211 protein-coding genes, 2 tRNA genes, 3 rRNA genes, 4 pseudogenes and 1 other annotated feature are annotated in these 230,686 nt (G+C 35.3%); of the genes and pseudogenes, 56 read left to right on the top strand and 164 right to left on the bottom strand.

The window, feature by feature from the left end; genetic code table 11:
- Positions 1 to 176 precede the first annotated feature (176 nt).
- The 8 genes and pseudogenes from ACVPPR_RS01100 to ACVPPR_RS01065 all read right to left on the bottom strand — a co-directional run.
- Positions 177 to 356: pseudogene (locus ACVPPR_RS01100) on the bottom strand (transposase); the annotation flags it as partial.
- Positions 343 to 654 (bottom strand): hypothetical protein, encoded by a 312-nt coding sequence (locus tag ACVPPR_RS01095; RefSeq protein WP_462304397.1) that lies wholly within the window; start codon positions 652 to 654, stop codon positions 343 to 345. The gene ACVPPR_RS01095 and the pseudogene ACVPPR_RS01100, both read right to left, overlap by 14 nt.
- Before the next feature lie 170 nt (positions 655 to 824).
- On the bottom strand, positions 825 to 1,184 hold the full coding sequence (locus ACVPPR_RS01090) for a transposase family protein (protein ID WP_462304780.1): 360 nt from the start codon (positions 1,182 to 1,184) through the stop codon (positions 825 to 827).
- A gap of 496 nt (positions 1,185 to 1,680) precedes the next feature.
- The gene (locus ACVPPR_RS01085; RefSeq protein ID WP_462298106.1) at positions 1,681 to 2,124 is read right to left on the bottom strand and encodes a universal stress protein; all 444 of its coding nucleotides are present in this window, start codon (positions 2,122 to 2,124) and stop codon (positions 1,681 to 1,683) included.
- Between the two features lie 29 nt (positions 2,125 to 2,153).
- Positions 2,154 to 3,521, bottom strand: coding sequence for an Nramp family divalent metal transporter (locus tag ACVPPR_RS01080; RefSeq protein WP_462304396.1), 1,368 nt, complete (start codon positions 3,519 to 3,521; stop codon positions 2,154 to 2,156).
- A gap of 333 nt (positions 3,522 to 3,854) precedes the next feature.
- Positions 3,855 to 4,052 carry an integrase core domain-containing protein gene (locus tag ACVPPR_RS01075; RefSeq protein WP_462304395.1) on the bottom strand — a complete coding sequence of 66 codons (198 nt, stop codon included), beginning with the start codon at positions 4,050 to 4,052 and terminating at the stop codon, positions 3,855 to 3,857.
- A gap of 40 nt (positions 4,053 to 4,092) precedes the next feature.
- The gene (locus ACVPPR_RS01070; protein WP_462304394.1) at positions 4,093 to 4,380 is read right to left on the bottom strand and encodes a hypothetical protein; all 288 of its coding nucleotides are present in this window, start codon (positions 4,378 to 4,380) and stop codon (positions 4,093 to 4,095) included.
- Positions 4,381 to 4,389: 9 nt separating this feature from the next.
- A complete protein-coding gene (locus tag ACVPPR_RS01065) occupies positions 4,390 to 4,539 on the bottom strand; it encodes a hypothetical protein (RefSeq protein ID WP_462298101.1) in 150 nt (49 codons plus the stop codon).
- A 327-nt stretch (positions 4,540 to 4,866) separates the two neighbouring features.
- Between ACVPPR_RS01065 and ACVPPR_RS01060 the strand changes: the two are divergent.
- Positions 4,867 to 5,139 (top strand): annotated as a pseudogene (locus tag ACVPPR_RS01060) (transposase); the annotation flags it as partial.
- A 218-nt stretch (positions 5,140 to 5,357) separates the two neighbouring features.
- Here ACVPPR_RS01060 and ACVPPR_RS01055 read toward each other — a convergent pair.
- A complete protein-coding gene (locus tag ACVPPR_RS01055; protein WP_462304393.1) occupies positions 5,358 to 5,807 on the bottom strand; it encodes a Fur family transcriptional regulator in 450 nt (149 codons plus the stop codon).
- Positions 5,808 to 5,954: 147 nt separating this feature from the next.
- Between ACVPPR_RS01055 and ACVPPR_RS01050 the strand changes: the two are divergent.
- The 3 genes and pseudogenes from ACVPPR_RS01050 to ACVPPR_RS01040 all read left to right on the top strand — a co-directional run bounded on the left by ACVPPR_RS01050 (position 5,955) and on the right by ACVPPR_RS01040 (position 8,361).
- Positions 5,955 to 6,872 (top strand): annotated as a pseudogene (locus tag ACVPPR_RS01050) (IS30 family transposase).
- 102 nt (positions 6,873 to 6,974) lie between these two features.
- The gene (locus ACVPPR_RS01045) at positions 6,975 to 7,652 is read left to right on the top strand and encodes a VIT1/CCC1 transporter family protein (protein ID WP_462304392.1); all 678 of its coding nucleotides are present in this window, start codon (positions 6,975 to 6,977) and stop codon (positions 7,650 to 7,652) included.
- A gap of 52 nt (positions 7,653 to 7,704) precedes the next feature.
- On the top strand, positions 7,705 to 8,361 hold the full coding sequence (locus ACVPPR_RS01040) for a VIT1/CCC1 transporter family protein (RefSeq protein WP_462298371.1): 657 nt from the start codon (positions 7,705 to 7,707) through the stop codon (positions 8,359 to 8,361).
- A 387-nt stretch (positions 8,362 to 8,748) separates the two neighbouring features.
- Here the strand turns inward: ACVPPR_RS01040 and ACVPPR_RS01035 are convergent, their stop codons facing one another.
- Positions 8,749 to 8,877, bottom strand: coding sequence for a hypothetical protein (locus ACVPPR_RS01035; protein ID WP_462304391.1), 129 nt, complete (start codon positions 8,875 to 8,877; stop codon positions 8,749 to 8,751).
- A gap of 548 nt (positions 8,878 to 9,425) precedes the next feature.
- Here ACVPPR_RS01035 and ACVPPR_RS01030 point away from each other — a divergent pair.
- Positions 9,426 to 10,025, top strand: a complete 600-nt coding sequence (locus ACVPPR_RS01030; RefSeq protein WP_462298097.1) for a cadmium resistance transporter — start codon at positions 9,426 to 9,428, stop codon at positions 10,023 to 10,025.
- A gap of 9 nt (positions 10,026 to 10,034) precedes the next feature.
- Complete coding sequence (locus tag ACVPPR_RS01025) at positions 10,035 to 10,364, top strand: ArsR/SmtB family transcription factor (RefSeq protein ID WP_462298096.1); 330 nt, start codon at positions 10,035 to 10,037, stop codon at positions 10,362 to 10,364.
- Positions 10,365 to 11,972: 1,608 nt separating this feature from the next.
- Here the strand turns inward: ACVPPR_RS01025 and ACVPPR_RS01020 are convergent.
- The 3 genes from ACVPPR_RS01020 to ACVPPR_RS01010 are packed head-to-tail and all read right to left on the bottom strand — an operon-like array spanning position 11,973 to position 13,070.
- Entirely contained in the window at positions 11,973 to 12,401 is a 429-nt protein-coding gene (locus ACVPPR_RS01020; protein ID WP_462298093.1) for a MerR family transcriptional regulator, read from the bottom strand.
- Between the two features lie 18 nt (positions 12,402 to 12,419).
- Positions 12,420 to 12,629, bottom strand: a complete 210-nt coding sequence (locus ACVPPR_RS01015) for a hypothetical protein (protein ID WP_462298092.1) — start codon at positions 12,627 to 12,629, stop codon at positions 12,420 to 12,422.
- Entirely contained in the window at positions 12,630 to 13,070 is a 441-nt protein-coding gene (locus ACVPPR_RS01010) for a GNAT family N-acetyltransferase (protein ID WP_462304390.1), read from the bottom strand.
- Between the two features lie 124 nt (positions 13,071 to 13,194).
- On the opposite strand from ACVPPR_RS01010, the gene ACVPPR_RS01005 reads away from it, so the two are divergent.
- A complete protein-coding gene (locus tag ACVPPR_RS01005) occupies positions 13,195 to 14,049 on the top strand; it encodes an alpha/beta hydrolase (RefSeq protein ID WP_462304389.1) in 855 nt (284 codons plus the stop codon).
- Between the two features lie 272 nt (positions 14,050 to 14,321).
- Here ACVPPR_RS01005 and ACVPPR_RS01000 read toward each other — a convergent pair whose 3' ends face one another.
- The 8 genes from ACVPPR_RS01000 to ACVPPR_RS00965 form a co-directional block, all read right to left on the bottom strand.
- Positions 14,322 to 14,948, bottom strand: a complete 627-nt coding sequence (locus tag ACVPPR_RS01000) for a DJ-1/PfpI family protein (protein ID WP_462304388.1) — start codon at positions 14,946 to 14,948, stop codon at positions 14,322 to 14,324.
- Positions 14,949 to 15,009: 61 nt separating this feature from the next.
- Positions 15,010 to 15,933 carry a helix-turn-helix transcriptional regulator gene (locus ACVPPR_RS00995; protein WP_462304387.1) on the bottom strand — a complete coding sequence of 308 codons (924 nt, stop codon included), beginning with the start codon at positions 15,931 to 15,933 and terminating at the stop codon, positions 15,010 to 15,012.
- 130 nt (positions 15,934 to 16,063) lie between these two features.
- Entirely contained in the window at positions 16,064 to 17,608 is a 1,545-nt protein-coding gene (locus ACVPPR_RS00990; RefSeq protein WP_462304386.1) for an ABC-F family ATP-binding cassette domain-containing protein, read from the bottom strand.
- Between the two features lie 21 nt (positions 17,609 to 17,629).
- Positions 17,630 to 19,423, bottom strand: coding sequence for a translation elongation factor 4 (gene lepA / locus ACVPPR_RS00985; protein WP_462304385.1), 1,794 nt, complete (start codon positions 19,421 to 19,423; stop codon positions 17,630 to 17,632).
- Between the two features lie 191 nt (positions 19,424 to 19,614).
- Complete coding sequence (locus ACVPPR_RS00980; protein ID WP_462304384.1) at positions 19,615 to 21,516, bottom strand: ABC transporter ATP-binding protein; 1,902 nt, start codon at positions 21,514 to 21,516, stop codon at positions 19,615 to 19,617.
- Positions 21,516 to 23,255: an ABC transporter ATP-binding protein gene (locus ACVPPR_RS00975; RefSeq protein ID WP_462304383.1), complete on the bottom strand. Its 1,740-nt coding sequence runs from the start codon at positions 23,253 to 23,255 to the stop codon at positions 21,516 to 21,518. Before ACVPPR_RS00975 ends, ACVPPR_RS00980 begins: the two co-directional genes overlap by 1 nt.
- The gene (locus ACVPPR_RS00970) at positions 23,256 to 23,906 is read right to left on the bottom strand and encodes a TetR/AcrR family transcriptional regulator (RefSeq protein WP_462297882.1); all 651 of its coding nucleotides are present in this window, start codon (positions 23,904 to 23,906) and stop codon (positions 23,256 to 23,258) included.
- 89 nt (positions 23,907 to 23,995) lie between these two features.
- Positions 23,996 to 26,017, bottom strand: a complete 2,022-nt coding sequence (locus ACVPPR_RS00965) for an ABC transporter ATP-binding protein/permease (protein ID WP_462304382.1) — start codon at positions 26,015 to 26,017, stop codon at positions 23,996 to 23,998.
- A gap of 226 nt (positions 26,018 to 26,243) precedes the next feature.
- Between ACVPPR_RS00965 and ACVPPR_RS00960 the strand changes: the two genes are divergently transcribed.
- Positions 26,244 to 27,137: a phosphate ABC transporter substrate-binding protein gene (locus ACVPPR_RS00960; RefSeq protein WP_462304381.1), complete on the top strand. Its 894-nt coding sequence runs from the start codon at positions 26,244 to 26,246 to the stop codon at positions 27,135 to 27,137.
- Between the two features lie 58 nt (positions 27,138 to 27,195).
- Here the strand turns inward: ACVPPR_RS00960 and ACVPPR_RS00955 are convergent, their stop codons facing one another.
- On the bottom strand, positions 27,196 to 28,614 hold the full coding sequence (locus ACVPPR_RS00955) for a C69 family dipeptidase (RefSeq protein ID WP_462304380.1): 1,419 nt from the start codon (positions 28,612 to 28,614) through the stop codon (positions 27,196 to 27,198).
- Between the two features lie 162 nt (positions 28,615 to 28,776).
- Between ACVPPR_RS00955 and ACVPPR_RS00950 the strand changes: the two genes are divergently transcribed.
- Positions 28,777 to 29,304 carry a DUF1836 domain-containing protein gene (locus tag ACVPPR_RS00950; protein WP_462297876.1) on the top strand — a complete coding sequence of 176 codons (528 nt, stop codon included), beginning with the start codon at positions 28,777 to 28,779 and terminating at the stop codon, positions 29,302 to 29,304.
- A complete protein-coding gene (locus tag ACVPPR_RS00945) occupies positions 29,301 to 30,155 on the top strand; it encodes a DegV family protein (RefSeq protein WP_462304379.1) in 855 nt (284 codons plus the stop codon). The genes ACVPPR_RS00950 and ACVPPR_RS00945 overlap by 4 nt, the downstream gene beginning before the upstream one ends.
- 51 nt (positions 30,156 to 30,206) lie before the next feature.
- Here the strand turns inward: ACVPPR_RS00945 and ACVPPR_RS00940 are convergent, their stop codons facing one another.
- The 6 genes from ACVPPR_RS00940 to ACVPPR_RS00915 all read right to left on the bottom strand — a co-directional run bounded on the left by ACVPPR_RS00940 (position 30,207) and on the right by ACVPPR_RS00915 (position 36,933).
- Complete coding sequence (locus ACVPPR_RS00940) at positions 30,207 to 30,629, bottom strand: DUF3284 domain-containing protein (RefSeq protein WP_462304378.1); 423 nt, start codon at positions 30,627 to 30,629, stop codon at positions 30,207 to 30,209.
- Between the two features lie 21 nt (positions 30,630 to 30,650).
- Positions 30,651 to 32,057 carry a glycoside hydrolase family 1 protein gene (locus ACVPPR_RS00935; RefSeq protein WP_462304377.1) on the bottom strand — a complete coding sequence of 469 codons (1,407 nt, stop codon included), beginning with the start codon at positions 32,055 to 32,057 and terminating at the stop codon, positions 30,651 to 30,653.
- A gap of 66 nt (positions 32,058 to 32,123) precedes the next feature.
- Complete coding sequence (locus ACVPPR_RS00930) at positions 32,124 to 33,407, bottom strand: PTS sugar transporter subunit IIC (RefSeq protein WP_462297870.1); 1,284 nt, start codon at positions 33,405 to 33,407, stop codon at positions 32,124 to 32,126.
- Between the two features lie 27 nt (positions 33,408 to 33,434).
- Positions 33,435 to 33,752, bottom strand: coding sequence for a PTS lactose/cellobiose transporter subunit IIA (locus ACVPPR_RS00925; RefSeq protein WP_462297869.1), 318 nt, complete (start codon positions 33,750 to 33,752; stop codon positions 33,435 to 33,437).
- Positions 33,753 to 33,768: 16 nt separating this feature from the next.
- Positions 33,769 to 34,080, bottom strand: a complete 312-nt coding sequence (locus tag ACVPPR_RS00920; protein WP_462297867.1) for a PTS sugar transporter subunit IIB — start codon at positions 34,078 to 34,080, stop codon at positions 33,769 to 33,771.
- 132 nt (positions 34,081 to 34,212) lie between these two features.
- Positions 34,213 to 36,933 carry a sigma 54-interacting transcriptional regulator gene (locus tag ACVPPR_RS00915; protein WP_462304376.1) on the bottom strand — a complete coding sequence of 907 codons (2,721 nt, stop codon included), beginning with the start codon at positions 36,931 to 36,933 and terminating at the stop codon, positions 34,213 to 34,215.
- 177 nt (positions 36,934 to 37,110) lie between these two features.
- On the opposite strand from ACVPPR_RS00915, the gene ACVPPR_RS00910 reads away from it, so the two are divergent.
- Positions 37,111 to 37,764, top strand: a complete 654-nt coding sequence (locus ACVPPR_RS00910) for a TMEM175 family protein (RefSeq protein WP_462297863.1) — start codon at positions 37,111 to 37,113, stop codon at positions 37,762 to 37,764.
- 6 nt (positions 37,765 to 37,770) lie between these two features.
- On the opposite strand, the gene ACVPPR_RS00905 is transcribed toward ACVPPR_RS00910, so the two are convergent.
- From ACVPPR_RS00905 to ACVPPR_RS00865, 9 genes are all read right to left on the bottom strand, one after another.
- Positions 37,771 to 39,690, bottom strand: a complete 1,920-nt coding sequence (locus ACVPPR_RS00905; RefSeq protein WP_462297861.1) for a fructose-1,6-bisphosphatase — start codon at positions 39,688 to 39,690, stop codon at positions 37,771 to 37,773.
- Between the two features lie 174 nt (positions 39,691 to 39,864).
- A complete protein-coding gene (nagE, locus tag ACVPPR_RS00900; RefSeq protein ID WP_462304375.1) occupies positions 39,865 to 41,847 on the bottom strand; it encodes an N-acetylglucosamine-specific PTS transporter subunit IIBC in 1,983 nt (660 codons plus the stop codon).
- A gap of 344 nt (positions 41,848 to 42,191) precedes the next feature.
- Entirely contained in the window at positions 42,192 to 43,565 is a 1,374-nt protein-coding gene (locus ACVPPR_RS00895; RefSeq protein ID WP_462297856.1) for an FAD-dependent oxidoreductase, read from the bottom strand.
- A complete protein-coding gene (locus ACVPPR_RS00890) occupies positions 43,565 to 45,073 on the bottom strand; it encodes a helix-turn-helix domain-containing protein (RefSeq protein ID WP_462304374.1) in 1,509 nt (502 codons plus the stop codon). The genes ACVPPR_RS00895 and ACVPPR_RS00890 overlap by 1 nt, the downstream gene beginning before the upstream one ends.
- A gap of 493 nt (positions 45,074 to 45,566) precedes the next feature.
- Positions 45,567 to 46,436: a methylenetetrahydrofolate reductase gene (locus tag ACVPPR_RS00885; protein ID WP_462304373.1), complete on the bottom strand. Its 870-nt coding sequence runs from the start codon at positions 46,434 to 46,436 to the stop codon at positions 45,567 to 45,569.
- Between the two features lie 383 nt (positions 46,437 to 46,819).
- On the bottom strand, positions 46,820 to 47,305 hold the full coding sequence (locus ACVPPR_RS00880) for a methylated-DNA--[protein]-cysteine S-methyltransferase (protein WP_462304372.1): 486 nt from the start codon (positions 47,303 to 47,305) through the stop codon (positions 46,820 to 46,822).
- A gap of 10 nt (positions 47,306 to 47,315) precedes the next feature.
- Positions 47,316 to 48,164, bottom strand: a complete 849-nt coding sequence (locus ACVPPR_RS00875; protein ID WP_462304371.1) for a YitT family protein — start codon at positions 48,162 to 48,164, stop codon at positions 47,316 to 47,318.
- A 128-nt stretch (positions 48,165 to 48,292) separates the two neighbouring features.
- Positions 48,293 to 49,480 (bottom strand): iron-containing alcohol dehydrogenase, encoded by a 1,188-nt coding sequence (locus ACVPPR_RS00870; protein ID WP_462304370.1) that lies wholly within the window; start codon positions 49,478 to 49,480, stop codon positions 48,293 to 48,295.
- A gap of 152 nt (positions 49,481 to 49,632) precedes the next feature.
- Positions 49,633 to 50,112 carry a DUF2798 domain-containing protein gene (locus ACVPPR_RS00865; RefSeq protein ID WP_462297844.1) on the bottom strand — a complete coding sequence of 160 codons (480 nt, stop codon included), beginning with the start codon at positions 50,110 to 50,112 and terminating at the stop codon, positions 49,633 to 49,635.
- A 172-nt stretch (positions 50,113 to 50,284) separates the two neighbouring features.
- Here ACVPPR_RS00865 and ACVPPR_RS00860 point away from each other — a divergent pair, with 172 nt between their 5' ends.
- Positions 50,285 to 50,653 carry a DUF1304 domain-containing protein gene (locus ACVPPR_RS00860; protein WP_462304369.1) on the top strand — a complete coding sequence of 123 codons (369 nt, stop codon included), beginning with the start codon at positions 50,285 to 50,287 and terminating at the stop codon, positions 50,651 to 50,653.
- A gap of 167 nt (positions 50,654 to 50,820) precedes the next feature.
- Here the strand turns inward: ACVPPR_RS00860 and ACVPPR_RS00855 are convergent, their stop codons facing one another.
- Complete coding sequence (locus tag ACVPPR_RS00855) at positions 50,821 to 52,755, bottom strand: glycoside-pentoside-hexuronide (GPH):cation symporter (RefSeq protein ID WP_462304368.1); 1,935 nt, start codon at positions 52,753 to 52,755, stop codon at positions 50,821 to 50,823.
- 12 nt (positions 52,756 to 52,767) lie between these two features.
- On the bottom strand, positions 52,768 to 54,828 hold the full coding sequence (locus ACVPPR_RS00850; protein ID WP_462304367.1) for a beta-galactosidase: 2,061 nt from the start codon (positions 54,826 to 54,828) through the stop codon (positions 52,768 to 52,770).
- Positions 54,829 to 55,113: 285 nt separating this feature from the next.
- Between ACVPPR_RS00850 and ACVPPR_RS00845 the strand changes: the two genes are divergently transcribed.
- A complete protein-coding gene (locus ACVPPR_RS00845; RefSeq protein WP_462304366.1) occupies positions 55,114 to 56,118 on the top strand; it encodes a LacI family DNA-binding transcriptional regulator in 1,005 nt (334 codons plus the stop codon).
- Positions 56,119 to 56,363: 245 nt separating this feature from the next.
- A complete protein-coding gene (locus ACVPPR_RS00840) occupies positions 56,364 to 57,605 on the top strand; it encodes an ISL3 family transposase (RefSeq protein WP_462304365.1) in 1,242 nt (413 codons plus the stop codon).
- Positions 57,606 to 57,729: 124 nt separating this feature from the next.
- On the opposite strand, the gene fba is transcribed toward ACVPPR_RS00840, so the two are convergent.
- From fba to ACVPPR_RS00810, 6 genes are all read right to left on the bottom strand, one after another.
- Positions 57,730 to 58,593 carry a class II fructose-1,6-bisphosphate aldolase gene (fba, locus tag ACVPPR_RS00835; protein ID WP_462297833.1) on the bottom strand — a complete coding sequence of 288 codons (864 nt, stop codon included), beginning with the start codon at positions 58,591 to 58,593 and terminating at the stop codon, positions 57,730 to 57,732.
- A gap of 153 nt (positions 58,594 to 58,746) precedes the next feature.
- The gene (ade, locus tag ACVPPR_RS00830; protein WP_462304779.1) at positions 58,747 to 60,480 is read right to left on the bottom strand and encodes an adenine deaminase; all 1,734 of its coding nucleotides are present in this window, start codon (positions 60,478 to 60,480) and stop codon (positions 58,747 to 58,749) included.
- Between the two features lie 9 nt (positions 60,481 to 60,489).
- Complete coding sequence (locus tag ACVPPR_RS00825) at positions 60,490 to 62,277, bottom strand: adenine deaminase C-terminal domain-containing protein (RefSeq protein WP_462297829.1); 1,788 nt, start codon at positions 62,275 to 62,277, stop codon at positions 60,490 to 60,492.
- A 29-nt stretch (positions 62,278 to 62,306) separates the two neighbouring features.
- The gene (locus ACVPPR_RS00820) at positions 62,307 to 63,641 is read right to left on the bottom strand and encodes an NCS2 family permease (protein ID WP_462297828.1); all 1,335 of its coding nucleotides are present in this window, start codon (positions 63,639 to 63,641) and stop codon (positions 62,307 to 62,309) included.
- 181 nt (positions 63,642 to 63,822) lie between these two features.
- A complete protein-coding gene (locus ACVPPR_RS00815; RefSeq protein ID WP_462297826.1) occupies positions 63,823 to 64,422 on the bottom strand; it encodes a TMEM175 family protein in 600 nt (199 codons plus the stop codon).
- Positions 64,423 to 64,466: 44 nt separating this feature from the next.
- Positions 64,467 to 65,567, bottom strand: coding sequence for an alpha-hydroxy-acid oxidizing protein (locus ACVPPR_RS00810; RefSeq protein WP_462304364.1), 1,101 nt, complete (start codon positions 65,565 to 65,567; stop codon positions 64,467 to 64,469).
- Positions 65,568 to 65,763: 196 nt separating this feature from the next.
- Here ACVPPR_RS00810 and phnX point away from each other — a divergent pair, with 196 nt between their 5' ends.
- From phnX to ACVPPR_RS00770, 8 genes are all read left to right on the top strand, one after another.
- On the top strand, positions 65,764 to 66,540 hold the full coding sequence (gene phnX, locus ACVPPR_RS00805; protein ID WP_462304363.1) for a phosphonoacetaldehyde hydrolase: 777 nt from the start codon (positions 65,764 to 65,766) through the stop codon (positions 66,538 to 66,540).
- An 18-nt stretch (positions 66,541 to 66,558) separates the two neighbouring features.
- Positions 66,559 to 67,662 (top strand): 2-aminoethylphosphonate--pyruvate transaminase, encoded by a 1,104-nt coding sequence (gene phnW, locus ACVPPR_RS00800; protein ID WP_462304362.1) that lies wholly within the window; start codon positions 66,559 to 66,561, stop codon positions 67,660 to 67,662.
- A gap of 30 nt (positions 67,663 to 67,692) precedes the next feature.
- On the top strand, positions 67,693 to 68,715 hold the full coding sequence (locus tag ACVPPR_RS00795) for a phosphate/phosphite/phosphonate ABC transporter substrate-binding protein (RefSeq protein ID WP_462297822.1): 1,023 nt from the start codon (positions 67,693 to 67,695) through the stop codon (positions 68,713 to 68,715).
- Positions 68,716 to 68,734: 19 nt separating this feature from the next.
- On the top strand, positions 68,735 to 69,493 hold the full coding sequence (phnC, locus tag ACVPPR_RS00790; RefSeq protein WP_462304361.1) for a phosphonate ABC transporter ATP-binding protein: 759 nt from the start codon (positions 68,735 to 68,737) through the stop codon (positions 69,491 to 69,493).
- A complete protein-coding gene (locus ACVPPR_RS00785) occupies positions 69,486 to 70,274 on the top strand; it encodes an ABC transporter permease subunit (protein WP_462304360.1) in 789 nt (262 codons plus the stop codon). Before phnC ends, ACVPPR_RS00785 begins: the two co-directional genes overlap by 8 nt.
- Complete coding sequence (locus ACVPPR_RS00780) at positions 70,271 to 71,125, top strand: PhnE/PtxC family ABC transporter permease (RefSeq protein WP_462304359.1); 855 nt, start codon at positions 70,271 to 70,273, stop codon at positions 71,123 to 71,125. The genes ACVPPR_RS00785 and ACVPPR_RS00780 overlap by 4 nt, the downstream gene beginning before the upstream one ends.
- A gap of 242 nt (positions 71,126 to 71,367) precedes the next feature.
- A complete protein-coding gene (ribB, locus tag ACVPPR_RS00775) occupies positions 71,368 to 72,003 on the top strand; it encodes a 3,4-dihydroxy-2-butanone-4-phosphate synthase (RefSeq protein ID WP_462297817.1) in 636 nt (211 codons plus the stop codon).
- A gap of 85 nt (positions 72,004 to 72,088) precedes the next feature.
- Positions 72,089 to 72,850, top strand: coding sequence for a formate/nitrite transporter family protein (locus ACVPPR_RS00770; RefSeq protein ID WP_462304358.1), 762 nt, complete (start codon positions 72,089 to 72,091; stop codon positions 72,848 to 72,850).
- Between the two features lie 505 nt (positions 72,851 to 73,355).
- On the opposite strand, the gene ACVPPR_RS00765 is transcribed toward ACVPPR_RS00770, so the two are convergent.
- From ACVPPR_RS00765 to glpK, 12 genes are all read right to left on the bottom strand, one after another.
- Complete coding sequence (locus ACVPPR_RS00765; protein WP_462304778.1) at positions 73,356 to 74,792, bottom strand: sugar porter family MFS transporter; 1,437 nt, start codon at positions 74,790 to 74,792, stop codon at positions 73,356 to 73,358.
- A 185-nt stretch (positions 74,793 to 74,977) separates the two neighbouring features.
- Entirely contained in the window at positions 74,978 to 76,483 is a 1,506-nt protein-coding gene (gene xylB, locus ACVPPR_RS00760) for a xylulokinase (RefSeq protein WP_462304357.1), read from the bottom strand.
- A gap of 100 nt (positions 76,484 to 76,583) precedes the next feature.
- A complete protein-coding gene (xylA, locus tag ACVPPR_RS00755) occupies positions 76,584 to 77,924 on the bottom strand; it encodes a xylose isomerase (protein WP_462304356.1) in 1,341 nt (446 codons plus the stop codon).
- A gap of 451 nt (positions 77,925 to 78,375) precedes the next feature.
- Positions 78,376 to 79,515: an ROK family transcriptional regulator gene (locus tag ACVPPR_RS00750; RefSeq protein WP_462304355.1), complete on the bottom strand. Its 1,140-nt coding sequence runs from the start codon at positions 79,513 to 79,515 to the stop codon at positions 78,376 to 78,378.
- A gap of 258 nt (positions 79,516 to 79,773) precedes the next feature.
- Positions 79,774 to 81,396: a glycoside hydrolase family 43 protein gene (locus tag ACVPPR_RS00745; protein WP_462304354.1), complete on the bottom strand. Its 1,623-nt coding sequence runs from the start codon at positions 81,394 to 81,396 to the stop codon at positions 79,774 to 79,776.
- Between the two features lie 17 nt (positions 81,397 to 81,413).
- A complete protein-coding gene (locus ACVPPR_RS00740) occupies positions 81,414 to 82,865 on the bottom strand; it encodes an MFS transporter (protein WP_462304353.1) in 1,452 nt (483 codons plus the stop codon).
- Positions 82,866 to 83,052: 187 nt separating this feature from the next.
- Positions 83,053 to 83,991, bottom strand: a complete 939-nt coding sequence (locus tag ACVPPR_RS00735) for a dihydroorotate oxidase (RefSeq protein ID WP_462304352.1) — start codon at positions 83,989 to 83,991, stop codon at positions 83,053 to 83,055.
- A gap of 108 nt (positions 83,992 to 84,099) precedes the next feature.
- A complete protein-coding gene (locus ACVPPR_RS00730; protein WP_462304351.1) occupies positions 84,100 to 84,627 on the bottom strand; it encodes a GNAT family N-acetyltransferase in 528 nt (175 codons plus the stop codon).
- Between the two features lie 146 nt (positions 84,628 to 84,773).
- Complete coding sequence (locus tag ACVPPR_RS00725) at positions 84,774 to 85,301, bottom strand: GNAT family N-acetyltransferase (protein WP_462297804.1); 528 nt, start codon at positions 85,299 to 85,301, stop codon at positions 84,774 to 84,776.
- 230 nt (positions 85,302 to 85,531) lie between these two features.
- Positions 85,532 to 86,251 (bottom strand): MIP/aquaporin family protein, encoded by a 720-nt coding sequence (locus ACVPPR_RS00720; RefSeq protein WP_462297800.1) that lies wholly within the window; start codon positions 86,249 to 86,251, stop codon positions 85,532 to 85,534.
- Between the two features lie 24 nt (positions 86,252 to 86,275).
- Positions 86,276 to 88,096, bottom strand: coding sequence for a type 1 glycerol-3-phosphate oxidase (gene glpO, locus ACVPPR_RS00715; RefSeq protein WP_462297798.1), 1,821 nt, complete (start codon positions 88,094 to 88,096; stop codon positions 86,276 to 86,278).
- Between the two features lie 13 nt (positions 88,097 to 88,109).
- Positions 88,110 to 89,627: a glycerol kinase GlpK gene (gene glpK / locus ACVPPR_RS00710; RefSeq protein WP_462297796.1), complete on the bottom strand. Its 1,518-nt coding sequence runs from the start codon at positions 89,625 to 89,627 to the stop codon at positions 88,110 to 88,112.
- A 213-nt stretch (positions 89,628 to 89,840) separates the two neighbouring features.
- Between glpK and ACVPPR_RS00705 the strand changes: the two genes are divergently transcribed.
- Both ACVPPR_RS00705 and ACVPPR_RS00700 read left to right on the top strand, forming a co-directional pair.
- Complete coding sequence (locus tag ACVPPR_RS00705) at positions 89,841 to 90,794, top strand: NADP-dependent oxidoreductase (protein ID WP_462297794.1); 954 nt, start codon at positions 89,841 to 89,843, stop codon at positions 90,792 to 90,794.
- A gap of 20 nt (positions 90,795 to 90,814) precedes the next feature.
- A complete protein-coding gene (locus ACVPPR_RS00700; protein WP_462304350.1) occupies positions 90,815 to 91,759 on the top strand; it encodes a Dyp-type peroxidase in 945 nt (314 codons plus the stop codon).
- Between the two features lie 58 nt (positions 91,760 to 91,817).
- Here ACVPPR_RS00700 and ACVPPR_RS00695 read toward each other — a convergent pair whose 3' ends face one another.
- From ACVPPR_RS00695 to ACVPPR_RS00630, 14 genes are all read right to left on the bottom strand, one after another.
- The gene (locus tag ACVPPR_RS00695) at positions 91,818 to 92,417 is read right to left on the bottom strand and encodes a TMEM175 family protein (protein ID WP_462297786.1); all 600 of its coding nucleotides are present in this window, start codon (positions 92,415 to 92,417) and stop codon (positions 91,818 to 91,820) included.
- Between the two features lie 51 nt (positions 92,418 to 92,468).
- Entirely contained in the window at positions 92,469 to 93,008 is a 540-nt protein-coding gene (locus tag ACVPPR_RS00690; RefSeq protein ID WP_462304349.1) for a GNAT family N-acetyltransferase, read from the bottom strand.
- 56 nt (positions 93,009 to 93,064) lie between these two features.
- On the bottom strand, positions 93,065 to 94,288 hold the full coding sequence (locus ACVPPR_RS00685) for a chloride channel protein (RefSeq protein WP_462304348.1): 1,224 nt from the start codon (positions 94,286 to 94,288) through the stop codon (positions 93,065 to 93,067).
- Between the two features lie 150 nt (positions 94,289 to 94,438).
- Positions 94,439 to 94,987, bottom strand: a complete 549-nt coding sequence (locus ACVPPR_RS00680; protein ID WP_462304347.1) for a cysteine hydrolase family protein — start codon at positions 94,985 to 94,987, stop codon at positions 94,439 to 94,441.
- Between the two features lie 70 nt (positions 94,988 to 95,057).
- Positions 95,058 to 95,912, bottom strand: coding sequence for a 4-(cytidine 5'-diphospho)-2-C-methyl-D-erythritol kinase (gene ispE / locus ACVPPR_RS00675; protein ID WP_462304346.1), 855 nt, complete (start codon positions 95,910 to 95,912; stop codon positions 95,058 to 95,060).
- A gap of 118 nt (positions 95,913 to 96,030) precedes the next feature.
- Positions 96,031 to 96,267 carry a Veg family protein gene (locus ACVPPR_RS00670; protein ID WP_462297779.1) on the bottom strand — a complete coding sequence of 79 codons (237 nt, stop codon included), beginning with the start codon at positions 96,265 to 96,267 and terminating at the stop codon, positions 96,031 to 96,033.
- Between the two features lie 92 nt (positions 96,268 to 96,359).
- The gene (gene rsmA, locus ACVPPR_RS00665; RefSeq protein ID WP_462304345.1) at positions 96,360 to 97,259 is read right to left on the bottom strand and encodes a 16S rRNA (adenine(1518)-N(6)/adenine(1519)-N(6))-dimethyltransferase RsmA; all 900 of its coding nucleotides are present in this window, start codon (positions 97,257 to 97,259) and stop codon (positions 96,360 to 96,362) included.
- A complete protein-coding gene (rnmV, locus tag ACVPPR_RS00660) occupies positions 97,252 to 97,821 on the bottom strand; it encodes a ribonuclease M5 (protein WP_462304344.1) in 570 nt (189 codons plus the stop codon). Before rnmV ends, rsmA begins: the two co-directional genes overlap by 8 nt.
- A gap of 1 nt (position 97,822) precedes the next feature.
- Entirely contained in the window at positions 97,823 to 98,593 is a 771-nt protein-coding gene (locus ACVPPR_RS00655) for a TatD family hydrolase (RefSeq protein WP_462297775.1), read from the bottom strand.
- A gap of 77 nt (positions 98,594 to 98,670) precedes the next feature.
- Complete coding sequence (metG, locus tag ACVPPR_RS00650; RefSeq protein WP_462304343.1) at positions 98,671 to 100,713, bottom strand: methionine--tRNA ligase; 2,043 nt, start codon at positions 100,711 to 100,713, stop codon at positions 98,671 to 98,673.
- A gap of 145 nt (positions 100,714 to 100,858) precedes the next feature.
- Positions 100,859 to 101,203, bottom strand: a complete 345-nt coding sequence (locus tag ACVPPR_RS00645; protein ID WP_462304342.1) for a hypothetical protein — start codon at positions 101,201 to 101,203, stop codon at positions 100,859 to 100,861.
- Between the two features lie 10 nt (positions 101,204 to 101,213).
- Positions 101,214 to 101,690, bottom strand: coding sequence for an NUDIX domain-containing protein (locus tag ACVPPR_RS00640; RefSeq protein WP_462304341.1), 477 nt, complete (start codon positions 101,688 to 101,690; stop codon positions 101,214 to 101,216).
- The gene (locus tag ACVPPR_RS00635) at positions 101,690 to 102,664 is read right to left on the bottom strand and encodes an IpaB/EvcA family protein (RefSeq protein ID WP_462304340.1); all 975 of its coding nucleotides are present in this window, start codon (positions 102,662 to 102,664) and stop codon (positions 101,690 to 101,692) included. Before ACVPPR_RS00635 ends, ACVPPR_RS00640 begins: the two co-directional genes overlap by 1 nt.
- Before the next feature lie 2 nt (positions 102,665 to 102,666).
- Positions 102,667 to 103,926, bottom strand: coding sequence for a hydroxymethylglutaryl-CoA reductase, degradative (locus ACVPPR_RS00630; protein ID WP_462304339.1), 1,260 nt, complete (start codon positions 103,924 to 103,926; stop codon positions 102,667 to 102,669).
- Positions 103,927 to 104,045: 119 nt separating this feature from the next.
- Here ACVPPR_RS00630 and ACVPPR_RS00625 point away from each other — a divergent pair, with 119 nt between their 5' ends.
- The 4 genes from ACVPPR_RS00625 to ACVPPR_RS00610 all read left to right on the top strand — a co-directional run bounded on the left by ACVPPR_RS00625 (position 104,046) and on the right by ACVPPR_RS00610 (position 107,699).
- On the top strand, positions 104,046 to 104,831 hold the full coding sequence (locus ACVPPR_RS00625; protein ID WP_462297768.1) for a transporter substrate-binding domain-containing protein: 786 nt from the start codon (positions 104,046 to 104,048) through the stop codon (positions 104,829 to 104,831).
- A gap of 78 nt (positions 104,832 to 104,909) precedes the next feature.
- Positions 104,910 to 105,611, top strand: a complete 702-nt coding sequence (locus ACVPPR_RS00620; protein WP_462297767.1) for an amino acid ABC transporter permease — start codon at positions 104,910 to 104,912, stop codon at positions 105,609 to 105,611.
- Positions 105,612 to 105,623: 12 nt separating this feature from the next.
- Positions 105,624 to 106,376: an amino acid ABC transporter ATP-binding protein gene (locus tag ACVPPR_RS00615; protein ID WP_462297765.1), complete on the top strand. Its 753-nt coding sequence runs from the start codon at positions 105,624 to 105,626 to the stop codon at positions 106,374 to 106,376.
- Between the two features lie 255 nt (positions 106,377 to 106,631).
- A complete protein-coding gene (locus tag ACVPPR_RS00610; protein WP_462304777.1) occupies positions 106,632 to 107,699 on the top strand; it encodes an MFS transporter in 1,068 nt (355 codons plus the stop codon).
- Positions 107,700 to 107,769: 70 nt separating this feature from the next.
- On the opposite strand, the gene ACVPPR_RS00605 is transcribed toward ACVPPR_RS00610, so the two are convergent.
- On the bottom strand, positions 107,770 to 108,687 hold the full coding sequence (locus tag ACVPPR_RS00605; protein ID WP_462304338.1) for a Ppx/GppA phosphatase family protein: 918 nt from the start codon (positions 108,685 to 108,687) through the stop codon (positions 107,770 to 107,772).
- A 46-nt stretch (positions 108,688 to 108,733) separates the two neighbouring features.
- Positions 108,734 to 109,750: a tryptophan--tRNA ligase gene (gene trpS, locus ACVPPR_RS00600; protein ID WP_462304337.1), complete on the bottom strand. Its 1,017-nt coding sequence runs from the start codon at positions 109,748 to 109,750 to the stop codon at positions 108,734 to 108,736.
- 341 nt (positions 109,751 to 110,091) lie between these two features.
- Between trpS and helD the strand changes: the two genes are divergently transcribed.
- On the top strand, positions 110,092 to 112,335 hold the full coding sequence (gene helD / locus ACVPPR_RS00595) for an RNA polymerase recycling motor HelD (protein ID WP_462304336.1): 2,244 nt from the start codon (positions 110,092 to 110,094) through the stop codon (positions 112,333 to 112,335).
- 43 nt (positions 112,336 to 112,378) lie between these two features.
- Positions 112,379 to 112,451: transfer RNA gene (locus tag ACVPPR_RS00590), tRNA-Thr, on the top strand.
- Positions 112,452 to 112,515: 64 nt separating this feature from the next.
- On the opposite strand, the gene rrf is transcribed toward ACVPPR_RS00590, so the two are convergent.
- From rrf to tyrS, 4 genes are all read right to left on the bottom strand, one after another.
- Positions 112,516 to 112,631: ribosomal RNA gene (rrf, locus tag ACVPPR_RS00585) — 5S ribosomal RNA — on the bottom strand.
- Between the two features lie 86 nt (positions 112,632 to 112,717).
- Positions 112,718 to 115,637, bottom strand: a 23S ribosomal RNA gene (locus ACVPPR_RS00580).
- A gap of 192 nt (positions 115,638 to 115,829) precedes the next feature.
- A 16S ribosomal RNA gene (locus tag ACVPPR_RS00575) occupies positions 115,830 to 117,390 on the bottom strand.
- The 16S, 23S and 5S rRNA genes sit together here, the layout of an rRNA operon.
- Before the next feature lie 453 nt (positions 117,391 to 117,843).
- Positions 117,844 to 119,100, bottom strand: coding sequence for a tyrosine--tRNA ligase (tyrS, locus tag ACVPPR_RS00570; RefSeq protein WP_462304335.1), 1,257 nt, complete (start codon positions 119,098 to 119,100; stop codon positions 117,844 to 117,846).
- A 57-nt stretch (positions 119,101 to 119,157) separates the two neighbouring features.
- Positions 119,158 to 119,355 (bottom strand) — a binding site (T-box leader).
- Between the two features lie 136 nt (positions 119,356 to 119,491).
- Between tyrS and ACVPPR_RS00565 the strand changes: the two genes are divergently transcribed.
- Together ACVPPR_RS00565 and spxB are read left to right on the top strand one after the other, a co-directional pair.
- Positions 119,492 to 120,466, top strand: coding sequence for an NADP-dependent oxidoreductase (locus ACVPPR_RS00565; protein WP_462304334.1), 975 nt, complete (start codon positions 119,492 to 119,494; stop codon positions 120,464 to 120,466).
- 145 nt (positions 120,467 to 120,611) lie between these two features.
- On the top strand, positions 120,612 to 122,351 hold the full coding sequence (spxB, locus tag ACVPPR_RS00560) for a pyruvate oxidase (protein ID WP_462304333.1): 1,740 nt from the start codon (positions 120,612 to 120,614) through the stop codon (positions 122,349 to 122,351).
- 170 nt (positions 122,352 to 122,521) lie between these two features.
- Here the strand turns inward: spxB and ACVPPR_RS00555 are convergent, their stop codons facing one another.
- From ACVPPR_RS00555 to ACVPPR_RS00505, 11 genes are all read right to left on the bottom strand, one after another.
- Positions 122,522 to 123,496 carry an aldo/keto reductase gene (locus ACVPPR_RS00555; protein WP_462298399.1) on the bottom strand — a complete coding sequence of 325 codons (975 nt, stop codon included), beginning with the start codon at positions 123,494 to 123,496 and terminating at the stop codon, positions 122,522 to 122,524.
- A gap of 180 nt (positions 123,497 to 123,676) precedes the next feature.
- Positions 123,677 to 124,048, bottom strand: coding sequence for an LPXTG cell wall anchor domain-containing protein (locus ACVPPR_RS00550; protein WP_462304332.1), 372 nt, complete (start codon positions 124,046 to 124,048; stop codon positions 123,677 to 123,679).
- A gap of 32 nt (positions 124,049 to 124,080) precedes the next feature.
- Positions 124,081 to 125,160 carry a DUF916 and DUF3324 domain-containing protein gene (locus ACVPPR_RS00545; RefSeq protein WP_462304331.1) on the bottom strand — a complete coding sequence of 360 codons (1,080 nt, stop codon included), beginning with the start codon at positions 125,158 to 125,160 and terminating at the stop codon, positions 124,081 to 124,083.
- Positions 125,161 to 125,204: 44 nt separating this feature from the next.
- Complete coding sequence (locus ACVPPR_RS00540) at positions 125,205 to 125,978, bottom strand: WxL domain-containing protein (RefSeq protein ID WP_462304330.1); 774 nt, start codon at positions 125,976 to 125,978, stop codon at positions 125,205 to 125,207.
- Between the two features lie 35 nt (positions 125,979 to 126,013).
- Positions 126,014 to 126,613, bottom strand: coding sequence for a WxL domain-containing protein (locus tag ACVPPR_RS00535; RefSeq protein WP_462304329.1), 600 nt, complete (start codon positions 126,611 to 126,613; stop codon positions 126,014 to 126,016).
- A gap of 41 nt (positions 126,614 to 126,654) precedes the next feature.
- The gene (locus ACVPPR_RS00530; RefSeq protein WP_462304328.1) at positions 126,655 to 127,431 is read right to left on the bottom strand and encodes a WxL domain-containing protein; all 777 of its coding nucleotides are present in this window, start codon (positions 127,429 to 127,431) and stop codon (positions 126,655 to 126,657) included.
- A gap of 67 nt (positions 127,432 to 127,498) precedes the next feature.
- Complete coding sequence (locus ACVPPR_RS00525) at positions 127,499 to 128,272, bottom strand: WxL domain-containing protein (RefSeq protein ID WP_462304327.1); 774 nt, start codon at positions 128,270 to 128,272, stop codon at positions 127,499 to 127,501.
- A gap of 28 nt (positions 128,273 to 128,300) precedes the next feature.
- Positions 128,301 to 129,020, bottom strand: a complete 720-nt coding sequence (locus tag ACVPPR_RS00520; protein ID WP_462298411.1) for a WxL domain-containing protein — start codon at positions 129,018 to 129,020, stop codon at positions 128,301 to 128,303.
- A gap of 69 nt (positions 129,021 to 129,089) precedes the next feature.
- Positions 129,090 to 131,729, bottom strand: coding sequence for a hypothetical protein (locus tag ACVPPR_RS00515; protein ID WP_462304326.1), 2,640 nt, complete (start codon positions 131,727 to 131,729; stop codon positions 129,090 to 129,092).
- A gap of 280 nt (positions 131,730 to 132,009) precedes the next feature.
- Entirely contained in the window at positions 132,010 to 133,101 is a 1,092-nt protein-coding gene (locus ACVPPR_RS00510; protein ID WP_462304325.1) for a DUF916 and DUF3324 domain-containing protein, read from the bottom strand.
- A gap of 20 nt (positions 133,102 to 133,121) precedes the next feature.
- Positions 133,122 to 133,751, bottom strand: coding sequence for a WxL domain-containing protein (locus ACVPPR_RS00505; protein WP_462298414.1), 630 nt, complete (start codon positions 133,749 to 133,751; stop codon positions 133,122 to 133,124).
- 172 nt (positions 133,752 to 133,923) lie between these two features.
- Between ACVPPR_RS00505 and ACVPPR_RS00500 the strand changes: the two genes are divergently transcribed.
- From ACVPPR_RS00500 to ACVPPR_RS00490, 3 genes are all read left to right on the top strand, one after another.
- Entirely contained in the window at positions 133,924 to 135,417 is a 1,494-nt protein-coding gene (locus tag ACVPPR_RS00500; protein WP_462304324.1) for a helix-turn-helix domain-containing protein, read from the top strand.
- Entirely contained in the window at positions 135,398 to 135,817 is a 420-nt protein-coding gene (locus ACVPPR_RS00495) for a hypothetical protein (protein WP_462304323.1), read from the top strand. The genes ACVPPR_RS00500 and ACVPPR_RS00495 overlap by 20 nt, the downstream gene beginning before the upstream one ends.
- A 77-nt stretch (positions 135,818 to 135,894) precedes the next feature.
- Positions 135,895 to 136,092: a hypothetical protein gene (locus ACVPPR_RS00490; protein ID WP_462298417.1), complete on the top strand. Its 198-nt coding sequence runs from the start codon at positions 135,895 to 135,897 to the stop codon at positions 136,090 to 136,092.
- A 49-nt stretch (positions 136,093 to 136,141) separates the two neighbouring features.
- Here the strand turns inward: ACVPPR_RS00490 and ACVPPR_RS00485 are convergent, their stop codons facing one another.
- From ACVPPR_RS00485 to efp, 15 genes are all read right to left on the bottom strand, one after another.
- Positions 136,142 to 137,305, bottom strand: coding sequence for a MalY/PatB family protein (locus ACVPPR_RS00485; RefSeq protein ID WP_462304322.1), 1,164 nt, complete (start codon positions 137,303 to 137,305; stop codon positions 136,142 to 136,144).
- On the bottom strand, positions 137,305 to 138,156 hold the full coding sequence (locus tag ACVPPR_RS00480) for a DUF3737 family protein (RefSeq protein ID WP_462304321.1): 852 nt from the start codon (positions 138,154 to 138,156) through the stop codon (positions 137,305 to 137,307). The genes ACVPPR_RS00485 and ACVPPR_RS00480 overlap by 1 nt, the downstream gene beginning before the upstream one ends.
- 396 nt (positions 138,157 to 138,552) lie before the next feature.
- On the bottom strand, positions 138,553 to 139,845 hold the full coding sequence (locus ACVPPR_RS00475; RefSeq protein WP_462304320.1) for a collagen binding domain-containing protein: 1,293 nt from the start codon (positions 139,843 to 139,845) through the stop codon (positions 138,553 to 138,555).
- A gap of 15 nt (positions 139,846 to 139,860) precedes the next feature.
- A complete protein-coding gene (locus tag ACVPPR_RS00470) occupies positions 139,861 to 140,625 on the bottom strand; it encodes a LytR/AlgR family response regulator transcription factor (protein ID WP_462298422.1) in 765 nt (254 codons plus the stop codon).
- A gap of 4 nt (positions 140,626 to 140,629) precedes the next feature.
- On the bottom strand, positions 140,630 to 141,967 hold the full coding sequence (locus ACVPPR_RS00465) for a sensor histidine kinase (protein ID WP_462304319.1): 1,338 nt from the start codon (positions 141,965 to 141,967) through the stop codon (positions 140,630 to 140,632).
- Between the two features lie 9 nt (positions 141,968 to 141,976).
- Positions 141,977 to 142,162 carry a hypothetical protein gene (locus tag ACVPPR_RS00460; protein ID WP_462298424.1) on the bottom strand — a complete coding sequence of 62 codons (186 nt, stop codon included), beginning with the start codon at positions 142,160 to 142,162 and terminating at the stop codon, positions 141,977 to 141,979.
- A gap of 129 nt (positions 142,163 to 142,291) precedes the next feature.
- Complete coding sequence (locus tag ACVPPR_RS00455) at positions 142,292 to 143,182, bottom strand: polysaccharide deacetylase family protein (protein ID WP_462304318.1); 891 nt, start codon at positions 143,180 to 143,182, stop codon at positions 142,292 to 142,294.
- The gene (locus ACVPPR_RS00450) at positions 143,166 to 143,456 is read right to left on the bottom strand and encodes a hypothetical protein (protein ID WP_462298426.1); all 291 of its coding nucleotides are present in this window, start codon (positions 143,454 to 143,456) and stop codon (positions 143,166 to 143,168) included. The genes ACVPPR_RS00455 and ACVPPR_RS00450 overlap by 17 nt, the downstream gene beginning before the upstream one ends.
- The gene (locus ACVPPR_RS00445; RefSeq protein WP_462304317.1) at positions 143,453 to 144,658 is read right to left on the bottom strand and encodes a glycosyltransferase; all 1,206 of its coding nucleotides are present in this window, start codon (positions 144,656 to 144,658) and stop codon (positions 143,453 to 143,455) included. Before ACVPPR_RS00445 ends, ACVPPR_RS00450 begins: the two co-directional genes overlap by 4 nt.
- A gap of 174 nt (positions 144,659 to 144,832) precedes the next feature.
- The gene (locus ACVPPR_RS00440; protein ID WP_462304316.1) at positions 144,833 to 145,153 is read right to left on the bottom strand and encodes a carboxymuconolactone decarboxylase family protein; all 321 of its coding nucleotides are present in this window, start codon (positions 145,151 to 145,153) and stop codon (positions 144,833 to 144,835) included.
- Between the two features lie 16 nt (positions 145,154 to 145,169).
- Positions 145,170 to 145,577 carry a cupin domain-containing protein gene (locus ACVPPR_RS00435; RefSeq protein WP_462304315.1) on the bottom strand — a complete coding sequence of 136 codons (408 nt, stop codon included), beginning with the start codon at positions 145,575 to 145,577 and terminating at the stop codon, positions 145,170 to 145,172.
- Positions 145,578 to 145,637: 60 nt separating this feature from the next.
- Positions 145,638 to 146,081 carry a MerR family transcriptional regulator gene (locus ACVPPR_RS00430; RefSeq protein ID WP_462304314.1) on the bottom strand — a complete coding sequence of 148 codons (444 nt, stop codon included), beginning with the start codon at positions 146,079 to 146,081 and terminating at the stop codon, positions 145,638 to 145,640.
- A 125-nt stretch (positions 146,082 to 146,206) separates the two neighbouring features.
- Positions 146,207 to 146,947, bottom strand: a complete 741-nt coding sequence (locus ACVPPR_RS00425; RefSeq protein WP_462304313.1) for a hypothetical protein — start codon at positions 146,945 to 146,947, stop codon at positions 146,207 to 146,209.
- Between the two features lie 33 nt (positions 146,948 to 146,980).
- Positions 146,981 to 147,496, bottom strand: a complete 516-nt coding sequence (locus ACVPPR_RS00420; protein WP_462298432.1) for a hypothetical protein — start codon at positions 147,494 to 147,496, stop codon at positions 146,981 to 146,983.
- 83 nt (positions 147,497 to 147,579) lie between these two features.
- Positions 147,580 to 148,143: an elongation factor P gene (gene efp / locus ACVPPR_RS00415; protein WP_462298433.1), complete on the bottom strand. Its 564-nt coding sequence runs from the start codon at positions 148,141 to 148,143 to the stop codon at positions 147,580 to 147,582.
- A 189-nt stretch (positions 148,144 to 148,332) separates the two neighbouring features.
- On the opposite strand from efp, the gene ACVPPR_RS00410 reads away from it, so the two are divergent.
- Positions 148,333 to 150,954, top strand: coding sequence for a hypothetical protein (locus ACVPPR_RS00410; protein WP_462304312.1), 2,622 nt, complete (start codon positions 148,333 to 148,335; stop codon positions 150,952 to 150,954).
- A 67-nt stretch (positions 150,955 to 151,021) separates the two neighbouring features.
- Here the strand turns inward: ACVPPR_RS00410 and ACVPPR_RS00405 are convergent, their stop codons facing one another.
- The 3 genes from ACVPPR_RS00405 to ACVPPR_RS00395 form a co-directional block, all read right to left on the bottom strand.
- On the bottom strand, positions 151,022 to 152,062 hold the full coding sequence (locus ACVPPR_RS00405; protein ID WP_462304311.1) for a DUF916 and DUF3324 domain-containing protein: 1,041 nt from the start codon (positions 152,060 to 152,062) through the stop codon (positions 151,022 to 151,024).
- Between the two features lie 65 nt (positions 152,063 to 152,127).
- Positions 152,128 to 152,370, bottom strand: a complete 243-nt coding sequence (locus tag ACVPPR_RS00400) for a hypothetical protein (RefSeq protein ID WP_462304310.1) — start codon at positions 152,368 to 152,370, stop codon at positions 152,128 to 152,130.
- 54 nt (positions 152,371 to 152,424) lie between these two features.
- Complete coding sequence (locus ACVPPR_RS00395) at positions 152,425 to 152,700, bottom strand: hypothetical protein (RefSeq protein ID WP_462304309.1); 276 nt, start codon at positions 152,698 to 152,700, stop codon at positions 152,425 to 152,427.
- Positions 152,701 to 152,827: 127 nt separating this feature from the next.
- Here ACVPPR_RS00395 and ACVPPR_RS00390 point away from each other — a divergent pair, with 127 nt between their 5' ends.
- Positions 152,828 to 155,419 carry a hypothetical protein gene (locus ACVPPR_RS00390; RefSeq protein WP_462304308.1) on the top strand — a complete coding sequence of 864 codons (2,592 nt, stop codon included), beginning with the start codon at positions 152,828 to 152,830 and terminating at the stop codon, positions 155,417 to 155,419.
- Positions 155,420 to 155,495: 76 nt separating this feature from the next.
- Here the strand turns inward: ACVPPR_RS00390 and ACVPPR_RS00385 are convergent, their stop codons facing one another.
- The 6 genes from ACVPPR_RS00385 to ACVPPR_RS00360 form a co-directional block, all read right to left on the bottom strand.
- Positions 155,496 to 156,134, bottom strand: coding sequence for an SDR family oxidoreductase (locus tag ACVPPR_RS00385; protein WP_462304307.1), 639 nt, complete (start codon positions 156,132 to 156,134; stop codon positions 155,496 to 155,498).
- Between the two features lie 131 nt (positions 156,135 to 156,265).
- Positions 156,266 to 157,294 carry a galactose-1-epimerase gene (locus ACVPPR_RS00380; protein ID WP_462304306.1) on the bottom strand — a complete coding sequence of 343 codons (1,029 nt, stop codon included), beginning with the start codon at positions 157,292 to 157,294 and terminating at the stop codon, positions 156,266 to 156,268.
- Between the two features lie 135 nt (positions 157,295 to 157,429).
- Positions 157,430 to 158,389 carry an ABC transporter permease gene (locus ACVPPR_RS00375; RefSeq protein ID WP_462304305.1) on the bottom strand — a complete coding sequence of 320 codons (960 nt, stop codon included), beginning with the start codon at positions 158,387 to 158,389 and terminating at the stop codon, positions 157,430 to 157,432.
- Positions 158,389 to 159,468: an ABC transporter permease gene (locus ACVPPR_RS00370; RefSeq protein ID WP_462304304.1), complete on the bottom strand. Its 1,080-nt coding sequence runs from the start codon at positions 159,466 to 159,468 to the stop codon at positions 158,389 to 158,391. Before ACVPPR_RS00370 ends, ACVPPR_RS00375 begins: the two co-directional genes overlap by 1 nt.
- 18 nt (positions 159,469 to 159,486) lie before the next feature.
- Positions 159,487 to 161,007 carry an ABC transporter ATP-binding protein gene (locus ACVPPR_RS00365; RefSeq protein ID WP_462304303.1) on the bottom strand — a complete coding sequence of 507 codons (1,521 nt, stop codon included), beginning with the start codon at positions 161,005 to 161,007 and terminating at the stop codon, positions 159,487 to 159,489.
- Between the two features lie 103 nt (positions 161,008 to 161,110).
- Complete coding sequence (locus ACVPPR_RS00360) at positions 161,111 to 162,154, bottom strand: BMP family lipoprotein (protein WP_462298443.1); 1,044 nt, start codon at positions 162,152 to 162,154, stop codon at positions 161,111 to 161,113.
- A gap of 301 nt (positions 162,155 to 162,455) precedes the next feature.
- Here ACVPPR_RS00360 and srtB point away from each other — a divergent pair, with 301 nt between their 5' ends.
- Positions 162,456 to 163,289: a class B sortase gene (srtB, locus tag ACVPPR_RS00355; protein ID WP_462304302.1), complete on the top strand. Its 834-nt coding sequence runs from the start codon at positions 162,456 to 162,458 to the stop codon at positions 163,287 to 163,289.
- Positions 163,290 to 163,390: 101 nt separating this feature from the next.
- On the opposite strand, the gene ACVPPR_RS00350 is transcribed toward srtB, so the two are convergent.
- A complete protein-coding gene (locus ACVPPR_RS00350) occupies positions 163,391 to 164,386 on the bottom strand; it encodes a hypothetical protein (RefSeq protein ID WP_462304301.1) in 996 nt (331 codons plus the stop codon).
- A 351-nt stretch (positions 164,387 to 164,737) separates the two neighbouring features.
- On the opposite strand from ACVPPR_RS00350, the gene ACVPPR_RS00345 reads away from it, so the two are divergent.
- Complete coding sequence (locus ACVPPR_RS00345; RefSeq protein ID WP_462304300.1) at positions 164,738 to 165,214, top strand: nucleoside 2-deoxyribosyltransferase; 477 nt, start codon at positions 164,738 to 164,740, stop codon at positions 165,212 to 165,214.
- Between the two features lie 46 nt (positions 165,215 to 165,260).
- On the opposite strand, the gene ACVPPR_RS00340 is transcribed toward ACVPPR_RS00345, so the two are convergent.
- From ACVPPR_RS00340 to ACVPPR_RS00330, 3 genes are all read right to left on the bottom strand, one after another.
- Entirely contained in the window at positions 165,261 to 166,199 is a 939-nt protein-coding gene (locus ACVPPR_RS00340) for an AAA family ATPase (protein ID WP_462304299.1), read from the bottom strand.
- A 307-nt stretch (positions 166,200 to 166,506) separates the two neighbouring features.
- Positions 166,507 to 167,364: an SDR family oxidoreductase gene (locus ACVPPR_RS00335; protein ID WP_462304298.1), complete on the bottom strand. Its 858-nt coding sequence runs from the start codon at positions 167,362 to 167,364 to the stop codon at positions 166,507 to 166,509.
- 4 nt (positions 167,365 to 167,368) lie between these two features.
- Positions 167,369 to 167,812, bottom strand: coding sequence for an Rrf2 family transcriptional regulator (locus ACVPPR_RS00330; protein ID WP_462304297.1), 444 nt, complete (start codon positions 167,810 to 167,812; stop codon positions 167,369 to 167,371).
- A gap of 149 nt (positions 167,813 to 167,961) precedes the next feature.
- On the opposite strand from ACVPPR_RS00330, the gene ACVPPR_RS00325 reads away from it, so the two are divergent.
- Both ACVPPR_RS00325 and ACVPPR_RS00320 read left to right on the top strand, forming a co-directional pair.
- Positions 167,962 to 168,891, top strand: coding sequence for an ATP-binding cassette domain-containing protein (locus ACVPPR_RS00325; RefSeq protein WP_462304296.1), 930 nt, complete (start codon positions 167,962 to 167,964; stop codon positions 168,889 to 168,891).
- Complete coding sequence (locus ACVPPR_RS00320) at positions 168,891 to 170,414, top strand: ABC transporter permease/substrate-binding protein (protein WP_462298451.1); 1,524 nt, start codon at positions 168,891 to 168,893, stop codon at positions 170,412 to 170,414. Before ACVPPR_RS00325 ends, ACVPPR_RS00320 begins: the two co-directional genes overlap by 1 nt.
- Before the next feature lie 582 nt (positions 170,415 to 170,996).
- Here the strand turns inward: ACVPPR_RS00320 and ACVPPR_RS00315 are convergent.
- The gene (locus ACVPPR_RS00315; protein WP_462304295.1) at positions 170,997 to 171,245 is read right to left on the bottom strand and encodes a helix-turn-helix domain-containing protein; all 249 of its coding nucleotides are present in this window, start codon (positions 171,243 to 171,245) and stop codon (positions 170,997 to 170,999) included.
- A 254-nt stretch (positions 171,246 to 171,499) separates the two neighbouring features.
- Here ACVPPR_RS00315 and ACVPPR_RS00310 point away from each other — a divergent pair, with 254 nt between their 5' ends.
- Both ACVPPR_RS00310 and ACVPPR_RS00305 read left to right on the top strand, forming a co-directional pair.
- Positions 171,500 to 171,859, top strand: coding sequence for a hypothetical protein (locus tag ACVPPR_RS00310; RefSeq protein ID WP_462304294.1), 360 nt, complete (start codon positions 171,500 to 171,502; stop codon positions 171,857 to 171,859).
- 12 nt (positions 171,860 to 171,871) lie between these two features.
- Entirely contained in the window at positions 171,872 to 172,048 is a 177-nt protein-coding gene (locus tag ACVPPR_RS00305; RefSeq protein WP_462298454.1) for a hypothetical protein, read from the top strand.
- A gap of 182 nt (positions 172,049 to 172,230) precedes the next feature.
- Here ACVPPR_RS00305 and ACVPPR_RS00300 read toward each other — a convergent pair whose 3' ends face one another.
- The 4 genes from ACVPPR_RS00300 to ACVPPR_RS00285 all read right to left on the bottom strand — a co-directional run bounded on the left by ACVPPR_RS00300 (position 172,231) and on the right by ACVPPR_RS00285 (position 175,428).
- Positions 172,231 to 172,848 carry a flavin reductase family protein gene (locus ACVPPR_RS00300; protein WP_462304293.1) on the bottom strand — a complete coding sequence of 206 codons (618 nt, stop codon included), beginning with the start codon at positions 172,846 to 172,848 and terminating at the stop codon, positions 172,231 to 172,233.
- Positions 172,849 to 172,855: 7 nt separating this feature from the next.
- Positions 172,856 to 173,488, bottom strand: a complete 633-nt coding sequence (locus tag ACVPPR_RS00295) for an alpha/beta hydrolase (RefSeq protein WP_462304292.1) — start codon at positions 173,486 to 173,488, stop codon at positions 172,856 to 172,858.
- 2 nt (positions 173,489 to 173,490) lie between these two features.
- Positions 173,491 to 174,453 carry a ring-cleaving dioxygenase gene (locus ACVPPR_RS00290; RefSeq protein WP_462298457.1) on the bottom strand — a complete coding sequence of 321 codons (963 nt, stop codon included), beginning with the start codon at positions 174,451 to 174,453 and terminating at the stop codon, positions 173,491 to 173,493.
- A 138-nt stretch (positions 174,454 to 174,591) separates the two neighbouring features.
- The gene (locus ACVPPR_RS00285; RefSeq protein WP_462304291.1) at positions 174,592 to 175,428 is read right to left on the bottom strand and encodes a LysR substrate-binding domain-containing protein; all 837 of its coding nucleotides are present in this window, start codon (positions 175,426 to 175,428) and stop codon (positions 174,592 to 174,594) included.
- Positions 175,429 to 175,512: 84 nt separating this feature from the next.
- Between ACVPPR_RS00285 and ACVPPR_RS00280 the strand changes: the two genes are divergently transcribed.
- Entirely contained in the window at positions 175,513 to 176,523 is a 1,011-nt protein-coding gene (locus tag ACVPPR_RS00280; protein WP_462304290.1) for a YeiH family protein, read from the top strand.
- A gap of 56 nt (positions 176,524 to 176,579) precedes the next feature.
- Here ACVPPR_RS00280 and ACVPPR_RS00275 read toward each other — a convergent pair whose 3' ends face one another.
- The 3 genes and pseudogenes from ACVPPR_RS00275 to ACVPPR_RS00265 all read right to left on the bottom strand — a co-directional run bounded on the left by ACVPPR_RS00275 (position 176,580) and on the right by ACVPPR_RS00265 (position 178,228).
- Positions 176,580 to 177,311: a Crp/Fnr family transcriptional regulator gene (locus ACVPPR_RS00275; protein WP_462298460.1), complete on the bottom strand. Its 732-nt coding sequence runs from the start codon at positions 177,309 to 177,311 to the stop codon at positions 176,580 to 176,582.
- Positions 177,312 to 177,533: 222 nt separating this feature from the next.
- Positions 177,534 to 177,758 (bottom strand): annotated as a pseudogene (locus ACVPPR_RS00270) (carbamate kinase); the annotation flags it as partial.
- Between the two features lie 44 nt (positions 177,759 to 177,802).
- Positions 177,803 to 178,228 (bottom strand): CopY/TcrY family copper transport repressor, encoded by a 426-nt coding sequence (locus ACVPPR_RS00265; protein WP_462298466.1) that lies wholly within the window; start codon positions 178,226 to 178,228, stop codon positions 177,803 to 177,805.
- Positions 178,229 to 178,440: 212 nt separating this feature from the next.
- Here ACVPPR_RS00265 and ACVPPR_RS00260 point away from each other — a divergent pair, with 212 nt between their 5' ends.
- From ACVPPR_RS00260 to ACVPPR_RS00245, 4 genes are all read left to right on the top strand, one after another.
- Entirely contained in the window at positions 178,441 to 179,694 is a 1,254-nt protein-coding gene (locus tag ACVPPR_RS00260) for a dicarboxylate/amino acid:cation symporter (RefSeq protein WP_462304289.1), read from the top strand.
- Positions 179,695 to 179,778: 84 nt separating this feature from the next.
- A complete protein-coding gene (locus ACVPPR_RS00255; protein WP_462304288.1) occupies positions 179,779 to 180,306 on the top strand; it encodes a transposase in 528 nt (175 codons plus the stop codon).
- A 141-nt stretch (positions 180,307 to 180,447) separates the two neighbouring features.
- Complete coding sequence (locus tag ACVPPR_RS00250; protein ID WP_462304287.1) at positions 180,448 to 180,783, top strand: IS3 family transposase; 336 nt, start codon at positions 180,448 to 180,450, stop codon at positions 180,781 to 180,783.
- Positions 180,735 to 181,172 carry a transposase gene (locus tag ACVPPR_RS00245; protein ID WP_462304286.1) on the top strand — a complete coding sequence of 146 codons (438 nt, stop codon included), beginning with the start codon at positions 180,735 to 180,737 and terminating at the stop codon, positions 181,170 to 181,172. The genes ACVPPR_RS00250 and ACVPPR_RS00245 overlap by 49 nt, the downstream gene beginning before the upstream one ends.
- A 134-nt stretch (positions 181,173 to 181,306) precedes the next feature.
- Here ACVPPR_RS00245 and ACVPPR_RS00240 read toward each other — a convergent pair whose 3' ends face one another.
- The 8 genes from ACVPPR_RS00240 to ACVPPR_RS00205 form a co-directional block, all read right to left on the bottom strand.
- Positions 181,307 to 182,161 carry an aldo/keto reductase gene (locus tag ACVPPR_RS00240; protein WP_462304285.1) on the bottom strand — a complete coding sequence of 285 codons (855 nt, stop codon included), beginning with the start codon at positions 182,159 to 182,161 and terminating at the stop codon, positions 181,307 to 181,309.
- 10 nt (positions 182,162 to 182,171) lie between these two features.
- Complete coding sequence (locus ACVPPR_RS00235) at positions 182,172 to 182,774, bottom strand: NAD(P)H-binding protein (protein ID WP_462304284.1); 603 nt, start codon at positions 182,772 to 182,774, stop codon at positions 182,172 to 182,174.
- Position 182,775: 1 nt separating this feature from the next.
- Positions 182,776 to 183,219 carry a nuclear transport factor 2 family protein gene (locus tag ACVPPR_RS00230; RefSeq protein ID WP_462304283.1) on the bottom strand — a complete coding sequence of 148 codons (444 nt, stop codon included), beginning with the start codon at positions 183,217 to 183,219 and terminating at the stop codon, positions 182,776 to 182,778.
- A gap of 125 nt (positions 183,220 to 183,344) precedes the next feature.
- Entirely contained in the window at positions 183,345 to 184,799 is a 1,455-nt protein-coding gene (locus ACVPPR_RS00225; RefSeq protein ID WP_462304282.1) for an MFS transporter, read from the bottom strand.
- Positions 184,800 to 184,810: 11 nt separating this feature from the next.
- Entirely contained in the window at positions 184,811 to 185,188 is a 378-nt protein-coding gene (locus ACVPPR_RS00220) for a nuclear transport factor 2 family protein (protein WP_462304281.1), read from the bottom strand.
- 187 nt (positions 185,189 to 185,375) lie between these two features.
- Positions 185,376 to 185,957 carry a TetR/AcrR family transcriptional regulator gene (locus tag ACVPPR_RS00215; RefSeq protein ID WP_462304280.1) on the bottom strand — a complete coding sequence of 194 codons (582 nt, stop codon included), beginning with the start codon at positions 185,955 to 185,957 and terminating at the stop codon, positions 185,376 to 185,378.
- A gap of 108 nt (positions 185,958 to 186,065) precedes the next feature.
- Positions 186,066 to 187,406: an MFS transporter gene (locus tag ACVPPR_RS00210; protein ID WP_462304279.1), complete on the bottom strand. Its 1,341-nt coding sequence runs from the start codon at positions 187,404 to 187,406 to the stop codon at positions 186,066 to 186,068.
- Positions 187,407 to 187,437: 31 nt separating this feature from the next.
- Positions 187,438 to 188,280, bottom strand: coding sequence for an aldo/keto reductase (locus ACVPPR_RS00205; protein WP_462304278.1), 843 nt, complete (start codon positions 188,278 to 188,280; stop codon positions 187,438 to 187,440).
- 120 nt (positions 188,281 to 188,400) lie between these two features.
- Here ACVPPR_RS00205 and ACVPPR_RS00200 point away from each other — a divergent pair, with 120 nt between their 5' ends.
- The 3 genes from ACVPPR_RS00200 to ACVPPR_RS00190 all read left to right on the top strand — a co-directional run bounded on the left by ACVPPR_RS00200 (position 188,401) and on the right by ACVPPR_RS00190 (position 190,925).
- Entirely contained in the window at positions 188,401 to 189,273 is an 873-nt protein-coding gene (locus tag ACVPPR_RS00200; protein WP_462304277.1) for a LysR family transcriptional regulator, read from the top strand.
- Positions 189,274 to 189,534: 261 nt separating this feature from the next.
- Positions 189,535 to 190,062, top strand: a complete 528-nt coding sequence (locus ACVPPR_RS00195) for a transposase (protein ID WP_462304276.1) — start codon at positions 189,535 to 189,537, stop codon at positions 190,060 to 190,062.
- Between the two features lie 35 nt (positions 190,063 to 190,097).
- The gene (locus ACVPPR_RS00190) at positions 190,098 to 190,925 is read left to right on the top strand and encodes an IS3 family transposase (protein ID WP_462304275.1); all 828 of its coding nucleotides are present in this window, start codon (positions 190,098 to 190,100) and stop codon (positions 190,923 to 190,925) included.
- Positions 190,926 to 190,995: 70 nt separating this feature from the next.
- Here the strand turns inward: ACVPPR_RS00190 and ACVPPR_RS00185 are convergent, their stop codons facing one another.
- The 3 genes from ACVPPR_RS00185 to apf all read right to left on the bottom strand — a co-directional run bounded on the left by ACVPPR_RS00185 (position 190,996) and on the right by apf (position 193,246).
- The gene (locus ACVPPR_RS00185; protein WP_462304274.1) at positions 190,996 to 191,556 is read right to left on the bottom strand and encodes a sugar O-acetyltransferase; all 561 of its coding nucleotides are present in this window, start codon (positions 191,554 to 191,556) and stop codon (positions 190,996 to 190,998) included.
- 55 nt (positions 191,557 to 191,611) lie between these two features.
- Positions 191,612 to 192,460 (bottom strand): TMEM175 family protein, encoded by an 849-nt coding sequence (locus tag ACVPPR_RS00180; RefSeq protein WP_462304273.1) that lies wholly within the window; start codon positions 192,458 to 192,460, stop codon positions 191,612 to 191,614.
- A gap of 150 nt (positions 192,461 to 192,610) precedes the next feature.
- Positions 192,611 to 193,246 carry an aggregation-promoting factor gene (gene apf, locus ACVPPR_RS00175; protein ID WP_462304272.1) on the bottom strand — a complete coding sequence of 212 codons (636 nt, stop codon included), beginning with the start codon at positions 193,244 to 193,246 and terminating at the stop codon, positions 192,611 to 192,613.
- Between the two features lie 605 nt (positions 193,247 to 193,851).
- Here apf and ACVPPR_RS00170 point away from each other — a divergent pair.
- The 3 genes from ACVPPR_RS00170 to ACVPPR_RS00160 are packed head-to-tail and all read left to right on the top strand — an operon-like array spanning position 193,852 to position 196,306.
- A complete protein-coding gene (locus ACVPPR_RS00170) occupies positions 193,852 to 194,577 on the top strand; it encodes an ABC transporter ATP-binding protein (RefSeq protein ID WP_462304271.1) in 726 nt (241 codons plus the stop codon).
- A complete protein-coding gene (locus ACVPPR_RS00165; RefSeq protein WP_462304270.1) occupies positions 194,574 to 195,668 on the top strand; it encodes an ABC transporter permease in 1,095 nt (364 codons plus the stop codon). The genes ACVPPR_RS00170 and ACVPPR_RS00165 overlap by 4 nt, the downstream gene beginning before the upstream one ends.
- 8 nt (positions 195,669 to 195,676) lie before the next feature.
- Positions 195,677 to 196,306, top strand: coding sequence for a TetR/AcrR family transcriptional regulator (locus ACVPPR_RS00160; RefSeq protein ID WP_462298473.1), 630 nt, complete (start codon positions 195,677 to 195,679; stop codon positions 196,304 to 196,306).
- Positions 196,307 to 196,385: 79 nt separating this feature from the next.
- On the opposite strand, the gene ACVPPR_RS00155 is transcribed toward ACVPPR_RS00160, so the two are convergent.
- Positions 196,386 to 196,667 (bottom strand): hypothetical protein, encoded by a 282-nt coding sequence (locus ACVPPR_RS00155; protein WP_462304269.1) that lies wholly within the window; start codon positions 196,665 to 196,667, stop codon positions 196,386 to 196,388.
- Between the two features lie 197 nt (positions 196,668 to 196,864).
- Here ACVPPR_RS00155 and ACVPPR_RS00150 point away from each other — a divergent pair, with 197 nt between their 5' ends.
- Positions 196,865 to 198,190, top strand: a complete 1,326-nt coding sequence (locus ACVPPR_RS00150; protein ID WP_462298475.1) for a dihydrolipoyl dehydrogenase family protein — start codon at positions 196,865 to 196,867, stop codon at positions 198,188 to 198,190.
- A 33-nt stretch (positions 198,191 to 198,223) separates the two neighbouring features.
- Here ACVPPR_RS00150 and ACVPPR_RS00145 read toward each other — a convergent pair whose 3' ends face one another.
- From ACVPPR_RS00145 to yycF, 14 genes are all read right to left on the bottom strand, one after another.
- Positions 198,224 to 198,628 (bottom strand): DUF3021 family protein, encoded by a 405-nt coding sequence (locus ACVPPR_RS00145; RefSeq protein WP_462298476.1) that lies wholly within the window; start codon positions 198,626 to 198,628, stop codon positions 198,224 to 198,226.
- Positions 198,629 to 198,638: 10 nt separating this feature from the next.
- Complete coding sequence (locus tag ACVPPR_RS00140) at positions 198,639 to 199,091, bottom strand: LytTR family DNA-binding domain-containing protein (RefSeq protein ID WP_462298477.1); 453 nt, start codon at positions 199,089 to 199,091, stop codon at positions 198,639 to 198,641.
- Between the two features lie 34 nt (positions 199,092 to 199,125).
- Positions 199,126 to 199,995: an ABC transporter permease gene (locus ACVPPR_RS00135; protein ID WP_462298478.1), complete on the bottom strand. Its 870-nt coding sequence runs from the start codon at positions 199,993 to 199,995 to the stop codon at positions 199,126 to 199,128.
- 1 nt (position 199,996) lies between these two features.
- A complete protein-coding gene (locus tag ACVPPR_RS00130; protein WP_462304268.1) occupies positions 199,997 to 200,887 on the bottom strand; it encodes an ABC transporter ATP-binding protein in 891 nt (296 codons plus the stop codon).
- A 134-nt stretch (positions 200,888 to 201,021) separates the two neighbouring features.
- Positions 201,022 to 202,491 carry an MFS transporter gene (locus ACVPPR_RS00125; RefSeq protein ID WP_462298480.1) on the bottom strand — a complete coding sequence of 490 codons (1,470 nt, stop codon included), beginning with the start codon at positions 202,489 to 202,491 and terminating at the stop codon, positions 201,022 to 201,024.
- A 261-nt stretch (positions 202,492 to 202,752) separates the two neighbouring features.
- Positions 202,753 to 203,988: a M20/M25/M40 family metallo-hydrolase gene (locus tag ACVPPR_RS00120; protein WP_462304267.1), complete on the bottom strand. Its 1,236-nt coding sequence runs from the start codon at positions 203,986 to 203,988 to the stop codon at positions 202,753 to 202,755.
- A 124-nt stretch (positions 203,989 to 204,112) separates the two neighbouring features.
- Positions 204,113 to 205,381 carry a hypothetical protein gene (locus ACVPPR_RS00115; protein ID WP_462304266.1) on the bottom strand — a complete coding sequence of 423 codons (1,269 nt, stop codon included), beginning with the start codon at positions 205,379 to 205,381 and terminating at the stop codon, positions 204,113 to 204,115.
- Between the two features lie 59 nt (positions 205,382 to 205,440).
- Positions 205,441 to 205,920 (bottom strand): 23S rRNA (pseudouridine(1915)-N(3))-methyltransferase RlmH, encoded by a 480-nt coding sequence (gene rlmH, locus ACVPPR_RS00110; RefSeq protein ID WP_462298483.1) that lies wholly within the window; start codon positions 205,918 to 205,920, stop codon positions 205,441 to 205,443.
- Positions 205,921 to 206,331: 411 nt separating this feature from the next.
- On the bottom strand, positions 206,332 to 207,633 hold the full coding sequence (locus tag ACVPPR_RS00105; protein ID WP_462304265.1) for a S1C family serine protease: 1,302 nt from the start codon (positions 207,631 to 207,633) through the stop codon (positions 206,332 to 206,334).
- Between the two features lie 114 nt (positions 207,634 to 207,747).
- Positions 207,748 to 208,557, bottom strand: a complete 810-nt coding sequence (locus ACVPPR_RS00100; protein WP_462304264.1) for an MBL fold metallo-hydrolase — start codon at positions 208,555 to 208,557, stop codon at positions 207,748 to 207,750.
- Positions 208,558 to 208,589: 32 nt separating this feature from the next.
- The gene (locus tag ACVPPR_RS00095) at positions 208,590 to 209,411 is read right to left on the bottom strand and encodes a two-component system regulatory protein YycI (RefSeq protein ID WP_462304263.1); all 822 of its coding nucleotides are present in this window, start codon (positions 209,409 to 209,411) and stop codon (positions 208,590 to 208,592) included.
- A 13-nt stretch (positions 209,412 to 209,424) separates the two neighbouring features.
- The gene (locus tag ACVPPR_RS00090) at positions 209,425 to 210,747 is read right to left on the bottom strand and encodes a YycH family regulatory protein (protein ID WP_462298487.1); all 1,323 of its coding nucleotides are present in this window, start codon (positions 210,745 to 210,747) and stop codon (positions 209,425 to 209,427) included.
- Positions 210,734 to 212,587, bottom strand: coding sequence for a cell wall metabolism sensor histidine kinase WalK (walK, locus tag ACVPPR_RS00085; RefSeq protein ID WP_462304824.1), 1,854 nt, complete (start codon positions 212,585 to 212,587; stop codon positions 210,734 to 210,736). Before walK ends, ACVPPR_RS00090 begins: the two co-directional genes overlap by 14 nt.
- A 21-nt stretch (positions 212,588 to 212,608) precedes the next feature.
- Positions 212,609 to 213,319 (bottom strand): response regulator YycF, encoded by a 711-nt coding sequence (yycF, locus tag ACVPPR_RS00080; RefSeq protein WP_462298488.1) that lies wholly within the window; start codon positions 213,317 to 213,319, stop codon positions 212,609 to 212,611.
- Positions 213,320 to 213,511: 192 nt separating this feature from the next.
- Here yycF and ACVPPR_RS00075 point away from each other — a divergent pair.
- Positions 213,512 to 213,584 (top strand) — tRNA-Lys (locus ACVPPR_RS00075).
- Between the two features lie 174 nt (positions 213,585 to 213,758).
- Here ACVPPR_RS00075 and ACVPPR_RS00070 read toward each other — a convergent pair.
- The 14 genes from ACVPPR_RS00070 to dnaA form a co-directional block, all read right to left on the bottom strand.
- Positions 213,759 to 214,364 (bottom strand): sugar O-acetyltransferase, encoded by a 606-nt coding sequence (locus tag ACVPPR_RS00070; RefSeq protein WP_462304262.1) that lies wholly within the window; start codon positions 214,362 to 214,364, stop codon positions 213,759 to 213,761.
- 595 nt (positions 214,365 to 214,959) lie between these two features.
- Positions 214,960 to 216,246: an adenylosuccinate synthase gene (locus ACVPPR_RS00065; RefSeq protein ID WP_462298491.1), complete on the bottom strand. Its 1,287-nt coding sequence runs from the start codon at positions 216,244 to 216,246 to the stop codon at positions 214,960 to 214,962.
- Positions 216,247 to 216,430: 184 nt separating this feature from the next.
- A complete protein-coding gene (gene dnaB, locus ACVPPR_RS00060; RefSeq protein ID WP_462298492.1) occupies positions 216,431 to 217,822 on the bottom strand; it encodes a replicative DNA helicase in 1,392 nt (463 codons plus the stop codon).
- A gap of 85 nt (positions 217,823 to 217,907) precedes the next feature.
- On the bottom strand, positions 217,908 to 218,363 hold the full coding sequence (gene rplI / locus ACVPPR_RS00055) for a 50S ribosomal protein L9 (RefSeq protein ID WP_462298493.1): 456 nt from the start codon (positions 218,361 to 218,363) through the stop codon (positions 217,908 to 217,910).
- A 6-nt stretch (positions 218,364 to 218,369) separates the two neighbouring features.
- A complete protein-coding gene (locus ACVPPR_RS00050) occupies positions 218,370 to 220,382 on the bottom strand; it encodes a DHH family phosphoesterase (RefSeq protein WP_462298494.1) in 2,013 nt (670 codons plus the stop codon).
- 121 nt (positions 220,383 to 220,503) lie between these two features.
- Complete coding sequence (rpsR, locus tag ACVPPR_RS00045; protein WP_462298495.1) at positions 220,504 to 220,758, bottom strand: 30S ribosomal protein S18; 255 nt, start codon at positions 220,756 to 220,758, stop codon at positions 220,504 to 220,506.
- An 18-nt stretch (positions 220,759 to 220,776) separates the two neighbouring features.
- The gene (gene ssb / locus ACVPPR_RS00040) at positions 220,777 to 221,307 is read right to left on the bottom strand and encodes a single-stranded DNA-binding protein (protein WP_462298496.1); all 531 of its coding nucleotides are present in this window, start codon (positions 221,305 to 221,307) and stop codon (positions 220,777 to 220,779) included.
- A 37-nt stretch (positions 221,308 to 221,344) separates the two neighbouring features.
- Positions 221,345 to 221,638 carry a 30S ribosomal protein S6 gene (gene rpsF / locus ACVPPR_RS00035; RefSeq protein ID WP_409021850.1) on the bottom strand — a complete coding sequence of 98 codons (294 nt, stop codon included), beginning with the start codon at positions 221,636 to 221,638 and terminating at the stop codon, positions 221,345 to 221,347.
- A gap of 197 nt (positions 221,639 to 221,835) precedes the next feature.
- Positions 221,836 to 224,343 carry a DNA gyrase subunit A gene (gene gyrA / locus ACVPPR_RS00030; protein ID WP_462304261.1) on the bottom strand — a complete coding sequence of 836 codons (2,508 nt, stop codon included), beginning with the start codon at positions 224,341 to 224,343 and terminating at the stop codon, positions 221,836 to 221,838.
- Positions 224,344 to 224,372: 29 nt separating this feature from the next.
- On the bottom strand, positions 224,373 to 226,310 hold the full coding sequence (gene gyrB / locus ACVPPR_RS00025; RefSeq protein WP_462298553.1) for a DNA topoisomerase (ATP-hydrolyzing) subunit B: 1,938 nt from the start codon (positions 226,308 to 226,310) through the stop codon (positions 224,373 to 224,375).
- A 19-nt stretch (positions 226,311 to 226,329) separates the two neighbouring features.
- A complete protein-coding gene (gene recF, locus ACVPPR_RS00020) occupies positions 226,330 to 227,463 on the bottom strand; it encodes a DNA replication/repair protein RecF (RefSeq protein WP_462304260.1) in 1,134 nt (377 codons plus the stop codon).
- An 8-nt stretch (positions 227,464 to 227,471) separates the two neighbouring features.
- Positions 227,472 to 227,699, bottom strand: coding sequence for a S4 domain-containing protein YaaA (gene yaaA / locus ACVPPR_RS00015; protein WP_057974154.1), 228 nt, complete (start codon positions 227,697 to 227,699; stop codon positions 227,472 to 227,474).
- A gap of 325 nt (positions 227,700 to 228,024) precedes the next feature.
- Positions 228,025 to 229,164, bottom strand: a complete 1,140-nt coding sequence (gene dnaN / locus ACVPPR_RS00010; protein ID WP_462304259.1) for a DNA polymerase III subunit beta — start codon at positions 229,162 to 229,164, stop codon at positions 228,025 to 228,027.
- 169 nt (positions 229,165 to 229,333) lie between these two features.
- Entirely contained in the window at positions 229,334 to 230,686 is a 1,353-nt protein-coding gene (gene dnaA, locus ACVPPR_RS00005) for a chromosomal replication initiator protein DnaA (protein ID WP_462298501.1), read from the bottom strand.

Raw genomic sequence — 230,686 nt, 5'->3', positions numbered from 1 at the left:
ATAAGGTATTTTCCAACCCAAAACTTTTCGAGGTCTGTTATTTAAGCTAAATATAAATTCTTGAATATCACTTTGACTGTAGTTATCAGGCTCTATGTCAAATAGTGTTGACGAAGCAAAAAATGATAAAACTAAAGCTGAAGAATCTTACGATTCTTTGGTTTTTTTTATGCCGTTATGAAGATTCTGTTTCTGAATGAATTGAAGGCTCTGTAACCGAAGGATACACGTTTAATAACCTTGATTTTATTATTTATGCCCTCAAGTGTTGCGTTGGAATATGAATGAGAAATGGCATTTAGTATATGTTCCTTGTGTTTGATTATTGATTGAACTGAAGTTTTAAAAAAAATCATTCGGAGTACCTTTTTCTTTTAGTTTCTCAAGAAAGGACAGAAATTCTTCTGTCTTTTTGTATTTAATGATACGAATAATAGCTTGATAAATATCATAGGCATCAGAAAGCTCAGGTGAATAGGCTAACAATCGGTCCATTAAGTTTTGTTCAGTAAAAATTCCTTTAAATAAAGAAAAATGTTGGTAATTTTTATAATCGGGTTTATCGGAATACTTGTTAAATTTTTTCCAATAACGCTTTAATACTAGCGCATCTTTTTTACGAGGTAACTGTTTAGAGGCGTTCATATCAATCACAATATACTGCTCTGACTTCTTTAGGATAATGGAGAAAATGTGATTTTAAGGTCATTTGCCTACGATCTGGTAAGATATCAAGGGTTTTCCCACTTTTTTCATCTAAATATATGAAACTTAAACCACCTAAAACGTTACTTGTGAGACGGACTTCATCAAAACAGAGTACTTCAGGCAAGTACATTCAGTCTTGTCTGATGTTGATTTTCAAGCGTATTTAAAACACGAAGTGTTGTTGAAATAGAAATACCGATACGTTTTGAAATGGTCTTTATGGAAGAAATATCTGATAGGTAAAGAAGCGTTAAACACTTAATAACGATAGAAAGATGACACCTAGGTTTAATGATAGATGTCGTTGTCGTAAACGTTTCTTGACAAGCTTTACAGTAGAAACGTTGTTTCTTTAATTTAAGATAGGTGTCAAAATGGCTTGTTCGTAGTAAAAGGATCATGGAAGTTTTCGTTCCGTTTTTGACAACTGTGAAATTAGTATTGATAACGCCACATCTCTCACAGCATTTCAGCATATAAGTGAGAGTAGCATCAACCTTTTTGATTTTTCTTTGATGATAAGTCACTGTCGTGACGACATAAATAATACAATCAAGGTTATTAAACGCGTATCCTTCGGTTATAGAATCTTCATAACGGCATAAAAAAACCAAAGAATCGTAAGATTCTTCAGCTTTAGTTTTATCATTTTTTTGTTTCATTAACACTATTTGACATAGAGTCTTTTAATTTAGTGACTTATGTCACAGCCTCTTTCATAATATTATCTAACCACAGTTGACGAAGATCCTGCGATAGTTCTTTCCTAAAAAGACTAATTTAAATCAAATTACAAATAATGATTTATTAGAGGCTCTAGATTTAATTAATCATCAACCACTAAAAGTTCAATATTTTCAAACTGCCATTGATTGTTTTAGAGTTTGTTCGAATTAAACTTGTAATTTGCTATATATTATCTTACAAAGTATGCTCCTATGATATATTATACCAGTCCTATTTCTCATTCAATTAACGTACTACGTAAACAGAAATAGGAGCATGTTTTGCCATATAGGCTGCTTGGCTTCCAAAATACTTACTTACACCTTTTTTTGCTAATGAGCCGATAATTAATAAATCAGCACGTACTGCAGGGATAATTTCATGAACAATTGTCTCGCCAGGTTCTCCTTCACCAATAACAACCATCACATCTTTAACACCTTCATTTTCAGCAATTTCTTTATATTCAAGTAAATGTGTTTCTAATTCTTTACGTTCTCCATGAACGTAATCCTTAGTAAGTGCTTGAAACACATTAACCTCATCACTTTCTAGTATCGATACAATAGTAAGCTTTGCATCTTCCTCTTTAGCACGATGAATAGCCGTCTTAAATGCCAATTGAGCATCATCCGAATCATCAACACCCACTAAAATATTTGCTAATTTTATATCGTCTGATTCTGTCATTTTTAAATAACCTCCCTAACCTTTATATTTTAAAACATTGTCATAAAGTCTTGAACTGTAGTAATAATTAATTGAATATTTAATAAAGTTAAAACAATCGCACAGATCCAACCAAGTATAGTTACCCATAATGCATTTACAAATCTTTCACCCATCATTTTTTTACTGCCCGTAAACATAATTAATGGAATCATTGTAAATGGTAAAGCGACACTCAGAAATACTTGTGAATAAACAAGTAAGTTATCAAGTGCACCTTCAGTTCCACCCCAAACAAATGCGGCAATCATAACTGGAATAATAGCGATTAAGCGTGTAACTAATCGTCTAGCCCATAAAGGCATACTTAAATGGATAAAACCTTCCATAATAATCTGACCGGTTAATGTTCCAGTAATTGTTGCATTTTGTCCGGAAGCAAGTAATGCTACGGCAAATAACGTACTCAATATCGGACTAGCAATTGCACCTGCAATACTATTATCTTTTAGTGCATTATAAAGATCACTAAATGCTGCTAATTGTTCACCATGACCAAAGAATAACGCTGCTCCTAAAATTAAAAGTAAAGAATTAATAATCCAAGCGAATCCTAATTGGATATTTGAATCCCATGTTGAAAAACGAACTGCTTCAGCAACTGCTTCTTCATCATTATGATCAACCTTACGTGTTTGTGAAATTGATGAATGTAAGTATAAATTATGGGGCATAACAGTTGCTCCTACAATTCCTAATGCTAAAACTAGTTGATCCTTATGCATGATTTCTGAATGAGGAATCAACCCGTTTAACATTGGTCCAATTTGAGGTTTTGAAAGGACAACTAAGTAAATAAAAATTGCAAAAATAGAAAAAATAAGAACAACAACAATAGCCTCAATTTTACGGAAACCTAATTTTGTTAATAATAATAATACTAATACATCTAATACGGTAAGCATAACACCTACTGTTAATGGTATCCCGAATAATAATTCTAAAGCAATAGCGCCACCAATAACTTCAGCAATATCGGTTGCCATAATAGCTAATTCTGTCATAATCCAAAGTATAATACCTAGGGGTTTATTTGTTTTAGCCCTAATTGCTTGTGCTAAATCTAACTGTGCTACAATTCCCAGTTTACTAGACATATACTGCATCAACATAGCTATTAAACTCGAAATTAAAACAACAGATAATAGTAAGTAACGATATTGTGCCCCACCAACAATTGATGTGATCCAATTACCTGGATCCATATATCCTACAGCTACTAATGCACCTGGACCACTAAAGGCCCATAGTTTTTTCCAAAAGCTTCCTGTTTTTGGAACTTCCACTGTACCATTAATTTCTTCTAAGGAAGCACCATTTGCTTGATATATTAAGCCCTTTTTTTCTGGTTTATTCATATTACCACCTTCTCTTTCTTAGTACATTGTCTAGTATACACAATGCACTAAGAAAAAAAAAGATATTTTTTAGCTTTGGCGAAACTTTTTTTATGATGAGTCAAATTACAAGTTTAATTTGAACGAACTCTAAAACAATCAATAGCAGTTTGAAAATATTGAACTTTTAATAGTCTGTGATTAATTAATTTTAGAACTTGCCATTTAAAGGACTTTTTACTGAACAAGACTTAATGAATCGATTATTAGCTTATCCATCTGATGCCTTGCTCCTATGTCAAATATCCGGACAAAAATATTGTTGAAATTTAACTAACTTTTGAAAATATTTGTTTATAACTTAATTGGTTCAATTGATTTGAATTTTTGTTGGTAAATCCATTTTCTTTTAAAAAGTGAATGGAATCCTTCAATATATGAATTATCATATGGATGTCCTTTTAATGAATATGAAGGTTCAATCCCGTTTGATTTCAGACATGATTCAAACAACTGACTTTTATATTGGCTTCCCATATCACTACGAATCATTCCAACGTTTGTTAAAGCCCTTAGGGCTTTAACAACAGGTTTAGTCGGTCATATACTTATCAATATTGTAGGCAATTACTTTCCTTGTTTTAACATCGAAGACACTCGCTAAATAAACCCAATTTTTGTTAATTATTTGAATATAATTTATATCAGTATATAGAATACTACCATCATTGTTTAACTGTGATAAATTAACTCTTTGACTGTATTCTGTTTGAGTTATTGGCTTATGGTATCGATTAACCGTACAAAGTTTAATCCCACTTTCATGCATTAATTTCCAAACTAACCGACTCGATGTTGTTAGTCCAGTTCCTTGAATCACGGCCGTGATTCAAGGATAGACATAAGTTCTAAAGGTATCGTTCCAAGTTTTAACGACTAATTTTCGTAAATATTCATGTTGTTCTTCTTGTTTACTTGGCAGCCACTTTAACCAATCATAATAAGTTGAACGAGGGACCTTAATTACCCGTAAAATCATGGAAATACGATAATCTCTGTGTAGATTGAAATTGATAACTTTGCGCATTCCACTACGTTTTCGAGTTTTTAATATTTGGCAAAAATTATCGTGACTGATTTTAAAATATCATTTTCCTGTTCACCTTCTGGTGAATGACTTTTTTTAGATTTTTTAACCCAATCAAGGATAGTTTGATAATGAGGTCCATATTCTTCAGCTAAATCCTTAGGATTGCCGCATCATTTAACATTTTAACAATAGAATTTTTAAAGTCTTGATCATAATATTTTGTCATAAAAGTACCTCCATAGATTATTATGCAGAACGAAAGAAAAATGTCCGTAAATACATCATAGGATCATATTCGTATCATTTAAATACAAAAAGATAGAAGATTTCCTTCACTTTCTTGAGGAACTAGAAGAAAAAGGAACGCCTAATGATCTTTTTAAGATTTCAGTTCAATTAATAATAAAACACAAAGAACATATACTAAATGCCATTTCTCATTCATATTCCAACGCAACACTTGAGGGCATAAATAATAAAATCAAGGTTATTAAACGTGTATCCTTCGGTTACAGAGCCTTCAATTCATTCAGAAACAGAATCTTCATAACGGCATAAAAAAACCAAAGAATCGTAAGATTCTTCAGCTTTAGTTTTATCATTTTTTTTGCTTCATCAACACTATTTGACATAGAGCCAAAAAATCCATTGTCAGTAATAGACTAAATTCTATTACCCAACAACAGATATTGTAGACCCAGAGAATCATCGTAATCAAGTTTTTCTTTTAAAATTGATTGTAGATTCATAGGGTCCTTTCTTTGTACTTATTTTACTAGTCCTAATTCAACTTGGCATTCTGAACAATAACCATAGGTTTCTACATGCGTACTTTCAATTATATAACCACTTTTTTGTGCAGCTTCTAATTCAACTTTTGGAAAAGTCATTTCTGTAAAGATATCCGTTATTTTTCCACAATTCAAACAAATAGCATGATAGTGTGGTTCACCGAAGTAATCGTAATGCATTTTACCATCATCACTGTTGGATAATTCAATCACTAATTTATGTGCCACTAATACCTGCAACGTATTATAAACAGTTGCGATTCCAATTCCGACGCTATCATCTTTAATCCCATTAAAAATTTGTTCAACAGATGGATGATTATGTTGCGTAACTAAGTATTCAAGGATAATTTTTCTTTGTGGCGTAATTCGAACACCACGTTCCACTAATATTCCTAACGCTTTTTCTACATTTTTTTCCGTCAATTCGGTAACCTTCTCTTTCTAGTTAATTATTCTTTTTTATTATCTCATAAGGTAAGTTCTAAAATTAATTCGAACAGAAACAAAAAAACTCTAAGTAATCTCGTAAAATGATAGTAACTTAATCCAACCAAAAAAGGAAAGATTACTTTGAGCACTTCTACTTTAACACAATTTCAACGTGGACAACTAGGCCAGCTTGTTTCTGAAGGCAAAACCTATCAAGTCATAGCGAACGCCTTAGGCGTTCGCTAAATCTACGATTCATTATAAATTACAGCGTATTACACCCTATGACCCTATGCTGGCACAATCTGATGCAGATACCAAAAAGCGATTACAAAGATGCCATACAATTTTGACAACTAAACTACGAACTTTAATTGAAAATCATTTACGCTTAATTTTGTCTCCTGAAATAATTGCTAATACATTTAACTTAGTTACCACTTCAATCTATCATTGTCCTTATAATGGTTAACTTAATTTTAATTTAATCGATTTACCCAACCGCAATATTTATCAGAAACGTTCTAACAAATCCCGTAGCACCTTTGTTCCAGGTAAATAAGTTAAGGAACGTCCAATTGGCATTAATAACCGTTCGGAATTTGGCCATTAGAGAATAGGTATCGTTCTTTCAAGTTGTGGTTAATCTTAAAGCCCACTTGGTGACCTTTGTTGAACGTCAATCACGGTTATTGTGGTCACCTAAAGTCCCAAATCAACTGCTTTAGCTTTAAATAATGCCTTTAAGAGTTTTATGAAAACCTTCGGTTCACAAGTAAAGTCAATTACAATCGATCATGGTAAAGAATTATCAAAATATCGAGCTCTTGAAAAAACATAAAATTGACGTTTATTTTTGTCATCCTTATTCACCATGGGAACGTGGCAGTAACGAATATTTTAACCGCAGGTTACGATGGTTCTTTCTTAAAAAGACTAATTTCAGTCAAATTACAAACGATGATTTAGTTAGAAGCTCTAGATTTAATTAATCATCGACCACTAAAAGTTCGATATTTTCAAACTGCCATTGATTATTTTAGAGTTTGTTCGAATTAAACTTGTAATTTGCCATAAATTAAAAAAATAGTGGACTTTTGGGTTTGATTAACATTATAATGATTATATATTTAGAATCATTATAACAAAGGAGAGGCTAAAATGTCTAAGAAAATATCCTTAGCACAACAAATAAATATTTTACGAGCTGCCGTAATGGGAGCTAATGATGGAATTCTTTCCGTCGCCGGAATTGTTATCGGTGTCGCTGGAGCTACAAGCGATAATTTTTCAATTTTCATTTCAGGTATCGCTGGAATGTTGGCCGGAACAATTTCCATGGCTATGGGCGAATACGTCTCCGTTAGTACTCAAAAAGATGCTCAAGAGGTCGCTACAGCAAATTCTCAATTCAATATCAAACATAATTATGATGCTGAATATCAATTTGTTTATAAAAAATATCTTACAACCGGTATCTCTTCAAAGTTAGCAACTAAGGCTACTGATGAAATGTTAGCATCTAATCCATTAAAAACAGTTGTCCGAGAAAAATATGGATTTAATCCGGATACTTATACAAGTCCTTACGCTGCTGCATTTGCTTCATTAATTTCTTTCCCAATTGGATCATTACTACCCTTACTTGCAATTACCTTATTTTCACCTAAATACAAAATTATCGCTACCTTTATTGCTGTTATTATTGCGTTAGCTATTACAGGTTATAGTGCTGCAACTTTAGGTAGTGCTAATCGAAGTAAAGCTATGGTTCGAAATATTATTTCTGGAGTTTTAACAATGTTAGTAACTTATTATATCGGAACGTTATTCGCTTAATTACGAAAGGAGATTCAGTACTTTGACATCTAAAATAAAGAAATATAAAACAATGGAAGAAAAATTAAACTCACTTCGTGCCGGTATTCTAGGTTCAAATGATGGTATTTTAACTGTCGTTGGTGTTCTATTCAGTGTTGCCGCTGCAACAACCAATAATTTTATTATTTTTATTGCCGGTTTAAGTGATTTAGTCGCCTGTGCATTTTCCATGGCTGCAGGTGAATATTCTTCTGTTAGCTCACAAAGTGATACTGAAAAAGCAGCAGTATCACTAGAACAACGTCGTTTAGATACAGATCGTCCATCACAAATTAAAGAGGTTCAAGCTTTCTATACAGAAAGAGGTGTTTCTGAAGCAACATCTTTAGAAATCGCGACCGAACTAATGGAAAAGAAACCTCTAGAAACGATTATCAACGTTAAGTATGGTTTGAAATTAAATCATTATATGAATCCTTGGGATGCAGCTTTTACTTCACTTTTTTCTGCATCTCTTGGTGGTATTTTCCCATTACTAGCTATGGTTATGTTACCTGAAAATTTTAAAATGATCGGAACCATCATTGCTGTCTCAGTTTCCGTTGCATTAACTGCGTATATTAGTTCCAAATTAGGTGACGGAAAGATTAAAATTGCTATTATTCGAAATATTATTATTGGGCTTCTAACTATGATGATTCATTATGGTATTGGTCAATTCTTTTAAAAAGGGCAAATTGTCAAGTCAAGTGCAATACTTTATTGTAAAATAATTCAGGAGACGTCTTCCAACTCAAAACTTTTCGAAGTCTGTTATTTAAGATAGCTGTGAATTTTAGGATATCACCTTGAGTATAGTTATCAATATCTATTCTTTTAGGTAAATATTCTCATATTAACCATTAGTATTTCCGTTTATGTCTCATTGCCAATGAGCATGTGCGTTAGGAAAATAAATGGGATCGTTTAGTGTATCAGTTAACATCGCATGTTTTGTGATCTTTTTTACTCTGTCCGGTGTAACTGTTAAAAATGCGATTACTAGGTATTTTTGATAACAATTGAATCATCATTGAGATCACTTTCATTGATGTCTTTTTGGGTACTTTAGCCGTTAATAAGTATCAACTAAAGTAACAATAACTGAGTGGCCTGTTTTCCCAATGAATACATCAGCTTCCCAATCACCAATTCGACAACGATTATTAGCAACTCCAGGTCTATCATGAATTGAATTAGACATCTTTATTTTTCTACGTGTTTCAATACGAACTGCTGAATGTCTTGTTTTTCCACGATGTCTTAACTTACGAGTAATTCTTCATTTTTTAAAATTAATATTCTTTTAGATTTTTTCGACGTAATTCTTAGGCTACTTAAGCATCTACGGCTGAATAAACTAGCTGATTACGGTGTAATTCGTGACTAATAGATGACGGTGAGCGATACAATACTTTAACAATCGACCAAATCGATAGATTCTAATGAACACCTAGTAGTAGTTTTTTTCGTTCATTTTCGGTAAAACTATGATAGTAATTCATAAGTTTTTTCCTTTCGTATTTGGCTGTCTCAGTAGCTTCATTTTACGATAGAAAATGACTTGTGAGTTTTTTTTTATTTTAACTAGGTGTTGCACTTCAATTGTAAATTTATCTAATGAAAAACTTTGTTGTAAGACACATTGCTAAAGTATTAATGCGATATCTTTGTGTGTAGGTATTGTAATTAGATTTATAAGTGTTAATATATTCACATGAATATAATTTCATATGAAAAGGAGAATATGTAATGTCAAAATTAATTAGTTCAACTATATTAGCATTTATTTCAACAAACACGGATTACCTCTTAATTCTAGTTATCATATTTGCAAAATATAAAAATAAGCATGATGAAAAACTAATATTCATTGGAGAACTGTTAGGATCTGGAACTTTAATTGCTGTTAGTCTAATAGCTGCATTTTGGTTAAAAATGATTCCAGATGAATGGATATTAGGTTTCTTGGGTATTATTCCAATCGTTATGGGAATAAAAATGTATTTCAATGATGAAGAAGAGGGCGATGCGGTTCGAAAAAAATTAGAAATATCAAAATATGGCATAATTTTAAATGTCTTCCTTATTACAATCGCAACCTGTGGACCAGATAATTTAGCCATCTATGTACCTTATTTTACAACCTTGACAGCTGATACAATTCCACTTGTATTACTTTTATTTATTATGTTTCTATGTATAATTACAGTGTTAAGCAAAAAAATAACTGATTTACCTAAAGTTGGAGATTTTTTTAAAAAATATGGTGATTTGATTACACTAGTTGTATATGTTATCTTGGGAGTATATATTTTACTAGAGAATGGTACTATCCAACATTTTCTTTAAGGGGAAGTAATGAGACCATACGAACAGATTCCAGAAAATGAACTTAAAGAAGCAATAACATTGACTAAATTATTAAATCATCGTATACGATTACAGTTAATATATTTGCTAGAACAGCATGAATATAATGTTTCAGAATTAGTGGAAATACTTGGAATTGAGCAAACTAATTTATCTCATCAATTGAGTTTATTAAAAGAGCATCAAATAATAAGTCAACGAAGAGATGGGAAACAAATATTTTATCAAATTGACGACCCACATATTATTGAAACAATGACATCTCTTTTACAACATGCAAAGCATGTTATGAATGGTAAAAAACATAATGACAGTTAATAATTGGCAAATTACAAGTTTAATTCGAACAAACTCTAAAACAATCAATGGCAGTTTAAAAATATTGAACTTTTAGTAGTCGATAATTAATTAAATCTAGAGCTTCTAATAAATCATTAATTTTAGAAAAGAACCATCGTAGGCTCTTCGTCAACTGTTGTTAGATAATATTATGAAAGTTCTGATTACTTAGTGATTAGGACTTTTTTGGCTCTTCGTCAACTGTTGTTGGTAGGTTTTCTATCACTAACAACAGCTTTTTAGATATACAAAAACAGAATTTTATTTCCTTTTAATAACCAGCCCAAAAGAAAGAGGGTTCATCTAAATTAACAATAATAGCCATTCAATCCTATAACTAACAACAAACTAATCATTAAAAAATATCTATGTCTTCTAAAATTTACGCAAAAAAATAAACCTGTTATCAAATAACAGATTTTCTCTTCTTTTACTACACTATCTAATAAAAATCCTTACCATTTACATAAATATCATTACCATCATATTCAACGCCGTTCACACTAAACTCATTATCGTCAGATATGTCAATTTTGCTTCCAATCCAGTTATACCTTGGCGTTACTTGGGTAAACCCAAAAACATTTTAGATCCATTTTTTAATGAATTCATTTCCTCCATCAACACTATTTGACATAAAGCCAAAATAGAACCAATTAAAATAGGATTCGAGCATTCTTTTTAAGAAATGTCTCGAATCCTATCTTTTTGTAGAAGGAAAGCCGAAACCCGTGTTACCGAGAGTCGATTTTACTTGATTGTTAATATGTTTCGCCTCTATATTCTTTATACTTATCTAGTTCTGTGAAGTCGCTTTTACATGCATTGACTCATACAACATCGAATGACGCCCTCTGAGCGATTTATTTATCCATTCGATTTCAAACGTTTCTTCAAGACCAAATACCTGTGAACTTGATTGATTATTCGTTCTACTAAAACTTGAATCATCAAAATTCGATATCTTGATTTGCTTTTTAATGCTCAAGACCGGCACCGTTTTAATTTGCCTTGCTCGACAACGTCATTAACTTGCCATACATTGGAAATTTGATTCATCATCTTATCGATGTGTCCTGATTTGCTTTTTAATGCTCAAGACCGGCACCGTTTTAATTCGCCTTGCTCGACGTCTCTCAACGTCATTAACTTGCCGTACATTGGAAATTTAATTCATCATCTTAATTGATGTGTCTTGATTTGCTTTTTAATGCTCAAGACCGGCACCGTTTTAATTCGCCTTGCTCGACGTCTCTCAACGTCATTAACTTGCCGTACATTGGAAATTTAATTCATCATCTTATCGATGTGTCCTGATTTGCTTTTTAATGCTCAAGACCGGCACCGTTTTAATTCGTCTTGCCGACATCTCTCAATGTCAATAACTTGTGTTACATTTTTCAACTATCTTCAGTACTAAACACCGTCCAACTAACTTCGTTTTTTAAAACCATTAAATGAATTTAAAAAAGTGACTTCAGTTTTATTTTGTTCAGGGATTTCGATAGCTTTCCTTGCTACAAGTTCAGTATAGCACACTTGTAAACGGTTGCAAGCTTTTTGTTATTTATTTTAAAATTCTTTTTATTACACATCTCTCAGCTCAAAATGTGTGCCATCTTCATCAATAACCGCGAATAAACGCTGCTTTTCAGTCTGATCAAAATACCCCATATCAAAAACAGTTTTATTCCCCTGCTTACCAACATCTGAAATACGATCAATGACAAAATGTTTAAATTGTCTAAAAATAGCCATTTTGCCGTTAACATGTTCAATAGCGGCAACTAACGTATATCCCTCGTCCAATTCTGATTTTATTAGGCTCACTTTTATCACCATATCTAAGCGATATTCTCGAGATTTTGTACGCCCATCTGAAATGCTTTCAATATAGCCTTTTTGCTCCCAATACCGTAATTGCCGTGTTGAAACCCCAGTCATTTTACTGATTTCACTGATTCCGACAATTAACCGATCCTGTTTCATGAGATTCGTTAATGGATTATTATTCACTATAAAAACCTTCCATCTCTAGTTTTCTAAATATATTTGAAACTTTTTATCGATTTCTGGCAAACTTTTCTGCAATGATTTTGATTTATTTTGTGTTCCCTCGGCCATCAATTTTAAATACATAAATAAAATTTGACTGGCATCTTTATGATATTTATTGCCAAGTTCACTCGCAAATGTGTACCGGTCATCTGTTAATAACTTTGAAAATGCCGTTTCTTTTGCCATTTAAACCCCTTCGATTGTTTTAATCATTGTGTGATGAGCAATTCCAGCATCCATAAATCCTTCGCCTTCAACCACATACCCTAATTTTTCATAAAAGCCTTGTGCTTGATCTTGTGCGCCTAATGTTAAATATTTAATGTCATAGACGGTTGCGAATCCTTCGATAAACTTGAGCGTATCCGTTGCTAAATGTTGACCCCGAGCTGATTTAATTGTCGCAACTCGTTGAACATGCCATGTTTCAGTATCCTCGCTAATGACACGAGCTGTCACAACAGGCTTGTCATCTTTATACCCAACAAAATGAATCGCTTCTGCTTCATTTTCTATCTCTAATGCCATTGGTACCTTCTGTTCTTCAACAAAAACCGTTTTTCTAATTGATAACGCATCTTTATAAATTTGACTATCTATATCTCTAGTTGATTTTACCGCAAACATATTGTTCAGCCTCCGCTTTCTTATCATCTTCGCATATAGCTTACCATAACTTTATGTAAATTTGAACGACAAGAATCGTTGCCTTATAATTAGATTAATAACTTACTATTAAGGAAAATAATTAATGAAAAAATACAGCATATTAATCACTATTTTACTAATACTTGGCTTGGGTACTGGATTTTTATGTTCAAATAAATCCACGTCAAGAAACACACCCGTACCAGTAACTAAAAAGAAAGCTGTGACGCAGATTCCTACTTTATATATTCATGGTTATGGCGGTACGGCCAACTCAAGTAATTATATGATAGCTGCGGCGAATAGATCAGGTAAAGCCCAAAAAGTACTGACGGCTACCGTCTCTTCAACGGGCGCTATAACTTACACAGGAAAATGGCGACAATCTGAAAAGAATCCTATTATTCAAGTCATTTTCACTCGAAATGATGCGGAAATTCCTGAAGAAGGCAGATGGATTGGCAAAATTGCTGATCATTTGAAAAAAACGTATCACATTAAAGCTATCAACCTCGTCACGCATTCAATGGGTGGATCATCCGCCATGTATTGGGCTGAATCAGTCAGAACGAAAACTTCTCCTAAGTTAAATAAATTTATCCCAATTGCAGATCCAATTAACGGTGTTATTGGTATTGAAGAGAAAGCGAATCAGAATTATTTTTTGAAAAATAATGAACCTGCCCTAAAAACAAGCGCCTACAAAAGTTACTATCATAAACGAAAAAACTTTCCCTCAAATACGAAAGTCTTTGTCATTTATGGTAATCTCGATGATGGTTCCAATTCTGATTCAGCTGTTAGCACGGTTTCGGCCCGTTCAATGAATTATTTATTAAGAGGCCAAATAAAATCATATCAAGAACTAAAGATTACTGGTAAAAATGCCCAACATAGTAAACTTCATAGGAACGCAACAGTGGATAAAGCAGTCATTCAGTATCTTTGGGGCAAATAACCCCTATACGAAGCGCCAACTTTGTGCTATGATTAATTTATGCGATGAGTCGAGTAAAATCAGACAACTTCGGTTGTTCCGCTGCGGCGGCTAGTGATTAGTTCGAAGATGGGGCATTTTTTACCTACCGCATTGTAGGTATGTCTGATTGTCACTGTTTTGTGGAATTCATACAATCTATTTACTTCGGTAAGTACCATATCAGGAAGCATCAACTTAGGTTGGTGCTTTTTTTGTTGCACACAATACGTAAATGATATTGAATAAAATAATTATTTTGATGATAATGTTAATAATTTCATGTAATATTGTGAATCTCCTGTAGAAAAATATAAATACCATAAATTAAGCATTTCTTTTGAATAAACATTTAAATAAACTAATATTTCTTTGGTCCATAACAAGCCGCTAGCTGAATTGGCAGTGATTAGATTTTTATCACGAAAAGTGGGTACATTTTGGTAAAGATTTTCTCCTATGTAATTATTTGAAAACATCTTTAAGAAAATTAAAGAATTACTTGTGTGTTTGTATTCATTGAAGATACCTAAATCTGCTAAAGCTAACGTTGCGCCGCAGATTGCTCCGACAAGTATCTCTTTTTCTAAATAGTACGGTATTTTAGTTAAAATTTTTTCATTTCCTTTAATATTCCAAGTGTCCGCTCCCGGTAAAAGAATTGCAGCCATATTTTCTTCATCTATTTCACCTAAAGTACAGTCAGGTATAATTGTTAGCCCACCAATTGTACGAACTGGTTCTTTATTCATTCCTACCGTTTTCACTTCAAATTTAACATTTCCTTTTTTGAGCAAACTTTCCATACTAAAAGCTTGCAGAATATTTCCTACTTCCCATTCAGCCATTGTATCTAATACATAAATATATATTTTTTTCATTACTATTACTCCTATCAATTTGATAATCTCAATTTAACACAAAAAGAGTGACAACTATGTGTCACTCTTTTTGTGTTAATTTTAAAGAAGATAAAAAATGTTTTTTTATCTTCTTTTTTAATGTTGCTGGTGCTAAAACTTCAATTTTATCACTTAGTCCTAACAGAATTGAAAACGTCATAAAATCATTTATTTTAACCTGGGTTTCTCTGATAAAATATTCTTCTGTTTCATTGGTTATATTACCTTTGAAATATTCTTCTACAGTATTATTTAAACTCTTTGGATACTTTAATATAACTGTTGAATTTTGTTTTATTTGTTCAAATTCTTTCTCCTCAATGATCTGTTTAACGTCATATTCATTAACAAATATTTCATCTAATGTAGAAAAATTAGCCATTCTTTCAACTTTAAAAATTAAAAAATCGTTTTTTGCTGTATCGTAACCTAATCCATACCAAGAATACCATTTAAAGTAAACATAAATCATGTTAGCAGTAACTATTCGATTTTTATTTTTGGAATCACTATATTGAAAAGAAACAACTTTATTATTTTCAATTGCTCGTTTCAATTTGGCAACCTTATCTACATTACGTTCATTTTCGCTAACAACTGAAAAATCAATATTCATTGAAGAATTCGACACTTTTTCTGTAGAGTATATATAATTTATTTTTTCATATGTACTAGATACCGCTTTTTCTCCCAAAATATCTTTCAACCCATTCAATGCAAGTAAAATATAATCAGTATCGACATGATTCATTATTCGATTATTGATTTTATAATTTTTATTGATTGAATAACCTCCTTTAGAGCCTATCACAGAATAAATTGGAATACCTGATAAGGATAATGTATCAATATCTCGAACGATTGTTCTTCGTGAAACATTAAAATGACTTGCCAACTCACTAGCAGTCGTTTTTTCTCTATTTAGTAAATATAATACGATTCCTATTAACCTTTCAATTTTCATCTTATGTAGATTCCTTTCAATTTTCTGATAGATGAAATAATAAATCTCAAAAAAAAGAAATCTGTTATCAAATAACAGATTTCACCAAGAATAGTTACAACACAGCTTAAATTATAAAAACCATTCATCATTATTTTTGAATTCTAATTGCTTCAACATCGAATACTTTATCGATCCAAGATTCATAGAACGGTGCCTCATGACTAACCAATAAAACATTCCCAGGGAATCGGCGAACTGCCTTTTGTAGCGCATCTTTCGTGTCATCATCCAAATGGTTAGTTGGTTCATCCAAAATCAAGAAGTTACTTGGTTTCAATTCAACCAAGCTCAATTTCACTTTCATTTGTTCTCCACCACTCAAAATACCAATGGGTTTCATTGTATTCGCAGCGTTGATACCTGATTTAGCTAAACGACGACGAATCGTTTTCGGCTCTAAATCAGGATATTCATCTTGAATAATTTGTAATGGTGTCATTTCTTTATTATCCCAAATTAAATCTTGATCAAAATAATTCACAACAACAGAATCAGAAAATTCTGCTGTACCACCAAATGTTGGGATTAATTTCAAAATTGACTTAATCATGGTTGATTTACCAATACCATTAAATCCTTTTAAAACCACTTTTTCTTGATGTGATAACGAGAAAGTCACTGGTGATAGTAACGGCGTCTTATAACCAACTGATAAATTTTTAACAGCCAACGTCGATGCAGAACCAGTATCCAGATAAGGAAAATCAAATTTACCTTTCACGGTATCACTTGGTGGTGTCACCCGTTCAATTTTATCTAATCGTTTCTGTCTAGATTTAGCCATCGTGGCACGCGTTCCCGCTTTATTTTTGCGAATATAAGCTTCATCTTTTTCAATTTGAAGACGTTGTTTCTGGAATGCCTTCAATTGGGCTTCTTTTTTAGCTTCTTTTTGTTTAATGGCCGATTTAAAATTACCACGGTATTTTGTAATTTTACCAAATGCGACATCAATAATGGTATTAGTAACATTTTGTAAAAATTCAAAATCATGAGAAATAACCATAAAACAGCCCTCGAATTGATTCAAATACTCCGTCAACCAATCGATATGTTCTGTATCCAAATAATTAGTGGGTTCATCCAATAAAATAACTTCAGGATTTTCCAGTAATAACTTAGCCAAAATAATTTTTGAGCGCTGTCCACCACTTAATTCACTAACTTGATGGTCTTTTTCGATTGCATCTAACCCTAAACCAGTTCGCACACGATCAATTTCCGTATCAATCTCATAAAAGTTCTTAGCTTCAAGCTCTTCTTGATAGCGACCTGCTTTTTCCAGTAACTTCTCATCCAAATTTTCAGCATAATCAGTATAAGCCTGTGTTTGCTTCTCACTAATATCATATAAACGTTGAAATGCTGTCTTCAAAAATTCAATGACCGTAATCCCTTCAGCGACTTCAGCATACTGATCTAAATAGCCAATTGTGGCACTTTTCTTCCATTTAATTTCACCCTCATCAGGTAATTCTTGCCCTGTGATAATTTTGATTAGCGTACTTTTACCGGCCCCATTTTGGCCAATAATACCCATGTGATCTTCCACATTTAATTCAAAATGAGCATCTTCATATAATTGTTTATCTGCAAATTGATGGGAAAGCTGGCGAACTTCTAAAACTCCCATTATGATCCTTCTTTCTAAAGACTAATTATCATTATTAACTTCTAATATTGCATTGAATACTTCTTGTGGCAAGTCCATTTCAGCCTTAGATCCTAAACGTTTGTTAGCACTTTGACGGCGTAACATATCTTGTTTAGCCGCATTCTTTTTATCACTACTTGTTGTGGCGCTCTTACGAAGAGGTGGCACATTTGCCCGTGAAATGGCTTTATTTTCGATAACTGCTTGAACTGGCATTGGGAATAATTTACGTGGAATTGAATATTTTAATTGTTCCACTAATTTTTGACCAATCTCAACGGCGTCTTGTCTATGAACAACAAATCCTAGTGCATCAACTGTTGCATAGTTAACTAAGACATCCATTTTAACAACATCTGCCGTTTGGTACCCTTTAAATTGCGTCTCCATCGTTGCATAACCATGTGATAATGATTTTAATTGATTGAAGAAATCGTAGGCAATTTCAGACGTTGGTAGCGCATAATTCAATTCAGTTTGACCAGAATTATAAGCCATATCTTGGAAAATACCTTTACGTTTTTCAGCCAATTTCATGATATCACCAACTTGTTCATCTGGAACCGTCATGTGAACATCTAAAAAAGGTTCTTCAACATGATCAATCTCAGAAAAATCAGGAAATTGAACAGGATTATCAACAATAACTTCTTGCCCATTTTTCAAAATAACATGGTAAGTAACATTCGGTGTTGTTGTTAAAACACCTAACTGATATTCCTTTTCAAGTCGTTCACGGATAATACTCAAATGTAACATCCCTAAAAATCCACATCTAAATCCCAAACCCAAAGCATCCGATTTTTCTTCCTTATAATGGAAAGACGAATCGTTTAATGCTAATTTTTGAATGGCTGATTTTAATTCTTTATAGTTATTATCTTTCGGATAAAATCCGGCAAAAACCATTGATTCTGATTCTTTATAACCAGGGAGTGACTCGGGTGTCGGATTATTTTGAGACGTCAACGTATCCCCAATTTTAACCAATTGAGGGTCTTTTAACCCCGTAATTACATACCCAACGTCGCCAGCATGTAAACTATCGACGGCAACCATATCTGGTTTAAAAATACCTGCTTCAACGACTTGAAAGTCAGTTGTTTGCTGCATAAAACGGAGTAAGTCATTGGCTTTAAATTCACCATCAAAGACACGAATATAAGCCACAATTCCTTTAAATGCATCAAAATGTGAATCAAAAACTAGTGCTTTAAGTGGTGCTTCAATCTCACCAACTGGTTCAGGAATCCGGTCTTTAATGGCTTCTAAAACCAAATCAACACCCATCCCTGTTTTAGCTGAGATTAATAACATGTCATCTTCATCTACGTCAGCTAATTCCATCAATTGAATTTTAGTTTCTTCAACATCTGCATTTGGATGATCAATTTTATTAATAACAGGGATAATTTTTAAATTATTTTCTTTAGCTAAACGGTAATTCGCAACCGTTTGTGCTTGTACACCTTGAGTCGCATCCACTAACAAAATAGCCCCATCACTAGCAGCTAAACTTTTTGAAACCTCATATGAAAAATCCACATGTCCTGGTGTATCAATAAAGTTATATTCGTACGTTTCACCATCGTTTGCAGTGTAATAACTGCGAACTGTTCTTGATTTAACGGTAATTCCATGTTCTTGTTCAACAGCCATTGAATCCAATAACTGGCTCGACATTTCACGTTCACTAACTGTTTGCGTTTCTTCCATAATTCGATCAGCTAAAGTCGATTTACCATGATCAATATGGGCAATAATTGAAAAATTTCTAATTTTTGATTGTTCCATTATGATTAAACCTCATTTTCTAAATAATCATCTACTGTTTTAGAGTCTTTTTTATTATACGCTAAATTATCAATGGCGTAATACTTAGATTAAAAAGCCAATATAAATGAATTATTTTTGAACCTATGATTTGAAAATAAAAAACGAACATGAATTTAACTAACGTCAAATTCATATCCGTTTTTTTTAATCTAAATAGCCCCATTTGTAAATTGACTATTATACAAATCAGCGTAGAAACCATTTTTAGCAATCAAAGCATCGTGATTTCCAGTTTCAATAATAGAGCCATTATCCATCACAATAATATTATCCGCGTCACGAATCGTTGATAGACGATGGGCAACGATGAAGCTTGTTCGATTATTTAATAAGGTATCCATTGCTTTTTGAATCAAGACTTCCGTACGTGTATCAACAGAACTCGTTGCTTCATCTAAGATTAAAATCTCAGGATCAGCTAAGAAAGCGCGAGCGATTGTCAATAATTGACGTTGTCCTTGCGAAATATTCGAAGCATCTTCATTCAAGACCGTTTGATAACCATCCGGTAATTGGCGTACAAATGTATCCACATGGGCAGCTTTGGCTGCAGCAAAAACGTCTTCATCTGTTGCATTTTCACGACCATACTGGATATTTTCCATAATGGTTCCGGTAAATAACCAAGTATCTTGAAGTACCATTGAGATTGATTGACGTAAATCTGATCGTTTCAAATTCTTAGTATCGACACCATTAAGACGAATTGATCCTGACGAAACATCATAGAACCGTTCAATTAAGTTAATAATCGTCGTCTTACCAGCACCAGTTGGTCCAACAATTGCAACCTTCTGTCCTTCTTTAACATCCAAATTGTAATCAGTCATCAACAATTTTTTATCTGAATAACCAAATTGAACATGGTCAAAGGAAATTTTATTACCATTATCAGGAATTGGTAACTCATGATTACTTTCATCTTTCAATTCTTCTTCGTCCAAGACTTCAAAGATACGTTCTGCTGAAGCAACGGTTGCTTGAATTGTATTAGATAAATTAGCTATTTGCGTAATTGGTTGTGAGAATTGGTTAACATATTGCAAGAAAGCTTGAACGTTACCTAAAGTAATCGTTCCTTGTGAAACTTTAATCCCACCAATGACTGCAACAAAAACGTAACCAATATTTTTAATAAAGTTCATTGCTGGCATAATTAATCCGGAAATAAATTGTGCTTTCCACGAATCTTTATAATAGTCACTATTTTGTTTTTCAAAAATATCAATATTTTTTTCTTCTTTATTGAAAGCTTTAACAACTGTATGGCCTGCATAAGTTTCTTCAACTTGATTATTCAAAAGGCCTAAGCTTTTTTGTTGTCCCGCAAAGAACTTTTGTGAACGAGGGGCAATTAATGAAACAACACCCAAACTCAAAGGCACAATAATCAAGGCAATTAACGTTAATTGCCAACTAATTGAGAACATCATATAAAGGACACTGACAAAAGTCACAACACTTGTCACCAACTGTGTAAAACTTTGTTGCAGCGTTCCCGAAATGTTATCCACATCATTCACAGCACGTGACATGATATCACCATTAGGATGCGTATCGTAGTAAGAAATTGGCACACGTTCCATCTTAGCCTTAATATCTTTACGGAGCGCGTACACTGTTTTTTGAGAGATATTAGTCATAATCAGTTGTTGAATAAAACTGAATAAAGCCGAAGCAATATACATAATACCAACTGTGAATAAGATGTTCTTAATCGCATTAAAATCGATTGGCAATGAAGTTACTTTATGCCCCTGCTTAATTTGTGCATAACCTTTAGTCACACCAGAGAAAATTTCTGTTGTTGCTCGTCCTAAAATTTTAGGCGAAACAGCTTGGAAGATAACAGAAATAATCGCTAGAACTAACACTACCCCAATTAAAAATAACCAAGGTGACATATATTTTGCTAAACGGCCAATTGTTTTCCAGAAGTTTTTAGGCTTTTCAACTGGACGGCCGATATTACCACCAGGCCCACCATGATGACCGCCGCCTCGTGATGGTTGTGTTGCCGGACGACTAGATTGTTTGTTATTATCTGCCATTATTCTGCATCCCCCTCTCTAATTTGTGATTGCATAATTTCTTGATACGTTTTATTTGTTGCTTTCAATTCTTCATGCGTTCCTTTACCGACAATTTTGCCACCATCGATGACTAAGATTAAATCAGCACCCGTCACACTAGAAATCCGTTGTGCAACGATTAAAACAACACTATCTTTAACATTTTCGTCCGTTTTAAGTGAGCCTCGTAACTTAGCATCCGTTTTAAAATCAAGTGCTGAGAATGAATCATCAAACAAGTAAACGGACGCTTTTTTAACCAACGCTCTAGCAATGGCAAGGCGCTGTTTTTGTCCACCGGAGAAGTTATCCCCACCTTGTTCAACCATGCCATCTAAACCATCTGCTGATTCTTCAACAAATGATTTTGCTTGTGCAATTTCAAGTGCATGCCACATTTGCTCATCTGTTGCCGTCTCATTACCAAATTGTAAATTACTTCTAATTGTGCCCTTAAAAAGAACGGTTTTTTGTTGCACAAGTGAAATTTGATCATGCAAACTTGCCTGTGTTAACTCATAAATCGATTGCCCATCAATTTTAATATCACCTGATTCAACATCGAATAAACGTGGAATCAAATTAATTAATGTCGATTTACCAGAACCAGTCCCACCTATAATAGCGATTGTTTGGCCGGCTTTGGCTTCAAAGTTGATATCAGTTAAAGCTGCTTTTTCAGCCCCTGCATAACGAAAATTAACTTTATCAAATGACAATTGACTTGCGCCTAATTGACGACGATCAACTGTGATTGCATTAGGACGATCTTCAATCGAATCATTTTTATCTAAAACTTCGTTAATACGAGCTGCGGCGGCTTGTGCACGAGGCAACATAACGAAGACCATTGATAACATCATGAAACTTGATAGAATTTGCATGGCATACGTCATGAATGCCACTAAATTACCAACTTGCATCGACATGTCGCCGATTAAGTGCCCACCATACCAAATAATTGCGATATTGGTTGCACTAAGAACTAGAGTCATCATTGGTGACATAACAGCTGTAATTGAGAAAACTTTACGTGCGTTATCTGTATAGGCTTTATTTACACCGTCAAATCGTTTTTGTTCATAGGCATCTTGATTGAATGCTCGAATCACACGGACACCGGTTAATCCTTCACGAAAAACAAGGTTAATGTGATCAATTCTTTTTTGTAACGTCTTGAATAACGGCACTGCAAAAGTCATCACTGCAGCAATCAAAATGAATAAAATGGGCACAGCGACTAGAAATATAACGGTTAATTCTTTTTGTTTATTGTAAGCCAAGACACTAGCGCCAATCAACATAATAGGTGCTTGAATCATCATTCTTAACATCATTACTGTCACATTTTGGATTTGTAAAACATCCGTTGATGTTCTTGTAATTAAACTCGAGTTCCCAATTTGATCAAATTCATAACTTGAAAAATTAAGGACCTTTTTATAAATGTTACTTCTTAAACTACGACCTAATTTTTGAGCCAATCGGGATGCGATGAAGACATTTCCAACTGCAGCAACAATACCGATAGCTGCCACACCTAACATGACATAACCAACTTGCCAAATGTAAGAAACGTTCCCCTGTGAGACACCTTTATTAATCATATCAGACGTCAATGTTGGTAAATATAAATCACAGATAACTTGGACAATCATGAAGACAAATGCACCACCGATTGCCCAAAGATTGACGCGATTTTTCATTACTTTTATCATTTACTCTTGTTCCTCTCTTTTCGAAACGCCGATGGCTACCCAGTTAGCCATTGTTTCATATTCTTTTTGTAATTCCTCAACTGGAATTTCGATGCCTTGTTTTTGCTTTGAAAAGTAATCATTAATTGTTCTCATAAACGGACTCATCATAGAAAACATTAATAACTTCAATTCTTCATCTGTAGAGATATTTAGCAATGAGAGGTCAACTTTATCCCCTAAATGAAACTCAGGGTGTTGAAATCTTCCTGCATGTGGTCGGGCGCCATGCGGTTGCATATGGTGGGCCATTTTAAAATCCATCCGAACAAAAACATTTTTAAAAAACGCCGCATTTTCACCAGATACAGTATCCGCAATGATTTCGGAAAAGAATTCTTTCATCGTCTTTACGATATCGCCATGATTTGCCTCTAAAGTATCCATAAACTTCTTCGTTTGGTTCTGTCTAATACTATCAAAATAATAAAAATATAAATCTTCCTTATTTTCAAAGTATTGATAAAAACTACCACGCGGAATATCGGCCGTTTTTATAATATTATTAATTGATGCTTCAGCTAAAGGCACTCTTGAAAATTCTTCTTTCGCTGCATTCAATATTCGTTTTTGTTTATCTTCATCCAAATTAAAATACGTTTTCTTAGGCATATTTCCTCCTCATATACAAAAAAATGACAAGCTGTCATGTGACAACTTGTCATGTTACTCGTTTTTATTTAAAAATGCAATGCTTTTACTTATTCTTTTCTTAAAGACTCAACTGGATCAAGTTTTGATGCTCTATTTGCTGGTAAGAAACTTGCAAACATACTAATCAAGACACTAATTAAAATACCAGAAAGTGCATAACTAGCGGTAACTTTGACAATTGTGACATCGAATGTTGCAATCGAGAAGGCATTTAACCCGAAAGCTAAAATATACGTTACCCCGACACCAATTAGGCCAGATGCTAATCCAATTAAGAAGGCTTCTGAAACGAAAATACGTCGAATATCTTTGCGACGTGCCCCTAGAGCCTTCATTACACCAATTTCTTTTGTTCTTTCAACAACTGAGATATTAAGCACAACTAATATCATAATTGCAGAAACAAGTAATGAAATTGCAGCTACGGCTGTTAAAACATCTGTTAAAATATCTAACATTTGGGTAAACATTTCAGACATTTTTTCTTGAATTGAACCCGTGTAGCCTAATGACTTCACTTTAGCTTTAATGCCAGCTGTATTAGCTTTATCTTTTGTATGCAAGTAAACAACATTAGGCTTGATTGATTCATGATTATCTTTAACCAATTGTTGTAAGTCAGTATAATTCAAGTAAACTAAACTACTTGAGCTGCTACTACCAGATGCTTCATAAATTCCGGCAACTTTGAACGTTTTTTTGATTGTTTTTTCATTGTAAACAATCGCAATTTTGACTTTTTTACCAACAATATTTTTGCCTAATGTATCAGCAGTTGTTTTATCTAATAAAATACCATCTTTACCAGGTTTTGACCCCTTAGTAATATTTGATGCTGTGATACCTGAGTTCATTGTCCCCAATTGCATCAAACTGGCTTTTTTACCTTTATATGAAACTGTATTTGTTCCAAGCGAAATCGCTGTATAACCCTTTTGAAGAGAATCAACATGGTTCACATTCGTTAATTTTTTAATATCTTTCTTAGCAAATGAACCTGTTTGACCGGTAATTGCAGCCATTTGTGTTTGTTGTTCCTTAGCTTGTGCTGCTTGCGCTTGAGAACCCGTGGCTGCTGTTGGCGTTGGTGTAGAACTGCCACTACTGCTTGAAGCACTCGAACTCGTTTTGGCTTTCATATGGACTTCCGTTACATTAGGATTCACATAACTAGACATTGTACTCTTAATATAACTTGTCACACCTCTACCAAGCGACAACATCAAAACAACTGACATAATCCCGATACTTGACCCAATGGCAACAAGTAAATTACGAGAGAATTTAGCTTTCATATTCAATGCAGCTAATCGAATTGCTGACCATAGACTTAAATTTTTAGGTGTTTCACCTTTAAATTCATCTTCATTCGTATGCAATTCAAGTTGTTCTTGTTCAGCATCAGAAATAATCGCACCGTTATCAATTCGAACAACACGACTTGAATAAGCCGCAACACGATCTGAATGGGTAACCATTAAAACTAACTTACCACGTTTAGCGATATCTTTGATAATTTCTAAGACAGCATCCGTTGTCTCTGAATCTAAAGCACCCGTTGGTTCATCAGCAATAATGACATCTGGATCATTCATTAAAGCACGCGCAATTGCAACACGTTGTTTTTGTCCACCAGAAATTTGATCTGGCTTCTTTGTCATATGATCTTGTAAACCAACATCCGTTAATAATTTTTTGGCACGTTCAACACGCACTGATTTATCAACGTTCGATAGAGTCATTGCCATAGCAACATTATCAATCAAACTTAAATGAGGAATCAAATTAAAATTTTGGAAAATGAATCCAATACTCTTTTTATGAAAGTTAACCAATTCTTTTTCAGAAAAATCACCGATATTTTCACCATTATAAGTAATTTCACCATCAAAACTTGAATCCAGTCCACCAATTAAGTTCATTAATGTTGATTTACCACTTCCGGATTCACCAACAATAGAAACTAATTCGCCCTTGTCAAAAGAGGCATTAATATCTTTCAAGGCTTTAAATGTCGTACCACCAGCCATATTATACGTTTTAGAAACGTGCTTGATTTCTAGAATCATTTGACTCCCCCTGTTTCTGTTTTTCTTTATGACAATCTGTCATAATAGGATGATTTTCATTATAGGCAACCCTATTCACAAAAGCAAAACATTTTAATCGACCTTTACCTATTCTTTACAATTTCTAGTATAAATCATTACACGATTCATACAAAACGATAACAATTACCTGATACTATGAAGTTGTTCTTAAATACGAGTACAAAAATAAAAGGAGAAGTAAATTATGAGAAAGAAAACAGCAATTATTTCAGTAGTAGCAATGGGGCTTTTATTATTAGCAGGATGTGGTAAAACTTCATCATCATCTTCTTCAAGTGACGCAACAAAAATAACAGGAAAAATTAATATTGTTGGATCAACTGCTTTACAACCTTTAGTTGAAAAAGCAGCCGAAACTTATCAAGATGCCCATTCAGGTTTAACCATCGGTGTTCAAGGTGGCGGATCAGGTACTGGTTTAAGCCAAGTTTCTACAGGCGCTGTTACAGTGGGTAACTCAGATATCTTCGCAGAACAAAAAGATGGCGTTAACGCTAAAAAAATTGTTGATCATAAAGTCGCAGTTGTTGGTATTGCCCCAGTTGTTAACAAGGGGACAAAAGTTACTAACATCTCAAAATCACAACTTGCTGATATTTTCTTAGGTAAAATTACAAACTGGAAAGATCTTGGCGGTGCTGATCAAAAAATTGTTGTGATTAACCGTGCTTCTGGTTCAGGTACACGTACTGTATTTGATAGCATTATCCTTCCAAAGAAAACAGCTAAACAAACACAAGAACAAGATTCAAATGGTACCGTTCAAAAAATGGTTGCCTCAACACCAGGTGCTATCAGTTACTTAGCCTTCTCATACTTAAATGACAAAGTCCAAGCATTATCAATTGATAAAGTTAAACCAACATCAAAAAATGTTGAAAATAACAACTGGAAAATCTGGTCATATGAACATATGTACACTAAAGGTTCACCTAAATATGCAACAGCTAAATTCATTAGCTACATCCAATCAAACAAAGTTCAAAATAGCTTAATCAAAAAATTAGGTTACATCTCAATCTCAGATATGCAAGTTGAAAAAGATGCTAAAGGGACTGTTGACGAAATTAACAAATAATCTAAATTCATAAAAAAAGTGTTGCAATTTTGATTGCAACACTTTTTTTAACCTATTTTTATAAATTAGCATCCATATTGAATGTTAATTTTGACAACGTTAAGCCTTCAGTAATAAATTGACCAATCATTGCCATTGTTCTTTCACGCATATCAGCAACAATAGCGTAATTTTGTTTTGTGAGGTAATTCGTTAATTCATCCCCACTCATAGTTGCAGATGCTACATCACTATCAGCAACCATCGTCTTCAATTGTTGACGACAAGCCTTCAAGTAATCAACATTTTCTTGCACAAAATGAGAATAATGTGATTCCGTCAACATTGATACCGTTCGGTACATCCAATAAGCACTGTTCATGTCCAACGTTAACGGCGTTTCACTGTAACTAGGATCTGTATCTGTAGCATTTGTGTAGAATGGGACAAAGGGTGCAAATGCTGGAACCCCTAAACAAATCCACATTAATGCAGAATGCGCATCATCAACTTCATTTCTCAATTGTAGAACATGCGCATTTTGTGTTCTGTTCATTGAAATAGGTCGGAATCTCAACCGGTCTTCATCAGCGCCATGACCAAATGGATCATATGGCGTTTCATTATAATGTGAGCCTAAAATAGCAGTCACATCTTCAACGCTAATTTTTTTATTTGCATAACAAATGAATGGTAAATCACTTGAAGTAGGTTCTTGTTCAATTTCAGGATTCAAACAACGTTGACCGTACCAGACACGAGGTGTGTTATAGTGACGGTCTTTTTCTGTATCTGTTCCAAAAATATGACGGAAATTCCAGCCCGTTTTATCAGGATTCAAATGATGTTCTTCAACATATTCACGAATGCCGTCTGACCACATAAAGTTATCAGCATCATTAAAATCAATTTCTTGAATCGCAACTTGATTAGCTGCAACCGCATAAGCGTCATCTGGAATACGTTGCGCAATCCAATGATGTCCGGTCACAATTTCCATGTACCAAACGTCATTTTTATCACTAAATAAGACGCCGTTTCCTTCAGGTGACCCATATTTTGTAATCAAGGCCCCTAAATATGCAACCCCATGTTTTGCTGACTCAATGTAAGGTGCAACCATTGTTTGTAATGAATCTTCAGCCAAACCATTTTTAATTAAAGGATCATAGGCCAAAACACGTTCATTAGCATAGACACTTTCTGTTGCGCTCATTGCGACATTTTTTTCATTAATACTACTTTCATCAAAAACACCTTTACTTGATACTTCAACATTAGGTGTTGCTGTCCAGCGGTAGCCATTTTCTGGTAATGATGCGGTAAAGCCATTTTTATTCGAAGTTAACGTTTCATGACGCCCTGTTACTGCAGGGTACATTAAGAATCGTTGTGGTGTAATAGGCAAAAATGTATCATCGTTTCTAGCAATCATTGTTGAGCCATCAATTGTGGCTTTCTTACCAACTAAAATGGTTGTACATGCTTGTTCCATCATAAATAAGTCACTCCTTCTCGTTATTAAATACCATTATAGTGTACAACTTTTATCCCTATATAGACATAAAATTATACACATGCTTTAAGAAACAACTCAATCTAGTTTACAACACTAGATGAAAATGATAACATGAAGTTATTACGTTAAGGGGGTTATCATTTGAGTCAAAAGGTTCCGCTATCTTTTTTAAATTGGTTAGATAACTTAAAAGAAATCACGCTACCTAATTGGACTGATTTTCCAGAATTAGATCTTTATATGGATCAATCCATTAAACTTGTGAACCAATATCTAGAACCACTAAAATTAACACCTGTAACGCCTACAATGGTTAATAATTACGTAAAAAAAGAAATTATGTTCAAACCAATCAAAAAAAGATACCATAAAGAACATTTAGCAGCGATTATTGTTATTACACTTTTAAAATCTGCTTTTCCATTAGATGTTATCAAAGATGGCATTGATCAACTTTTAGTCGACAATTCATCCGAGGAAGCTTACACAAATTTTGCCCTAATTTTTAACGAACAAGTTAAATCATTAACCTTTAATATTAATTTAAAGCCAGTCACAACTGAAACAACAATCATTGAATTAGAACAACGATCGGCCGCAAGTGCCGTCATTAATCATATTATCAGTGAAAAACTCGTCATACTAATGAAGGAGGCTCCTCAATCATGAGAGAAGAAAAAATTGCAATATTAGTCGATTCTGGTTCAGATATCCCTAAGGATTTTATGGCTCAAGAACATATTTACATGGTCCCTATTTTAATTACATTCAGTGACACAACTTACCTAGATCGCATTTCTATTTCACCTGCAGAAGTCTATGAACGTATGGAAACTGAAATTCCAACAACCGCAACACCAGCAGGTGGCGCAATTAACGATATTTTTGAACAAATTAAAGCTGATGGTTATACACATGTTATTGCAACAACCATTTCAAGTGGGTTATCTGGTACCTACAACGCCATTAAAACATTCGCAAAATTATCACCATTAACTGTTGAAATTATCGATACGAAGAATATTGGAATTGGTAGTGGATTAGCTGGTATTTTCGCAGCAAACCTAATCAAAGAAGGCGATGACTTTGGCGAAATTGTCACAAAAGTTCAATTAGCCGTTGATGAAAGTAGCGTCTTTTTCTATGTGCCAACCTTACACTATCTTCAAGTTGGTGGCCGTATTGGTCGTGTTGCTGGTCTCATGGGTAACCTTTTAAATATCAAACCTATTATTTCATGTGATGATAATGGCATTTACTATCCCATCGCAAAAGCTCGTGGTGAAAAAGCGGCCTTGAAGAAATTCTTGTCACTCGTCGATGATAAAATTGGCGATGCTGAACATTTTGATATTGCCGTTGCTTACGGTAATAATGAAACTTTAGCCGCAAGTATCTTAGAAAAATTAAAAACTAATTATCCAAATGCCGCGCATTTCTACTTTGGTGACGTTTCTCCAGCTCTTGGTGTTCATGCTGGGCCTGGTGTCATTGGTATCGGTGTTGAAATTTTGGATTAACACAAAAAAGGAGTCAATCGATAAATGTCGATTGACTCCTTTTCCTATTCTCTAATTAGTGGCATACTTACTTTCAATTTGTTTAATCATTTTTTTGAAATTTCTCTTCTTGAAGAAACTCATAATCATACTCATAAAAGCGTCATTCATTTGTTGCATTTTACCTTTAGACGTCATTGATTCTTTATAGCTTAATAAGCAATGACCGTCATCAATTGCTTTAATATCGTATCCTACTTCAAACTTATTACGGTTACTATCTGTTTGAAAATGATAACTTTCATTTTCAATCATTTTGGTAACTTTTAGTTCAGCCGATTGGGTTTTGGTAAATTGTTTGGTGAATTCAAACCCATCTAATTGATTTCTCGTTAATTTACGACCTGTTTGAGCATGAATATCATATAATACAGATTCCATAATCTGATCAAATAAATATTTTGCGGGAATCTTTAATTTCATTTCAACTTCCATGAGTCATTCACCTCCATTTTTCTAATCATTAAAGCCGTTCTGATCCGTCATTTCTTTAAACCAGTAACCACTCTTTTTAATGGTTCGTTTCGCTTCGTTATCCAAATCAATACTAATAAATCCATAACGATTCTTATAGGCGTTCAACCATGACCAATTATCCATACATGTCCACATGTGATAACCATGGACATGACTGCCTTCTTCAAGTGCCTTGTGAACCCACTTCAAATGATTTTTAATGAATTCAATTCGATAATCATCATTAATTTGGCCATCAGAATTAATAAATCTGGCTTCATCTTCAACACCCATCCCATTTTCTGAGATAAAACAATCAATATTACCGTAATTATCTTTAATGTTAATTAAAGCATCGTAAATACCCTTTTCATAAATTTCCCAGCCACGATATGGATTTACTTTTTTCCCAGGCATATCATATACGGTATAGAAATCTTCTGGCATCCAACCATTTTCACCTTCTGGTTCATCTTTGATGACCTTAGCTGCTGCTCGTCTTGGCTGATAATAATTCACACCTAATAAATCAATCGTATTGTCTTTAATAACGGCTAAATCATCTTGATGGTAGATTGGCATCAAGTCATACGCTTCTAACCAATTAACAATATCTTGTGGAAAAGTTCCTTTAATTGCAGGGTCTAAAAATGACCGATTAAAGAAACCATCAACAAATTGAGCTGCTTTAACATCTTCTGGATTATTTTCATCTTTTGGATACGTTGGCATTAAGTTTAAAATAATCCCAATTGTCCCACCTAAATTAAGTTCATGATACTTTTCAACTGCTTTAGCACTCGCTAATGCTTCATGATAAGCAACTTGGACCCCATGCTTCAAATTACGTTCATCAGGTAAATGCCAACCATATAAGTAGCCACCTTCAACGGGAACAATCGGTTCATTTTGAGTAAACCATTTTTTAACACGATCCCCAAATAATTTAAAACACGTTTCTGCGTAGTCAGTGTATAAATCGACAACTTCACGATTTAGCCAACCTCCCATTTCTTGTAGGACCATTGGCATATCAAAGTGATAGAGATTAATAAAAGGTTCAATACCAGCAGCAATTAAATCATCAATAAGATGATTATAAAAGGTAACAGCTTCCGGATTAACTTCTCCAGTAAATGGATTTGGAATTAATCGTGACCACTGGATTGAGGTACGATATGAATTATGACCTGTTTTTTTCATCAAAGAAATATCTTCTGCATATTTTTGATAGACCCTTGATGCCTTTTCAGGACCAACTTGATTGAAAAACTTTTCGGGACTTGATTGATACCAAGCATCCCAAATATTATCAGCTTTTCCATCTCCTAAAACACGGCCTTCAGATTGTGGCCCGCTTGCAGCAGACCCCCACCAAAAATCTTTTGGAAATTCATATTTAACCATAGTAAACTCCTTTATTTAGCACAAAATCTCTCTACATAAAATTACGTAAAGAGATTTGCTTTTATTTTATTTGTTTTCTGAAGCTGCTGCTTCATCTTTTTCAATTTGTCTTGTTGCTAAGATAACAAATGGTGAGTAGATTAATACTGAGATAGCCACATTGACTGCGGCTAAAACACCACCTGCCAAACTCTTAGTTGCTAAGATTCCGCCAATTACTGGTGGTGTAACCCAAGGAGGCATTACCGTAGCTGCTGGCACAATGCCGGTAGCAGTCGCAATATAAGCAACAGTTACAAGTACCATTGGTGTTAAGATAAATGGCACGAACATAATTGGGTTCAACACAATTGGTAATCCAAACATCATTGGTTCATTAATATTGAAAATACCAGGAGCTGCTGATAAAGAACCAATCATTTTGTAAGGTTTGTTTTTACGGCCAACGATGAAGATGGCAATAATCAAACCAATTGTTGCACCAGTTCCACCCAAGTTAACGAATGAATCAAAGAAAGGTTTGTTAACAATGTAAGGAATTGCTTTACCTTCACTAAGTGCTTTAACGTTAGCTGCAATAGCAGGTGCGTTAATTGTTTGCATTAGTGGATCAATCATATTAGCACCATGTAAACCGAAGAACCATAAGAATGGTGAAATGAATGCTAATAATAATGCTGATGGGTATGAATTTGCCAAGCCCATGAATGGTTCTTGAACAAGTTTGTAGAATGCTGCAATAATATCAGTTACGCCGAATCCTTGGAATAATGTATTGATAAAGGCAAAGATTGTTACAACAATCATTGCTGGGAATAATGAAGCAAATGCTTTTGCTACAGCAGGTGGAACACCATCAGGCATGTTAACGATTAAATGTTTGTTACCACTCAAACGTTGGAATAATTCTGATGAAATTAAAGCAACAATAAGTGCAACGAATAATCCTGTTGATGTCATACCAGCTAATTGTAAGCCACCAAGAGCAAAGAATGAAGCAACTGATACTGTACCAGCAGCGATACCATCTTTACCGTATGATTTTGCAACGTTATGAGCAACTAAGAATGCAATGAATAATGACATAATACCGAAACTTGCATTCCAAACGCCGCCACCTAAACTTTGCCAAATTGGAGCATCATTAACTATTTTTGGAAATAAGCCATTCATTAAATTTGAAAAGCCTGGAATTGGAAGATTATTAACTAATGTTCCTAAAGCACCCAAAATCATAAGTGGCATAATAACAACAAAGGCATCTCGAATTGCTATCAAATGTCTTTGTGCCCCGATTTTTGAAGCTACTGGGATAAAGTGAATATCCATCCATTTTAAAAATTTGTCCATGAGTAGTTCCTCCTTAGATTATAATTCTTATCCTATCTTTTTGTAAACGTCTACTACTTCGCCGGCTAAGTCTCTAAATGTAATCGCATTCATTAAGTGGTCTTGACCATGAACCATTAATAAACTAACTGGCACCGGATCACCTGAGGCTTCTTGTGTTAACATAGCTGTTTGAGAATGATGTGCTTCAATTAATGATTTATCTGCATCAGCCAATTTAGCAGCTGCTGTTTCAAAGTCACCTTTTTTAGCAGCTCGAATTGCTTCCATAGAATCACTCTTAGCGTTTCCACCATTCACGATTAACCCCATGATTGTTTGCATTTGTGCGTCGTTTTCATCCATACCGGACACCTCCTTTTTATTTAAGCAATGTTTTGGCTGTTGCAAGAACTTTTTCGCCATTCATCATGCCATAATCTTGCATGTTAATAACTTCTACTGGAATATTCTTGTCAGCAACCTTTTTTTCAAATTCGTCTTTCATAAAACGAACTTGTGGGCCTAACATCAAAACATCAACTGGTTTTGATTCAAGCATTGAATCTGCTTCTGAAGCTCCAACTGCAAAGATATCTGACTCGTAGCTTTCTGCTTCTGCAGCTTTTTGCATTTTTGATACTAATAAACTTGTACTCATACCTGCTGAACAAACTAACATAATTGTTTTCATAATTGACACTCCTTTTTCTATTTATACTCTTATATACGCAAGTTCCGTGCCAAAAAATAAAAGTCTTAGAAAAGGCTTTCTGAAAGCGTTTTCTAAGACTTTTATTTTTACACACACACTACTCTTTCACTATTACACACTGGTTTTATTCAACATATTGCCCATAAATATTTCGACAATATAAGCAACTTCGTCATCTGAAATTTTAATATTATACATTTTTTCAATAATAATTAACGCCGTTTTAACAATTTCCATTTGTAAATGATTTTCCGCAGAAAATTCTTGAACATTCTTAAATGGTTTTATTGGTTGATCCTTCAATCTTGAATCTACTAAAAAGGCCAGGTGCATCATTATTCCCACGGTAATCTCAGGATCAAGAACAATCTGTAAGTCTGATTGAATTTTAATAATCATTGTTTGGACGGTATGAATTAAATCTGGCACAGAGTTAACCGAATTAATGCTGCCTTCTAATGCTGTAATCGTTTCTTGTGTTAAATCATTATCAGATAACATGCGCTTCAAAATTTGTAACGTATCATCATTAAATATATCTAAGGCCGAGAAAAAAGGCACTCTTTGATAAGAAACTTCAACAGTTCCGACAATCGCTTTCACATCATAATCCCGCATTAATGTGTTGATATGCTTTTTAAAAGCATCTTTTTCTAAATATTGCATCCGAATAACTTTTACTTCATCTTCATTTACAATAGGTACAATACGGTCATATAATCTTGCAGCAACGCCTTCGCCAGTAAAACAAGCAACAATAACCGCTTTTTTTCTAGGACGCATATGGAAAAATTGTTCTTTAACAGACGATTCAAAAATATGTTGTGCATTAGCATAGATATCTTCCAACTCACGACCAGCAATCGCAATTCTTAACGATTCAAGTACAACCAATGTACTCGTCATCGAAACGGCTCGTGTATTAATTCCCGTTTCTTCGCCTAACATTGATGCGAAGCTCGTTAAAGAACCCATATCAGTTAAAAGTAACAACCCTTTTTTTAATTGGTCCTGATTCCCTAGCACATAATCTCGCACTTGATTGTAAATTTCTGAAACGTTCACATCCAGTGGCATATTAATTGCCTTACCTTTGGTTGTGCCCAGTAACTCTTGCGCCGTTTGCAACATAGAAGAAGCCGTTGATGCGCCGTGCATTAATACGATAATACCAACTTTAATTTCATTTTGTTGTTTCTTTTCACTTAAATCAGAGCTCAAAAACATAGTGATAAACCCGATTTCGTCTAACGGAATCTCAATATCAAATTCGTGCTCAATTCGGTCTGCCATTTCTAACGCAACACGAAAAGCCTTAGGATTTTTTTGACGTAAATTATTCAAATCAGGATGGACGATAACAACATTTTTTCGAATTCGTTCAATTGCGCTAACCAAATGTAATCCAAAAGCAAATCGCGCATTCTCATTATATTTTTGACCTAACTTACTTTGTGCTAAGTCATATACTTCATTGGTAACCTTCCAAACGTCATCTGGTAATAATTCTTTTCGTACACCTTCACCTGATAACTGCTCAACATAATCTTTAAAATAACCTTTGTTATCTGAATCAATTAACGTCTTAAGACTTAATGATTTTAAATTCTGTTGATCCGTTTCACTAACTTTTTTATCAATTGTTTCGTAAACGGTTGGTTTTTGATCATCTTTTTCTACTATCTCACTATTTTTAAAAGTCACAACTTTTGTATTCTTTTCATTTGTTCTTTTTGCTAAACGATCCATTAAGGCATCAATTTTCTTATACTTCGCTTTACCTTCTAAACGTCCTTTTTGAACATTTAGTGGTAAATCTTTTAATCTAATATACAATGACGCTGTTTCATGCGTTCTAAAATACAAAAAGGCCTTTGCACAAACGACTTTAATATCTCGTTGAATTTGGCCAATATTAGCTTCTGGCTCGTATAACATTAACGCAAGCATGGCATCGCGTTCAACAACAATATCTTGGTTCAAACGACCTACTTCTTGTTCAAAGAAATTCATGACCATCCCATAACGCTCATCAATCGTCCGCTTTGAAATAGGTGGCAACGTGATTGCCATTGGAATACGACGATTAAACGTACTTAAAAAGTTTTCAGATGTTTCAGTCGTTGCCCCAATAATCTGCACACTTGCTTCTTTAGTAATTGAAGATTCTCCTAAAGGTCGATAAAACCCTTTGTCAATGAAGGTAAACAACATTTCTTGTCCTTCAGGAGGTAGCCGATGGATTTCATCTAGGAACAAGATTCCGCCATCAGCCTTATCCATCAACCCTTTTTTATCTTGATCAGCACCCGTATAGGCCCCTTTTTTCACACCAAATATATGCGCAAAAAGTAACTGTGGATTATTCGCGTAATCCGCACAATTAAAGCGAATAAAAGGCGCTTCTGCTTTTACCATCTTTGATTCTAATGCAAATTGATACATACACTCAGCAAATAGCGATTTACCAGTCCCTGTTTCACCAAAAATAATAGTGTGTAATCCTCTTGGTGGGTATAAAATAGCTGCTTCTGCTTGCTGAATCATCACTTTTAACGAATCATTTGAGCCAATTAATTTTTTAAAGGTCATTTCTTTGCCACTTTTATTGTCAGCTTTTACCTGTTGTTTTTCTTTTTCTTCAACTGACGACCATTGGTACAGAACCGGCCGTCCATCACTCTTTGTGACCTCACCAGATTTATATAAGTCATTCAAATAACGACTGACATTAGCACGATTGCACTCAAGTTCATCTGCAATCTGCGTGGCATTCATTGCTGTTCCTTTATTTTTCAAAAGGTTATAAATATCTTTTTTTCGATCTCCCAAGTTACTCACTACTCCCTTACACATTAACAAAAATACGAAACCGCTTACTATCATTAGTATACCGCATCTTTTCTCACATTTACACACTAATCAAAATTTACAGCTATTTAGTTGCAAAAAAGGCTTTGTAACGCTATTATGAGACTAATTATAAACAAAGTATTTGGGGGATTTAATATGAAACTTGATCGTGTCCAAGCCTTTAGTGATGGTGTTTTCTCAATTTTAATTACAATTATGGTCCTTGAATTTCATTTAGATCGTTTTACAAAAGGCGATTTATTAACTGAAGTCTTGAATCAATGGCCCATATTTGCCACTTATCTTATTTCCTACTTATATGTAGGCACGCTTTGGCTATTTCATCATGACTATATTGCTGGTTTAAAAATCACTGACCGGGGACTGAACATTTTGAATTTACTAATGCTCTTCTCGATTACCTTAATTAACTACCCAATGACCTTAATATCATCCGTCTTAGCATCAGGTAATACCGCTGATATTCGAACAGCCTTTATCTTCTATGATTTAGTTGCGCTGTTCATTTCAGGAACTTTTTTGATTATTTATTTTTACGTTAACCAACATTCTTATCTAAAATCAAAAGCCAAACCAGAATCTTATTACCAATCAATTCGCTTTGATCCTCTTGGCTCAATGGCAATTTATGGGGCATCCATTCTCTTATCTTTCATCAATATTTGGTTATCTGGATTTCTCCTGGTAGCTGGTATTATTTATCATTTCGTTGCCTACCTTCGAATGAGTGAAAATGAAGATCGCCTTGAAAAATTGATTATCAACAAAAAAAATCTTACTAAAAAGTAAGATTTTTTATTTGCTTTGTAAATATTTTTTTAATTCTACAACACGACTAGCTAACGCTTTACCCATATCCGTTTCAGCAATGGTTTGCCTTTTAACCTCACTGTCAACAATCCGTTTTACCGAAATAATGTCAGTTCCATTTTCGATTGAATCCCATTTAGATGTGAATGGCTGATGTGCAACCAATTGCAACCCATATGAATTAGAAAGTAGTGTGTATCCGCCAATACCAGTAGTTGACTGATAAGCTTTAGAAAAGCCACCATCAATCACAATCATCTTTTTATTTGCCATGACTGGTTCGTGTCCCCGTTTAACTGGGGTATGTCCGTTAATTATTTTACCGTTATCCGGATTAAGTCCGAATTCTTCTAATAAATGACGACAAAAATCTTCGTCATGTCGCAATTCATAATACGCATTTGGTATTTCAACTTGAACCGCTTTATCGGCAATAAAATAACGTTCAAAAGTTTTCATAGCGTGTTTCCCAAATAATGGTGATTTTGGTCCTTGCCAGAGATACCATAATAAATCCGTCTCAAGATCCGTTGATTTTTTTGGCTCTGCATAACTTTTTCGTAAATTATCTTCAAAAAAAGCTAATAATTCTGGCCCTGCATATGAATGTCCCTTCAGGTCAAAGCTCTCTAATTTACCCTCTTGTGTAACTGGAACACACCCATGCACTAACAAATTACCATTATATCGCTTAAACATACTGCCACGTGCCATCATAAAATCGAGATGTTCTCGTAACTTAGTCGCATGAATGAACGATTGTACCAATTTATCCATTATTTCTGATTCATCACTCGTTAACTCGTACGGATTTGCCCAATCAATCGTCTGAAAACAAGTATCCTGTAATGAATATTGCTTACCATGACTGTTGATTTTCGTCCCATTAGCCACAATCTTTTCTAATATGGCACGGTTCGCCATATCAAAATCAGGACGACGTTGAATAATCTGGCCTTCTAATTTAAATTGGATAATCGCGATTGCCTGATGAATTTTTGTTATCAAAAGGCGTTCGTCTTCTGTAATTTTTTCTTGTGCTGAATTTGTTTTAGGCGAAAACGCTGGGTTATCTTGATACATTTTATCAGCGAATGTTGCCAAATGCCGTAAATTAATACCATACGCATCTTCAACAATTGCTAAATTATTATATCTTGCACAAATTCGCAGTAAATTAGCGATACATAAAGGCGACCCAGCCACTCCGCCTAACCATAAAATATCATGATTCCCCCATTGAATATCAACTGAATGATAATCCATCAAAGTCTTCATAATTTTATCTGGATTGGGACCACGGTCAAAAATATCCCCAATTACGTGTAAATGATCAACAACTAATCGTTGAATCGTATACGCAGTCACTGTTAAAAAAGCTTCCGCTTGGTTCAATTTGATTAAATTTTCGATTATCCGATTGTAATAATCTCTTTGATCCAATTCGTGGGCATTACTATATAATAATTCTTCCGTTATATACATAAAATCAGGTGATAGCGCCTTTCTCACCTTTGATCGTGAATATTTCGTTGCCGTTTTTTGTAACAACTCAATCATTCTACCAATCGTATCCAAATACCACTGTTCTAATTCAGATTGTGATGCTATTTGTTGCTTTTTAGCAATCAATTTCTCTTCAGGATAATAAATCAATATCGCAAAATCTTGTATATTTTCTTCAGTTAAACGGCCATTAAACGTTTCCTGAATCTTCTGTTTCACATTGCCCGAACCATTTCTTAAAACATGCTGAAAAGCATTATATTCACCATGAATGTCGCTAACAAAATGCTCTGTTCCTTTAGGCAGGTTAAGAATGGCTTCTAAATTTATAATTTCGGTAACAATACTTTGTTTGGTTGGAAATCTTTTTCCTAATAACATTAAATAATAGGGATTCATTTCAATAACCTCCTTCAATTTTATAATGCGCTTACAAATACTATACCACGGTCTAATTATCAATACCAATACTTAACTACCTGTCTTACAATAGTGTCACATCAGTCCTTTAACCAAAATCCCTATCTATACCAAAAAAGCAGACCAAAACTATCGGTCTGCTTTTACTTATTCTTATTTAGTTTGGACAGTTGCTGAAATTTCATTTGCTTTAACAGTTTCATTCAAATGCTCAAATGCAATATCAGAAACTTTATCCATATTTGTTAAAACAACCATCATTGTCGTTTCTTTACCAGCGGCTTTAATTGCGTCTAAATCAACTTGTGAAACTAAGTCCCCTTTTTTAAGCGTATCACCTTCAGAAACAACCACTTCAAAAGGTTTCCCTTCCAACTGAACCGTATCAATACCCATGTGTAATAGAACTTCTAATCCCGTTTCAGTCATGATACTAATTGCATGTTTCGTTGGGAAAATGCTTGCCACTTTACCAGCAACTGGCGCATAAATCTCACCATTCGTTGGTTCCACCGCATAACCGTCACCCAACATTTTTTCAGCAAAGGTCTCGTCTTTTACGTCTGAAATAGGCATTAATTCGCCATCTGCGACTGTATAAAAGGATTCATGACCAACAACCACTGTATCATTATCGTTAGCTGTATCGTTCAATTTATCAACATTTGCCTGTAGTTCATCATTACTGAGTGAGATTGAATCCACTTTTGCCTCGTATAATTTACCAAGTTCATCAGCAACAAATTGAACCTCAGTCCCAATAACAACTTGAATATTCGTTTTATCAATCACCTTAAACCCAGCAGCTCCTGATGCTTTAAGCGCAGCTTCATTAACAAGGCTTGTGTCTTTAACTTGTAAACGGAGACGTGTTGTACAATTATCAACCACTGTTAAATTGTCTTTACCACCAAGGGCAGCGTAAACAATTTGAGCTTGGCGTGCATATTTATCGTCACCTAATTCTGATGATATTTGAATATCATCAGCAATTGGTTCACGACCAGGTGTCATTAAATTGAATTTTTTGATTGCAAAATTAAATAGTGTGTAGTAAATAATTGCCATAACAACCCCTTGTACGAGTAACATCAATGGCATATTAGCCATCGGCACACGTAAACTCAAGACGTAATCAACCAATCCCGCACTAAATGTAAACCCAGCTGTCCAATGCATAAATGCAGCAAACGCCAAAGACAATCCAGTTAATGCCGCGTGAATGACGTATAAAGGCCAAGCAACGAACATAAAAGAGAATTCTAAAGGTTCACTCACACCTGTGAAAAACGACGCAAAAGCACCAGCTAACATCAATGAGCCAACTTCTTTTTTCCGTTCTGGTAAAGCATTACGATAAATAGCATAAGCACCAGCTGGTAACCCAAACATCATAATTGGGAAAAAGCCTGCCATATACATACCGGTTGTCCCTTTAATTCCTGTGTTACTCCAAAAGTTCCCAATATCATTAATTTTAGCAACATCGAACCAAAAAACTGAATTCAATGCTTGATGTAGTCCGGTTGGAATCAATAAACGGTTGAAGAACCCGTATAATCCAGCCCCAACCCAACCGAGTCCAACCATGAATTTACCAAATGCAACTAACCATGCATAAACGACTGGCCATGCGAATAGTAAGGCCAGCGTAACAAAAATCATCACAAGCGCTGACATAATTGGCACTAACCGTTTCCCACTAAAAAATGAAACAGCCATCGGTAATTTTACATTATGGAAACGATTATACATTGCGGCTGCGATCAATCCCGCAATAATACCAATAAAAACATTTCCACTTATGGAACTAAACGCTGGATTAACATCTGCAACTTTTATACCTAATAACGTTGCAATTGAAGTTGGTTCCAACATTTTGACGGGAATTTCAAATGCCACAACACCAGCTAGTGCCGCAGCCCCATCCTTGTCAGTCGACATTCCTAAAGCCAATCCTGCTGCGAACAAGAGTGCTAAATTATTTAAAATCGCACTCCCACCAGCCTGCATAAAGGTTGCCGCGAACCAATCTTGCGGTAACCAATTCCCAATACCAACTAATAATGCTGCTGCCGGTAAAACTGCGATTGGCAACATCAACGAGCGTCCCATTCTTTGTAAATAACTTTTCATTTTATATCCCCTTTTTCTCTTATGAAATTATATTACATGATAGACCAAAAAAAATCAAATAATATATAATCCAGTCAAAAAGGGCATTTAGACAACGTTTTAAATTCCATTAAACATCTATACCAATTTTATTTTTGGTAAAAAAAAGAGTTACCTAATTTACATTAAGTAACCTCTTTCAGAAAAATAAGCGTCCCCACACTACATCTTCTCTTCGATATTCTATATACTAATCAATAAAACCCCTGTGAATCATTTATTTACAATGCCTAGTATGCCACATAAAAAGGAATTAAAAATATCAATAATTGAGGGTTAACCCTCAATTATTGATATTTTTAATTCTATTCGCCTATATGACGCCCTTTAACAGTTCTCGCAAGTGCCACTTCATTTAAAGAATTTAACGCTTTATTGTATTCTGGATTAAAATAAAAATCCATTGTCGCTAATTTAGCCATCGTCATTTGCATATTAATCGCTACTGACATGATATTAACAACATCTAATATGTCATGTTCTGAATAAAGTTGTGCACCAACAATTATTTCAGTATCCTTCATGTAAATAACTTTAACAATAATAGCAGACCCATCTTTAACATAATTGTACTGAATTTTTTCTTCAATTGTACTAGATAAAACGTCCAACCCCATATAAGGGGCATTTTCTTCAGTAATTCCCGTAGTCGCTATGTAATAGCCAAATAATTTTGTTCCCGTTGTCCCCTGAGTTGTTTCAACTTTAACAGGTTCAAATAATCCCATGCAATTATAGGCAGCAACAATTGCCCCTTTAACAGAATTATTAACAAGTGGTTGATACTGTCGACGTTGACTCACCGTTTGCTTAAATTCAACATTATCACCAGCAGCATAGATATTTTCATCGCTTGTCTGCATGTAATCATTAATTTTGATAGTGTTATTTTGATTGAGTTCAATTGTCCCTCTCAAAAAATCATTGTTTGGTTTTAAACCAACAGAAAAGACAACTAAATCACAGTCAATCTCCTGATCAGTTGTTGAAACGCTGACTATTTTATCATTTTTATCAACGTTAACAGAATGAACATCATTTTTTAAAACAAATTTCATACCTTTTTCTTTTAAGTCACTAATTAAACGAGCGCCAATTTCTTTATCCACGTAACGTGTTAAAATACCTTCCATTACTTCGACAAATGTAATATCGACATTTTCACCCTTATGTCTCTCATAAATTGAACTAGCTAATGCCAATCCCACTAATCCCGCCCCAACAATCACAATACGTTTACCTGCTGAATTCAACTGTTCTAGCGCATGTTGTGATTCTTCTAGATTTTTATAAAGAACGACATTTTTATTGTTAATCCCCTTTATTCTTGGCTTAACCACCTTGGACCCATTGGCTAAAATCAATTTATCATAATTAATATAACTGTAACGTCCAGCCGAATCAATCACATAGATTCGTTGATCTTTTGGACTGACATGCAAGACTTCGGTACTGCATACTAATTCAATTCCTTCAGATTCCAATAATTCAGGTGTTGCATAGCTTGCATCTGGTAAGTCATCAATAACCCCATCCAAATACAAATTAATTCCAGATGAAATATAGCTAACGCTTTCCTTCATTTCAAGAATGACAACCTCAGCAGTCGAGTCTGATTTTAAAATTGTTCTAGCGGCAGCTATCCCAGCATGTGTGCCACCAACAATGACATATTTCATTATTCTTCCTCCAAACTTTGGACATTTATTTTTTTAATTTTATCAATTTCTATAACTTCACTTACCACATTAGCGATGGCTTCATCAGAACTGACCCCAATCTCTGACATGACGTATAACGGTGACTTAAATTGTTCCTGGCTCATACCCATCCTATTTGTCAGAATTAAATCATAATCTTTATCTTCTTGAAAAATCTCTACCTGAACGTTCAAAACACTGTGCAAAACGCGCTCCATGATAATCATAGTCAATTTCTCCATAATTGGATCACGATTGATTAATAACCCAATTTTTAAGACATCATCAAATTCAAAATTTAAAATATTCAATATATATAAATATTGATTTTGTAAATAATATAAATCATCTTGAGAATTCAATCCATCAAATTGTGTCACAGATTGATAGGCAGTCAATAATTTTTGAACAATTTGGGTAAAATCTTCTCGCTCTAATGATTTACGATTAAATTCTGTAATCGTTCGATTATAAATAAAACTTTCACCCTTAAATATGGCTAATTTACTGTATAAATTAAATAAATTATAGTTAATTTTTGAGTCATTTTTGAAATAAGTATTTTCCTCAATATCACTCCAAAAAAGATTAATTGCCGCATTAATTGGCGTTTCCTTATCAATATCGTCATCCTTAATTTGTACATATAACTCGGAATCATTTTTAATTAAATCAAAACCAATTAAAAAGTAATACAGACCAACTGCATCTTCTTCAACAAAAGACAATGCGTATTTTTTTAAGAATCTGAAAAAACTGATTTTAACCTTAGCGTACGCTGGATTATTTTTAATTAATTCACGCGAAGCTGACGTTAATTTTTCTTCTTGTTGTTCCTTATATGAATTCAAACGAATCAGAATTTTAAGCCATAAATACACACTAAATTTTTCATCATCAGACCATTCTAAGTCATATTGTTTATTCAATACCTCAACATACTCATTAACTGTTGCACTTTTTGATAAAAGTTCTTCTCTATTCGTAAAAGGCGCAACTCTAATGAAAAATAGATAATAAAAATAATTTAATTGGAGTTTAGTACCGACAAGTCGTCGATTTCTAATTTTTAAATCGAATTCTGCCAACGTCTCATTCAATTCTTTAATTCGTCTTGTTATTGATGAACCACTAATATGCAATTCGTTCTCGAGCTCAATTAAATTCAATGTTTCATTCATGTATAAATACATAATTATTTTATATTTGTATGAATGTCTTAACAGATCGTTACCAATATTGGACAAGTTCGTTGTCCCATCAACGCCAAATTTAACATGATTAGCTCCAACCTCAAAAAAAACATGACCAGACTCGATGAATTTTTCAAGTCTTACTTCAATGTTTTTTAAATAGATTCGTAATGAGTTACCAGATATTTGTAATGATTCCGTTAATTTTTTCTTACTTAAATAGCCACCATGTGTTTGAAGTAATTCTAATATTTGATTAGAAATTTTTTCTTGTCCATCTAAAAAGTCTTCCATATATATAAATAAAATCCCCAGCTTCATTTGACCATTTACCCGAAATGTCTAAAAAGGTCAATTCTAATTTTTATTCTAGTCATATATTACCGCGAAACAGGCTAAATTGGTACGAATAACTTTTTTTATTAATTTTATTTAATTTAACTCTTGCATTTTAAACAAACAATTGGTATATTGGATAAGTAACCTAATCAATAAAACTTATTCAGTACCTCCCCCAAGGTCTGAATATCAAAATCAATCCCCCAATTGATTTTGACTGTTTTACCCTTTTCGACACTGTAACTTACGTTACGGTGTCGTTTTTTTTTGCCTAAAAATTGACTAACCTAATAAAATTAATTTTGACTAACTTCAGTCACACTTTCTTCACAATTACTTGTTATTATGTATTCATACCTTAATTAAACAATTAACACCTAATTAATTTCTCCCCCGATTTTAATTATTCCTACTCCTTTAAGCCATTATCCTCCCAGATAATGGCTTTTTATGTGCCTTGAATAATTTCAACAATGGCCTGATAATCTGATCCCGGCGTCACTAAATGAATCCCCTTAAAGACTTTTGATACCTCCTTAAGCAATTTTTGAGAAGCTATAATACCCACTTCACGTTCCTTATTTTCTAGCTCAGCTTGCTTCATTTCGGCCATGAATTCATCATTTAAATCAATTCCTTGAACGTTATCTTGAATAAATTTTGCGCGCTCAAATGAAAGTACAGGCATCACACTAATAAAAATTGGTATAGCTATTTCATTAGTCTTTAGCCACTCTTTTAAACGATTAACATTAGTCATATTAAACACAGATTGCGTGATTATATAATCCACACCAGCATCTATTTTCCGTTTAATATCTTCAAATTCCAAATCTAGTTCTTGCGCATTAATATTAAATGCACCGCCAATTTTAAAATGCGTTTGGCCATTCAGTTCACGTCCAGAAGGTGATATGCCTTGATTCATTTGTTTAATTGCCATCATTAATTGTTTAGACGTCACATCATAGACATTTGTTGCCCCCTGCGTTTTCGCAGGATCGCCTTTAATAATCATTACATCATTCAAACCAACAGAACTCAATCCCATTAACTGTGACTCTAAACCAACTAAATTATGGTCACGTGTTGTTAAATGAATAATGACAGGCAGGCCTTTCTCACTCAATTTGTAACCCATTAATGCATTTGAAATACGTGCTTTTCCTAAAGGATTATCCGCAATTGATAAGGCATCAATGTCTAATTTTCTCAACACATCAGCACCTTCAAAGAAATCATTTGAATTAAGCGTACTAGGCGTATTCCACTCAACTAAAATCGTTTTACTCATTTTTACTTTTTCTAGGAAATTCAAAATTGCTTCCTCCAAATCATTTTTCTCATATATCTTACAAATTTAATTATAAACTAACAAAGTTGTCACATGAGTATATTTTCAAAAATAAACCCGTATACTATGAATATAGACACGAAAATATTTTGTATCTATTTTAAATTTATTATAAAAATACTGCAACATTTCATTTAGATCTAACTTACTCCCCCCAGAGTCTCGAATAGATTAGTATTTTTACACTACTACTCCTGAAGTAGCTAGTGTTTTTTAAATTAAAATAGACCTATCTATTTTCTACATAAGTACTTGTTACACTCTAATTAAATAAGCTAGCTAATTTCCCCCGAAACTAACTAGCTTACTCTTATTTCATCATTGTCTCCCCCGACAATGATGATTTTTTATTTACACTCTAATTCTAATAATTGTTTCTTCATCTTGCTGCCACCACGATAGCCACCTAGACTACCGTCTTTTCTTACTATACGGTGACAAGGAACAACCATTAAAATAGGATTCCGGCCAACCGCACTTGCCACCGCTCGAACGGCTTCCGGATGACCAACTTTTAACGCCAACTCAGAATACGATCTCGTTTCACCATAAGGAATTAGTCGTAACTGTTGCCAAACCTCATTTTGCAGTTTAGTCCCGCTTACATCAAAATCAATAGCTACTGTAAATTCTTGTCTGACACCTATAAAATAAGCTTGTAATTCTTCAGTTATTGTTTGAAATAGAGCATCATTCTCTTGAAAGTTAGCTTTCGGATAAAATTCTTCAATTTCGCTCTTTAACCCATTTGGCGATCCAACAAAACTGAGTCCTTTATCAGTCATCCCCAACCAATAGCGATTCGTGCCATTACTCCAGTTCATCACATACATATTAAAACTCCTATTGAATTCCAGACAAGTTCGCACCATGAACTTCTGCGATATTATACACAATAATAAAGGCATTTGGCTCAATCTCATGAACTTTGTTCAACATTTGTTGATAATTTTGATTTTCAACAACAATCATCAACATTTCTTTACTTTCTCCTGAATAGCCACCTTTGACCTCAAAAATGGTAACCCCTCTGTCCAAAGTAGCATTAATATCTGTTTTTAATTTTTCTAATCCTGCTCCTGTGCCCATCACGTATAGCACTTTCTTGCGATCTAATCCCGTTTCGATATAATTCATAATAAAATACGTAATGATTAATGAAAAAATAGCTAAAATAAACGCTTCAGAACCCGAGACAAATATATTGAAAACACACACAATACCATCAATCACTAATAGACTTGATGCAGGTTTAATATTGAAATACTTTTTAACAATCAACGGTGGAACAGTTGTCCCACCACTTGAGGCACCAATTCGATAAAGAATCGAAATACCCACCGCAAAAACCGCGCCACCGACAATAACAGCTAATAATCTGTCTTCAACAACATTTATTTGGGGCGTAATCGCTAAAAACAAGGGTAAAACAAAGCTGCCTACCATAATTTTTTTAGTTGTTGAACGATCCAACATAAAATAAGCTAAAATCAATAACGCAATATTAATACTCAATAACACAACGGAAACGTTCCATTTGAATGCTGTTTCCAAAAGTATTGCAATCCCGGTTGCACCACCAACTGCAACTTCTTGCGGTGCATAAAAGAAATTAATACTTATCGCAATAATTTCTAAACCAATCAACATGAGTAATCCCTGAATCACTTGTGGTTTTATCCTATTTATCATAAAGGCCCTCTTTCCGTTCTAGATTTGTAATCTCTTATTATTTAGCATACTGAACTTTATTACAGAAAACAAATTTAAGCTTCATTGCACAAAAAAAGCATCCAAAATTTTGGATGCCTTTAACATTTTTATTCAAATCCGTCAGTTGTCATTGCAGCTTTGTATAAATCAATAACATCATTAACTGACATATCAACATAAACAGCGCTATCTAATTTTCCAACTTTGACAGCTGATTCAGCCATCACTTTAAAGTTTGTTTCATCATTAATGTCAACACCTGGCAAGGTAGTTGGAACACCTAATGATTTAACCCAATCGTAAACTGCTTGAATTGCCTTATCAGCAACTACTTGGTCATCATCATCTTGGATATGCCAAACATTGCGACCAAATTTTGCAAACTTAGCAACCGTATCTGCAGATAAAACAAATTTCATCCAACGAGGTGTCACAATACCTAAACCAACACCATGAGTAATATCATAGTAAGCTGATAATTCATGTTCAATTGGATGTGACGTCCAACCATCTTCGTAGCCTAATCGCATAATTCCATTCAATGCCATAGTTGATGACCACATTAGGTTAGCACGAGCGTCATAATTATCAGGTTCTGCAACAGCAATTGGTGCCCATTTAATAACTGTCCGCATGATACCTTCAATCATCCCATCAGACACATCATTATTCTTTTCTTTATCAAAATATTGCTCTGTCAAATGAGAGAAAATATCAATTGAACCAGCAGCTGTTTGCCATTTTGAAACACTCATTGTTAATGCTGGATCTAGAAATGAAACAGCTGGTGTTTTAGGTCCAAAACTACCTAATTTTTCATTTGTTTCAAGATTTGAAATCACTGATCCAGCATTCATTTCAGTCCCAGTAGCTGATAATGTTAAGATATCAACAAATGGTAATTGATCAATTTTAAAACGTTTTGCTGGTTCGATAACTAAATCCCAAGGATCTCCTTCATAAAATGCTGCTGAAGCAATCATTTTTGAAGCGTCGACAACTGAACCACCACCGACAGCCAAAATAACATCAATTTTATTTTCTTTAGCTAACTTTTGACCTTCACGAACTGAATTAATCTTAGGATTAGGTTCAATTCCTGCTAATTCGACAACATTTAAATCACTCAAAATCTTCTTTACAGTATCATATAATCCTGAGCGTTTAATTGATCCACCACCGTATGTTAATAGTACGTTAGGCCCAAATTGTGCGACCGCATCATGTAATTCTGTTTCAATCCGATTTGAACCAAAACGAATATCTGTTGTATTTTTAAATTGAAAATCTTTCATAATTATAATCTCCTTTGTATTTTGAAGTTATATTAAAAATCATTTTTACTGAACATCTACAGTATAACGCTTTCTAGTAAGGTCCTTCTAGTGTAAGCACTTACTAAAAAAGAATTCACCTTTAAAAAGGTAAACTCTTTTCTAATTATCAATTAAATGACATCGCTTTGTACGGTCTTTTTAGCTTCATCATTTGCATGAATCATGCTCAAAATTTTTCTTGAAATTGGTCCAACGATAATCAATTGTAATGGTACAGCGACAATAATATTACGTCCGATAGTTGTAAGGTATGACGACCAGAAATGAACTGGCATCCCGCCTTCAATAAGCAGACCATAAAGTGACATAAAGGCTACCATTCCACAAATCATCATTCCTGAGATTGCAAGAATCATTTGCCACATTTTGTCATGATTAAGTGGTAATTTATCAGCAATTGCCATCGCAATTTTACCGACAACTAAAACATCTAAAATGAAAGCAACAATAAAACCTGGAATGAATCCAAGTAATAATGTAGCCATTCCTAATTTTCCGACTAATAATAAATTGTACGCACTCATAACGAAAACCATCATCGAGCACATTAATGTTGTAAAAATAATTCCTTCTTTTGCATTTGTTGGCATTATAATTCTCCTTAATATTGTTAATAAAGACTTATCTTACACAAAATCGTTTGCTTGCATAAGTCTTTTTTTGAATATTAAACTTTTCTCATTGTAAGCGATTAAATCGATTGTTTGTGGCATCATTCGGATTACGTTATACTTAACTTACAACTATTAAGGAGGTATTTTTATGTTAATTGCACTTATATTATCTTGGATTGTCGCACTTGAACATCTATTTATTATGATATTAGAAATGTTTTTCTCAACGAGTTCAACAGCCCAAAACGCTTTTGAATTAAAACCAGAATTTCTAAATCAAAAAGAAGCTAAATCATTAATGGCAAATCAAGGGCTATACAATGGTTTTATCAGTATTGGCCTTATGATTGTTCTCTTAATACTATCTGGTGCAGCACTTAAATCAATGCTGTTACTTTTCACCGGATTTATTTTCATCGCTGCTATTTTTGGTAGTTTAACAGCAGCTAAAAAGATCATTTTAGTTCAAGGATTACCCGCATTATTAGCGTTTATCGCCATTACTTTTACTTTATAGGTCAACAACTTAACCAGTTGGCATTAAATAACTTTCTAGGCAATCAATTAATATTTAAAATTGATTGCCTAATTTTTGTTTATATATACACCAGTACTATAATAATTAAAAAGATGGTAGTAAATTCGATTATCTTACGAATTTACTACCATCTAACATAATATAATTTATTTTGTCTCTATATTCAAAGATATATTTTGAACTTCATTTCCATGGTGCACTGACTTCGTTAATATTTCATCCATCTTACCAACACGATTTGGTTGCGTAAAGAAGACAATTACAATATCATCATAACCAGCTTTATGAATTAACTCTTGATCAAAACTCAAAAGTAACTCTCCAGCTTTAACCTTTTGACCATCATTATAATGTGTTATGAATCCTTCACCACGCATATTAACTGTTTCAAGTCCCACATGAATGATTGTCTCCAAACCAGACTCTGAAATAATACCAAGTGTATGTCTAGTTGAAAATGTAAATTTAATTTGACCATCAAATGGTGCATAAATTTTCCCATCTGTCGGTTGAATAGCAAATCCTTTTCCTCTAAATCCTGTTGGAACTGAATTCAATGGCATTAAAGTTCCATCAACTGGTGCCAAAACTGTAGTATCAACAAGTTCTGTAGTAATTGCTACATCGTCATCCATCGATATTTCACCACGCGCCAATTTACTTTCCAATTCTCCAACAATTTCAGCATGTTTTTTCTCAGTAATTTTAACTTTAAACATAAAAATAATCAATGCTAAAATAGAGAATACTAGTGGGCTATAAAAAGCAAAAATTTTAAACATATGAACATTTTTCGCAGTAATATCAGCCGCTGTTGCGCTACCTGTCATTCCTGCCATAATAGCGATTGATCCTACAATACCATTCGAAAATGCACCAGTAATTTTATCTAGCATTGGTCGAACTGCAAGAACAACAGCTTCATTACGATTTCCATTTTTTAACTGACCGTATTCAATAGAATCTGTTAAAGATAGTACAATAACTAATTGGGCAAATGTAAAATTAAATAATATTAATCCAAGGATGACTAAAATCATATTACTGCTACCAAAAATAAATATGATATATGACAAAATCATTGAGATTTGACCAATCAAAAATAAAATTTTACGTGTAATAAATTTATTTAAAATAGGATATAAAGGTGCTGTTGAAAAGCCAACAACTGTGGCTACTGCACCAGCAATCCAAAATTCATTTGGTTTACCGATTACAAATTTAAAGAGATAGAACAATACTCCATTTGTAACTACATAAGCTAGTGAATACATTAAATATGCAAAACTAATCCATAAAATTTGATCATTTTTTATAATTCCAACAAAAACATCTTTAATTGACGTTTTTTTACTTGCAGCTTCTCGAATAACATCATGCTTTTCTGTTGTTCCAAAAGCAACTGCTAATGCGGAGAGAATTGCAACGATACCAACAATAATTGCAAAGGCTAACCAACCTTGGGTTCCTTGTTCATGCTTACCCGTTGCTAAAAATGTAAAGTATGTTGTGATTGGAACTACAATCATTGTCAAACCATTCCAACCGATTGACCCAGTAAAACTTCCTAAGGCTGTAAAAATACCACGCTCTTTACTATCACCACTGATAGCAGGAACCATACCCCAATATGCTACATCTGCAAATGAATAAAAAATATCTAAAGTAACAAATATTATGACAAAACAAATTGCAAATAAAAGCCAATTAACTTTAGCTAATCCAAAAATACCACTAAATACAATTACCAATAATATAGAGCTCACCACACTACCAATAACTTGCCATGGCTTAAATTTACCCCATCTAGTTTTTGTGTTATCTACAATGTTGCCTAAAATGGGATCGACAACAACCTCTGCTAAGCGAATAATAACGACCAACGTTGTTATTAATGCTATCAAGCGATTAGCTACTTTGGGACTAACATCACTAAACATTCCACTTGTAACATAAACGATAAAGTATGTACTCAAGGCACCATAAAACGCAGAATGACCTAAATTACCTAGCGCAAACGCAATTCGTTCTCTTAACTGTATCCACGTTAAATGTTTTTTCCCTACCTTTTGATTATCCATTATTATTACTCCCTAACTTTTTAATTTTTCTACTAATACTTTAACGCCATATGCAGGTAAAGTTAGTTGGGTGCTAGGCTGTATCTCTTCCATAAGCACATCATATAAAGACGTTACTGTTTCGACCTTTGTAGCCTTATGACTAAAATTAATAATAAAATAATATCTTTTAGTATCATTTTCTCTAATTTGAATTGAAACATTATTAGTCATTTTTTTAACAGGTAATGTTGACTTAAGATTTAACTCCTCAGTTATTTCTTTATAAAAATTAGTAAGAAATTCATTATCTAGTCTACAACCCTGATAGTACGCAATTCCTTTACCAAAATTATGTTTTGTTACCGCCGGTGTTTCTTTATAAAAATCATTTTGGTAAGTCCCTAACGTTTCGGCACCTTTTACCTTAATTACCTCGCAGTAATCTTTAGCTTCATATACCTGATTATTCATCGAAATAGTATTTTTTTGCTTAGGATATAGGGTATCTGTTTCTTGAATTTCTATACCGTAACTATCTTGTAGCCCTTGAGGCCAGCTGCCTTGGTACGTTAAAAATTCTGAGTCAACGATGCCTGTAATATACGTCCCAACCAATCTACCACCTTGTTTAACAAAAGCCGCTAATTTTTCTGCAAAGACACTACTCATCAAAAAATGCATTGGATCAATGACTAATTTATAATCAGTTATTTCTTGTTCTGTTGAAATAATATCAACTGGAATATCATGTTCCCAAAAATATTGATATTGTTCACTAATAGTTCTCCAATATTTTTTAGTTTTTGATGCATAATTACGACTATCGTCTAATGCCCACATATTTGCATAATCAAAAATAATTGCTACTTTCGCTTTTTGATGTTTTGTTAATAATCCAGACTTTAATTTTTCTAAATCATTACCAACTTTAATAACATCTTGATAAACTCGTGTTTTTGTTTGTAATTGATTATTAATCACAGCACCATGAAACATTTCAGATGACCCTAATGACTGATGTAACTGAAAATACATAATTGAATTAGCACCATGTGATATTTCTTGTAGGCTTGCCATTTCATGCATTCCTGGTCGTTTAGCCCGATTGTATGGATGCCAATTAACCTGTGATGGTGTATTTTCCATAATTAAATAATTATCCATTTTAAGACCACGCATCGTATCATTCATCAAAGCTGTTTTCATTGCTAAATGTTTTGTACTTTCGTAATCATTAGCCCAATTAGGATATGAATCCCAGCTTACAACGTCAACATGTTTAGCAAATTTTTGATAGTCTAAATCATAAAAAACATGAGATTCAGGTGGATTACCACCCATAAAATTCGTTGTAACTGGAATATCTGGCGTAAGTTCACGCAATGGTTTAATTTCTTCATCGAAAAAATCAATAGTTCGATCACTTACAAAGTGATGCCAATCAAGATTCAACCCTAACACACCTGTATCACCACTTGGCATTGGTGCTTTAATTTGATTCCAATTTGTATAAGTATGGCTCCAAAAAGTTGTCCAATAAGCGTGATTTAAATGATCTATAGTTTGATATTTTTTTTGTAACCATTTGCGAAATTCTGCTTGGCACAAATCACAGTAACATTCACCGCCGTATTCATTAGAAATATGCCACAAAATAACCATTCCATTATGACCATAATGTTCTGCTAATTTACGATTTATAATCTGAACCTTGTCACGATAAACTGGCGATGTATAACAATGATTATGTCGCTCACCATAAAGTTGTCGTTCCCCTCTTGCATTAACTCTCAATACTTCTGGATATTTTTCAGCTAACCATCTTGGACGTGCCCCACTTGGTGTTGCTAAAATAACTTTTCCATTTTGTGCAGATATTTTATCGAATATTTCATCTAACCAAGAAAAATCAAACTTACCTTCTTCTGGTTCTAATTTTGCCCATGAAAATATTCCTAGACTAAATGTATTTATTTTGGCATCCTTAAAAGCATTAAAATCAGATTTAATCACTTCTGGTTGATCTAACCATTGTTCAGGATTGTAATCTCCTCCATGCAAAAAATTGGTTATATTTAATTTTGTAACCATTTTTATAATACCCACTTTCAATAATTTATTAGTTTGTTATCAATAACATAGTTCTAGCATAGTCGGTTAAAACACCCTACGCAAGCGCTTTCCTAGGTTAATTACTAAAACATGGTAAACAAAAAATTATCTTTGTTTACCATGTTTACTATGCTATATATCGACTATTTCACCCTGTTTTCAATTCAGAATTGTGCTATAGTTTAGTTAATGTTACCGTTTCCAACTAAATGATTTACTAAAACTATTAACGATTAAATACTATTATTTTAGGAGATGATTATCATGACTACTATTCGAGAAATTGCTGCAAAAGCTGGCTATTCTCCCGCAGCTGTTTCTAGATTGTTAAATAACGACCCCACTTTTTCAATTTCTGATTCTGCCCGTAATAAAATTTTAGAAACAGCACAAACTCTAAATTATCAAAAAGTTAATGCAACAACACATGGTAAATATAAAATTGCTGTTATTTTTGCCATCTTACCACGGAAAGAATTAGAAGATATTTACTATAATAACCTTAGACAAAGTATTGTTAATTCTGCCAAAAAAACTAACATGTCATTAACTTTCTACTCACAAATTACAGATGTCCCCTCTGACACTGATGGAATATTGGCAATTGGTCAATTTCAATCTAATGACCTTGAGTTACTATACAAATATTCATCTATTTGCCTTTTTATTGATTCAAATCCTGATTCCCATAAATTTAATTCTGTTCAACCTAATTTAGAATCAATTATTGAACAAGCTGTTAATCTTTTTGTTCAAGATAATTTCCAATCAATTGGTTTTATTGGTGGCTCTTTATGGCATGCAAATACAGTATCCACTAGGTTAAAAGATCCTCGTCAAAAATATATTGAAAGTCATTTAAGAGAATTAGGATTATTAAATCAAAAATTAATCTATATCGGTGATGACTTTTCTATCAAAACTGGTTATTCTCTCGGAAATCAAATTATTAATAATTTAAACAAATGTCCACTACCAAATGGATTTATAATTGCATCAGATCTTTTAGCCGTTGGTGTCTTACAAGCTTTTAATGAACACAATATTCGTGTACCAAATGACACTTCAATCATCAGTATTAACGATATTGATATTATTAAATATACTTCACCACCACTAACAACATTTAAAATTGATACTGATCAATTGGCTAAAACTGCAATTACCACACTAAAAGATAATATTATTTTCCCAGTTAATACTCATAAAAATATTTTACTCGATGCTGATATTGTTTATCGTCAAAGCTTTTTACAACCACATAAATAAATCAAAAATTCAGGTAATAAAATGGCTCTTTATCAATAATCGTTGATAAAGAGCCATTTTATTTAAATATTACATTTAAATTATAGATTAACCGTACAAAAAAAGAGCCCCAAAATCGGCTCTACAATATTTGTTGTTGGTGATAGAAAATCTATCACTGGCGGCAATTTTTTTATATAATAATACAAAAAAGGGAACTTCGTTTCCTTTAATGGCCAGCCAGCCCAAAAGAAAGAGGTCCCCTCATGATTAATCATACTAAAGTTTTACTTGGAATAGAAGACCCAAATATTATAATTGATAATAATTTAGCTATTCAGTCTAATTCTGATAGTACTATTTTTATTTATGGTACTTTAAATTATCGTCCTAAAGCTTGCCAAAAATGTGGCGTTATCAATACCAATCAGATTATTAATTATGGTTGGCGAACTGTTTCGGTTCGCTTACCTCGTTCATTTGAACGGACTATTATTCTTAAATTACGCAAACAAAATTTTCACTGTAAAACATGCCACGGTTACTTTTTGGCACAAACAACGCTCACAACAAAACATTGTTCCATTTCACTTAACTGCCGTAAAGCATGTATTGAAAAATTAAAAGAAACGAGTTCTATGACCCATATCGCAAAAGAACTCGCTACTTCGACTAACTACGTTAGTCGTGTGCTTGCTTTAACCAAACATGATTTCAAAGTGAATTTAAATTATTTACCAGAAGTTCTTCTTTTCGATGAGATTAAAACAACAAAAGATGCCTTAAGCTTTGAATATATGGATGCCAAAACTCACGAATTAATTGATTTAATCGAGGCACGAACCATCTATCAGATTACCAAACACTTTAATCGTTATGTTAAAACTGCACGTGATAACGTCAAAATAATTGTGACAGATATGAATTATACCTATCCTAAACTAGCTGAAACGTTGTTTCCTAATGCCATTGTTGTATATGATCGATTTCATATTGTTCAATCTATGACTAGAGCTTTCAATCAAACTAGAATTCAAGTTATGAAAAAACTTACAGTAAGTTCCCAATCCTACAAACAATTAAAACGATATTGGAAATTGTTATTAAAACCAATGGGCCAATTAAATTATAAAAATTTTCGTCATTGGTCTTACTTCAAAGAATGGCAAACTGAAACAGATCTAATTCAAAATCTACTAGCTATTGATCCAATCTTAGCTAATACCTATGATTGTCTTCAAAATAGCTTAACTGCCATCCGTAATAAGGATTGGTCAAAACTTAATTATCAGTTAACTAACGCCAAAGGCGTTTCAGAACAATTTCAAAAGGTAACTGTATCACTCATGAAACAACCAGATTATTTAAAAAATGCGCTACGATATCCCTATTCTAACGGTCCTTTAGAAGGACTTAACAATAAACTAAAAGTAATTAAGCGCAATGCTTATGGGTTTAAAAATTTTAGCCAGTATCGTTTACGTATTTTGAGTACAATTAAATTTTAAGCAAAAAAAGAAACCTGTTATTAAATAACAGATTTCTCAATGACAATTTCACCAACAACAGTTGACGAAGAGCCCCAAAATCATAATGATTTTGAAAACTCTTTTAGCAGAACTAAATAATAAATTATTTAGCAGCTGCTGTACCGAACCATTCAATACGATCTTCAACAAGATCAGTGATTGCTTTTGTACCTGGTGCGAATAATTTACGAGGGTCAAAACCTTTACCTTCTTGGTCTTTTCCTTCTTCAATATATTTGCGAGTTGCAGCAGCAAATACTAATTGACATTCAGTATTAACATTAACTTTTGAAACACCCATTTTAATAGCTTTTTGGATTTGGTCTTTAGGAATACCTGAACCACCATGTAATACAAGTGGTGTTTTGATTTCAGCAGCTAATTCTGCTAAACGATCAAAGTTCAAGCCAGTCCAGTTAGCTGGGTATTGGCCATGAATATTACCAATTCCACAAGCTAAGTAGTCAATACCAGTTGCAGCAAGTGTTTTAGCTTCTTCAACATCAGCTAATTCACCAGCTCCGACGATACCATCTTCTTCTCCACCAATTGAGCCAACTTCAGCTTCAACTGTGATGTCTTTAGCATGTGCCAAAGCAACGATTTCTTTTGTTTTTTCTAAGTTTTCTGCAAATGGTAAGTCATGGCCATCAAACATAACTGAGTTGTATCCAACTTCGATACATTCTTTAGCTGCTTCATAGTTACCATGATCTAAATGCATTACAACGGGAACAGTAATACCCATTGATTTAATAGTATCTTGAACAAGGTGTAAACATAATTCGTATCCACCCATGTATTTTGCAGCACCCATTGATGTTTGGATTAAAACAGGAACACCTTTTTCTTGGGCAGCAGCAAGAATACCACGAGTCCATTCCAAGTTGTTTGTGTTAAAGGCACCAACAGCGTAGTGACCTGCACGTGCAGCATCGAACATACTTTTACCATTTACTAATGTCATTTGAAATCCTCCTAGATAAATTACAATACGTCTGTATTGCATTTTTTAATACAGGTACATTTTAGCACATTTAGTCATCAGATAAAACTTTCATTTTTTAAATAATTATAATTATCAATTGTTTTTGACCGATTATGACTGTTTTAGACATACTTACACGCTTACATCTTCAAATTCAAATCGGCTAACATTAACTAATCCCATATCAGTAATTTTTAATTCTGGAATAACAGCTAACGACATAAAACTTAACGTCATAACAGGATCAACATTATCATTAATACCTAATTCTTTATAAGCAACCTCATTAAATTTTTTAAGCTTTTCTGATATCCATTCTCCTGATTGATCACTCATCAAGCCACCAATTGGTAACGGAATCGACATTAGAACTTTATTATTTTTCGTTAAAACCATGCCACCCTGAATATCTTTCAATGTAGTAATCGCCAATGCCATATCTCGATCATTAGTTCCAGTTGTAATCAAATTATGTGAGTCATGTGCAATAGATACAGCAATTGCCCCCTCTTTAATTCCATAATCTTTCAATACACCAGTAAAAATATTACCCGTTTCATGGTGACGTTCAATCACTGAAATTTTAGCGACTGGGATGCTTGGGTTATAGATAAAATCACCAGCGTCATCACGACTGACATCAATTTCTCTATCTATCGTAATTGCCTCATTCGGTATCACTTCAATAGCATGTACACGATTACTCGTTAATGCTAATCTTAACTTATTTTGACTAAAGTTAGTTAAATGAACAGATGATTGAACACTATCAATTAGATATTTTTTAGTTTCTAATAAATAATTACCATTTTCAGCAATTTTTTCACCAAAAATGTAAACACTCGAAACAGTCATATTATTCAAATCACTAATAACTACTAGATCAGCTCTAAGTCCAGGTGCAACAGCTCCGCGATCTTTCAATTCGCAACATTCGGCAGCATTGAGCGTGGCCATTTGAATCGCAACTAAAGGATCCAGGCCCTCTTCAACACAAATTTTCAAACTATTATCTAAATGACCTTTTTCAATAATTGTTTTCGCCTGAACATCATCCCCGCATAAAACAGTTCTTCTAGAATTATTAGGTGTCACACCTTTTAACAATGTTCTTAAATTATGTGTGACCGATCCTTCACGTAAAAACACATACATTCCACGACTTAACCTATCTTGCATTTCTTCAAGTGTTGAACATTCATGGTCATTTTGAATTCCAGCTGCAACATACGCATTCAATTCTTTGTCATAGACTTGAGGACTATGTCCATCAATCCGTTTATTTAAATTTTTAGCAACTAATAATTTATCAAGAACATCACTTTCAGCATTAATCACACCAGGAAAATCCATAAATTCAGCTAAACCTTTTGTTTCATCATGCATAAGTGGATCAACCATATCTGCCGCTGAAATAACAGCTCCAGAATTTTCCATTTTTGTTGCTGGAACACATGAAGGAAGCATGTATTGAATATCCAAAGCAGTTTCTTTAGCCGCATTAATCATGTAATCTAATCCTGCTAATCCTGCAACATTCACAATTTCATGTGGATCTGCCATCACAGTCGTAGTCCCATGAGGCGTCATTAACCGGCCAAATTCTTCAGGACTAACGTAAGCTGATTCTACATGAATATGAGGATCAATAAAGCCTGGCGAAATAAATTGTCCGTGAACATCAACAACAGATTTCCCAGTGTATTGCCCACCAATTCCTGCAATAATACCATCAACAATTGCAACATCCCCACTAATTAAACGTGCATTGTACACGTCAACAATTTTACCATTAGTTAAAACTAAATCAGCAGGAAGCCGTCCAGCGGCAACATCAATTAACTTCTTTAAACTTTCTTTTTCCATCATGACTCCTTATTTTTTGAGAGGTGTAATTTTGATAATTGGATTAATAATTTTTAATGCAACACAATCCACCATTCCTAAATCAGTAATAGCCAAATCTGGAATCGCTGTAATAGGTAAGAACGACATATAGAACATTGGATCAGGCAACTCACTACCCATTAAATCTGATCCTTTTCTTAAAGCAATTTCGCCTGCTTCAATTTCACTTGGTAACATGTCGCTCATAATCCCACCAACTGGCAAGGCTAAAAATGACACTACTTCACCATTAATCACGACAATTTGTCCGCCACCTGCTTCAATTAACTTATTTGTAGCCATCGACATATCGTTAGAATTAACACCCATGACGACAATATTATTGTCATCAGGTGCAGAAGATGAAGCCATTGCACCTTTTTTAAGCCCCCAACCAGATGTAAATCCAAGTGACTGATTACCATTTTTCCCAAATCTTTCCAACACAGACACTAAAGCCACATCTTTTTCTAGACTAGGTTGTACAATACCATTTTTGATAATTAAATCGACATCTTTTCTTTTTCGAACAAAAGCACCTTGACTATTGATTGTTTGAACAGTTGCCAAACCTTCTTTTTCATCGACTTTATATTCAAAATTTTTTGACGAAGTTAACTCGTGTTTCAGCTGTCCTTTAAATAAATCGCTTCTTGTAGGTGCAACTAATGTTTTAAGTATTTTTTTATTTTCAGCAACAACTTGACCTCGACTAATCACCATTTCAACATTAAATGAACCTGGTTGATCAACAATTAAAATATCAGCTAATCTACCTGGTGAGACAGAACCAACTTGATCATCAATTCGATAAGCTTCGGCACTATTTATTGTAGCCATTTGAATTGCTGTAATTGGTTCTACTCCAGCTTCGATAGCCAACTTAACAAGATTATCAAGATGACCTTTTTGTAAAATATCAGTTGCCGTAACATCATCTGTACAAAAACTAACATGACGAGCAATTGCTGGATTTACTTCCGTAATTGCTCGAATATTCTCTGCTAAAAAATGTGTTACAGATGACTCTCTGATTAAAACATTCATCCCTTTTCGAGCTTTTTCAACAAGTTCTTCATGTCCATAACTTTCATGGTCTAACCGAACGCCACTTGCTAAATATTCATTCAATTTAATTCCCATTGTCATTGGTGCACAACCAAAAATTGGTAAGTGATTATTTTGTGCATGAACCAATGTTTTTAGCGTATCTTCATCTTGCGTTTCAACAGCTTCTCTAACTGTTTCCCAAACACCGTAACATTCTGTCCATTTTTGAATTGTTTCTTGAACATCTGCATTAATGTTAAAAGCTATCGTTGATGTTGGAATCGTATATGGTGTTTTATATGGTGCCCCCCAAAATAAATTAAGCGGTAACGCTTCTACCTCTTTAAATACTTCTTGAACACCTTCTAACCCAGCAACAGATATTGTTTCATCTAAGCCAGAAATGACACTCGTTGTTCCAAATGGGACGACCGCGTTAGCAAAACTTGTCATACTCATTTTGCTACATTCAACATGAATGTGCCCATCAATTAACCCTGGTGTTATATATTTTCCTGTTGCATCTATGTGTTCCGTTTCATCACCGATATAAGCTTCAATATCACCAACAGCAACAATTTTTTCTTTATAAATTGCAACATCTGCCTGATAATATTCGCTTGTCATAACATTAACTAATGTCCCGTTTTCAATTACTAAATCTGCAGAAATCTTTGCAGCTCCAGCTTCTATATAATCTTTTAATTGTGCCAATGTTTGTGTCATTTAGTTATCCACCCATCAATTTTTTTGTATTATTGAAGAATATTTAAGACGTACAGTAAGAATAAGAAAACAAAAAGTAACACATACATGACAGGACCAACTTCTTTTCTACGACCCGCTGCCATCATTGTGATTGGATATAAAATAAATCCAAAGGCAATACCATATGAAATATTATAAGTTAAAGGCATACCAACAACCATTAAGAATGCAGGTACTGCTATTTCAAAACGGCCCCAATCAATACCTTTTAATGATTGAGCCATTAAAATCCCAACAACAATTAAAACTGGTGCCGTAACTTGCGATGTAACAACAGTTAGAAGTGGTGAGAAGAACAAACTTAAAACGAACATCCCCCCTACAACTAGCGACGTTAATCCAGTACGTCCACCAACGGCAATACCGGCTGAAGATTCAACATAGGCAGCTGTTGGCGTTGTTCCTAATACAGATCCAGCTAACATTGAAGCTGAGTCAGACATTAATGCGCGACCCACTCGTGGCATCTTATTATCTTTCATAAATCCAGCCTGAGTAGCCAACCCGATTAATGTGCCGGCTGTATCAAAGAATGCAACCATCAAGAAAATCAAGACAACAGACCATAATTGTAACGAATTAATTTTATGTAGATTTTCAATACCTACCCCAAATGTTGGTGCCATACTTGGGACAGAAGAAATAATATGCGTTGGTAATTTAATAAGTCCCATTACTAATCCCAAAATAGTTGTCGCAATCATTCCAATGAAGATTGAACCAGGAATTTTTTTTGCCATTAAAACAATAATCACGACTAATCCAAAAATAGTAAGCCACGTTGTTGGAACAGTTAATGAACCAATCGCTACTAAAGTTGATTTATCTCCAACAATAAGTCCACCTTCTTGTAACCCAACAAAGGCAATAAACAAACCAATACCTGCTGCCATTGCTAACTTTAAATCATGTGGAATGGCATCAATAACAATTTCACGTATTTTAAATAATGTAATAAGCATAAAAATAATTGACGCAACCACAACACCGGCCATTGCCGTTTGCCATGGAATACCCATCCCAATAACAACTGAGTAAGTAAAGAAGGCATTATCGCCCAAACCTGGTGCAATTGCAATCGGATAATTCGCTAAAAATGCCATCAAGAAACAACCAAATGCGGCAGAAATTGCAGTTGCTGTAAAGACAGCCCCTTTATCCATACCTGCGGCACCTAAAACTTGAGGATTGACGAATAAGATATAAGCCATAGATACAAAGGTCGTTAAACCGGCCATTGATTCGCGTTTAACCGTTGAACCTGACTCATTAATATGAAATAAGCGATCAAAAATCCCTACTTTTTTCTCTGTGTTATCCATGCGATATATTCTCCCTATGTTGTGCTTTTTTATGTTATATGCATTATATTACGCGTATTAAATTGAAAATCAATAGCAAAAACGTACTTTATTAAAATTTGCAAATAAAACGTTCGTGTTTTTAAACGTGCGAACAAAATAAAAACTGTTAAAAAGGGTTTACCACCCCCATTTAACAGTTCTATTTTTCATCAAAAATCCTATCGCCATCTTTTCTCGTATTAATAGCCATAATACTCAACATAACCAATTGCGCAATCACTGCTGTTGGTGGAAAGAAATAAATCCCGACCAGTACAGCCACAATTAATACCGGATAATACCAACTGGTTAAAATGCCATAAACAATCATTCGATCAATTTTCCGACTAACCTCCGGGTGTTTCTCTTCATTAACAACTTTTATTTCACGCGTTAATAAAATAAAAGTTAAACTCCAAAAACAACAAACGGCAAAATAAGTATATTCCGGTACCCTATCAGCCATAAATCGACCCGTCCAAGCTGTCGCAACTGGAATAAATGACATTGAAAAAATCCAAAAATTATTCAACCAATAAATCTTTTTCGTCACACGTTTCGTTAAACTAAACATAAAATGATGACTAAACCAGCCAACGCCCATAAACAAAAAACTAGTCGCATATGAGAAAAAATATGGAATAATCTTAATCAACTCGTTTAATTTAGCAGTCTCGGGCACCGTAAATTCTAATACCATAATCGTTAATAAAATAGCAATCACGGCATCAGTAAATGCCTCAACCCTTGCTTTATTCAAAATACTAGCCTCAATTCATTTCACATTTTTAGCATCCATTAACGTTAATTACCGTAAGGATTATCAACTAATTTTGTCCGTTTAACTTCATCAATATTATGCGTTCCCGTTAATTGCATTGTCAACTCTAATTCATGTTGGAAATAATTAAAGACATTTTGAACACCTTGATGACCACCAAGCGCCAATCCATAAACAACCGGACGACCAATTGCCACTAAATCTGCCCCACTTGCCAAAGCTTTATAGACGTGAGCACCACGTCTAACGCCGCTATCAAAAACAATCGGCACACGCTTATTAACTGTTTCTGTGACACCTTGAAGTGCGTCAAAAGCAGCAATTCCACCATCAATTTGACGACCGCCATGATTGGATACCCAAATGCCACCCGCACCTGAATCAATGGCAACACTTGCATCTTCACCATCTTGAATGCCTTTAACAAAGACAGGTAAGCCTGAATACTCGGCTAAAAATGCAACATCTTTTGGACTTAAGCGTTGCTTAGCTGACCCATAAACAGCGCCCATTGTTTGGCCAACACCACTTTGGTAGGCCTGAACAATAGGCATTGCTAATGGAAAAGTAAACCCATTTCGTTTATCTGTTTCACGATTACCACCGACTGTTGCATCAGCAGTCAAAACAATTGCCTTAACGCCATTTGCTTTGGCTTCATCCATAATATTGCGATTAATACCGTCATCCTTACTCATATAGAATTGGAACCACTGCGGCTGACCATTAGCTTGATCCGACATTTCTTTAAATGATTTTGTTGCAAATGAACTTGCTGTATAAATTGACCCGTAATCCGAAACACCTTTTGCACTATCGATTTCACCTTTAACATGCGCCAATCCATGGGCAGCGACTGGTGCCATAATAATCGGTGAGGTAATTTCATCCCCAAATATACTTGTCCTTGTATCTGGATGATCAATTTCTTGTAACACCCGTGGTTTAATCAATTTATGATTGAAAGCTTTTATATTCTCCTCCAAAGTATATAAATCTCCGGCACCACTAGAAATATAACCAAATCCACCTTTTGGAATGATTTTTTCTGCCTCTTTTTCCAAATCAAAAGCATTAATAATAGTGATATCTTTTTCTAAATTACTTGCAATATATTCTGTCATATTAACTGCCCCTTTATATTGTACACGACTTATCATAGCTGAATCGTAGCATTACGTTCAATCTTATGCAAGCGTTTACAGTTATAATCATTACAAATTTACACAACCTTTACAGCAATTTGCCTTTTAATTTTACAATGACCCGTTATACTCGGTTTGTACTTGAGTGACACCAAATTTTAGAGGAGGTAATTTTTTGCCACAAATTAAAGCAGTTATTTTTGATTGGGCCGGAACAACCGTTGATTTTGGAAGTATGGATCCTGTTTTTGCCTTTCAAAAGGCCTTTCATGAACGCGGAATGCCAATTACCGTCGCTGATATTCGCAAAGATATGGGCATTGAAAAACATGAGCATATCGCAAAATTAGTCCAATTACCTGAAATTAAAGAAGAATGGTTGGCCCTCCACCTCGACCCAATTTCTGTGGAAGATCAGCAAGCCATCTTCAATGAATTTGAAGTTCTTTTGCTAAAAAGACTTCGTGACCAAACGATGCTAGTCCCAAACCTTTTAGAAACGCAAACTTTCCTCAAAAAACATGACATTAAAATTGGGACAACAACTGGCTACACCCAAAACATGTTATCAGTTGTTGCCGAAAAAGCCTCAGCACTTGGTTACCACCCCGATACGATTGTTTCTAAAGAAGATGTCGGCGAAGGTCGTCCCTCACCACTGATGATTCAATCAATTCTCAGTAAATTTAAAATAAGGAATCCAAAACAAGTCATTAAAGTTGGCGATACAATCATCGATATCGCAGAAGGTAAAAATGCTAACGTTATCAGCGTGGGAGTTGTCGAAAGTAGTAGTCTAATTGGTTTAACACTTACAGAATTCAACGATTTACCCAGTGCAGAACGTACTTCAAAAATTGCCTCAGCAACGCAACAGTTCAAGGTTGCCGGTGCTGATTACATCATTTTAAGCCTAACAGAATTACCCGCATTAATTGAAAAATTAAATTAAGAAAGGAATCACCTAACTATGAAACAGCCCTACCTGTTACTTACACCAGGCCCATTAAGCACAACTCCCTCAGTAAAAAATGCCATGCAAATTGATCTCAGTACATGGGATTCGGATTACACTGCCATTACTGTTGAAATTCAAAATCAATTACTTGAAATTGCTCATGTTAAATCAACTGAATATGCTGCGGTACTTATGCAGGGCAGTGGTAGTTTTGGCGTTGAATCTGTCTTAGAAACAACTATTCCAAAAAAATCACAAAACTCAGATGCATGCCTCATGGTTGTGATTAACGGTACATATGGTGCTCGAATTGCCGAAATGGCTGAAAGAATGGGCGTCAATCATGTTGATCTCGTTATTGACGAAACAACACCAGTCACACTTGATCTCGTTCAGAATTTTCTCAAAGACCACCCAGAAGTGACCCATTTTGCAACAGTTCATTGTGAAACAACGACTGGTATTTTAAATGATATCAACACCATTATCCCTTGGGTCTCAGCCCAAGGAATTGTCACAATTGTTGACGCAATGAGTAGTTTTGGTGGTATTCCCATTAATATTTCTAACTTAAAAATTGATTACTTAATTAGCAGCGCCAACAAATGTATTCAAGGTGTCCCAGGATTTTCATTCATTATCGCGCGTATCGCTCTTTTGGAACAATGCAAGGGTAACTCTCTCTCTGTTTCACTTGATCTTTATGCTCAATATATCAGTTTTAAAGAACATCCTGGAAAATGGCGTTTCACATCGCCAACACATGTTGTTCTTGCCTTCGCACAAGCTTTGAAAGAACTAACCATTGAAGGCGGCGTCAAAAAACGTTTCATTCGCTACACAAAAAATCAACATGAACTCGTCAAAGGGATGGAAAAATTAGGCTATGAAACATTGTTGCCACTAGCCACACAATCACCAATTATCACGACATTCAAGCTACCAAATGCATCATTTGATTTCCCCACTTTCTACCAGGCCCTAAAAATGAAACATTTCGTCATTTATCCCGGAAAAACAACCAAAGAACCCTCATTTAGAATTGGAACAATTGGGGACGTTTCATCAATAGAAATTGCATCCCTATTAACAGCCATTCAAGAAGTTTCAGCATAATTTTTCTCATAAAAAAAGGGGTACTAGAAATTGAAAAAACTAAAAACATTTATTATTGCTTTATTCGTCTTAACAATTGGTATTAGTCTAACGGCTTGTTCATCATCCGGCAGTTCTTCAAAAAAAGATACACTCACGATTGTTTTTTATCCTAATGAATCTGCTAAAGATTTCAATGCTTCTCGTGACGAAATTAAAAATCAAATCGCTAAAGCAACCGGTAAAAAAGTTAAAATTCAAACAACGACTGATTATAATGTCGCTATTGAAGCCATTTCATCTGGTAAAGCACAATTAGCCTTCATGGGCCCTGATGGCTATGTACAAGCCAATAACCAAAATAAAGATGTCCAACCTTTATTCACGCTTTCTGGTGCATCAGGCACGCTAAAAGATGCTAGTTACCATTCTTACTTCATGGTTCCAAAAGACAAAGCATCAGAATACCAAGTTAACGGTAAATACAGTATCAAAAATATCAAGGGTAAAAAGATCTCATTTGTTTCAGTTAGCTCAACTTCCGGTTATGCTATTCCAACCGCAAAAATCCAATCATTCTTTCACTTAAAAGATACAGATCAACTTTCACAAAATGGTAAATTCTTCAAAAATGTCTTAATGGGTAATTCTCATCAAGGCTCAGCTGTTAACTTATTCAAAGGTGACGTAGATGTAGCTGCTTTCGATGATATTGATACAAGTGCCTACATTACAGTTAAAAAAGGCTCATGGACAAAAGTCGGCTCAACTTTCGCTGTAAAATCTAATGCCACAGCACCTTTCACTGACGTACGTGGTAAAGAAAGTGTCGCAATCGCAATCAGTCCCGTTCAAAATGGTCCACTCGTTGCTAATACAAAAGCTTTAAGCAAGTCAGACCAAAAGAAAATCACATCATTATTCACTTCAGAAAAAATGACCAAAAATGCTAAAATTTTGTCACCAGTCAATGCTAAAGTACCTGCAATCTGGAAGAAAGAATCATCAAAATCTAAATTACTTAAAATTTCAGACTCATGGTATAAACCAACCCATGAACTTGTTAAAAATTAACCTATAAGGAGAAAAAGCGATGTTATCTGTCAAAAACTTAAACAAGATTTACGCAACGGGTCAACATGCTTTAACAGACGTTTCATTCAATGTCCCAGATGGTCAATTTCTAGTCATCATTGGCCCATCTGGTGCTGGTAAATCAACGATTTTAAGAAGTTTAAATCAGCTTATAACGGACGATTCTGGCGAAATCAAATTAGATGATCAAGATATCCGTGCCGCATCTAAAAAAGGGTTACGCCGAATCAGACGTCAAATTGGAATGATTTTTCAAAATGCTAATTTAGTCAGTCGATTAACTGTGATTGAAAATGTTTTGCATGGCCGTCTAGGCTATAAATCAACTTTGGCTGGTATGTTCGGCCTTTACACAGAAGAAGAAAAAGAAAATGCCGTCTCACTTCTCAAACAAGTTGGTTTAGAAGACATGATGTACCATCGTTGCGATGAATTAAGTGGCGGACAGATGCAACGTGTGGGTATTGCACGTGCTTTAATGCAAAACCCAAAAGTTTTACTTTGCGATGAACCCATTGCCGCATTAGATCCAGAATCAACAAAAACGGTTATGGATTATCTACGCTATTTAGCTACTGAACGAAATATTACCTGTATTGTTAACTTACACCAAGTTGATATTGCTAAAGAATATGCAGATAAAATCATCGGTATTAACCAAGGAAAAGTTGTCTTTGAAGGAACAGCCAACGAACTAACGCCCTATGAATTGGATGCTCTTTACAAAACAACTAAACCGGTGGTTGCTAATGGATAATCATCACTTTTTCAATCTAAAAAAACGTAAATTTGCCCTTTTGTTAATCGGGTTCTTGGTTCTTTACTATGTGTCGGCAACTTTCGTCGATTATAACAACTTAGAAGCGTTCACTGCCGTTCCTGCAGGTATTAAATGGTTACTGGTGAATTTCATCCCAACCACTCGTTCCGTTAATTATTTACCTTTGATTTTAACTAAACTACTAGAAACAGTTGGCCTATCAATCTCTTCAACCATCATAGCTACTGCCTTTTCACTATTAGTCGCTATTCTTGGTTCAAAAGTAACGGGTATCAACCGTTTTACCATGTTGTTCGCAAGAGTTATCGCTTCATTTTTCCGTAACATCCCTTTGGTTGCTTGGGCAATGATTTTACTATTCTCATTTAAGCAAAGCGATTTTACTGGATTTTTAGCCTTATTCTTCGGCAGTTTTGGCTACTTAACTCGTTTCTTCATGGAAACAATTGAAGATGATGCTGGATCAACAATTGAAGCTCTCGAAACAACTGGGGCAAGCTACTTCCAAATTATCTTTCAAGGGGTCATCCCAATGATTTCTTCAACGATGTTAAGTGGTATTTTATACATGATTGAAAACAACATTCGCGACGCCACTCTTGTAGGTATTTTAACTGGTACGGGGGTTGGTTTCTTATTTAATCTTTACTATAAAAGCTTTCGTTTTGATTTAGTAGGTATGACAACGTTGATGATTATCATCATTGTCATTAGCCTTGAGTTACTTTCAACACAGATTAGGAGATTAATATCATGACAGAACTGACAACGACACAACATTTATCTCAACCGCAACGTCATAAACCCATTCAAGTTCATCCTTGGAACCGGCGGCGTAGTGTCACAGTCGTGGTTGCCTCACTACTCATTGTTGCAACTGTCATCTCATTACTCACGATGTCGACTGGAAATATTAAATTTAGTGCAGCGACTGTCTCCTTCTTTAAAAATCTAGGATTAATTTTTCTACAGCCCGGGCTAAATGGAACAGATTCGTTTGGATCCCTACTTTCAGCATTAGCAACAAGTGTTGCGTTAGCCATTTTGACTACCCTAATTGGAGCCATTATCTCATTCGTTATCGCACTATTTGCCGCAAGAAATTTATCCAACCCAATTATTTCAACAATCATCAGAGTTGTCATGGCAACAATCAGAGCAGTGCCAACCATTTTATGGGCATTAATCTTCTCAATCGTCATTGGCTTAGGCGCAACTGCCGCCGTTATTGGTTTAAGTTTTCATAGTATTGCTTATCTCACAAAAGCTTACTCTGAAAGTATCGAGGAACTAGACGATGACGCTTTAGATGCACTAAAAGTCAGTGGTGCAAGTTGGTGGCAGATTGTCTTTCAAGCTGTTATTCCTGCCACAATCCCAATGCTGTTATCATGGACGTTCATTCGTTTTGAAATGAATTTCACAAACGCTGTAGCGGTTGGGGCTGCTGCAGGCGCAGGTGGTATTGGCTATCAACTATTCATGTCGAGTGGGTTCTACTTCGATTTCCACGAAATCGGTGTTATTATCTATCTTTGCTTAATTGTAGCTGGTATTTTTGAATACATTTCTCTTAAATTACGCAGTAATTATCTGGTTAGAAAATAAGTTAATTAACCAAAAGGAGCTATTCAAATTGAATAGCTCCTTTTGGTTTTAAAACACGTACATTGAATTGTAATAAAGAATATATAGTTCTCTTTTTGATTAAAATTATCGTTAAAATAACTATTCTTAAAAATAAAAACACTTTTTAACTGATTCTTCCATTGACATATCACCTTTTAGCTATTATGCTTAATCACATCAAATCAATTGATTTGAAATAACTGAACGAGGTGCTTAATTTTATGACAGAATCAAAGTTTAGTTCTATCGAAGTTGCAGTTAATCAACTTAAAGATGGTGGATTAATTATTGTTTCGGACGACGAAGGTCGGGAAAATGAAGGTGATTTGATTGGTTTAGCTGCAAATATCACACCTGAAAATTTGAACTTCATCATAAAACAAGCACGTGGATTAGTCTGCATGCCCCTTGAATCAGATCTTGCCAAAAAACTTGGTTTACATAAAATGGTCCAAAATAATACTGAAATTAACGAAACAGCTTTCACGATTTCAATGGATGGCGCGTACGATAAAACAGGGGTTACTACAGGCATTTCTGCATACGATAGAGCTACAACAATACGTCAAGCAATGAAACCTGACGTTCAAGCTAGTGATTTCGTTCATCCCGGTCATACATTTCCATTAATTGCTAAAGCTGGTGGCGTTCTTGAACGAACTGGCCACACTGAAGCGGCAGTCGATTTAGCAAAATTAGCAGGTTTTACACCTGGTGGCGTCATTTGTGAAATTGTTAGTGAAGACGGCCATATGGCTCGCCAACCAGAATTAATAAAACTATCCGAAAAATTTAATTTACCTTATATTACTATTAAACAATTAGTAACTTATCTAAAAAAGCGACAAGCAGCTTAACCCCATTAAGTTTAAATCATCAAACAAATTAATAGTCATAAATTTAATATCTGTCTATTTCTCAACAAAAACAAGGAGATAATTTATGTATTCACCAAGTGAAATTGTAGATTTTAGTATCGAAGCTGGAACCAACAAGATTCAAAAGTCACTAATAGAAAAGCTCATTTTAGGCTTTATCGGCGGTGCCATGATTTCACTAGGCTATCTTGCCTATATCCGCGTATCTGCCTCAATTCCAGCTAATCTAGCCAGTTTAACTAATCTCGTTGGTGCGTCTGTATTCCCAATCGGCTTGATTGTCATTTTACTATGTGGTGGCGAACTCGTTACCGGGAATATGATGGCCGTTTCAATTGCTTTTATGGATAAAAAAGTGGATTTCTTACAATTAGTTCTGAACTGGATTGTGATTACTATTGCGAATGTGATTGGTGCCATTTTCGTTGCTTACTTTTTCGGTCATGTCGTTGGTTTAACCCATAGCGATGCTTATTTAACCCAGGTCATCAGTTTAGCTGATCACAAAGTATCTGCAACTTGGTTACAAGCCCTCATTTCTGGAATTGGTTGTAATTGGTTTGTTGGCTTAGCATTGTGGCTATCTTATGGTGCAAAAGACGCTGCTGGCAAAATTCTAGGCATTTGGTTTCCTATCATGATTTTTGTTGCCATCGGGTTCCAACATAGTATTGCGAATTCCTTTGTCATTCCAGCTGCTATTTTTGAAGGTCATTCTAATTGGCTTGCATTCATTCAAAATTTCTTCTTTGTTTATATTGGTAATATTATCGGTGGTGCAATCTTTGTTTCAGGTTTTTATTATTTAAGCTATAAAAAACATTAAAAATATTGATTTTGTCATAGCTGTTGTTGGTGATAACAAACCTATCATTATCGGCTCTTCATCAATTGTTGTTGGTAATAGATTAAAATCTATTACTGATGACAGTTTTTTTGTATGATGAATTTACAATTGAAGTACAATACCTAGTTAAAATAAAAAATAACTCATACATCATTTGCTATCGTAAAATGATAGTTATCAAGACAACCAAATATGAAAGGAAAAAACTTATGAATTACTATCATCGTTTTACCGAAAATGAACAAGAAAAAATAGGCTCTGCATTATCTGTTGAACCATAACCCCCCCTTTTATCACTGTGAAGAGATCAAAATATTATATTTTTTGTTCTAAAATACTTAAAGAGGTATACTCTTCAAAATATAATTTCAAACTAATTGAATATTCAAACATAAAAGCACCTCATAATTATTAGACATAAACCTAATAATTATAAGGTGCTTCAACCTTAAATGCTCTAATTATAATAAATACTTCATATTACTTATTCTTCTGTGTATCCTTTAGCATGGGCTCTTGATCTTAGTCCAGCTTCAATAGATTCCAAAGATTTATTACGTGTTTCCATAGTGAATTTTGCAATAAACCAAATAGCTACGAAACATAAGACACCATAAATAATAAATAACTTAGCAATTCCTTGACCTTCTGCATTTACGGAATGCATAGGTGTGAATGCAATCAATAACATAGGAAATGATTGAGATACAGCGAAGTTAGCTGTCCAGTTTATAACTGCACCAAATGAATTTCCAAGTCCTCGTATATTAAGTGGGAAAGCTTCTCCAATCATAACCCACATTACAGGGCCCCAAGTAGCTGAAAAGAAAGCGATATAAAGAGTTAAAGCGATAACACAAATCCATGAACCAAGATTTCCATTTCCTGCCTTAAGAACTAACATTGCCGTTGACATCGTTAATAAAGATGCCCCCATTCCAATAGCCCCGTACGTCAACATCTTTTTTCTATCTATTTTATCCATTATTTTAACGGCAACCGCTGTAACAATAACATTGAATAATCCAATGGCAATATGTGATTGCAGTGCAAATTGTTCACTAAATCCAGCTGAAATAAATATTTTAGGCGCATAGTATAATACCGTATTACAGCCCATAACTTGTTGAAATACAGCTAAACCTAAAGCCATTATTAATACAGGCCGAGACATAACCCCGAATAATTCTTTAAAACCACCTGATGGAATATCTGCTTGTAATTTAATATCATGCATTTCTTCTTCTACTAGTTTTTCATTTTTATTCATCGTTAACAGAACATTTCTAGCCTCATCAATTTTCCCTTTTTTCACAAGAAAACGTGGAGACTCTGGAAGTGATAACCCACCAATAAATAAAAGAGCTGCAGGTACTGCTGCTAAACCAAGCATCCAATGCCAACCAACATTCTGATCAAGCCCTAACCAGCCATTAGGTGACAACCATTCATTTGAAACATAAGCTAAAAATATACCAGTCATAATCATCAATTGAAATAATGTTCCTATACCACCACGCTTATCTGCTGGAGATAGTTCTGCCAAATATGTTGGAATTAATGCTGAAGCAGCACCAACTGCTATTCCTAATAATATCCGTGAACAAACAAGCATCATATAACTAAGACCTATACCAGATCCAAGAGCACCAATAAAAAATATAATCGCTGATAATAGCAAAAGTCTTTTTCTTCCGAATTTATCAGACATTGGTCCTATAATTGCTGCACCAACAATCGCACCCAGTAATACTGATGCCGTAATAAAGCCATCTTCAAACGATCCCGTCTTAATTCCTAACTCTTTACCAATAAATAGCATGGCACCTGATATTACACCAGTATCATACCCAAACAGTAGTCCCCCAAGAGCTCCAAAAAAATAAATAAAATTATTTGATATATGCTTACTTTTTAACATGTTTTGTTCTCCTTGTCTATTTGTCATTTTTATAAACTGCTTACTAAAAACATTGTTTTATCATTCTGATATTACAAACTAGTATTTACTAGACAAATCATGTATACGCTTTCATTCTAGCTTTAATTGACAGTGTATTTAATTATTTTTTTAACTAAATACACTATCTACTCTAATTTTTCGTTCTAAATATCATTACGTCTGTAATCCATTAGTCCATGACTAATTTCAGCCGTTTGACCGTATACTTTAGTGTAAAGTTGATATAACTTTTGATATTTTTTAACATTATCAGGATTTGGTAAATATTCTTTCCCATAGCTAACAAATTCCTTAGCTGTATCTTGTAAAGTGCCAAACCAGCCACTACCGGTTGCAGCAATCATTGCAGCTCCCATACCGGGACCTTGTTCATTAACCAACGAAACCACTTTTTTATTGAAAATATCAGCTTGAATTTGTAACCAAACTGGACTTTTAGCACCACCACCAATGGAAACAACGGTATCAAAGTCACTCCCTTGAGAATCAAAGATTGTCATAATATCTTCAAACGAAAAGACAATCCCTTCTAAAACGGCTCTCGTAAAATCATTTTTTGTGTGCGTGCCATCAATTCCAATAAAGCTCCCACGAATATCACCATCTGGATAAGGTGTCCGTTCTCCCACAATATAAGGCGTGAAAAGTAACCCATTAGCACCAACGGTAGATTTGTCTGCATCCGCAACAAATGTTGCAAAATCAGCATCGTCAGCAAAGGTCTTTTTAAACCAAGATAAACTATATCCAGCGGCTAATGTAACACCCATTGTGTAATATTTATTAGGAATAGCATGATTGAAAAAGTGCAACTTACCGTTATAATTCACATCAGCTGAATCTTCATATTTCAATACAACACCAGAAGTTCCAATTGATGACATGACCATATTAGGATATAAAATTCCCGCACCAATCGCACCAGCAGCATTATCAGCGGCGCCACCAAATACTTTAGTCTCCGTTGTTAACCCAGAAAATGCGGAATAAGAATCACTAATATTTCCTGCTAATCCAATCGATTCAATTAATTCTGGGTAAATCGACATTGATAAATCAAACTTCTCAGCAATTTTTTTACTCCAGGTTTTGTTAGCTTCATCCAACATGACGGTACCAGCCGCATCAGAGTATTCCATTGCTAGATTACCCGTCATTCGGTATCGTAAATAATCTTTTGGTAACAAGAAAGTCTTCACTTTTGAATAAATTTTAGGTTCATTTTCCTTAACCCACAATAACTTAGGCAACGTAAAGCCTTCCAAAGGGACATTACGTGTGATATCAATAAAGTCTTGACCCATGACATCTAAGATTTCTTTGCATTGCGCAGTTGTTCGCGTATCATTCCATAAAATAGCTGGACGCAAAACTTGATTATTTTCATCTAATAAAACGAGCCCATGCATCTGACCAGAATAACTAATACCTTCAATATCTTCAGGTTTAACGTGATCATTCAAAATCAAGCGTGCAATGGCAACGGTTGTTGCTGTGACCCAATCTTCAGGATTTTGTTCACTATACCCTGGCTTAATTTGTGATAAAGGATAATCATAACCTTCTTGCGCAACAATGACTCCTTTTCGATCCACAACTGATACTTTAACTGCACTAGTTCCTAAATCGACCCCTAGTACGACTCCCATTTCATTCGCTTCTTTCTACATTTAATTTTTACTACTTTAGAAAATAAAAGAGCTCAGGATTCAGGCACTGCCTCACTCCGTTGCTCTTTTATCGCTGTTGTTATTTACCTAAAACTGAGTAAATGTAATTGTTTAATGTTGATTTCAATTGTTCCAAATGACCTGATTTTGTTGAAGCAATGATTTCTGATTGTGGTTTATCGATAATGTAATCTTCGAATTCTTTGAAGCTTACTTTACCAGCTTCGAAGTCTGCGCCGATTCCTGATTTAAATGAACTGTAACGAGCATCTAAGACTTTATCGAAGACACGATCTTCAATCAATTTAGCTGCAACTCGTAAACCAGCTGCGTAAGTATCCATACCAACCATATGTGATAAGAATAAATCTTGCATTTCAAATGATTGACGACGAGGTTTAGCATCAAAGTTCAAACCACCTGTTGGTAAACCACCGTTTTTCAACATTTCGTACATTACTAATGTTGCTTCATAGATATCATTTGGAAATTCATCAATATCCCAACCAACTAATTTATCACCCATGTTAGCATCTAATGAGCCTAACAAGTTAGCATCGCGAGCAACACGAACTTCATGTTCATAAGTATGGCCAGCTAAGTAAGCATGGTTACCTTCAAGGTTAAGTTTGAAGTCATTTTCCAAACCGTAAGTTTTCAAGAAAGCAATTGTTGTTGCTGCATCTGTATCATATTGATGCGTTGTTGGTTCCATTGGTTTTGGTTCAAGTAAGAATTGACCCGTGTAACCAATTTCATTGGCGTAATCTTTTGCTAATCTAAAGAATTTAGCAATGTGATCTTGTTCCAATTTCATATCTGTATTTAATAATGAGTCATAACCTTCACGGCCACCCCAGAATACATATGATTGAGAGTTAACACGTTTAGCAATCTCTAATGAATGTTTAATTTGAGCTGCTGAGTAAGCAAAGACATCGGCAAAAGGTGCTGTGGCACCACCAGCTACGAAACGTGGATTTGTAAATAAGCTTGATGTATTCCAAAGAACTTTTTTGCCAGTTTCTTCCATGTTTTCAACGATATGGTCAACGATTTTATCAAGGTTCGCATTTGTTTCACGTAATGTGTCCCCTTCTGGTGCTAAATCACGATCATGGAATGCAAAATATTCAACATCCATTTTATCAAGGAATTCGAATAAGTAATCAACTTTTGCAATTGCTTGTTTCATTGGGTCTTCGATTGTATCCCAAGGACGTTGAGCAGTACCATCACCAAATGGATCAGTTAAACGTTGGTCCATTGTGTGCCAGAAAGCAACTGAGAATTTAAGCCATTCGCTCATTTTTTTACCGTTAATAACTTCATCAGCATTGTAATAATGGAATCCATTACCTGCTTGTAACTCTTTTGTATTTCCTACGTAAGTTAATTTTTCTTGTTTAAATAATGACATGATTAGATCTCCTTTTCTTGTTTTAATTATTATTTTAATACCCACTTCGTTACATCCTCAATATTTCAATTCGTAACTTTCCGAAGGCACATAACACCTATCTGTCTTAAGCTATAAAACTAAAATATTGCTTGTGTAACTTTAAACCAAAAATCACGCTTAAATCACACTCCTTTAGTTAGTTGGTTTCCTTTACAAACTTATTATATTACGCTTCCACATTTTTAGCAAGCGTTTTCATTAAAAAGTTTCATTTTAATTTGAAAACCACTAAACTGTTACCAATTCTCTTTTTATCATTAATATTTAAATTTACCTTTTTACCGTTCTGATTAAGAATATTGAAATACCACCAATCAAACGTTTTAAAATCCTAGGTTAATTGATTTTTCATCACAATTTAACTCATTAAAAAAATGGAAGCCTATTTGGCTTCCATTTACATACATATCTAAAATTTAATTTTTATTTTACCCATGTCTAAAACTCGATGCGTGATAACCGACATAGCTCCCAGTAAAGTTGAAAATTCAACATTAGTTGATAATCTAACAGTCGCTTCTTTACTTGAAACCTTTTTCAATTCATCATTAATTTGATCTATAATTACTGGTATTTTTTCAATTAATGGTGAATTCAAATAAATAATTTCTGGATTAAATTCAACATTAACATTATGCACAACTTCTGTTATCAAATGAACAAAATAATCAATTTCTTTCTTCACGATGACATTATTTTGATAATATAATTGTTGTACATCATCCAAATCAACTTCTTTTTTTAATTCAATTTTCAATTTATTAATAATCGCATCTTGTGAGCACACATCTTCAATTCGACGTGTATTACCTGCTGTCTCATTTTCAGAATGCATTAACATTCGGCCAATTTCGCCTGCCTCACCACTCCAACCTCGGTAAAGCTCATTATCGATAATTAATCCAGCACCAATTCCTTTATGAATACTAATTGTAATCAAATTACTAATTATTTTATCACTAAAATCACGTTCAAAAACGGCTGCCAAATTGGCCTCATTTTCTATACTAATCGGAACATCTACCAACTTTTCAAGCTCTTCGATAACCGACATACCTTGTAAATCTAAAAACGGTAAATAAGTAATTTCATGGTTACTGTCAACGACCCCATGGACTGAAATACCAATACCCAAAAGACCATTTAACGTCTGTTTTTTATCTGAAAAATCAATTTTTTCGTTAATGATACCCAAAACATTAGTCAAATCGTTCATTTTTAACTGGTAACGATCATAAGACATCATTTTTCCATTAAAATAATTCAGCATAACATCTAAATAATCATACCCCATATCAAGGGCAATTGTGTATCCGTATTCTTGATTGATATTTAACATAATGGGCTTCCGACCACCAATTTTAGTACTATCGCCTTCGCCTTGCTTTTCAACAAGTTTCTGTTCTTCTAGCTCATTAAAAATACTCGATACTGTTGCTTTATTTAATTTTAAATTTTTAGATATTTGTGCTCTAGAAATATTTGCATTATTAAATATTTGTTGTAAAACCAGCTTTGAATTATCGCCCCGTAATATTCCTATTCCCACTTTAATTACTTCCTTATGCATTTATTGATATTTTCATTAATCATACCATATTTGTATATTTCATTCGTACCACAAAGATTAAAATAGAAAAATACTTCTAAAATCATAACCCACATAACAGGCAATATTACCGATAAGAAACAAAAGCTGACATCCAATAGCATCACAAAAATTATAGTTTATTTAGATATAAATATTTTCTACTTTATTCATCTATATAAAAAAAACACCGCCTATGCAGTGTTTTTCACTTAAAATTTATTTTTCAAATTCATTGTAATCAAAATGATCAAATGTTGCCGTTTCCTCATATCCTGAGTAATCAACTGCCGCAATACCCACAAATGCCCCGGTAAAGAAGCCACCTGATGTTTGCAAAACATAATCATCAGAAAGAACTGCTGCATCAAGTTCTACGTCAATTGCAGTCCAATTGATCCCATCAAATGAATATTCATAAGAATACGTTTCTTTTCTGACTTTAGTTTTAAACCAAACATTTTCGACATTTTCTGGTATTTTTATAGCATCATTCTTTAAATATGATGTGTAATTACCTCTATTATTTTCAGCGATTTCAATCACACGACCATTTTTTTCATTCCATGTCACAAAAATCCATGACCAATGTTTATCATTGTAAAAATTAGTCAATCCTGCCATTTGCTGATAATTATAAGGATCAAATTTTACCTGTGTCTCCGCATCGAAATTGAATGCTTGCCAACGTCGTGCAATCATTGACACTTCAAATGGATTAGCTAGAGAACCTCGACCAATTAATTTTAATTTTCCTTTTCCATACGAACCCATTTGCGATGTAAATGGCACTCGTAATGTATTCCAATTAAGATCTAATTTGTCTGAATTAAATTCATCATGTTGTGAATGATTTTGAGGTGACTTAGTCTCTATTGCATCAATAGGTGCTTCTACCTCAACTTGACCACCATGTCCGCCAACAACTCTTGGCCACCCATTCTCATCCCACTCAACCTTTTGAATTGAGGTTTCTCGGCCCAATGTACTCCAGCCCCGAGGATCATGAGCAGATTCATTTTTACGATTCCATGGTCTTGAAACAAGTGATGCATAATACCATTCATCACTTGGCGTTTGAACTAGCGCACCATGTCCTTGTTTCTGTAAATAAAAATCAGGTGTATCAAAATTAGTAATGAATGGTCCTTCAGGCTCTGTTTCAAAAGAATTTTCATCGAGACTATTGGATTTCGCAACAACTTCTTCATGCGTAAAGACAGTACCACCTTGTGCGGCAAACAAGTAGTATGCCCCTTTAATTTTGTACAAATGTGGTCCTTCAACCAACCCTACACTGGTCCCTCGATAAATAGTTCTGGCCGTTTTAGGATCTAATTTCATTGTCTCTGTATTAAACTCTGTCAAAGTTATCCCATCAAATGGATGATTATATTCTCTATGATCCCACGTTTGTTGCGCCAAATATTTTCTACCATCGTCATCGTGAAATAACGACGAATCAAAACCAACCCCATTAATTTTGATAGGATCAGACCATGGCCCCAAGATATCAGTAGAAGTTGTTAAATAGTTAGTCATATCTTTAAACGCACCATCTGTAATTTTGACATCTGTATAAACAAGCCAAAATTTACCATCAGCGTACGATAAATCAGGTGCCCAAATACCACCTGATGCTGGATTTCCTTTCATATCTAGAAGCGTTGTTGTTGAAAGAGGAGATGGTAATAAATTCCAATGTACTAAATCCTTTGATGCATGAATTCTTACACCTGGGAACCATTCAAACGTTGAATTAGCAATATAATAAGTATCGCCTACGCGAATCATACTTGGGTCCGCATTAAAACCGGGTAAAACTGGATTTTGAATTTTCATTATTTTTTCCTCCTAAATTATCTATTTCTTGCGTCTATTTCTTTGTTGATTTTAACAACATCTTTTTCACTTAATGGATAGCGGCTCATAACCCAAATAGCAACAACAGCTAAAATAATTGGTAACCAAATCATTGATGCCTGTATCCCTGCTAAAGCTGATGAACTTTGATGTACTTTATTCCCATCAAATTTATAAAAAGCATTAATATATCCAGGAATGATACCTCCTAATGCTAAACCAATCTTAAAGAATAATCCCATAATTGCGTTAATAATCCCAGCAACTCGTTTTTTAGACGTGTACTCACCATAAGAAACAACTTCTGGTACCAAGGCCCACATGTACCCTGTTGCAGATGTTATCCCCCATTGCATTAAGAAACGACCAATATATCCAAGTGCTAAATGATTTTTAAAGGCTGGCATTGACCAAACCCAAAGAATTAATGTTCCGATAATAAATAAAATCAAAAATGCATAAAAGAACTGTTTCTTCCCAATTTTTTTACGGATAATAGGCCATAAAAAGACCAAGAAAATACCAGGAATTGATCCAATTAAGTTAATTGAAGCCATCCATTCTGAATGTCCAATGTTATATTGCATGTAAAAAGGCCATACAGTATTTCCAAAAAACATAAACGTGAAACCAATTAAAAAGAAAAATCCTAAAACTTGTAATGGTTTATTGCGTTTTAATTCAGCAAATAAATCTGAGTATTTAACTTCACTAGTTTCTTTTTCTGTTGGTAAAACCCGTTCTTTAACACCAAAAAAGGTTGTCAACAAGAGAACAAAGCCAATTAACATATAAATAGCCATAACCACAAAGTATGCTTTTCCAGCCTGTGGTGATGTATAATCACCCAAATTCAAATGAATACCAAAAAATCCAATATCTTTTGATTGTGGATTAGGAGATGCCAGTTGAATAAATAATGGTAAGAATGTATAAACTAATAAATTACCAATATTTGCTTCTGTCATTCTAACGGTCGTTAAGGTCGATATTTCTTCACTATCTCTCGTTAATGACGCATTTAATGCCCCATAAGGAATATTCACTAATGAATAAATCATTGCAACTAATAAATATGAAATAAAAGCATAAGGTACATTCCCTCTAAGAGCAGGAATTGGAAGAAATAACATGACACAGAATATTGTAAGTGGTATCCCGAAGTACACTAAATAAGGTCTATATTTTCCCATTTTAAAATTGTGCTTATCGATAAATGTTCCTACCCATGGATCCCAAAATACATTTACCCATCGTACGACTAAGAATATCGTTGCACCAACTGCTGCAGACATTCCATAAACGGTTGTTAAATAGAATAATAGCATAGAACCAACTGTCCCAAATATTAGATTTTGAGCAAGATCACCTGCCCCATAACTAATACGTTCGCGCCAAGATAATTTAGCAAATTCATCATTTCTTGGTTTTTTAACTTTTTCTTCCATGAAAAACTCCTCCTTTTTATCACGCTTTCAGAAAGCGCTTTCTGTACGAAATAAGAATATCACTATTGGTTTGTATTGTAAACCAACTAATAATAGCAATATTATTTCCATGTCAATTTATAGTTTAAAATATAACGCAAAAACACCTAATCGAAGGCATTCCCGATTAGGTGTTTTCTATTTACTCTTATAAATAATTTAATTTTCCTCTAAAATCCTCAATACTACTGTAACCTTTTTCCGTCATAATTTCTTCAAGTTCTGCAGTCAAACGTTCAAAAACAGCTGGTCCTTCGACCATCAATGCTGTACCAACCTGAACCATACTTGCCCCACAAAGAATATGTTCAAAAACATCTTTACCAGTTTGAATCCCACCGGTTCCAATCACTTGAATATCCTTGTTCAAGCGTTGATAGAAGGCATGTACATTAGCCAAGGCAGTCGGTTTAACATATTCGCCACCAATACCACCAAAGCCTTGCTTAGGCTTAATAACAACCGTTTCTGTGTCATCATTAATGTATAATCCGTTACCAATACTGTTAATACTATTTACATATGATAATGGATATTGATTTAAAATAGCTGCCATTTGATCAAAGTGAATAATATCAAAATAAGGTGGTAATTTAACACCTAAAGGTTTGTGATAAACATCAAAAACAGCTTTTAATATAGCATCTACTGTGTCAAAATCATAACCCGTTTGTGGTTTTCCTGGAACATTAGGACAAGATAAATTTAATTCAACAATCCCTGCAAAATCTGAATCCGTTACTTTTTGGAGTAACTCTAGATCTTCTGCCAGATTAAAACCAGTAATTGATAAAAAGTATGTTTTACCAGGATGGTTTATCTGATCTTGAGAAACAAAATCTAAATAATAATCAACACCGTTATTTGGTAATCCCATTGAGTTGATACTACCGAATTCAGTCTCAAAATAACGCGGTTCTGGATTACCTTTACGTGGTTGAAGCGTGCCACTCTTCGTTACAAAAGTGGCTGCCTTAGAATTTTCGACGGCCAGTAATTCATCACTATCCATACAATAAACACCAGATGCATTCATCATACAATTATCAAAATTAGCACCTGCTAAAGTCGTTGCTGTTGAAATCAAAAAAATCCCTCCTCCATATTGATTGATACTAGTATACCGTATCAAAATAGAAATTGTTGCCTTTTTCACAAAAAAAGACAACAATCTCACTCTGCTGTCTTGAACACTTTATTTTAAAATAAGTTGGTAAACATATCGTTCTGCTTCATCACTATCAGGCGTTCGAATAACACCTTTATACTCAAAATCATTCGCTACAATAACATGTTGCATCCCTTTATTTTCGGAGTTGGTATCAACCCGAATATCTTTATAATCGGCTAGTCTAGCAACCGTCAGAAGGTAAGAGATTACGCTTCCTGCTAAGTGTTGCCCTCTAAATTTTGTAGAAATAGCCACACGATGAATGGCAGAATAACGTGCTTCTGGACCATTAATCCACTCGCCATCTTTAATCTGTAAATACATTGGCTCAATTCCCGGACAAAGTGCAGCAGTTCCTGCAATTTCATCTCCAACCATTAAGATATAAGTTAATTCATCTTTAATATCTTGTTCTAATTGGTTAATTTCTGGATAGGAACCTTGCCATTGATTAATTTTTTGCGCTTTAAGATAACCCTTTGCTTCGTCGATAATGCTTATAATGGCCGATAAATCTTCGGATGTTGCCAATCTCAAGTAAGATACAGTCACTGTTACACTTCCCTTTTATATTTCAGTATTTAGTTGACATAAGATTGCTGATTATTGTAACGTATCATTCCTCAAGATACAATCAATTTCAAATAAAATAAAAACAGTACTGGATTTTATTCCAATACTGTTAGCTTCAAAACACTTTATTTTAAAATAATTTGGTAAGCATAGCGTTCTGCATTCGCGCCATCATCCATATGAATTATCCCTTTGTAATCAAATCCATTTGACGTAATGACGTGTTGCATCCCTTTATTTTCAGGATGCGTATCCACACGAACATCTTTATAACCCAATGATCTGGCAATTGTTAACAACCCTGAGATCATTTTTTCTGATAAACGTTGGCCTCTAAATTTTGAAGAAACAGCCACACGATGAATGGCAGAATAACGTGCTTCTGGGCCATTAATCCATTCGCCACCTTCAATATGAAGATACATTGGGTCAATTCCTAACCAAAGTGCAGCAGTTCCTGCAATTTCATCTCCAACCATTAAGACATAAGTCAATTGGTCTTTAATATCTTGTTCTAAATGGTTCGCCGCCGGGTAGGCCCCTTGCCATTGATCAATCCCTTGTTCTTTAAGGTAAGCTTTTGCTTCCTCAATAATTCCTGTAATTGCTGGTAAGTCTTCTGGCGTTGCCAGTCTTAAGTAAGATACAGTCACTGTTACACATCCTTTATTATGCTTAATCTACTCGTATAAATACGATTGAAAAATTATTATAACGCATAATTTATCAATATACAATTGGTTTTCACTTTATTTTTAAAAGGGTGCCATTTTCCTTTAACCACGTATAAAAATAACCTTTAAAAGTTATTTGAAAGCTTAACTTTTAAAGATTATTTATTTGTTTATAATTATTTTTTAATCCATTTATTAACTAGTAACTTCTAAGCCACAGCCATAAACAACCAAGCGGCAATCACTGCACCAGCAAATGGTCCAAAAATTGGCACCCAACTATAAGCCCAGTCAGAACCACCTTTGTTCGCAATTGGTAAAATCGCATGGGCGATTCTAGGTCCTAAATCACGAGCCGGATTAATAGCGTAACCTGTTGAACCTCCAAGAGAAAGACCAATACCAACAATTAAAACACCAACAACAATTGGATTCAATCCATCTGTAAAGTTTCCCTTTGTGAATGCCAGTAAACTATAAACTAAGACAAATGTCCCAATTAATTCACTTAAGAAGTTATTAAAGTAACTTCTAATTGCTGGACCTGTTGCAAAAGTCCCAAGAATTGCGGCAGAATCTTGTGTTTCTTTCCAATGTGGCATGTATTGAACCCACACCAGAAAAGCACCCACAATACCACCGGCAACTTGTGCAACCATATAAGGTAGCACAGCAGACCAGGCAGTTTTACCAACGATTGCCATTGCCAAAGTTACGGCAGGATTCAAATGTCCTGGACCCATGAAGGCTGTTGCATAAACACCTAACGTTACAGCAATACCCCAACCTAATGCAATCGCAATCCAGCCAGCACCTTCAGCTTTTGACTTGTGTAATGAAACGCCAGCAACGACCCCATCACCTAATAAGACTAAAATCATTGTGCCTAAAAATTCACCTAGAAGTTGCGTTGTAAGACTTGTTGTCATCATACTCACCTCCGCTTTTAACGGTTATTTTAAGTAGCTCATATCTGATTCTGCAATTGTGGCATCCAAATCAGCTGTTTGTTTTGCTTTTTCTTCTTTAGTCCAGCTGTAATAGTTCGCCATTTCATTAATCACGCCAACCTTAACGGCATCTAACGTATCACGGTGGAAAAGAATATGGTTAGTCCGACGCATTAAGTAATCAGTTGGTGTTAACGTCATTTCTTCCTCCATTGAATAATGAAGACTAGCTGTTTCACCTAAAGATAAGCCTTCTGCTGCTTCAACATGGGTCATTTGACTGAACACACGAGCTGCATTTGAACCAAATAAATTAGCAAATAACGTTGCTTCTTCTTCAGTTAAGCCATTGTCCATCCCTTGTTTTGCGAAGAACCCAATCGTTGCTTCAACATTATTAGGATCAATGTCCCCACCTGAAACAGGCAAGTTTTTCGAATCAATTGGATTGAATTCTTGACTATAATTATCTTTCAATAACTTCGTAATCGCAGCCATAGCACCAGCAGCCATCTTACGGTAATCCGTAATTTTACCACCAGCTAATGTTAATAGTCCATCTTTTGAAACCGTTAATGAACTCCCACGAGAAACTTGTGATGCACTCACTTTATCTTCAGAAAGCGTGCTTTCCAAATCATTCAAGACATCTTCAACGTCAGCTTTAGTTACTTCATCTTTTTCATAACGTTTAATGACACTAACCACATCGTTGAAACTCTTTTCGTTAATCTTACCTGAATTTCCACCATTGTAATCTGAACTACCATTTGATGAAATTAATGGACGTAATCCAGCCCAACTTGATTCAATATCACTAATTTTGATATTAGCTGTTGGATAGCGTTCATTAATAATATCAAGCAAGTAATCCGCATCTTCTTGTTCAACACGGGGATGTTCAAAATCACCATGGAAATCAGTATCTGTTGTTCCAAAATAAGTTTTATCTTCTCTTGGCACAACGAAGATCATACGACCATCTTGTTCACCCGAATCAAAATAAGTGGGTTGTGGTACATTTAATTTTTTAGCATCAACAACTAAATGAACCCCTTTTGTTGGGCGCATTTGTGGGACAAAATCATCATCCGTATCCATTTTACGAATGAAATCGGACCATGGTCCAGTTGTATTAATCACATATTTAGCATGAACATCGAATTCTTCACCTGTGATTAAATCTAACACATGGACACCAGTGATTTTGCCATTCTCATGCAATAAATCTAGTGCTTTAATCCGACTGACCATGAGGCCACCATCTTCGTGTGCTTTTTTAATATTTTCAATTACCAATCGTGAATCATTGTTCTTGAAATCAAGGTAGACGCCACCACCCATTAATTTATCTGACTTCAATTGAGGCTCACGTTGCAAGACTTCTGCTTTAGAAATCGTATAATTAACCCATTGAGGATCTACAACACCAGCTAATTGGTCATATAAATTCATCGCAACCTTCACTGAGAACATATCAAATGTTGCGCCTGGTTCATCATAAATAGGTAGTAACATTGATTGTGGCCGTGGAATATGTGGTGCAATATGTTGCACAACTGCACGTTCTTGTACTGTATCTGAAACCACACCAACATCAAATGTTTTCAAATAACGAATACCACCATGAACTAATTTTGTTGACCGTGATGATGTGCCTTCAGCGAAATCTTGCATTTCAATTAATCCATTCTTCAATCCCATAGCACTAGCCTGAATTGCAACTCCAGCTCCAGTGATACCACCACCAATTGTTAACAAATCTAATTCTTCATTCTTTAATCGTTCAATATCTTGTTTTCTTGACGTTGCTGAAAATGACATAGTTGTATCCCCCTTATTTATTGTTTTTCTTTATCGGTTTATGTTTAAATACTCTAGTTGCTTCAACAGCTTGTTGCCAACCCGCATATAGATCTTCACTTTCTTCTTCAGGCATCGTTGGTTTGAAAATATCGCCCTTGGTATACTCAGCCTTGAGTTCTTCTAAGTCTTTCCAATAGCCAACAGCTAATCCAGCCAAGAATGCGGCACCTAAAGCGGTCGTTTCAAGATCATGCGCACGTTCGATTGGTGTATTAATGATATCCGCTTGGAAATTCATTAGATAATCATTTTTAGCTGCACCACCATCAACTTTTAACAATGGAATTTTAATGCCGGTATCTAATTCCATCGTCTTCACAACATCCCTAGTCTGGTAGGCCAATGATTGTAGCGTTGCCTTAATGAAATCTTCACGCGTTGTCCCACGAGTGATTCCAAAAACAGAACCCCGCGCATCAGGATCCCAGTATGGCGCACCTAATCCGGTAAATGCTGGTACAACATAAACTTCATTTTCATTCGTTGATTCTTTGGCTGCTTGTTCTGTATCCGGCGCATGTTCCACCAAACGCATCCCATCTCTTAACCATTGAATAGCGGATCCAGCAACAAAAATACTTCCTTCCAGCGCATAATAAACCTTGCCATTTATACCATAACCAATTGTTGTTAACAGATTATTCTTTGATAATTTTGGTTCCGTTCCTGTGTTCATCACAATAAATGAACCAGTCCCGTATGTATTTTTAACCATACCGGGCTCAAATGCCATTTGACCAAACAATGCAGCCTGTTGATCTCCTGCCATTCCTGAAATTGGTACTTCGCTACCATAAAAATGGTAATCTTTTGTGTGTCCGTAAACTTCAGAATTTGATTTAACTTCGGGCAACATGATTGCCGGAATATTCATGATTTTTAAAATTTCGTCATCCCATTTTAAATCATGAATGTTAAATAACATCGTTCGACTAGCGTTAGAATAATCAGTTACATGCGTTTCATCGCCTGATAACTTCCAAGTCAACCAAGTATCAATCGTGCCAAAAAGTAGCTCACCGTTTTCAGCTCTTTCTTGAGCCCCATCAACATGATCCAAAATCCAGCGAATCTTAGTTGCTGAGAAATAAGCATCTATCAATAATCCTGTCTTTTCATGGATTAAATCACCATAACCTGCTTCTTTCAATTGTTCCGCAATCTCTGCTGTTTGTCGTGATTGCCAAACAATCGCATTATAAATGGGTAATCCCGTTTTCTTATCCCAAATAACGGTCGTTTCACGCTGATTTGTAATCCCAACGCCTGCTATTTGCTTAGGTTTAATCCCAGAATCAATAAATGTATTGGCGATTGTCGATAAAACTGCATTCCATATTTCATTTGCATTATGCTCAACCCATCCAGGTTGAGGAAAATATTGTGGAAATTCGCGTTGTGCGTCTGATACTTTTTGACCTTTATGATCAAATATAATAGCTCTAGTACTGGTCGTTCCTTCATCAATAGATAAAATATATTTTTCCAAATAACTCACTTTCTTTCTTTTTGATTATTTATGAAAACGCTAACATTTATCAATATGAATATTTTACATCCTAAAAAATAACTTGTCAATTAGATTGTGTAAAACATATTTTTAAAATGTGTTATTTCAGCCCGTTTTGTAACCCTTTTCCAATAAATTATGGTACATTAACTTTAAAGATAATTATTATTTTAATTTAGGAGGACTATGATTATGAAAGCATTTGGTTTTAATCAATATGGTGATGCAAATGTGTTCGAAGAATTACAAGTTGAACCAGTAGCAGAACTTAAATCAAAACAAGTTAGAGTTTCAGTCGAAGCTATTGGTATCAATCCATTTGAGGCCATTGTACGTGCTGGTTATATGAAAGATGTCATGCCTTTACCTTTTCCAATCGTACCCGGTGGTGATGTTACTGGAATTATTACCGAAATTGGTAATGAAGTCACTAATTACAGTGTCGGTGATGCCGTTATTGTCCATAAAGGCGTTGGTGGCTATGCGGAAGAACTTGTCGTATTCACATCTCACATTGCTAAAAGGCCTGCTAATATCACGCTTGCTGAAGCTGCCGGCTTACCTACACCTGGGATTGCTGCCTACAATATTTTAACGTTCTTCGCAAAAGCAAGAGCTGGCGAAACGATCTTCATTGAAGGTGCTTCTGGAAGTGTCGGTATGATTTTAGTTCAACTAGCTAAGTTAATGGAATTAACGGTTCTTGCTAGCGGTTCAAGTGTTAACGAAGCTTATGTCCGTAAATTAGGTGCAGATCAATATAGTGCCTACGATAAAGAAAATCCTGCTGACACTTTTAAAGATATGGCTGATATTGTCGTTGATGCGACTCTTGGTGGCCGTGGCAGTGACGTTGGTGTCAGAACTTTAAAACCAAATGGTCGCATGGTTTCATTAATTAGCGTCCCATCTGAAGAAATGCAAAAAGAAAAACCACTTGCAGATTACTATCAAGTTGAAGGTTTAAAAGAATTAAAAGATAGTGATGCTTTAACTTTCTTAACTGATTTAATGATGCAAGATGAACTAGAAATCAAAATTGCTAAAGAATATAAATTCAAATTAACTGATATCATTGAAGCACATAAACAATTAGATTTACCTCGTACTGCAGGTAAAATGGTCGTCATCGTTAAAGATATTTAAATTTTTAGGAGGCATAGATAATGACAGTCAATCAAAAATATACACAAGATGTTTATAAAGATGTAGGAGAGAACGTTAATTTTACCGTTTTAAACTTAAATCACAAAGATCAAAAAGCTGAATTAGCGGCCGTTCAAGAATTAGCTGACAGAATACCAGCTATCATTCGCAGTATGAATGTCCGTTATCCAAAAGCTAACTTAAAAGTAGCCTTTGGCTTTGGTTCTGATGCTTGGGACTACCTTTTCCCAGATGCCATCAAACCGATAGAACTTATTCGTTTTAAAGAAATTGTTGGGCCAAAATACACAGCCATTTCAACTCCTGGAGATTTATTTTTCCACGTTCGAGCTGGCGAAAGTGCCGTTGTCTATGAAGTCATGGCACAATTTATGCTCTTCATTAAAGAGGCCACAACCGTTGAAGATGAAACGCATGGTTTCCGTTACTTTGAAGGACGTGCTGTGATTGGTTTCATTGATGGTACTGAAAATCCAGACGTAAATGAGGCGCTTGATTATGCCGTTATCGGCGATGAAGATCCTGAATTTACGAACGGTTCTTACGCTTTTGCGCAAAAATATCGCCATGATATGACTGCTTGGAATGCCTTAAAAACTGAAGAACAAGAAAAAGCCATTGGTCGGAAGAAAGATTCTGATTTGGAATTAGCTGATGAAGCAAAATTGCCAAACTCACATAACGTCGCATCACAAGATATGCAAGATGGCATTGAACACAAAATTGTCCGTATGAACGTGCCTTTCTCAGAACCTGGTAAAGATATTACAGGAACATACTTCATTGGTTATGCGCGTCATTTTGCGGTAACTAATCGCATGTTAATTAATATGTTTAAAAGTAAAAGTGACCGGTTGTTAGATTTCAGTACAGCCGAAACTGGCACCTTATTCTTCATCCCTTCAACAACTATTCTTGAAAAAATTGCTGAAAATAATTTATAAAAAAACATCTCGCAAAAATTAAATTTTTTGCGAGACTTTTTTTGTTTATTTCAATTAACTACAAGATTAATCCATGCCATTTTAATTTATTCAAAATAAATACGGAAATATGATAACCAATCAGGATTAACATGACTGAAATAGTTGCTATTTGGGGAATAAAGAAAGTGCCAATCGTTGATACAATGCCAAACATAACCATCCAAAATCTTATTTTTGCGACACTTTCCATGATCATGATATTACTCTTATCTACGTGTTTCATTGCAACTTTCGCTAAAACATATAATCCCAAAACGCAAAGTGTGTATATCGCTATATAACAAACACTAGGTGCAACGGAATTCACAAAATCACTGTGCCAGGTTGTCACTGTTGGTAAGACACTCATTGGCAACAACAGAAATAAATTAACCCACAACAATTTTTTACTAACCGTTTTTACTGGTGCCAGAATCATATGATGACTTACCCAAAAGCTCGCTACAAATAAAAAGCTAAGAATATATGAGCCAAATGTAATTAAAAAATTAGGCGCCAATACCGCATTCCAACTCCCACGCATCGGCACATTTATTTGTAAAACCATAATGGTTATGATTATCGCAATCACACCATCACTAAATGCTTCCAATCTATTTTTGCTGATAATTTCCACCCCATATACATTTATACCAATAATGATACCATCAAATTTATTTTTTACGGATTAGACATTTCGATTATTAGCCCTATTTTGCCAGTCCTCTTTTTTTAAACTGTACGCCATAACATCGATTACGTCACCAGTATCTAACTGATGCGTTCCTATCTTACCCAGCGAGTCCATACCTATTTTTTCCATTACTCGTTTTGATTGTAGGTTTGCGCCAGCATAATCAGCCTGAATTTCGTTAAATTCCAACGTTAAGAATCCATATGCCATCATTGCCTGACCCACTTCTGCCATATACCCATTTCCCCAAGCATTAGGACTAATCGCATATGTCAGTAGTCCGACATCCCCTTCGTCATGAAATTCATAGAATCCAATAAAGGTGTGCTCCTTTTTGCTTTCAATCCCAAAGGTAACCTCACTATCAGCCAAAAAATGATCACTAAATATTTCATCAAATTCTGTTGGCGTTTTAATCACTTGATACCGTAAATATTTAACTACTTTAGCATCTAAAATTATTTTTTCAAGCTCATCATGGTCCTGTTGCACAATTGATCTGATGATTAAGCGTTCCGTTTGTATTGGTTCCAAGTTACTATCCTCCCAAAAGATTTAAATTTTGTGCTTTATGTTATTTATTTTTGGTATTATCCAATTATTTTTATTTTCTCTAACTTATTTCTAACTTTCCCAGACAAATAACAAGCCACCGCAATCATTGGGAAAAATTGTATCGGAAAAAGAAATAATAATAGTGCCCCTGTAACAATTGGCTGGTTCAAAATAGTTGTCACACTAGCCGCAACGACTATCCCAATAACCAAGCCTGGTGTGTAATTAAAAATAGTGATGATTGAAAATCCAATTGCAACACTGGCGAATACAGCTGGAAAGATTTTTCCACCTCGCCAGCCGAAAGCGAAACAGATATTCGTTAATAGCGCTTTGCCTAATGCTAAAAGAATTAAAAATAAGACAGACTCTTTAGCCGCACTACCTGAAAAGCTCAGTAATTGATGTTCCCCCGAAAAAAGTAAATAAGGCGATATCATACCTGATATTCCAATAAGTGCGCCTGCTAAAATAGCTGCTAGCACTTTATTCGTTATCTTTTTAGCAATTCGTTCACTAATATCTTCTATTTTTAAGAATATAATCCCAAAAATCACACCAATAACTAGCGCCGGTAAAATTAACCATAACGCTTCTAGTTGCCAATTCACTTTAGCAAAATGTAACCCAAACAAGGCTTCTTTTGGAAATAGTCGATTAACACTTGTAAATCCTAATATACCTAGTAAAGTCGTCCAGCCATATAAAATAATTTTAGCCCAATTTTCCCCCGTTGCCTTTTTAGCACTGGCATCTTCTTCAATCGCTTCACCAATACCAAGCAATGGCGCATGAAAAATTGTGGCCATCATCGTTCCTATTCCCAAATTCAAAAATTCTTCTCTTCTTTTAAGTGTCAGCTTCATCTTGTCACCGACCCAACTAATCAACCCACCAAGAATACTTGAAAGTGCAGCTTCTGGTCCAAGACTAGCCCCAAATGCCAACACAATCCATGCTGATAAAATATTTTTTCCAACTCTTTTTTTATATTGGACTGAACCTGTTTCTTTAAATTCACGCAAAGTCTGGTGCATCGTTTTTGGGTAATCGCCTAGATGCTTTTGGAACAATCCCACTAATAGACCACCTATCAACCCTACCGCTAATGGATAGTATGACCACTCTAAATTTCCCGGAATTGTCACCCAAATAAAATGAACAAACATATTTAGGATTACTAAAAATAACGATGCCACTATCCCAACAAATAGGCCTAGTAAGCTACTCATAAAAATAAACATTGAATCGAATTTCATTCTTTATTCCCCTTAATTTTATTACGCTACATATTCATGGTACCCCATTATTCCTATAAAATATAGCGATAAAAGTTGTTCAGCACTTTCGCTTTATCCAACTCAAAAAGGATAACCAAATTAACATCAGTTATCCTTCATTTATCTATATTAGTCTTGAATTTCAGCACCCAACGATCCTTTAAAATGTGCCAATGCCCACTCGTGACCAACTTGGTTAAAGCTAGCCGTGGCTTTTTCATGAATCACGATCTTGTAGCCTAAATTATACGCATCAACTGCTGTATGCAACACACAAATATCGGTGCAAACACCCATAAGATGAACGGTATCAATTGAACGTGCCCGTAACCTCATGTCTAAATCCGTACCCGCAAAAGCACTGTATCTCGTTTTATCCATCAGATAAACGTTCGCTTTATTTTTATGCGCCTGATACCAAGGTTCCAGTTGTCCATAAAATTCACGACCTTTTGTGCCCGCAATATTATGTGCTGGGAACAACTGCGTTTCTGGATGAAACGGATCATTCTCATAATGAATATCTGTTGCTAAAACAACATAATCACCTTTTCGTTCAAAGGTGTCCATCAATTCCATCACACGAGGCTCAATAGCTTGCGCCGGTTTCCCCGCAGTTAAAGTCCCATCTGTTGCGACAAAATCATTTGTGTAGTCAATTTCAATTAAGGCTTCCATAATTACCCCTCATTTTCAATGATATTTAATGCCTTCAACATAACAAACCATGCTAATTAACACAATTAAATTAACTTAATGGTCTTAAAAGGTAAACTTCTTCACAGAACCCCTTCAGGCTATTGTAAACGTGCTGTGCCCGACTTTTTTTACGACAAATAGCAAAAACAGTGGGGCCGGATCCACTCATTTCCGCCGCATCCGCACCGAATTGTACCATTTTCTCTTTTAAACGCGTGATTTCAGGATGACGTTCCGACGTAATTGGTTCAAGTGCATTCCCCAAATTATCGAGTAACGCATCCACGTCATCAGCCTCAATCGCATCTACTATCGCATTCACATTTGGATGCGTCAATCGTGCATAATCAATTTGTTTAATAATAGTTGGTGTCGAAACACTAATTTTTGGTTTTGCGACCACCAGCCAAACTGGTGGTAAGCCCTTTAAAATAGCGATTTTTTCACCACGTCCAGTCACATGTGCCGTTTTACTATAAACACAGTAAGGAACGTCAGAATCAATTTTTAAGCCAATCTTGGCCAACTCAGCTAACGATAATTTAAGGTTCCACAATTGATTCAAGGCACGTAACACGGCAGCTGCATCTGACGACCCACCGCCTAATCCAGCAGCGACTGGAATTTGTTTCTTAATATGTATTTGAGCCCCTTTGTTAACATGAAATTTATCTTGTAAAATTTTTGCTGCTTGGTACGCTAAGTTTCGGTGATCACACGGTAAAAAACCACTATCAGTTTCCACTGTAATGTCCGTTCGATCCTCTAGCGATTTGATATGTAAGTAGTCTGCTAAATCAACTGAAGTCATGACCATCCGCCACTCTTGTTCACCATTTCGATGATCAAACGGCGTATCTAAACTTAGGTTGATTTTAGCTGGGGCTTTTTCACGAATCTCCATGTTTTCACCTAATCCTATATGTCCTTAATTACCTTTAATTATACTAATTATTTCTAAAAATAAAAGCCTCAGTTCAGATGTTCTAAAAACATCCCCACTTAGGCTTTTATACTAATTTTTAATCTTCAAAATCGATTTCAATATTTTTGGTTAGAACGTCAGTGTAGCTGTATGAAACACGTTCAAATGAATTCTCATCTTGGTTTAAATCGACTACAAAAATTGCTGGGAACGTTTCACGTAAAATTCCTTTACGTTCCGTAGTTTTCTTTCTACCGGCTTGAGCGACTACCGTTAGATTCTTTCCGACTTGGGCATCTAGTGTTTCCTTGATGCTGGCTAAAGTTTCTGGCATGATGGGCTTCACCTTCTTATGTGAAACATCATAACATAGTTTCACAAGATTTGCAATTATACCACACCGAATACCGTTAATTCAATAAGAAGTTAATTAAATTTCTCTTCTACTTTGATAAGATTGTTAGATAAAACGATAAATTCATGAATACTGAGTTTTTCAGCACGAATTTGAGCAGAAATTTCTGACGCATCCAAAGCTTCTTGCAATGCTTCGCGAATTTCTGGTGTTTTACCGTAAATTGATTGTATATTATTCCATAGACTTTTACGACGATGTGCAAAACTCCCCTTAACTAATTTGAAAAAGACCATTTCATTAATTGGGCGTTCAACGTCACCTTCTTTTTGATTCAATACAATAATGGCTGAATCAACATTAGGTTGTGGAATAAAGACCGTTCTTGGCACAACAAAGGCTACTTCTGCATCCATTTCGTATTGAACAGCTACGGTTAATGACCCATATGTGCGGCTACCTGGGTCAGCTGCAATCCGTTCTGCCACTTCTTTTTGCATCATCACAACAATCGTATCTAATTTCACAGCTGTTTCTAGTAAATGCATAATGATTGGCGTTGTAATGTAGTAAGGTAAATTAGCCACTAATTTTAAAGGATGTTGGCCATCAAAATGTTCTTCTACCAAAGCAGGTAAATTAGCTTTCAAAATATCTTGTTCCACAATATCAATATTATCATAAGGGCTCAGCGTTTCACCAAGGACAGGAATCAAATTTTGATCGATTTCAATGGCTAAAACCTTGTGAGCACGTCTAGCCAATTGTTCCGTTAATGACCCAATTCCGGGGCCAATTTCGATGACGTCATCTTCAGCCGTAATATTGCCCGCATCGACGATGTTCATTAATATATTTTTATCCGTTAAGAAATTTTGACCCAAACTCTTTTTAAAAGTTAAGCCGTAAGTTTCCATAATTGCTTTGGTTCTAATAGGTGAAGCAATGTCTGGCACGTCATTGTTAGCCATGTGTTCCCTCCGTTGTCTCGTTAATTTCTTTCAATGCATCTGCGAACGCTTCTGGTGAAATTTGAAATAATTTCAACCGGTTATATAATTGTTTGCCATTTGTGTACCCAATTTTTAAATACTCACCTAATTTTTCACGTTTAACTTTGGCACCTGGTCCGGCAATTAAGCCAGCCGTTTGTAAATCTTCCAAGCTAATCAACGTTTCACCGTCAGGCATTTCTGTATACAAATGCGCTAGAGCTTCACGAATTGCTTCAACTGAAGCGTGTTCAACGCCTAAACTTCCTTTATGGTCAGGAACAGCTTCACTTTTCTTTAAAAAAGCATGCTGGACGTTTGGCACGCGTGCTGAAATTGTCTTGCGAATTTTTTCACCAGAAAAATCAGGGTCAGTAAAGACAATCACGCCCCGCGTATCCTGTAATAATTCAATTTGATCTAACGTTTCATCACTAATAGCTGATCCACGCGTTTCAATCGTATCCGCATTAACAGCTAGATGGATACGTTTTGTATCATCGCGTCCTTCGACCACAATCACTTCTCTAATTTTTTGCATATTATCCTATCCTAAATAGTTTTTCGGCATTTTTAAATGTTGCCGATGCCATATCAACGCTTGAACTTTCTCGAATTTTTGCGACAGCTTCCAAGACATATCTTGTGTACCCTGGTTCATTACGCTGACCTCGATAAGGCTCAGGTGTCAGATATGGCGCATCTGTTTCAATCAAAATCCGATTGATGGGTGTCACTTTAACAGCCTCGTGGACCTCTTTTGCACTATTATAAGTCACAATGCCACTATAAGATAAATGCATCCCTAAGTCTAAGAATTTGTCTGCCCATTCTGCATTACCATTAAAACTATGCATAATCCCACCAATATCTCGAATATCAGCTTCTTTTAAAATAGTATAAACATCCTCAAAAGCATCACGATTATGAATAGAAATAGGTAAATTTAAACTTTTCGCAATTTCAACTTGCCGTTTAAAAACTTTTTTCTGCGTTTCAACCGGAGAGGTATCCCAATGGTAATCAAGACCCATCTCACCCATTGCGACAACCTTTGGTGTTTGTAACTGTTCTATCAAGACTTTTTCAGTTTCCGGTGTATACGTTTTTGCCTCTTCCGGATGCCAACCGATTATCGAATATAAGTTAGGATACTTTTTTGACAAGTCTAACGATTTTAAAATACTAGGTTGGTCGAATCCAACAATCGCCATTTTAGTGACATCGAAGGCTTGCGCACGTTCCATTACTTCGGGAATTTCCGTTTTAAATTCATCAGCATTAATATGCGTATGTGTATCAAAAATTTCCATAGGATACCTCCTTTCGGTCAGCAAAATGAAGAAGGACTAGAGCAAAACCAAGTTTTGTTTCCAGTCCCATCTTTTATTTAGCCAACAATTGCGCCATTTTTAATCTCTGCATCAACTGTAATTAATTTCAATTTACCATCATATTCCGCAGAAAGAATCATCCCTTGGCTAATTTCGCCTTTCATCTTACGAGGTTTCAAGTTTGCGACAATCACAACTTTCTTACCTAATAAGTCTTCTGGTTCAGGATAAAATTCTGCCACACCGGATAAAATTTGACGATGATCAGGATCGCCAGCATCTAATCTAAATTTTAATAATTTATCGGCATTTTTTACTTTTTCAACTTGGATAATTTCAGCAACTTTTAGTTCATTTGGTTCAAATTGATCAAATGTTGTTTGAGGTAACGTTAAGTTTAAAGTTACGTTTTCAGGATTCCAGTCTGCTGCATCCTCATCGGCATCAACGTTGTTAACTGCCATTGCCTTACGTCCCTTTTTCTTATCTGAAACAGTCATTTGATCTTTAATGTAGGCAATTTCTTCTTCAACGTCTAAACGTGGGAAAATAGGGGTTCCTTTTTCAACGACTACTCTATTTTCTGGGAAGTCAGAATAGTTTAACCCTTCAATCGCCATTTCTGCTGTATCTAAGCCAAGTTGCTCGAAAATTTCTTTCGGTGCATGCGTCATAACTGGTTGAATTAGGATCGCAATCACACGTAAACTAGCAGCCAAATGAACCATAACGCTATCAAGTTCAGCTTTACGTGTTTCATCTTTAGCTAAGACCCATGGTTGCGTTTCATCAATATATTTATTGGTTCTAGCAACTAATTTCCAAATAACATTTAAGCCATCTGAGAATTCCATTTTATCCATTAATTCAGTATATTCAGTAATGACATCTTCAGCCGTTTGACCTAAATCACCATCAAATTCAGTAACATTGCCTGTTAATGCTGGAATTTTACCGGCATCATATTTGTTAATCATCGCAACGGTTCTGTTTAGTAAATTACCTAAATCATTAGCCAAATCAAAGTTCACACGTGAAACGAAATCTTCTGGTGTGAAGACTCCGTCGTTACCAAAAGGTACAGCACGCATTAAGTAGTAACGGAGTGCATCTAAGCCATAACGTTCAACTAACATCTCAGGATAGATAACGTTCCCTTTTGATTTAGACATTTTGCCATCTTTCATCAATAACCAGCCATGCCCAAAAATTTGTTTTGGTAAAGGTAAGTCAAGCGCCATCAAAATAATTGGCCAATAAATCGTATGGAAACGCACGATTTCTTTACCAACCATATGCACATCTGCAGGCCAGAATTTATCGAATAATTCAGTATCATCTGAGCCATAACCTAAGGCTGTAATATAGTTTGCTAAAGCATCAATCCAAACGTAAACAACATGTTTAGGATTACTCTTAACTTTAACGCCCCAATTGAATGTCGTTCTAGACACAGCTAAATCTTCCAAGCCAGGTTTAATAAAATTATTTACCATTTCATTTTTACGTGATTCTGGTTGGATAAAATCAGGATGCTCTTCATAATATTTAAGCAGGCGATCGGCATATTTACCCATTTTAAAGAAATATGATTCTTCCTTAACTAAGGAAACTTCGTGACCACTTGGTGCTTTACCACCAATCATCTTACCAGCATCATCCCGGAAAACTTCAGCCAATTGTGATTCTGTGAAGAATTCTTCATCAGAAACAGAATACCAGCCCTCATACTCACCTAAATAAATATCGCCTTGTTTAAGCAATTTATCGAAGATATATTGCACCGCTTTTTCATGTTGATCATCCGTTGTACGAATGAATTTATCATTTGTAATCTCAAGTGTTTTCCATAATGCTTTAATATCGCTAGCCATACCATCAACATAAGCTTGAGGTGTTGTCCCTAATTCTTCAGCTTTTTGTTCAATCTTCAAACCATGTTCATCTGTCCCTGTTAAGAAGAAAACATCATAACCTTTTTGACGTTTATAACGAGCAAGCACATCACAAGCAATTGTTGTGTATGAATTCCCAATGTGTAATTTACCAGATGGATAATAAATTGGTGTTGTTATATAAAATGTGGGTTTTTCTGTCATTTTTAAGACCCTTTCCGTATCATGTTTCGTTTGTATTTTAACATTCGTTCTGTATAAACTCTTTCATAGTATATCATAGTTTTTAACCGGTTTTAAACAATAAAAAGAGCCAATCCGTGAGTTTCACAGACTGTCTCCCTTGAAATTATCGTGCATATTTTTGGAATTGACGAATAATCATAATTTCTTTTTCGGACAATTGCCCATCTAAAATGGTAATTAAAATTCGCCCCACTCGTCTTGGATCTTGTTTTAAAGCTGTGATGCTGAACGTAATTGCTGACACCATCAAAGTTAATAATAACCCTTCACTTTTTGTAAAAACTGTTCCGAATAACGTAATTGGATCGCCACCGAAAAAACTGACACCACCAAAATAAAACAGAATAAAATCAAAGAACCGTTGGAAATAAGTTAACCATTGCAACCTGTTTTTTAGACGATTTAATCGGGTAAAAATTTCGCTATGTTCCATTATTTTCGCAGCCATCCCTTCATTATCATTTAATATCAAAGCTAACCAGTTGATTCTCAACAAAGTCCGTCATATATTGATGAACATCATCTTTTAAAATATAAGGTAAAACAGGAATCAAATCTGGGGTTAATCCGAAATTTTTGTCATCCAAAGCCCACTCAATTGGAAAATCACTTAAGATTCCTTCACGCATTTTTTGAGGATATTGCGCACCAAATGGTTGCGTTAATGTTATGTGAAATAAAGCAATCGAAGCTTGATAGGCGTGATTCACTGACCATTCAAGATGACCTGTTGGCACACATTGCGCTTCGGTAACTTGCATCCCTGTTTCTTCGAACATTTCACGGAGCATACCTGCCAATTCAGATTCATCTTCTTCACGCTTACCACCAATACCATTCCACAGACCAGCGTATGGCTTTTTTAACCGATTTAACAATAAAATGTCGTCTCCAGCTGTGATGACTGCCAGATTATACTTAGCTAGCGCCACCATTATTCCACAGGCCTAATCAAAAAGCGCATGTTAATTGTTTGCATCAATTCTAATACCGTCATATCGTAGGTATGCAAAATAGTCTCTTTGGCATCGGCCTTTTTAGGTACCGTAATGACAAACGCATTTTGCTGGTCATTTTTCTGAATACCAATATATGCAGATGCAAAATTAACGTTACTTTTAAATTCAGAATGCATAATATCAAACAATTGGCGAACTTCTAATTTTAATTGACGTTCACTAAAAACGGGGGTTAACGTTGCAAATGTTGTTAAATACATTTTAGGCAGTTTCCAAGCTTCAAGTTGTGCATCAAATGCTTTAAACAACGCAACAGTAGCACGACGCGCTTCAAACGGTGCCCGTAAGTTATGTGCCGTTAAAATTTCTAATAATTTAAGTGTTGCATTAGTTGAAACGGGATAAAATTCTAAAAACTTTTCAGTGATTTGCTCTGAATCTTCATTTTGAAAGAAAACTAAAGCATCCAAAAGTGTGATTAAACGGTACATTCCCCATTCATCTGGTCCCTTACCTTCTTTAGGCTCAGCAGTTACTGTGGCTAAAATTCCTTGGTAGAATAATTCTCTAATATGATCATCAATAAAGCCATTTTCTTCTTGTAATCTGAAAATTGTTGCATGTAAAATAGTGTCGTAAAGTTGCGTAGCTGTGGCGTTGATTTTGTCATCAATATCAAAATCATCCGTCGTCATTTTCAACATGAGTTCAGGTGCTTGATTCAATTGTAGGAAAAAATGAAATAATTCATGTGAAATTAAATAATCTGGCGCCGTAATATCAGTCACATTAATTATAAAATTACCGTCTTCCAATCGAGATTCAACTTGTTCATGTTTAATAAAACCTACTTTTTCACCACCACATTGAATTTTAATTTCCCCTTTAAACTGTTTCTTAATTTCTGTTATTAAATTCTGTGTATTTTGTTGTAACGTAATCTCAGCCATCTTTAATTATCCCCTTTTTGTCTTAATTCTTTTAATTTTTGTATTGCAATCGCAGTATCCGGTCGTCTTTCATTTTTTAATAGCGTCGTTAATTGTCCCACTTCTTCATTATTAGCGCCAACTTTAACCGCTAACGATTTCAGTTGCAGAGCCATATGCCCTTTTTGAATCCCGTTAGAAACAAGGGCTTTAAGTGCTGCTAAATTTTGCGCTAACCCCACACTCGCAATGACGCTAGCTAACTCTTTTGCTGAAGTCACACCCATTATTTTTTTGTTAAGCTGAACCATTGGAACGATATCAATTGAGCCACCAACAAATCCAATCGGCATTGGTAATTTAATTTTCCCAACTAGCTTATCGCCAACAATTGCCCATGTCGTCAAGCCTCGATAATGACCATCTTTGCTCGCATAGGCATGTGCACCTGCTTCAACAGCCCGCCAATCATTGCCAGAACCAATTAATGCCGCATCAATCCCATTCATAATACCTTTATTATGTGTGACAGCACGATATGGGTCAAGTTGCGCCACTCGACTCGCAGTCACCATTTTTTCAGCTAACTGCTCACCACTAATTTCTGCAGAAGCCAACAACGCAAAAGGAATTGAACACCTTGATTCAACTAATGATTCTGTCGCATAATTGGATAAAATACTCATCAAAACAACCTGTTTAAGGTTCATTTTAAGCTCTTCACCAACTGCTTCCATCATCGTATTAACACTATTTGCGCCCATTGCTTCCTGGACATCCACCGCCAAATCAACCGATATTAAATCATCAGCCAATTGACGTGTCCGTACCCAGCGTGCACCACCACCACGTTTAACAAGGGATGGACGCGCCATGTTCGCAATTTCAATTAAATGTGATTTTTGGCTATCCACCCAATCCATAGTAGCCGTTGCATCATCGACATTTTCCAAAATCACTTGGCCAATCATTAATCGTGAGTCAATTTTTGTCGTAAAACCACCTGCAGACGCAATAATACGCGCACCATTATTACTTGCGGCAATGACGGAAGGTTCTTCCGTCACCATTGGCACAGTCACTTCTTTTTGATCGACCAGATAGTGAAAGGCAATCCCCTCTGGCAAAGTAAAATCGGCGATGTAATTTTCAGTCATTTGATTTCCTAATTCATGATTAAGAGAATGTGCTTCGATTTTATTTTTTTCATCATTTGTAATAACACTACTATTTAATAACGTTTTTAATCTATCTTGCCACTTTTTATTATAAAATTTTATCATTATTTTAGTCCTTTTTGTTATTTTCTACTTTTAGTAAGGAAAATAAATGGTTTCTCAGACTATTTTACGCTATTATAAAGAGATAATATATTACTTTTAAAAAAAAGGGGCGTACTAAAATGAAAAAATTATTAAGTCTTGCCAGCGTGTTATTGATTGCTCTTGCTTTAACAGCTTGCGGCAAATCTAAAGACACATCTTCTGATCTAACACAGACTAAAGGCACTTTAACGATTGGACTCGAAGGCACTTACCGTCCTTACAGTTACCATGATAGTAACAATAAGCTAACTGGTTTTGAAGTTGAGCTTGGTAAAGAATTAGCTAACAAGATGGATTTAAAACCTAAATTTGTCGAATCAAAATGGGATTCATTAATCGCCGGACTGGACGCTAACAAATATGATGTGGTTTTAAACAACGTTGGGATCACAAAAGAACGTCAGGCTAAATACAATTTCACATCACCTTACATTTATTCAAAATCGATTTTAATGGTTAAACAAAATAACACAACTATTAAATCAATTAAAGATATTAAAGGTAAAAAAATGGCCCAAACAGTCACAAGTGAAAATGGTGCAGACGCCAAACGTCTTGGTGCTACAGTTGTGTCAACAGATGATTTTTCAAATACAATTAGTTTAATTTTAGATGGTCGCGCCGATGGTTCCATTAATAGTAACGACGCCGTTTACTCATACTTAAAAGAAAAACCTGGTACAAAAATCAAAACAATCTCAACAGGTTCAGAGATTCCAACCTTAAAAGTTGCTGGCTTAATTCAACAAGACAATCCTAAATTACAAAAGAAATTAAACAAAGCACTTAAAGAATTACGTGCCGACGGTTCATTAACTAAATTATCTAAAAAATATTTTGGTAACGACATCACTAAAAAATAATTCAAAAAAGACTGGTGCAAAATCCATTTTGTCATCAGTCTTTTTTTATTAAACGAGATTAAGAGAGGGTCATCATTCATGAAACTTATTATGGATTCACTCCCAACCATTTTAGAAGCTGGGATTCGTTATACCATCCCTTTGACGATTATTTCATTTGTCATTGGTATCATCATCGCGATTATAACTGCATTAATCCGAATATCAGATATTAAAAAAGGCAGTCTTTTTACAAGAATTTTAAAAGGCATCGGTAAAGCTATCTTTTCATTTTACGTCTGGATTTTCAGAGGAACGCCTTTGATTGTACAATTGTTCATTTTATTTTATGGGTTACCACGGTTACCAGCGCCTTATACCGTTGAATTTGGTGCATTTACTGCTGCCGTTATCGTTTTTTCATTGAACGTTGGCGCATATGCCTCTGAAACAATCCGTGCAGCTATTTTATCAATTTCAAAAGGCCAATGGGAAGCTGGCTATGCCATTGGAATGACGCATACAACCGTGTTACTCCGGGTCATTTTACCACAGGCAGCTCGCGTATCATTACCACCTTTATCAAATAGTTTCATTGGTTTACTAAAAGATACCTCATTGGCTTTCTCGATTACGATTGTCGAAATGTTCTCTGTCGGGCAGCAAATTGCAGCGAGAACCTATGAACCCATGACTTTATACTGTGAAGTTGCGGTCGTCTATTTGATTTTCTGCTCAATTTTGAATATTGGTCAATATTACCTAGAAAAAAGAACATCCCGTTATATTAAAAACGCTTAGGAGGTCTTAACTTTGATTAAATTTGAAAAGGTAAATAAATATTTCGATCAACATAAAGCATTAAAATCGTTATCATTCGAATTACCAGAACACGAAACAACCGTCATTGTTGGGCCTTCCGGTTCCGGAAAATCAACATTGTTACGCTCATTCAACCTGTTAGAACAACCTGAAGAAGGGCTCTATTCATTGGATGAAAAGGTCATTGACTTTGCTCAACCAATCAGTGAAAAAACAATTTTGGCAGTCCGTCGTCAAACTGGGATGGTTTTTCAAGACTATAATCTATTTCCCCATTTAACCGTTTTGAAAAACGTCATGGAAGGACCCCTGCACGTTTTAAAGGAACAAAAATTGATTGTTGCGCAACGCGCCGAAGAACTTTTAGAATTAGTTGGTCTCTCAGACCGTGCTAATTACTATCCAAGTCAATTATCTGGTGGGCAGCAACAACGCGTAGCCATCGCCCGAGCAATGGCCATGAATCCAAAGTATTTATTATTTGATGAACCAACTTCTGCGTTAGATCCAGAATTAGAAGCTGAAGTTTTGAAAGTTTTACTCAAATTAGATGCAGAAAAAAAATCAATGATCATCGTGACACATAATATGGCTTTTGCTAAAGCTGTTGCAAATAATATTATCTTTTTAGAAGACGGAAACATTTTGTTTAACGGTTCACCTGATGAATTTTTCAATCATCCCTCAGAACGTATCCAAAAGTTTTTGTCAGCAATGACATTTGAAGATATTTTACCTAAATAAGCATGACTATGGGCCAAAAATAAAGCCAAAAATAAATCTGTTCAACTAACAGGTTTCTTTTTTTTATTTAAAATTTAATCTTCTTAAAAAAATATGTTCATCTCATCAAATTTTAATGCTATACTAATTTTTCAAAGACTTTAAATACGGGCAGAAAGGATTATCATTTTGACTCATATAAATAGTAAAACATATTTTTTAAGTTTCTTTTTATAAAATCTTGCTCGCGTTTTACCTCACGCAGTCTTAACTGTAATTTTATTAGATAAAGGCATGACAATTGGTAAGATTGCCATTATACAAAGCTTTTTTATGATTGCTGGATTACTTTTTGAATTTCCTTCTGGAATTATAACCGATATTTGGTCTGAAAAAATAATGTATCAATTATCATTAGGTCTACTCGCCGTATCATATTTTATTATCATGATTTCATATGATTTTTATTTTCTCTGCTTTTCATGGTTTATCTATGGCATCAGTAACGCTGCAATCAGCGGTTCTTTAGAATCCTATTTTGTCAGGCGTTTCAAAAATGATGAACGTAAAATTAAGTCATTCAATATAAAGTATAATAATATTAATCTTTATAGCGGTCTCATTGGTGGTGGCATGGGATCCTTTATTTATAGTTATTTTTCGGACAATTTATATATAGTGTCATTGGTTATCATTATGATTTCTTTTTTGATTATTTCATTTGGATTTAAAGATAATAAGGCTGAATTTGTCGAACGACCCACTTTAAAAGACACCCTAAACGATATAAAAAATTTAAAACATAATAACAAGTTACTATTATATATTCTCAGTTTGGGACTATATCAAATCATTCTCCAACTATTTTTCCAATTCTGGCAAGTTATGTTCTTAGAGAAGTTTTTCAGTAAAAAATATTTTGGTATTATCTATATCGTATTTCAATTAATTGCAATTTTAAGTAATTATATTTTTGAAAGAGTTAATTTAAAAAATAAATACCTATTATTAATAGCATCATTATCCGTTTTATTGCTATTATCCGTATGTATAACTAATAAATTATTATTTGTGATAACAATCATATTATTTTTAATCCCATTCAATCTTTATAATAATCAACTTGTTATTGATATTCAAAAACAAGCTTCCATAAAAAATGTCTCATCGATTATGTCTCTTGCTGGTACCGTTGGCAGTATTGTCTCTATGCTATTTTTATGGAGCATGGGCATTTTAGATACCTTTTATTCATTTAACACGATCGCATTAATTATGATTCTTTTTTTCATGATGACATCTATCTTGCTAATAGTTACCTCAAAAAGATTAACCCATAGCTAACTCGTTTTAGTTATAAAAATGCCCCTAAAGTTTTTCAGCTTTAGGGGCACCAGTAACGATTAATATCTTTTTATTTACCTAATTTAGTTGTTAAATAACCTTCACGCACGCCACTTTCAGAGAAAATGACCCCGACAGAATTCAGATATTGTCCTAAAACAACCACTGGTGCAATTCCACCCACGATAATATCAGCACGGTTAGAAGCTATCCCACTAACCTGTGCACGCTTTTTAGTTGTTAGTCCGACTAAGTCCTCAAAAGTAAGTGAAACAGCCTTACGTGATAATTGATAGCCATTTATCGCTTCTGTGTTAACTAACTTCTGTTTTTTACGATTTAAACGACCGATAATCCGATTTGAACCACCAAGTAATACAAGTGGTAATTCGCTGGCATCTTTTAACCAATCTAATTTTTGAAAAGCGACCATTAAATGCTCCGTCAATCGAAATAATTCTTTACCTGTAATTTGATCATTTTTTAAATATTTTTCAGATAAAGTCACAGCGCCAAACGGCAAACTCACAAGATGGGCTACTTTTCGATCAACGACATGAATAAGTTCACTGCTTGCGCCACCTGTATCCAAAATCAAGCAATCACGAATCGGTAAAGCCTCCATGACACCCATATAGTCATAATAAGCTTCATCATCGCCACTTAGAACTTCAATATCAGCACCAACAGCTTCTTTGATACGACGCAAAAATTCTTTTTGATTTCGAGCCATTCGAACAGCAGCAGTTGCAATTCCATGCACCGCAACTGGTCCATAAACATCATATTGTTTTTTAAAACTAATCAAAGCATCAATCGTCCTGGACATTGCATGCTCTTGCAATACGCGAGATTTCCCCATCCCTTCGGACAATCGCGTTTCCGACTTTAATCGTTTGATTTCTTTAAATTGTCCATTATCAAGTTGTTCATTAATTGATAATCGAACTGAATTTGAACCCAAATCCAATAAAACAAACTTTTCCATTTATAACTCACCTCATACTAAATCGAAGAAACGGTCCACAACAGAACTAGTTAAAATAATTAATCCCAATTGCATTTCTAACTTCGTTCAAGGTTTGATTTGCAACAACATTAGCTCTATCGCTACCAGCTTTTAACATTGCATAAACAGCTTCAGGATCTTTAGCAAATTCAGCACGTCGTTCACGAATAGGTGCCAATTCAGCTTCAAGTACGTCATTTAAATAACGTTTAATTTTAACGTCACCCAAACCACCAGCTTGATATTGTGCCTTAAGATCCGCAATTTTTTTAGTATCTTTACCAAAGATATCGAGGTAAGTAAAAACCATGTTACCTTCAATTTTACCAGGATCTTCAATATGAATATGATCTGGATCGGTATACATTGACATCACTTTTTTCTTTAATGTTTCAGCATCATCAGCAAGGAAGATTCCATTTCCCAATGATTTACTCATTTTGGCATTACCATCTAAACCCGGTAAACGTCCCTGCCCTTTTGGAGGGAAGACGCCTTCTGGTTCAACCAGAATATCCTGTTGATAAATGGTATTAAAACTTCTCACAATTTCACGTGTTTGTTCAAGCATAGGTTCTTGATCATCACCAACAGGAACAACTGTCGCTTTGAATGCAGTAATATCAGCCGCCTGGCTAACTGGATAAACAAAGAAACCTGCAGGAATACTGCGTTCAAAATTCTTTTGTTGAATCTCAGCTTTAACCGTAGGATTACGTTCCAAACGAGAAACGGTCACCAAGTTTAAATAGTAGCTTGTTAATTCCGTTAAGGCAGGAATTTGAGATTGTACAAAAATAGTTGATTTGCTGGGATCAATGCCAACAGCTAAATAATCTAAAGCAACTTGAATCAAACTGTTCTTAATTTTCTCCGGATCACGCGCATTATCTGTTAATGCTTGTTGATCAGCAATCATAATAAATGTCTCGTAATCGCCAGAATTTTGCATGTCAACACGATTCTTCAATGAACCAATGTAATGCCCAATATGTAACTTACCAGTGGGACGATCTCCCGTTAAAATCACTTTTTTTGTCATATTTATTCTCCCTTTCTATCTATAAAAAAAGTCCTATTGCTAATAAATAACAATAGGACGACTGTCTCGTGGTACCACCTAAATTGCAGAATAAAATTCTGCCACTTACCGATAAGGAGGTTACCCAAAATTCTCATATATCCAATTCAGGTCGCCACCATACCTTTCAGCAAAATCAGTATGTCCCTGTTGTAGTCGGCGTCCCTACTTCGCAATAATCAATGAATTATCTATTGGTATAAGTGTAGCGTGTTCCACCACAAAAATCAAATAATATTAAATACTAGACGAACATTTTAAAAACCTTTAAACTAGGTCAATAGTACAAGGAGGCCATTAAGATGTCAGAAGAAGAAATCGAACAACAAAGAGTTGATTCAGTTGTCGAAGAAATTGAACAACAATCGATTAAAACAGCTGCACTATATGAAAAAGCGCATAAAGAAACATCATCGGTCGAAAAAAATTATGTTGATAATGCAAAAATTAATACATTCGAAATTGATGATCGAATTGAAACAAATGCTGAAGTCCAACAACAAAAACAATTAGTAGCAACAACCATTCAAACTGAAGAAATACTAGAACGACAAGTACACACTTTAGACCAATTAGGCGATTCACCCTATTTTGGCCGTATCGACATTCAAGATGATGGCGATCCAGAACAGGAACAACTCTACATTGGCTTAGCCTCATTAGTAGATGACCACCAAAACTTCTTAATACATGATTGGCGAGCACCCATTTCAAGTATTTACTACAATGGTGCATTGGGTCACGTTTCATATGAAACACCACAAGGTAAACAAATGACAGAACTCTCAAAAAAACGCCAATTTCAAATTAAAGAAGGTCAAATTTTATCAATGTTTGATACCAACGAAACAATTGGTGATGAATTATTGCAACAAGTATTAGGCGAACAAAGCGATGCACAGATGAAAAATATTGTTTCAACCATTCAACAAGAACAAAATACGATTATCCGAGATACCACAAGTGACCTATTAGTCGTACAAGGAGTAGCCGGAAGTGGCAAAACATCCGCCATTTTGCAGCGTATCGCGTTCCTACTTTATCATTCACGAACATCATTGAATGCTGATCAAATTATATTATTTTCTCCAAACCTACTATTTAGTCACTACATTTCAGATGTTCTACCCAGTTTAGGTGAAAAAAATATGCGCCAAGTCACCTTAGCCGAATTTTTCTCAAATCGATTCCAAGGATTAAAAGTTGAAACTTTATTTGAAAACTATGAATCAAATCCAGATCATCAATTAGCTGCTATTAAAGGCAACGAACGATTCAAAGAAACCATTGAAACTTACCTAAACTCAGTTTCTTCTTCTGATTTAGCTTTCACCGATATTGTTTACGAAGGAACACCATTCTTTGAAAAAAAAGAAATTTCAGACATATTCACACATCTACCACAGAATATGTTATCAGCAGATAAATTTACTGCAACCAAAAATACATTAACCAAACGGTTAAAAGCCAGAATCACTGAAATGTCTGAATCTGACTGGATGCGTGAAGAAATTGATTCATTATCTGATTCCCAATATGAAATGTATTTACTAGATTACGAACGCGATGAATTCGACAATGTAGATAATGAAATTTCATATATTGGTACTATTATACTAAAAGATCGATTTAACATTGTCTATGATGCCATTTACAATAACTACTTTATAGATATCTACGAACAATATGCAAAATTTCTTGAAACGACTATTTCATCGGAAGCAAAAAATACTTTCCAATTAAACCTAGAACTTCATAAGATTACATTGTCAGATGCAGCACCATTATTACTACTACGAGATTTGTTAACAGGAAGTGGTCAGAACAGAAATATTGAGCACCTGTTCATTGATGAAATACAAGATTATTCACCTCTACAACTTTTATATCTAAAAAACTGCTTCCCTAATGCCAAATTAACACTTTTAGGTGACAGTGAACAAGCGTTATTTTATGATTTAGTTTTACCAACCAAGTTTTTAAAAAATTTAAATCGGATTTTACAAATTAAAAAAACAAACTTAATTATTTTAAATAAAAGTTATCGGTCAACATTTGAAATTACCAATTTTGCAAAATCCTTGCTCCCCGATGGAAACAATATTGAATCTTTTACACGTCACGGTGAATTACCAAAAATTTACTTTAGCAAGAATCGACCTACTGCATTAGCATCTTTAATCACATTAATTGAAACTAGTGAAAAAAAGGATCAACCAGTAGCAATTATCACTAAAAATTTAACAGACTGTAAGCTCCTTTACAATGAACTTAGATCATCAGTAAAACTAACGATGCTTGTAGATGGCGATAGAAATATCCCAGCAACAACAATAATTTTACCTATTTATTTAGCTAAAGGTTTAGAATTTGATTCAGTCGTTGCCTTTGATATTTCAAAAAAAACTTATGTATCACAAAATGATCTTGGAAACCTGTATACTCTTTGTTCACGAGCAATGCATTCATTGTCTATTTTTTCAATTGAAGCGATGTCTCCATTACTAGAAAATTCCATAAATAATTCTAATGTTCTTATTGTTTAAAGATTGATTTTTTTGAAGTATTACTATAAACTTTTATAGTAATGCCGCTTTAGCTCAGCAGGTAGAGCATCACCATGGTAAGGTGGGGGTCGCCGGTTCAAATCCGGCAAGCGGCTTTTTAATATAATTATTTGTACAAAAAAAACACATTAACAATTAAGTTAATGTGTTTTTTATTTAGCATGGCAACGTCCTACCCTCGCAGGGGGCGACCCCCAACTACTCTTGGCGCTAAGAAGCTTAACTTCTGTGTTCGACATGGGAACAGGTGTATCCTTCTTGCTATCGCCACCACACTCTTTTTTTTGAGAAAACTTATTCTCTCAAAACTAGCTAATATTTATCATTGATTTTTAAGCCGTACACCGATACACACCACTTTGTGGTTAAGTCCTCGACCGATTAGTATTGGTCCGCTCCATACATCACTGTACTTCCACTTCCAACCTATCTACCTGATAATCTTTCAGGGGTCTTACTTCCATAAAGGAATGGGAAATCTAATCTCGAGGTGAGCTTCACACTTAGATGCTTTCAGCGTTTATCTCATCCATACATAGCTACCCAGCGATGCCCTTGGCAGAACAACTGGTACACCAGAGGTATGTCCATCCCGGTCCTCTCGTACTAAGGACAGCTCCTCTCAAATTTCCTACGCCCGCGACGGATAGGGACCGAACTGTCTCACGACGTTCTGAACCCAGCTCGCGTACCGCTTTAATGGGCGAACAGCCCAACCCTTGGGACCGACTACAGCCCCAGGATGCGATGAGCCGACATCGAGGTGCCAAACCTCCCCGTCGATGTGGACTCTTGGGGGAGATAAGCCTGTTATCCCCAGGGTAGCTTTTATCCGTTGAGCGATGGCCCTTCCATACGGAACCACCGGATCACTAAGCCCGACTTTCGTCCCTGCTCGACCTGTAAGTCTCGCAGTCAAGCTCCCTTGTGCCTTTACACTCTGCGAATGATTTCCAACCATTCTGAGGGAACCTTTGGGCGCCTCCGTTACCTTTTAGGAGGCGACCGCCCCAGTCAAACTGCCCACCTGACACTGTCTCCCACCACGATTAGTGGCGAGGGTTAGAGTGTTCATACAACGAGGGTAGTATCCCACCAATGCCTCCTCCGAAACTAGCGTTCCGGTCTCTACGGCTCCTACCTATCCTGTACAAGTTATACAAACACTCAATATCAAGCTACAGTAAAGCTCCATGGGGTCTTTCCGTCCTGTCGCGGGTAACCCGCATCTTCACGGGTATTATAATTTCACCGAGTCTCTCGTTGAGACAGTGCCCAAATCGTTACGCCTTTCGTGCGGGTCGGAACTTACCCGACAAGGAATTTCGCTACCTTAGGACCGTTATAGTTACGGCCGCCGTTTACTGGGGCTTCAATTCTGGGCTTCGCCGAAGCTAACTCATCCTCTTAACCTTCCAGCACCGGGCAGGCGTCAGCCCCTATACGTCATCTTACGATTTTGCAGAAACCTGTGTTTTTGATAAACAGTCGTTTGGGCCTATTCACTGCGGCTGACCTTTCGGTCAGCACCCCTTCTCCCGAAGTTACGGGGTCATTTTGCCGAGTTCCTTAACGAGAGTTCTCTCGCACACCTTAGGATACTCTCCTCGACTACCTGTGTCGGTTTGCGGTACGGGTAGTTATATTCTAACTAGAAGCTTTTCTTGGCAGTGTGACATCAGTTACTTCGCTACTTAATTTCGCTCCCCATCACAACTTGTCCTTAAAGTTAAGCATTTAACTCAACTTCAAACTTGTTGCTTGGACGCACATATCCATCAGTGCGCTTTCTTAGCCTGCTGCGTCCCTCCATCGTTCAAACAAATATAACTAGTACAGGAATCTCAACCTGTTATCCATCGTCTACGCCTCTCGGCCTCGACTTAGGTCCCGACTAACCCTGGGAGGACGAGCCTTCCCCAGGAAACCTTAGTCATTCGGTGGACAGGATTCTCACCTGTCTTTCGCTACTCATACCGGCATTCTCACTTCTAAGCGCTCCACTAGTCCTTACGGTCTAGCTTCGTTGCCCTTAGAACGCTCTCCTACCACGGAACCCTAATGGGTTCCATCCACAATTTCGGTAACATGTTTAGCCCCGGTACATTTTCGGCGCAGAATCACTCGACTAGTGAGCTATTACGCACTCTTTAAATGGTGGCTGCTTCTGAGCCAACATCCTAGTTGTCTATGCAATTCCACATCCTTTTCCACTTAACATGTATTTTGGGACCTTAATTGGTGGTCTGGGCTGTTTCCCTTTCGACTACGGATCTTATCACTCGCAGTCTGACTCCCGGATATAAATCAATGGCATTCGGAGTTTATCTGAATTCAGTAACCCTAGATGGGCCCCTAGTCCAAACAGTGGCTCTACCTCCATGATTCTTAATTCCGAGGCTAGCCCTAAAGCTATTTCGGAGAGAACCAGCTATCTCCAAGTTCGTTTGGAATTTCTCCGCTACCCACACCTCATCTCAGCATTTTTCAACATACATGAGTTCGGTCCTCCAGTGCGTTTTACCGCACCTTCAACCTGGACATGGGTAGGTCACTTGGTTTCGGGTCTACGTCTACTTACTATGGCGCCCTATTCAGACTCGCTTTCGCTACGGCTCCGTCTTATCAACTTAACCTCGCAAGCAAACGTAACTCGCCGGTTCATTCTACAAAAGGCACGCTATCACCCATTAACGGGCTCTAACTATTTGTAGGCACATGGTTTCAGGAACTATTTCACTCCCCTTCCGGGGTGCTTTTCACCTTTCCCTCACGGTACTGGTTCACTATCGGTCACTAGGGAGTATTTAGCCTTGGGAGATGGTCCTCCCGGATTCCGACGGAATTTCTCGTGTTCCGCCGTACTCAGGATACTGCTCTGAGAGATTTTCATTTAGCGTACGGGGCTATCACCCTCTACGGCGAGTCTTCCCAGACTCTTCTGCTATAAAAATCTTTGGTAACTCAAATGAGCAGTCCTACAACCCCAAGAAGCAAGCTTCTTGGTTTGGGCTCTTCCCTGTTCGCTCGCCGCTACTTAGGGAATCGATTTTTCTTTCTATTCCTGCAGGTAATTAGATGTTTCAGTTCCCTGCGTTTACCTCTATATAACCTATGTATTCAGTTAATAGTAACAGTCGATTAAAACTGCTGGGTTCCCCCATTCGGAAATCTCCGGATCAAAGCTTACTTACAGCTCCCCGAAGCATATCGGTGTTAGTCCCGTCCTTCATCGGCTCCTAGTGCCAAGGCATTCACCATGCGCCCTTGATAACTTAACCTAACTTTACATAAAGCAAAGTGGTTTTGTTAAGAACTACGTTCTTAACTAATAAAACGCGGTGTTTCTCGGCTTATTGCTTAAAAATTTAATAAATATTATCTAGTTTTCAAAGAACAAATTTTTTGAGAGTAAACCCCTCAAAACTAAACAAATTTTCGACAAGTGTGTAGGTTTCCGTAATATTCCTTAGAAAGGAGGTGATCCAGCCGCAGGTTCTCCTACGGCTACCTTGTTACGACTTCACCCTAATCATCTGTCCCACCTTAGACGGCTGGCTCCTAAAAGGTTACCTCACCGGCTTTGGGTGTTACAAACTCTCATGGTGTGACGGGCGGTGTGTACAAGGCCCGGGAACGTATTCACCGCGGCATTCTGATCCGCGATTACTAGCGATTCCAACTTCATGTAGGCGAGTTGCAGCCTACAATCCGAACTGAGAACGGCTTTAAGAGATTAGCTTAACCTCGCGGTCTCGCAACTCGTTGTACCGTCCATTGTAGCACGTGTGTAGCCCAGGTCATAAGGGGCATGATGATTTGACGTCATCCCCACCTTCCTCCGGTTTGTCACCGGCAGTCTCATTAGAGTGCCCAACTTAATGCTGGCAACTAATAATAAGGGTTGCGCTCGTTGCGGGACTTAACCCAACATCTCACGACACGAGCTGACGACAACCATGCACCACCTGTCATTCTGTCCCCGAAGGGAACGGCCTATCTCTAGGTTTGTCAGAAGATGTCAAGACCTGGTAAGGTTCTTCGCGTTGCTTCGAATTAAACCACATGCTCCACCGCTTGTGCGGGCCCCCGTCAATTCCTTTGAGTTTCAACCTTGCGGTCGTACTCCCCAGGCGGAGTGCTTAATGCGTTAGCTGCAGCACTGAAGGGCGGAAACCCTCCAACACTTAGCACTCATCGTTTACGGCATGGACTACCAGGGTATCTAATCCTGTTTGCTACCCATGCTTTCGAACCTCAGCGTCAGTTACAGACCAGAGAGCCGCTTTCGCCACTGGTGTTCTACCATATATCTACGCATTTCACCGCTACACATGGTGTTCCACTCTCCTCTTCTGCACTCAAGTTATCCAGTTTCCAATGCATTTCTTCGGTTGAGCCGAAGGCTTTCACATCAGACTTAAAAAACCGCCTGCGTTCGCTTTACGCCCAATAAATCCGGATAACGCTTGCCACCTACGTATTACCGCGGCTGCTGGCACGTAGTTAGCCGTGGCTTTCTGGTTAGATACCGTCACTAGGTAAACAGTTACTCTTACCTACATTCTTCTCTAACAACAGAGCTTTACGATCCGAAAACCTTCTTCACTCACGCGGCGTTGCTCCATCAGACTTTCGTCCATTGTGGAAGATTCCCTACTGCTGCCTCCCGTAGGAGTTTGGGCCGTGTCTCAGTCCCAATGTGGCCGATCACCCTCTCAGGTCGGCTACGTATCATTGCCTTGGTGGGCCTTTACCTCACCAACTAGCTAATACGCCGCGGGTCCATCCAAAAGTGACAGCTTACGCCGTCTTTCATTATCAAACCATGCGGTTTAACAAATTATGCGGTATTAGCACCTGTTTCCAAGTGTTATCCCCCTCTTTTGGGCAGGTTACCCACGTGTTACTCACCCGTTCGCCACTCAATACCTTCGGTGAGTGCAAGCACTCGGTGAAGATATTGCGTTCGACTTGCATGTATTAGGCACGCCGCCAGCGTTCATCCTGAGCCAGGATCAAACTCTCATATAAAAATTTGATTGCTCTTATTGTTTTGTTGCTTTTTAAAACTAGCGAATTGACTTCGCAAATGTTTGCTCTTAACTCTTAGTTAAGAGACCCTACACATTTGATTTGTCGAAAATTTGTTCAGTTTTCAAAGATCTACTTGGTTGCTTTTGACAACTTTTATATCATATCAATTGTCACATTGTTTGTCAAGAAGTTTTTTATTCTTAATTAAATGTTCATTTTGAATTAGTTGTTTACTGCTGAAGCAACGTTTATTACTTTACCAAGAATAACGCACTTCGTCAAGCTTTTATTTACAATAAATCGAAATTTACGAATGTAACCGAAAACATTCATGGAAATCAGCCATTTTTATTAATTAAATAAAAAAATAATCTCAAAAAAAGACTAATTAAGCCTAATTTTGAAATTATTTTCAACAAATAATTATTAAAGTTTATCTAACTTATTTCATTATGCATTAACGCGACCTAACCAATATTTCTTTTTACCACGACGAATAATAACAAATTTACCATCAAATTCTGTATCTGGATCAATCATAGCTTCTAAATCTTGAATTTTTTCACCATTAATTCGGATTGCACCATTTGTAATATCTTCACGTGCTTGACGTTTTGATGATTCAATTGTTGTATTAACTAATAATTCAACAATATTTTCTGGTTCTGCTTCTAACTCAACTGAAGGCATATTTTTAAATCCTTGTTCAATTTCACTTGTTGTTAATGCTTTCACTTCTCCTGAAAATAGTGCTGCAGAAATATGTTCTGCTTCAATGACAGCTTCTGGACTGTGAACGAATTCAGTTACTTCTCGTGCTAAACGACGTTGTGCCTCACGTTTTTCTGGAGCTGTTTCTACTGATTTTTGGTATTCAGCAATTTCATCTGACGTTAAGAATGTGAAAAATTTCAAATACTTCACAACATCCCGATCATCTTGATTCAACCAAAATTGGTAAAATTCATATGGCGTTGTCTTTTCTGGATTTAACCAAACTGCACCACCGGCTGTTTTACCAAACTTAGTTCCATCAGCTTTCAGCATTAACGGAATTGTTAGTCCATATGCTTTGGTATCTGAACCGAGTTCTTTATGAATAAGATCAATTCCAGCCGTGATATTTCCCCATTGATCAGCACCACCAATTTGTAATTGAACATCGTGATGCTTATGTAAATGGAGGAAATCGACTGATTGTAAAATTTGGTAAGTGAATTCTGTGAATGAAATTCCTACTTCTAGGCGACTTGCAACGACATCTTTTGCGAGCATGCTGTTCACATTAAATAACTTACCGTAATCACGTAAGAAATCAAGCAAACTTATTTTTGATAACCAATCATAGTTATTTACGATTGAAATATTTGAATCTTGTCCAAATAATTTTGTCATTTGGGCCGTAAGGGCTTGTTCATTATGATGAACTTGTTCCATTGATTGGAGAACACGCTCTGAATTCTTACCACTTGGATCACCAATTGAACCTGTCCCACCACCGATAATAATATAAGGATGATGTCCTGCTAGTTGAAACCTTTTTAACATCATAAATGGAATTAAGTGTCCAATGTGCATACTATCGCCTGTTGGATCAACCCCACAATATAAGCCGATTGATTTTTCAGCCGTTAACTCACGTAACCCAGCTTCATCTGTTGTTTGGTTAATAGCATCGCGCCATTCTAGTTCGTCAATAATATTCATTTCTGTTTCCTCCTATATAATAGATGTATAAAAAAATCCCCAATATCTAAAAAAGATATCAGGGACGAATTAATTTCCGCGTTACCACCCAAGTTATTATCTATTATAGTAGATAATCGCTCAATCATCGTTAACGAGATGACCCGTTGTTAGCTCCATAGCGTACTTCACTTATCGACATTCTCTGATTCACAGCGCCCATCAGATTCCTTTGCGATTGGTCGATAAATTACTGAACTACTTCATCACTTATAGCTATAATATACGTATCTTAAGCCTAAATGTCAATTTTTACCATGAACATTTTAACCATCTAATGGGCAGTTTTATTGCTTTCTACTTTGTTGTTCGATACAATTTACTTACAAATTAAAAGTACCCTAGGAAGAAGATGAATCCAATGACACAAAAAGAAACCATGTCAGCCGTTGTGATTGATGAATTCGGTGGACAAGATCAACTTAAACAACGCGAAGTACCTATGCCTGAAATGACTGCAGATCAAGTTATTATAAAAGAAAAAGCAGCTGGGATTAACCCTATTGATTGGAAGACACGTGAAGGTTATTTACAACCTATGCTCAAATGGTCTTTCCCTATCATCTTGGGTTGGGACGTCGCCGGTGTCATTACTGAAGTCGGCGCCAACGTAACCGACTGGAAAGTTGGCGATGACGTTTTCGCCCGTCCTGCTACAACTCGTTTTGGTACATACGCTGAATATACAGCTGTTGATGCTAATTTACTTGCACGAAAGCCTGAAAATATTAGCTTTGAAGAAGCTGCGGCCGTTCCTTTAGCTGGATTGACTGCATGGCAAGCACTTTTTGATCATGGTCACTTACAAAAAGGTGAAAAAGTCTTCATTCATGCCGGTTCAGGTGGCGTTGGTTCTTTTGCTATCCAACTTGCTAAATCCGTTGGCGCTTACGTCATTACGACAACCAGTTCAAAAAACCTTGATTTTGTTAAGGGACTAGGTGCTGACCAAGTGATTGATTACAACCAAACAGATTTTACGGAAGTTTTAAAAGATATTGACCTAGTTATTGATACAATTGGTGGTAAAGCTCAAGAAAAATCAGTTGGTATCTTAAAACACGGTACAGGTCGTCTCGTTGCCATTACTGGTATTGATTCTGAAAAAACATCAGGACTTGCTGAAGCTAGAAAAGTGACTTTCAACTCCATTTGGTTAGAACCTAATGGTGAAGAATTAACTAAAATGGCTGATATGCTTGAAAATGGCACTTTAAAGGTGATTTTAGACTCAGTTCATGAGTTCTCTGCTGAAGGTGTGGCAGAAGCCCATGACCGCAGTGAATCACATCATGCGCTCGGCAAGATTGTCGTTCGCTTCAAATAATGCCCCCCACTTATAGCAATTCAGACTTTTCTTGTCTGAATTGTTTTTTTGTTACTAAAAGTAACCACTTTTTCTGGTATTAAGTAAGCGATAGCATTATAATACTTATGAAGAATAAAATTTTGCAAAAAGGGGTTTTGCTATTATGACAGAAAAAATTAATGCTTCAGATGCAATGCTTAAAGTTTTAGAAGATTGGGGCGTTAAAACCGTCTATGGGTTACCTGGTGGCTCATTTGATTCAACAATGAACGCGTTACATAACCGTAAAGATACGATTAATTATGTACAAGTTCGCCACGAAGAAGTTGGGGCACTTGCTGCAGTCGGCGAAGCTAAAGTAACTGGTAAATTAGGCGTCGCTTTTGGTTCTGCTGGTCCTGGTGCTGTTCATTTATTGAATGGTCTCTATGATGCTAAACATGATGGCGCTCCTGTTCTTGCTTTAGTTGGACAAGTTGGCACACAAGTCATGAATACAAATTACTTCCAAGAAATGAATGAAAATCCAATGTTTGAAGATGTTGCTGTTTATAACCGTACCGCTACAACACCTGAGAATTTACCTGTTGTTGTTGATGAAGCTATTCGTCAAGCATACAAACACAATGGCGTGGCCGTTGTTACTATTCCAACTGATCTTGGATGGCAAGAAATTGATGATACTTTTGTTTCAACAGCTGCAACTCATCAAACACCACTTTACCCAATGCCTCGCGATAAACAAATTCAAGATGCATTAGATATTTTGACAACAGCTAAAACACCTATTATTTATGCTGGTAAAGGAATTCGTGGTGCTGGTAAAGAATTAATTGCACTATCTGAAAAATTATCATTACCAATCGCAACATCTGCACTTACTAAAACGATTATTCCTGATGATTACAAAGCTTACATGGGTTCTGCCGGCCGTGTTGCCAGCAAACCTGGTGTTGAACTTCTCCGTGGGGCTGATGCCGTTCTCTTCATCGGAACTGATTTCCCATTTGGTGAATATTTCTTCTCTCCAGATGCTAAATTCATTCAAGTCGACATCGATTCTGAAAAATTAGGTAAACGCCATGCTGTTGATGTTCCTATTTTGGCTGATGCTAAGGAAACTTTAATTGCCTTAAATAATGCTGTTAAAACACCTATTGCACCAACTAAATGGTACAAAGCAGCCATTGCTAACAAAGAAAACTGGTTTAAATGGATTGATAGCTTCAATGAAGATGATAGCAAAGAACTTCGTTTCGAACCTGTCTTCAATGAAATCAACAAAATTAAAGAAGACGACGCTATTTTCCAAATCGATGTTGGTAATGTAACTATCGAATCAATGCGTTTCTTACGTCTTGGTGAGAAAAATAAATTCACGACATCTGCATGGTATGCAACCATGGGCTATGCTTTACCAGCCGCAATTGGTGCTCACTCTGCATTCCCAGACCGTCAAGTTTTCTCAATTTCTGGTGATGGTGGTTGGGCAATGGTTATGCAAGATGTCTTAACACAAGTTAAGTACAATATGCCTATTATTAACGTTGTCTTGAGCAACAAAGAACTTGGCTTTATCCGTGCTGAACAAGATGATAAACAACAACCACATTCAGGTGTTGATTTAATTGATGCTGATTGGGGTGCCGTTGCAACTGATATGGGTGCCAAAGGTTACACGGTTCGTACATTAGCAGAATTAAAAGCTGCTTTTTCTGCAGCTAAAGGATCAAAAGTGCCCGTTGTCATCGATGTTAAAGTGACATCTGATCGTCCACTTCCTGTTGAACAATTAGTTATTGATCCTAAAACACAAGATCCAGAAGCTGTTAAAGCTTTCACTAAAAAATACCAAACTGAAGGTTTAATTCCATTCCGTGAATTCCTTGAAAATCAAGATTAATTAACAAATCTGAGGCTTCAAAAGTTGGCTAACGCTGATTTTTGAAGCCTTTTTTATCGTCATTAATACGTTACGCAATTAGTCGCTTTATTTTTTTATTTTCAATAATTAACGACATTTTTTGCCCAATTAAAAAAGCCCCAACCATCATAGCCGGGAACTTAACTTATCTATTTCAAAATAGTATCAATTTTTGCTAACTCTGCTTCACTGAAATCTAAATGATCGAGCGCTTTTAGATTATCCATTAATTGGCTCACACGACTTGCGCCAATAATAACTGATGAAACGGAATCATCTTTCAAATCCCATGATAAAGCCATTTCAGCCAATGATTGGCCACGACTAGCGGCCACTTCGTTCAAGGCTTTGACTTGAACAAGCGTTTTTTCAACACGTTCTGCGGGTAATGAGTCGAAACGTTTTACACGAGAATCATCAGGAATGCCATTAAGGTAGCGATCCGTCAATAAGCCTTGGGCCAACGGACTGAACGCTACTGTCCCAATTTTTTCCTGTTTTAAGACATCTTTCAACCCATCTTCAATCCAACGGTCCAACAAGTTATAACGAGGTTGATGAACGACAATTGGCGTATGTTTAGCTTTCAACAACTGAATCATCTTCTCAGCTTCTGGTGCACGGTAATTAGAAATACCGATATATAGCGCCTTACCTTGACGTACCAACAAATCTAAAGCTTCTGCTGTTTCTTCCAAAGGTGTATTTGGATCTGGACGATGATGATAAAAAATATCGACATAATCCAACTGCATGCGTGACAAAGATTGATCCATGCTAGCAAACAGATTTTTCTTTGATCCCCACTCACCATAAGGACCTGGCCACATATAATAACCAGCCTTCGTTGAAATAACCATCTCATCACGATGTGTCCCTAAATCTTCACGTAAAATGCGGCCAAAGTTCTTCTCGGCAGCCCCATCACCGTAATTATTAGCTAAATCGAAATAAGTAATTCCATGATCAAATGCTGTTTCAATAATTTCTTTTTGCGTTACTAATGGTGTCTCATCACCAAAGTTTTTCCATAAGCCTAAAGCGATTGCAGAAACTTTTAGACCACTATTGCCTAAACGATTATAAATCATTTTATCATAACGTTTTTCATTTGCTTGATACATTAACTATCCCTCCAAATCTAACTACAGCTTAATTATAGCGCTTTCACAGTTGCTATACAATTGCCTTTTTTCCACAAAAAAAGGACAGTCAATTGACTGTCCTCTTCTTGTGTTCAGAAATAAAAGGTTTCACATTCATTATTTACTACTATTAGTCCTGGGGGAACTTATATTAATTTATTAACGAACTGCTTTACCCTGTCTATATTTCATGAACCCTGCCACAGAAAGCAACATGATGAAGCCAATTACTGACATACCCATCTGTTGTGTATCCCCTGTCTGTGGCAATGACCCGTTTTTAGAAGTTGTCATCGCAACCATATGTGGCTCGTTGGTTGTTGAATGATTCAATTCTGTCGGCGTCTTTGCTGGTACTTCTTTTGACGTATCAGGTTTTTTTACATCTGGTTCTGGTTGCTTACCCGTCAGTTCAATGCCAACCTCAGTTGAATAACTTGCAGCTGAAACTGAGCCGAATCCGGTTATCACCATTAGCCCAAATGCTAAAGTACTAAACAATAATACCCTTTTAAACATCGTGTTAATCATTCTACACCTACTTCCCCGTCAGTGTTTTGAGCTTACTTTTTGTCTAATTCTTCAAGTAATTGACGTTTTGCTTCTTCAACTGCTTCTTCTTTATCTTTCTTATTCTTACGACGTAAGATCAGGAAGAGAATCAAAAAGAGTAATAGTAAGATTAAGAAACCGGCAAGAATATACCACATTGTGTAATCCTTTTCCAAATCTACAGCTTTCTTATTAAGTTTCTTAGCATCAGCACCATTGATTGTGAAGTTTTGTTTCCATTCCCAATGGTTTTTACCAGAGTCAGCAGTCATTTCAAGACGGTATTTACCCGCTTTGAATTCCTGATTATCCCAGCTAATTCCGTAATTAAAGTTAGTATTTGGTGCCATCGTCATGTTTGATGTTTTAGATTCAAACAAAACTTTTTTACCATTTCTTGCATACACTTTACCGTGTACTTTAAGATTTTTAATTGCAGTCATTTTATTATCTTGTAACTTAACTTTCAACGTATTACGGTAATTTGCTTGTCCAGGTTTAATTGATAACAATTCCATATTTGGTTTAACTGAAGTTGTGTTTTCACGAAGCGAAACGCCCACAACATAAGCATAACGGTTCTTTATTTGAACCCCTGACTTATCTGCTTTTTCTTTCGCTTTATCAATTTTTTCTGTGAAGTAAATACCACCAGCGATTAAACCAGTATATGGTTTAGCAGGCATTGTCACATCGATTTTTTGTTTAATAGCTGATTTAGCAGGAATCGTTACTGTTGTATCTGTTGTTGCTAATTTTGAAAATGGCTGTGTCATAGATTTATCTAGTGTCGGATTAACAGCTTTATATTCAACAACCCCATTATCATTTGTCATCGCAGCATTCGGATGGACCTCAACCGTCACAGCTTTGTTCGTTGCATTTTTCATATCAACAACTAAAGTTTGTTTCTGGTTAGGCTTCATCTTCAAGTCAAAATAAGTTTGATTCTTATCAATCTGATTTGATGGTATTTGTGCTTCAACTGAGAAGCTCATTGCCGCAGCTTGCACCTTGGCTACCTGACTACCTGCAAAAAATAAAACGGTTGCGAATGCGGCAAAAATGCCCGCTGTTACTCTCTTCTTCATCACTAAATATCTCCTTTTTCTTCTTCATACAAAATTAATTAAATTTACACGCCAGCATCAGTTAAAGTCCATGTTAGATCTGAAGAGTATTGTTCTCCAATTACTTTAGCTGTGCTACCCGGTACCACCAATTGAACACCGCTATTTTTTCCATCAGAATCAGCGTTAGCAGCATCTCCAAACATGTCCGTTGTCACACCAACATTAGTTGATGAAAGAACCGGCTGACTTTTGCCATCACCTGAAAGTGTCACGTCTTGTGTCGTTGCATCATTAGCATCAGCCGTTGTCTTAGCGGTTGGTGTGCTAAGGTTTAACGTTGCACCCGTTAACTGTGTCGTTTTTGATACAAATGGCGTATTAGAAACACTCAGTGACCAGTGGCCTGCAAGTTTATTAGTCACTTGAACATACTGACCAACGTCCTTAGTATTACCTTCATCAAGAACTAACTTATCATCGGCATCACGATCATCTTGGTACTGAGTCACATTATCGAACGTTGCACCATACTTCTTATCAGAACCCGAAACCTGAATTTTCCCAAAATGAATGGGTGAAATATAATCAATTCTCAGGTCTCCGGTTCCAGGAACGAATGGATTAGTTGGGTCAGTTGGCTTAACTGGTTTTGTTGGGTCGGTTGGATCAACCGGACTTGTTTGTTCAAGTAATTTCAAACTAGTATCTGTTGTGCCTGTTTGTCCGTCGCTAGCAATATCGCCACCAGCAGCAAGAACATTAGCACTACTAATTCCTAACGGTATGAGGAAGGTCGTTAATGCTATTGAACTAATTAATTTAGTTGTCATTTTCATAAATAGGCCCCCACCTTTCTGCTACCCGTTAGAAATTATCCTTTAAAAGCGTCATCCGTTAATGTCCAAGTTAATGTTGATGTGTATAATGTATCTTTAACTTTTTTAGTTGTACCAGGAACTGTTAAAGCACCCTCATCAAAATTAGTATCTGTAACACCCATACCAGTATCAGCTTTTGCTCCAGAATAATCAACTGCATTTCCAGAACCATCTAATTTAACTGATGTTGCAGGTGTTGCTATATATTTATCGCCGTTATCATTCGTTGATGAACCCTTTGTTAATTCAAATGTTGCAGCAGTCAATACGTCTTTAGCGTCAGTTGCAAATTCTGTGTTCGCAACCTTAACAGTCCAACCAGCATTGCTTCCACGGTTATCTGTAACTTGTGCGTTAGCTTTTACAGCATCAACAGGATAAGTAATATCACTACCACTAATTTTTTTTGAACCAAAGCTGATATCACTAACGTTTGTTAATGTTAAATCACCCTCAGGATCCGTTGTATTTTCTGTAAATGTTGCATCTGCTTTACTGTCTTTACTATTAACATCAGCAGCAAATGCTGGAGTTGCTAGTGCTGAAAGACTCATAAGAGCCATTGAGCTCACTAAAATTCTTGATAATTTCATTATGTTTCCCCTTTGTGTTATCCCTTTTTTTTAACCAGTAATTAACCGGCGAAAGCGTCATCTGTTAATGTCCATACTAAGTCAGTTGTATATGTGTCGCCAGCATTCTTTTTAGATGTACCAGGAACTGTTAATGTTACGGCATCTACAGCGTCTGCTGCGTCTTTACCAAAAGCATCAGTCCATGTACCCATTCCTTGGTCAGCTTTAGCTCCCATTACTGTTGAAGCATCTGTTCCAATAACTTGAGCAGTTTGTGTTGCAGTTGGGTCTACAGTAGGATCTACAGCATTTTTACCAGCAACTGTTTGTTTGCCAGCAGCAATTGCTAATTCAGCACCTTTTAAAGCATCACCGCTAGAAGCAAATTGTGCGCCTTCATTAACTGTTAAAGTCCATCCAGCATTTGTCCCACGTTTATCTGTAACTTGAACGTAATTAGGAACTTCTCTTGCATTATCAGGATCAGCTGCATCTGTAACACTTTGTAATTTAGCTTTGTAAACTTGGTTATCACCAGAGATGATTTGTTCGCCAAATGCAAGACTTGATGCGAAATCAAGTGATAAAGGACCAGCTGTTCCGGGTTCAACGGGGTTTTTTGGGTCTGTTGGGTCAACGGGTGTAACTGGGTTCGTTGGATCTGTTGGATCAACTGGATCTGTTGTGCTATCGTCATCCTTAAAGCTTACACTACCAGTTGAATGATATACGCCACCCTTTGATCCATCTGCTTTTGTTGCTGCTGATACTGAACTTGATGCTGCTACCATACCTAATACTGCTGCTGAGCTAAGTAAAATTTTTGACATTTTCATAATTTATTTCCCCTTTTGTAATCTAAGTTTTTTTATTTTTTTTAAACAAGTTAAATCAAGTGACTATTTAGATTCCCGCATCCGTTAAAGTCCAAGTAATATCTGATGAGTATTTTTGGTCAACAAGTTTTTGGCCACCTGGAACTTCTAATTTAACTGAATCATGTACATCTTGGTCTGATTGTTTTTGAACATTACCAAAAGCATCAGTCCATGTTCCGGCACCTTCACCGTCAGCTGCTGTCATAACAGCTTCATCTTTAGTCCCATCACCAATCACAACTGTTTTGTTTAAATCAGTTGGACCTTTTTTTGAAGCATCATCATCAGCATTACGTGTGTTTTGGTTTGTTAATGTCATTTGAGCACCCTTGATAGCTGATGAACCATCTTCACTTGTAAATGCTTTTGTTTGAGCAACCGTTAACTTCCAACCTGAAACAGATCCACGGTTATCAGAAACTTGTAGGTAGTTAGGCACTTTGTAGACCTCGCCAGCTTTATGAGCATCTGAATCAGCAGCTGCTGTTACTTCAACAAGATGTGCATCATAAGTTGCTTTGTTACCAGAAATCTTTCGGCTACCAAAGTTAAAGTTTGAAACGTAATCAATTGATAATGGGCCACCTGTTCCAGGGTCGACTGAAGGATCTGTTGGATCAACTGTTCCGGGTTGTCCAGGATCAACAATACCAGGGTCAGTTGAACCACTATTTTTTGTATAAGAAATGATACCGTGTGATTTGTATGTTTGTGTTTCATCAGCTGATACAGCTGATGTTGATGCAGTTACTCCCATAAGACCTAATGTACCTAAAAGTACGACGTTTGATAATTTCATAATCAATTTCCCCTTGTTTTATCTTTTTTTATAAAGCACTATCTGTTAATGTCCACGTTAAATCTGTTTTGTAGAACCCTGCAACCTTTTTAGTGGCAGCTGGTACAGCAATTGAGATACTTGTTTTTGCATCTTCATTACTTGTACCGAACGAATCTTCCCAGGTACCCATACCATGGTTTTCTGTCGCCGTTAAGACGGTTGATTCATCCCCACCAGCTGCGATTGCCACTGTTTTAGCCGCAGTTGGTTTCATTGATACATTGTTCTCACCCGTAGCAGTTCCATGCGTTAAAGTAATAACAGTTCCCTTTAATTCATTCTTACCACTCATCATGGGTGTTGCTTCTGAAGCGGTTAGTTTCCATCCACTATCTGTTCCTCGATCATCTGTCACTTGAATGTAGTCTGGTGTTTCAATTTCTTTCCCATTCTTGTCCGTCATATGATTAAGTTCTGCATAGTAAACTTCATCTTTCCCTGAAATTTTTTGCTTATCAAAATTGATATTTGACGCGTAATCAATTGATAATGGGCCAGCAGTTCCTGGTTCCGTTGGATCTATTGGATCTAGCGGATCTGTTGGATGCGTTGGATCTACTGGCGGTATTACATCTGTATTTTTGTAATATTCAATGTAACCGTGAGAAGTATAATTCACTGTTGTGGCATCTGCATGAACGACCTGCGCAACCCCCAGCAATGAACTAGCTCCTAATAAAACACTTAGAATCAATTTTTTTGCCATTGATTTCCCCCCTTCCCCCGATGGAAATATCGTACATAATAAAAGTTTTTAAAGTTTATTACCTATTTTTTATGGTGCAGTAACCATTGACCAGTTAATCTGACCTGTATATGAGCCTTCAGCATTCATTAAGTTTTTGTCCTTACCAGCTAACTCAACTCTAACGGTGTTCTTTGTCCCACTTAAATCAATTGGATCTGGTTTAGCCAAATCATCTTCATCAGTAAGTACAGCTACACTTTGATTACCATCAATGTTTTCAGATGTACCCATTGCATTAACAAAATAAACAACTCCTGATAAGGTCTTACTTTTATCAACAGTACTTGTTAGGTCACTCGATGAAACGTAAAGTGCATAATCTTCTTTACCTGGATTATCTAATGTCACTTTATAATCGTCAGGAGTATCATCCTTGCCTTTAAGCTTTAACATCTCAGCCGCATAAGGTAAAACCACACCATCCTTGTTACCAAAATGAATTGATGTTGGCACATGTGTTAAGGCCGCTGGGCCCCCAGTGACAGTTATTTTGACATGTTTGTTTAGCGTAACTGTTTTACCAGCATCCTCATAACTAGCCGTCACAATTGCTTTCACGCCTGTACTGAATCTCGTTGAATCTTTTGTTAAGTTTGTATATGAAACTTTAACATTCAGTGACTTACCATCCGCCAAGTACCAAGCCTTAGCAGCTGATTTTTTAAGAATCAACGCATTAATAGCATCTGTTGATAAAGTCGCTAATTTGTCAGTCTTAATAACCGTAAAATCATTAGCTTCAATGGCTGCGAGCTTATCATGGTTTGAGGCATCATCCAAGACATTAACTGGTACGGGAACTTTAGCCGTTTCTTTAGGTGTCACATCCGTATCTGTTAAGAGCATATCTTGAATATAGAAACCGACCGTTTTATTATCAATCGGTTTTTTCGATGGATTCGTCGTATCAATTGTTAACGTATGTTTATTATCAACTGTCTTCTTGGGATCTTTTGGATCTGGTAAATTCATAATTGTTAAGTCTTTAATTAACGTATCTTCATCAGTTGAAACAGTTCCACCTAATTTAATAATCTGGGGCAATCCTGTTGCACCCAATTTAAATAGGTTAACGGTAACTTTAACAGGGAATTTTTGTACATGATTCTCAGTATCGATAGCCGTAATTGTTACTTCATTGGCACCTGATTTTAACTTAGTAGCGTCAAGCTTTACTGTATAATCTACAGAAGTAGCTATTTTCCCAGTATCATAAGCCGTTGTTGCTGAAGTTGTGCCATCTGGATACGTCACTTGGATGTGTCCTTTAGTGCTATCAGGATCTGAAACCTTCCCTGTAATCTTAAGCGCATCTGTTTGGTCCGCATACGCATTGATTGTTGCCGGTGTAGCTGTCGCAACAGGTGGTTCTTTTGATGTTGATATAGCACCATAAGTCAGATAAGACCCATTTTCAAGTGTGTCTCCATGTGCTAATGATCTTGGATTGGCCTTCAATATAATTGCAGCCTGAGCATCGCCAAGCTTCTTTGATGGATCAGCCATATCTATAATAGCAATATTCTCACCAGTAGGAGAATCTTCCATTCCGGCTCCATTTATACCATCTTGGAAATAATAATGCATGGCACCGACACTTAACATACCGACACTATGCGGTGAATTTACAGGGTAAAAATTACCAGCCGAATAATTCGTCCAACCGCCCATGTTATTACCTGTCACAGGATCATTCATTGCTAGCTGTAAAAGATCTCTCCGACCTTCCATCGTCAACCCAGCCTTAGGCGCCAGACTTAACACAGGAGTATCTGCTTTATCAACAAAAGGTTGTACTCCTTCGACAGCGCCAATCTCTCTAGTCTCAGCTGCACTATTAGTAATCATATAATACCGATAAATCCCGCCTGCATTATCATATAATTCTTCGACAGTATAACTTAAATCGTATTCCTTATCATACATCGTTGCCTTAAAACCAGTGTTAGTCGTATTTTTATAGAGATGATAATCATTAATGTTCACTCCTGATTGTAAAGCAGTGAAAATCGAACTATCATCCACACCGTTCTTGGCAGTAGGAGAGTATCCACGATCTTCTGGGACAATTCCATTAACAATGATTCCATAAGCACTTCCTGAAGTGCTATTTACCTTAAAACTATCACTTGGATCCTTCTGAGATGGGAACATCCAACTACTTGTGTTAGTCAAATTGTTATATTTATTCCTATTGCTCACTTCATTAGGTTGAAATTTCCTATAGTAATTACCAAAATACATAGCAGGTTCATCTTTATTATCCGTGGCACCTGATGGTGTAACGAATGTTTTTGCTGACGTTGATGCATAATCCGTGCTATCACTCTTATCATCCCATGTCGTTCTTGTTCCCAGCGGATCCTCTTTAGGTGCTACATATCCAGAAGTATCAGCCTTAGTTGTTTTAGTTTTGTCTGTTGTTTTTTTAGGTGCTACTTTTTCTGTTGTCTTTTTAGTTTTATCCGTAGTTTTGTCTGTTAGTATTTTAGACGATTCTGTCTTTTTAGTTGCTGCAGTTGCTTTTTCAACTGTTGTTTGGGCATATACCTGTCCGTCTGTATTTTTATGATTTATGGCTCCACCAGCCAATAATCCAGCTAAAATTGCACCTGTCATTAACGTTAATGACAGCCAGCCTTTTTTACTACTATTATGTCGTTCCATATTCGGTTCCCCCTAAATTTAATCAATACTCTGTTTTCTTGCCCGAATAAAATATTAGCCCCACCAATATTTTATTTGCTACCCTACTCATAGAATGAAAATCGTACTTAACTTCTATTTTTACGCTACAGTCATTCTACTACATAATTTATTTCAATGTTAAATCTTTTATTTTATTTTTTTTAAAATAATTGAAATGGACGCTTTTTACAAAAAATTGATGGCTACAGAAATAGATATTCCGTAACCATCCGCTTGTTCATTCAATTAACTTAACCACTTATTTTTTATTCTTCTCACGCGCCATTTTTAGCATTTGTTGATATTTTGTTACTTCAGCCTGTTTCTTACGGTTATCTCTAACCAACTTCGTAATCAAGACAATCAGTAATAAAACAATTAACAAGACAGCAATTAATAGATATAGCCAAGTATAATCATGTTTAATAGTGACATCTTTTTTATTTAACTTTTTGGCTTTTTGGCCATCTATTCTGAAATCTTCGACAAGATGCCATTTTTGATTTTTAGATTTAACAGTCGCGTGTAGCGTATACGTTCCAGGTTCCAAGGCTTTTCCGTCTAACGGAATCGGATAAGCAAACAATGAACTAGGCGCAATCTGCATCCCCGCTGTTTTTGACTGATACAACACCTTCTTGCTGCCGTGACTTGTGATAGTTGCCTCAATCTCCGCTTGATTAAGAAACTCAGGAATTTGATTATCTAGTTTTAATGAAATCACATTGCGGGCATTAATCTGCTCTGCTTCAACCCCAGCCATTTTCAAAGTTCTTTTTGACGTATTCGGTTGACCATGCAAGACAATGGCTTCATTGAAGACAAAACGATTATTAACAAGCGTATCACCCTCTTGCCCATTCATAGCCTTCTTGGTTTCTTTTTCACTAACTTGCACACTCCCTGCAACGACACCTTCAAATGTTGTTGCAGGCATGGTAAGATTAAAAGGTATCTTTTCAGTCGTTTTCGCGGGAATTTGGTAACGCGCTACTCGTGACTTGACTAAGTTGGTTAACGGTATCGCTGATTGTGTTAAATTTGTTTTAGTTGCTGCCTGATACTCGACCACGCCATTATAATTAGTCGTCGCTACTCTCACTGTTGGTTCCACCGTAATTGGTTTATTTGAGACGTTCGTGACATCAACGTATAGTGTGGTTTTTTGATTCTCATTTAACTTCAAATCAAAATAGGTGACGTCTTTATCTAATTGATATGCATTCGTCTCAGTCGTAACTTTAAAATTAATCTGATCCGCCTGCACCGTTTGGTTACTACTTATTAGAAAAAATAATGCGCCTATTATATAGTAGAAACTGAAAATGATATTTCTCTTTTGTCTATTCATTATACCCACCTATTCAGCTTTTACTTATTCGTCGGTGCATTGTTCAATGACCAAGTCACTTCTGTTTGATAAACTTCAGCCATCTTAGTTGTTGCTTTAGGAATTGCGAGGCTCACACTTTTATCTTTCGTTTCCATATTGCCAAAACGATAGATCCAAGTCCCGTATCCTTGATCACCAGTTGCACTGACAACCGTCTTATCAGCACCCACGGATAAATCAAAATCTTTTTGGTAGTAGCTAGGCTTTTTATCACTAGACACTGATGCCAATTCCGCATGACCATAATGCAAGACCGCACCAGTCAATTCTTTGTTCGTCTTATTCGACTTAAACTGTTGGCTTTGTTTAACATTTAAAGTCCAACCACCGAGTTTCCCAGTTAGATTGGACACTTGAATATAGTTAGGACGTGAAGCCCTATTTTTCATTTCTTGTGCCTTAGCATAGTAGACATTATCTTTTGTGTTAATCTGATTAGTTCCGAAATCCAAAGAAGACGCATAATCAATCGTTGTGTCCCCACTCTGATAAACCATTGACGCTTTTGAATGTTGAGATATTTCTTTTGCAGATGCAGGCTTACTTGTCCCCATGATCAGTAGCCCTAATAGTGCTGTAATGGAAATCAATAGTTTTATCAATCGCATGTTTGTCCCCTTCCAATTGTTCATGGCATATATATTTTACTATAGCACATTGCGACCCTTTTTTTCACAAGCAAATTATCTATTATTTTAATTTTTTTTAATTAATAGAAATGACTGTTAAACGTTTCCCTATCATAATTAAAACGGTATGTATTACCTTGGAGGTTATTTTATGAATTTTATCTTTAACAAAGACGATATTCGAAAATTACAATTATTTTCGTTTCTCGAAAGTAGCTACGCGCAGACAGCCACGATTAAAGAAATCAAAACGGCACTTGAATGGTCAACATTCATTACAACAACTGCAGCTACAGAATTAGAAAAAGACATCACTGAATACGAACTAGAATCATATTATACAATCATATTTGAAAATAAAGCAATTAGTTTACAAAAATCAGGTCGAGATTCTATTAATCATCTTATCTATGTCTACGCAACTAATTCGGCTAACTTTAAACTATTAAACAATATTTTAATGACTGATGCTAATCATTTTGACATAGATGCGTTCGCAGAGTCTATCTTTTTGAGTACCTCAAAAACGTATCGGATTAAGTATGCGTTGGATGATGCATTAACTGATTTAGGGTTAAGTATTGATTCTGACTTTAAAATGGCTGGACCAGAAGAAAAAATCAGAATGTTTTACTACCAAATATACTTGGAAGTCTATAAAAATTATGAATTTCCATTCAGTGACGCCATTGATGCTGAATCAAATAAATTATTCAACCAGATTATGCCCTTAATCAAAACGATTCCAACACATACCCAAATTCTCAAGTTAAAATTTATGTTTGCTATCTTGTTGCAACGTCTATCTTTTAATCATTCGATTAATACTTCAGATGTCTTCTTACAACCACTAGCTAATCCAGATTTAGCAAAAGAAATTGGCGCTGTTTTAAAAGACCACGATCTCACCGCACATTTATCGGCGTGTGACCAACATGCTGAAGCAGCATTCATTATCAACTTCCTTTATTCGGAAGAGCTTATTTCTGCTGAGATTTGTGAGCCAGCTCTTAAACAGAAAATTACAACATTAAATAATTCATTTTTAACCGAGCTTAACAGCTTTTTTAATACTGAGTTGTCTGAAAAAATTAAAAGTCAGATTTTTTCAGGATTATCTGCCATTAATTTCCAACATTTTTACAAAGTACCACTGTATTTCAGCTGGAATACAGTGGTAAATGATACCATCCTAAACGAAAATTATAACTGGTTCTATCTATTTGTCGATGATTTCATCAAAAAAGATACAGATACTATCGCACATTTAATTGATTTAACAAAATCAAATGAATCAACGAATCTCAAGTCTAACTATATCTTCCTTTTGATTAGATTCCTTGAGACAGCCTCAGTCGTCAAACCAGTCACTGTTACCATTGATTTTTCTGCGGGTCGTAACTACAACGAATTAATCTATAAGAGTTTAAAAGCTTTACCCTTCTTCAATATCAATGTGAATTTTCGTTTATCTAAAGATACGGATATTTATCTGTCTGACTTCTTATTAGCAGATGTCGATTCACATTATTTAATCTGGGGTGCACCACCTTTAGCAACTGACTGGGAGACCTTCGCCAATGTTCTAGTTGCTGTTCGTAGTAATTCAGGAAGCGGGGATCCAAATGACGAAAAAGAAAACTAATGATCATTATCATAAAACATCTTTATATTATGGCGGAATAACCCTGATTTCTTCATTACTCATAGGTGGTCCCGTATTGGCCGACTCAACTCTTGTCCACCCAGTTGATCCCATTAACCCAAGTCAAGATGCAACACCTATTAACCCAAAAGGACACAAAGAAAACCAGGATAAAACAGCTCCTAAACCAGTTACCAAATCAAAAACAATCACAGAAAAAAAGAAATTAAAGGCTGATAAAGAAAAAGCCCTTGCCGCTTCTCCTATCGCCTTTCTATCTGACAAAGAACAACACCCTGTGACACCGCCAGATCAATCATTTTCACATACCGCATCAGGAAACATGGCCTACCATATTTCAGGGAGACTGATTCACGGTGTAAAAGGTGCTAACACATAATCTAACTGATTTTTAAAAGCTCGCTAATTCGTCTTATTTGTGCCACTATTAGTCTCATAGATAAGGGAGTTGATACCATGTTTAAAAAGATAAATGATTATATAAACAACCATTATATTAAAACGTTCGTGTTGGCGTTAGCCGTTGCAACCTTACTTCGCGTTGCAATTGAATTTTTTGTGAATGGTCATTTTTTAATGATTGACTGCCTTGCAGCCGCTGTGGTCACTGTTGTCGTTGCGGTTTTAATTGGGTTCGATTTTAAAAAAAAATAAAAAATCTGCCCTAACCTACTTTTTAATGAAGTAAGTTAGGGCAGACTTTTTATTTTTGTAAGTAACTGGTAATGCCACGTTCAAACCGAGCTAAGCCGTCTTCAAGTCTTGCTTTAGGGCAAGCATAGTTCAGACGAATAAATTGACGCCCATTTTTACCGAATATGTCACCCGCCGACAAGTACAAGCCGGTTTCTTTTCGGATAAAATCACATAATTCAGTCGTATCTTCGGTAACTTCAGTACAATCAAGCCAAGCCAGATAGGTTGCTTCAGCATGAATGACTTTTACTTGAGGCACATTTTTGCGCATAAATGATTCAAGATAAGCCTTGTTAAGCATTAAATAATCAAGTAGCTCACGTAACCACGCATCCCCTTTGGTAAAGGCCGCAATCGCAACTTCAATCGCGAACACATTGGGTTCAGCGACTTCATCGGTGTTGATACCACGATTCACTAACGCTCTAATTTTAGGATTTGGCACAATAATACTTGCCGTCTGCATCCCCGCAATATTGAAAGTCTTCGTTGGCGCTGCGCACATAATCACATTTTGCGCAATTTCAGCAGAAACTGACGCAAATGGCGTATAGGCATATCCCGGATGAGTTAAATCACAATGAATTTCATCTGAAAGCAACAAGACATCATACTTCAAACAAAGGTTACCCACTTTTAACAACGTATCACGATCCCAGACTTTTCCAATCGGATTATGGGGATTACAAAAAATGAAAAGCGTTGTCTCTGGACGAGCTAATTTTTCTTCCAAATCTTGATAGTCAATGCGGTAATTTTCATTTTCAAAAATGAATTCACTCGCCAACACATGACGCTGGTTATTGATAATTGAATTATAAAAAATATTATAAACCGGTGATAGTACCACCACATTGTCATTAACCTGTGTCATTTTGCGGACAATTGACGAAATTGCTGGCACAACTCCGGTTGAAAATAGGATCCAATCCGTTTCCATTTTAAATTGATGCTTCGTTTCCCACCAGTTAGCAACAGCTTCATAATAGCGTTCTGGCACATCTGTATAACCTAAGGCTGGTTTAGCCAGTCGATCCGTGATGGCTTGTCGAATTTCAGGTGCCACTTCAAAATCCATATCCGCTACCCACATCGGTAACTCACCTTCTTGGACATCCCACTTCATTGAATCCGTATCAAAACGGTTCGTCATTTTATCAAATTGACTCATTAGACTTGCTCCGATTTAACTTGATAGGTTGTTTTAGCTTCATCAATACTGTCATCATCAATAATCAGTTCGTCAATGCCAGCAGAAATAATTTTACCTGAAATTGGATTTTTAACGCTCTCTAAGTGAGATGTTACGTCAATATCAACTGTTGAGTATTCAAAAGCAAGATCCGTATGAATAATCTTGCTATCGCCTTTAACCGTCACATCTTCCATGTAACAGAAACCTTGTTCACTGGCGATTGTACAGTTAATAAACGTGACATTTTTTGAATTCCAGCCTAAATATTCACCTGTAATTTCTGAATCGTAAACTGTGACATTCTCACAATTCCAGAAAGCATCTTTTGTGACAATTTTAGCATTGTGAATTTCAATATTTTTTGCCCCATCAAATGCGTAATTACCTGTTAAGGTGAAATTTTTGATGGTTATATCTGAACTATTCATCGCAAAATAATTGCCGTTAGCCACTACATCATTGAGTTCGATTTGACTACAATTCCAAAAAGTTTCTTCTGCGTTAGGCAATTGAACATGATTTAATTCAATATCTTGGCCACGTCTAAATGTTTTAGGTGCTTGAATAACCGTGTTGTTAATTTTAATATGATTTGTGTACCAAATACCTGAACGAGCTGATTCTGTTAAAATAGAATCGTCAATTTGCACGTTTTTGCTGTACCAAACTGGGTATTTCCATTTAAAAATATCATTTTTTAATGTTATATCTCGGCTTTCTTTTAATGGTGATTCCCCATTTTCAAAAACTGAATCTGTAATCGTCATTTCCTTGGCATTAAAAAGCGCACGTTCTCCGGTTAATACTTGTTGATCGATAAATTTCATTATTAAGTCCTTCTTTCTATTCCATAGTCTAATCATACAACTTAAAGTTAACTCTAAGTCAAGCAGTTATCACAATCTATTGTGTCCTTGTTAAGGCTAAAAAGTCTCGCAATTGTTATTATATTTCTGCCTATGTTATACTAAGTATATAAAAAGAAGCCCTGCTTGAACAGGACTTCTTTTGTAGAACCGTTTAAGACGGTGACTAGACTTAAGTTAAGAAATAACCGTTATCTTGCCAAAGATAATGAAGTGCCCCAATAAAGTTGGACTTAAAAATCTAACTTTATTGGGGCACTTCATTAAGAGATGGTTATTTTTTTGTCCTAATTTTACAATGACGAGAACTAATCCTATAAATGACATCCATCTCTTTATATAGACTCCGTTTTTATTTTACTGACATTGCTTACGCACGAATGCTAATACACCGCTCAATAGAATTAATCCTAATCCTGCCCACATTGATTGGAAATTAATTTTCTCACCTGTTTTTGGTAATGTTCGTCGCTTAACTTCTTTTTTACTTACTGGTTGTTTCACTTTATTGCCTTTTTTCATAATAACTTTAGTTTGTTGTTTTTTCTTGGTTACATATTTTTGTGGTATTTTTTCAGATGTATGCCCGAGTATTGGTTTATCTGCCCCTGATGTATCTGGTTTATTTACTACCGATTTATCCGTACCTGGTACATCTGGTTTGGGAACTACTGGTTTACTTGGTGTCACATCTTCTGTTCCGTTACCCGTTCCATTCCCACCATTTTTAGGTGTATAAACTGCAACCGTAGAAGTCGTAAAGTCTTCCCCAGTTAATTCTCCTGAGTTAGCATATGTGGTTGAAACACCCTCATCAGTTGCTCGTGTATCGTAATTCATCACAACTGTATCAGCTAAATCTCCAAGAGTCAGTATGAACCCGGTTTGCCCATTTTCAACAATTTGGTCCTTAGTTATTGCTGACGTTTTATTAAAAGTATTATTCGTATAATATCCATGCGCAGCATCAATTGAACCTGAAATCAAAATTTGATTTGCGCCAATTGTATCCTTATAAATTGCCTTTTTAATCTCTTTTTGTGCATAATTTAATCGAACCGTCCAATGAATCAAGGTTGGATCTTTAGCATCAACCGACCCCCATTTATATAAAGTTTCAACTTGATCAGGCAACCCCTCACCCTCATCAACGTTAATCGTTGTTTCTCCTGTTACGCCCCAATCAACTGATACACTAGAGCCACTGGAAACCAATTCATGATTCCAGCTAACCCGAACAGATAGTTCGCCTGTGATTGCTGCTTGATTGTGGGTTTCAACATACTTTGTAACTGTCACAATCAGTTTCCCTGTTGTTTTATCAGCTGTTGCATTCCCAATGACTTCCCCATCAGGATTCTCAATTTTGAATGAGACCGTTTGATTTAGAATAAGTTGTTTCGGTAAATTAATCGTCATCTGATCGCCAGACTTCAAACCACTATTAGCTGGAATCGTGAAGTTATAATGAGCTTGCATATTATCATATTGCTTAAAATCAGTTTTTACCTGACCGTTTTCATCCTGTAATTCTGCTTTTGTAACGTAGCTATCTCCTTTATCAGCCGCTTGAGCTTGCTTCCCAGCTACAACTGTCACTATAAAAATGGCCATTAAAATAACTCCGATACGCTTCATTCTTTTTCCCATTTGGCTAATCTCCTTTTATTTATGTTTAATAATCCCTTTTTTATCTCTCAACAGCCGTTTTAATTCTGATAATTTGCGATAAGAAACATACGCAACTGCATCATTTTTAAAAATAATCGTTTTTTTCTTAAGATCAATTTCTTTTATCCAGTCAAAGTTAACTAAATAACTTTTATGGCTTCTAAATAATATGGGGTAGTCCTCTTCCATATCATTCATTTTGACATTCAACTCAATACTTTCATTCTGTTTATGTAAAATGATTTTATGTGAATTCGTTGCTGTTTCTAAAAAAATCACTTCACTAATGGCCGTTTGGTAAACATGCGCCCCCACTTTGTAAGAAAATAAACGTCCTTTTTCCTCTTTACTAGCTAGGTAACGTTCATTCGCAATACGAAAATCATCAATTAATTTTTCTTTAACTTTTTCAATACCCAGCCCTTTATCAATATAATCCAAAGGTTCAACTTTACGTTCAAACGTCATCATTGCCATCTCAGCATGTGATGTCACAAAGACAATTTTTGCAAATGTATCACGTTTACGAATTTCAGTTGCGAGTTCAATCCCGCTCATGTCATTATCAACCTCAACATCCAAAATATAAAGTCCCGTAATATCAGGGATTTGCTCCAATTTAGCCAGAATATCAGCGGAACTTTTAGACACGACACCCCAAACAACATCAAAATCATTCATAATCATTTGATTGTTTAAAACTTCTTTTTCAGCTAATAATTGTCGTTCATCATCTTCATAAATAAAAATGGATAACATTAATCTACGCCTCTCTTTTCAAAATCACATTTGCTTCAAATTGATTGCCATTGATTCGAACCACAAATTGACTACCTTCATATTTAGCCATCGTCTCCCGAATAATTTTCAATCCCTGACCACGGCCTTCACCTTTACTACTTGAATCAAAGAAATTTATTCTCTCTGTGAGTATTTGATCGAATTCATTTTGCATAATCACCTCATCAAAATCTTGGTAGCGAACTAACGCGATATTCAAAAAGCGGTGTTCTTCTGGTAAATCAATCAAAGCTTCAATGGCATTATCAAACAGAATACCTAGTACTCGAATGGCATCTACACCAGCCATTGTAAATTCAAATTCGGTGTCAACTTCCAAATGGACTTTAATAGCTTGGTTCTGCGCAGCAATAATTTTGTTATACATCATTAACTTAATTTGTTCATTCTGAACCCGCGCAATTGTTTCAAATCCGGTACTATCCATTTTGATTTGATTTCCCGATTCTTTTACAACTTCATGAAAGTATCGACGTAGCTCTTCTCGGTCGTCATTTTGAATATAATGCTCTAATGTAAGTAAAATATTTTGATAATCATGTTTGAAACGTCGAAGTTCTTTATTACGCTGTTCAATTTGATCAATATATGTTTGATGAATCTGTTGTACTTGTAACTTATTTTCAAGTGTCATCCGTTTTGTATAACTGTCGAATACAAAATAGGTCATGAGCAAAATTGCACCAATCACAATCACTAGTACCAAAATAATAACGCCAATAAATTCAAATTGAATTTTTAAGTATCTGGCACTAAAAATAATCAATGAAATTAATGAAATAATACCAATGAAATCATAAAATGATAATTTTTCTAGATAAATACTATCTAAATTTCTTTTCTTTGATAGTCTTTGCTTAATTAAGCGCAATCCCCCCCAAGCAGCTACCCCTAATCCTATGACTAAGAAAAAATGTATTCCTGGATCCGTATCTGTTAATTCTTTAATGTTTGTCTTAAATCTAAATTCGTACAAAATTTTAAAAAGGAATGTTTCGAAGTTAGCAATAATCATGTAAACTACAAACGCTATTAATGATGTGTTAAGCGCATGATACATCGGCAATGGTTTTGAATTCATACAACTATAAAAAGTAAGTGTTCCCATGATATAAATAAAATAACCGATATTTCCAATAACTCCGCAAATTATTGGAAATATCAGTATATCGATTATCATTTTAACTTTTACTTTTGGTGTTTTCTGTACATCTTGGCTCAATAAATACTGAAAAAGACTTAATAAGATAATAGCTTCAAAATCAAAAAGTAACATTTGTAGTGGCGTTACATTTAACATCCGCGGTTTCTACCAACCAAATGCATGTTTAATAGAAGACCATAAACTTCCACTAGTTGCATACCCCATCGCACGGCTACTTATATTATTAGGTCGTTGGAACCCTTTATAATGTGTTGATGCGCTCACGGCACTGCCTGCTTGCATCATCAATATGAAGAGTGCTGATACAGCTAAAATTTTCTTTAATTTCATTAGTTGTTCCCCCCTAAACTTTATCATTTATATCATCCTGTATGTTCGTTACTAAGCTTACTATTCATAAGATAGTTTATCTACCAAAAACACCAAACGTTACATTATTGACCCCAAGCGTTAATAATTTTAATTATTTGACAACCATTCTGTAACACTTTGCCAATTGTCATCTGATACAATAACTCGCGGTATATCTTTTAAATCAGTATGTTGTGTCACAACTCCTGGCTTTAAAGAAAATATTGCTGAAATACCTTGTGTCATTAAATAATTAGCCATTTTTCTAGTCAGTACACCATATGGCGATGCAAAATATCGTGTACTTGAACTTGGTATTTCTTCCTTCAAATGACTTTTATTTTGTTTGAAATCTATTTTAAATGCTTCATAATTTTTATTACTTGCTAAAATTGGGATACCATTTATTTGACGATGCATATTATCCGTATGGTAGCCAATAGTTGCTCTTGACATCTTCGCAACCTGTTTCAATTCAGAAACATTTGCCATCTGTGAGCCATCCATGTAATCACCTATTTTCCCAGAAATCACAAATGATGTGAACGGCAATTGGGTTTTTTTTAATACCGGTAAAGCATTTTCAATCACTGTTCTATCAACATCATCAAACGTAATGACAATATATTTTTTAATCACCTGTTTATGTTGAATCCGCCACACCATCTCTTCAGTAGAAATAACCGGAATATGATGTTGCTTAAGATATGACATTTGTTGTTTAAACTTTGAAATATTGACGTTAAACTGATGTAGTTGTGAATTGGTACTCATTTTTTGTCCCAAACTCACCAATTTATCATCTTTCAAAATTCGATGGTAGCAAAGAACAACGATACCTTTTTTTGATTGATTTAACGTAATTTTTTTATCCGTTTCTAACTGTTCATGTGCTTCTTCTTTTGACATCGTCATCCCAGCATGATCAACTCGCATAAAAATAACACCAATCATTACAATAAGAATAATGCCGATCATAATTTTATGGTTGTGTCCCATTATGCCCTCCTCGTGGCATCCTCTGACTACCGACGATTAATAGAATGATAAATGTCCCTAAAATAATGACATTATAAATCACAAATTGTCTCAATGTGAAGTTCATTAATAAATAAAGTGTTACCAACCCATCCGAATATATTCCTGTTATAAAAAATATAAATAAACCCAGTGAAAAACCCACACTACTCCATGCAACTATTAATAATAATGGTTCAACAATTCTCATGACCCCAACCCGTTTTTTACGAATAATTAATTGGTTCACTGTCATTTAATCCCCCTATCAGGGCTTTCCCAACGCCCATCAGTCTGTTTTGAAAACAAGTACGTTAGCTCTGCTGCAATTGCTGTATATAAATTCAATAACCAATAAAAAATAAGATATATTGGAATCAATAAATTATCACTCATTATAAGGCCTGCTGATTTTCGATTACTAATAATACCTATCAGAAATTGAATTAAGCCAATAACCATATAGATACACAAAATCAACCCATTCATTTTAATTGCACCCGTTCTGAACGTCATAAAAAAATATTCAGCACTAGCAATCAGAAAACACCATGACCACAGGTGGCTAATAATCATCTCCGTTAATAGTAATCGTTCACCAACATCCCCGTTCCACAATATTTTGCGATTTTTCACTAAAACTTCAAGTCCACCTACAGACCACCTTGTTCGTTGCTTGATTAATCCTCTAATGGTTTTAGGAACCAAGATCCAACAAATAGCTTTAGGTTCATATTTAATTTTCCATCCCTGTTGGTATAACTTCCAAGTTGCATCAATGTCCTCAGTCATGGCTGCTTCGTCCCAACCACCAGATGATTCTACAGCTTCAGTTCGGTAAAATGAGATGACTCCAGAAAGGGTCATAATTTGATTCATAAAAAATGATTGTGCCTCTTTAATGTTCGCAATTATACTGGTATATTCTAACGTTTGAACACGACCCAATAAAGTCGTTCGATTACGAACGATTGGTCGACCAGTTACTGCTCCTATTTTTTTATCAGATAAAATGGTCTTTACTAAATATTCAAGTGCATCTGACTGAATATATGAATCTGAGTCAATAACCAATATGTAGTTACTATTTGTTTTTTTTAATGCAGTATTCAGCGCCCTAGCTTTGCCACCATTAACTTTTAAATTTAAAATCCTAATTTTTTCTTGCGTATACTGACGCTTTAATTGGTACATTTTAGATACCGTATCATCCTGACTCTTATCATTAATTAAAATAATTTCATAATTTTCATAGGTTAGTTCCACCAACCCAGCGACTGTTTCAGCAATTGTATCTGATTCATTATATGCTGGTACAAAAATTGAAATCATCGGTTTTTCTGTTACTTTTTCAATCGTCTGTTTTGCGAGATACCGGTTCAATAAGCTGCCTGTAATCCAAACGACTGACATTATCAACGGATAGTAGGTCACAAATGAATTAAAATATATCAGCATCTTTCCACCTTAAACTTCCTTCATTACTAGAACTTTTACAACCTAATTGTACGTTAAATCACTTACAAACTAGCCATAGTCCATCAAACGTTCCCTTTATTTTCTTGAACGCAAAAAAAGTGATGTCCGACAATTTTGTCAAACATCACTTTAGAGATTAATTTTCTTTTCTAATTAATTGTCAAAAACGTCTTTAGCAATGTTAAATGCTGACCAAGCTTTAGGCCAACCCACGTAAAAGGCTAAATGTGTAATGACTTCAGCAATTTCTTCTTTTGTAATCCCATTTGCTTTACCGATTGCCATATGTGCTGGTAATTGTTCAAGATTCCCACCTGAAATCAAAGCTGAAATGGTAATTAGGCTGCGTTGGTGTGCTGGTAATGCACTTTCGCGTGACCAAACTTCACCGAATAAAACATCATCATTCAATTCTGCAAACTTAGGTGCAAATTCACCCAAGTTATCGCGTCCTGCTGTTTGTTTCTTTGCCATAATTATCGACCTCCTATTAGTCTTCTAATTTACCGTATGCTTCGTCATCAACTGCTTCTAACCATTCTGGTGTTCCAGCTGTGATTGCAACATGTGAGAACCAGCTATCTTTTGTTGCACCATGCCAATGTTTAACGCCATCTTTTGTCACAACCACGTCACCCGCTTTTAAACGACGAGCTGTTTGGCCTTCTTCTTGGTACCAACCTTCGCCAGCAGTCACCAATAATAATTGGAAACCGTCGTGATGGATGTGCCAGTTGTTACGTGTACCAGGTTCGAAAGTAACGTTACCAACACCCACGTTAATATCTGGATCTGCCACTAACATGTCTAAATAACTTTGACCGACAAAGACATCCTTGTAGGCTTCATTTTTTTCACCAATTGGGAAAAGACCGTTCTTAACTTGTTCTTCATTCATTATGATTACCTCACTTTATTTTTTGTTATTCTCATTAAAACACTTAGAGTAAGCTCTAAGTCAATCGTATATTGCAAATTGTTGTAAATATTTTTCAAAACTAATATCTTCGGTTTCTTCATCTTCATTTGTTTCACGTGAAACTTTTCCGTCATACCAATCAATCTTGTGAGACACAATTTCTACATTGTGTTGCAATTCTGCTACCTCAGCCAGTGCATTTTCTTTTACTTTTTCAAGCATTTCACGACGTTCTACAATTGTTGAGTCCCCTTTTGCTCGTAACTGAACATACTTTATAAGTTCCGTAATTCGCATCCCGGTTCCTTTAAGATGAAGTAAAAACCCAACCCATTTAATATCAGCTTCCGTATAATAACGTAGTCCTGATACGTTTCGATGAGGTTTAATTAATCCTTCTTTTTCATAATACCTGAGCGTAAAACTTGATAGTCCGACCAATTTGGCGAATTCTCCAATTTTATATTCTTTTTGACTTTCCACCTAATCGCCTCCTTCAATACTATCTATTAAAACACTTAAAGTTGACTCTAAGTCAAGGGTTTTCAAAAAAAAAATTAACTAATTCACTAACTATCTCGTAGCTGATTTACTTTTTTACAGTTTTCTTATTTAATATTGGTTTGTCTATCTTTTGCAAATGGACTTGTGTCAGCTGTTTCGTTATATTTTTTACGATCTTTAGCAGTCATTGATGTGACATATCTTTTTTGTTGGATATCTAATTTATAAATGGCCAACATATTAGCATCTATATCAGCATAATTTGCGTAATAGGTCCCTGTAATAGCTGCTTCAATCAGAATATCATTATGTGAAACAGCAGATTTTTCGTTTTTAGAATTAAGTAGTTGTTTATTACCCTCTGCAACCGTCATTTTTTTATATTTAGAAATTTGTTTGGAGTCTGTTTTTGCTTTCTTAGCTGCCTTCACCTTTTTAGCCGTTTGATACGTTAACTGTCCGGATTTTACTGACCCTTTACCGCCTGCTTTATCCGTAACTTTAGCAAAGACCGTTTTAAGTTGCGGTCTTAGTTTATTCCATGTAGCCGCATCCGCCGTAATTTGTTGAATTGTTTTAGCTTCTTGACCCGATTTTTCATTATAAGTCGTTTTAGCTTTCTTATTTAAACTGATAGCTTTACCATAGTTTATTTTTTCTTTATCATAACTCTTTTTATTTCTTGTCTGTTTTTTATCTAACTGAGTTACTTTTGAATTAATCTTCGTAACTTCATTTTTATCAGCTATATAGGTACTTAATTTTAAGTACGCAATCGCACCAAAGACAACCGCTAATAAAATAAATAAACCAGACAAGCCATTAATTATGTTCCTTTTTTTCATCTTAAATTCCCCTAATTTTACTTTTAGAACGGTTTAATAAGTCTTTAATTGTTCCTTAACGTCTGACTTAGTTGCCCCTTTTTTGATATTCAATTTTTCATTTTCTCTATTCAAATTATAAACCGTTATCAAATCCTTAATTTCAGATTCTGATAACTTTTTGTCAGTTTTGTAATTAGCGAGTACTGTTTTCGATGTTGTTACCTTATTTGCATATAATTTTGCAAAAGTCTTAATCGCACTTGTCATTTGGCTATGATCAGCCGACGTTAACGCCTTCGTTTTATTAGCTATAATTTTAGTGTCTGCTTCGACAGACTTGGTTGATCCTTTAACTGTTGCAGCACCGGTTAATTTTTCTGATTTTTTTACTAGTTCCTTATTAACCATTTTTTTCTGTTTCAAAACAGTTTTGGCGGCATCAACATTGATTGTTTTCAACGTTCTTGAATAGCCCCATATTCCAACAGCAACTAGTAAACAAACTAACGAAAGCCCAAATAACCACTTTTGTTTTTTTGAAATGACTTGTTTTTCATTGTTATTCATCCTATTTCTCCCTATTATCCCTAACTAGCGTATAGCCTAAATGATTAAAAAAAGGCAGCCCCCAAAGGACTGTCTTTTAATTCTTATTTAGGTGCACGTTTAAGGTATGTACCTTCTTGTGTATTAATTTCTAAAACATCATCTGCAGCAATAAAATCAGGAACACTGACAACAAGTCCTGTTTCCATTGTTGCTGGTTTACCTGAACCAGTTGCTGTAGCACCTTTAATTGAGGGTTGCGTTTCCGCAACACGCAATGTCACAACTGTTGGTAATGTTAATCCAATCACTTCTGTCCCATAAAATTGGATTTTAACTTCCATATTTTCCAACAAGAATTTAGCTTCATGTTCGATAATTTCTCTTGGAATTTCATATTGTTCGTATGTTTCTAGATCCATGAAGACAGCCAAAGTATCTTGGTTATATAAGAATTGAACAGGTTTTGTTTCAATGTTAGCTTGTTCAACCTTAACTTCTGGACGCATTGTTGTTTCAACAGTTGAACCAGAACGAATATCACGTAATTTCATACGCATAACCGTGTTACCCTTACCAGGTTTGTGATGACTTGCTTCTAAAACTCTAATTAATTTACCATTTTGTTCAAAAGTCATTCCGGCTTTTAAATTGATTGCTTCAATCATAATTTATTATCTCCCTTTTTATAAAACGTTTCTTCCTGAGTATACCAAATTGAAAAGGCTTAATCTAGGTTTCTATCAATAAACATTCTCTCGCATCTAACAATTGACCTACACATTTTTTACCCACAAGACTATAATGTATATATAATATACTGATTAATTTTTAATTACTTCAAAGGAGGTTGTCTTTTGTTAAAAAATACTTATCCAAAATTATCTACTATCTACAAATCGATTACAATCCTTTGTTTTAGCTTACTCTTTTTTACGCTGTCCGTACATAACGCTCAAGCTGATCAATCTTATACACCTCCTAAAGGTTACCCAATGGGCGCCGCTACAAACGTCACTGGTTTTGCTGGTGGCAAAATTACATTTAACTCAGATGAAATTAATGATTTGCAAGGCCAATTCTTTGCCAAAACATTTGCTTCGTCAGGTGCCTCTGGAGGTGACCCTACTAATATCAGATATTTACAAAATTACGTTCATGATGATTCAGCTGGCTTAACCGATGCTGATTATGATCAAGTCAATCCTTCAATGGTTTCAGAAAATCTTGAAGGTTCCGATATGATTAAATGGTATGGTAATAAAAATAGTTTTATTTTTTCAAAAACAAAAAATTTAACATACTACCTAGAAAAATCACCTTCTGATGATGCTATTGTCAAAAACCTTACGGGGTGGGACGTCCCGTCATCAAATCCTGATTATGCGGCTGCTATTAAACAATTTAATTCAAAAAAAGATACAGTTGATACCCTTGCTGATTTCCCTGATATGGCAAACAATAATATTAAATCATTCGATGATGCTGCTCAAAACATCACAGATGTCAGTGATTATTACGCGGGATTCACCTCAACTAATTATGCAGATTCAAAGGCAAATGGCAGCACTACGAAACACAACGATGCCATTAAAAGTGTCGATTTAAATACAGATAAAGCTATTAATGCTAGCAAAACTGATACTGCTACTGCTCCTGTCATCCAACTAACAATTAATATGGATACTACAGCAACGGATCAAGGTGTTGTTTTAGCCGATATTGATGGTACTATTCCCTATTTTAAAGATGCTGCTGCCATCTCCGTTAATTTAGTTAATTTCGATGTTAAGACAATGAAAATGCCTTTCCTTATTTTAAATTACAAACATTTTTCTAATAACTCTGCTGGCATTAGTTTTAATTTCAGCGGGGGGAGTTGGATGACTTTTAACGCATATCCACCCGCATCTGACGGCACTTCTCTAAATTATAAGTTAGACGGTAATAACAAGGGCACCTTTTTCACTGGGCAAAACAGTAACGGTTCAGACACAAAAGCGACAAGCCTTTTAACAAATGATCCAACTGCGATTGATACGACTGGTAAAAATCCTAAAAAGGTCAAAGCTGTTTACAATACCTCTTCACATATTGTCAATAACTTCAATACTGAAAATGGTCAAATTTTCGTAGGAAGTAATGAAAGTCCTTTGTATGGTTCAGTATTAGCCCCTAGTGCCGATATTAACATTAATGCAGATGCTAACGCTAAAAAACAAAGTGTCCTATATGGAAGTATTATTACTGGGCAAAATATCATTGGTAATTTAACGGTTCCTAGTGACCTTGCTTACCAAAGTATTTTTAATGCGTCTGATGATTTCGGGGATGATTCTGTCCAAGATTTTTTAAAGAATCCGGACTCAAGTAACTCGACACATCCCACCATTAAATCAATTTCACTACCTGGATATACGTCTACGGATACTAGTTCTGGTACGACCCATTATATTCCACAGGTAACGCCTTATGATTTTTATTACTCGTTAAATAATATTACAGCCGAAATACCAAAAGATACTGTTCAAACAACTAAGGATTCATTCAATACCACAATTAACGTGGATACAAAATCGACTGCAGATAAAACGAATAACTATTTTTTATGGTATAGCTTCAATGATGGTCCTTGGGAAAAATATTCAAAAGGTGATACCACTGAACTCACAAGTTCTAAATTAGAGATTACTGCAAAAGAAACCAATGCACTTGAAAAATACTATAATGACAAGCACGCTAAGTATAAATATGATGAAACTCCTTATACTGATGGAACAACCTATTCGAAAGCAATTGGTGATAATGAATTAATCGGTTACCACCTTTTCCATAAAAATAAGATTTCTTATTTGGTGACATCAACAACAGATTCAGACACTTATTCTGACTATGGTGGTAAAACAGTTAATGAACTATTAAGTAGTACAACTGGTGACCCTATTTCTGCTTCAAAACTTTCAAAATTAAATTCTGACTACACACCTATTTCATATAATTTACATGTCACAGGCGATCTTTTAGCATCTTATCCGAAATCATTTGATTTTGGCACAGTTAAGTTAGGCGAAATTCCTTCTACACTAACTAAAACAGGTGTGCTAACTGTTGATAATCCGCTTGGTCTCAACTGGGATTTAACTGTTAAAGCTGATGATTCCGACAATCCAAGTAATCCATTTTTCATACCAGAACAACTTGGTTGGTCCGAAAAATTACAAACTAGCACAATTGGTGACGACCCCCTCACTTATGGGAATCCATCAGCTCTAACAACAATTAAATCTAAAGACCCCGTTTTAGATTTAAATTCATCTATTTTCAGTTCTGATACGACATCAATTATTAATAAAAATTACTATTCATCACAATTATTATTAGAACTACAAACCAAAAAAATCGCAAAATCTGGTGATTTTAAGAGTACTGTAACTTGGTCAATTTCATCACCTGATGAAATTAAAACAGAAAAAGAATAATAAAAAGAAGCCCGTTAAAAGGAATGTCAATATTCCTTTTAACGGGCCTTCTTTTTTAAATGCTATGTTACTTTTCTAACGTTTCATCTTCATCTTTTTTTCTTCTTTTAAAAATAATGAAAAGCAAGAATAAGACCAATAAAATCAAGAACACAATAATCCCAATAATTAACCATAATAACCAGTTCACTTGGGTTTTTGTTTCTTTCTTAATGCGTTTGATATCTGCCTTAGTAATCGTAAATGGATTAGTTGCCTGCCATGATTTACCATTTCCGGTAGCCACATAATGCACATTATAGTCACCCGCTTTTAAGTCAGATTTAGTTAAATCCAAAGCGTAACTAAAATTAGCATATGGCGCAAAATCAACTTTTTTAATATTTTTACGATACAAAACTTTAGAGCTACCTTTTGCCGTAATCGTTGCTTTAATTGTGGTTGGACCAATCACAATCGGCACATCATTTTGAAAATTCGTTTGTAGCGATACATGCTTAAAAGCATTTAGCGTTACTTTAGAAAATCCAATTGTTAGTTTAGGGCCGGGGTTCTCAGCCGTTTTAGATTCTCTAATAACTGCTTGAATAACATAGGCAAAGCGATTTGTAATCGTTAAGCCCTTCTTTTCACTTTTTTCTTTAATTACTTTTTCTTGTACATTAAACCCACCTAGCACAATTCCAGAAAAAGCAGTCGCAGGTGTTTTAACTGTGAATGTCGCCGTAGTCGTTTTTTTAGGCCCGACTACAACTTCTTGTTTTTTTGACACAAGATCTGAAAATTGATACTTAGCCATTGCTGATTTCTTTACAGTCGGTTTATCATACACAATAAGGCCATTTGTATTTGTATATGAATTATTTGGACTGATAATAATTGTTTTCGTATCATTTTCCAAATTTTTAATATTTAACGATAACGTTTGTGTTGAATTAGGTGTCACCTTAATATCAAATTGCGATGCTGCGCGATATTGATTCGTTGGTGTCACTTTAGTTACTGTAAATCCAGCACCTTCAGACTTAGCATACACATTCGTCGAGACGGTAACAATCGTAAACGTTAGGATAGCTAAGACACTCAAAAACAGTTTTCTTAATTTCATTATCTCATTTCTCCTTAAAAAAAAAGACTGCCTAAGGCGGTCTTTTTTACTGAATTATATTAAATTTAGTTAATAGCAGCGCTAGTCTTACCTGAAGTTGCTGTCCATGTTAAGTCAGCTGTATCTGCCGCAACAGTTTTCGTTGCACCAAGATTTAATGTTGCACCATTATCAGCATATGTTAATGTTGCATCCCCAGCACCTTTGTCAGCTGTTGCTACAGATGCAGCAGCACCTGCTGGCACTACATCAGCAGAAGTTGGTGTGACAATTGAATCAGCTTTTACTGTACCTGCGTCAATATTCAAGTTATTAATAGTAATATCAGGATCAGAAAACTTACCTAATTGTACGTTAACATTCTAACCATCAGTACCTAAGTAATCAGATACTGTAAAACTTTGATCATCCTTGCCAATAGCTTTAAGATCAGCGTTACCTTTAATTAAATTTTCAGTTAATGCTGATGAAAATTTAAATGATGGTGCACCCGTTTGACTAAATGTACCTGGTGTGATGTCTAAAGTAGCAGTACCCACGTTAGATGCAGGTTTTTCGTCATCAGCTGACACACTTGAGCTAACAACTGCTGTTGAGCCAAGTACCAATGCTGCGATTAAAAATAAGTTCTTTTTCATAATATAAATCCTCCCAGTTTGTTTATTTTGTTGAGTCAATGCTCAGAAAGGGGACGTTGACCTTTATCTAATAATACCATATAATCTGTATAAGAATCAATAGGGACCTGGGCGGAGGAGACAAGACATGATTAATTCTAATCACAGCAACACTTATAGCGTTTACATGTTTACTACAAGTATTTTTTTAGGATTACTTTTATTTTTTTCAGTTACCTCAAGTACGCAAGCAAGTTCAAAATCAAGTGGTGCCTATGCCCCACCTGATCAATATCCATTAGGCGCTGCAACCGGTGTGACTGCTTTTGCCGGTGGTTCTATCACATTTGATGTTAACCAGATTCAATCGCTGCAAGGCCAATATTTTGCAAAAGATTTCAAATCAACTGGTTATGGTGCGGCTGCTATTCAAGATTATTCAGCCGATAATCTAAATGATTCTGACACGGCTACCTATGATAAAATGAATCCTTCAATGGTTTCAGATACTGTATCTGGTGGTCTTCTTCGAATGTATGCCAACGCGAAGAGTTTTCGTTACTCAGCAACTAAAAATCTAACCTTTTTTATTGAACATCCGCCTACAGATGCGGAGCTTACAAGTACAGCCCAGTTAGATGCCACAGGAATTAAACGATTCCATGAAGTTGAAGATAACGCGGATACACTTGCCGACTTTCCTGGCATGGTTAAAAATAAGGTAACTTCATTTAAAGATGCTGCGCCAAATCTCCGAAAAGTTAGCGATTATTATGCTGACTTCACATCAACAACCGTTTCAAAAACTGGTGAGGTTAGTGGTAAAAATGCGCTATACAATGATGCAATCAGCTCACTTGATATAAATACAGATCATATTGTTAAAAATCCAAGTGACTGGAACAACGGTAACGTGATCCAGCTTAATATAGATATGAATAAAAAATCAACCAAACAAGGCGTCATTGTCGTCGATATTAATGGTGATATTGATCATTTCCAATCGGCTACTGACATTTCGATTAATTTACTTAATTTCGCTTCTGGTACAACTAAAATGCCCTATATCATTCTGAATTATAAAAATTTTACATCGTTTGATTTTACAGGTGCCGCTTGGATGCACATTACTGGCTATGCACCTTTAAAAGATGATGCAACCTACACAACTGATAAGTCTGACACTGCTTTTAAAGGACAGAATACCTCTGGTACCAATACAAAAGGTATTGATCTTGCAGCTACCGACACAACTGTAAATTCTGGTTCTGGTACCATCAAAACCCTTTACAATACTTCTTCCCATGTCTTGCATAATTTTAATACAGAAAATACAAAGCTATCATTCGGTGTCACTACAGGTAATGGCTTTACTGGATCTGTCTTGGCACCTAATGCCGATATAGACCTTAATGCCAACTCGGGTAGTAACGGTAGTCCACTTGTCGGTAGCCTGATTTCGGGGCAAGACATTGTTGGTAATATGTCTATTAATGATGAAGTTGCTAATGATGCAGGCTTTAACTCCGGTGATTTTGATGTTGCTGGTACTGATGATGACCCAGCCGGATTCTTGGAAAATGGCGATACGAATACAACTAAACCAACCATCCAATCTGCAACAGTCTCTGGAAATAATTCCTTTATTCCAGGACCGACTAAAACATTGAATTGGTCAGTAAATCGGACCTCAGCAACTGTTAAACAGGATAATGCAAGCCTCGGTGCTGACGCTTCAACGCTTCAAACACTAGAAAAAAATTATAAGACTGTTTTAAATATTAATCCAAATGATCAAACTTACTATTTATGGTATCGTTTAAATAATGGTAAATGGCAAAAATATGCAAAAAATTATACAGATGCTAGTTCATTAACTGACGCAAATGAAACATTTTCAAGCAAGACTAATACAATCGATTTTGATTCAGGAAATGCGATTACTGCACTAGAAGATCAATATCAAGATACCGCTCATAAATATGATAGAACGGCTTATTCTGATAAAAAAACCTATTCCATGAATTCTAATGACAGTGATCAGATTGATGAAGATTATGAATTAATTGGCTATCATCTCTATCATAAAAATAAAATTTCGTATTTAATCACAGCAACTGATGACGATACAATTAATAAAGTATTAGACTCATCAGATCAAAGTATTTCAGATGCCAATTTAACTGAAAAAGATCCCGATTACACACCAATCTCATATCAACTAAATGTAACAGGTAATCTTTTAGTTACCTACCCTAAAGACTTTGATTTTGGCACCTATAAATTAGGTGAGAGCAAGCTTACAGACAAAAAATCATTACCTGCATCAGGTACTTTAACCATTGATAATCCATTTAAAGTTAACTGGGATTTAACCGTTAATACGAACGACTCAGCGGCTAACGACCCCCTTAATCCACTCTTTAAAGAGGATCGATTATCATGGTATAAACAAGTTCAAACCAGTAAAGATGGTGATGCTCTGACTTTTGAAGAGAAGCCAGCAACATCAAATAAGATTGATTTTAGTTCTTCAAAACCAATCTTTGAGCTACCCTCATCTGGTCTTGATAGTTCTTCGAGTTCTGTCATTAATAAATCTTATTATAACGCAAAATTAACTTTAGATTTTGCAACATCAGATTTTGATAAACCTGGAACTTATCATTATAATTCTCTTTGGGAAATCGCACCAACTACCGATAGTGGCATCATAGATGCTACAAAACGTTCAAAATAATTATTTAAACTTAAAAGAGTGTTCTAAAATGAGACTTTCAGCTCATTTTAGAACACTCTTTTTTAACTGCTACTAATTAAATATTTTCCAACGCATCATCAATCGCTGTTTCACCATCATGCATTGTGATCACTTTTCCAATTGTATCGTCATGTGACACAACTGAAACCAATACATCAGCAACATTATCAAGTGAGTTTTCCTCTGCTTGACCATCATTGAGCGTGACCTTTCCAGTCCCTGGTTTTTCTATTAAAGCACCTGGTTGAAGAATAGTATAATCCAAACGTGTATTCTTCATTAACCAGTTATCAGCATAAAATTTAGCTATCATATAATTTCTAAGTGAAGATTGATCAATTTTTTCTCTATCTAAAGAGTAAATACTACTCAACATCACAAAACGTTTTACGTGAGCTAATTCAGCAGCTTCCATTGTTTTAACTGCGCCATCTAAATCAATCTTCATTAAATCTTTGCCACCAGAACCAGCAACGAATAAGACAACATCTACGGCCTGCATATTTTTAACCATCTTAGCCACACCTTCTAATAAATCGATGTAAACATAAGTTATATTTTCTTGATCTAAATTATCTGTATGTCTTGATCCAGCCAATACTTGATAGCCCTTATCAGCTAATTTACTTATCACTTTTTTACCAATTCGACCATTCGATCCAACAACCAATACTCTTTTTGATTCTGTCATCATTTAGTCACTCCTTTATTCACTCTTAAGTAAAGTTTACCTCTTTCTTGAAAGAAATGGTACGACTTACACTTACAGATTAACCACAAAAAAACAGCCGTCTTTTTCAATACGACTGTTCATTTAATAACTATTTAATTTAATTTGAATTCTGTGACCGCTTTATACGTATCACCAGCACGCAATACAATATCACCAAAATCAGGGAATCTCTCTGAACCAGGTGCCGCCTGTGTTTCAAACGTAATTGCGGCATGGTTTGCAATCTTTTTACCATGCATAATTGGTGTGTCTTCACCAAAATTAGCTGTAAAAATAACCAAACTTGTTTGATCAGTTGAAACTGAGACAGACACTTCTTTATCTGAACTTACTAGTTTGGCAGATTCCTTACCAACTGCAGGATTGTTCAAGAAAAATGGATGATCAATCCCATCGACCTGTTTCTTTTGCGCAAAATCACTTGTGAAAACGTCATGTAACAACTTAGGTTGACGGAAATCATAAGCTGTTTCAGCAACAGCCATTTTTTCACCAGTTGGAATTGAATCTGGTTCTAATGGCGCAAAGTAATCACTGTCCACCTGTAATAAGTTATTATCAATTGTCTCTGTCACATCTCCTGAGACGTTAAAGTAAACATGGTTAGTCGGGTTATATAACGTATCCTTATCTGTCTTAGCCGTCGTTTCCAGATGCCATATGTTGTCGTTACCAAATATATATGTGACATCAATTGCCATATTTCCGGGGAATCCATGTTCACCTTCTGGGCTTTCTAAATGAAAAATAACAGATGATTCATTTTGACCTTCGACTATTTTGTAGGCCCATTTTTTTGTATCAAATCCTGGTGTACCACCGTGTAAAGTATTAGTTCCTTCATTGATTTGAACTTGGTAGCTTTGATCACCAATGTTGAACTTTCCATCTTTAATCCGTCCAGCCACGCGACCAATTGATGCACCAATGAAGCTATCTTTTTCTAAATACTCGCTTGCTGAATCAAATCCCAGCACAATTTCACGTTTACCAGTACTTGTTGGCACTTTTAAACTAACAATTCTTGCACCTAAATCTGTCAGTGATAATTCAAACCCGTTATCATTCGTCATTGTAATTAATTGATAGTCATTACCAAAATCTTTCGTTGTCGTTTTCATTGTATCTCCTCCGCTTACTGTTTTTATCTATTCCTATTAATATTAGTCTATTTTAACCAGATGTTCAAGAAAGCGTTTACTTTTATTTCAAAAAAGTTAATGTCTCTTCCTAACTGAAACATTAACTTTGATGACTTATTTAGATTTAACGTACGTTTCACCATCTGCTGCTGGTGCATAAAACTTACCAATAAAGAGGGCTAGGACAACGATTGTGATTAAATAGGGTGCCATTTGGAACCATACATCATCAATTTTAGAAATAACTGGAATATAAGCCCCAATAATTGCCAAACTTTGAGAAATACCAAAGAAAATCGCTGCAGCAACCACTTTTAATGGATGCCATTTACCGAATATCATTGCGGCCAATGCCATAAACCCTTGTCCCGCAATTGTCGAAACACTAAAATTCAGTGTAATTGATTGTGACATAATACCACCACCAATACCGCCTAAAAATCCTGATATCAAGACTCCTGAATAACGCATTAAGTAAACATTAATCCCCAATGTATCAGCCGCTTGTGGATTTTCACCAACTGATCTGAGTCTGAGGCCAAATCGAGTCTTGGTTAGTACCCACCAGCTGATAACCCCAATTAAAATACCAATATAAGCTAACAATGATGTCCGCGTAAAAAAGATTTTCCCGATGAAAGGAATTTTTGATAATCCAGGAAACGTGAATGTTGATAAACTTTGTTCAAGCACAGGCGTCTGCCCTTTACCATCATAAAAAATCTTTGTTAAAAACACACATAGTGCAGGCGCAAGCATATTTAGCACTGTGCCACTAACAATGTGGTCCGCACGGAAATTAATCGTTGCTAAAGCATGCAAAATTGAAAAAATAAGGCCGAAAACACCTGCAACCAGTAATCCTATCCAAGGCGTTGCGACACCTAAGGTTGAGCCATAAGTTAAATTAAAAACTGCGCCAGAAAAGGCACCAACAATCATAATTCCTTCTAAACCAACGTTAACGATTCCACCTCGTTCAGAGAAAGTGCCACCAAGCGCCGTAAAAATTAACGGTGCCGAATAAATTAAGGCCGTTGAAACCATTGTCATTAATATTGTTATAACTGACATTAGTTTTCCCCTTTCTGATTCGAATCATTCTTTTTCTTAGCCGCTTTTTCTAGTCCTAACTTAATAATGTAATTAATCCCGACAAAGAAGATAATTGTCGCAATAACAATATCAACAATTTCGGGTGGCGTTGTTGATATAACTGAGATACTCAACCCACCAATTTTTAAAATTGAAAATAACAAGCCAGCAAAGATAATTCCGATTGGATTTCCACTAGCTAATAGTGAAACGGCCATGCCATTGAACCCAATATCAGGTAACGTCGTCATAATATAGATGTTTTCATAATTTCCAAGCCCTTCAACCGCACCACCAAGTCCAGCAAGGATTCCAGAAACAACCATGGCACTAATAATCACTTTTTTAACGTTCATTCCAGCATAATTAGCTGCTTTTTCATTCAATCCAACCGCACGATATTCGTAACCAACTTTAGTCCGTTGAATTAAGAAATAAACAACAATTACCATTATTAAAGAAATAATAATCCCGTAATTAAAGGTTGAATTTTGTGTTAAATGTTCCAAAAATGGTGTTCGTAATCGTGCACCAACTGGAATTGTCTTTGAAAAATCACTTTGATCCTGTGCCAAGAAGTTCTTAACTAAAAAACTACTTAGATATAATGCAATATAATTCAGCATGATCGTTGTAATCACTTCACTTGTACCGAGATACGCTTTTAAAACACCTGCAATCCCAGACCAAATTCCACCCGCAATAGCACCCGCTAATATCGAACCTAATAACAATAACCAATGTGGCAGACTACTAAAGTTGAGCGCAAAACTAACTGATGCTAACCAACCCATCAACGCTTGTCCAGCACCCCCAATATTGAAAAATCCAGCGGTACTTGCAATCGAAAAGCCAAGTGCTGTTAAGATTAACGGCGTTAGCTCACGTAATGTTTCACCGATTGAATTTGCATCGCCTAGAGCCCCGGTAAACATACTTGTGTAATTTAGAATTGGATCATAACCAAAAATAATCATAATAATTGCGCCAACGACCAATCCAGCAAGGACAGAGGTCAACGGAACTAATATTTTAAATAATTTTGATGAATTTTGCATATTGTATCCCTCTATCCTTTAATGAGTTGGCATGGCTTGTCCGGCCATCATGAACCCTAATTCTTGTTTTGTAACGCCTTCCGTTTTAACGGTACCCATAATCTTACCTTGATGAATCACTGCAATACGATCAGATAATTTTAATAATTCATCTAGCTCAAAACTAACCAATAAAATAGCTTTGCCATTTTCTCGCTGCTTTAAAATCTGCTTATGGACATATTCAATAGCCCCTACATCCAAGCCACGCGTTGGATTAGCAGCGATTAACAAATCGGGATTACGACTTATTTCCCGGGCAATAATGACTTTTTGTTGATTACCACCCGATAATGAGCCTACTGGTTCTGAAATAGATTCTGCTCGAATATCAAATTCAGACATCAACTTTTGTCCATCTTGCTTAATTTTATGTTTGTTTAATAAGCCTCTAGACTGATTTCCTGGTAGGTAATAATCTTGAAGAATTAGGTTATCCGAAACTGACATTGGTAAAATAAGCCCGACATTTTGACGATCTTCAGGAATATTACTAATCCCTGCTTGTGTTGTTTTTCGTGGCTTAAATTTCGTAATATCCGTACCATTTAACTTAATTGTTCCCTTCGAAACCTTGCGTAAGCCAGTGATGGCTTCCATTAGTTCAGATTGTCCATTGCCATCAATCCCAGCAATTCCTAATATTTCACCTGTCGCAATCTTTAAGCTGACATCATTAACTGAGGCAACTGCTTTATCAGCTTTGACGGTTAAATGATCAAGTTCAAGCACTAATTTTGTTTGATTTGTTGGCACTTTTTCAGCCGTAAAGTTCACTTGGCGCCCAACCATCATTTCTGCCATCATATCCGTTGACGTTTCAGCAACAGTTACTGTTCCAATAACTTTCCCTGCACGAACAACGACACAAGTATCCGCGACTGCTTTAATTTCACTTAATTTATGTGTAATTAAGAAAATAGCTTTTCCTTCTGAAGCGAGGCGTTTAATAATGATTAAAAGACTGTCAATTTCTTGCGGTGTCAATGCCGCAGTTGGTTCATCAAATATAAGAATTTTTGCGTCCCTATATAATGTCTTCATAATTTCGACACGTTGTTGCATCCCAACTGAAATATCAGCCACTTTTTTATCTAAATCTAATTGTAAGTGGTATTTCTCAGCTAGCTCCGTAATTGTTTTTCTGATACCAGCATAATCAATCATGCCATGTTTCGTTTTTTCATCACCTAAAATAATGTTTTCAAGGACGGTAAAATCATCAATTAGCATAAAATGTTGATGAACCATACCAATACCGTGTTGTGTTGCCTGTCGTGGACTGGCTAAAGTTACTACCTTATTATTAATTAAAATTTCACCTGAAGATGGTTTTTTAAGTCCTGATAATAGGCTCATTAAAGTTGATTTACCAGCACCATTTTCACCTAAAAGAGCAACAATCTCGCCTTTTTTTACGGATAATGAAATATCATCATTTGCAACAAAGCGTCCAAAACGTTTGGTAATATGTTTCATTTCTACCACTGTCTCTGTCAAACTAATCTCACCCCATCTTTCTGATTACAAAACGAAATCTGCAGAGCACCTTGACGGCAACTCCCCAGATTTCTGTTAAATGATACCTATTTTAATTATTAAATTAATCTACTTTTGTTTTGGCACTAACTGAAATATCCCCGTTGATAATTTTTGCTTTGTAAGCATTAACTTTTTTCACAGTACTTGCTGGCATATTATCGTTAACTAAAGTTACACCTTTATCTTTAAGGTCATATTCAATTGTTTTTCCACCAGGGAAGTTACCTTTAAGTGCTTTATCAGATAAATCTTGAACGGCAGTCCCAACTTCTTTAACAGATGAGGCTAAGGTTACATTACCACCACTGTATTTACCATCTGATTTTTGATCACGATCAACACCGATAACCCAAACTTTTTTACCATCTTTAGCTAAACTCTTAGCTGAAGTGAAGACACCATTACCAGTTCCACCGGCAGCTTGATAGATGACATCTTCTTTGTTATTGTACATTGCATCAGCTAATGATTTACCTAAATCAGCTTTTGAGAATGAACCTGCATATTTAACATCAATAGTGATGTTTTTGTTAACTGCTTTAACACCTTGTTCGAATCCAGCTTGGAAGCCTTCAATAATATCACTCTTAACACCACCAACGAATCCAACTTTATTTGTTTTAGTTGTTTCAGCAGCTGCAACACCGGCCAAGAATGATGATTGTTCAGCTTTAAACATAACTGATGCGACATTTTTTTGATTTGGAATAACAGAATCAACAATTGCAAAGTTGACATCTGAGTTTTGTTTAGCAGAATCAGAAATATTCTTTTGAACTTGGTAACCTATACCAAAGATTGTTTTATATTTAGCTTTGATTAATTTATTAATGTTAGGTGTAAAATCTGAAGCTGATGTTGATTGTGCGTAATCGTAACCGCCAACACCTTTAGCAAATTTATTTTCTTTCCCCCATGATTTCAAACCTTCCCATGCTGATTGATTAAATGATTTATCGTCAATACCACCGCCATCAGTCACCAATGCGACAGAATGCTTAGTTGTTTTACCAGCTGCAGATTTTGCTTGTGAACCACAGCCTGCTAATGTTAAAACTAACCCTAATGATAAAAGTGAACCAAAAATAACTTTACGAGTTTTCATTTAAATACCCCTTTAAACTTTTTTTGTTGATTTCATCTTATCACTTTTTTGACGAATGTAAACATAATTATATTATTTATTGTTCGTCTTTTTAATAATTAAATTTAATTTTTTAGATATAAACACAAATAAACAACTAATAACCGACTTAACTGATTGTTGATTAATTAACTATTAACGACTTTTGACTGTCTATTCAAGCTAGCACGCTATCCATCTCTTCATAGTGTCCAATACGTGGAAATCTACCCTGATTAGTGCTAGAATGACACTTATATTGGATAGGGAGTAGGGACTGCAAATGGCGAGCCATAAAGATAAATATGCAGCAACCAAGAACAAAAAAACAAAATTACTGATTATTGGTAGTTTATTTATTGTGCTAATTGGAATCTGTCTTTATTTTGTTGGCTACTACGCTTACCAAGTCTATCAAGTAAACCATGAAGTTAAGCAAGAAACGAAATTAACGAAACAAGTCGTGAAAAAAACTAAGAAATCTACCACAACCAATTTAGAAACATCCGATGAAGGATCAATGGACATCAATTGGGAAAAGTTAAAACGAGTTAATCCAAATATTAAAGCTTGGATCTATATCCCACAGACGCGAATTAATTATGTCGTCTTACAAGGTGCTGATAATACCTTCTACTTACACCATGACGAAACAGATAAAGCATCAACGTCAGGTCAACTATTTTTTGATTACCGTCAAAAACCTAACTTCTCAGAAAAAAATTCATTCATCTACGGACATGATATGTTTGATGGCTCACGGTTCACGGACTTGGTTAAGTATGCTGACAAAAATTACTTTAATGCCCACCGTAAAGTCTATGTATACACAAGAACTACACGCTACGATGGCACTGTCTTCGCAACACAATCGAACAGCGGAACATCGAAGGCACACACTATGATTTTTTCAAATGGCGCCGAAATGACTGACTATATTGACTACATGAAATCAAGAAGTGATGTACAGGCCACTGATGTCCCAACTTCTTCAATCACAAAGTTACTAACCCTGTGGACGTGTACTGGTGTCGCAACAGTTGACGATGCTGGACAACCCGTTTCAGCGGATAAATCACGAACTTTTGTGAGCGTTTCATTAAAAGAACATCGCTAAAATGGCTGTTACCGTTAATTCGTAATCATTATTTTAATACTTAAAAGGGAGCTCTCAATTAAATGAGGGCTCCCTTTGTTATTTATTTTAGTTTTAGATGATTATTTTTGTTTTGAGACTTTTTTAATGATGAATGTGCCTAATGCTGTTGCTGAAATAGCAGTAGTCATTGCGATTACAAGGTTACGGATTACATCGGTTTCCCCTGTTTGAACATCACCAGTTTTTGTGTTTTCTGGTTTTGTTACAGCATCAGCAACGGCTTTAGTACCAGCAGCTGTGGTTGCTTTGTCAACTTGTGACGTAGCAGCAGCTTTAGCTGTGGGAGTTACATCTTTAGCTTTATTAATTGTGCTTGTTGCTTTTGCTTTTGCAGTATTAATAGCAGCTTGCGTGCCAGATGTCGTTACTTTGTTAGTACTTGTTGACGTGTTTGCGTTGTTTGCTGAACCGCCATTTGAACTACCATTTGACCCAGTGTTTCCTGTCCCATGACTTGAACTACTTGAGTTCGTATTACTTGATGAATTTGAGTTATTTGAACTGCTTGACGAATTTGAATTTGATTCAGAACCTGAACCCGCTGCATCCTTGTAGTACGTAATTATATCACCCTCAGTATAAATCCATGACTTTCCGTCTTTCGACATAATTAAATTAACCCCTTCACCCGGCTCTCTACCAGGAATATGGAAGTAATAACCTTTAATCGCTGGGGCTGGAACAAAAGTGGTTTTTCCTGGAGTCCCTTTAACATTCTTAACTAATACTGTTGACATCTTTCCATTTCCATTAGCATCCATACCAAGTTGAACGGGAATGTTAGCATCCAAATATACGACTTTCTTAGTATCTTTACTTGCACTTACGGCAGTAGATGTTTGATTGTCGTTAGCATTCGTCGTATTAGCGGATACGATTGATGTAGCACCGCCTAATAATGATACGGCTACCATTGACGTAAACAATGCCCGTTTACCAGTTGCCTTTAATGCTGTTGCTTGTTGCTTGTTGCTTGTTGCTTGTTGCTTGTTGCTTGTTGCTTGTTGCTTGTTGCTTGTTGCTTGTTCATAATTGTAAATCTCCCTTTTCTTCATTTGTTAATTTCCCTGCTTTTTTTTCCCAATTAACAAGTTTATTATCCCATATTTTATTACGATATACTATCTATTTTCAATAAATATAAGTAATCGAATTACATTCTATAATCATTTACTACGTCTCGAAAGACGAATTATAAATATAACCAATATTTAATCATTCGACTTTTAGCTATTTTAAATGAATTTTAAAAAAACAATAAAATATAGAGATTAATATCCGAATTATTCGTTGATTTATTATTTTACAATTAGTATACTTAAATTAATGAATGTGTATCTTTGCCATTCTTTTGATACGTTCGGCAATAATAATTTCAATAAACCAGAAATTAAAGGAGTTTAACTATGACAAAAAAACGTGTTTATCTTGCAGGACCATTCTTCAGTCCAGAACAAAAAGAACGATTAGATTTAGTAGCTGAACTTCTCAGTAGAAATCCAACAATTGATGCCGAATCTATTCATTTACCAGGAAATGTCCAATATCCTGACGCAGAATTTGGCACATTTGAATGGCAAACCGCTACTTTCCAAAATGATATTCGCCAAATTGACCAAGCAGATATTGTTGTTGCCGTTCTTGATTACCAATTGGAAGAAAATAATGATGAAGCCGATTCTGGTACCGTCTGGGAATGTGGCTACGCTCATGCTCACCATAAACCCATCATTTTAGTTCGCCAGAATAAAGGCATTCCTTTAAACTTGATGCTTGCTGGAAGTTACACAGCCATGTTTGATGGTTTAGACGATATTCAAAATTTAACAACATACGACTTTAAAATTTTACAAAATAAATATGTTAATTTATCAATTTTTTAGTCTAATTGACAAAAAAACACCTCAAAAAATTTTGAGGTGTTTTTCTTTAATCATAATTTTGATCAATAAAATCATTAAAATACGGCATTTTAAAACTAATTAACCCATATCCTGTTTTTTCGGTAATTCCCCAATGGTTTAAAACAGCTTTATAAGTAGTCACCTTATTTAACGTCCAATTCATCGATTCCCGTAAATCTTTAGTTGTCACATCGATACCGCCATAATTATGGATTGCGAGTACTAATTCACGAGCATTTGGCGCTAAATCTGTCATCACTTTCATATAAACATTGCGATACAAAGCTACCTTAGCCCATAAGATGGCATCTGCAATATTACTCTGATTAACTGGATTTTCAGCATGTTCCCACACATAATCACCTAATAATTGATACATATAAGGATAACCTGCAGAAGCATCTGCCATGTCAATCGCTTGTTGGACACCGAGTCCACGATTTTTAAATAGTTCAATATACGATGAACTAATAATCGCTAGATCTAACGGCTTTAGCACAACCTGATTTGAACGTAATAAAAACGTTAGTGCTTTGTCGTTAATGACTGAATCAACCGTTGAAGGTAATCCGGCTGCAATAATTATAATCGGTAACCCTAATGATCGATACGAGCGATATGCCGAAAACAGAGTTCTTAATTGTGGCGTTATATTTTGAACTTCATCCAGTAAAAGAACGACTGTCTTACCTGAATGTTCTGTTAGTCGCAGCAAGTCCTCTACATCGTACTGAAATGTCGATTTTCTTTCTTTAGCGTCAATATTTAAACTGACTCCAGGTACATTAACGCCAACACCTTTAATTTTTAAATTACTAGGTAATTCACGTTCAATTCCTGCAATCATGTTATCTAATAACTCTTCGGTTGAAGATAACATTAACTGAATCACATTAGGTTGGTTATTTAATTTTTTAGATAAAAAAGTAAGTAAACTAGTTTTACCGGCTCCCCGCATCCCCATTATGAATGTGGTTCTCCACCGACTGTTACTATTCTCGACAGATTCCATCACGTTATTTAAAACTGAATTATCACTGATGAAACTCGTATTATTATAATCAAACGACGGATTAAACGGATTATCCATAAAATGACACCTACCTTTTCTTACTCTTTTTTCAGCGCTACTCTTTCCTACTCTTCTATCATTAATCCTACTCTTTCCTACTCTTTAGTGCAAATTATACATCGTAATCATTTGTTTCACGTGAAACAAATTAAAAAAGGTATCGTCACAAAGACAACACCTTTCCTATAAAATCATACCTCTAATGAAATTTCGAATTTAAAAAATGAGTTAAATCAGTCGCAGCATGCCCAGTAATTGTCACAAAATCGTTGGAAACTTCTGAAAGCAACCCAAGTGCACCGCCAGCATACATTGACGATAACATGTGCCCTTCATCTCCATCATTATACATATCAGCAAATGTTGTCAATGTCACTGGTTGATAACCAATATGATGATGTGAAACTTCAGATAATAGTGCAGCTAATTGTGGCATCGTATAATTTTGTGATTGCGTTAAAGTGTAAATTTTATTATTAACCTGTAATTCAGGCTTAGTCGCAACCGTTGCAAAGGCCTCAGCGCTATCCTCTAAGCTAATAAATGATAATGCTTGCTCGTTAATTGGATAAATCACATTCGTTCGTTCGATTAATTCGGGTAAATAAGGAATTAACGGATCAGCATATAATGCATTACGCAAAATTGTGAAATTTAAGTTAGAACTAGCCAATCGACGAGGTAAATACCCATAAAAAGCACTAAGATCAAAAGGATTATCAATTTGATCGGCAATAAATCCCATCGAAATAAAGTGGCCTACATGTGCCTTTTCAGCGGCTTTTATCACATTTTCTAGTTCAGTAACACGGCTAAAACTGTCATGGCTCTTACTAGCAACATAGATTAAGACGTCAGTTTTATCGAACGCAGTTAGCAAACTATTCTGATCAAAGTAATCTATTGCTAGCGTTTCAATTCCTTGTTTTTCAAAAACGGCTGCCTTCGCTAAGGTATGGACAGCTAACCGGATTTCGTCAGTAGCAACGCGCTGCATCAATTGTTCTGTAATAGCAGTCCCTAAATTACCGGTAGCCCCCGTAACTGTATAGTTCATTTCATTAACCTCCAATAATAAGTTTCTTTTTTTGAGCAACTAAAATTTGATCAATAATTTCTTGTAAACTTGTATGATTAAGACTAACTTGAGCGGCAAGGGTCGCTTGTTGATATTGTGCCTCTAAAATAGCTTGAATATTGCCACCAACAATACATTCAGGATTTGTTTTTTTATCAACCTCAAATAAGGTTTGGTCAGATTCTACAGCTAAATAAACGTCGAGTAAGGTTATCTCATCTGCAGATTTAGTCAAACGAGGTTGGGCACTGCCCTGTTTTGTCGTAATCAAGTTAGCCTCCCTTAACTGTCCCATTAGCCGTCTCACGACAACTGGGGACGTTTCAACACTACTGGCAATAAGGTCGCTAGTTAATTTAGCCTCTTGATAAATCTCTATGAATGCCAAAATGTGAATCGCATCACTATAACGGGTAGAAATTCGCAATCATGCACCTGCTTTCTCATGTAACTAATATAGTTACAAATATAAGATGAAATAAATAAAATGTCAAGTATATCAATTGACAAACAAATGAACAAACACTATTATCATAGATAGTTGTTACTTCAAAAGTATTAAATAGGAGCTTATAAATGATTGAATTTGTCAAAGTAAATAAACAATATGATACAGAATTAGCCCTCAAAGATTTAAGTTTAACGATTAATGACGGCGAATTATTTGTATTAGTCGGTCCTTCAGGTAGTGGTAAAACAACCTTATTGAAAATGATTAACCAACTGATTACACCAACTACCGGTAAAATATTAATTGATAACCAAGATGCAAGCACAATGGATTTGGAACAATTACGCCGATCAATCGGCTATGTTTTACAGACAGGTGCCTTGTTTCCAAACATGACAGTCGAACAAAATGCGTCCTTACAATTAGAAGTCTTAGGTTATAGCCGCGCTGATCAATTAGCACGAGTAAGTGACTTATTACAACAAGTGGGTCTTGACCCAGCGCTCTTTTTACAACGCATGCCCCACGAATTATCAGGTGGTGAAGCTCAGCGTGTTGGTATTGTTCGTGCTTTAGCAACTAAACCAAAGCTCGTTTTAATGGACGAACCTTTCAGTGCTTTAGATCCCTTGTCCCGTCAACAGTTACAACAAATTATTACGCAATTACATGCCCAACTGGATGTCACTTTTATTTTTGTCACGCACGATATGCGAGAAGCATTGAAATTAGGATCTCGGTTAGCGGTCATGAAAGATGGCATCTTACAACAAGTGGGTACCCCACATGAAATTTTGACGCATCCGAATAATAAATTTGTTGCTGAATTTTTCCGTGATGAACAAGAAGAAACAACCGTCGCAAGCTTATTATCACTAGGCCTAGGCGAATCCAGTTCAGAAAAAGCCACTGAACCACTAACAGAAACAACCACTTTGGCTGAAATTGCTCAAAAATTACAACAACACCCTTCTGTCATCGTGACAACGACACAAGGTAATCTAAAAATAACAACAGACGATTTATTAGCCTATTTAGCAAGGGGGCATGACTAATGAGATCCGTATGGCACGTTTTAACGACACAGCATGCAGAAATAGTTAAAGCCTTATTACAACATATTGAAATTTCAATCATTGCCCTAGTCATTGCGGTAATTATTGCCGTTCCATTAGGCATTTTACTCATGAATCGTCCTAAAATAGCTGAAATCATTTTACAAGTAACCAGCGTTTTACAAACAATTCCCAGTTTAGCGTTATTAGGAATTTTAATTCCGTTGGTTGGGATTGGGATGGTGCCAACAATTATTGCGTTAGTGGCCTACGCCGTTATGCCAATTTTTCAAAATACCTATTCCGGCCTAACCTCGATTGACCCACAACTAGAAGAAGTCGCCACGGCATTAGGCCTCACTCGCTGGATGAAATTACGCAAGTTTGAGTTGCCAATTGCGTTACCCATGATCGTATCAGGCGTTCGGATTGCAGTCGTCATGATTATTGGTACTGCAACTTTAGCAGCTTTAATTGGTGCTGGTGGGTTAGGAACCTATATTATCTTGGGAATCGAAACTAATGATAATTCTTTATTAATTATCGGCGCTGGCCTATCCGCTTTACTTGCCATTTTATTTAGTTTAATCATTAAAAAGATGATTTCTTTTTCTGGTAAAAAAATAGGCATTACCCTATTAATTATGGCTTTATTAGGTGGCGGTGTTGCGGGTTATCGGTATTTAGCACAACCAAAATCAACCATCACCATTGCTGGTAAAATGGGTAGTGAACCTGAAATTCTAATTAATATGTATAAGGATTTAATTGAATCTAATGATTCTCAGGTGAACGTTCAAGTTAAACCTAATTTTGGTGGCACATCATTTTTATTTAAGGCACTACGTTCAGGCTCAGTAGATATTTATCCCGAATTTACCGGGACGGTCCTTGAATCATTGGTAAAAACAAATCAGAAAGTGACACACAATCCAAATAAAACCTATCAAGTAGCAGCGAATTTGCTAAAAAATCAGTACCAAATGACATATTTATCACCCATGAAGTATCAAAATGGTTATACATTAGCTGTTACTCAATCGTTAGCTAAAAAGTATCATTTGAAAACAATCAGTGATTTAAAAAGTGTTAGTGCCCAAATCCATGCTGGCTTTGACCCTGATTTCTATCAATTATCAGATGGCTATCCTGGACTCAAAAAGGCCTATGACCTTAATTTCACTAGTGTAAAAACGATGGAACCCACTATTCGCTATACAGCAATCGCTAATGGCAAAGTTAATTTAGTGGATGGCTACACAACCGATTCGCAAATTAAACAATATCATTTAGTTATGTTAAAGGATGACAAGTCGTTCTTCCCACCTTATCAGGGTGCTCCATTGTTATCAGATAAAACAATTCGTGAACATCCAGAAATCAAAGGGATATTAAGCAAATTATCCGGAAAAATTACAGTTTCCGACATGCAAACTATGAACTATGCCGTTACCGTTAAGCACGAAAAAGCGGCTACTGTCGCACGAAACTACCTGTTAACTCATCACTTGTTGAAGGAATAATAGGTAACAAAATAATTATTTCCAACTGCCAAGGGCGGTCAATTTTGATAATTGACCGCCCTTTTTTATATTTAAAATGTAGTGACTGACCAAAAAAATCAAATCGGATTCTGATTCTTTGTCAAATATCCGAACAAAAATATTGTTGAAATTTAACTAACTTTCCATATTCATCATACTAAGTTTGAGTAACGTTAATCTAAAAAGCTCATTAAGGCTTCATCTCTAATAAACGAATAAATATTTATAAGACACATTGCCGCATTTACTTCAAATCAAATTATTACACTAAAATTTAGTAATAATTTGATTTTCTTAACTACTTAACTCGATAAATAGTTATATTAGTTGGCTCTAACCAATTATCTTGTAAAAATATCATTGTACCTATCAAACTAATTATAATAACAAAAATTGAAACGATATAAATTGTTTTATACCAACTATTATATTTTGTATTTTTCCAAATAATATACATTGGTAAAAGTATGCCAACAGGCGGAATTATAGCAGACGCTAAAGAAAGAATTAAAAGAAAAATACCTTGATTGTTATTCTGATATAATTGAATATTTTTCTTTTTTAACTCTTTCTTTTTTTCTTAATAGATTCCGTATTAGTTTGTAATTCCTTATTTTTTCTCACCAAGTCATCTAATGGTGTTTTATACAAATCACTGAGCAATACTAAATTATCTAGATCTAGATATGTTCGTCCATTTTCCCATTTAGATATAGATTGTCGCGTTATACACAAAATAGTTGCAACTTCATTTTGTGTATACCCATTTTTCACCCTAGTATCTTTCAATTGTTGCGCAATATTTTCCATAAAACCTCCCACCAGTCCCAATTTTTACATTTCTTATCCCTTTTAATACGATATAGCTTTTCACTTACATTTTTATATTGATTATAATATTTTTTTGGATTACCTTTAATTAGGTTGCAAAATTATTATCTATAAATATTTTTACAACCTATGTTAAAATATACTTACTACTGAATATCAATAATGAGTTTACATTTCATACTTATACTGAATCTAATACTTCATCAGATTACACCATAACTAATAGGCAATTTTTGAATTATCTAAAACAAACTGATCCTACCTCTTATGCAAAAATTCCAAGTTCTGTTATCAAAGATGCCTTGCATGATGATTTATTAAGACACGGCGGTACTTATATAAAAGGAAATAAAAAAGGATTTACTCTTTATTTAAATTCTGCTATTTGTAAAGTACTAATTTGGGGTGAAATTGGTGCAGCCGGAGTATATGCAGGGCCTTTATTAGCATCTATTGGTATTACCGGAGCTGCTACAGGAGCATCGACTGCAATAATTATTGGAGCTTTAGGCAAGGCATCTTCTAAAGCAGGATCAAAAGGGATTTGGATTAAAATTGGTGGTAAACATTTAGCAGGCTGGGGCTATCAATAAAAGGAGGCTATAATGAAATCTATTATTGAACGTTTAATTCCCGTGGTAATTGCTCTTTTGGGACTCGCTATTGGACAGAAATATCTGCTCCCAATAATTAGCAATAAAACATTAGGTATTATTTTATTGTTAATTATACTTGGACTAGTGAGTGGTGGTGCCGTTTATATATATAATAAATTGACCTGAGACATGACACTCTAACCAAATTAATTAAATATCAGTTAAGCAACTCAGACATGAGGTTCTCACCGGGTAAAATTTTAGCCGGTGAGAACTTTATGTTCTTTTTTTGCGAAAAAAATAGTGCTGATGATTTCTCATCAACACTCAAAAGTATGGAACCGCTAGTTTCAACTAAGTCATGTCTTTTATTTTGGCCGAATCAGTTTGTAGCGCTCACCTAGATTAGCGTACTCTGGCCCGGCCAGCCTCGCCACTGGATTCAGCTTTTTAGCATCAATATACATTTTATCTTGGTCTAAAATATCATCCTCAATATGGAAATAAACCACCTCGAGAATAAATAAATCTGTGATAATTTTGCCATCATTCATGATAGGAACATGTTGGTTTAATTTCACTTCAAATCTAGCTTTAACGTCCTTAATTCCTGGCACAGAAACACTATTACTTGGTATCGTCTCTAAGCCCAGCTCAGCAACTTCACTTTCATCCGAACCAAAACTTGCCGCACTCTGATTGACAACTGTCATCAATTCACGAGTTGGCAATTGGACAACAGCCTGTTTTGTTTTAACTAGATTTGCAGCGGTATGCTTCATCGTGCCATCTTTACGTCGATTAATTGAGACTGACATTAATGGCAATTGATCCGAAACAACACTGAAAAAACTAAACGGAGCTAAATTAATTAGCCCCGCTTCGTTCGCACTAGTAACCCATGCTATTGGTCTTGGAATCAAGGTTCCAGACATTAATTTGTACTGATTTTTAGTCGATAAATCGTTACTATTAAATGAAATCATTTAGTCTTTATTCCTCAATTTTTAATCTATTTGTCTCATCCAACCACTGCTTAGCATCCATTAATTCTGATTCTGAAATTTGATGTGACTGTTCCGCTTCAAAACTTGTGAAATCAATATCAGCCTGCTGACAGAAATTCTTCAACTCACCAAAATTTGATTTTGAGACAATTGGATCCAAAAAGCCATGCGATCCCCAAATTTTGATGTCACTTAAATCGATATCCGTTTTAACATCCGATGATAATATCATTGGGTGCAATAACACAGCTGTTTTAAATTGAGCCTGGCCAGTCAATAATGAATAGTAGGCAACGTTAGCCCCATTAGAATAACCCAGAACAATCAATTTTTCTGGGTCAAACGCATACTCAACTGCTAATTCATCAATCACAGTCATTAGCCATTTTGTCTCTACAGCCAAACTATTTAAATCAAAACCACCGTCTGGTAAATGAGCAAAATAACGCGTTAAATCATTCTCAACTAACCGTCCACGAATCCCAATTTTAGGACTATCTGGTGCTAAAAAGTCCGCAATTGACAACAAATCAGACTCTGTTCCACCCGTTCCATGTAACATCAAAACGGTGGCATTGCCTGCTTTACCAGGTTTGTAAGACGTGATTGCTTCTGTCATAATTATATCTTCTTATCTGAATTAAAATTAACCAAATGTGCTTCAATATCTGCACGTTGATCTTCCAAGAATGGTGGTAATTCTAAATGAATACCAGCTTCTTCATACGTTTCATCTTGTAAGAATCCAGGACCATCCGTTGCAATTTCAAACAAGACACCTTCACCAGGACGGAAGTATTCTGATTTGAAATAGAAACGATCCACGAAACCTGAATCACTAAGTCCAGCACTTTGGATTCGATCAATCCAGTATTTTAGTGATTCGTCATCTTCAGTTCTAAAAGCGATATGATGTACTGTCCCATATGCTTGAATTTCATTTGGTAAAACACGACTTTCTTCAATAATAACTTGTGCGCCATGGCCCCCATCGTTTAATTCATATAAGGTACGTTGATCTTCTGTCGCAATTTTATCAAATCCCATTAATTTTGTTAATACGATATCCATACGTTCTGGATAATCCACTGTAATGATCGTTGTGCCTAAGCCACTAATTGCGAACATTTTAGGAACTGGGCTGTATAAATAAGGTGTCCCAGCTTCTACGCCATGGTTCCGCTCGTCAGAAATCAATTGATATTGTTCATGATCAAAATCATAAAAATTCATTGTTTTACTACCAAAATTCATTTCAATATCGTCATGTTCAATATCGTTATCATCAAATCGTTCTGCCCAGAAATCTAATGCGTCATCGCTGGGAACTCTAAAACCAATTCTTGAAATGCCATTTTTACCTTTTGTCCCTTGAAATAAACCAGGAAAATCAAAAAATGTAATATCAGTTCCTGCTGATCCCATATCATCTGTAAAATATAAATGGTATGTTCTAATATCATCTTGGTTAACGGTCTTTTTAATTAAATGTAAGCCTAATATTTCTGTCATAAAACGGAACATTTTTGGTGAACTTGAAGTAATAGCTGTAATGTGATGTAGTCCTAATAATTTAGTATTCATAATTGATGCCCCCAATTTATTTTATAAGCTTAAATTATCACACTTACTAAAAGTAAGCAAGTTATTTATCCTACTTTTAGTATAAATGATGCACTCATTTAATCACAACGATAACGTTCACAAGATTTAACGAATTGGTTATTCGGTAAACGCATTCGCTAGTTGTGCCACAAAGGCTTCAATTGGTTTGGGTAATTCGTTCCTTGAAACGAGATAAAACTCACGTTGATACTGTTTGGCTAATGTTTTAACTGGTATTTCAGGATAATCGGCTAGCGCTGCGCTTGAAATAATTGACTGTCCAATTCCTTGTCTCAGTAATTGAATAATTAACGAGTTACTTTTAACCGTCATGAAATGTTCCAAAGTTAAATTATTCGCTTTTAAATAATTAATTGAATAGTGATAAACACCCGATCCCTGTTCCCTAAGGAGCCAAGGTTCGGTCGTATCACCCGCCCAAACTAACTGATCAGTCGTCAAGGATTGGCGATTGATATTTTTCTCCGTTAATGGTTTTTCAATAAATCCGAAATCTAACTTATGTTGTTTCAATTTTTCCATAATTTGTGATGAGTTAAGCACACTAATTTCTAATTCTAATTGTTTCATAGCTTCTTTGTTTTGACGTAATAATTTTGGTAGTAAATAGGCAGCAGTCGTATGTGATGCGGCAACCTTACAGGCAATTTTCTGATCACTTTTTTGATGTTGTAAGGCAAATAAATCTTGTTGCCACAAGTCTAGCAATTGTTGTGTTTGTTGATAGAGTAACCTGCCACTTTCGGTAGGTATAATTTGCTGACGTCCATTTCTTTCAAACAAGGTAACACCTAACCTTGCTTCTAACTGTTTAATTTGAACTGAAATTGTTGGTTGGGATAAAAATAACAATTGCGCACTAATTGTAAAATTTCTTGTTTCGTAAACTGATTTGAAAATTTCTAAATTTTTAAAAATAGCAGTCACTTCCATTCATTTTATTAATAGTACTTATTATAAAGATTTATTTTATTAATTGAAACAAATCTACTATAGTTAAAGTAACGTTTAGAGAGGATGAACAATTTGAAAAAAATAATTAATTTACTACCAGGCTTTATCGTTGCTCTATTAATTGGTCTTGCCAGCTTTTTTATCGCTAAACTCTGGCTACCTATGTTGGGCGGTGCAACTATTGCCCTATTCATTGGTATTATTTTAGGCAATACTATTTTACAGCAACCCACACTAACCGCTGGAACTAAATTTTCTGAGAAACGGTTACTAGAATATTCCGTTCTTTTACTAGGCGCCACAATTACATTTCAGAGTATTAAAGAGATTGGTTTTAATGGTCTATTGTTCACTTTTATTCAAATGAGCATCACAATCATTTTTGCAATTTGGTTAGGAAAAAGATTAGCTTTTAGTGAAGGAACCTACTTATTAATGGCTGGGGGAAATGCAGTCTGCGGTTCTTCGGCCATTGGTGCTATTGGACCTGTAATCGATGCTGATAATGAAGAAATTGGTATTTCAATTACATTGGTAAATCTAATGGGAACCATTTTGATGTTAACTTTACCAGTACTTGGCACACTTCTCTGGGGTGGCAATAACGTACTCAGAGGGGTTTTAATTGGTGGAACTGTGCAATCTGTTGGTCAAGTTGTTGCCAGCGCAACGATGCTAAATCAACATGTCATCGTAACGGCTACCCTATTTAAAATACTACGAATCATTTGTTTAGTTTTCGTCATTAGCATTTTCGGTTACTTACATCGAAAAAATCAACCTAGTCACCAAACAGCGCAGGTAACAACCAAAAAATCAACTTTAGTTCCTTGGTATGTTATTGGCTTTTTAACACTCTGTATCCTTAATAGTTTACACTTTTTGCCCTCACCAATCGGTGGAATTGCCCATTTTCTAAGTACTTGGTGTGAAATTATTGCCTTAGCCGCCATTGGTCTTCGTTTAAATTTAAGATCTTTATTCAATCAAGGCAAGCGTTTACTACTATACGCTGGTGGTATCATGCTTGTTCAAGTCTTATTAGCAGTTGGTTTAATCACACTCTTATTTTAAATAAAATGACCCTATGACCTGGCTAAGCCAAAATCATAGGGTCATTTTTATTCAAATTATAACTTAAAGATACGCTCTTGCCGGTCAAAACTCTGATCAGCAAACCAGCCTTCTAATAGTGTTAACTGTTGTCGTTCAAAAATAATTTCCTTATTTTGAGCCAAACATTTAATCACTTGTCCGGCTGTTTCACGAGTGGTTCCACTCACTAGAGCCAGCTCCTTAATCGTGACATGATAAGGAATCGTGACATGCTTTTGCGTAAAGTCAGCACCTAATTGCTCTGCCAAAATATTGATAGCTTGAACAATCCGATTATGTGCACTTGATGTTACCATTCTTTGAACTTGATTTTCTGTAGCGCTTAAGATAGTCGACATTTCTTTAATTGCTCGAGTTGCCATTAAAATATTTTGCTTTAATATTTTTTCAACCAAGGCCATTGGAAAGTAGACAATTTGAATATCTGTCATCGCTCTTGCCAAATACGGATAATTCTTGTCACTTAATAGTCCTCGATAGGGAAAACCCAAGTCATTTTTAATGTATGAAAAGAAGCCAAAATCACCATCAATATCAAATCGTTCAACGCGTATCACGCCTTCTATTAAAAAATAGAAACGTGCCCGTTGATCTGTTTCATCAAAAAGAACTTGCCCTTTTTGAAACGACTTAATACTCATATTATTCATTAGTAAATTTGCTTCTGCATCAGTTAACGTTTCAAAATCCGATAATTGTCTTAAATATTGCATATATTGGGGTACATCTTTACTTTTTTGTCCCATATTGATCCCCTCCACTAAGTTTCCAAACTCTCTCCACCTACAAATTTAACATGGATATCCAATAGCCTCAATCAACCTTACAACATTGTTCGTTTATTCATCTTAAACGCGCATTTTTTCTATTTAACCTTTAACAATGACAGTTCCAGCATCGTTATCTAACAATTGACTAATGTTCTCTAAAGAAGTCACAATTGCGCGACCTTTTTGACTTGCATGTGCAGCCATTTCAGCTTTAGCAGCTGTTTCTGTATAAAAGGGACCAATTGGTTTTGTTGGATTACTAAATGCGTCATCATTTTGATCAACAATAACTTGTGTCGTTGCAACACAGATATCTAATGATAACGCTGGATTCTTTTCAGTTATTGCAGCTGCTTGTTGCAACAACAAGTTACCAACTTGTGACCCATTACCATGAGGAATAATTAAATAATCACCCTTTCGACAAGTTTAAGTAATATTATGTTTCACGTGAAACATAATATTACTTAAACTTCCTTGGCTAAACAATTACATTCGACCATTTCTGGTGCAGTTTTAGCCTTTTGATCAATCACAGCTTGTAGTTTCATAATGTCTGATTGGCTTAACGCAACTTCGCTCAACAAATCTGCAATAGTTGATCCAATCTTCATTTGGCACATATGATCAAACAACAATTGACTAACATGATCCATTGTTGTTTGTTCTTCTATTAAAGGCTTATAGATAAAAGCGCGTCCATCTTTATCAGCAGACAAGGCACCCTTTTTAACTAATCGACCTAATAACGTTTTAATTGTTGGCATTTGCCAATCCATTTTTCCATTTAAATTTTCAAAAATTTCATTACTAGTACTCTGCCCTAACGTCCAAATAACGCGCATTACTTCCCATTCAGCATCACTAATATCAATTACTTGTTTTGTCATCATGGTAAACCACCCTTCATTAATCACTCAATATCTTTATGATTACAATTGTAAACTGTTGTGTACGACACGTCAATAAGTTGCGCCTAACGAGCACATTACTCTAATGAAATATCCGACCACATAACACCATTTTTTAAAACTTAGCTTTTAGCCAAAACAATTGATATACTATTGTTTATGGCTTCATACTACTTAATTAAGGGGAACTTTTTATGACTACTTTTTTTAACCGTTACAAAACATCTCTATTTCTACTTTCAGGACTAATTATAGGTGGTATTGTCGGCTTAATCTTTAAGGAACAAGCTTCTATTCTTAAGCCACTTGGCGATCTCTTTCTAAATCTGATGTATATGATTTTAGTTCCTCTCGTTTTCTTCAGTATCTCATCAGCTATTGCGGAAATGTCTGAAATGAAACGTCTCGGTAAAATCATGATTACGACGCTAATTGTCTTTCTAACAACGGCTTTCATTGCTGGTATTATTGGCTATATTGGGGTTCGTCTCTTTAACCCTATTCATGGTGTTAACGTAGATACGATTAAGGGTTTGATGGGAACTGTTAAAGACACATCAACAAAATCATCTGGCTTAGAAACATTAGTGAACACATTCACTGTTAATGACTTCTATCACTTGTTATCTAAAGACAATATGCTCCAATTAATCGTCTTTTCTATTTTGATGGGTACAGCCGCTTCCGCTACTGGTAAAGCATCTAGCGCATTTACAAAATTTTTATCGGCCGGAAACGTCGTTGTTATGCGAATGGTTAAATACGTCATGTATTATGCCCCAATTGGCCTAGGCTGTTTCTTCGCCAATATCATTGGTAACTTAGGCCCTCAGATTGCTGCTGGATATTTACGTAGTTTTATTCTTTATTTAGGTATTACAGTATTTTACTTCTTTGTCATGATGAGTTTATACGCATTCATTGCAGGTGGTAAAGCCGGTTTTACTATCTTTTGGAAAAATGTCTCAGCCCCTGCTGTTACAGCGATTGCAACAAGTTCTTCAGCCGCTAGTATTCCTGTTAACTTAGAATATGCTAAAAAAATGGGTGTCACTGAAGATATCGCCAATACGATCATTCCATTAGGTGCCAATACGCATAAAGATGGCTCTGTTATTGGTGGTATTTTAAAAACAACTTTCTTATTTGCTGTTTTTGGTAAAGATATCACAAGTTTACACAACATGATCATGATTATCTGTGTCTCATTCTTGGTCGGTGTTGTTATGGGTGCCATTCCTGGTGGTGGTATGGTTGCGGAAACATTGATTTGTTCAATTTTTGGTTTCCCAATGGCCGCTCTTCCATTAATTTTAATCATTACAACCATCATTGATATTCCAGCAACCTTATTAAATTCAACAGGAAATACAGCCACTGCAATGCTCGTTACACGTTTTGTTGAAGGTAAAAATTGGTTAAAAGACTTCATGGCACAAAATAATTAAATAGGATAAAAAATCCCCCTATGTAAGACTGGAGTGCCTCATAATTGTTAGACATTAAGTCTAACGATTGTGAGGTATTTTTTTATGTCCAAGTATTCAAGTAGCCTGAAAGTAGAAATTGTTCAATTATATCTAGAAGATCATATTTCTTTAACTATTTTAGAACAAAAATATAACATTCCCAAAAGGTATATTCGTAAATGGGTTACCTTAACTAAGGTTCAAGGTATCGAAGTGCTAAGGGTTAAGCATAGTAGGCGTATTTTTAGTCTTGATTTCAAGTTAAATGTGGTACGCTATTATAAAACTCATGATGTGGGATATGGCATTACTGCTGCTAACTTCAATATTAATCCGTCTCAAGTTCATACTTGGAATAAATTATTTGATTTATATGGCAGCCAAGCTCTTGTCCCACGTCCCAAAGGACGTCCTACGCTTATGAAGAAAAAAGATAAAAAGAAAGACAATATTACGTTAACTGAAAAACAAAAATACGAAGAACGTATTTTACAATTAGAAGCCAAATTACATGATGCAGAATTGGATCGTGACTTTTTAAAAAAATTGCACGCCCTAAGAAGTGGCAAACAAATAGGGAAAAAAACCTGATTATTCGCAGTCTTAGGGATAAATCTGATTTTACTTTGAAAGAACTCCTAATAAAATTTGAGGTTAAGCAAGCGGTCAACTTATTACGATCAATGTTACCGAATTGATCACGATGTAGATAAATATTCTATTGCGAAAGAAATGATTAAATCTATTTTTAATGACAGCCGAGAGACCTACGGTCACAGACGCATCCAAATAATGTTAGACAAGCAATGCATTCATTTATCCCTAACAACAATATTAAAATTAATGAATCAAATTGGTATTAAAAATACGATTTACCGCAAACATACGAATAAATATAGTTCGTATAAAGGCCATATTGGGAAAATTGCGCCCAATATTGTTAATCAAAAATTTAATGAAGTTCTTCCTTATCATGTTTTACACACGGATGTTACCCAAAATAAACTTCAAAAGAATAAATGGGTTATATTTCTGCAGTCACTGATGAGGTTAGTCACGAAGTTCTAGCATTATCCATGAGTGAACATCCATCTAAGGCACTCATTTTTGATATGCTCAACCAGCTGAAAGAAAGAAGTCTTCCAATAAGTTTAAAACCTATAATACATTCTGACCAAGGATGTCATTATCAATGGAACGATTATCAAAATGAACTAAAAACCCTGAACTACGTTCAGAGTATGTCTCGGAAAGGAAACTGTTTAGACAACGTACCAATTGAAAGTTTCTTTGGTTTAATGAAGCGAGAATGCCTCAAACGTCAGGTTATTTATGATATTGAGGAACTAATTCAAGTAACAAATGATTATGTAGAATGGTTTAATAATAAACGGATTTCTTGTAAATTAAAAGGCATGACCCCGATAGAATATCGAAATCATGCCTTAGTTGCTTAATTAATATTTAAATGTCTAACTTTTTTGTTGCACTTCACTTTAGAGTTAGATTTTTTTTACCCATAATAGTTAATATTAAATCTGTATTCACTATTTCACTTCTATAAAAATGAATAGTAGACATGATCTGACTTTTAATATTGAAACTTAAAGCTTCCTAATTGTTCCACTGTTTCTGGATCATGAACGTTGCCAAACAAACTATTCTTTTCGTCTAAGTCGGCCATCCGCTGCATTTCTGCTTGGGTTAAATCGAAATCTGAGATTTGTGCGTTCTCAATAATCCGGGCTTCATGTACAGATTTAGGAATGACAACAATGTTCCGTTGATTAAGCCATTTTAAAATCACTTGACCGTTTGTTTTATTATGAGCTGTAGCGATATCTTTAATCACTGGATTTGTAAAAATACCCTTTTTCCCTTCTGCAAACGGTCCCCATGCTTCGGGGACAATATCATGATCCAGTAACCATTGAACCCGTTGCGGTTGCTGATAAAATGGATGTAGTTCAATTTGATTAACAGCCGGTTTAACTTCATTATGCATCATCAAATCTTGTAATCGATCATTTTCAAAATTTGCTACTCCCAATGCCTTCAATTTACCATCATGGTAAGCTGTTTCCATCGCTCGCCACGAACCGTAAATATCACCCAGAGGCTGATGAATCAAATATAGATCGATATAATCCAAGCCTAGTCGGTCTAAGGATGCTTGAATAGCTAATTTTGTCTGGTAGTCCCCTGCATCTTGAACCCATAATTTGGTCGTGACAAAAATTTCATTCCGTGCAATGCCACTTTCTTGGATAGCTGCCCCAACTGCACGTTCATTGCCATATGCGGCGGCTGTATCGATTAGTCGGTAGCCTTGTTTCAAAGCTGTTAAAACGGTATGTTTACACTCATCAAAATCTGGAATCTGAAAAACGCCAAAGCCTAATGTCGGCATTTTTAAACCGTTATTTAACATGATTTCATTTTTCATTGTAAAACTCCTATTCTGGGGTATTAATCCCTACACTGGCCCGATTATCTAAATGCGAGTTAATGACTAATTTAGTCACGTAAGCGGCAATACTATCTCTAGATATATCATGACCGCCAAATGGTTCACCTTTCTGAGTGATTTCATAATTAATGGGGCCATTATTGTACCAACCGGGCCGAATAATCGTGTAATTAAGATCTGACGCTTCAATCTGGTCCGCTGCTTGTCGAAATGGTTTTAAAATTGGATTATGATACGGTTCTGTTGAATTACCTAACCATGCTGGAATTTCTTGATAAATACCCATAGTCGTGATAAAAATTAGCCGGTTCACTTTCGTTTGTTCCATGGCCGCAATAATATGAGTAGCAAAATTTGCCATATCGCCACTCAAAGCGACAAAAACAAAGTCTTGGCCACTAATGGCTTGTTCCAACTGATTCTCATCAGTTGCACTACCTGCTATTGCTGTTTCACGGTCATTCACAAGTTTTAATCGATTGACATGTCGTGAATATAAAGTTAATTGAATGTCCGTTTTGGCTAACAACATTTTTCGAACAGCGTTCCCAATTGAGCCAGTTGCGCCAATAATTAAACCTTTTGCCATGTTATTGAGTCACCTCCGTGTGCCAAATAAAGTTTGAATTCCGTTCAGCAATATACCACTGATCATCAATTTTTTCATATTTATCCTGATAACGAACGCCTTCATTAGTTGTTACCGTTTGCCCTTGTTCATTTGTTTTAACTAAAATCACATAGTTATAAGCAACGCCGTCTGCATGATTAGCATCGATAAAATGAACGGTTTGCTGGCCACTCATATGAAAAACGGCTGAATAGGCATCCATTGACGAACTGAAAGCATTCACAATTTCTTGACGGCCATTCAATGTAAAGGTCACTTTACCGTCAGTGATAATGTTCACCTTACCGTTAGGCGTAAATAATTGGACCTGCTTCTCATTTTCCTTAGTATCAGAGTAATTTGAAAATAAATCGACAACTTCTTTTAAGGCTAACCGATCTGAAATTTCTTGTGTATTCATCATATTAATAGCTTCCTTTCTTGATAACAATTAAATTATTGCACGTTAAAGTTCTTAAAAAAATGGTCAATATTTTTAAAAAGGGGACTTATGCCACACCTGACCAACAATCGGCGCTTAAAATTACTTTAGCGCGGTTGTTTAAGCGGTTCTTTTCGAGTTAGATTGATGACAATGGCAATGACGACCAGAATCAAACCAATTAACATAATCAAATGCATGCCATTAAACAAAACTGTCCGCAACTGTGGTAATAGTTTTTTTGGTAATGATTGTGCTGCGCTGGCATCGGTTAATTGATTGATCATGCGCGATGTCATTCGTCCATTAACTTGGCTAGCAGTACTGAGGCTTAAAACGGCACCAAAAATTGCTGACATAAATGTCTGACCTAAGGTTCTAAATAACAATCCAAAAGTCGTCGAAATGCTGATTAAATCACGACGCACACCATCCTGTAACGAAACTTGCATTGGTGTAAATGACAACCCCATTCCTAAGCCATTAAAACCACCACTAACAAGCAGCCACCAATAAGGCGCAAATTGAGTTGCCATGACCATCGCTAATGCTGAGAGTAAGATACTAAAGCTACCGAACATGACAATTTTTTTATAGGAAAGTTTGCTCATTAAATGTGCGGTATACCGCGTTCCTACTAGCAATAATATTGAACCTGCAATCTGTGTTAACCCACCTAGTGTAGCATTAGTGCCTAACAGGCCTTGCGACCACATCGGCGCATATACACTGTAACCCATAAAGAACCCATTAATTAAAAACATAATGACATTTTGCGACTGAATCTGCCAATTTTTAAGTAATTCAATTGGAATTAATGCATTCTTTTGTCTTTTTTCAACTTGGTAAAAGACAAACATTAAAGCTAATCCCACAATTAATAACACTAAAGCCACCGTTAAGTTTGAAGCAATTGCATCACTAGCAAATAATAAGATGACAAGGGTCGAAATAAGCAAACCCGATCCTAAATAATCAAAATGTTCCTGAGCGCGGGCATGCTTACTTTCATGATATGAAAACTGTAATAATAAAAGGGAAATAATCCCAATTGGTAGATTAATAAAAAATATCCAATGCCAAGATAAAGTATCCACGAGCCAACCACCAATTAATGGGCCCACAACAGTGGATACGGTATAAAATGCGGTGACCCAGCCCAAAGCTCGGGCACGTTCAGCCGGATTAGCATATAAATCAGCATAAATAATGAATGGAATTGACACCATTCCACCAGCACCAATGCCCATCAAGGCCCGGGCAATGATTAACGTCACCATATTAGTGGCTAAACCACCTATAAATGAACTAACAATAAATAGGATAACTGAAATCTGAAATGTGATTTTATTACCAATCACTTCACCAATTCGACCCCATAAAACTGTTGTTACTGCTATTCCCAGCAAAAATACCGAACTAATCCAACCAATCAAACGAATCCCGTTTAGATCACTCGTGATTGCTGGTAAGGCTGTATTAACAATGGTAGCATCCAAACCACCCATAAAATTAGCAATTAATAATGCAATCGTTGCGATTGCCATTCTTCTCTTTGTCATCGTTTCTCCTCTTAATATATTGAAGTTTGTGATTCAATAATCTGCCAGCCGTGGTGACCTTTCGCCAATTTAAGCTTGGACTGTAGTGGCCACGTATTACGAAATCCATAGATGCGCGCCTCTAACTCGTTACGCATGATGACTTGAGCCTGATGACCAGTAATAACAACTTGAAATAGCACTTCATGGCTGCTAAAATAGTGCATTCTACCGAGTCGGATTTGTTGTAACCAATCTGCTTTGCTCTGAACCTGACCGGTGATGTGTACTAACTTCGCATCGGGGGCAATGACCTGATCAAGTAATACGAAATCCTTTTCCAGCATCCCTTGGACTTGTTGATGGACGATATGAGCTACTGCTCGCTCCTCATCAGTTTGAGTTATCATTTAATAACCTCCTTTACTTTGTTCGTTGCCGATGAACTTATTATGCCATGGATGGCGCAAGTCAAAAATGGGCGATATTTTTTTAAGCGTTACTTATGCCACCTTTTCACTAAATTAGGCGCATAAAATACAAAAATACGGTGATTATCCAGAATAAATTCTGTTAATCACCGTATTATATTAATAACTAGTCTAATTTTAAATAGCGTTCAACACCGCCTTGCATCAAATCAGCAGCAGCATTAATTACTGCTTCCAGTGGTTCTGTCTTGCCATTTTCAGCCCAGGCCGTATAAACTTTTAGTCCTGTTTGTTCAACAAAATCAATGAGAATCTTTTGCCGCCAGTTTTCTAATTGATTAAACTCCCACGATTGCCCCCACGTTTTAGTCATCACTTCATCAATCATTTGCTGCCGAATGCCCACGTAAGAACCTACTGAACAGGTGGTAATGCGGTCATATGCTTCACCTTGACTAGTAGAGTATGTAAAAAAGGTGGCCACACTTTTTCTCAAATCCCGTGGATATTGTAGGTTATCGATTTCTTTTAGATAGGCTTGTGAGTATTGCGCCTGTAATTCGATCAGTAAATCGTCCAATGTCGGATAATAGCGATAAAATGTTTTTTTATTAATTTGTGCCATTCTAGCTAATTCAGTAACGGTTATTTTTTGATAGTCTTTTTCACAAATTAACTGTTTAAACGCGTCGTAAATGCTGTTAATTGTTCGCTGAACGCGTAAATCTTGATATTGATTGATCTGCATTGTGCTTACCTCCAAAGTTAACTTAATACGTTAATTATACTTTAAAATAAGCCTAGCACAATTTTTGTTTATATGAACACCTTAGATTAATTATTAAAAAGAACTAAACTAATTTTTATACTTAGTCCTTTTATTAGGTAATACAATCATAAATACAGTAACAATTAATGCTAATAAATTAAATACACTAGCCCAGAGCATAGCATGATCAAATGACACTAGCGGGTTTTGAAAACTACTTGTTAAAACAGTAATAATTGCTAATCCAAAACTACCACCCAATTGATGTGCACTATTAATAACACCAGAAGAAGCACCCGCATCTTCTGGGTTAGTACCCTCAATCCCAATAGATGTCAATGGACTTAATAGCAGACCCTGTCCTAATCCTAATAAAATCATGGGTATTCCAATGCCTACCCAATAACCTAATGATTGATGAAAGAAAATAAATCCTACCAACCCTAGTAAATCTAATAAGATTCCAACAAATAAAGTTTCTGCTTCACCAAATTTTTGCGTTATTTCCGTTATTCTTAACGGAATTATGAACCCAATAATGGTTAGTGGAAAAAATGCAAAACCTGACATTAATGGCGTATATCCTAACGAACGTTGCATCATTTGAGGGATTAAAAACCAAAATGGAATTAAACCTCCCATTAACAAAAATCTAGCTAAATATGCCCCACTCCGTGTCGAACTTTTGAAAATTCTAAGTGGCATCAATGGTTGTGCAACATGTGCCTCCCACAAGATAAAAACAATCAAAATTCCAATTCCAATAATTAAACTAATTGCATTATATTTAGAACCTACAATTCCATAAACAACTAAGAAAGTCCCAATTACTGATAAAATACTTCCTAATCCATCTAATGAAATTGAAAATTGAGCTGATTTTTGTAATTTAAAATGCGCAATTATTAACATTAATAATGCAATTGGAAAGTTCATAAAGAAACCAACTCGCCAAGTAAGATAGCTAGCAAAAACACCACCTAAAATCAACCCAATGCTCGCACCAATTCCTGCTGTAGCGCCATAATACCCTACTGCTTTAGTCCGTGCAACCCCAGTATAATTATCCATTAAAAGTGCTAATGAAGTGGGTGCGATAATTGCTGCACCAATTCCTTGAATTGCTCGAAAACCTATAATTGTTATGACACTAGTTGACAAACCTACTAATAACGAAGAAATTCCAAAAACAATTAATCCAATATTAAAAATTTTGTTACGACCGAACACATCTCCTGCACGACCTGAAAATAATAACAATCCACCAAACGTTAATGAATATGCATTACTAACCCATGATAAATCACGAGTCGTTAAAGTTAAATCATGTGCAATTTGTGTCGCTCCAGTAAAAACAATTGAATTATCTAATAAAATCATAAAATAACTTACTAAAATTACCGTTAAAACTAAACTCTTATTTTTCATTTGTTAATTTCTCCCACAGCTTATTTGCTATTTATCTTATTTTTAAAGAATTTAAACGCCTAACTAAATTAATATTTGTTACATCAGCTATTCGCTTATTTGTATCTAATTTATTGATTATTTCAATTTCTGTTTCTGTTAATTTAAAATCAAAAATATCGATATTTTCTTTAATTCTAGCTTTGTGTGTTGATTTAGGAATCACTATAATTCCTAATTGTGTTTCCCAACGCAAAATTACTTGTGCTACTGTTTTATTATATTTTTGACCAATTTTAAATAAAGTGACATTGTTTAAAACGTCTCCACCATGTCCTAGTGGACTCCAAGCCTCTAATTGCACACCTGCTTCTTGGAGCACTATTTTATCTTTTTTTTGCTGAAATTCAGGATGAAATTCAATTTGATTTACTACTGGGATAATTTTATTATTAAGTATTAAATCAACTAATCGGTCCCCATTAAAATTGGAAACACCGATACTTCTAATTTTACCTGCTTGATATAACTCTTCCATCGCTTTCCACGAACCATAATAATTACCAAATGGCTGATGAATTAAATAAAGATCTAAATAATCAAGTTGTAAATTTTTTAATGATGTTTCAAATCCTTTTTTAGCCTTTTCGTATCCCGCATCTTGAATCCAAAGTTTAGTCGTAACAAATATTTCAGACCTAGGAACACCACTTCTTTTAATTGCTCGACCAACTGCTTCCTCGTTCATATATGCTGATGATGTATCAATAAGTCGATAACCTGCGTTAAGTGCCATTAACACACTTTCTTCACATTTTTCTAAGTCATCCATTAAGTACACACCTAACCCAAGCAAAGGCACCTTTACACCATTATTCAAAACAGTATATTCCATGATTGTAACCTCCTTTAATCTATCTGTAGACATATCTTAATACCTAGATAGTTGCTTTGGAAGTCTTCTTTTGCTACAATGGCATGTACCAAAAGGTTCAAACAGAAAGTAGGTCTTCATTTGTATAACAATCATTTAGATGCCTTTATTTTGACAGCTGATAGCGGTAGTTTTTCAAAAGCTGCTAAATTACTATTTATTTCCCCAAATGCACTCATTAAGCAAATTAATTTACTCGAAGCAGAATTAAAATTAATTTTATTTTACCGTAGCAATCGTGGTGTCACATTAACGCCTGTTGGTGAAAGTATTTATCGTGATTCCAAACGAATCATTGCCTTATCCAAACAAGCCATTGAAGTTGCACAAAATATTAATGATGCTGAACAAATAACAATAAAAGTTGGTAGTTCACTAATGTATCCAGCAAATCCTTTAATAAAATTATGGGTTAAGGTTAGTAATGAATATCCTAATATCAATTTAAAAGTCGTTTCAATTGATGACGATATAAATTTATTCACTAAAAAAAATACCAATATCGATATTTTTACCAGTTTATTTCCATCACACCGTCCTGATGGCTATAATACATTAGAATTTTCGCAAATTCCGCTAACATTAACTGTTCCACGAAATCATCCATTGTCTAAAAAGAAAAAAATTAAAATTCAAGACTTATATGGTGAAACTATTTTGGTCGTTAAATCTGGTAATACCAAAAGAATTGATGAACTAAAAGAGACCTTTAAAGTAAAGTACCCTCAAATCATTTTTGAAGAAATACCACCTTATAATCTCGATACATTAAATTATTGTGCTCATAGTGGTCTGCCTATGATTAGTACAAATTTATGGAAAGATATCCATCCACTTCTAGTTACTATCCCATGTGATTGGACCTACACAATGCCTTATGGCATTGTGTATTCTGAAAATCAAGCACCTAAAATCCAACAATTTATCAATATCATTCAAAAACAAATTAGTTAATTACTATTTAAAAAAATCATGCATTAAATTTCTAAATTAAAAAATAGCTATTTTGCAAATATTAAAGTGAAAGAAGTTAGTCAACAAGTCGTTTATCCTCAACAAGAAAGTAATTCAGTAAAAATATTCTAAAAAAGAAAACTAATTAATAAAGGCTCTTCGTCAACTGTTGTTGGTGAATAATATTATGAAGGTTCTAATCACTTATGGAGTGCCTCATAATTGTTAGACATAAGTCTAACGATTGTGAGGTATTTTTTTATGTCCAAGTATTCAAGTAGCCTGAAAGTAGAAATTGTTCAATTATATCTAGAAGATCATATTTCTTTAACTATTTTAGAACAAAAATATAACATTCCCAAAAGGTATATTCGTAAATGGGTTACCTTAACTAAGGTTCAAGGTATCGAAGTGCTAAGGGTTAAGCATAGTAGGCGTATTTTTAGTCTTGATTTCAAGTTAAATGTGGTACGCTATTATAAAACTCACGATGTGGGATATGGCATTACTGCTGCTAACTTCAATATTAATCCGTCTCAAGTTCATACTTGGAATAAATTATTTGATTTATATGGCAGCCAAGCCCTTGTCTCACGTCCTAAAGGACGTCTTACACCTATGAAAAAAAGCGATAAAAAGAAAGAGACCATTACGTTAACTGAAAAACAAAAATACGAAGAACGTATTTTACAATTGGAAGCCAAATTACATGATGCAGAATTGGATCGTGACTTTTTTAAAAAATTGCACGCCCTAAGAAGTGGCAAACAAATAGGGAAAAAACCCTAATTATTCGCAGTCTTAGGGATAAAACTGGTAATGCTTTGAAAGAACTCCTGACAAAATTTAAGGTTAAACGGTCAACTTATTACGATCAATGTTACCGAATTGATAACCACATAGATAAATATTCTGTTGCGAAAGAAATGATTAAATCTATTTTTGATGACAGTCGTGAGACCTACGGTCACAGACGTATCCAAATAATGTTGGACAAGCGAAATATTCATCTATCCCTAACAACAATATTAAAATTAATGAATCAAATAGGCATTAAAAATACGATTTATTGTAAACATACGGATAAATATAGTTCATATAAAGGTCATATTGGAAAAATTGCACCCAATATTGTTAATCAAAAATTTAATGAAGTTCTTCCTTATCATGTTTTACACACGGATGTTACCCAAATTAAACTTCAAAATAATAAATGGGGTTATATTTCTGCAGTCACTGATGAGGCTAGTCACGAAGTTCTAGCATTATCCATGAGTGAACATCCAGATAAGGCACTCATTTTTGATATGCTCAACCAGCTGAAAGAAAGAAGTCTTCCAATAAGTTTAAAACCTATAATACATTCTGACCAAGGATGTCATTATCAATGGAACGATTATCAAAATGAACTAAAAACCCTGAACTACGTTCAGAGCATGCCTCGGAAAGGGAATTGTTTAGACAACGCACCAATTGAAAGTTTCTTTAGTTTAATGAAGCGAGAATGTCTCAAACGTCAGGTTATTTATGATATTGAGGAACTAATTCAAGTAACAAATGATTATGTAGAATGGTTTAATAATGAACGGATTTCTTGTAAATTAAAAGGCATGACCCCGATAGAATATCGAAATCATGCCTTAGTTGCTTAATTAATATTTAAATGTCTAACTTTTTTGTTGCACTTCAGACTTTAAAAGTCTTACATAGGGGGATTTTTGTCTAAGATATAGCCTTAATTACCTGACAAGGTGAACCATATGCCAATTGATTGGCTGGTACATCTTTTGTAACCAAACTACCTGCTCCAATCACTGAATTGTCACCAATTATGACTCCTGGTAAAACAGTCACACCCGCACCTAGCCAAACATTTTTACCAATTGTCACTGGTAAATTATATTGCGCATTTTTCAATCTTAATGCTGGGTTCAACGGATGAGTTCCAGCAATTAAAGTCACATTGGGCCCAATCATCGTATCATCACCAATCGTTATTTGGGTATCGTCGACTAAAGTTAGATTAAAATTAGCATAGACTCGCGCACCGATAAACGTATTTTTGCCCCAATTTGCATGAAGTGGCTGCAATAATATCGTTTCTTCACCAACATCACCCATAAACTTTTTTAATAACTGCTGCTTTTCGCTACTTTTACTAGGTAATAGTTGATTATATTCAAATATCCAATCCGTATATTGCGCTTGTTCTTGATTAATAGCAGCATTTTCATAATAAATTTCGCCGCTATCCATCCGTTTTTTAATTTCTTCTGTGTCCATTTGATACCCTCCTAACTAAAGCGAAAACTCTCCCATTCAATCAATTTTAATACTATTATTTTCTGTTCTCTCTTCCTAATCGTACCTTACCCGCTGTCCTACTCTTTTTGAACTCTTCATAATAGTGATTGAACCATCTCAATATTGTCTCTTCACTCACATCGAGTGTCTCTTCAGCATCCTCTGTGAAATTTTCCCAAGCATCTGGATTTCGGCGTGCAATTTCTTTTCTAAGTGTCACAATAAGTGGTTTTAACTTTTCTCTGTCTTTGTGTGACATCTTCAAAAAGGCTTCGGCACCTTTTGAATCCATTTGACTAACACCTGTGAATTCACTATTATCCGCGCTATTAGCAATAAATGAACGAATTGGAATCACAATAAAGAAAATCAACGTTATTTTTGGAAAAAACCAACCTAATAGAATTAAAGCTAGCAATAAAAATCCTGTTTCTGTATTATGTTTACCGTAAATAGCCACATAAACTTTTTGCATATCAGATTTTTCTGTATATTTCTGATGAATAATAGCTTTTGCTATTACTCTGAACAGAAAAATAATAATAACGTACAAAATCCCATACATTGTAACCGTTTCTCTAACTGTATCAGTTGTCATCAATCGTGTAAATGTAGGAATTAACGATAAAAACATCATTAAAATCAAATCCATAACAATAATTTGATTTGATACTTCATCGACTTCCGCAAAGGCAACTGCATGTTGATACCAAATGTTGGCAACAAAACAAAAACTAACAATGAAAATACCAATCGTCTGAAATAAATCAGTAAAATTAATTTGTCCATTTTTTACTTCAATGGGCATTTCTAATACCATAATCGTAATAATAATTGCAATAATAGCATCACTCAGCGTATCCAGTCTTTCTTTAATCTTCATATCTAACTCCTTTAACATATTTATCCTATGAACCACTAGCAAATAGTCTAGTAAACACTACCATTTTTAACACACATTGTAAAACAATAAAAAAGCTTTGAATCAGGAGTTAACTCCGAATTCAAAGCTTCTTAATTTATAATTTAAATTTTAGTACCAACCATTTGATAACCAGAATGATTTAGCAGCACTCCATGAACCGTAACGACTTGTTACGTAGTTGTTAGCAACTTTTTCTTGGTTTGCAGCTGAGTAATCACCGTTTAAGTATGATGCGCCTAATTGGTATTTACCAACGTATTGACCATTTCTAGCTGAGTATGAACCACCAGACTCCTTGTTAGCAATCCATGCTTTAGCACTTGAATCACTTGATGTTGCAGCATTAGCAGTACTTGGTGCAGCTTGGCTTGTTGTTGCTGCTTTTGGTGCACTTGTATTTGCTGAAGCTGTGTTTGTTGATGTTGTTGTAGCTGCTTTAGCTGTGTTTGCAGTACTTGATGCAGTATTTGTTGTTGCTGCTTTAGCAGCTGTATCTGTATTAATTGTTAATTGTTCGCCAACATAGATAACGTTAACATGGCTAATGTTGTTTTCTTTAGCAATTGTGCTAACACTAACATCATTAGATGTTTTGCTTGCGTATGATGCTGAGATTTCGTTAAGTGTATCACCTGATTTTACAGTATAAACGTCAGCGTCTGCTGCTTTAACAAGACCAAAGCCTGCTGCTACTGTTGCTACCATTGCTACTGAAAATTTTGTCATCTTTGTATTTAATTTCATTATATGAAGTTCTCCTTTAATGTTAACCGATTTTATTTAATTTATCTTTATATGCCATTTATCTTACGAGGTTCATACTATCAGTTACCTTTTACATAAGCATTTCAGTCAAATATCATTATCTTGAATTATTGTAATATAACTAGCATTTTGTAATAAACATCGCTCCATTAAAAATTATTTTCATCTTACTATCCTTATAAAAACAGTCTTTATAAAAAAAATTCAATTATTTTTTATATGACAAAAAGCAATGATATTTGCCCTAAAAATAATTTAATAATCTTGTTTTTTTTACTTGTTTTATCAAAAAAAGTATTATCAGCAATGATTCTTGCCAATAATACTTTTAAAATTTCACTTGATTACGTTGTGTCCAAGTATCTAAACGAGCACTTTGAATCACAATTCCATTTAGCAAATGTCATACGCTATCCCCCTTAGTTTCAAAATACCTAACCGTATCCTATATCGATTTTTCTTCATTATGTGTAAACAGAGATAACGTAACTAAAGGATTCATTTGACAACATCGTTTAAAAAGATTACGATGTTTTTGTAGGTTAGTGAATACTTACTCACTTTTAAAATGGAGGTTATTATTTATGAACAAACCAATTATTCAATTAACAGATCTATCAAAATCATTTAACAAACATGTTGTTTTAGATCATATTTCAACAACTGTAGAAGAAGGCACAATACTGGGGCTAATCGGTCCTTCAGGTGCTGGAAAATCAACTATTATTCAATTATTACTTGGGGCAGAAAAAGCTGATAGTGGTACGGCAACCGTCTTTAATCAAGTTATGCCTAATCGTAAACTACTAGGAAATATTGGTTATATGGCTCAAAGTGATGCCTTATATGAACAACAATCTGGCCGAGAAAATTTAATCTTTTTCGGTCGAATGAAAGGTATCGCTAAACAAGACATACAATCTAATGTTGAACATGTCACAAAAGTAGTTGATTTAGGAGAAGCACTAGATCAGCGTGTGTCTGGGTACTCTGGCGGTATGAAACGTCGTCTTTCACTTGCTATTGCCCTCATTGGTAATCCAGATTTAATTATCTTGGATGAACCAACGGTTGGTATCGATCCCGCTCTTCGTCGCCATATTTGGCAGGAACTCCATCGATTAAAAAATGAAGGCCGTACTATTCTTGTTACAACTCATGTTATGGATGAAGCTGAATTAGTTGATCGTGTTGCCATGTTATTAAATGGTCATTTGCTCGCAGATGACACTCCCGAAAAATTAAAAAATAAGTATCACGTCACTTCAATTGAAGCCGTCTTTTTAAAGGTCGAGGAGGAAAATAAATGAGAACTTTAATCATTGCCAAACGTGTTTTAACTGAATTGTTAAGAGATAAACGTTCCTTAGCGCTCATCTTTATTGCACCATTACTTGTTCTAACATTAATGAATTTTGCGTTTAATGATAATTCAGCACAATCAACTAAGATTGGGACTGTCTCTGTCTCAAAGACATTAAATCAAAAATTAGACCAAAAAAACATCATTATTAAAAAATATTCAACCATCAAACAAGCTAATAAAGCACTTAAAAAGGACCATATCGACTCATATATTAGCCAATCTGGTCAAAAATTATCTGTTACTTATGCAAATGTTGATGCTAGTAAGACAGCTGCAACGAAAATAGCTATCAAAACAGCTGCCGGTTCTGTTCAACAAGAAAAAATCAAAAAAGCCTTAACGACTTTAACAAAAAACTTACCTGCTTCACCTAAAGTAAAAACAGCTGAACCTTTATCACTCAAAAATCACTATGTTTACGGCGATAAAGATACCTCTTACTTTGATAAAATGTTACCAATATTGATGGGATTCTTCGTTTTCTTCTTTATTTTCCTAATCTCTGGTATGTCTCTATTGAAAGAACGAACATCTGGCACCCTTGATCGTTTATTGGCAACACCCGTTAAACGGTCAGATATTGTCTTTGGTTATATGCTTAGTTATAGCATTTTAGCCTTTTTACAAACTGTATTAATTGTCTTATTTACAGTCAAAATCCTATCCGTCGACATTTTAGGTAGTATCTGGTCAGTTATTACCATTAATTTATTATTATCACTAGTTGCTTTAGCATTCGGTATTTTAATGTCGACTTTTGCAAAATCAGAATTCCAATTAATGCAGTTTATTCCTATTATTGTTTTACCTCAAGTATTTCTATCTGGCATTATTTCCCTAGATTCGATGCCTCATTGGCTTCAATATTTTTCATATATCTTACCAATGAGATATGCTGGCGAAGCTTTAACTGGCGTTATCATGCATGGTTATCACTTACTAACGGTCTGGCCTATGTTGGTCGCATTATTAATTTTCTTGATTGTTTTACTCATTTTGAATATTATTGGGTTGAAACGTTATAGAAAGGTTTAGGTATTCAAATGGAAAACATTAAAAATGATTGGATTTCTGATAAAAGTATTCCAAATGGAAAAAGAGCTGTTCTATTAGCTGGTTTAGCCCTATTTTCAGCTCAAGGATTTGATAATACCTCAACTTCAGAACTTGCAGCTGAAGCACAAGTCAGCGAGGCAACTATTTACAAATATTTTAAAACAAAACGTGACTTATTATTAGCGATTATCGATCCAATGATAGCTAATTTTATTCCAAAATCGTTATCCTCTCTTCAATTGGAAATCAAAGAAATAGAGTTAACATTGGACTCATTCATTCACTTTTTTGTCCAAAATCGTTGGGATTTTTTGAAACAAAACCATGAAGCTATCCAAATTTTAATTACAGAAATTTTAACAGATTCAACAATTAAACAACTTTTCATTGAAACAATGAGTAACTATACACCATTTCTTAAAAATATTTTATTACACCTATTGAAACAAAATAATAAGCTGAATCCCAAATTAACAGCAGCCGATTTTGCTCGAACAATTATAGGCTTTCTACTCACCTACTTTATGCAAGTTAATCTTTTTAGTGTAGAAGCAATTAAAACAGAAGAACAGACTTTAATTACCATTGAAATGCAGATTATCCGAGCTTTAACTTAAATCTCTTAAAAAATAGTGTATGAAAACGCAACAGTTTTCATACACTATTTTTTTAGGCTCTTCATTAAGTATTGTTGACCTAAAATTTCACTTGATCATGTTGTGTCCAAGTATCTAAACGAGCGCTTTGGATCACAATTTCGTATATAATTTCATCTTCTATATCTTCGTCAGATAACCCACCCATGAATCCTGGTACCTGTTCACGATATAAATCTGCTAAATCCGCTAATTTGTACGTTGACCCCTTAACACTCAATCGATTACTAGCAATAGTCATCCCAGTACTCGTTGGAATTGTATTTATAGCTGCTTTACCTAAATCAAGTTCAGCAATTTTTGGTGTCTCTTTATATTTCACTTCTACACATCCAATTAACAGTACTCCATCTTCTTTAGAATATATTATTCTAAAATAATCGAATTTGCTGTTCTCTATAATTTTAGAGCCATATTTATCTCACATGAACCATTAATAAATCTTTATTTTTAAATAACCTGCAGCTTTATGCTACTATCAAAGTAATTAATAAATCTTAACATTAGGGGTCATTCAAAATGAAACAATTACATTACGATACAATTATCATTGGTGCTGGACCTGGTGGTCTCTCTGTTGCTTTTGATTTAAGTCAAAAACAATCTATTCTAATCGTTGAAAATGATCTTTGGGGAGGTACTTGTCCTAATCGAGGTTGTGATCCTAAAAAAATGCTTTATTCTGCCGTTGAAACTAAGCAACGACAAGAAGCAATGCAAGGATTTGGTTTGACTGGTGGTTCTACCATTAACTGGCCGGAATTAATGGCCTTTAAATCAGCTTATACAGACAACGTCCCTACAAATACTTTAGCCGGTCTATCTGCCTCAAATATCGAAACCGTGCACGGATCAGCCAAATTCATTTCAGAATCAGCAATTAAAGTAAATGAATCAACTTATACCGCTGATCACTTTGTCATTGCGACTGGTCAATCACCCGTAATACCAGACATTTCCGGACATGATTTCTTAAAAACAAGCACAGATTTCTTATCTCTCAAAGAAATTCCAGCAAAAATTGCTTTCATCGGTGCTGGTTACGTTTCAATTGAACTCGCCAATATCGCAAGGGCCGCAGGGGCAGAAGTTCATATCATTCAACATAATGACCAAATTTTACGCGAATTTCCAACCGAATATACGGAACGTCTTATCAATCGTTTAAAGAATAATGGCATCCAATTTCACTTTAATACTAACGTAACTGAAGTGACCAATCATCGATTATTGGGTGACAACGGCCTAGACTTAACCGTTGACCTAGCCATTTCAGCATTGGGTCGTCACCCCAACATCAACTCCCTGAATTTACCTGTTTCTGGGGTGAAATCAGATTCACATGGTATCATCGTGGATAATCATTTAGCAACGACTAATAAGCAAATTTACGCTATTGGAGACGTTATTTCACGTAAACAACCTAAGCTGACACCTGTTTCTACGTTTGAGGGGCACTATGTTGCGAAAGAATTACTTAGCGCCGACAATCATGCGATTACTTACCCACCAATCCCCGTCACTGTTTATGCGAGTCCACAACTTTCTCAAGTTGGGATCACTATCGAACAGGCTCAAAAAGAACCCGAACGATATGACATTAGAACGCAAGATACAACCAAATGGTACACATTCAATCGCATTAAAGAACCAACAGCATCTGTCACAACTATTTTTGATAGCTCAACAACTTTACTAGTTGGCGCCGTTGTTTATGCCACTATCGCTGAAGAATTAATCAATTATTTAACGCCACTCATTGCGAATAAAACAACTAAATCAGACGTGGATAAGCTCATTTTTGCTTACCCAACACCAGCAAGTGATTTAGATTACTATCTATAAAAAATAAAACGAGATTAAAAGAAAAATTTTCTTTTAATCTCGTTTTTTGTTTTGTTTTTTTCGTTTTAATTCGTTATTAATTGAACGTATGTTTAAAACAGTCGCAATATGTAACATTAGCCATACGATAATATACATAACTGTTATTTCAATCACAAAAACAACCGGGCTACCTAGTATCACTGTTATATTCGTACTCAATCCAACAATCAGGATTACACCTAAATAATGAATCACTAATGCAACCCAATAATTTAACCGTTCACTATCAAAAATCATTGATAAAATACCAATTAACGCACTAATTATCAGAGTTGTTATAATATCTTTTGGCGTCATAACAACCGGCTTCATTCGAATCAATAAGAATAATAAATAGACAAATGATCCAAGTAATAATCCAGCTGACATATGACGCATAATACTTTTTATTATCATTTATTTATCCTCACATTCTTAATTGTCGACGAAGTTCCGGCAGATATTTGCGACTAACAATAAGTTTAAGTTGATTCGTCATAAATGCTGTCATATTCCCTGAAAATGCTGCTTCTAATGACTCCAACTGATTAATATTAATAACGGTACTCTTTGATACTTGAATAAAATCATGATTATTCAACCGTTCAATCATCGTTTTTAACTGACCTTTTACTGAATAATTCTTCACTATTGTATGAATCGTCAGTTCACTGCCGTATACTTCAATCGCTAAAATCTCACTTGTTTGCACCATAACAACGCGATCCTCAACCGTGATTGGAATCATACCAACCTGTGTGTTCAAATTTTCTAATTGTTGTAAAATTTTTAACACATCATGAGAAAGAGCGTTTGCTTGAAGATTAATCACAATTTCATCATCATTCAATTCATCATTTTGTTCAAAATTAATCTTCAAGTTACATCCTCTCTTTCTTAACGTTATTTGTTAATTATACGCTACTTACAACCACGCGACGACTACCACGAGCTAAACTAAGTGACACAACTATAAAGATTATCGTGAAGGCTCCTAGGATGAAACAATTCTGCTGAATACTCGTTAATTGATTCAAATTAATGCCAATTCCCATTAGCTTTTTAAAATGTAATACCGTGCCTACAGAAGCATTTTTAAAAGACACATTTAATTGGTGAGTGACTAAAATTTGCCTAAATATTGCGGCATTATAAGGTGCTGGTGTTAATTTCATGATAAGTTGAGCTGTATGCGGTACCAGTCCAACCGGCATATATACACCCGCAAAGAAACCAGATGCAGTCCCAATAATTGTATTAATTTTACCCAATGAATCAACTTTTTTTACAAATGAAAATAATAGTAAATTAAATGTCGTCCAAACTAAACTACTCAATATGATTGTTCCTAAAATAGGTACAATTGTGTTGAGTTGAAAAGATAGACCATCTGTAACATTGAAATAAATTCCCATCCCTAACAACATCACGATTTGCATAATAATACCAATTAAAATTGCACTCACAAAATAACTAATCTGAATGCCAACGTAAGAAATATCTGTTAGAAATAAATCAGATAATGCCCCATTTTCGCGATCTTTAATCATTTGACCCAACCCATGGGATGTCGCAGCTATTGCTGTTACAACTAAGGTTCCACTGATTAACCAAGGATCCATTAATAATTTGGCATCAGGTACACTGGACCAACTCGCTATCATATTTTGTTTCAAAAAAATAAGATATAACACAAATGAAATTAAGGCTCCCAATAATGAAAAAATGACCCCACTACGATTACCAAAATATAAACTCAAATGACGTTTAATTAAGCTTTGCATGTTAACGAATCTCCTTTCCAGTTAATGCCAAAAATATATCGTCCATGTTGCCATGACGAAATTCAAAATGAGTCATAAAGGGTTCAATTTTCTGTAACAACATAATGACCTCATGTTCTTTAGGAACTTTAACCAATAAACATCCCTTTTCTTGAACAACATCCCAAGAAGGATCCAATTCAGCTAACACAGCCTCTTTTTGATTTGATTCTATCGTTAGTAAATTTTGCGCATAGGTCTCTTTTAAGTGGCTAACGGTATCATGCGCAATGACTTCCCCGTGATCAATAACATAAACGAAATCAGCTTCCTCAGCCTCTTCCAAGTAATGCGTTGTTAAAATGATGGTCAATCCTTGTGTGTCACGTAATTGGTTTAACGTTGCCCAAATCACCTTTCTCGTTTGAATGTCTAAACCGGTAGACGGTTCATCAAGAAATAATAAATCCGGTTGGTGGACAAGCGCTCTAGCAATATCAACACGTCGTCTTTGCCCGCCAGATAATGTATCATAACGTTGATCCAAAATGGTTGTTAATCCGAAATCAACAATCAATTTCTTTTCATTAGCCAAATCAATATTCTGATACATTCTTGCACGACTTTGTATATTTTGTCGAACTGTTTGTTGTCCATCTAAGACACTATTTTGAAAGACAACGCCAATTTTATGATGATATTCTTTTTGTTCTGGTTTTAGTCCAGCCAATCTAATTTCACCAGCTGTTGCTTGAATCAACCCCGTTAACATATTAATGGTGGTTGATTTACCTGCCCCATTTGGCCCAAGCAAAGCAATTAATTGCCCTTCTTTTACAGTTAAATCAATATGATTAACAGCTACTTTTTCACGATACGTTTTACTTACAGATTTTACAGTTAATAATGTCATAAAAAAATCCTCCCTTTACTGAATGACCTAAGTCTATTCTCAAAAGGAGGATTTGTGATTCATATTAGGTTAAGTGGTTCCAAAAGAGCACTAAGTGGTTTTGAAAACGAATCAACATCCGAGCATTAACTTTTTTAAATCGTTTGTTTTTTTACTCGTGCTTGAACCCACAAGTTAAATATTAAAACAGCAACTAATAACAATGTCGCAATTAACATAATATTATGTAAGCCTTCGTACATGATTTGGCGCATTGCGGGCAATAATTTCTCAGGAAGTGCTGAAACACTTTTTGAATCGCTTAATTTATTTAACATAGCCATCGAAATTTTGCCATGAGATTGCTGAATCCCTTTTGATAATGCATTATTGAGGACAACACCATAAATTGATGACATAAATGTTTGACTTAAAATACGTAACAAGTAGGCAAATGAAGTCGCTATTGGCACGTCTCGACTTTCAGCATCTTGCTGAACGCTAAGTTGCAGCACATTGAAACACATCCCTAACCCAAATCCTTCAAAAGCACCCATTAACAAAAGATACCAAAGAGGTATTGTGACACCAACAAATAACATCCCTACAAAAGAAACAATAAAACTAATCGTTCCAATTGTAATAACACGATATTTGCCTAAACGTGGCGTCATCGTTGGTCCTGTCAATGAACCAACCAAATTGGTCATTGCTCCTGGAATTTGCGTGGCGCCTCCAATTAATGCACTCATACCAAGCAGGCCTTGCGCCCACATCGGAATATAAATGTTAAATGAGATAAATGCACCCCATAAAAGAGCAAACAAAATAAAATCAACAATCAATTTCTTATTTTTAAATAATCGATTTGGAATAATGGGATCAATCGCTTTATCTTCAACTTTAAATAAGACGCCAAGTAATACAATTCCGGCGATGATTAAGCCAGCAATTAGCCCCGTTGAACCAACACCAATCATTTGAATCCCCGTTAATAATGTCACTAAACTGACAATCATCATACCAGCACCCAAGTAGTCAATATTACCTTTTTGACGTTTTTTAATTTTTTCTTTGAAGAAAAATTGAATTGATATAATCGAAATAAACGCAATTGGGACGTTAATATAGAAAACCCAATGCCAACTAAAAGTATCAACAATCCAACCACCAATTAAGGGGCCAATAATTGAAGCAATACTATAACTGGCAGTTGCATAACCAATCACTTGCGACCGTTTCTTGATATTCTCATAGATATCAGCATAGATGATAAAGGGAATTGTATTCATCCCTCCAGCACCAATACCCATAACTGCTCGCGCAACTAGGAAAAAGACAATATTACCTGATATTGCTTGAAAAATAGCACCAACTGCAAATAATAAAGTCGCTAATTGATACGCACCACGATTTCCGATTCGTTCCCCCAATTTACTCCAAAGTGGTGTGGCAACTGCCATCCCCAATAGAAAGACGGCAACAATCCACCCCATATATTGGATGCCGTGCAAATCGCTGACAATTGAAGGTAACGCGGTATTAATAATTGTTCCATCGAGACCGGCCATTGTATTAGATAGCAGCAAGGCTATGGTGACGATAATTAGATTCCTTTTGTTCATAACTTCTCCTTTTTATGCGACTCACTCAAAATGATTATCCTATTTATAACTATACGCCTTTGAGTGAACTCTAAAGCAAGAAAAAATTTTTAATCGATAACTTTCAAAGGGTTCATTACTAGAAAATGCCTAATTTCAAACAAAAAAACCTATCTCCGATAAAAGTTCGAAAATAGGTCTTTGTCAATTAATAAGTCTTCAATTTTTTATTACAATATAACTGTTTTTGTAAAGACACCAAAGTTTAAAATATAAACTTACTCAAAAAAATTTTTGAGCAAGTTTTTTATAAATTTGAATGTAATCTAAATAATCCTGTTCTAATACATATTCATTAATTTGATGTGCACTTTCGTTACCTGGTCCTAAAATAACCACTGGCATTTTAAGATTATGACCTATAAATGAGGTTGCATCTGTTCCACCAGTAGCACCAATAACTAAACTATTTTCATTCCAAATATCCTTATAGACATCTTGAGCCATTTTTACTAAAGGTTCCGTTGGCTCAACGTAAACAGGTAAGTTATTTTCTGTAATTTTAAACCCATAACGAGGCTGCTCAAAATTTGCATTAAGTTGATCAATTATCCCTTGAATATCTGAAATAATTTTGTTATTTGAATATTCAGGAACCGTTCTAAACTTAACATGCATTGTGGCAAATCCTGGGACAGTATTAGGTTGGTCGCCCCCATTAATCATTGTATTAACAACAATTGTATGACCTAATAGATTATTTTCATATTCGTCTTTAATTAAAGTTTTTGCATACTCATTTTGTTGTTTCCAATATTCAATTAAGAAATCAATCGCATTGAGTCCAAGTTGTGGTGTTGAACTATGTGCTGAAACGCCTTCAAAAGTAATATCAATATCAATTGAGCCTTTATGTGCAGAATAAATAGCATGCCGACTGAATTCAGCTGGGCTTCCGTCAGGTAAAACAAGTAATTGATTTTTAATGAAGTAGTCTAATACAGGTTTAGAACTAGTATTAGAGGGTTCTCCGACAATAAGCGCTGATAAATCATCAGCATAACCCAATTCAGCAAGTTGTTTAGATCCTGCCATCCCTACTTCTTCACCGACAGTAACGATCAAACGAATATGTCCATCAAAATGAGGATCTTCATGCAGTTCAATCATAGCGATTACTTGACCAGCTAATCCAGCTTTCATATCAGTTGTGCCACGGCCGAACATTTTACCTTCTTTAATTGTTAATTCAAATGGATTAGTATCCCATGCCGCACTATCGCCAGCTGAGACAACATCTGCATGTCCTGTAAAACCAAGCAATTTACCATCTGCTCTTTTTGCACCAATTTCTACAATTAAATTGGCTCTGTTAGGCGCGCTTACTATTTTTTCACTCTTAATACCATGTTTTTCAAATAATTCTTTTAAGTAATCTGCGACTAATTCTTCATGGTCATTTTCAGTATTCAACGCAACTAAATCTTTTAACAAGCTTATTTCTTCTTCTTTTTTCAAATAAATCCCCCCACAATCATCGTTATTTTTTTACAAGCCTATTATAACATTTCTTTAGCTCTACAATGTCTGTTAGTGGTGCTAGAACTCTATCACTGACAGCCAAAAAAGGTTTTAGAACTTTCTACTTTTTATCACAGATAATTGTCCAAAAAATAATATTAACCGTTACTATCGTGTGAATGAGATAAATTCCGGCTAATAAGTGCTGGTTCGTTATTGCCGAACTTGAAAAGAATGTTACTAAGGATGTTTTAGCTACTATTGAAAAGCCTATAACAAGCAGCATATAGAATAATTGTTGCAGTAGATTCCCTATTCCAGACAATTGATATTTTAATACGAACGCCTGATTATTTTGAAATTGAATTTTTCTAAAGCTTTCATTCACTAATTGATTCTCTAACCCGATATAGTAAGCAATTAGTAAAATTCCTAAATAAAAACTTACTTGCGTAAACGTTAAACAGAGCGCAATAATCAAGACATACTTTCGGTAATCAGCCCATTTCCCAGTAGTCATCATCCCTAACTCAAAACCAATAATATAAATGATATAGATAGGAATAATAGCATTTAAATGGAAATAAGTCATCGAGAAAAATGGTGCATATAACAGGACATAATTCAGCATGACTCCTCTGTTAATCGCTAAATAATTCTCTCTAAATAATTTATTTTTCAATAAAATATAAATTATAGCGATTAAAAAAATCAAAATACTAGCAAAAATCAGCATTTCACCGCTTCTATTTATAAATTCCGCTCTAATGAATTTTGCGATAAAGAAAAATAAACTTGCGATAAAAACAAAGAAAAGATACCCTATTAGAATTTTTTTATTTGGTTTTTTAACATCAGGCGCAGCACTTATATTTTCTGATAAAAGTAACTTTAAATTCAAAGCTAAAAATAAATTTAAGATAGCTAAAACAAAGAAAAGAATTTGATAGTATCCATTAGTGTTGGCGTAATATAACAGTCCTCCAACAAATATGAAAAAAATAAGACTGCTGAGCCAGTCCATTTTTTTCAATTTAATCGAATCACGTTCCTTGATGGATAAGAAAAAGGGCCAAGACCAACTTGAACCAATTCCTAAAAATAGTCCACTTATACCAAGCATTGTCACGTTACTTGGATTTAGCCCTCCCAGAAAAAATCCAAAACAATTAAAAATTGTAGAAAAGAGGATCATTTGGTAATGACTCATTGAAAAGAAAGGCGTTAAAAACATTCCCACACCTCTAAACGTATACAGAATAGCTAATGGAATCAAAAATGCACTCGTTCTACTTTGGAAAGCATAAATACTATAAAAAATAAGATACGGTAACATCGTATCTATATTGGAAAAAAGATTTAACATTGGTAAAAATAATTTCTTGCGCAAAACATTCACCCCGTCAAATATATTTTATTGATTTTTTTTAATTACGGTAACTCGTTCTACTATTTATGATACGGACTACCCGCGTTAATCATGAACCCCCGATAGACTTGTTCAGTCAAAATCATACGCATCAATTGATGGGGCAATGTAAACTTACCAAATGATATCTGTGTATTGGCACGTTTTAACACGTCATCGCTTAATCCTAACGAGCCACCAATGACAAACGTAATATCTGAATGGCCATAAGTTCCAAGATCAGCAATCTCCTTAGCAAAATCTTCAGAGGTACGCTCCTTGCCCAAAATAGCCAACGCATAAACGTACTCTTTATCCTTAATCTTACCAAGAATACGGTCACCTTCTTTACCCTTAACCTCAATCATTTCTGCTGGACTTAATTTCTCAGGTGCTTTTTCATCACTAACTTCAACAATTTCAAATTTACAAAACTTACTTAGCCGTTTTGCATACTCTTCAATCCCTTGTTTGAGATATTTTTCTTTTAACTTACCGACACCAATAATCTTAATATTCATCATTTTCCACCTTTTTCACAAGTTATACACAAAGTTATGCACATATACACAATTTGAAACACTACATATTGCGGAGAATATATGTTCGTCACTACATTTATTTGTGACCCATTTGTCAACACTATTTTAGTTATGCACAGATTCAATGTCTTTAATATTTCTTAATTATACGCTTTATACACTGCTATATCAGCCTTTATTTAATAATAATATCAAAAAAAATAAAAGTTAAGCACAGCTTACGCAATTAAATGTGCATAACTGATTAATCAAACAAGTCCCTTACCAGTAACCTTTCACCTTGTTAAGCACACCCACCAAAATATCTATCCACTTAGTTATGCACACTGTTCATTTAAAATAAAAAAATATCCGTAAATATTGACTCATTTACGGATATTTCATCTTTAATTATTGTGCTGATGATGACTGACTTGTTGTGCTCGTACTTGTATTTGAATCTGTTGCTTCTAAAGTTAATTTTATGTTAGCTTTTTCTAATTTACCGTTATGGTAAAATTCAACAGCTACCGTATCACCAATTTTATGCTCGTATAAAACTTCTCGTAAACTTGAAATATCAGTTACTTTTTTACCGCCCAATTTTACGATAACATCATATTTACTAATGCCAGCATTCTTAGCAGGTGAGCCACTATTAATTTTAACAGCGACAATCCCTGAAGTAACGCTTGTTGGTAATTTCAAGACACTCTTTTGATCACTTGCTGAAACATACGTTAAATCAATTAATGAAATACCTAATGCGGGACGTTTAACTTTCCCATTAGCAACTAATTGATTAATAATAGACACAACTTCGTTACTTGGAATAGCAAATCCCATTCCTTCAACAGCAGTTGATGATTCACTAGAACTTGATGATTCTGTTGCTGTACTTGCCAATTTCATTGAATTAATTCCAATCACTTGACCAGACGTATTAATTAATGGACCACCTGAATTACCTGGGTTAATGGCCGCATCCGTTTGAATAACCGTTGCTTGACCCGTTTTAACACCAGAATCGTTTGTCACATCAATTGTCCGCTTTTTAGCTGAGATAATCCCTTGAGTCAACGACGTTGCGTAGTCAGATCCAAGTGGCGACCCAATAGCTAATGCCGTTTCACCAACCGTAATATTATCAGAATCACCAAATGTTGCAATTTGGGTCACATCTTTTGCTGAAATTTTCAAAACAGCTAAATCCGTAACCGCATCTTTACCGACAATCTTAGCACTTAATTTTTTACCATTACTCAATAAAACTTCAACTTTACTTGCGCCAGAGATAACGTGGTTATTCGTTACGATATAGGCATTGCCATCTGATTTTTTGTAAATGACACCAGAACCTTCACTCGATTCTGACTCTTTTGTTGACGCAGAAGAATCACCTGTTGCGCCATATAAATCAGTTAAACGACTACTTGAACTATTTGATTTCGTATATGAAATCACTGAAACAACAGAACTCTTAACTTTAGCAAAAGCCTTTGACGATTGATTACTTGATTTAACACTAACGTTTGTTACTTTTGTTGTGCCTGATTTATTTGAAGCTGTTGTAATTGCACCATTGTCGCTACTATTATTATTTTGATAAAATGCGTAACCACCAAATGCAATTCCACCACCAACTAATCCTGCAATTAGAGCTGTAACAACCGTTTTACCTAAACCAAATCCTGTTTTCTTTTCATTTGACATTTTTATATGCGCGACACATTTGTCGCTACCCCCTTTTAACGTAGTCTTTACTCTATTAAGAGTAACGGTTAATTGTGAACTATTTATGAACAAATTTCGAAAAAAAGATTATTCTTATAAAACAACTAATTTTGTGGCTTTTTCTGGATCTGTATCGAACACGTTAAAGTCGCCACCCACTGCCAAATCATGTTCTTTCATCGTTGATTCAACAGTTAAATGAGCCAACGCTTTCATATTGTTATCCTTACTAAGATGACCCAAGAAGATTTTTTTTGTCCGATTACCCATAACATTCATCAACGCATCGGCTCCATCTTCATTTGATAAATGACCTTTGTCACCCAAAATACGTTGCTTTAATGACCATGGATAGCCACCCATCCGTAACATTTCAATATCATGATTACATTCAAACAGATAAGCATCCGCATCAGAAATAATCCCTTGCACATTCTCTGAGACATAGCCTGTATCCGTTAAAATCACAAATGATTTATCATTATGGTGAAATTGATAAAATTGTGGCGCAGCAGCATCATGAGAAACGCCAAAACTTTCAACATCTAAATCATCAAAGGTCATCACTTTACCCATGTCAAAAATATGCTTTTTCTCAACAGGAATTTTCCCGACAGTATGTGCCATAGCATCCCATGTCAATTTATTCGCGTACACGTTCATATCATATTTACGAGCCAAAATACCAGCAGCCTTCGCATGATCAGTATGTTCATGTGTCACGAATAATGTATCGACATCGTTAATATCTCGACCAATATCAGTCATTAAATTCGCAATTTTTTTACCACTTAACCCAGCGTCTACAAGTACTTTATGCTTAGGCGTTTCAATATAAGTGACATTTCCCGCACTACCACTTGCGAGAACACTAATCTTCAGATCGTCTGTCTCTTCATTCATTAATCGTCTACGCCTCTATCCTTTACTATTGTTTAATTTAAAACATCACTACTATCTTTCATAATTGACCCTGAAAATGCATTAACTTGTTTATACTGTATCGAACCATTGCTTGAATTTTTAATGGCGACTATCCAAACGGGAATGTAGACACTATATTTTTTATCTAAACTAAGCAACTCTGCGTAACCTAGCTTAGACCATTTAACCTGGCTCTTACTTGCAAGTTGATTATATTGATACAATATCAGGATTGCTTGTCGTTGGCTAATAATTGACTCATTTTCACGTAATTTTTCAGTTTTTGCCATATACGTCTGCGAATATCCCGTAATTTTATTATTTTTAATTGTAAATTTAATTAATCCAACATCTGAAAAAACCATTTTATTATAGACAACTTGTGAATATACCAGATCTTTATCAGTTGAAAGGCTAGCATTATAACGATAGTCAGAGCCATGTAAAATTAATTTATGATTACTTAAAATCGCCTTATCAATTGTTTTACTTGGATTCATACCATCTAAGACACTGATTGGTGTCACAAAATTACCTGACAATGTATTATCTTTATACATTGTCGCTTGATCTTGCAACTGATTCCTATCCTTGTCTAACGAATCAGACGTTTTGTTAGACATATACACGCCCAACCCTTTTTTACCTGAGACATGCCCATATTTAATATTATCTTCTTGCATTTCTTTAAGTGTTGTATCTGTTTTTGTCGTCCCAACTGAAGAATTGCTGGAAATTTCAATTTGCTGATTTTGCCGTAACGAGGTGAATAAAAAGATATTCAAACCAAGAAAAACAATAATAAAAATAATCTCAATTCGTTTAAAATCCAATTAATCCACCTCCTTAATTTGTTTGTAATAGTTCAGCATAGCTTTTCCATTCATTTTTATAACAGATATACCAAGTTGGCGATAAACTAACCACCAAATCAGAATCAGAACTTGAGACCCAACGATAACCCATTTGAATATCTGAAATATTCGCGTCTTTATATCCTGCATTAATTAAATTATTCAGCACTTTTTCTGTACTTGGCAGCGTAACATCCGCTTTTCCAGATGGAACAGCAATTTGTAACGTTAATAATGAGAAATCTATTTTATGCCCACCATTAGCCATTTCCTCAACTTCAATTGCGCCATGTTTAGTCTGATTGAAGATTGGGAAACCTTCAATATAACTCCTAAATGTTGTCGTCATAGTATGACTATCAAAGTGATAAAAATGAATATTATCTAATCCGATACCCGTCGCTTTAATACTCGTATACCCTTTCTTTAAAGCTGTTTCACGATTTGTTTTTGGTTTAGTGTCTGAGCCTTTATCATCTTCAAATGACACTAAATTGGTCGCATTTTGAACCGTCAATTGTCGATTAGAACCATCATAATAAGTACTTGTCTTCTTACTTTCCTTAATGTTAACGGATGAACCATCCGTTTGTCCCAATAAATTAGCGACGTACTTGCTTGCCGTTTGTTTATCCACTAAGTAACGGAAACGCGCAATTTTAAAATCTTGGTTATAGTACATAAAGATATTATCATTATGTAGCTTAAAGGTAACTGGCAATTGCGATAATGTCTTGCCTTGTACGGCATTATCGATCATTTTGTCTCGACTGTATGACTTACTTAAAGAAATTTCATACACTTTTTTATCTTTATCACTCAATAAATAGATACTTTTTTTACTATTATGAGGAATAACGATTCTATTAATAGAGCGATTTTTATAATTCTTATTCTGTTGATTGAATACTTGATTAAACAAACCAATCGTAATTTCATCCGAATAGCTAAGTACCAATTGATTTTTAGTATTCAAAAAAGCCAAATACGCATTTTTATTTTTAACTGGCACTTCAGAAATAGACTTTTCCTGCCACTTGCGCATTTTCTTTTGAATATTTGCAATAATATTAACCTTTTCACTATATAACACATTTTGTCCTTGTTGATCATTATAGATAACAGATGTTGGTTCATATACTTCACTTAACTTCGTACTTTTCGTTAACTCTGTCTGAGGTGTTGAATTGGTGGAATTTGTTGATTCATTTTTCCCATTCCACGTCGAATTTGTCCAAATGACCCATGATAGACCAATACTTGTCATAACTAATAAAAATAAGATTGTTGGTAAAATAAATTTATTCAATTTCATCCCACAGGTCCTCCTCATATGATTCATAAGGCAATGAAATATAGAAAGTTGAACCTTTGCCCTCTGAGCTATCTAACCAAATCTTACCCTTATGCATTTCGACAACTTCTTTCGAAATGGCTAAACCAAGTCCAGTCCCACCTTGAGCTCTTGATCGTGCTTTATCAACACGGAAAAAGCGATCAAAAATATGGGCTAAATCCTTCTTAGGTACACCAAGACCTTCATCAGAGATACTCAAGATAACGTGCTTATGTGTCTCCAATAAACGACAAGTAATTTCGCCACCATCTGGTGAATATTTAATCGCATTATTCATAATATTATCAATCACTTGAACAATCTTATCCGTGTCTAACTCAACCCATAAATCACGTTTAGTAAAGTCACGCTTAATTGAATATCTTTTTTTGGACCCATCATCAGTACTAATCATCATATCGAATCTATCCAAAACATAACTGAATAATTCATTCAAATTAACCAATTCAAGTTCCAACTTAGATGTTCCCGAATCCATTCGTGATAAATTAAGTAAATCGTTAATCATACGCATCATACGTTCTGTTTCATCCTGTGTGACTTTTAAGAAGCCAGGTGCAACTTCTGGATCTTTCCATGCGCCATCATTTAACGCTTCAATATAACTCTTCATACTCGTTAGAGGCGTCCTTAACTCATGAGAGACATTAGAAACAAAGCTTTCACGTTCACGCTCAATTTTTTGTTGTTCTGTAACATCATGTAAGACACAGACGAGTCCACTAATAAAGCCAGACTCTCTCTGAATTAATGAGAAGTACGCATTTAATATTTGCGCATGTTCAACGTCAGATAAATCAATCATAATTTCATCTTGGTTTTCCAATAAATCACGTAACGTATACTGCTTACGTAAATCGAGGACGTCCAGAATAGATTGGCCAATTGATTTATCTTCATCTCTACTTAATAAATTAGTAGCAGCTTCATTCATAATGATGACATTTCCACGACGATCAGTCGCAATCACACCATCTGTCATGTGTGATAAAACGCTATCTAATCGACGTCGTTCAGCCTCAGATGATTCTTGTGCCTCTTCAACACGAACTGACAAGTTATTAACTGCGTCGGCTAATTGGCCCAATTCATCATTAGAATACACATGGACTTTACCCGAATAATCACCACGAGAAATCCGAATTGTTTGCTTCTTCATCTCTTCTATAGGTCGTGTTATTGCCCGGGAAATAACTATTGTTATTAAAAGAACCAATATTGCCGCAAAAACAGACGCCGATACAAAGATAACGGTGATATCATTGATATTTGAATATAAACTCTCAAGATTAGCTTTAACATATGTGACACCCACTGTAGTCGTTGTATTACCAACGGTACTAACTAACGGTACAATCGACACATAATAACGTTTATCGTTAGAGCCATCATAAATATTCTTTTCAAACGTCTTAGGCGTATATAACACTTGCTTAATGGTTGCATCCGTCGTTTTTTGACCAACAACAGCCTGATTATTAAAATCACTACTCCCACGAATTGTACCTTTACTATCAATTACTCGGATTTCTGTGATACTTGAATTACTGACATCTTCCAATATCTTTTTGATATCTTTACTACCGGTTGCAGTATTTGTTTTCGTTAAATCTTTCGTAATCGAATTTGTAATATATGTGGGCAATTGGACTTGTTGCTTAAATGCATTTAAATTCTGTTGCTCTAATTGCCTAACAAAATAAGCCCCGACAATTTCTAACGTTATTAAAAGCAATAACGCAAAAATGAGGGCTATTTTAAATTGAATAGATTTAAAAAAACGAATTTTTTGATTCATTTTCATCGTTATTCTCCCACTCTATTCTGAATCTGGATTTTTCATATAATAACCAACACCACGACGTGTTACTAACCATTCGGGATGACTTGGATTATCTTCAACTTTTTCTCTTAAACGACGCATCGTAACATCAACCGTTCTGACGTCACCAAAATAATCGTAACCCCAAACTGTTTGTAATAAATGTTCCCTTGTCATCACTTGACCCAAATGTTGTGCTAAGTAGTGAAGTAATTCAAACTCACGATGTGTTAATTCAATCTTTTCGTCATGTTTTGACACCATGTAAGCTTCTGGATGGATTGTTAATTGACCGACTTGTATTTCACTATTTTGAGGTTGTTCTTCAACTTGAACACTCTCAATTGTTTTTTGTCTTCTTAAATTAGCTTTAACTCTGGCTACCAATTCACGATTAGAGAATGGTTTAGTGACATAATCATCGGCACCTAATTCTAAGCCCAACACTTTATCAATTTCCCCATCTTTTGCTGTAACCATAATAATCGGCATATCATACGTTTTTCTCACTTGACGAGCAACTTCCAAACCATCTACTTTGGGTAACATTAAATCTAATAAAATCAAATCTGGTTCGACTTCTTTAACTTGTTCTAACGCTTCTTCACCGTCATAGGCAGTATAAACGTCGTATCCTTCTTTAGTTAAATTAAATTTAACGATATCAGAAATTGGTTTTTCATCGTCGACAACTAATATTTTCTTCATATAAGATCCTCCTTGTAGGAAGTTACAGAATTAAGTCTCTGTGCAACTTCTTAACCCTCATTATTATAGCCTATTCAACCAACATTGCCAAACATAGGAACAATTCATCAGAAACCTTTTTTGAAAAGTTATTGTCTTTTACTTGAACATATGATACCATATTTAACGTTGATGAATTATTATTAATGGTTTGGGTGGTTAGCTCAGTTGGTAGAGCAACGGACTCTTAATCCGTGGGTCTAGGGTTCGAGCCCCTAACCACCCATGGGTGCCAAACCCAACATATCGCAAGATGTGTTGAAGCATCTAGCTGCGGCTAGGTGCTTTTTTTATACCCTTTTTTATAAAAATGTTTCACGTGAAACAAAAAAACCATTCAATCAATATCTGAATGGTCACCATACTATAATAATTGTTTAGCAATTTAAATTTTATCTATCTAGCCAATTTTTTTAATCATTCGTGCTGGATTTCCCGCAATTAAAACATTATCTGGTACATCTTTTGTCACAACACTTCCAGCACCCACGACAACATTACTTCCAATTGTAACACCAGGTAAAATAATAACCGATCCACCAAACCAACAATCATCCCCAATTGTAATTGGACCATCATACTGCCAGCCTTCACGACGCAATTCTTTATTCATTGGATGGTGGTTAGGTGTATACAACTGACAATTAGGCCCAATGAAACAATGGTCTCCAATTGTAATTTGACCCGCACTTAAAATTTGTAAATTTGAATTAATAAAACTCCCTGTCCCTATTTTTAATTTTCCTGGCCATTCAATAGTTGATATTGGAAAATAAATTTCAGCAGATTCAGCCATTCCAGGTACAAATTCTTTAAGCATTTTTTCTGCTTCATCCGTATCGCGTGAAGCAACCTCATTTATTTTATAAATCATTTGTGCACTTGATTTAACAACTTTTTGAGCCATCTCTTCTTTAGCATACTGATACCAATCGCCATCCGCAATCTTATCAACAATACTTTTCTTACTTAATCTTTCAATCTCTTCTACATTTAAGTCTCTCATTAACTTACCCCTCCAGCATTTTATAAAGCGCTTTCCTAATTATATCACTCCTGCCTCTGATGTCCGATTATTTTTTGAATAAGTTACTAAGTAATTGATATAAAATAATTCCGACTAACGCGCTAATCATTAATAAAGTTAAATAGTACTTACGCCAGTTAGATTAAAATAATTTGCTATTAAATCATAATTTTTGCTGTTGTTCTTATTCCTATTTTCGCAGCAAAAAGAGACGCGATAATTCGTATATTAGCGATAATAACGCGACTTCAATGACATGTAGCGCCTCTGTATTGAATGATTTATAACCAACTAATATCATGACAATCATTGCTAATATAATTAACACATCGATTATTATAGGCAGATATGTTAAGTGATGATTTTTTAACCGCTGTCGATTACCAATAACTATCATGTATGCGATAATAAGTATTATTATTATAAAAGTCTCCACGTCTAATACCCCCTTTAAATTTATTTTTACATCAACAAACCAATAATACAACAAAGAAGGCGCAAAATAAATTTGCGCCTTCTTTGTTGTATTATTATTCATTTTTTGACTATTTGTTAAGACTTGCTTACAACATTTTTATGCCCAAACGTCGTCTAAAACATTCGTTTGATCACGATCTGGACCAACTGAGAATGTCGAAATTTTAACATCAACGATTTCTTCAATACGTTTCACATAATTTCTCGCATTTTCAGGTAATTCAGCAAGAGTTTTCATTTGTGTAATATCTTCAGTCCAACCAGGTAACGTTTCATAAACTGGCTTACATTGAGATAATTCTTTAAAACTAGCTGGATAACGATGAATAATTTCACCATTTAATTCATAGGCTGTACAAATTTTAAGTTCTTTTAATCCAGTTAAGACATCAATACTGTTTAAACAAAGATTAGTCAATCCTGAGACACGTTTAGAATGGTTCATGACAACACTATCAAACCAACCAATACGACGTGGACGTTTCGTTGTCACACCATATTCATGGCCAACTTCACGGATAAAATCACCTGTTTCATCAAGTAATTCAGTTGGAAAAGGACCATCACCGACACGTGATGTATAGGCTTTGCAGACACCCACAACTGTATTAATTTGAGCAGGTCCAACACCCGCACCAGTTGTTACACCACCAGCTATTGGATTAGAAGATGTTACGAATGGATATGTCCCGTGATCAATATCTAACATCACGCCTTGAGCACCTTCAAATAAGACTTTTTTACCATCATCAAGGGCATCATTAATAATTACTGACGTATCTCTTACATATTTTTTAAGACGTTGCCCATAAGCATAATATTCTTCAAAAATAGCATCAAATTCAAGTGGTTCGTGATCATATAATTTTGTGAATTCGCGATTTTTTTGTTCTAAGTTAGTTTTTAATTTTGCTGAGAAAATTTCTTTTTCCATTAAATCAGCAATTCTGATACCGATTCTGGCCGCTTTATCCATATAAGCTGGTCCGATACCTTTATTCGTTGTCCCAATTTTATCATCCTTCTTAGCAGCTTCTTGTAAGCCATCAAGGAGAATATGGTAAGGAAGAATGACATGTGCGCGATCAGAAATACGTAAATTATCTCCTTTAATACCGAGTGCTTGCAGATAATCGAGTTCTTCACACAAGGCCTTAGGATTTACAACAACCCCATTACCAATGACACTCAATTTATCTTCAAAAAAAATACCTGATGGAATCAAATGTAATTTATAAGTATTACCTTCAAATACAATTGTGTGTCCAGCGTTATCGCCACCTTGATACCGTGCAATAACATCGGCATTTTGACTTAAGAAATCTGTAATTTTACCTTTACCTTCATCGCCCCATTGGCTACCTACTACGACTACTGATGACATATTTTCATCCACCTCATAATTTATATTTGATATTTCATAAATACAATCCTAGAATATTGTAGCAATAAAGAGAACAAAACACAACTAAAATACGAACATTGTATTTTCAATAAAACATTTATCAGCTATATAACGAACGTTTCATCTTATTATGCAAAAAAAATAGCCCTTAAAGGACTATTTTTTAAGCTTCCGCTATATAAGAGAGCGATGAAAATTTATTATATGATTTAACAAACAATAATTTAACCGTACCACGTTCACCACCACGGTTTTTTTCAATAATAACCTCAACTTCTCCAACATTTTGATCATCTTCATCCCTTGGGTCTGGCATATTTCCGTCTTCATCTTCGTCCGTTTCGCGTTCATAATAATCATCACGATACAAAAACGCAACGATATCAGCATCTTGTTCAATAGAACCAGATTCACGAATATCTGACAACACTGGTCGTTTATCTTGACGTTGTTCAACACCACGAGATAATTGAGATAAGGCAATGACGGGAACGCTTAGTTCTTTCGCCAATTTTTTCATTTGACGCGAAATTTCTGAGACTTCTTGTTGGCGACTTTCACGACCTGAACCTTCAATTAATTGTAAATAATCAACAACAATTAGCCCTAATCCGTCTTTTTCTTTGGCTAATCGACGACATTTTGCCCGAATTTCAGCCATCTTTGAACCAGCTGTATCATCAATAAAAATATTTGCCTTCGATAACGAATTCATTGCCACAATCAAATTGGACCATTCCGATTCATCTAATTGCCCCGTTCTTAAATGATTAGCATTAATACTACCTTCAGCACATAACATCCGACTAACTAACGATTCCGCTGACATTTCCAAACTAAATATAGCCACCGTTTCACCCGTTTTTGTCGCCACATTTTGTGCTATATTCAAAGCAAAAGCTGTTTTACCAACGGCTGGACGAGCAGCCAAAATAATCAATTCATCTGCATGCAATCCGGCAGTCATTTTATCCAACTCTGGATAACCCGTCGATAATCCAGTAATTGTGTCGCCTTCTTTAGCTAGCTTTTCAATATTTGTAAAGGTACTTTTTAACACGTCAGCAATAGCTTGAAACCCACTACGATTTCTTTTTTCAGAAACGCTCATAATTTCACGTTCAGCATTATCTAAAAGTGTTGCGACATCATCGTCTTGTGATAACCCATTTGTCGCAATCGTTGTTGCCGTTGCAATTAAACGGCGAATCATTGATTTTTCTTCAACAATCTTAGCATAATATTGAACATTGGCTGCAGTTGGTACTGAGCCTGCTAATTCAACAATATAGCTAACACCACCAACGTCATCCATCTGATTTTTAGACGTTAAATTATCTTGGATTGTCACAATATCAATTGCTTCATCTCTATCATTTAAATCCACCATAGCAGCAAATATTAATTGATGCCGACGTTGATAAAAGTCTTCTGGTTCTAAATATTCCATAGCTTCAACAAGTGCATCACCCTTTAAGAAAATGGCACCCAAAACAGCTTGTTCTGCTTCAATATTCTGTGGCGGTGTTTGGTCTGTTAATAGTTCATTATTCATTATATTGTGTTCTCCTTACTTCCCCAATCAAGAAAAAAACTGGCGCAAAATCAACTTTTGCCCAGTTTTTCAAATAAATACTACTTTAGTTATTGGCCGAGACATGCACGCGAATCATTGCTGTCACATCGACATGTAATTTAACAGGAACATTGGTGAATCCCAAAGCACGAATGGGTTCTGGTAATTCAACTTTACGTTTATCAATCTTAATACCATATTGTTTTTCCATAGCTTGAACAATTTGCTTACTAGGTATTGACCCAAATAAACGCCCATCTTCGCCAGCCTTAGCTGTTAATTCAACAACTGTTTTGTCATCTTCTAAAACGGCTTTTTCATCTTTAGCTTCTTTTAAAACTTCTTCAGCTTTCTTTTCTTCAGCTTTTTGTTGTCCTTTTAAAGAACTCATTGCTGAATTTGTAGCAATTTTTGCTTTACCATTTTTAATTAAAAAGTTTTGTGCATAACCGCTTGGAACTTCCTTAATTTCTCCACGTTTACCTTTTCCACGAACATCTTCTAAAAATATAACTTTCATGGCTAATCACTCCTTAGTTTCATCTTTTTTTGACATTAAAATACTAACTAATTGTTCTGCAGCTTCACTCACACTCACACCAGTCAATTGGGTTGCGGCATTGGATAAATGACCACCGCCACCCAATTGTTCCATAATGACTTGGACATTTGTGTCGCCAGTGCTCCTAGCTGAAATGCTAACACGATTATCTGGTCGTTTCGTCACAACAAATGATGCTGAAACACCCGAAACAGATAATAACGAATCTGCCGCTTGTGCTGCCGTGACTGGATCATATACAGTATTATCTTCACCCACACATAATGCCAAGTCACTATTAATGAACTCCACTTTATCAATTAAATGATTCCGTTTCAAGTAGCTATCGACATTTTCTTTCATAAAATCTTGAACCATTGTTGAATCAGCCCCAACCGATCTTAAATAACTGGCTGCATCGAATGTTCGCGTCCCTGTTCTCAACGAGAATGACTTCGTATCAATGATAATTCCAGTTAGCATTGCAGTTGCTTCAATTTTATTAATGGGTTCACTATCTTTTGATTGATATTCAAACATTTCAGTAATCAATTCACAAGTTGATGAGGCATAAGGTTCAATGTAAACCAACATTGGGTTTTCAGGAAATTCCTCACCACGACGATGATGATCAATAACCATTAATCGATTTTTAAGTTTTTCATATAATTCAGGGCTTCCAGAAATAGAAGGTTTCGAATGATCCACCATCACTAATAAACTTTGCTCTGTTGCTTTTTCTAATGCCTCTTCGGGTGTAATAACATTATATTTAATATCAGGATATTGTTCCAATTCTTCCATTAACCGTTGTACATCGGAATGTACAGCTGTTTGGTCAAGGACAATCCAACATTTCATATTATTCATCAGGGCAATTCGTCTGATACCCAAACAAGCACCTACAGAGTCCATATCAGGGCTCTGGTGTCCCATAACGAAAACTTGGTCCAATGGTTTCATGATTTCTTGTAAAGCCTGAGAAATCATTCTAGCACGAACTCGAGTCCGTTTTTCCATTGGGTTAGTTTTACCACCATAGAATCTTGCTTGTTCCTCAGGCGATTTAACAACCACTTGATCGCCACCTCGGCCTAAAGCTAAATCTAAATTACTTTGGGCTAATGTTGCAAGTGAATTCAAATCACCATCACCATACGCAATTCCCATACTCAAAGTAAGCGGGAAATTTTGTTTTGATGTCCGTTCACGAATTCGATCTAAAATTTTAAAATTTTCTTCTTCAATTTGTTGTAAAGAATGCGCATGAACCAAAATAAAGAAACGATCCGTATCTGTTCTTTTTAAGTACATTCCATAACGACGTGCCCAATTTGATAACTCATTTGTGACAAAATTACTCAAGTTAGACACATTTTTATCCGACATAGATTGAGTCACTTCATCATAATTATCTAAAAAGACCTGTCCAATAACAACGCGTTCAGCTTCAAATTCTTTTTCGATTGCTGAGTAACGTGTAACATCCATCAAATAAGCGACATGGATATCATTTTGAATAATCATTTCAAAATCTTTTTCGTGCCACGTAACTGTAACCGCAGCTTTATTCTCAATATTATCCGTGATAATTGAAGCTAAATCGCCATCAACAGCCTCAATTTTTTTACCTAATACATCATTTTTTTCAAAATAAGGTTGTAGATAAGGGTTAACCCACTCAATTTCATTCTTTTCATTGAAAATTAAGATACCAATTGGCATCTTAATAAGCGCTTCTTGCTCACCACGTTTAATTCGATATGATAATTCTGATATATATTCATTCGTATTTGCGGTAATTTGAGACATGATATAAATGCTTGCACTAATAGCACCCAATGCAATAATTAATAATATAAGTCCTAAAAATAAATTAACCGTAAAAGATAGAACAACACTAAATAAAGACATGATTATGATAAAAATCGCAATCCATCTTAAGCGTTCATTCTTCAAAAAACCGGGAAGTTTCTCGTTCGAAAGGAACTTTTTCATAGTATCTCCTCATCTTTGAATTCTAGATGTTATCTATTTTATCACATTCAACATTTACCTGCACAAATCTTCCCATGGACAAAAAAAAGAAGACTATTTGCATAGTCTTCTTTAATCATTACTATTCTTCTGAAACGAATGGTAATAAGCCCATAATACGTGAGCGTTTAATTGCAATTGTTAAACTGCGTTGGTTTTTAGCGCTTGTTCCCGTAACACGACGGGGTAAAATCTTACCACGTTCTGAAATGAAACGTTTTAACAAGTCTGTATCTTTGTAATCGATATATTCGATGTGGTTAGCTGCGATGAAGTCGACTTTACGACGACGACGTGCGCCACCGCCACCACCTCTACGTTGTTGTTGTTGTGCCATGTGAGTTTCCTCCTCTAATTAGAATGGTAGATCGTCATCAGAAATATCAATTTGTTGGCCATTATTTGCAAATGGATCAACAGTTGCTGAATCGTTGGTTTGCGTTTTGTTTGAATTATTATTCGAACTTGCGCCACCAAACGGATTAGCATTGTTATTTACTGATGATGAAGTTGATTGAGGAGCGCTGCTTTGATTATTAGCGTTATCTTGTTGGTGGCTTGACTGAGATTTTGATTCAAGCAACGAAAAGTTTTCAACGACAACTTCAGTAACATAAACGCGGGTTCCTTGTTGGTTATCGTATGAACGCGTTTGAATTCGGCCATCGACACCAATTAAAGAACCTTTATGCGTGAAATTAGCAAAGTTTTCAGCTGCTTTTCGCCAGATAACACAGTTAATAAAATCGGCTTCACGTTCGCCAGAAGCGTTCGTAAATTGTCGATTAACTGCAACTGTAAAAGTTGCAACTGCAGCACCACTAGCTGTGTAGCGTAAATCAGGGTCTCTTGTTAAACGTCCGACAAGTACTGTTCTATTAATCATAATGTGTTGCTCCTCTCCGTTATTTTATTAAAATGAATTATTTTTCATCTCTGTTAATGATCATATGACGCAAAATTCCTTCGTTGATCTTTGAAAGACGATCAAATTCGTTAATTGCGATATCGTCATCGGCTGTAGCATTAATGATATGGTAGATACCTTCATTATAACCGCTGATTTCGTATGCAAGACGACGTTTTGACCAGTCTTTTGAAGTAACGATTTCTGCACCATTACTTGTTAAAATACCATCGAAACGTTCGATCAAAGCTGCTTTAGCTGCTTCATCAAGATCAGTACGGATGATATAAGTAATTTCATATTTACTCATGACTGTTTACACCTCCTTATGGACTTTAGGTCCTTACCTCATGGCAAGAACAAGGGAAGTTATCTATTTAATGCTATAGACACTTACGAACTAAAAGTATATCACTGACATTCGCTTAAAGCAAGAAAATCCTAATTAACTACACACTTATTAAGTACGTCGTTAATTAGGATTTTATTTAATTTTTTAAATTTATTTTATTCTGGATCCGTTATTTCAGTTTCAATGTCAGATACAACTTCATCTAAATCAACTGTTGTTTCTTCAGGAGCAGCTTCAACCTTAGCCATTGTTGCAACTTTAGCATTTTCATCAATTCGAATTAAATGAACACCTAAAGTCGCACGACCTGTTTTCGATACGTTCTTCACGTTAAATCGAATCATCACACCTTGATCCGTAATTAACATAATATCTTCGTCACCTTGAACAGTTGCTAAACCAGCAATTGGGCCATTCTTTTCAGAAATATTGGCTGTCTTAATCCCTTTTCCACCACGACCTTTAATCGCATAAGCAGAAGCAGGTGTTTGTTTCCCATATCCTTTTTCAGAAATGATGAATACGTGACTATCAGCAGCTAATAAATCAGCCCCAACAACGTAATCATCTTCTCTTAAACGAATACCGCGAACACCAGAAGCAGAACGTCCCATTGAACGAACATCATTCTCAGCAAATGAAACAGCGTAACCGAGATGTGTGCCAATAATCATATTCTGAGTTCCATCTGTAATCGCAACGTTAATTAATTCATCTTCATCATGCAATTTAATGGCTTTTAATCCATTATTTCGGATGTTAGAAAATTCTGAAACTGGCGTTCTCTTAACTGTTCCGTTAAGCGTCGTGAAGAAAAGATAACGTTCATCATTTTCTTGCTTACTTACATTGATAACAGCTTGAATTTTTTCGCCAGAATTAACGCCTAAAAGATTAATAACTGGAATTCCTTTGGCTGTACGACCGTATTCAGGAATTTCATATCCCTTCATACGGTAGACTTTTCCAGCATTCGTGAAGAAGAGTAAGGTGTCATGCGTTGATGTTGACACAAGATGCTCAATAAAGTCATCATCATGAACACCCATCCCTTGGACACCACGTCCACCACGGTTTTGCGCTTTGAATTCATCGGTTGGAAGTCGTTTGACATACCCATTATGCGTTAAGGTAATCATCACTTCTTCCTCTTCAATCAAATCTTCATCTTCAAGATTCAAGACTTCACCAATTAACAATTCAGTACGACGTTCGTCACCAAATTTTGATTGTAAGTCTAACAATTCTTGATAAATAATCTCATGAATCCGTGAATCATGCGCTAAAATATCTTCAAAATCAGCAATTGATGCCATCAAATTTTGATATTCATCCTCAATTTTTTCACGTTCCAAACCAGTTAAACGAACCAAACGCATATCTAAGATAGCTTGGGCTTGTTTATCTGATAAACCGTAATTACTCATTAATTGATTTTTAGCGAGTTCACCCGTATTTGAACTACGGATAATTCGGATAATTTCATCAATATGATCAAGTGCAATTCTTAATCCTTCGAGAATATGTGCACGAGCACGCGCCTTTTTCAATTCAAATTGCGTACGACGACGAATTACTTTTTCTTGATGTTCAAGATAATAAACAAGCATTTCCTTTAAACTTAAAACTTTAGGAATACCATTCACAATAGCTAACATGTTAAAGCTAAATGAGGTTTGTAATAGCGTTAATTTATAAAGATTATTTAACACAACTGAAGCACTCATATCACGACGAATATCAATTACGATTCGCATTCCTTCACGATCAGACTCATCATTAATATCAGTAATACCTTCAATTTTTTTATCACGAGCCAAGTCGGCAATACGTTCAATTAAACGCGCTTTATTGACCATGTAAGGCAATTCATCAACGATAATACGTTCTTTACCGTTTTTTTGTTCTTCAATTTCAACTCTTGAACGAATTGTAATTGTCCCTTTACCTGTTTCATAAGCTTTACGAATGCCTGATTTACCTAAAACGGTAGCTCCCGTTGGAAAATCAGGTCCAGGAATAGCTTCCATCAAATCAGCCACAGTTGCATCAGGATTATCCATTAAAATATGTAATCCTGAAATAACCTCTGCCAAATTATGAGGTGGGATATTCGTTGTCATACCAACAGCAATACCTGTTGCACCATTAACTAATAAGTTAGGGAAACGCGCAGGTAAAACAACTGGTTCATGTTCACTACCATCATAATTATCCATGAAATCAATCGTATCTTTATTGATATCACGCATCATTTCAACAGCAATCTTACTCATTCTAGCTTCGGTATAACGCATAGCAGCAGCGCCATCACCATCGACAGAACCAAAGTTACCATGTCCATCAACTAACATGTAACGGTAACTAAAATCTTGAGCCATACGTACCATGGCTTCATAAATCGATGAATCACCATGAGGATGATACTTACCCATAACATCCCCAACAATTCTAGCTGACTTCTTATATGGTTTATCAGGTGTAATTCCCAATTCACTCATCCCATACAAAATACGACGATGAACAGGTTTTAACCCATCTCGAACATCTGGAAGCGCACGAGCAACGATAACACTCATTGCGTAATCCAAGAATGATTTTTTCATTTCTCCGGAAAGATTAACATCTTTTATCCGGCTTGATGCTGGTAGTTCTTCTGCCAAAATAACCAACCTCCTTTACGACCAAATTTTTAAATATCTAAGTTTTCTACGTAAGTGGCATTTTCTTCAATAAATTCACGTCTAGGCTCTACACGATCACCCATCAACATGTTAAAGACATCATTAGCTTCAATAGCATCATCAACATTAACTCGTAATAGACGACGCGCATCTGGATCCATAGTTGTTTCCCATAATTGAGAAGCATCCATTTCCCCAAGCCCTTTGTATCGCTGAATAACAGGTTTTGGTGTCGGCGTCAACTGACCTTGAATTTCTTCTAATTCTTCTTCAGTATCAACATAACGAATCATTTTACCTTGTCGAATTTGGTATAAAGGTGGTTGCGCAATATAGACGAATCCAGCTTCAACGAGTGGACGCATATAACGGTAAAATAGCGTTAACAATAATGTTCTAATATGCGCACCATCAACATCGGCATCAGTCATAATGATTAATTTATGATAATTAGCTTTTTCAACATCAAATTCGCCACCAAATCCAGTACCCATAGCTGTAAATAATGAGCGAATTTCTTCATTAGCTAAAATCTTATCTAAACTGGCTTTTTCAACATTCAAAATTTTACCACGAATAGGCAAAATAGCTTGCGTTAAACGTGAGCGACCTTGTTTAGCTGAACCACCAGCTGAATCACCTTCGACAATAAATAGTTCACTAATTGCAGGATCTTTACTTGTATTATCAGCCAATTTACCAGGTAAATTACTGATTTCAAGGCCACTCTTTTTACGCGTTACTTCTCGAGCATGTTTAGCCGCAACTCGTGCTCTAGCAGCTAACATCCCTTTTTCTACAATAATTTTAGCTTCTTTAGGATTTTCCATCAAGAACTTAGTGAAATGTTCAGAGAATGTTCGATCAGTCACTGTTCGTGCATCAGAGTTTCCTAATTTTGTTTTTGTTTGGCCTTCAAATTGAGGATCTGGATGTTTAATGCTGACAACCGCAGTTAATCCTTCACGAACATCTTCACCAGAAAGGTTGGTATCATTTTCTTTCATCAGGTTATTTTTGCGGGCATAATCATTTATAACCCGGGTTAAGGCTGTCTTAAACCCAGACTCATGCGTCCCACCTTCGTAGGTATGAATATTATTTGTAAAAGTCAATAAATTACTGTGATAATCGTCCGTATATTGAAGGGCAACTTCAACAATAATTCCTTTTTGTTCGCCCTCAACATAGATAGGTTCTGGAAAAATAACATCTTTATTTTTATTTAAATATTCAACATAATGCTTAATACCACCAGCATAATGGAATTCTTGTAATCCGGGCCCACCATCACGTTTATCATCAATCGTAATTTTAAGTCCCTTGTTCAAGAATGCTAATTCGCGAATACGTGTTGTTAATATTTTAATATCATAGACCGTTGTTTCTGTAAAAATATCAGGATCTGGCACAAAATGAACAATTGTTGCATGTTCATTTTCAGGTGCTTCACCAACAACAGCCATTTCTGTTGTTACTTTACCACGAGCAAAGTCCATACCATAGATTTTACCTTCACGGATAACTCGGACATCTAACTCGGTTGATAACGCATTAACAACTGAGGCACCAACACCATGAAGTCCACCAGAAACTTTGTATCCACCGCCACCAAACTTACCACCAGCATGCAAAATGGTGAAGACCGTTTCAAGTGCTGGACGACCTGTTTTGGCTTGCGTATCAACAGGGATACCACGACCATTATCACGAACCGTAATACTGTTATCCTTTTCAACAACAACATTAATTTCATCAGCAAATCCGGCCAAAGCTTCATCAATACCATTATCAATAATTTCCCAAACTAAATGATGAAGACCTTGTGAAGCTGTTGTTCCGATATACATACCCGGACGTTTCCTAACAGCTTCAAGTCCTTCTAAAACTTGAATTTGACTTGCATCGTATTCTTTTGCTTTTTCTTCATGTAATTCTTCTGCTATTTCAGCTTGTTTTTCTTGATCAGTCAACTGTGTGTTCCTCCTCTTCGAGTAAGTTACCTTGATTAATATGAAAAATCTTCGGTTCGTTAATTAACGTTCTAGCAATCCCACTTAGGTTTGGTGTTGTTAAAAATGTTTGAACCTTGTTTTGAATCGTCTTCAAAAGGTGCGTTTGACGCATATCATCTAATTCAGAAAGAACATCATCTAAAAGAAGGACCGGATATTCACCAGTCTCTTCTTTCATTAACTCAATTTCAGCTAATTTAACTGATAATGCAGTGGTTCTTTGTTGTCCTTGAGAACCATATGTCTGAACATTTTTGCCGTTAATTAAAAAACGCACATCATCACGATGTGGTCCAGCTAGGGTTGTCCCTTGGAATATTTCTTTTTTAGTTGCTTTTTTTAGATTGTTTTGTAATTGTTCATATAGTTGTTCAACCGTTTGTTCTGTAGCATTTTCCAAATGAGTCGCATACTCAAATGTCACTGTTTCGGCTGACTGCGTAATTTCTTCTTGTAATTGATTAGCCCAAAACTCGAGTTGTTTAAGAAATATTAATCGTTGATGCACAATCTCAGCACCAAAAGCAGCTAATTGATCAGATAAGACATCTAAAAAGACCAAATCTTGGTCTTTTTTGTGTTGTAGTTGTTTTAAATATTGATTACGTTGTTTCAAAATAGTTCGATATTGACCCAAATTATATAAGTATCGGGCATTAATCTGACCAAATTCCATGTCAATAAATCGTCTTCTTACAGCTGGAGCTCCTTTTACGAGGGCTAAATCCTCTGGTGCAAACAAAATCACATTGAACTGACCAATGTATTGTGATAATTTCGCTTGCTCCAAATGATTAACTTTAGCTTTCTTGCCTTTGGAATTGATTTGTATCTCAAGTGGTATTGAACCGACTTGTTTACTGACTCGACCTTGAATTATCGCCGCCGTCTTATCCCATTTAATTAACTCTTTATCATTATTCGTTCGATGACTTCGAGTCATTGATAGCACATAGATGGCTTCCAGTAAATTGGTTTTACCTTGAGCATTCTCACCAAGTAAAATATTGATTGCTGGTGAAAATGAGACGTTTAAATCTTCATAGTTGCGATAATCCCTCAAGGTTAGATTTTCTAAATACATTGATAAGCCTACTTTTCGTCCATTGAATGCATTGTAATAATTGCAATACCTGGGACTTCAATAACATCGCCAGGATATAATTTACGACCGCGTCGGTCTTCCAATTCACCATTCACGAGTACTTCGTTCTCACGTAAAAACCATTTTGCTTCGCCACCAGAATTAATAATTGTTTCTGATTTCAAGACTTGTTGCAACATCATATAAGGTGTTTCTAAATAAATATCTGATTTCAAATCGTCGTCAACCTCCATTTTCTTCCTTTTTCATTATACCTTTTTTGTGACTAAATTACAATTTCACATCTCATTATAAGGCGATTTAAGCGATTTAATTTTTATTTAGTCCTTTTACTCTCAACATACTAAAAAGGCTATATTTTTAATTAATTGCCTAAAATCAACTATCATCCCTTTTTTGAGGGTTAAACCAAACTCAAAAATTACATTTACCACATTATTTAAATTTTAAGCTAAATTTGCCTAAAAAAAGAGAGTGAAAACAGTTAATTAAAACTGATTTTCACTCCATTTTCATGAATGATAACAATCTAACGCATAATTAGAATGTTCGAACGGGTGTAATTAATTGAATAAATTGAGTTGTATCTTCAGTTGGTACTAAAGTAAAGGGTCTTAATGGTTGCGTAAAAGCAACTTTGATTTCAGTCTGACCAAATGACCGTAAAGCATCTTTCATATAATCGGGATTAAATGAAATTTCAAGATCATTACCTGATAAGTTACTGAATTCTAAAGCTTCTTCAACATTACCAACATCAGGTGAATTACTATAAATAACAACTTTTTGTTCAGCAGCATTAATGGCGAGCTTTACAACGTTATTACGACTTTCATGTGATAACAATGAAGCACGTTCAATTGCTGACAATAATTTTGGTGCGTTAAAGTCAATATCTGTTGCTGATTCATTGGGAATTAAGCGGCTTGTGTCAGGATAATTACCTTCCAACAGACGTGAATAGAATGAGGTATTACCAATAATAAATAAAACTTGGTTTTCTGAGATACGCATTTCAATATCTGGATTTAAATCATCAATCATTCGTGATAATTCAACTAAGGCTTTACCAGGAATAATGATATCGTACTTAGCAGCATTAGCACCTGCCAATGTAATTTTACGTTGGCTTAGACGATGACTATCTGTTGCAACTGCTAAAAATTCACCATTCTCAATGACAAAATGAACACCAGTCAAAATAGGGCGACTTTCTTGATTAGAAACCGCAATAACGGTTTGACTAATAATTTGTTTCAAGATTGAACCTGAAAATACTAGGTTATCAGCAGTATCAATTTCTGGTAAATGAGGATAATTGTTTGCATCCAAGCCATTGATATTAAATGATGCTGATCCTGAAGTTATTTCTGTTTGATAACCATCAGTTACGGTTAATGAAAATGTATCCTGAGGTAATTTCTTAACAATTTCACTGAAAAAACGAGCAGGAAGCACGATTTCACCAGTTGATTCGATTGTTAAATTATTTGCGTCATCTTCAACAGATAAAAATGTTTCAATAGAAACATCTGCATCACTACCTGTTAAAAGTAAGCCTGAAGCAGTTAAAACTACTTTGATACCCGTTAATATAGGAATCGTTGTTTTTGACGAAATGGCTCTCTGAACATCTGTTAATTGTTTGATAAATGCTGAACGATTAATTGTAAATTCCATAGTAAAACCTCCGGTGAGTTTAGTTATTAATTAAGTAATAAAAGAATAGAAGCAGTAGTAGGGCCTGTTAATCATGTTAAGAAATACGTTGAGCCTTATGAATAAAAGCATCCACATGTGTATAACTTGTGAGTAAAGTAGCTCTTTTATCCACAAATATCCACATAAATTATTGGTTGAGTTCGCTCTTAAGGTCTGCAATTTGGCGCTGAAGTTTGTCATCAGTTTCCAATAATCCGGCAATTTTTTCATGCGCATGAATAACGGTCGTATGATCTTTACCACCAAATTCAGAACCAATTTTAGGTAAAGAATTATCAGTTAATTCACGACTCAAGTACATCGCAATTTGACGTGGCATAACGATGGCTTTAACACGCTTCTTGCCCTTTAAATCGCCCACAGTTACATGGAAAAATTTAGCAACGCGATCTTGGACGATAGCAATTGAAACTTCATTTGCTTTGTTGTTTAAATTCAAGTTTTTTAAGGCATCAGCCGCTAAACTCGTGGTTATTTCTGAGTTGGATAATGTTGCATAAGCTTGAACTCTAACTAAAGCCCCTTCAAGTTCACGAATATTTGAATCAATTTGTCCGGCAATATAACTTAAGGTATCATCGGGAATCTCAAGATTTTCAGCGTCAGATTTATTTCTTAGAATAGCAATTCTAGTTTCTAAATCAGGGGGCGTAATATCAACTGAAAGACCCCATTTAAAGCGAGATATCAACCGTTTTTGTAATTTAGGAATTTCATTTGGTAAGCGATCTGATGACAAGACGATTTGCTTTTTATCATCATATAATGAATTAAACGTATGAAAAAATTCTTCCTGAGTTGATTCTTTATCAGCAAAAAATTGAATATCATCTACTAATAGGAGGTCAACACTGCGATATTCTTTTCGGAAAGCTTCAGGGGTATTATTTCGTAGTGAATTAATAAAGCCGTTTGTGAAGGCTTCACTTGTCACATATTTCACTTTTGCATCAGGATTATTTAAGAGCATCTGGTGACCAATAGCGTGCATCAAATGCGTCTTACCTAATCCAACGCCACCATAGAAGAATAGCGGATTGTATAAGCGACCGGGTTCTTCAGAAACAACTAAAGCAGCAGCGTGCGCCATTTGATTACCTTTTCCGGTAACGAAAGTACTGAAGGTGTATCTGTCATTTAATTTGGCATCACGCATAAAGGTAGGGACATTATCATTATTAGATTTTGTGGCATCTGCTAAGGACATATTATTTTGAGCTCGAGTGGTTGATTCACCCTTTATTTGTAGTACAGGATTGATTTCTTCGCCAGTTTTTTCATAAAGAAAAGCAACAACTTTTGGGGCTAAGTGTTGAATCCAATAAGTTTTGTGCAACTGGGAAGGAAGTTCAATAATGAGATCGTTATTAATAAATTGCTTTGGTTCAGCTGAAGAAATCCAAGTTTCATAACTCACAGGGTTGAGTTGTGTTTTGAAATAATCTGTCAGTGAAGTCCATAAATTTTCGAGAGTAAACAA

Source organism: Dellaglioa sp. L3N (assembly GCF_054941095.1).
This window is presented reverse-complemented; position numbering and strand designations above follow the sequence as displayed.

Bases quoted from the DNA above. Each gene is read 5' to 3' on its own strand.
- ACVPPR_RS01090 (WP_462304780.1), bottom strand. From the start codon at position 1,184: ATGCTGAAATGCTGTGAGAGATGTGGCGTTATCAATACTAATTTCACA.
- ACVPPR_RS01085 (WP_462298106.1), bottom strand. From the start codon at position 2,124: ATGACAGAATCAGACGATATAAAATTAGCAAATATTTTAGTGGGTGTT.
- ACVPPR_RS01080 (WP_462304396.1), bottom strand. From the start codon at position 3,521: ATGAATAAACCAGAAAAAAAGGGCTTAATATATCAAGCAAATGGTGCT.
- ACVPPR_RS01075 (WP_462304395.1), bottom strand. From the start codon at position 4,052: ATGATTCGTAGTGATATGGGAAGCCAATATAAAAGTCAGTTGTTTGAA.
- ACVPPR_RS01065 (WP_462298101.1), bottom strand. From the start codon at position 4,539: ATGATTTTACGGGTAATTAAGGTCCCTCGTTCAACTTATTATGATTGG.
- ACVPPR_RS01045 (WP_462304392.1), top strand. From the start codon at position 6,975: ATGTCTAAGAAAATATCCTTAGCACAACAAATAAATATTTTACGAGCT.
- ACVPPR_RS01040 (WP_462298371.1), top strand. From the start codon at position 7,705: ATGGAAGAAAAATTAAACTCACTTCGTGCCGGTATTCTAGGTTCAAAT.
- ACVPPR_RS01035 (WP_462304391.1), bottom strand. From the start codon at position 8,877: ATGTCTAATTCAATTCATGATAGACCTGGAGTTGCTAATAATCGTTGT.
- ACVPPR_RS01030 (WP_462298097.1), top strand. From the start codon at position 9,426: ATGTCAAAATTAATTAGTTCAACTATATTAGCATTTATTTCAACAAAC.
- ACVPPR_RS01025 (WP_462298096.1), top strand. From the start codon at position 10,035: ATGAGACCATACGAACAGATTCCAGAAAATGAACTTAAAGAAGCAATA.
- ACVPPR_RS01015 (WP_462298092.1), bottom strand. From the start codon at position 12,629: ATGGCAAAAGAAACGGCATTTTCAAAGTTATTAACAGATGACCGGTAC.
- ACVPPR_RS01010 (WP_462304390.1), bottom strand. From the start codon at position 13,070: ATGTTTGCGGTAAAATCAACTAGAGATATAGATAGTCAAATTTATAAA.
- ACVPPR_RS01005 (WP_462304389.1), top strand. From the start codon at position 13,195: ATGAAAAAATACAGCATATTAATCACTATTTTACTAATACTTGGCTTG.
- ACVPPR_RS01000 (WP_462304388.1), bottom strand. From the start codon at position 14,948: ATGAAAAAAATATATATTTATGTATTAGATACAATGGCTGAATGGGAA.
- ACVPPR_RS00995 (WP_462304387.1), bottom strand. From the start codon at position 15,933: ATGAAAATTGAAAGGTTAATAGGAATCGTATTATATTTACTAAATAGA.
- ACVPPR_RS00990 (WP_462304386.1), bottom strand. From the start codon at position 17,608: ATGGGAGTTTTAGAAGTTCGCCAGCTTTCCCATCAATTTGCAGATAAA.
- lepA (WP_462304385.1), bottom strand. From the start codon at position 19,423: ATGGAACAATCAAAAATTAGAAATTTTTCAATTATTGCCCATATTGAT.
- ACVPPR_RS00980 (WP_462304384.1), bottom strand. From the start codon at position 21,516: ATGGCAGATAATAACAAACAATCTAGTCGTCCGGCAACACAACCATCA.
- ACVPPR_RS00975 (WP_462304383.1), bottom strand. From the start codon at position 23,255: ATGATAAAAGTAATGAAAAATCGCGTCAATCTTTGGGCAATCGGTGGT.
- ACVPPR_RS00970 (WP_462297882.1), bottom strand. From the start codon at position 23,906: ATGCCTAAGAAAACGTATTTTAATTTGGATGAAGATAAACAAAAACGA.
- ACVPPR_RS00965 (WP_462304382.1), bottom strand. From the start codon at position 26,017: ATGATTCTAGAAATCAAGCACGTTTCTAAAACGTATAATATGGCTGGT.
- ACVPPR_RS00960 (WP_462304381.1), top strand. From the start codon at position 26,244: ATGAGAAAGAAAACAGCAATTATTTCAGTAGTAGCAATGGGGCTTTTA.
- ACVPPR_RS00955 (WP_462304380.1), bottom strand. From the start codon at position 28,614: ATGATGGAACAAGCATGTACAACCATTTTAGTTGGTAAGAAAGCCACA.
- ACVPPR_RS00945 (WP_462304379.1), top strand. From the start codon at position 29,301: ATGAGAGAAGAAAAAATTGCAATATTAGTCGATTCTGGTTCAGATATC.
- ACVPPR_RS00940 (WP_462304378.1), bottom strand. From the start codon at position 30,629: ATGGAAGTTGAAATGAAATTAAAGATTCCCGCAAAATATTTATTTGAT.
- ACVPPR_RS00935 (WP_462304377.1), bottom strand. From the start codon at position 32,057: ATGGTTAAATATGAATTTCCAAAAGATTTTTGGTGGGGGTCTGCTGCA.
- ACVPPR_RS00930 (WP_462297870.1), bottom strand. From the start codon at position 33,407: ATGGACAAATTTTTAAAATGGATGGATATTCACTTTATCCCAGTAGCT.
- ACVPPR_RS00925 (WP_462297869.1), bottom strand. From the start codon at position 33,752: ATGGATGAAAACGACGCACAAATGCAAACAATCATGGGGTTAATCGTG.
- ACVPPR_RS00920 (WP_462297867.1), bottom strand. From the start codon at position 34,080: ATGAAAACAATTATGTTAGTTTGTTCAGCAGGTATGAGTACAAGTTTA.
- ACVPPR_RS00910 (WP_462297863.1), top strand. From the start codon at position 37,111: ATGAAACTTGATCGTGTCCAAGCCTTTAGTGATGGTGTTTTCTCAATT.
- ACVPPR_RS00905 (WP_462297861.1), bottom strand. From the start codon at position 39,690: ATGAATCCCTATTATTTAATGTTATTAGGAAAAAGATTTCCAACCAAA.
- nagE (WP_462304375.1), bottom strand. From the start codon at position 41,847: ATGAAAAGTTATTTACAAAGAATGGGACGCTCGTTGATGTTGCCAATC.
- ACVPPR_RS00895 (WP_462297856.1), bottom strand. From the start codon at position 43,565: ATGAAATATGTCATTGTTGGTGGCACACATGCTGGGATAGCTGCCGCT.
- ACVPPR_RS00890 (WP_462304374.1), bottom strand. From the start codon at position 45,073: ATGGAAGACTTTTTAGATGGACAAGAAAAAATTTCTAATCAAATATTA.
- ACVPPR_RS00880 (WP_462304372.1), bottom strand. From the start codon at position 47,305: ATGTATGTGATGAACTGGAGTAATGGCACGAATCGCTATTGGTTGGGG.
- ACVPPR_RS00875 (WP_462304371.1), bottom strand. From the start codon at position 48,164: ATGATAAATAGGATAAAACCACAAGTGATTCAGGGATTACTCATGTTG.
- ACVPPR_RS00870 (WP_462304370.1), bottom strand. From the start codon at position 49,480: ATGAAAGATTTTCAATTTAAAAATACAACAGATATTCGTTTTGGTTCA.
- ACVPPR_RS00865 (WP_462297844.1), bottom strand. From the start codon at position 50,112: ATGCCAACAAATGCAAAAGAAGGAATTATTTTTACAACATTAATGTGC.
- ACVPPR_RS00860 (WP_462304369.1), top strand. From the start codon at position 50,285: ATGTTAATTGCACTTATATTATCTTGGATTGTCGCACTTGAACATCTA.
- ACVPPR_RS00855 (WP_462304368.1), bottom strand. From the start codon at position 52,755: ATGGATAATCAAAAGGTAGGGAAAAAACATTTAACGTGGATACAGTTA.
- ACVPPR_RS00850 (WP_462304367.1), bottom strand. From the start codon at position 54,828: ATGGTTACAAAATTAAATATAACCAATTTTTTGCATGGAGGAGATTAC.
- ACVPPR_RS00845 (WP_462304366.1), top strand. From the start codon at position 55,114: ATGACTACTATTCGAGAAATTGCTGCAAAAGCTGGCTATTCTCCCGCA.
- ACVPPR_RS00840 (WP_462304365.1), top strand. From the start codon at position 56,364: ATGATTAATCATACTAAAGTTTTACTTGGAATAGAAGACCCAAATATT.
- fba (WP_462297833.1), bottom strand. From the start codon at position 58,593: ATGACATTAGTAAATGGTAAAAGTATGTTCGATGCTGCACGTGCAGGT.
- ade (WP_462304779.1), bottom strand. From the start codon at position 60,480: ATGGAAAAAGAAAGTTTAAAGAAGTTAATTGATGTTGCCGCTGGACGG.
- ACVPPR_RS00825 (WP_462297829.1), bottom strand. From the start codon at position 62,277: ATGACACAAACATTGGCACAATTAAAAGATTATATAGAAGCTGGAGCT.
- ACVPPR_RS00820 (WP_462297828.1), bottom strand. From the start codon at position 63,641: ATGGATAACACAGAGAAAAAAGTAGGGATTTTTGATCGCTTATTTCAT.
- ACVPPR_RS00810 (WP_462304364.1), bottom strand. From the start codon at position 65,567: ATGACAGAATATATTGCAAGTAATTTAGAAAAAGATATCACTATTATT.
- phnW (WP_462304362.1), top strand. From the start codon at position 66,559: ATGAAACAGCCCTACCTGTTACTTACACCAGGCCCATTAAGCACAACT.
- phnC (WP_462304361.1), top strand. From the start codon at position 68,735: ATGTTATCTGTCAAAAACTTAAACAAGATTTACGCAACGGGTCAACAT.
- ACVPPR_RS00785 (WP_462304360.1), top strand. From the start codon at position 69,486: ATGGATAATCATCACTTTTTCAATCTAAAAAAACGTAAATTTGCCCTT.
- ACVPPR_RS00780 (WP_462304359.1), top strand. From the start codon at position 70,271: ATGACAGAACTGACAACGACACAACATTTATCTCAACCGCAACGTCAT.
- ribB (WP_462297817.1), top strand. From the start codon at position 71,368: ATGACAGAATCAAAGTTTAGTTCTATCGAAGTTGCAGTTAATCAACTT.
- ACVPPR_RS00770 (WP_462304358.1), top strand. From the start codon at position 72,089: ATGTATTCACCAAGTGAAATTGTAGATTTTAGTATCGAAGCTGGAACC.
- ACVPPR_RS00765 (WP_462304778.1), bottom strand. From the start codon at position 74,792: ATGTTAAAAAGTAAGCATATATCAAATAATTTTATTTATTTTTTTGGA.
- xylB (WP_462304357.1), bottom strand. From the start codon at position 76,483: ATGGGAGTCGTACTAGGGGTCGATTTAGGAACTAGTGCAGTTAAAGTA.
- xylA (WP_462304356.1), bottom strand. From the start codon at position 77,924: ATGTCATTATTTAAACAAGAAAAATTAACTTACGTAGGAAATACAAAA.
- ACVPPR_RS00745 (WP_462304354.1), bottom strand. From the start codon at position 81,396: ATGAAAATTCAAAATCCAGTTTTACCCGGTTTTAATGCGGACCCAAGT.
- ACVPPR_RS00740 (WP_462304353.1), bottom strand. From the start codon at position 82,865: ATGGAAGAAAAAGTTAAAAAACCAAGAAATGATGAATTTGCTAAATTA.
- ACVPPR_RS00720 (WP_462297800.1), bottom strand. From the start codon at position 86,251: ATGACAACAAGTCTTACAACGCAACTTCTAGGTGAATTTTTAGGCACA.
- glpO (WP_462297798.1), bottom strand. From the start codon at position 88,096: ATGTCATTTTCAGCAACGTCAAGAAAACAAGATATTGAACGATTAAAG.
- ACVPPR_RS00705 (WP_462297794.1), top strand. From the start codon at position 89,841: ATGAAAGCATTTGGTTTTAATCAATATGGTGATGCAAATGTGTTCGAA.
- ACVPPR_RS00700 (WP_462304350.1), top strand. From the start codon at position 90,815: ATGACAGTCAATCAAAAATATACACAAGATGTTTATAAAGATGTAGGA.
- ACVPPR_RS00685 (WP_462304348.1), bottom strand. From the start codon at position 94,288: ATGAAATTCGATTCAATGTTTATTTTTATGAGTAGCTTACTAGGCCTA.
- ACVPPR_RS00680 (WP_462304347.1), bottom strand. From the start codon at position 94,987: ATGGAAGCCTTAATTGAAATTGACTACACAAATGATTTTGTCGCAACA.
- ispE (WP_462304346.1), bottom strand. From the start codon at position 95,912: ATGGAGATTCGTGAAAAAGCCCCAGCTAAAATCAACCTAAGTTTAGAT.
- ACVPPR_RS00670 (WP_462297779.1), bottom strand. From the start codon at position 96,267: ATGCCAGAAACTTTAGCCAGCATCAAGGAAACACTAGATGCCCAAGTC.
- rsmA (WP_462304345.1), bottom strand. From the start codon at position 97,259: ATGGCTAACAATGACGTGCCAGACATTGCTTCACCTATTAGAACCAAA.
- rnmV (WP_462304344.1), bottom strand. From the start codon at position 97,821: ATGCAAAAAATTAGAGAAGTGATTGTGGTCGAAGGACGCGATGATACA.
- ACVPPR_RS00655 (WP_462297775.1), bottom strand. From the start codon at position 98,593: ATGGAAATTTTTGATACACATACGCATATTAATGCTGATGAATTTAAA.
- metG (WP_462304343.1), bottom strand. From the start codon at position 100,713: ATGACAGAAAAACCCACATTTTATATAACAACACCAATTTATTATCCA.
- ACVPPR_RS00645 (WP_462304342.1), bottom strand. From the start codon at position 101,203: ATGGCTGCGAAAATAATGGAACATAGCGAAATTTTTACCCGATTAAAT.
- ACVPPR_RS00640 (WP_462304341.1), bottom strand. From the start codon at position 101,690: ATGGTGGCGCTAGCTAAGTATAATCTGGCAGTCATCACAGCTGGAGAC.
- ACVPPR_RS00635 (WP_462304340.1), bottom strand. From the start codon at position 102,664: ATGGCTGAGATTACGTTACAACAAAATACACAGAATTTAATAACAGAA.
- ACVPPR_RS00630 (WP_462304339.1), bottom strand. From the start codon at position 103,926: ATGATAAAATTTTATAATAAAAAGTGGCAAGATAGATTAAAAACGTTA.
- ACVPPR_RS00625 (WP_462297768.1), top strand. From the start codon at position 104,046: ATGAAAAAATTATTAAGTCTTGCCAGCGTGTTATTGATTGCTCTTGCT.
- ACVPPR_RS00620 (WP_462297767.1), top strand. From the start codon at position 104,910: ATGAAACTTATTATGGATTCACTCCCAACCATTTTAGAAGCTGGGATT.
- ACVPPR_RS00605 (WP_462304338.1), bottom strand. From the start codon at position 108,687: ATGGAAAAGTTTGTTTTATTGGATTTGGGTTCAAATTCAGTTCGATTA.
- trpS (WP_462304337.1), bottom strand. From the start codon at position 109,750: ATGACAAAAAAAGTGATTTTAACGGGAGATCGTCCCACTGGTAAGTTA.
- helD (WP_462304336.1), top strand. From the start codon at position 110,092: ATGTCAGAAGAAGAAATCGAACAACAAAGAGTTGATTCAGTTGTCGAA.
- tyrS (WP_462304335.1), bottom strand. From the start codon at position 119,100: ATGAATATTATTGACGAACTAGAATGGCGCGATGCTATTAACCAAACA.
- ACVPPR_RS00565 (WP_462304334.1), top strand. From the start codon at position 119,492: ATGAATCCAATGACACAAAAAGAAACCATGTCAGCCGTTGTGATTGAT.
- spxB (WP_462304333.1), top strand. From the start codon at position 120,612: ATGACAGAAAAAATTAATGCTTCAGATGCAATGCTTAAAGTTTTAGAA.
- ACVPPR_RS00555 (WP_462298399.1), bottom strand. From the start codon at position 123,496: ATGTATCAAGCAAATGAAAAACGTTATGATAAAATGATTTATAATCGT.
- ACVPPR_RS00550 (WP_462304332.1), bottom strand. From the start codon at position 124,048: ATGATTAACACGATGTTTAAAAGGGTATTATTGTTTAGTACTTTAGCA.
- ACVPPR_RS00545 (WP_462304331.1), bottom strand. From the start codon at position 125,160: ATGAAGAAGAGAGTAACAGCGGGCATTTTTGCCGCATTCGCAACCGTT.
- ACVPPR_RS00540 (WP_462304330.1), bottom strand. From the start codon at position 125,978: ATGAAAATGACAACTAAATTAATTAGTTCAATAGCATTAACGACCTTC.
- ACVPPR_RS00535 (WP_462304329.1), bottom strand. From the start codon at position 126,613: ATGAAATTATCAAGAATTTTAGTGAGCTCAATGGCTCTTATGAGTCTT.
- ACVPPR_RS00530 (WP_462304328.1), bottom strand. From the start codon at position 127,431: ATGAAAATGTCAAAAATTTTACTTAGCTCAGCAGCAGTATTAGGTATG.
- ACVPPR_RS00525 (WP_462304327.1), bottom strand. From the start codon at position 128,272: ATGAAATTATCAAACGTCGTACTTTTAGGTACATTAGGTCTTATGGGA.
- ACVPPR_RS00520 (WP_462298411.1), bottom strand. From the start codon at position 129,020: ATGGCAAAAAAATTGATTCTAAGTGTTTTATTAGGAGCTAGTTCATTG.
- ACVPPR_RS00515 (WP_462304326.1), bottom strand. From the start codon at position 131,729: ATGGAACGACATAATAGTAGTAAAAAAGGCTGGCTGTCATTAACGTTA.
- ACVPPR_RS00510 (WP_462304325.1), bottom strand. From the start codon at position 133,101: ATGAATAGACAAAAGAGAAATATCATTTTCAGTTTCTACTATATAATA.
- ACVPPR_RS00505 (WP_462298414.1), bottom strand. From the start codon at position 133,751: ATGCGATTGATAAAACTATTGATTTCCATTACAGCACTATTAGGGCTA.
- ACVPPR_RS00500 (WP_462304324.1), top strand. From the start codon at position 133,924: ATGAATTTTATCTTTAACAAAGACGATATTCGAAAATTACAATTATTT.
- ACVPPR_RS00495 (WP_462304323.1), top strand. From the start codon at position 135,398: ATGACGAAAAAGAAAACTAATGATCATTATCATAAAACATCTTTATAT.
- ACVPPR_RS00490 (WP_462298417.1), top strand. From the start codon at position 135,895: ATGTTTAAAAAGATAAATGATTATATAAACAACCATTATATTAAAACG.
- ACVPPR_RS00485 (WP_462304322.1), bottom strand. From the start codon at position 137,305: ATGAGTCAATTTGATAAAATGACGAACCGTTTTGATACGGATTCAATG.
- ACVPPR_RS00480 (WP_462304321.1), bottom strand. From the start codon at position 138,156: ATGAAATTTATCGATCAACAAGTATTAACCGGAGAACGTGCGCTTTTT.
- ACVPPR_RS00475 (WP_462304320.1), bottom strand. From the start codon at position 139,845: ATGGGAAAAAGAATGAAGCGTATCGGAGTTATTTTAATGGCCATTTTT.
- ACVPPR_RS00470 (WP_462298422.1), bottom strand. From the start codon at position 140,625: ATGTTATCCATTTTTATTTATGAAGATGATGAACGACAATTATTAGCT.
- ACVPPR_RS00465 (WP_462304319.1), bottom strand. From the start codon at position 141,967: ATGTTAAATGTAACGCCACTACAAATGTTACTTTTTGATTTTGAAGCT.
- ACVPPR_RS00460 (WP_462298424.1), bottom strand. From the start codon at position 142,162: ATGAAATTAAAGAAAATTTTAGCTGTATCAGCACTCTTCATATTGATG.
- ACVPPR_RS00455 (WP_462304318.1), bottom strand. From the start codon at position 143,182: ATGGGACACAACCATAAAATTATGATCGGCATTATTCTTATTGTAATG.
- ACVPPR_RS00450 (WP_462298426.1), bottom strand. From the start codon at position 143,456: ATGACAGTGAACCAATTAATTATTCGTAAAAAACGGGTTGGGGTCATG.
- ACVPPR_RS00445 (WP_462304317.1), bottom strand. From the start codon at position 144,658: ATGCTGATATATTTTAATTCATTTGTGACCTACTATCCGTTGATAATG.
- ACVPPR_RS00440 (WP_462304316.1), bottom strand. From the start codon at position 145,153: ATGGCAAAGAAACAAACAGCAGGACGCGATAACTTGGGTGAATTTGCA.
- ACVPPR_RS00435 (WP_462304315.1), bottom strand. From the start codon at position 145,577: ATGAATGAAGAACAAGTTAAGAACGGTCTTTTCCCAATTGGTGAAAAA.
- ACVPPR_RS00425 (WP_462304313.1), bottom strand. From the start codon at position 146,947: ATGAAAAAAAGGAACATAATTAATGGCTTGTCTGGTTTATTTATTTTA.
- ACVPPR_RS00420 (WP_462298432.1), bottom strand. From the start codon at position 147,496: ATGAATAACAATGAAAAACAAGTCATTTCAAAAAAACAAAAGTGGTTA.
- efp (WP_462298433.1), bottom strand. From the start codon at position 148,143: ATGATTGAAGCAATCAATTTAAAAGCCGGAATGACTTTTGAACAAAAT.
- ACVPPR_RS00405 (WP_462304311.1), bottom strand. From the start codon at position 152,062: ATGAAATTAAGAAAACTGTTTTTGAGTGTCTTAGCTATCCTAACGTTT.
- ACVPPR_RS00395 (WP_462304309.1), bottom strand. From the start codon at position 152,700: ATGAAAAAGAACTTATTTTTAATCGCAGCATTGGTACTTGGCTCAACA.
- ACVPPR_RS00390 (WP_462304308.1), top strand. From the start codon at position 152,828: ATGATTAATTCTAATCACAGCAACACTTATAGCGTTTACATGTTTACT.
- ACVPPR_RS00385 (WP_462304307.1), bottom strand. From the start codon at position 156,134: ATGATGACAGAATCAAAAAGAGTATTGGTTGTTGGATCGAATGGTCGA.
- ACVPPR_RS00380 (WP_462304306.1), bottom strand. From the start codon at position 157,294: ATGAAAACGACAACGAAAGATTTTGGTAATGACTATCAATTAATTACA.
- ACVPPR_RS00375 (WP_462304305.1), bottom strand. From the start codon at position 158,389: ATGTCAGTTATAACAATATTAATGACAATGGTTTCAACGGCCTTAATT.
- ACVPPR_RS00370 (WP_462304304.1), bottom strand. From the start codon at position 159,468: ATGCAAAATTCATCAAAATTATTTAAAATATTAGTTCCGTTGACCTCT.
- ACVPPR_RS00360 (WP_462298443.1), bottom strand. From the start codon at position 162,154: ATGAAAACTCGTAAAGTTATTTTTGGTTCACTTTTATCATTAGGGTTA.
- srtB (WP_462304302.1), top strand. From the start codon at position 162,456: ATGGCGAGCCATAAAGATAAATATGCAGCAACCAAGAACAAAAAAACA.
- ACVPPR_RS00350 (WP_462304301.1), bottom strand. From the start codon at position 164,386: ATGAAGAAAAGGGAGATTTACAATTATGAACAAGCAACAAGCAACAAG.
- ACVPPR_RS00345 (WP_462304300.1), top strand. From the start codon at position 164,738: ATGACAAAAAAACGTGTTTATCTTGCAGGACCATTCTTCAGTCCAGAA.
- ACVPPR_RS00340 (WP_462304299.1), bottom strand. From the start codon at position 166,199: ATGGGGATGCGGGGAGCCGGTAAAACTAGTTTACTTACTTTTTTATCT.
- ACVPPR_RS00335 (WP_462304298.1), bottom strand. From the start codon at position 167,364: ATGAACTATACAGTTACGGGGGCTACCGGTAATTTAGGGACTGCTATT.
- ACVPPR_RS00325 (WP_462304296.1), top strand. From the start codon at position 167,962: ATGATTGAATTTGTCAAAGTAAATAAACAATATGATACAGAATTAGCC.
- ACVPPR_RS00320 (WP_462298451.1), top strand. From the start codon at position 168,891: ATGAGATCCGTATGGCACGTTTTAACGACACAGCATGCAGAAATAGTT.
- ACVPPR_RS00315 (WP_462304295.1), bottom strand. From the start codon at position 171,245: ATGGAAAATATTGCGCAACAATTGAAAGATACTAGGGTGAAAAATGGG.
- ACVPPR_RS00305 (WP_462298454.1), top strand. From the start codon at position 171,872: ATGAAATCTATTATTGAACGTTTAATTCCCGTGGTAATTGCTCTTTTG.
- ACVPPR_RS00300 (WP_462304293.1), bottom strand. From the start codon at position 172,848: ATGATTTCATTTAATAGTAACGATTTATCGACTAAAAATCAGTACAAA.
- ACVPPR_RS00295 (WP_462304292.1), bottom strand. From the start codon at position 173,488: ATGACAGAAGCAATCACGTCTTACAAACCTGGTAAAGCAGGCAATGCC.
- ACVPPR_RS00290 (WP_462298457.1), bottom strand. From the start codon at position 174,453: ATGAATACTAAATTATTAGGACTACATCACATTACAGCTATTACTTCA.
- ACVPPR_RS00285 (WP_462304291.1), bottom strand. From the start codon at position 175,428: ATGGAAGTGACTGCTATTTTTAAAAATTTAGAAATTTTCAAATCAGTT.
- ACVPPR_RS00280 (WP_462304290.1), top strand. From the start codon at position 175,513: ATGAACAATTTGAAAAAAATAATTAATTTACTACCAGGCTTTATCGTT.
- ACVPPR_RS00275 (WP_462298460.1), bottom strand. From the start codon at position 177,311: ATGGGACAAAAAAGTAAAGATGTACCCCAATATATGCAATATTTAAGA.
- ACVPPR_RS00265 (WP_462298466.1), bottom strand. From the start codon at position 178,228: ATGATGACAAAACAAGTAATTGATATTAGTGATGCTGAATGGGAAGTA.
- ACVPPR_RS00260 (WP_462304289.1), top strand. From the start codon at position 178,441: ATGACTACTTTTTTTAACCGTTACAAAACATCTCTATTTCTACTTTCA.
- ACVPPR_RS00255 (WP_462304288.1), top strand. From the start codon at position 179,779: ATGTCCAAGTATTCAAGTAGCCTGAAAGTAGAAATTGTTCAATTATAT.
- ACVPPR_RS00250 (WP_462304287.1), top strand. From the start codon at position 180,448: ATGATTAAATCTATTTTTAATGACAGCCGAGAGACCTACGGTCACAGA.
- ACVPPR_RS00245 (WP_462304286.1), top strand. From the start codon at position 180,735: ATGGGTTATATTTCTGCAGTCACTGATGAGGTTAGTCACGAAGTTCTA.
- ACVPPR_RS00240 (WP_462304285.1), bottom strand. From the start codon at position 182,161: ATGAAAAATGAAATCATGTTAAATAACGGTTTAAAAATGCCGACATTA.
- ACVPPR_RS00235 (WP_462304284.1), bottom strand. From the start codon at position 182,774: ATGGCAAAAGGTTTAATTATTGGCGCAACTGGCTCAATTGGGAACGCT.
- ACVPPR_RS00230 (WP_462304283.1), bottom strand. From the start codon at position 183,219: ATGATGAATACACAAGAAATTTCAGATCGGTTAGCCTTAAAAGAAGTT.
- ACVPPR_RS00225 (WP_462304282.1), bottom strand. From the start codon at position 184,799: ATGACAAAGAGAAGAATGGCAATCGCAACGATTGCATTATTAATTGCT.
- ACVPPR_RS00220 (WP_462304281.1), bottom strand. From the start codon at position 185,188: ATGATAACTCAAACTGATGAGGAGCGAGCAGTAGCTCATATCGTCCAT.
- ACVPPR_RS00215 (WP_462304280.1), bottom strand. From the start codon at position 185,957: ATGCAGATCAATCAATATCAAGATTTACGCGTTCAGCGAACAATTAAC.
- ACVPPR_RS00210 (WP_462304279.1), bottom strand. From the start codon at position 187,406: ATGAAAAATAAGAGTTTAGTTTTAACGGTAATTTTAGTAAGTTATTTT.
- ACVPPR_RS00205 (WP_462304278.1), bottom strand. From the start codon at position 188,280: ATGGAATATACTGTTTTGAATAATGGTGTAAAGGTGCCTTTGCTTGGG.
- ACVPPR_RS00195 (WP_462304276.1), top strand. From the start codon at position 189,535: ATGTCCAAGTATTCAAGTAGCCTGAAAGTAGAAATTGTTCAATTATAT.
- ACVPPR_RS00185 (WP_462304274.1), bottom strand. From the start codon at position 191,556: ATGGACACAGAAGAAATTAAAAAACGGATGGATAGCGGCGAAATTTAT.
- ACVPPR_RS00180 (WP_462304273.1), bottom strand. From the start codon at position 192,460: ATGAAGATTAAAGAAAGACTGGATACGCTGAGTGATGCTATTATTGCA.
- apf (WP_462304272.1), bottom strand. From the start codon at position 193,246: ATGAAATTAAATACAAAGATGACAAAATTTTCAGTAGCAATGGTAGCA.
- ACVPPR_RS00170 (WP_462304271.1), top strand. From the start codon at position 193,852: ATGAACAAACCAATTATTCAATTAACAGATCTATCAAAATCATTTAAC.
- ACVPPR_RS00165 (WP_462304270.1), top strand. From the start codon at position 194,574: ATGAGAACTTTAATCATTGCCAAACGTGTTTTAACTGAATTGTTAAGA.
- ACVPPR_RS00160 (WP_462298473.1), top strand. From the start codon at position 195,677: ATGGAAAACATTAAAAATGATTGGATTTCTGATAAAAGTATTCCAAAT.
- ACVPPR_RS00150 (WP_462298475.1), top strand. From the start codon at position 196,865: ATGAAACAATTACATTACGATACAATTATCATTGGTGCTGGACCTGGT.
- ACVPPR_RS00145 (WP_462298476.1), bottom strand. From the start codon at position 198,628: ATGATAATAAAAAGTATTATGCGTCATATGTCAGCTGGATTATTACTT.
- ACVPPR_RS00135 (WP_462298478.1), bottom strand. From the start codon at position 199,995: ATGCAAAGCTTAATTAAACGTCATTTGAGTTTATATTTTGGTAATCGT.
- ACVPPR_RS00130 (WP_462304268.1), bottom strand. From the start codon at position 200,887: ATGACATTATTAACTGTAAAATCTGTAAGTAAAACGTATCGTGAAAAA.
- ACVPPR_RS00125 (WP_462298480.1), bottom strand. From the start codon at position 202,491: ATGAACAAAAGGAATCTAATTATCGTCACCATAGCCTTGCTGCTATCT.
- rlmH (WP_462298483.1), bottom strand. From the start codon at position 205,920: ATGAATATTAAGATTATTGGTGTCGGTAAGTTAAAAGAAAAATATCTC.
- ACVPPR_RS00105 (WP_462304265.1), bottom strand. From the start codon at position 207,633: ATGTCAAATGAAAAGAAAACAGGATTTGGTTTAGGTAAAACGGTTGTT.
- ACVPPR_RS00100 (WP_462304264.1), bottom strand. From the start codon at position 208,557: ATGAATGAAGAGACAGACGATCTGAAGATTAGTGTTCTCGCAAGTGGT.
- ACVPPR_RS00090 (WP_462298487.1), bottom strand. From the start codon at position 210,747: ATGAAATTGAATAAATTTATTTTACCAACAATCTTATTTTTATTAGTT.
- walK (WP_462304824.1), bottom strand. From the start codon at position 212,587: ATGAATCAAAAAATTCGTTTTTTTAAATCTATTCAATTTAAAATAGCC.
- yycF (WP_462298488.1), bottom strand. From the start codon at position 213,319: ATGAAGAAAATATTAGTTGTCGACGATGAAAAACCAATTTCTGATATC.
- ACVPPR_RS00070 (WP_462304262.1), bottom strand. From the start codon at position 214,364: ATGAGAGACTTAAATGTAGAAGAGATTGAAAGATTAAGTAAGAAAAGT.
- ACVPPR_RS00065 (WP_462298491.1), bottom strand. From the start codon at position 216,246: ATGTCATCAGTAGTCGTAGTAGGTAGCCAATGGGGCGATGAAGGTAAA.
- dnaB (WP_462298492.1), bottom strand. From the start codon at position 217,822: ATGAATAATGAACTATTAACAGACCAAACACCGCCACAGAATATTGAA.
- rplI (WP_462298493.1), bottom strand. From the start codon at position 218,363: ATGAAAGTTATATTTTTAGAAGATGTTCGTGGAAAAGGTAAACGTGGA.
- ACVPPR_RS00050 (WP_462298494.1), bottom strand. From the start codon at position 220,382: ATGAAAAAGTTCCTTTCGAACGAGAAACTTCCCGGTTTTTTGAAGAAT.
- rpsR (WP_462298495.1), bottom strand. From the start codon at position 220,758: ATGGCACAACAACAACAACGTAGAGGTGGTGGCGGTGGCGCACGTCGT.
- ssb (WP_462298496.1), bottom strand. From the start codon at position 221,307: ATGATTAATAGAACAGTACTTGTCGGACGTTTAACAAGAGACCCTGAT.
- rpsF (WP_409021850.1), bottom strand. From the start codon at position 221,638: ATGAGTAAATATGAAATTACTTATATCATCCGTACTGATCTTGATGAA.
- recF (WP_462304260.1), bottom strand. From the start codon at position 227,463: ATGTATTTAGAAAATCTAACCTTGAGGGATTATCGCAACTATGAAGAT.
- dnaN (WP_462304259.1), bottom strand. From the start codon at position 229,164: ATGGAATTTACAATTAATCGTTCAGCATTTATCAAACAATTAACAGAT.